202 protein-coding genes, 2 tRNA genes, 3 rRNA genes and 1 pseudogene (2 of these 208 cut by a window edge) are annotated in these 228,190 nt (G+C 71.8%); 134 read left to right on the plus strand and 74 right to left on the minus strand.

Annotated elements, in window-relative coordinates; translation table 11 throughout:
- On the plus strand, positions 1 to 332 hold the 3' portion of the coding sequence (locus tag EV372_RS13825; protein ID WP_130396340.1) for a UDP-N-acetylmuramate dehydrogenase. The gene continues 733 nt to the left of window position 1, outside the view; the window shows 332 of its 1,065 coding nt (coding positions 734-1,065); the start codon falls outside the window, past its left edge; its stop codon occupies positions 330 to 332.
- Between the two features lie 328 nt (positions 333 to 660).
- Entirely contained in the window at positions 661 to 1,254 is a 594-nt protein-coding gene (locus EV372_RS13830) for a TMEM165/GDT1 family protein (protein ID WP_013156093.1), read from the plus strand.
- 113 nt (positions 1,255 to 1,367) lie between these two features.
- Here the strand turns inward: EV372_RS13830 and EV372_RS13835 are convergent, their stop codons facing one another.
- Together EV372_RS13835 and EV372_RS13840 are read right to left on the minus strand one after the other, a co-directional pair.
- Complete coding sequence (locus EV372_RS13835; RefSeq protein WP_013156094.1) at positions 1,368 to 2,417, minus strand: adenosine deaminase; 1,050 nt, start codon at positions 2,415 to 2,417, stop codon at positions 1,368 to 1,370.
- A gap of 132 nt (positions 2,418 to 2,549) precedes the next feature.
- Positions 2,550 to 3,758 (minus strand): pyridoxal phosphate-dependent aminotransferase, encoded by a 1,209-nt coding sequence (locus EV372_RS13840; RefSeq protein ID WP_174547194.1) that lies wholly within the window; start codon positions 3,756 to 3,758, stop codon positions 2,550 to 2,552.
- 222 nt (positions 3,759 to 3,980) lie between these two features.
- Here EV372_RS13840 and EV372_RS13845 point away from each other — a divergent pair.
- The 5 genes from EV372_RS13845 (at position 3,981) to rplA (ending at position 7,002) form a co-directional block, all read left to right on the plus strand.
- Positions 3,981 to 4,053: transfer RNA gene (locus tag EV372_RS13845), tRNA-Trp, on the plus strand.
- 99 nt (positions 4,054 to 4,152) lie between these two features.
- Positions 4,153 to 4,407 (plus strand): preprotein translocase subunit SecE, encoded by a 255-nt coding sequence (secE, locus tag EV372_RS13850; protein WP_013156096.1) that lies wholly within the window; start codon positions 4,153 to 4,155, stop codon positions 4,405 to 4,407.
- A 171-nt stretch (positions 4,408 to 4,578) separates the two neighbouring features.
- On the plus strand, positions 4,579 to 5,424 hold the full coding sequence (gene nusG / locus EV372_RS13855; protein WP_130396341.1) for a transcription termination/antitermination protein NusG: 846 nt from the start codon (positions 4,579 to 4,581) through the stop codon (positions 5,422 to 5,424).
- 350 nt (positions 5,425 to 5,774) lie between these two features.
- The gene (gene rplK, locus EV372_RS13860; RefSeq protein WP_013156098.1) at positions 5,775 to 6,203 is read left to right on the plus strand and encodes a 50S ribosomal protein L11; all 429 of its coding nucleotides are present in this window, start codon (positions 5,775 to 5,777) and stop codon (positions 6,201 to 6,203) included.
- A 121-nt stretch (positions 6,204 to 6,324) separates the two neighbouring features.
- Entirely contained in the window at positions 6,325 to 7,002 is a 678-nt protein-coding gene (gene rplA, locus EV372_RS13865) for a 50S ribosomal protein L1 (RefSeq protein ID WP_013156099.1), read from the plus strand.
- A 137-nt stretch (positions 7,003 to 7,139) separates the two neighbouring features.
- Here the strand turns inward: rplA and EV372_RS13870 are convergent, their stop codons facing one another.
- Positions 7,140 to 7,985 (minus strand): LolA-like protein, encoded by an 846-nt coding sequence (locus tag EV372_RS13870; RefSeq protein WP_486483977.1) that lies wholly within the window; start codon positions 7,983 to 7,985, stop codon positions 7,140 to 7,142.
- A gap of 464 nt (positions 7,986 to 8,449) precedes the next feature.
- On the opposite strand from EV372_RS13870, the gene rplJ reads away from it, so the two are divergent.
- From rplJ to truA, 41 genes are all read left to right on the plus strand, one after another.
- Positions 8,450 to 8,977 (plus strand): 50S ribosomal protein L10, encoded by a 528-nt coding sequence (gene rplJ, locus EV372_RS13875; protein WP_013156102.1) that lies wholly within the window; start codon positions 8,450 to 8,452, stop codon positions 8,975 to 8,977.
- A 97-nt stretch (positions 8,978 to 9,074) separates the two neighbouring features.
- Positions 9,075 to 9,464 (plus strand): 50S ribosomal protein L7/L12, encoded by a 390-nt coding sequence (gene rplL / locus EV372_RS13880; RefSeq protein WP_013156103.1) that lies wholly within the window; start codon positions 9,075 to 9,077, stop codon positions 9,462 to 9,464.
- An 891-nt stretch (positions 9,465 to 10,355) separates the two neighbouring features.
- Positions 10,356 to 13,823, plus strand: a complete 3,468-nt coding sequence (gene rpoB, locus EV372_RS13885) for a DNA-directed RNA polymerase subunit beta (protein WP_130396342.1) — start codon at positions 10,356 to 10,358, stop codon at positions 13,821 to 13,823.
- A gap of 34 nt (positions 13,824 to 13,857) precedes the next feature.
- Positions 13,858 to 17,736, plus strand: coding sequence for a DNA-directed RNA polymerase subunit beta' (locus tag EV372_RS13890; protein ID WP_130396343.1), 3,879 nt, complete (start codon positions 13,858 to 13,860; stop codon positions 17,734 to 17,736).
- A gap of 129 nt (positions 17,737 to 17,865) precedes the next feature.
- On the plus strand, positions 17,866 to 20,817 hold the full coding sequence (locus EV372_RS13895; protein ID WP_130396344.1) for a hypothetical protein: 2,952 nt from the start codon (positions 17,866 to 17,868) through the stop codon (positions 20,815 to 20,817).
- A gap of 458 nt (positions 20,818 to 21,275) precedes the next feature.
- Positions 21,276 to 21,647: a 30S ribosomal protein S12 gene (gene rpsL / locus EV372_RS13900; protein ID WP_013156106.1), complete on the plus strand. Its 372-nt coding sequence runs from the start codon at positions 21,276 to 21,278 to the stop codon at positions 21,645 to 21,647.
- Positions 21,648 to 21,649: 2 nt separating this feature from the next.
- A complete protein-coding gene (rpsG, locus tag EV372_RS13905; protein ID WP_013156107.1) occupies positions 21,650 to 22,120 on the plus strand; it encodes a 30S ribosomal protein S7 in 471 nt (156 codons plus the stop codon).
- 40 nt (positions 22,121 to 22,160) lie between these two features.
- Positions 22,161 to 24,275: an elongation factor G gene (gene fusA, locus EV372_RS13910; protein WP_130396345.1), complete on the plus strand. Its 2,115-nt coding sequence runs from the start codon at positions 22,161 to 22,163 to the stop codon at positions 24,273 to 24,275.
- A gap of 80 nt (positions 24,276 to 24,355) precedes the next feature.
- Positions 24,356 to 25,549 carry an elongation factor Tu gene (gene tuf, locus EV372_RS13915; protein ID WP_019610093.1) on the plus strand — a complete coding sequence of 398 codons (1,194 nt, stop codon included), beginning with the start codon at positions 24,356 to 24,358 and terminating at the stop codon, positions 25,547 to 25,549.
- A 252-nt stretch (positions 25,550 to 25,801) separates the two neighbouring features.
- Complete coding sequence (gene rpsJ / locus EV372_RS13920; protein WP_013156110.1) at positions 25,802 to 26,110, plus strand: 30S ribosomal protein S10; 309 nt, start codon at positions 25,802 to 25,804, stop codon at positions 26,108 to 26,110.
- A 12-nt stretch (positions 26,111 to 26,122) separates the two neighbouring features.
- Positions 26,123 to 26,773 carry a 50S ribosomal protein L3 gene (gene rplC, locus EV372_RS13925; RefSeq protein ID WP_130396346.1) on the plus strand — a complete coding sequence of 217 codons (651 nt, stop codon included), beginning with the start codon at positions 26,123 to 26,125 and terminating at the stop codon, positions 26,771 to 26,773.
- 3 nt (positions 26,774 to 26,776) lie between these two features.
- Entirely contained in the window at positions 26,777 to 27,448 is a 672-nt protein-coding gene (rplD, locus tag EV372_RS13930) for a 50S ribosomal protein L4 (RefSeq protein ID WP_013156112.1), read from the plus strand.
- Positions 27,445 to 27,735 carry a 50S ribosomal protein L23 gene (gene rplW / locus EV372_RS13935; RefSeq protein WP_013156113.1) on the plus strand — a complete coding sequence of 97 codons (291 nt, stop codon included), beginning with the start codon at positions 27,445 to 27,447 and terminating at the stop codon, positions 27,733 to 27,735. Before rplD ends, rplW begins: the two co-directional genes overlap by 4 nt.
- 58 nt (positions 27,736 to 27,793) lie before the next feature.
- Positions 27,794 to 28,633 (plus strand): 50S ribosomal protein L2, encoded by an 840-nt coding sequence (rplB, locus tag EV372_RS13940; protein ID WP_013156114.1) that lies wholly within the window; start codon positions 27,794 to 27,796, stop codon positions 28,631 to 28,633.
- A 12-nt stretch (positions 28,634 to 28,645) separates the two neighbouring features.
- Entirely contained in the window at positions 28,646 to 28,924 is a 279-nt protein-coding gene (rpsS, locus tag EV372_RS13945) for a 30S ribosomal protein S19 (protein WP_013156115.1), read from the plus strand.
- Positions 28,925 to 28,996: 72 nt separating this feature from the next.
- Positions 28,997 to 29,365, plus strand: coding sequence for a 50S ribosomal protein L22 (gene rplV, locus EV372_RS13950; RefSeq protein WP_013156116.1), 369 nt, complete (start codon positions 28,997 to 28,999; stop codon positions 29,363 to 29,365).
- Entirely contained in the window at positions 29,365 to 30,171 is an 807-nt protein-coding gene (rpsC, locus tag EV372_RS13955) for a 30S ribosomal protein S3 (protein ID WP_013156117.1), read from the plus strand. The genes rplV and rpsC overlap by 1 nt, the downstream gene beginning before the upstream one ends.
- A gap of 3 nt (positions 30,172 to 30,174) precedes the next feature.
- A complete protein-coding gene (rplP, locus tag EV372_RS13960) occupies positions 30,175 to 30,588 on the plus strand; it encodes a 50S ribosomal protein L16 (protein WP_013156118.1) in 414 nt (137 codons plus the stop codon).
- The gene (rpmC, locus tag EV372_RS13965; protein WP_013156119.1) at positions 30,588 to 30,839 is read left to right on the plus strand and encodes a 50S ribosomal protein L29; all 252 of its coding nucleotides are present in this window, start codon (positions 30,588 to 30,590) and stop codon (positions 30,837 to 30,839) included. The genes rplP and rpmC overlap by 1 nt, the downstream gene beginning before the upstream one ends.
- Positions 30,836 to 31,108, plus strand: coding sequence for a 30S ribosomal protein S17 (gene rpsQ / locus EV372_RS13970; RefSeq protein ID WP_013156120.1), 273 nt, complete (start codon positions 30,836 to 30,838; stop codon positions 31,106 to 31,108). Before rpmC ends, rpsQ begins: the two co-directional genes overlap by 4 nt.
- A 103-nt stretch (positions 31,109 to 31,211) precedes the next feature.
- The gene (rplN, locus tag EV372_RS13975) at positions 31,212 to 31,580 is read left to right on the plus strand and encodes a 50S ribosomal protein L14 (RefSeq protein ID WP_013156121.1); all 369 of its coding nucleotides are present in this window, start codon (positions 31,212 to 31,214) and stop codon (positions 31,578 to 31,580) included.
- Between the two features lie 3 nt (positions 31,581 to 31,583).
- Positions 31,584 to 31,889: a 50S ribosomal protein L24 gene (gene rplX / locus EV372_RS13980; RefSeq protein WP_013156122.1), complete on the plus strand. Its 306-nt coding sequence runs from the start codon at positions 31,584 to 31,586 to the stop codon at positions 31,887 to 31,889.
- Positions 31,889 to 32,464 (plus strand): 50S ribosomal protein L5, encoded by a 576-nt coding sequence (gene rplE / locus EV372_RS13985; RefSeq protein ID WP_013156123.1) that lies wholly within the window; start codon positions 31,889 to 31,891, stop codon positions 32,462 to 32,464. Before rplX ends, rplE begins: the two co-directional genes overlap by 1 nt.
- A gap of 13 nt (positions 32,465 to 32,477) precedes the next feature.
- Positions 32,478 to 32,663 (plus strand): type Z 30S ribosomal protein S14, encoded by a 186-nt coding sequence (locus tag EV372_RS13990; RefSeq protein ID WP_013156124.1) that lies wholly within the window; start codon positions 32,478 to 32,480, stop codon positions 32,661 to 32,663.
- A 270-nt stretch (positions 32,664 to 32,933) separates the two neighbouring features.
- On the plus strand, positions 32,934 to 33,332 hold the full coding sequence (gene rpsH, locus EV372_RS13995) for a 30S ribosomal protein S8 (RefSeq protein ID WP_013156125.1): 399 nt from the start codon (positions 32,934 to 32,936) through the stop codon (positions 33,330 to 33,332).
- A gap of 17 nt (positions 33,333 to 33,349) precedes the next feature.
- On the plus strand, positions 33,350 to 33,886 hold the full coding sequence (gene rplF / locus EV372_RS14000) for a 50S ribosomal protein L6 (RefSeq protein WP_013156126.1): 537 nt from the start codon (positions 33,350 to 33,352) through the stop codon (positions 33,884 to 33,886).
- 2 nt (positions 33,887 to 33,888) lie between these two features.
- Positions 33,889 to 34,269, plus strand: a complete 381-nt coding sequence (rplR, locus tag EV372_RS14005) for a 50S ribosomal protein L18 (protein ID WP_019610096.1) — start codon at positions 33,889 to 33,891, stop codon at positions 34,267 to 34,269.
- A gap of 49 nt (positions 34,270 to 34,318) precedes the next feature.
- Complete coding sequence (gene rpsE / locus EV372_RS14010; protein ID WP_013156128.1) at positions 34,319 to 34,921, plus strand: 30S ribosomal protein S5; 603 nt, start codon at positions 34,319 to 34,321, stop codon at positions 34,919 to 34,921.
- 2 nt (positions 34,922 to 34,923) lie between these two features.
- Positions 34,924 to 35,109, plus strand: coding sequence for a 50S ribosomal protein L30 (gene rpmD, locus EV372_RS14015; RefSeq protein WP_013156129.1), 186 nt, complete (start codon positions 34,924 to 34,926; stop codon positions 35,107 to 35,109).
- On the plus strand, positions 35,106 to 35,570 hold the full coding sequence (gene rplO / locus EV372_RS14020; protein WP_047869966.1) for a 50S ribosomal protein L15: 465 nt from the start codon (positions 35,106 to 35,108) through the stop codon (positions 35,568 to 35,570). The genes rpmD and rplO overlap by 4 nt, the downstream gene beginning before the upstream one ends.
- Positions 35,571 to 35,848: 278 nt before the next feature.
- Entirely contained in the window at positions 35,849 to 37,162 is a 1,314-nt protein-coding gene (secY, locus tag EV372_RS14025) for a preprotein translocase subunit SecY (RefSeq protein ID WP_019610097.1), read from the plus strand.
- On the plus strand, positions 37,163 to 37,822 hold the full coding sequence (locus EV372_RS14030) for an adenylate kinase (RefSeq protein WP_197044256.1): 660 nt from the start codon (positions 37,163 to 37,165) through the stop codon (positions 37,820 to 37,822). It begins immediately after the preceding gene.
- Complete coding sequence (gene map, locus EV372_RS14035) at positions 37,822 to 38,646, plus strand: type I methionyl aminopeptidase (RefSeq protein ID WP_130396347.1); 825 nt, start codon at positions 37,822 to 37,824, stop codon at positions 38,644 to 38,646. The genes EV372_RS14030 and map overlap by 1 nt, the downstream gene beginning before the upstream one ends.
- A gap of 60 nt (positions 38,647 to 38,706) precedes the next feature.
- Positions 38,707 to 39,171 carry a DUF1707 domain-containing protein gene (locus EV372_RS14040; RefSeq protein WP_130396348.1) on the plus strand — a complete coding sequence of 155 codons (465 nt, stop codon included), beginning with the start codon at positions 38,707 to 38,709 and terminating at the stop codon, positions 39,169 to 39,171.
- 300 nt (positions 39,172 to 39,471) lie between these two features.
- Positions 39,472 to 39,693, plus strand: coding sequence for a translation initiation factor IF-1 (infA, locus tag EV372_RS14045; RefSeq protein ID WP_013156135.1), 222 nt, complete (start codon positions 39,472 to 39,474; stop codon positions 39,691 to 39,693).
- A gap of 47 nt (positions 39,694 to 39,740) precedes the next feature.
- Positions 39,741 to 39,854: a 50S ribosomal protein L36 gene (gene rpmJ, locus EV372_RS14050; RefSeq protein WP_013156136.1), complete on the plus strand. Its 114-nt coding sequence runs from the start codon at positions 39,741 to 39,743 to the stop codon at positions 39,852 to 39,854.
- Between the two features lie 220 nt (positions 39,855 to 40,074).
- On the plus strand, positions 40,075 to 40,455 hold the full coding sequence (gene rpsM / locus EV372_RS14055) for a 30S ribosomal protein S13 (protein WP_013156137.1): 381 nt from the start codon (positions 40,075 to 40,077) through the stop codon (positions 40,453 to 40,455).
- Positions 40,456 to 40,526: 71 nt separating this feature from the next.
- Positions 40,527 to 40,931, plus strand: a complete 405-nt coding sequence (gene rpsK, locus EV372_RS14060) for a 30S ribosomal protein S11 (protein ID WP_013156138.1) — start codon at positions 40,527 to 40,529, stop codon at positions 40,929 to 40,931.
- 173 nt (positions 40,932 to 41,104) lie between these two features.
- Positions 41,105 to 42,127: a DNA-directed RNA polymerase subunit alpha gene (locus tag EV372_RS14065; protein ID WP_013156139.1), complete on the plus strand. Its 1,023-nt coding sequence runs from the start codon at positions 41,105 to 41,107 to the stop codon at positions 42,125 to 42,127.
- A 70-nt stretch (positions 42,128 to 42,197) separates the two neighbouring features.
- Positions 42,198 to 42,734 carry a 50S ribosomal protein L17 gene (gene rplQ / locus EV372_RS14070; protein WP_130396349.1) on the plus strand — a complete coding sequence of 179 codons (537 nt, stop codon included), beginning with the start codon at positions 42,198 to 42,200 and terminating at the stop codon, positions 42,732 to 42,734.
- A 114-nt stretch (positions 42,735 to 42,848) separates the two neighbouring features.
- The gene (gene truA, locus EV372_RS14075; RefSeq protein ID WP_130396350.1) at positions 42,849 to 43,688 is read left to right on the plus strand and encodes a tRNA pseudouridine(38-40) synthase TruA; all 840 of its coding nucleotides are present in this window, start codon (positions 42,849 to 42,851) and stop codon (positions 43,686 to 43,688) included.
- A gap of 151 nt (positions 43,689 to 43,839) precedes the next feature.
- Here the strand turns inward: truA and EV372_RS14080 are convergent, their stop codons facing one another.
- Both EV372_RS14080 and EV372_RS14085 read right to left on the minus strand, forming a co-directional pair.
- Positions 43,840 to 44,538, minus strand: a complete 699-nt coding sequence (locus tag EV372_RS14080) for an NUDIX hydrolase N-terminal domain-containing protein (RefSeq protein ID WP_130398918.1) — start codon at positions 44,536 to 44,538, stop codon at positions 43,840 to 43,842.
- 136 nt (positions 44,539 to 44,674) lie between these two features.
- Positions 44,675 to 45,628, minus strand: coding sequence for a hypothetical protein (locus tag EV372_RS14085; protein WP_130396351.1), 954 nt, complete (start codon positions 45,626 to 45,628; stop codon positions 44,675 to 44,677).
- A gap of 336 nt (positions 45,629 to 45,964) precedes the next feature.
- On the opposite strand from EV372_RS14085, the gene EV372_RS14090 reads away from it, so the two are divergent.
- From EV372_RS14090 to EV372_RS14110, 5 genes and pseudogenes are all read left to right on the plus strand, one after another.
- Entirely contained in the window at positions 45,965 to 46,405 is a 441-nt protein-coding gene (locus EV372_RS14090) for a hypothetical protein (RefSeq protein ID WP_130396352.1), read from the plus strand.
- A gap of 636 nt (positions 46,406 to 47,041) precedes the next feature.
- Complete coding sequence (rplM, locus tag EV372_RS14095; protein WP_019610106.1) at positions 47,042 to 47,491, plus strand: 50S ribosomal protein L13; 450 nt, start codon at positions 47,042 to 47,044, stop codon at positions 47,489 to 47,491.
- Between the two features lie 37 nt (positions 47,492 to 47,528).
- Positions 47,529 to 48,038, plus strand: coding sequence for a 30S ribosomal protein S9 (rpsI, locus tag EV372_RS14100; protein WP_017567323.1), 510 nt, complete (start codon positions 47,529 to 47,531; stop codon positions 48,036 to 48,038).
- A gap of 165 nt (positions 48,039 to 48,203) precedes the next feature.
- The gene (glmM, locus tag EV372_RS14105) at positions 48,204 to 49,541 is read left to right on the plus strand and encodes a phosphoglucosamine mutase (protein ID WP_013156147.1); all 1,338 of its coding nucleotides are present in this window, start codon (positions 48,204 to 48,206) and stop codon (positions 49,539 to 49,541) included.
- A gap of 230 nt (positions 49,542 to 49,771) precedes the next feature.
- A pseudogene (locus EV372_RS14110) lies at positions 49,772 to 50,799 on the plus strand (ROK family glucokinase).
- A gap of 103 nt (positions 50,800 to 50,902) precedes the next feature.
- Here the strand turns inward: EV372_RS14110 and EV372_RS14115 are convergent.
- Positions 50,903 to 51,493, minus strand: a complete 591-nt coding sequence (locus EV372_RS14115; protein WP_130396353.1) for a Uma2 family endonuclease — start codon at positions 51,491 to 51,493, stop codon at positions 50,903 to 50,905.
- Between the two features lie 202 nt (positions 51,494 to 51,695).
- Here EV372_RS14115 and EV372_RS14120 point away from each other — a divergent pair, with 202 nt between their 5' ends.
- The 5 genes from EV372_RS14120 (at position 51,696) to EV372_RS29060 (ending at position 58,722) form a co-directional block, all read left to right on the plus strand.
- Entirely contained in the window at positions 51,696 to 52,469 is a 774-nt protein-coding gene (locus tag EV372_RS14120) for an SDR family NAD(P)-dependent oxidoreductase (RefSeq protein WP_130396354.1), read from the plus strand.
- Between the two features lie 10 nt (positions 52,470 to 52,479).
- The gene (locus EV372_RS14125; RefSeq protein ID WP_130396355.1) at positions 52,480 to 53,244 is read left to right on the plus strand and encodes a crotonase/enoyl-CoA hydratase family protein; all 765 of its coding nucleotides are present in this window, start codon (positions 52,480 to 52,482) and stop codon (positions 53,242 to 53,244) included.
- Positions 53,245 to 53,877: 633 nt separating this feature from the next.
- Complete coding sequence (locus tag EV372_RS14130; RefSeq protein WP_130396356.1) at positions 53,878 to 57,372, plus strand: bifunctional glycosyltransferase/CDP-glycerol:glycerophosphate glycerophosphotransferase; 3,495 nt, start codon at positions 53,878 to 53,880, stop codon at positions 57,370 to 57,372.
- Between the two features lie 74 nt (positions 57,373 to 57,446).
- Entirely contained in the window at positions 57,447 to 58,457 is a 1,011-nt protein-coding gene (gene galE / locus EV372_RS14135) for a UDP-glucose 4-epimerase GalE (protein ID WP_130396357.1), read from the plus strand.
- 127 nt (positions 58,458 to 58,584) lie between these two features.
- Positions 58,585 to 58,722: a hypothetical protein gene (locus EV372_RS29060; RefSeq protein ID WP_019610113.1), complete on the plus strand. Its 138-nt coding sequence runs from the start codon at positions 58,585 to 58,587 to the stop codon at positions 58,720 to 58,722.
- A gap of 28 nt (positions 58,723 to 58,750) precedes the next feature.
- Here EV372_RS29060 and EV372_RS14140 read toward each other — a convergent pair whose 3' ends face one another.
- The 5 genes from EV372_RS14140 to EV372_RS14160 form a co-directional block, all read right to left on the minus strand.
- Positions 58,751 to 60,325 (minus strand): NCS1 family nucleobase:cation symporter-1, encoded by a 1,575-nt coding sequence (locus EV372_RS14140; protein WP_130396358.1) that lies wholly within the window; start codon positions 60,323 to 60,325, stop codon positions 58,751 to 58,753.
- A gap of 371 nt (positions 60,326 to 60,696) precedes the next feature.
- Positions 60,697 to 61,707 carry a TIGR03842 family LLM class F420-dependent oxidoreductase gene (locus EV372_RS14145; RefSeq protein ID WP_130396359.1) on the minus strand — a complete coding sequence of 337 codons (1,011 nt, stop codon included), beginning with the start codon at positions 61,705 to 61,707 and terminating at the stop codon, positions 60,697 to 60,699.
- 15 nt (positions 61,708 to 61,722) lie between these two features.
- Complete coding sequence (hydA, locus tag EV372_RS14150) at positions 61,723 to 63,132, minus strand: dihydropyrimidinase (RefSeq protein ID WP_130396360.1); 1,410 nt, start codon at positions 63,130 to 63,132, stop codon at positions 61,723 to 61,725.
- Between the two features lie 11 nt (positions 63,133 to 63,143).
- On the minus strand, positions 63,144 to 63,986 hold the full coding sequence (locus tag EV372_RS14155; RefSeq protein WP_019610117.1) for a nitrilase-related carbon-nitrogen hydrolase: 843 nt from the start codon (positions 63,984 to 63,986) through the stop codon (positions 63,144 to 63,146).
- 313 nt (positions 63,987 to 64,299) lie between these two features.
- Complete coding sequence (locus EV372_RS14160) at positions 64,300 to 64,653, minus strand: hypothetical protein (protein WP_486483978.1); 354 nt, start codon at positions 64,651 to 64,653, stop codon at positions 64,300 to 64,302.
- A 104-nt stretch (positions 64,654 to 64,757) separates the two neighbouring features.
- On the opposite strand from EV372_RS14160, the gene EV372_RS14165 reads away from it, so the two are divergent.
- Entirely contained in the window at positions 64,758 to 65,216 is a 459-nt protein-coding gene (locus EV372_RS14165) for a flavodoxin family protein (protein ID WP_130396361.1), read from the plus strand.
- A gap of 413 nt (positions 65,217 to 65,629) precedes the next feature.
- On the opposite strand, the gene EV372_RS14170 is transcribed toward EV372_RS14165, so the two are convergent.
- The 8 genes from EV372_RS14170 to EV372_RS14205 form a co-directional block, all read right to left on the minus strand.
- Positions 65,630 to 67,195: a polyamine aminopropyltransferase gene (locus tag EV372_RS14170; protein WP_130396362.1), complete on the minus strand. Its 1,566-nt coding sequence runs from the start codon at positions 67,193 to 67,195 to the stop codon at positions 65,630 to 65,632.
- Positions 67,196 to 67,265: 70 nt separating this feature from the next.
- Complete coding sequence (locus EV372_RS14175) at positions 67,266 to 67,694, minus strand: DUF350 domain-containing protein (protein WP_130396363.1); 429 nt, start codon at positions 67,692 to 67,694, stop codon at positions 67,266 to 67,268.
- A gap of 60 nt (positions 67,695 to 67,754) precedes the next feature.
- Positions 67,755 to 68,105 carry a hypothetical protein gene (locus EV372_RS14180; RefSeq protein ID WP_130396364.1) on the minus strand — a complete coding sequence of 117 codons (351 nt, stop codon included), beginning with the start codon at positions 68,103 to 68,105 and terminating at the stop codon, positions 67,755 to 67,757.
- Entirely contained in the window at positions 68,102 to 68,647 is a 546-nt protein-coding gene (locus tag EV372_RS14185) for a DUF2617 family protein (protein ID WP_130396365.1), read from the minus strand. Before EV372_RS14185 ends, EV372_RS14180 begins: the two co-directional genes overlap by 4 nt.
- A gap of 7 nt (positions 68,648 to 68,654) precedes the next feature.
- Entirely contained in the window at positions 68,655 to 69,260 is a 606-nt protein-coding gene (locus tag EV372_RS14190; RefSeq protein WP_013156165.1) for a DUF4178 domain-containing protein, read from the minus strand.
- Positions 69,261 to 69,565: 305 nt separating this feature from the next.
- Positions 69,566 to 70,417, minus strand: a complete 852-nt coding sequence (locus tag EV372_RS14195; RefSeq protein WP_130396366.1) for a sulfurtransferase — start codon at positions 70,415 to 70,417, stop codon at positions 69,566 to 69,568.
- Between the two features lie 123 nt (positions 70,418 to 70,540).
- Positions 70,541 to 70,981, minus strand: coding sequence for a hypothetical protein (locus EV372_RS14200; protein WP_130396367.1), 441 nt, complete (start codon positions 70,979 to 70,981; stop codon positions 70,541 to 70,543).
- Positions 70,974 to 71,336 carry a cyclin family protein gene (locus EV372_RS14205; protein ID WP_130398920.1) on the minus strand — a complete coding sequence of 121 codons (363 nt, stop codon included), beginning with the start codon at positions 71,334 to 71,336 and terminating at the stop codon, positions 70,974 to 70,976. Before EV372_RS14205 ends, EV372_RS14200 begins: the two co-directional genes overlap by 8 nt.
- Positions 71,337 to 71,617: 281 nt before the next feature.
- Here EV372_RS14205 and EV372_RS14210 point away from each other — a divergent pair, with 281 nt between their 5' ends.
- On the plus strand, positions 71,618 to 72,400 hold the full coding sequence (locus EV372_RS14210) for a DUF4352 domain-containing protein (RefSeq protein ID WP_130396368.1): 783 nt from the start codon (positions 71,618 to 71,620) through the stop codon (positions 72,398 to 72,400).
- Positions 72,401 to 72,759: 359 nt separating this feature from the next.
- Positions 72,760 to 73,221, plus strand: coding sequence for an excalibur calcium-binding domain-containing protein (locus EV372_RS14215; RefSeq protein ID WP_130396369.1), 462 nt, complete (start codon positions 72,760 to 72,762; stop codon positions 73,219 to 73,221).
- Between the two features lie 83 nt (positions 73,222 to 73,304).
- Here EV372_RS14215 and EV372_RS14220 read toward each other — a convergent pair whose 3' ends face one another.
- A complete protein-coding gene (locus EV372_RS14220) occupies positions 73,305 to 74,135 on the minus strand; it encodes a peptidoglycan recognition protein family protein (protein WP_253796136.1) in 831 nt (276 codons plus the stop codon).
- A gap of 155 nt (positions 74,136 to 74,290) precedes the next feature.
- Here EV372_RS14220 and EV372_RS14225 point away from each other — a divergent pair, with 155 nt between their 5' ends.
- Positions 74,291 to 75,784, plus strand: coding sequence for an NAD(P)H-hydrate dehydratase (locus tag EV372_RS14225; protein WP_130396371.1), 1,494 nt, complete (start codon positions 74,291 to 74,293; stop codon positions 75,782 to 75,784).
- A gap of 280 nt (positions 75,785 to 76,064) precedes the next feature.
- Positions 76,065 to 76,925, plus strand: a complete 861-nt coding sequence (locus tag EV372_RS14230) for a hypothetical protein (protein WP_130396372.1) — start codon at positions 76,065 to 76,067, stop codon at positions 76,923 to 76,925.
- A gap of 109 nt (positions 76,926 to 77,034) precedes the next feature.
- On the opposite strand, the gene EV372_RS14235 is transcribed toward EV372_RS14230, so the two are convergent.
- Both EV372_RS14235 and EV372_RS14240 read right to left on the minus strand, forming a co-directional pair.
- Positions 77,035 to 77,550: an NUDIX domain-containing protein gene (locus tag EV372_RS14235; protein WP_130396373.1), complete on the minus strand. Its 516-nt coding sequence runs from the start codon at positions 77,548 to 77,550 to the stop codon at positions 77,035 to 77,037.
- Positions 77,547 to 78,209, minus strand: a complete 663-nt coding sequence (locus tag EV372_RS14240) for a TetR/AcrR family transcriptional regulator (RefSeq protein ID WP_130396374.1) — start codon at positions 78,207 to 78,209, stop codon at positions 77,547 to 77,549. Before EV372_RS14240 ends, EV372_RS14235 begins: the two co-directional genes overlap by 4 nt.
- A 91-nt stretch (positions 78,210 to 78,300) precedes the next feature.
- On the opposite strand from EV372_RS14240, the gene EV372_RS14245 reads away from it, so the two are divergent.
- Entirely contained in the window at positions 78,301 to 79,245 is a 945-nt protein-coding gene (locus tag EV372_RS14245; RefSeq protein ID WP_130396375.1) for a hypothetical protein, read from the plus strand.
- Positions 79,242 to 80,624: a methyltransferase gene (locus tag EV372_RS14250; protein ID WP_253796151.1), complete on the plus strand. Its 1,383-nt coding sequence runs from the start codon at positions 79,242 to 79,244 to the stop codon at positions 80,622 to 80,624. The genes EV372_RS14245 and EV372_RS14250 overlap by 4 nt, the downstream gene beginning before the upstream one ends.
- 164 nt (positions 80,625 to 80,788) lie before the next feature.
- Here the strand turns inward: EV372_RS14250 and EV372_RS14255 are convergent, their stop codons facing one another.
- The gene (locus EV372_RS14255) at positions 80,789 to 81,130 is read right to left on the minus strand and encodes a winged helix-turn-helix domain-containing protein (RefSeq protein WP_130396376.1); all 342 of its coding nucleotides are present in this window, start codon (positions 81,128 to 81,130) and stop codon (positions 80,789 to 80,791) included.
- A complete protein-coding gene (locus EV372_RS14260; protein WP_130396377.1) occupies positions 81,127 to 81,591 on the minus strand; it encodes a hypothetical protein in 465 nt (154 codons plus the stop codon). The genes EV372_RS14255 and EV372_RS14260 overlap by 4 nt, the downstream gene beginning before the upstream one ends.
- A 347-nt stretch (positions 81,592 to 81,938) precedes the next feature.
- On the opposite strand from EV372_RS14260, the gene EV372_RS14265 reads away from it, so the two are divergent.
- A complete protein-coding gene (locus tag EV372_RS14265) occupies positions 81,939 to 84,119 on the plus strand; it encodes a PrsW family intramembrane metalloprotease (RefSeq protein WP_130396378.1) in 2,181 nt (726 codons plus the stop codon).
- Between the two features lie 374 nt (positions 84,120 to 84,493).
- Here EV372_RS14265 and EV372_RS14270 read toward each other — a convergent pair whose 3' ends face one another.
- Complete coding sequence (locus tag EV372_RS14270) at positions 84,494 to 86,941, minus strand: molybdopterin-dependent oxidoreductase (RefSeq protein WP_130396379.1); 2,448 nt, start codon at positions 86,939 to 86,941, stop codon at positions 84,494 to 84,496.
- A 162-nt stretch (positions 86,942 to 87,103) separates the two neighbouring features.
- Here EV372_RS14270 and EV372_RS14275 point away from each other — a divergent pair, with 162 nt between their 5' ends.
- The 3 genes from EV372_RS14275 (at position 87,104) to EV372_RS14285 (ending at position 90,507) form a co-directional block, all read left to right on the plus strand.
- The gene (locus EV372_RS14275; RefSeq protein WP_130396380.1) at positions 87,104 to 88,051 is read left to right on the plus strand and encodes an HpcH/HpaI aldolase/citrate lyase family protein; all 948 of its coding nucleotides are present in this window, start codon (positions 87,104 to 87,106) and stop codon (positions 88,049 to 88,051) included.
- 138 nt (positions 88,052 to 88,189) lie between these two features.
- Positions 88,190 to 88,888 (plus strand): response regulator transcription factor, encoded by a 699-nt coding sequence (locus tag EV372_RS14280; protein ID WP_130396381.1) that lies wholly within the window; start codon positions 88,190 to 88,192, stop codon positions 88,886 to 88,888.
- Between the two features lie 185 nt (positions 88,889 to 89,073).
- Entirely contained in the window at positions 89,074 to 90,507 is a 1,434-nt protein-coding gene (locus EV372_RS14285; RefSeq protein WP_130398921.1) for a sensor histidine kinase, read from the plus strand.
- A gap of 40 nt (positions 90,508 to 90,547) precedes the next feature.
- Here the strand turns inward: EV372_RS14285 and EV372_RS14290 are convergent, their stop codons facing one another.
- The gene (locus EV372_RS14290; protein WP_130396382.1) at positions 90,548 to 91,828 is read right to left on the minus strand and encodes a glycosyltransferase; all 1,281 of its coding nucleotides are present in this window, start codon (positions 91,826 to 91,828) and stop codon (positions 90,548 to 90,550) included.
- Between the two features lie 349 nt (positions 91,829 to 92,177).
- Positions 92,178 to 94,109, minus strand: coding sequence for a trypsin-like peptidase domain-containing protein (locus EV372_RS14295; protein WP_130396383.1), 1,932 nt, complete (start codon positions 94,107 to 94,109; stop codon positions 92,178 to 92,180).
- Between the two features lie 335 nt (positions 94,110 to 94,444).
- Here EV372_RS14295 and EV372_RS14300 point away from each other — a divergent pair, with 335 nt between their 5' ends.
- Entirely contained in the window at positions 94,445 to 95,050 is a 606-nt protein-coding gene (locus tag EV372_RS14300; RefSeq protein WP_130396384.1) for a response regulator transcription factor, read from the plus strand.
- A gap of 91 nt (positions 95,051 to 95,141) precedes the next feature.
- On the opposite strand, the gene EV372_RS14305 is transcribed toward EV372_RS14300, so the two are convergent.
- Positions 95,142 to 97,328, minus strand: coding sequence for a SpoIIE family protein phosphatase (locus EV372_RS14305; protein ID WP_130396385.1), 2,187 nt, complete (start codon positions 97,326 to 97,328; stop codon positions 95,142 to 95,144).
- A gap of 466 nt (positions 97,329 to 97,794) precedes the next feature.
- On the opposite strand from EV372_RS14305, the gene EV372_RS14310 reads away from it, so the two are divergent.
- Together EV372_RS14310 and EV372_RS14315 are read left to right on the plus strand one after the other, a co-directional pair.
- Positions 97,795 to 102,231 carry a HAMP domain-containing protein gene (locus EV372_RS14310; RefSeq protein WP_130396386.1) on the plus strand — a complete coding sequence of 1,479 codons (4,437 nt, stop codon included), beginning with the start codon at positions 97,795 to 97,797 and terminating at the stop codon, positions 102,229 to 102,231.
- Between the two features lie 6 nt (positions 102,232 to 102,237).
- On the plus strand, positions 102,238 to 102,876 hold the full coding sequence (locus EV372_RS14315; RefSeq protein WP_130396387.1) for a response regulator: 639 nt from the start codon (positions 102,238 to 102,240) through the stop codon (positions 102,874 to 102,876).
- A 213-nt stretch (positions 102,877 to 103,089) separates the two neighbouring features.
- Here EV372_RS14315 and EV372_RS14320 read toward each other — a convergent pair whose 3' ends face one another.
- Positions 103,090 to 104,259 carry a GAF domain-containing protein gene (locus EV372_RS14320; RefSeq protein WP_130396388.1) on the minus strand — a complete coding sequence of 390 codons (1,170 nt, stop codon included), beginning with the start codon at positions 104,257 to 104,259 and terminating at the stop codon, positions 103,090 to 103,092.
- 113 nt (positions 104,260 to 104,372) lie between these two features.
- On the opposite strand from EV372_RS14320, the gene EV372_RS14325 reads away from it, so the two are divergent.
- Together EV372_RS14325 and EV372_RS14330 are read left to right on the plus strand one after the other, a co-directional pair.
- Positions 104,373 to 105,134, plus strand: coding sequence for a GAF and ANTAR domain-containing protein (locus EV372_RS14325; RefSeq protein ID WP_130396389.1), 762 nt, complete (start codon positions 104,373 to 104,375; stop codon positions 105,132 to 105,134).
- Between the two features lie 96 nt (positions 105,135 to 105,230).
- On the plus strand, positions 105,231 to 105,578 hold the full coding sequence (locus EV372_RS14330) for an STAS domain-containing protein (RefSeq protein ID WP_026338487.1): 348 nt from the start codon (positions 105,231 to 105,233) through the stop codon (positions 105,576 to 105,578).
- Here the strand turns inward: EV372_RS14330 and EV372_RS14335 are convergent.
- The gene (locus EV372_RS14335) at positions 105,568 to 106,539 is read right to left on the minus strand and encodes an anti-sigma factor RsbA family regulatory protein (RefSeq protein WP_130396390.1); all 972 of its coding nucleotides are present in this window, start codon (positions 106,537 to 106,539) and stop codon (positions 105,568 to 105,570) included. The genes EV372_RS14330 and EV372_RS14335 overlap by 11 nt on opposite strands.
- Before the next feature lie 131 nt (positions 106,540 to 106,670).
- On the minus strand, positions 106,671 to 107,948 hold the full coding sequence (locus EV372_RS14340; protein ID WP_130396391.1) for a glycosyltransferase: 1,278 nt from the start codon (positions 107,946 to 107,948) through the stop codon (positions 106,671 to 106,673).
- Positions 107,949 to 108,775: 827 nt separating this feature from the next.
- On the opposite strand from EV372_RS14340, the gene EV372_RS14345 reads away from it, so the two are divergent.
- A complete protein-coding gene (locus tag EV372_RS14345; protein WP_017567879.1) occupies positions 108,776 to 109,537 on the plus strand; it encodes a PP2C family protein-serine/threonine phosphatase in 762 nt (253 codons plus the stop codon).
- A gap of 241 nt (positions 109,538 to 109,778) precedes the next feature.
- Here EV372_RS14345 and EV372_RS29065 read toward each other — a convergent pair whose 3' ends face one another.
- The 3 genes from EV372_RS29065 to EV372_RS14355 all read right to left on the minus strand — a co-directional run bounded on the left by EV372_RS29065 (position 109,779) and on the right by EV372_RS14355 (position 111,568).
- Positions 109,779 to 110,459: a copper resistance CopC family protein gene (locus tag EV372_RS29065; protein ID WP_165435988.1), complete on the minus strand. Its 681-nt coding sequence runs from the start codon at positions 110,457 to 110,459 to the stop codon at positions 109,779 to 109,781.
- The gene (locus EV372_RS29070; RefSeq protein ID WP_165435989.1) at positions 110,456 to 111,082 is read right to left on the minus strand and encodes a copper resistance protein; all 627 of its coding nucleotides are present in this window, start codon (positions 111,080 to 111,082) and stop codon (positions 110,456 to 110,458) included. The genes EV372_RS29065 and EV372_RS29070 overlap by 4 nt, the downstream gene beginning before the upstream one ends.
- Before the next feature lie 216 nt (positions 111,083 to 111,298).
- Entirely contained in the window at positions 111,299 to 111,568 is a 270-nt protein-coding gene (locus EV372_RS14355; protein WP_013156198.1) for a WhiB family transcriptional regulator, read from the minus strand.
- Between the two features lie 812 nt (positions 111,569 to 112,380).
- Between EV372_RS14355 and ectA the strand changes: the two genes are divergently transcribed.
- The 11 genes from ectA (at position 112,381) to EV372_RS14410 (ending at position 123,167) form a co-directional block, all read left to right on the plus strand.
- Entirely contained in the window at positions 112,381 to 112,878 is a 498-nt protein-coding gene (gene ectA, locus EV372_RS14360; protein WP_130396392.1) for a diaminobutyrate acetyltransferase, read from the plus strand.
- Positions 112,879 to 112,967: 89 nt separating this feature from the next.
- Positions 112,968 to 114,233 carry a diaminobutyrate--2-oxoglutarate transaminase gene (ectB, locus tag EV372_RS14365; protein WP_130396393.1) on the plus strand — a complete coding sequence of 422 codons (1,266 nt, stop codon included), beginning with the start codon at positions 112,968 to 112,970 and terminating at the stop codon, positions 114,231 to 114,233.
- A gap of 129 nt (positions 114,234 to 114,362) precedes the next feature.
- Positions 114,363 to 114,758, plus strand: coding sequence for an ectoine synthase (locus EV372_RS14370; protein ID WP_130396394.1), 396 nt, complete (start codon positions 114,363 to 114,365; stop codon positions 114,756 to 114,758).
- A gap of 490 nt (positions 114,759 to 115,248) precedes the next feature.
- Positions 115,249 to 116,097, plus strand: coding sequence for an ectoine/hydroxyectoine ABC transporter substrate-binding protein EhuB (gene ehuB / locus EV372_RS14375; RefSeq protein ID WP_130398922.1), 849 nt, complete (start codon positions 115,249 to 115,251; stop codon positions 116,095 to 116,097).
- 7 nt (positions 116,098 to 116,104) lie between these two features.
- Positions 116,105 to 116,833 carry an ectoine/hydroxyectoine ABC transporter permease subunit EhuC gene (gene ehuC / locus EV372_RS14380; protein WP_130396395.1) on the plus strand — a complete coding sequence of 243 codons (729 nt, stop codon included), beginning with the start codon at positions 116,105 to 116,107 and terminating at the stop codon, positions 116,831 to 116,833.
- Positions 116,833 to 117,471, plus strand: a complete 639-nt coding sequence (gene ehuD, locus EV372_RS14385; RefSeq protein ID WP_130396396.1) for an ectoine/hydroxyectoine ABC transporter permease subunit EhuD — start codon at positions 116,833 to 116,835, stop codon at positions 117,469 to 117,471. Before ehuC ends, ehuD begins: the two co-directional genes overlap by 1 nt.
- The gene (ehuA, locus tag EV372_RS14390) at positions 117,458 to 118,294 is read left to right on the plus strand and encodes an ectoine/hydroxyectoine ABC transporter ATP-binding protein EhuA (RefSeq protein ID WP_130396397.1); all 837 of its coding nucleotides are present in this window, start codon (positions 117,458 to 117,460) and stop codon (positions 118,292 to 118,294) included. Before ehuD ends, ehuA begins: the two co-directional genes overlap by 14 nt.
- Positions 118,295 to 118,458: 164 nt before the next feature.
- Positions 118,459 to 119,391, plus strand: coding sequence for a CPBP family intramembrane glutamic endopeptidase (locus EV372_RS14395; RefSeq protein WP_197044257.1), 933 nt, complete (start codon positions 118,459 to 118,461; stop codon positions 119,389 to 119,391).
- A gap of 165 nt (positions 119,392 to 119,556) precedes the next feature.
- Positions 119,557 to 121,668, plus strand: a complete 2,112-nt coding sequence (locus tag EV372_RS14400; protein WP_130396398.1) for an RNA degradosome polyphosphate kinase — start codon at positions 119,557 to 119,559, stop codon at positions 121,666 to 121,668.
- Entirely contained in the window at positions 121,665 to 122,666 is a 1,002-nt protein-coding gene (locus EV372_RS14405; protein WP_130396399.1) for an NUDIX hydrolase, read from the plus strand. The genes EV372_RS14400 and EV372_RS14405 overlap by 4 nt, the downstream gene beginning before the upstream one ends.
- Before the next feature lie 57 nt (positions 122,667 to 122,723).
- A complete protein-coding gene (locus tag EV372_RS14410; protein WP_130396400.1) occupies positions 122,724 to 123,167 on the plus strand; it encodes an SRPBCC family protein in 444 nt (147 codons plus the stop codon).
- Positions 123,168 to 123,323: 156 nt separating this feature from the next.
- On the opposite strand, the gene EV372_RS14415 is transcribed toward EV372_RS14410, so the two are convergent.
- Positions 123,324 to 123,830 (minus strand): hypothetical protein, encoded by a 507-nt coding sequence (locus EV372_RS14415; RefSeq protein WP_486483979.1) that lies wholly within the window; start codon positions 123,828 to 123,830, stop codon positions 123,324 to 123,326.
- Between the two features lie 267 nt (positions 123,831 to 124,097).
- Here EV372_RS14415 and EV372_RS14420 point away from each other — a divergent pair, with 267 nt between their 5' ends.
- Complete coding sequence (locus EV372_RS14420; protein WP_013156211.1) at positions 124,098 to 124,793, plus strand: M50 family metallopeptidase; 696 nt, start codon at positions 124,098 to 124,100, stop codon at positions 124,791 to 124,793.
- A gap of 161 nt (positions 124,794 to 124,954) precedes the next feature.
- Here the strand turns inward: EV372_RS14420 and EV372_RS14425 are convergent, their stop codons facing one another.
- The 3 genes from EV372_RS14425 to EV372_RS14435 all read right to left on the minus strand — a co-directional run bounded on the left by EV372_RS14425 (position 124,955) and on the right by EV372_RS14435 (position 129,515).
- A complete protein-coding gene (locus tag EV372_RS14425) occupies positions 124,955 to 125,305 on the minus strand; it encodes an STAS domain-containing protein (protein ID WP_017567895.1) in 351 nt (116 codons plus the stop codon).
- A 586-nt stretch (positions 125,306 to 125,891) separates the two neighbouring features.
- Positions 125,892 to 128,252: a hypothetical protein gene (locus EV372_RS14430; protein ID WP_130396401.1), complete on the minus strand. Its 2,361-nt coding sequence runs from the start codon at positions 128,250 to 128,252 to the stop codon at positions 125,892 to 125,894.
- Positions 128,253 to 128,420: 168 nt separating this feature from the next.
- Entirely contained in the window at positions 128,421 to 129,515 is a 1,095-nt protein-coding gene (locus EV372_RS14435; protein ID WP_130396402.1) for a CaiB/BaiF CoA transferase family protein, read from the minus strand.
- 654 nt (positions 129,516 to 130,169) lie between these two features.
- Here EV372_RS14435 and rsmA point away from each other — a divergent pair.
- Positions 130,170 to 131,051, plus strand: a complete 882-nt coding sequence (gene rsmA / locus EV372_RS14445; protein WP_019610166.1) for a 16S rRNA (adenine(1518)-N(6)/adenine(1519)-N(6))-dimethyltransferase RsmA — start codon at positions 130,170 to 130,172, stop codon at positions 131,049 to 131,051.
- Between the two features lie 228 nt (positions 131,052 to 131,279).
- Here rsmA and EV372_RS14450 read toward each other — a convergent pair whose 3' ends face one another.
- Together EV372_RS14450 and EV372_RS14455 are read right to left on the minus strand one after the other, a co-directional pair.
- Complete coding sequence (locus tag EV372_RS14450; protein ID WP_013156217.1) at positions 131,280 to 131,504, minus strand: hypothetical protein; 225 nt, start codon at positions 131,502 to 131,504, stop codon at positions 131,280 to 131,282.
- On the minus strand, positions 131,491 to 132,915 hold the full coding sequence (locus EV372_RS14455) for a PspC domain-containing protein (RefSeq protein WP_130396403.1): 1,425 nt from the start codon (positions 132,913 to 132,915) through the stop codon (positions 131,491 to 131,493). The genes EV372_RS14450 and EV372_RS14455 overlap by 14 nt, the downstream gene beginning before the upstream one ends.
- Positions 132,916 to 133,134: 219 nt before the next feature.
- Between EV372_RS14455 and EV372_RS14460 the strand changes: the two genes are divergently transcribed.
- Together EV372_RS14460 and EV372_RS14465 are read left to right on the plus strand one after the other, a co-directional pair.
- Complete coding sequence (locus tag EV372_RS14460; RefSeq protein WP_130396404.1) at positions 133,135 to 134,337, plus strand: ATP-binding protein; 1,203 nt, start codon at positions 133,135 to 133,137, stop codon at positions 134,335 to 134,337.
- Between the two features lie 158 nt (positions 134,338 to 134,495).
- Complete coding sequence (locus tag EV372_RS14465) at positions 134,496 to 135,167, plus strand: response regulator (protein WP_130396405.1); 672 nt, start codon at positions 134,496 to 134,498, stop codon at positions 135,165 to 135,167.
- 181 nt (positions 135,168 to 135,348) lie between these two features.
- Here EV372_RS14465 and EV372_RS14470 read toward each other — a convergent pair whose 3' ends face one another.
- Positions 135,349 to 136,278, minus strand: a complete 930-nt coding sequence (locus tag EV372_RS14470) for a nucleoside hydrolase (RefSeq protein ID WP_130398925.1) — start codon at positions 136,276 to 136,278, stop codon at positions 135,349 to 135,351.
- A 167-nt stretch (positions 136,279 to 136,445) separates the two neighbouring features.
- Here EV372_RS14470 and pcrA point away from each other — a divergent pair, with 167 nt between their 5' ends.
- From pcrA to rrf, 4 genes are all read left to right on the plus strand, one after another.
- Positions 136,446 to 138,791 (plus strand): DNA helicase PcrA, encoded by a 2,346-nt coding sequence (pcrA, locus tag EV372_RS14475; protein WP_130396406.1) that lies wholly within the window; start codon positions 136,446 to 136,448, stop codon positions 138,789 to 138,791.
- 527 nt (positions 138,792 to 139,318) lie between these two features.
- Positions 139,319 to 140,851, plus strand: a 16S ribosomal RNA gene (locus EV372_RS14480).
- A 332-nt stretch (positions 140,852 to 141,183) separates the two neighbouring features.
- Positions 141,184 to 144,280: ribosomal RNA gene (locus EV372_RS14485) — 23S ribosomal RNA — on the plus strand.
- 107 nt (positions 144,281 to 144,387) lie between these two features.
- A 5S ribosomal RNA gene (gene rrf / locus EV372_RS14490) occupies positions 144,388 to 144,503 on the plus strand.
- Together the 16S, 23S and 5S rRNA genes form the textbook arrangement of a ribosomal RNA operon.
- Before the next feature lie 131 nt (positions 144,504 to 144,634).
- Here the strand turns inward: rrf and EV372_RS14495 are convergent.
- From EV372_RS14495 to EV372_RS14510, 4 genes are all read right to left on the minus strand, one after another.
- Positions 144,635 to 145,702 (minus strand): M23 family metallopeptidase, encoded by a 1,068-nt coding sequence (locus EV372_RS14495; protein WP_130396407.1) that lies wholly within the window; start codon positions 145,700 to 145,702, stop codon positions 144,635 to 144,637.
- A 201-nt stretch (positions 145,703 to 145,903) separates the two neighbouring features.
- Complete coding sequence (locus tag EV372_RS14500; RefSeq protein ID WP_130398926.1) at positions 145,904 to 146,467, minus strand: methylated-DNA--[protein]-cysteine S-methyltransferase; 564 nt, start codon at positions 146,465 to 146,467, stop codon at positions 145,904 to 145,906.
- Positions 146,468 to 146,517: 50 nt separating this feature from the next.
- Positions 146,518 to 148,236 (minus strand): DNA-3-methyladenine glycosylase 2 family protein, encoded by a 1,719-nt coding sequence (locus tag EV372_RS14505; RefSeq protein WP_130396408.1) that lies wholly within the window; start codon positions 148,234 to 148,236, stop codon positions 146,518 to 146,520.
- A 168-nt stretch (positions 148,237 to 148,404) separates the two neighbouring features.
- On the minus strand, positions 148,405 to 148,848 hold the full coding sequence (locus EV372_RS14510; RefSeq protein ID WP_130396409.1) for a hypothetical protein: 444 nt from the start codon (positions 148,846 to 148,848) through the stop codon (positions 148,405 to 148,407).
- A gap of 146 nt (positions 148,849 to 148,994) precedes the next feature.
- On the opposite strand from EV372_RS14510, the gene icmB reads away from it, so the two are divergent.
- From icmB to sucD, 3 genes are all read left to right on the plus strand, one after another.
- Positions 148,995 to 149,405 (plus strand): coenzyme B12-dependent isobutyryl CoA mutase small subunit, encoded by a 411-nt coding sequence (gene icmB, locus EV372_RS14515; RefSeq protein ID WP_013151118.1) that lies wholly within the window; start codon positions 148,995 to 148,997, stop codon positions 149,403 to 149,405.
- Positions 149,406 to 149,818: 413 nt separating this feature from the next.
- A complete protein-coding gene (gene sucC / locus EV372_RS14520) occupies positions 149,819 to 151,000 on the plus strand; it encodes an ADP-forming succinate--CoA ligase subunit beta (RefSeq protein WP_019608556.1) in 1,182 nt (393 codons plus the stop codon).
- A 14-nt stretch (positions 151,001 to 151,014) separates the two neighbouring features.
- Positions 151,015 to 151,893, plus strand: a complete 879-nt coding sequence (gene sucD, locus EV372_RS14525; protein WP_130396410.1) for a succinate--CoA ligase subunit alpha — start codon at positions 151,015 to 151,017, stop codon at positions 151,891 to 151,893.
- Between the two features lie 90 nt (positions 151,894 to 151,983).
- On the opposite strand, the gene EV372_RS14530 is transcribed toward sucD, so the two are convergent.
- Positions 151,984 to 152,454 (minus strand): DUF1707 SHOCT-like domain-containing protein, encoded by a 471-nt coding sequence (locus EV372_RS14530; protein WP_130396411.1) that lies wholly within the window; start codon positions 152,452 to 152,454, stop codon positions 151,984 to 151,986.
- Positions 152,455 to 152,595: 141 nt separating this feature from the next.
- Between EV372_RS14530 and EV372_RS14535 the strand changes: the two genes are divergently transcribed.
- Positions 152,596 to 154,386 (plus strand): cell division protein PerM, encoded by a 1,791-nt coding sequence (locus tag EV372_RS14535; RefSeq protein ID WP_130396412.1) that lies wholly within the window; start codon positions 152,596 to 152,598, stop codon positions 154,384 to 154,386.
- 250 nt (positions 154,387 to 154,636) lie between these two features.
- Here the strand turns inward: EV372_RS14535 and mfd are convergent, their stop codons facing one another.
- Complete coding sequence (gene mfd, locus EV372_RS14540) at positions 154,637 to 158,242, minus strand: transcription-repair coupling factor (RefSeq protein ID WP_130396413.1); 3,606 nt, start codon at positions 158,240 to 158,242, stop codon at positions 154,637 to 154,639.
- 322 nt (positions 158,243 to 158,564) lie between these two features.
- Here mfd and cysC point away from each other — a divergent pair, with 322 nt between their 5' ends.
- Positions 158,565 to 160,148 carry an adenylyl-sulfate kinase gene (gene cysC / locus EV372_RS14545; protein ID WP_130396414.1) on the plus strand — a complete coding sequence of 528 codons (1,584 nt, stop codon included), beginning with the start codon at positions 158,565 to 158,567 and terminating at the stop codon, positions 160,146 to 160,148.
- Between the two features lie 155 nt (positions 160,149 to 160,303).
- On the plus strand, positions 160,304 to 161,002 hold the full coding sequence (locus EV372_RS14550; protein WP_130398927.1) for a nucleoside triphosphate pyrophosphohydrolase: 699 nt from the start codon (positions 160,304 to 160,306) through the stop codon (positions 161,000 to 161,002).
- 139 nt (positions 161,003 to 161,141) lie between these two features.
- Here EV372_RS14550 and EV372_RS14555 read toward each other — a convergent pair whose 3' ends face one another.
- Positions 161,142 to 162,344, minus strand: coding sequence for an FAD-dependent monooxygenase (locus EV372_RS14555; protein WP_130396415.1), 1,203 nt, complete (start codon positions 162,342 to 162,344; stop codon positions 161,142 to 161,144).
- Between the two features lie 152 nt (positions 162,345 to 162,496).
- On the opposite strand from EV372_RS14555, the gene EV372_RS14560 reads away from it, so the two are divergent.
- The 3 genes from EV372_RS14560 (at position 162,497) to EV372_RS14570 (ending at position 164,955) form a co-directional block, all read left to right on the plus strand.
- Positions 162,497 to 163,054 carry a TetR/AcrR family transcriptional regulator gene (locus tag EV372_RS14560; protein WP_130396416.1) on the plus strand — a complete coding sequence of 186 codons (558 nt, stop codon included), beginning with the start codon at positions 162,497 to 162,499 and terminating at the stop codon, positions 163,052 to 163,054.
- Between the two features lie 104 nt (positions 163,055 to 163,158).
- Positions 163,159 to 164,442 (plus strand): phosphopyruvate hydratase, encoded by a 1,284-nt coding sequence (gene eno, locus EV372_RS14565; RefSeq protein WP_013151128.1) that lies wholly within the window; start codon positions 163,159 to 163,161, stop codon positions 164,440 to 164,442.
- Positions 164,443 to 164,583: 141 nt separating this feature from the next.
- Positions 164,584 to 164,955 (plus strand): FtsB family cell division protein, encoded by a 372-nt coding sequence (locus EV372_RS14570; protein WP_013151129.1) that lies wholly within the window; start codon positions 164,584 to 164,586, stop codon positions 164,953 to 164,955.
- 11 nt (positions 164,956 to 164,966) lie between these two features.
- Here the strand turns inward: EV372_RS14570 and crcB (EV372_RS14575) are convergent, their stop codons facing one another.
- Together crcB (EV372_RS14575) and crcB (EV372_RS14580) are read right to left on the minus strand one after the other, a co-directional pair.
- Complete coding sequence (gene crcB, locus EV372_RS14575; protein ID WP_130396417.1) at positions 164,967 to 165,344, minus strand: fluoride efflux transporter CrcB; 378 nt, start codon at positions 165,342 to 165,344, stop codon at positions 164,967 to 164,969.
- On the minus strand, positions 165,341 to 165,781 hold the full coding sequence (crcB, locus tag EV372_RS14580; protein ID WP_130396418.1) for a fluoride efflux transporter CrcB: 441 nt from the start codon (positions 165,779 to 165,781) through the stop codon (positions 165,341 to 165,343). The genes crcB (EV372_RS14575) and crcB (EV372_RS14580) overlap by 4 nt, the downstream gene beginning before the upstream one ends.
- Before the next feature lie 266 nt (positions 165,782 to 166,047).
- Here crcB (EV372_RS14580) and EV372_RS14585 point away from each other — a divergent pair, with 266 nt between their 5' ends.
- The 4 genes from EV372_RS14585 to EV372_RS14600 all read left to right on the plus strand — a co-directional run bounded on the left by EV372_RS14585 (position 166,048) and on the right by EV372_RS14600 (position 169,537).
- The gene (locus tag EV372_RS14585) at positions 166,048 to 166,635 is read left to right on the plus strand and encodes a DUF501 domain-containing protein (RefSeq protein ID WP_013151132.1); all 588 of its coding nucleotides are present in this window, start codon (positions 166,048 to 166,050) and stop codon (positions 166,633 to 166,635) included.
- On the plus strand, positions 166,632 to 167,612 hold the full coding sequence (locus tag EV372_RS14590) for a Ppx/GppA phosphatase family protein (protein WP_013151133.1): 981 nt from the start codon (positions 166,632 to 166,634) through the stop codon (positions 167,610 to 167,612). The genes EV372_RS14585 and EV372_RS14590 overlap by 4 nt, the downstream gene beginning before the upstream one ends.
- Before the next feature lie 346 nt (positions 167,613 to 167,958).
- A complete protein-coding gene (locus EV372_RS14595; RefSeq protein WP_013151134.1) occupies positions 167,959 to 169,335 on the plus strand; it encodes an NAD(P)/FAD-dependent oxidoreductase in 1,377 nt (458 codons plus the stop codon).
- Positions 169,336 to 169,463: 128 nt separating this feature from the next.
- Positions 169,464 to 169,537 (plus strand) — tRNA-Leu (locus EV372_RS14600).
- Between the two features lie 104 nt (positions 169,538 to 169,641).
- Here the strand turns inward: EV372_RS14600 and EV372_RS14605 are convergent.
- The gene (locus tag EV372_RS14605) at positions 169,642 to 171,474 is read right to left on the minus strand and encodes a helix-turn-helix domain-containing protein (RefSeq protein WP_253796287.1); all 1,833 of its coding nucleotides are present in this window, start codon (positions 171,472 to 171,474) and stop codon (positions 169,642 to 169,644) included.
- A gap of 141 nt (positions 171,475 to 171,615) precedes the next feature.
- Between EV372_RS14605 and pruA the strand changes: the two genes are divergently transcribed.
- From pruA to EV372_RS14620, 3 genes are all read left to right on the plus strand, one after another.
- The gene (gene pruA, locus EV372_RS14610) at positions 171,616 to 173,241 is read left to right on the plus strand and encodes an L-glutamate gamma-semialdehyde dehydrogenase (protein WP_130396419.1); all 1,626 of its coding nucleotides are present in this window, start codon (positions 171,616 to 171,618) and stop codon (positions 173,239 to 173,241) included.
- Between the two features lie 213 nt (positions 173,242 to 173,454).
- Positions 173,455 to 174,381 (plus strand): proline dehydrogenase family protein, encoded by a 927-nt coding sequence (locus EV372_RS14615; RefSeq protein ID WP_130396420.1) that lies wholly within the window; start codon positions 173,455 to 173,457, stop codon positions 174,379 to 174,381.
- Between the two features lie 245 nt (positions 174,382 to 174,626).
- Complete coding sequence (locus EV372_RS14620) at positions 174,627 to 175,559, plus strand: Bax inhibitor-1/YccA family protein (protein WP_130396421.1); 933 nt, start codon at positions 174,627 to 174,629, stop codon at positions 175,557 to 175,559.
- Between the two features lie 128 nt (positions 175,560 to 175,687).
- On the opposite strand, the gene EV372_RS14625 is transcribed toward EV372_RS14620, so the two are convergent.
- The 3 genes from EV372_RS14625 to EV372_RS14635 all read right to left on the minus strand — a co-directional run bounded on the left by EV372_RS14625 (position 175,688) and on the right by EV372_RS14635 (position 178,691).
- Positions 175,688 to 175,939: a DUF4287 domain-containing protein gene (locus EV372_RS14625; RefSeq protein WP_130396422.1), complete on the minus strand. Its 252-nt coding sequence runs from the start codon at positions 175,937 to 175,939 to the stop codon at positions 175,688 to 175,690.
- Positions 175,940 to 176,284: 345 nt separating this feature from the next.
- The gene (locus EV372_RS14630; RefSeq protein ID WP_130396423.1) at positions 176,285 to 177,505 is read right to left on the minus strand and encodes an acetyl-CoA C-acetyltransferase; all 1,221 of its coding nucleotides are present in this window, start codon (positions 177,503 to 177,505) and stop codon (positions 176,285 to 176,287) included.
- 133 nt (positions 177,506 to 177,638) lie between these two features.
- Positions 177,639 to 178,691 carry an SGNH/GDSL hydrolase family protein gene (locus EV372_RS14635; protein WP_130396424.1) on the minus strand — a complete coding sequence of 351 codons (1,053 nt, stop codon included), beginning with the start codon at positions 178,689 to 178,691 and terminating at the stop codon, positions 177,639 to 177,641.
- Between the two features lie 377 nt (positions 178,692 to 179,068).
- On the opposite strand from EV372_RS14635, the gene EV372_RS14640 reads away from it, so the two are divergent.
- Both EV372_RS14640 and EV372_RS14645 read left to right on the plus strand, forming a co-directional pair.
- Positions 179,069 to 180,445: a cystathionine beta-synthase gene (locus EV372_RS14640; protein WP_130396425.1), complete on the plus strand. Its 1,377-nt coding sequence runs from the start codon at positions 179,069 to 179,071 to the stop codon at positions 180,443 to 180,445.
- A gap of 149 nt (positions 180,446 to 180,594) precedes the next feature.
- Positions 180,595 to 181,335 (plus strand): acyltransferase, encoded by a 741-nt coding sequence (locus EV372_RS14645; RefSeq protein WP_130396426.1) that lies wholly within the window; start codon positions 180,595 to 180,597, stop codon positions 181,333 to 181,335.
- Positions 181,336 to 181,615: 280 nt separating this feature from the next.
- On the opposite strand, the gene EV372_RS14650 is transcribed toward EV372_RS14645, so the two are convergent.
- Positions 181,616 to 182,218, minus strand: a complete 603-nt coding sequence (locus tag EV372_RS14650; protein ID WP_130396427.1) for a hypothetical protein — start codon at positions 182,216 to 182,218, stop codon at positions 181,616 to 181,618.
- Positions 182,219 to 182,492: 274 nt separating this feature from the next.
- Between EV372_RS14650 and EV372_RS14655 the strand changes: the two genes are divergently transcribed.
- Positions 182,493 to 183,638: a cystathionine gamma-synthase gene (locus tag EV372_RS14655; protein ID WP_130396428.1), complete on the plus strand. Its 1,146-nt coding sequence runs from the start codon at positions 182,493 to 182,495 to the stop codon at positions 183,636 to 183,638.
- Between the two features lie 165 nt (positions 183,639 to 183,803).
- Here the strand turns inward: EV372_RS14655 and EV372_RS14660 are convergent, their stop codons facing one another.
- On the minus strand, positions 183,804 to 184,043 hold the full coding sequence (locus EV372_RS14660; protein ID WP_130396429.1) for a hypothetical protein: 240 nt from the start codon (positions 184,041 to 184,043) through the stop codon (positions 183,804 to 183,806).
- Between the two features lie 309 nt (positions 184,044 to 184,352).
- Here EV372_RS14660 and EV372_RS14665 point away from each other — a divergent pair, with 309 nt between their 5' ends.
- Both EV372_RS14665 and EV372_RS14670 read left to right on the plus strand, forming a co-directional pair.
- The gene (locus EV372_RS14665; protein WP_130396430.1) at positions 184,353 to 185,078 is read left to right on the plus strand and encodes a GntR family transcriptional regulator; all 726 of its coding nucleotides are present in this window, start codon (positions 184,353 to 184,355) and stop codon (positions 185,076 to 185,078) included.
- Between the two features lie 8 nt (positions 185,079 to 185,086).
- The gene (locus EV372_RS14670; RefSeq protein WP_130396431.1) at positions 185,087 to 185,899 is read left to right on the plus strand and encodes a GntR family transcriptional regulator; all 813 of its coding nucleotides are present in this window, start codon (positions 185,087 to 185,089) and stop codon (positions 185,897 to 185,899) included.
- Between the two features lie 203 nt (positions 185,900 to 186,102).
- On the opposite strand, the gene EV372_RS14675 is transcribed toward EV372_RS14670, so the two are convergent.
- Positions 186,103 to 187,359 carry a VWA domain-containing protein gene (locus EV372_RS14675; protein ID WP_165435990.1) on the minus strand — a complete coding sequence of 419 codons (1,257 nt, stop codon included), beginning with the start codon at positions 187,357 to 187,359 and terminating at the stop codon, positions 186,103 to 186,105.
- 177 nt (positions 187,360 to 187,536) lie between these two features.
- The gene (locus tag EV372_RS14680) at positions 187,537 to 188,970 is read right to left on the minus strand and encodes a sigma 54-interacting transcriptional regulator (protein WP_130396432.1); all 1,434 of its coding nucleotides are present in this window, start codon (positions 188,968 to 188,970) and stop codon (positions 187,537 to 187,539) included.
- Positions 188,971 to 189,212: 242 nt separating this feature from the next.
- Between EV372_RS14680 and EV372_RS14685 the strand changes: the two genes are divergently transcribed.
- A complete protein-coding gene (locus EV372_RS14685; RefSeq protein ID WP_130396433.1) occupies positions 189,213 to 190,364 on the plus strand; it encodes an FIST signal transduction protein in 1,152 nt (383 codons plus the stop codon).
- Between the two features lie 232 nt (positions 190,365 to 190,596).
- On the plus strand, positions 190,597 to 192,054 hold the full coding sequence (locus tag EV372_RS14690) for a hypothetical protein (protein WP_130396434.1): 1,458 nt from the start codon (positions 190,597 to 190,599) through the stop codon (positions 192,052 to 192,054).
- A 205-nt stretch (positions 192,055 to 192,259) separates the two neighbouring features.
- On the opposite strand, the gene EV372_RS14695 is transcribed toward EV372_RS14690, so the two are convergent.
- From EV372_RS14695 to EV372_RS14705, 3 genes are all read right to left on the minus strand, one after another.
- Positions 192,260 to 192,889 carry an RDD family protein gene (locus EV372_RS14695; RefSeq protein ID WP_130396435.1) on the minus strand — a complete coding sequence of 210 codons (630 nt, stop codon included), beginning with the start codon at positions 192,887 to 192,889 and terminating at the stop codon, positions 192,260 to 192,262.
- A 190-nt stretch (positions 192,890 to 193,079) separates the two neighbouring features.
- The gene (gene greA / locus EV372_RS14700) at positions 193,080 to 193,580 is read right to left on the minus strand and encodes a transcription elongation factor GreA (RefSeq protein WP_013151152.1); all 501 of its coding nucleotides are present in this window, start codon (positions 193,578 to 193,580) and stop codon (positions 193,080 to 193,082) included.
- A 137-nt stretch (positions 193,581 to 193,717) separates the two neighbouring features.
- A complete protein-coding gene (locus EV372_RS14705) occupies positions 193,718 to 194,170 on the minus strand; it encodes a DUF4307 domain-containing protein (RefSeq protein WP_130396436.1) in 453 nt (150 codons plus the stop codon).
- Between the two features lie 156 nt (positions 194,171 to 194,326).
- Here EV372_RS14705 and mca point away from each other — a divergent pair, with 156 nt between their 5' ends.
- From mca to EV372_RS14720, 3 genes are all read left to right on the plus strand, one after another.
- Complete coding sequence (gene mca / locus EV372_RS14710) at positions 194,327 to 195,205, plus strand: mycothiol conjugate amidase Mca (RefSeq protein ID WP_019608582.1); 879 nt, start codon at positions 194,327 to 194,329, stop codon at positions 195,203 to 195,205.
- Between the two features lie 5 nt (positions 195,206 to 195,210).
- Complete coding sequence (locus EV372_RS14715) at positions 195,211 to 195,510, plus strand: hypothetical protein (RefSeq protein WP_130396437.1); 300 nt, start codon at positions 195,211 to 195,213, stop codon at positions 195,508 to 195,510.
- A gap of 283 nt (positions 195,511 to 195,793) precedes the next feature.
- Positions 195,794 to 197,827, plus strand: a complete 2,034-nt coding sequence (locus EV372_RS14720) for a thioredoxin domain-containing protein (protein WP_130396438.1) — start codon at positions 195,794 to 195,796, stop codon at positions 197,825 to 197,827.
- A 14-nt stretch (positions 197,828 to 197,841) separates the two neighbouring features.
- Here EV372_RS14720 and EV372_RS14725 read toward each other — a convergent pair whose 3' ends face one another.
- Positions 197,842 to 199,212, minus strand: a complete 1,371-nt coding sequence (locus EV372_RS14725; RefSeq protein WP_130396439.1) for a serine/threonine-protein kinase — start codon at positions 199,210 to 199,212, stop codon at positions 197,842 to 197,844.
- Positions 199,213 to 199,520: 308 nt separating this feature from the next.
- Here EV372_RS14725 and EV372_RS14730 point away from each other — a divergent pair, with 308 nt between their 5' ends.
- The 3 genes from EV372_RS14730 to phoH2 all read left to right on the plus strand — a co-directional run bounded on the left by EV372_RS14730 (position 199,521) and on the right by phoH2 (position 202,592).
- Complete coding sequence (locus tag EV372_RS14730) at positions 199,521 to 200,132, plus strand: RNA polymerase sigma factor (RefSeq protein WP_013151158.1); 612 nt, start codon at positions 199,521 to 199,523, stop codon at positions 200,130 to 200,132.
- Positions 200,133 to 200,225: 93 nt separating this feature from the next.
- Complete coding sequence (locus EV372_RS14735) at positions 200,226 to 200,987, plus strand: isoprenyl transferase (protein ID WP_013151159.1); 762 nt, start codon at positions 200,226 to 200,228, stop codon at positions 200,985 to 200,987.
- Between the two features lie 339 nt (positions 200,988 to 201,326).
- Entirely contained in the window at positions 201,327 to 202,592 is a 1,266-nt protein-coding gene (gene phoH2 / locus EV372_RS14740; protein ID WP_130396440.1) for an RNA 5'-3' helicase PhoH2, read from the plus strand.
- Positions 202,593 to 202,691: 99 nt separating this feature from the next.
- Here phoH2 and EV372_RS14745 read toward each other — a convergent pair whose 3' ends face one another.
- Positions 202,692 to 206,096 carry an SCO7613 C-terminal domain-containing membrane protein gene (locus EV372_RS14745; protein WP_130396441.1) on the minus strand — a complete coding sequence of 1,135 codons (3,405 nt, stop codon included), beginning with the start codon at positions 206,094 to 206,096 and terminating at the stop codon, positions 202,692 to 202,694.
- Positions 206,097 to 206,511: 415 nt separating this feature from the next.
- On the opposite strand from EV372_RS14745, the gene EV372_RS14750 reads away from it, so the two are divergent.
- Together EV372_RS14750 and EV372_RS14755 are read left to right on the plus strand one after the other, a co-directional pair.
- The gene (locus tag EV372_RS14750) at positions 206,512 to 207,228 is read left to right on the plus strand and encodes an aggregation-promoting factor C-terminal-like domain-containing protein (RefSeq protein WP_130396442.1); all 717 of its coding nucleotides are present in this window, start codon (positions 206,512 to 206,514) and stop codon (positions 207,226 to 207,228) included.
- Positions 207,229 to 207,286: 58 nt separating this feature from the next.
- On the plus strand, positions 207,287 to 207,925 hold the full coding sequence (locus EV372_RS14755; protein ID WP_197044423.1) for an aggregation-promoting factor C-terminal-like domain-containing protein: 639 nt from the start codon (positions 207,287 to 207,289) through the stop codon (positions 207,923 to 207,925).
- Positions 207,926 to 208,045: 120 nt separating this feature from the next.
- On the opposite strand, the gene EV372_RS14760 is transcribed toward EV372_RS14755, so the two are convergent.
- The 5 genes from EV372_RS14760 to EV372_RS14780 form a co-directional block, all read right to left on the minus strand.
- A complete protein-coding gene (locus tag EV372_RS14760; RefSeq protein WP_130396444.1) occupies positions 208,046 to 210,067 on the minus strand; it encodes a serine/threonine-protein kinase in 2,022 nt (673 codons plus the stop codon).
- A gap of 218 nt (positions 210,068 to 210,285) precedes the next feature.
- A complete protein-coding gene (locus EV372_RS14765) occupies positions 210,286 to 211,674 on the minus strand; it encodes a class II fumarate hydratase (protein ID WP_130396445.1) in 1,389 nt (462 codons plus the stop codon).
- A 158-nt stretch (positions 211,675 to 211,832) separates the two neighbouring features.
- Positions 211,833 to 212,423 carry a DUF1707 SHOCT-like domain-containing protein gene (locus EV372_RS14770; RefSeq protein WP_130398930.1) on the minus strand — a complete coding sequence of 197 codons (591 nt, stop codon included), beginning with the start codon at positions 212,421 to 212,423 and terminating at the stop codon, positions 211,833 to 211,835.
- A gap of 193 nt (positions 212,424 to 212,616) precedes the next feature.
- Positions 212,617 to 213,045: an RNHCP domain-containing protein gene (locus EV372_RS14775; protein WP_130396446.1), complete on the minus strand. Its 429-nt coding sequence runs from the start codon at positions 213,043 to 213,045 to the stop codon at positions 212,617 to 212,619.
- Positions 213,042 to 213,425, minus strand: coding sequence for an RNHCP domain-containing protein (locus tag EV372_RS14780; RefSeq protein WP_130396447.1), 384 nt, complete (start codon positions 213,423 to 213,425; stop codon positions 213,042 to 213,044). The genes EV372_RS14775 and EV372_RS14780 overlap by 4 nt, the downstream gene beginning before the upstream one ends.
- Positions 213,426 to 213,856: 431 nt before the next feature.
- On the opposite strand from EV372_RS14780, the gene EV372_RS14785 reads away from it, so the two are divergent.
- Together EV372_RS14785 and EV372_RS14790 are read left to right on the plus strand one after the other, a co-directional pair.
- Positions 213,857 to 214,783, plus strand: a complete 927-nt coding sequence (locus EV372_RS14785; RefSeq protein WP_130398931.1) for an ABC transporter ATP-binding protein — start codon at positions 213,857 to 213,859, stop codon at positions 214,781 to 214,783.
- Positions 214,780 to 215,607: an ABC transporter permease gene (locus EV372_RS14790; RefSeq protein WP_130396448.1), complete on the plus strand. Its 828-nt coding sequence runs from the start codon at positions 214,780 to 214,782 to the stop codon at positions 215,605 to 215,607. Before EV372_RS14785 ends, EV372_RS14790 begins: the two co-directional genes overlap by 4 nt.
- Positions 215,608 to 215,682: 75 nt before the next feature.
- Here EV372_RS14790 and EV372_RS14795 read toward each other — a convergent pair whose 3' ends face one another.
- Both EV372_RS14795 and glpX read right to left on the minus strand, forming a co-directional pair.
- Positions 215,683 to 217,347: a hypothetical protein gene (locus EV372_RS14795; RefSeq protein ID WP_130396449.1), complete on the minus strand. Its 1,665-nt coding sequence runs from the start codon at positions 217,345 to 217,347 to the stop codon at positions 215,683 to 215,685.
- Positions 217,348 to 217,546: 199 nt separating this feature from the next.
- The gene (gene glpX, locus EV372_RS14800; RefSeq protein ID WP_013151171.1) at positions 217,547 to 218,587 is read right to left on the minus strand and encodes a class II fructose-bisphosphatase; all 1,041 of its coding nucleotides are present in this window, start codon (positions 218,585 to 218,587) and stop codon (positions 217,547 to 217,549) included.
- A gap of 154 nt (positions 218,588 to 218,741) precedes the next feature.
- On the opposite strand from glpX, the gene EV372_RS14805 reads away from it, so the two are divergent.
- Positions 218,742 to 219,341, plus strand: coding sequence for a TetR/AcrR family transcriptional regulator (locus EV372_RS14805; protein ID WP_130398932.1), 600 nt, complete (start codon positions 218,742 to 218,744; stop codon positions 219,339 to 219,341).
- 50 nt (positions 219,342 to 219,391) lie between these two features.
- Positions 219,392 to 219,946, plus strand: coding sequence for a DUF4245 domain-containing protein (locus tag EV372_RS14810; RefSeq protein ID WP_130396450.1), 555 nt, complete (start codon positions 219,392 to 219,394; stop codon positions 219,944 to 219,946).
- Between the two features lie 222 nt (positions 219,947 to 220,168).
- On the opposite strand, the gene EV372_RS14815 is transcribed toward EV372_RS14810, so the two are convergent.
- Entirely contained in the window at positions 220,169 to 221,140 is a 972-nt protein-coding gene (locus EV372_RS14815; protein WP_174546873.1) for a 4-hydroxy-3-methylbut-2-enyl diphosphate reductase, read from the minus strand.
- A 296-nt stretch (positions 221,141 to 221,436) separates the two neighbouring features.
- On the opposite strand from EV372_RS14815, the gene EV372_RS14820 reads away from it, so the two are divergent.
- The 4 genes from EV372_RS14820 to EV372_RS14835 all read left to right on the plus strand — a co-directional run bounded on the left by EV372_RS14820 (position 221,437) and on the right by EV372_RS14835 (position 224,568).
- A complete protein-coding gene (locus EV372_RS14820) occupies positions 221,437 to 222,279 on the plus strand; it encodes a DUF8129 domain-containing protein (RefSeq protein WP_130396451.1) in 843 nt (280 codons plus the stop codon).
- Positions 222,280 to 222,415: 136 nt separating this feature from the next.
- Complete coding sequence (locus tag EV372_RS14825) at positions 222,416 to 222,928, plus strand: DUF3060 domain-containing protein (RefSeq protein ID WP_130396452.1); 513 nt, start codon at positions 222,416 to 222,418, stop codon at positions 222,926 to 222,928.
- 137 nt (positions 222,929 to 223,065) lie between these two features.
- The gene (gene xseA, locus EV372_RS14830; RefSeq protein ID WP_130396453.1) at positions 223,066 to 224,298 is read left to right on the plus strand and encodes an exodeoxyribonuclease VII large subunit; all 1,233 of its coding nucleotides are present in this window, start codon (positions 223,066 to 223,068) and stop codon (positions 224,296 to 224,298) included.
- A gap of 3 nt (positions 224,299 to 224,301) precedes the next feature.
- Entirely contained in the window at positions 224,302 to 224,568 is a 267-nt protein-coding gene (locus tag EV372_RS14835; protein WP_130396454.1) for an exodeoxyribonuclease VII small subunit, read from the plus strand.
- 43 nt (positions 224,569 to 224,611) lie between these two features.
- On the opposite strand, the gene EV372_RS14840 is transcribed toward EV372_RS14835, so the two are convergent.
- Positions 224,612 to 225,151, minus strand: a complete 540-nt coding sequence (locus tag EV372_RS14840; RefSeq protein WP_130396455.1) for a DUF6542 domain-containing protein — start codon at positions 225,149 to 225,151, stop codon at positions 224,612 to 224,614.
- A gap of 35 nt (positions 225,152 to 225,186) precedes the next feature.
- Positions 225,187 to 226,611 (minus strand): DNA recombination protein RmuC, encoded by a 1,425-nt coding sequence (gene rmuC, locus EV372_RS14845; RefSeq protein WP_130396456.1) that lies wholly within the window; start codon positions 226,609 to 226,611, stop codon positions 225,187 to 225,189.
- Positions 226,612 to 226,896: 285 nt separating this feature from the next.
- Between rmuC and EV372_RS14850 the strand changes: the two genes are divergently transcribed.
- Positions 226,897 to 227,595, plus strand: a complete 699-nt coding sequence (locus EV372_RS14850) for an alpha/beta fold hydrolase (RefSeq protein ID WP_130396457.1) — start codon at positions 226,897 to 226,899, stop codon at positions 227,593 to 227,595.
- Here EV372_RS14850 and EV372_RS14855 read toward each other — a convergent pair.
- A protein-coding gene (locus EV372_RS14855) for an FkbM family methyltransferase (RefSeq protein ID WP_130396458.1) crosses the window boundary here: on the minus strand, positions 227,592 to 228,190 show its 3' portion. 382 nt of this gene lie beyond the right edge of the window; the window shows 599 of its 981 coding nt (coding positions 383-981); the start codon falls outside the window, past its right edge; the stop codon is at positions 227,592 to 227,594. The genes EV372_RS14850 and EV372_RS14855 overlap by 4 nt on opposite strands.

Raw genomic sequence — 228,190 nt, forward strand, 5'->3', positions numbered from 1 at the left:
CCAACCCGGTGGTCACCGCCGAGGAGTTCGCGGCCGTGCGCGAACGGGCTGCCGCCCGCCTGGGCGCCGACGTGCGGGTGCCCGGCCACCCCGACGCGCGGGGGAACGTCAAGCTCTCCGCGGCCTGGCTGATCGACCGCGCCGGGTTCACCAAGGGGTACGGCGACGGCCCCGCGCGCATCTCCGGCAAGCACAGCCTCGCCCTGACCAACCCCGGCGGCGCCACCACGAAGGACCTGCTGGAGCTGGCCCGCGAGGTGCGGGCGGGCGTGGAGGAGGCCTTCGGGGTCCGCCTGGTCAACGAGCCGGTGATGGTCGGCGTCTCCCTCTGAGCCGGTGCCCCGCGCCCCGGCCCCAGCCGCGCCCAATTTCGGAGTTGGGCGCGGCAAACTTGTTTTTCAGGGCGGGCTGATAAATCAATTCAGTAAAGCCATGAATTGCATTCCCCTGCTGTTCTGTCATAAAGTCGGAGGCGTCGAAGGGGAGTAGTCCCCAATGCGTGCGATCGACACACTGGCCGCCCCGCGGCCCGGTCGTACGAGCCCGGCCAGGCCAGACACGCCTGGCCAGGAGCGGACGAGACCTTTGACCCGGAAAAGACCGGGTTGAAGTGGTGTCCGCCTCCTTCTGCCCAGACATCATCGGACGGAAGGGGAAAGCATGACGGGGTTCGCCGCCGGGCTGGCATTCAGCGCCTTCGCCATCTTCATCGCCGAAATGGGCGACAAGACCCAACTCGTGGCCATGTCCCTGGCCACCCGCTACCGGGCCCTCACGGTCATCCTCGGCATCACCGCCGCCACCGCCGTCGTGCACGCGGGCAGCGTCCTGCTGGCCGAGGTCCTGGGCGCCGCCCTCCCCACCGACTGGCTCACCCTCGCCGCCGGCGTCGCGTTCCTGTTCTTCGGCGCGTGGACCCTGCGCGGCGACGAGATGAGCGACAAGGACGAGGCCCGCGCGGCCTCCCGGCGCATCCGCTCCGCGTTCGCGACCGTCTTCGTCGTCTTCCTCGTCGCCGAACTCGGCGACAAGACCATGCTCGCCACGATCACCGTCGGCACCCAGCACCACTGGCTGCCCGTGTGGATCGGCTCCACCGTGGGCATGGTCGCGGCCGACGCCATCGCCATCGCGCTGGGCGCCGTACTCGGCAAGAAGCTGCCCGAGCGCGCCATCCAGATCGGCGCGGCCACCCTGTTCTTCGTCGCGGGCGTCGCCATGCTGGGCCAGGGAGCCTGGATGCTCCTCGCCTGAGCCCTGAGCCCTGAGCCCTGAGCCCTGAGCCGGATGGGGCGGGCGGCCCCGGCGGGGCCGGGACCGAGCCCCGGGCGGCCTCGGCCGCCGCGAGCGGCCGGAGCCGGAGCGGCTCAGTCCCCGACGGGCTCCGGGTCGGCGGCCAGCCACGCGTCCACCCCGGCCAGCAGCTCCTTGCGCAGCGACTCCGGCGCACCCGAGCCGCGGACCGACATCCGCGCCAGCTCGGCCAGCTCCGGGTCGGAGAACCCGAGCACCTCGCGGGCGATCCGGTACTGCTCCACCAGGCGCGGCCCGAACAGCAGCGGGTCGTCGGTGCCCAGCGCGACCGGAACCCCGGCGTCGAAGAGCGTGCGCAGCGGCAGCTGCCCCAGGTCGTCGTACACCCCCAGGCCCACGTTGGAGGTCGGGCAGACCTCCAGGGTCACCCCGCGTTCGGCGATCCGCTCCACCAGCCTCGGGTCCTCCACGGCCCGCACGCCGTGCCCGATCCGGTCGGCGTCCAGCACGTCCAGGCACTCGCGCACGCTGCGGGGCCCCTGGAGCTCGCCGCCGTGCGGAGCGGAGAGCAGCCCGGCCCGCCGCGCGATCCGGAACGCCCCCTCGAACTCCAGGGCGCGGCCACGCCGCTCGTCGTTGTTCAGGCCGAAGGACACCACGCCCCTGCCCGCGTACTGGCGGGCCAGGCGGGCCAGCACCTTGGCGTCCAGCGGGTGCCTGGTGCGGTTGGCCGCCACCATCAGGCCGACGTGCACGCCGGTCTCGCGCTCGGCGGCCCGGGCCGCGTCCAGGAACAGCTCCAGGGTGGCGGTGAGCCCGTCGAAGAGCGACGCGTAACCGCTCGGGTCCACCTGGATCTCCAGCCAGCCGGACCCGGCCGCGCGCTCGTCCTCGGCCGCCTCGCGCAGCAGCCGGTACACGTCCTCGGGTCTGCGCAGCACCGACCGGGCGATGTCGTACAGGCGCTGGAAGCGGAACCAGCCGCGCTCGTCCGTCGCGCGGAGCCTGGGCGGCCACTCCTCGACCAGGGCCTGGGGGAGGTGGATGCCGTGCTCGGCGGCCAGCTCCACCAGGGTGGGATGGCGCATCGATCCGGTGAAGTGCAGGTGCAGGTGTGCTTTGGGCAGCCGGTCCAACCGGCGGGCGCTGGTCGGTGTCTCCATGACGTAAGCCTGCCGTATGCGGGGCGCCTCCGGTGCCAGTACGCCCCACCCGGCCGCGCGGGGCCGGTCCCCGTACACGCGGACGCGCCCCGGGGAACCTCGTCCCCGGGGCGCGTCCGGCGGTCGTGCGGCCTACTTGGCCTCGGCCAGCAGCTTCTGGATGCGGCTCACGCCCTCGGCGAGGTCCTCGTCGCTGAGCGCGTAGGACAGGCGCAGGTAGCCGGGGGTGCCGAAGGCCTCACCGGGCACCACGGCGACCTCGGCCTGCTCCAGGATGAGCTCGGCCAGCTCGGTGGAGGTCTGCGGCGTCCGGCCCCGGATCTCCTTGCCCAGCACGCCCTTGACCGAGGGGTAGGCGTAGAACGCGCCCTGCGGCTCGGGGCAGACCACGCCGTCGATCTCGTTGAGCATGCGCACGATCGTCTTGCGGCGGCGGTCGAAGGCCTCGCGCATCGTCGCCACGGCGTCCAGGTCGCCCGAGACCGCGGCCAGGGCGGCGGCCTGCGAGACGTTGGCGACGTTGGAGGTGGCGTGCGACTGGAGGTTGCCCGCGGCCTTGACCACGTCCTTGGGGCCGATGATCCACCCCACGCGCCAGCCGGTCATGGCGTAGGTCTTGGCCACGCCGTTGACGATGACGGTGCGGTCGGCGATCTCGGGCACCTCGACGGGCAGCGAGGAGAACTCGGCGTCCCCGTAGACCAGGTGCTCGTAGATTTCGTCGGACAGCACCCACAGGCCGTGCTCGTTCGCCCAGCGGCCGATCTCGCGGACCTGCTCGCGCGGGTACACGGCGCCGGTCGGGTTGGACGGGGAGACGAACACCAGGACCTTGGTGCGCTCGCTGCGCGCCGCCTCCAGCTGCTCCACACTGGCCAGGTAGCCGGTGCTCTCGTCGGTGACGACGAAGACCGGGACGCCGCCCGCGAGCTTGATCGACTCGGGGTAGGTGGTCCAGTACGGGGCGATGACGATGACCTCGTCGCCCGGGTCCAGCATGGCGGCGAAGGCCTCGTAGATGGCCTGCTTGCCGCCGTTGGTCACCAGGACCTGGGCGGGGTCGACCTCGTAGCCGGAGTCGCGCAGGGTCTTCTCGGCGATGGCCTTCTTGAGCTCGGGCAGGCCGCCGGCGGGCGTGTAGCGGTGGAACCGGGGCTCACGGGCGGCCTCGACGGCGGCCTCGACGATGTAGTCGGGGGTCGGGAAGTCGGGCTCTCCCGCGCCGAAGCCGATGACGGCACGGCCCTCCGCCTTCATCGCCTTGGCCTTGGCGTCCACGGCCAGGGTGGCGGACTCGGAGATCGCGCTGATACGTGCAGAGAGACGGGGTCGATCAGTCATGCGTCCCATGTTGTCATGCGCCCCTGGTCCGGGCGCGGGCGGGAAGGAGGGCGCAACCGGACGAAGGGGCCGTTCACCCTCCTCGGAGGGACGAACGGTTTGGTCACGGCGCCCCGAGCGCATACACTCTTTCGGGTCGGCCGGTCGTGGCCCAGGTGTTACCTGGCGCACGGTGTGCGCAGCGCACCGGAACCGGCTATGGTGGGATTGCAGTTTCCGCTAAGGGCAGTGGCTCAATTGGCAGAGCACCGGTCTCCAAAACCGGCGGTTGGGGGTTCGAGTCCCTCCTGCCCTGCACCTTCGCGCGTGCGGTGCGGCGCCCCGGCGGGCGCCGCACGGCACGGGCACCGAAACTACGGGGACAAGTAGCAGCCCGCGACCCTAAGGACCCCAGGTGACTCAGACTGACGCCGACGCCAAGCCCGACAAGGAGCCCAAGCGTCGTACCGGTCCGGTGACGTTCACCAAGCAGGTCGCCGGAGAGCTGCGCAAGGTCCGCTGGCCCACGCGCCGCGAGCTGGTGACCTACACCATCGTGGTCCTCGTCTTCGTTCTGGTCGTCCTGGGATACGTCTCCCTCGTGGACTGGGGCTTCGGCGAGGCGGTCACCTGGCTGTACGGCACGTTCGGCACCCCGCAGGGCGTCTGACCACCACTTCCGCGCCGCGTCCTCCGGCAGGAGCCGGGACGCGGCCTCCTCGTCCGCGCGTTGGTCCCGGTTCGCCCGGAGAGACCGTAAGCTGGCAGAACCGGGTTCGACGCACAGCGCTGCCTCGTGTGCGTCGCCCCGAGAGCGAATCCGACGAGAGAAAGAGCAGCCGTGTCCGAGTCCCCACTGACCTCTGACGACTTCCCCGAAGAGGAGCCGGTTCAGTCGTCGGCGGAAGAGACCGGCCTGGCGGGCGAGCTGCCGGAGGACGCGACCGACGCGGTCGACACCGACAGCCCGGAGCTGACCGGTGACGCCGACGCGTCCGAGGCCGCCGACGACCACGAGGGCGTCGTGGAGGAGGGCGAGGAGCAGGACGAGGCCGCCGAGGAGGAGGCCCCCCGCCTGGACCCCGTCGAGGAGTTCAAGAACGAGCTCGTCCTGCTGCCCGGCGACTGGTACGTCGTGCACACCTACGCCGGTTACGAGAAGCGGGTCAAGGCCAACGTCGAGAGCCGCACCCAGTCCCTCAACATGGAGGAGTACATCTTCCAGGTCGAGGTGCCCGAGCACGAGGTCACCGAGGTCAAGAGCGGCAAGCGCCAGCAGGTCACCGAGAAGGTCCTGCCCGGCTACGTGCTCGTCCGCATGGACCTGACCGACGAGTCCTGGTCGGCCATCCGCAACACCCCGGGCGTCACCGGCTTCGTGGGCCTGTCCAACAAGCCCGCGCCGCTGAGCCTGACCGAGGTGGCCAAGCTCCTCGCCCCCGAGCCGGAGGTGGAGCCGGAGCAGGCGCAGCAGGCCCGGAGCGCGGGCGGCGGCGTCGGCGAGGCCCGCATGGACGTGGCCTACGAGGTCGGCGAGTCCGTCACCGTCATGGAGGGTCCGTTCGCGACCCTGCCCGCGACGGTCAGCGAGATCAACCCCGACACCCAGAAGCTCAAGGTGCTGGTGTCGATCTTCGGCCGCGAGACCCCGGTCGAGCTGTCGTTCAACCAGGTCGCCAAGATCTAGTACGTCCACTCCCGGCCCTCACCGCTCGGGCCCGCGGTCGCGGAACGGCTGTCGGGGCACTCCACGCCCCCGCTGCTCGGGCCCGGGCCCCGCGGTCGTGAGGCGCCTGTCAGGGCACCTCCACAATCGGCATAGACTTGGTGGGTCCGCCCCGTGGCGGACCCACTCGCGTGTCCCGCCCCGGCGGGGCGCGCCCCGGTCCGCCCGGTCCCGGCGGGCCGACGCCCCGCGCCCGTCGAGCGCGGGGCCCCGCCTCCTTCGGCAGCGGTTCCCCGGCCCCCGCGGCCGCGCGGTGCCGTCAGGGAGGCAACGGGACCAGAACACAACGCAGATCAGGCAAAGGACCCGATATGCCTCCGAAGAAGAAACTGGCCGCACTCGTCAAGGTGCAGCTCCCCGCCGGTCAGGCCACCCCGGCGCCGCCCGTCGGTACCGCGCTCGGTCCGCACGGCGTCAACATCATGGACTTCTGCAAGCAGTACAACGCTGCCACGGAGTCCCAGCGCGGCAACGTCATCCCCGTCGAGATCTCCATCTACGAGGACCGTTCCTTCAGCTTCGTCACCAAGACGCCTCCGGCGCCGAAGCTGATCCTGAAGGCCGCCGGTCTGGACAAGGCCGCGACCGACCCGGGCCGCAGCACCGCCGGTTCCATCACCGCCGAGCAGGTCCGCGAGATCGCGCAGACCAAGCTGCCCGACCTCAACACCGAGGACATCGAGGCCGCCGCCAAGATCGTCGCCGGTACCGCCCGCTCGATGGGCATCGAGGTCAAGTAGTCCCCGCACGGTGGCACCGGTCCGCGGAAGACCGGAGCGACCGGGGACGCTCGACGTTCAAGAACCACCGTGGCAGGGCCAGGCGCTGGCCCGGTGACCACACGTTCCCCAGGAGAACAGAGTGAAGCGCAGCAAGAACCACCGCAAAGCCAGCCAGCAGGTGGACCGTGACAAGCTCTACGGCCCCGCCGAGGCCGTGAAGCTCGCCAAGGAGACCTCCACCGTCAAGTTCGACGCGACCGTCGAGGTCGCCCTGCGCCTGGGCGTCGACCCGCGCAAGGCCGACCAGATGGTCCGCGGCACCGTGAACCTGCCGAACGGCACCGGCAAGACCGCTCGGGTCCTGGTCTTCGCGACCGGTGAGCGTGCCGAGCAGGCCCTCGCGGCTGGCGCCGACATCATCGGCGACGACGAGATGATCGAGAAGGTCTCGAAGGGCTTCACCGACTTCGACGCCGTCGTGGCCACCCCGGACCTCATGGGCAAGGTCGGCCGCCTCGGCCGCGTGCTCGGTCCGCGCGGCCTGATGCCGAACCCGAAGACCGGCACCGTCACCCCCGACGTCGCCAAGGCCGTCACCGACATCAAGGGCGGCAAGATCGAGTTCCGCGTGGACCGCCACGGGAACCTGCACTTCATCATCGGCAAGGCCTCCTTCGACGACCAGAAGCTCCTGGAGAACTACCAGGCCGCGATCGACGAGGTGAACCGCCTCAAGCCGTCCGCCGCCAAGGGCCGCTACATCAAGAAGGCCGTGGTCTCCACGTCCATGGGCCCGAGCATCCCGCTCGAGGTCTAGCCTTCGCGGCTGCCCAGCGCAGACGAGAGCGGCCCCCGCTGTCCGAGAGGACGGCGGGGGCCGCTCCGCTTCTCCCGGGGCCCGTCCGGCCGCCGCGCGGCGGCCGGACGGGCCCCGAAGAGTTGCGACACGTGGACCTACATGGTGCTGATCTCGTCCTCTGCGGGCATCTCGAAGGAGGTCTCACCCAAGTTGGAGAAGACCATCGAGATGTCGGCCTCCTCGTCGGAGAAGTCCAGGCGCATCGGGAAGCCGTCGTCGGCCACCCAGACGGACACGTCGACGGGACCGCTGACGCCGCCCAACAGCTCGTTGACGGCGTCCTTCTGCTCCTGGTCCAGGGCCTCGACGTCCTCGCCGGTCATCGTGCCCTCGATGAGGGTGGTCGAGACGCCGCTGATCTCCTCGGTGCCCGTCTCCTCGATCTGCTCGATCTCCGCGAACGCCCCCACGAGGTCGGGGAGCGCGTTGATGTCGAACATCTCCTCCGGGGCGATCTGGTCGGTGTCCTGGGCGCCGCTGACCCAGGCGGTGTCGACCTCCTGGAGACCGTTGTGGTTGGAGACGAGGGCGTCGCCCTCCGCGGGGATGATGACGATGGACGTGCCGAGCTCCTCGGCGGTCAGGCCCAGGTCCTGGCCGGACATCTCGGTCAGCTCCAGGAGCATCTCGCCCATCGAGGGCATGACCATCGTGACCTTGGCCGCCTGCGGGTCCTCCATGACCTCGTAGGTCATGTCCATGTCGATGTCGCCCATGTCGGGGTCGGGCATGACCATCGAGATGTCGAGGGTGTAGTTGTCGACGCTCTGGGTGCTCTCGCCGAGACGGGCGACCAGGTCCAGGACGCTGCCGCCACCGCCCTCCTCGGGCGACTCGGCCGCCGCCTCGGCGGGCTCCTCCTCCGCGGCGCCTCCACCGCAGGCGGTGAGGGACAGGGCGAGGGTGCCGGCGGAGATCAGGACCGGCATACGGGTCTTCACGGGGTGTTCGCCTTCTTCTTTTGTGCGGGGGACACGGGCACGACAGGGAGCGGGGGTGCCCGGTATCGTCATGCTGCCATGTCGCAGGGACGTTCCGGTCCCTGCCGGTTCCTCCACCCGGTCGCCGCTTCCACATCCACCATGTCCGGGCGGTTCCGTGCACGCGGGGGAGTGAGCGCGATCACGGTTTCGGCCCTCCGGTGCGGAGCGGGGGCCCTCGTGTGTGCGGTACGATGGGTTCTTGCCGAAGACCGCTGGTCGTCACCCGAACGGGTGACCTAAGGGCCCATCCGCGATGGGCGCCCGCGCAGGTGTACAAGAGCTTCCCGTTCCACGCCGCGCCTTGCGCGGCCACCGGAACGCGGTCATGCCCCGTGCGCCTCGCGCCCGGGGCTTTTTCTCGTGCTGACGCCGATCGCCCGGGCCCTTGGAGTCAACCAGCGTTCAATGTTGGAAGGAGTCCCATGGCGAGGCCGGACAAGGCAGCCGCGGTCGCCGAACTCACGGGCGAGTTCCGTGAGTCGAACGGCGCCGTGCTGACCGAATACCGGGGGCTCACTGTCGCGCAGATCACTGAACTGCGTCGCAGCCTCGGCCAGAGCGCGCGTTTTCGCATCGTCAAGAACACGCTGACCAAGATCGCGGTCACGGAGGCCGGTGTCGACGAGCAGGTCAAGGACCTGCTCGAGGGCCCGTCCGCCATCGCCTTCGTCCACGGTGACGTGGTCGAGGCCGCCAAGGGTCTGCGTGACTTCGCGAAGGCGAACTCGCCCCTGGTGATCAAGGGCGGTGTCATCGACGGCAAGTCGATGAGCGCCGACGACATCACCAAGCTGGCCGATCTGGAGTCCCGCGAGGTCATCCTCGCGAAGCTGGCGGGTGCGCTCAAGGCCAAGCAGGGCCAGGCCGCCGCCGTCTTCCAGGCGCTTCCCTCCAAGACTGTGCGTCTCGCGCAGGCCCTGGCGGACAAGCGCTCCCAGGAAGCCGCCTGACCTTTTTGAAACCCGCCGGGCGCCGAGGGCGCTCGGACACTGACTCGCACGCGGGCCCGACAGGACCGCGTGTCCGCAGAGAAAGAGAGATCGCACCATGGCGAAGCTCAGCAACGAGGACCTGCTTGCCGCGTTCGAGGAGATGACCCTTCTCGAGCTGGCCGACTTCGTGAAGCTCTTCGAGGACAAGTTCGACGTCACCGCCGCCGCTCCGGCCGCCGTGGCCGTCGCCGCTCCCGGCCAGGGTGGCGGCGCCGCCGCCGAGGCCGAGGAGAAGGACGAGTTCGACGTCATCCTCGAGGGCGCTGGCGACAAGAAGATCCAGGTCATCAAGGAGGTCCGCGGCCTCACGAGCCTGGGCCTCAAGGAGGCCAAGGACCTGGTCGACAACGCTCCCAAGCCGCTGCTGGAGGGCGTCAACAAGGAGACGGCCGAGAAGGCCAAGGCCGCTCTCGAGGGCGCTGGCGCCTCCGTCACCCTCAAGTAGTCCCACGCGGGCCGCTGAGCGCCCGCTGGCCTGCTTTCGGCGGCCGTCCCTCCTCCCGGGGAGGGGCGGCCGCCTTCGTGTGTCCTGGAACCCCTCACCGCCTCTGCGCGGGCCTCCCGCGCCTTCCTCCGGCCCCCGCTCCTTCGCGCTCGGGCCCGTGATCCCGGCGCCCCCGCCCCCGCGGTCCCTCCTTCCCCCGCTCCGGACCGGTGTCCGCCGTGTCCCGCGCCCCGCCGCGTCCTCCGCCCCCGCCGCCCGGGTCCGGGGCCGCGGCGCCTCCGACGGCGCGCTGACCTGCGGCGGGTCCGGAGTCCTTTCCCCGCGCCCCGCCGTGTCCGTCACCGCTCGTCCCGTCCCCTGTGCGAAGCTGAGGGGGATCCGGCAGGTCCCGGAACCGGGGGTGCGTGTGCGAACTGTCCCCCGGACGCGCTAATCTCCCGTCCCGGGAAACCCGCTGAGGCCCGGAGGACGTGTTTACCCGCCTGAGGCGGGGGAATCCTTCGGATGTCGTTGGCTCCCGACCCCCGGGCCAGGGCAGGCGCACCAGTCCACCGGCGAGGTCGCCCGAGCGTTCCGGGCAGCCGGAAACCGGGCTCCTCCACCGGGAGCGGGCTTGACGGATCGCCCTCCAGGGGTGATCCTGCCGGTGTCGTGAGTGGCGCTGTGGACCGTGAGTGGACAGCGGTGTGGTGTTCGGCTACACTGCTCTTTTGCGCTGCCCTTTGGTGATCCCTGTGCCGGTGAAGGCTGCCGCCACTCCATTTTTCCGGACATTCCGGTGGCCCGCTCCCGCTCGATGTGACCGTCTCAACCGCGTTGCGGCGGTCCTTCTCGTGACGGATCGTCTGGCGTGCGCGCTTCAACCGCCACAAGCCTTCGGAAGGACCCCTGTTGGCAGCCTCGCGCAACGCCTCCGCTAACGCCCTTGGTCCGCACCGCGTTTCCTTCGCCCGTATCCAGGAACCACTGGAGGTCCCGAACCTCCTCGCCCTTCAGACCGAGTCGTTCGACTGGCTGCTGGGCAACGACAGGTGGAAGACCCGGGTTGAGACGGCCCGAAACGCTGGCCGCAAGGACGTTCCGGAGCAGTCCGGTCTCGAAGAGATCTTCGAGGAGATCAGCCCGATCGAGGACTTCTCGGGCACGATGTCCCTGTCGTTCCGCGACCACCGGTTCGAGCCGCCCAAGTACTCAGAGGATGAGTGCAAGGACAGGGACATGACCTACTCCGCCCCGATGTTCGTCACGGCGGAGTTCATCAACAACGACACCGGTGAGATCAAGAGCCAGACGGTGTTCATGGGCGACTTCCCGCTCATGACCGAGACCGGCACCTTCATCATCAACGGCACCGAGCGCGTCGTCGTGTCCCAGCTGGTGCGCTCCCCGGGCGTGTACTTCGACAAGTCCGTCGACAAGACCTCGGACAAGGACCTCTACGGCTGCAAGGTCATCCCGTCCCGCGGCGCCTGGCTGGAGTTCGAGGTCGACAAGCGCGACTTCGTCGGCGTCCGCATCGACCGCAAGCGCAAGCAGGGCGTCACCGTCCTGCTCAAGGCGCTGGGCTGGACCACCGACCAGATCCTGGAGCGCTTCGGCCAGTACGAGTCCATCCGCAACACGCTGGAGAAGGACCCCACGGCGGGCACCGACGACGCGCTGCTGGACATCTACCGCAAGCTGCGCCCCGGCGAGCCGCCCACGAAGGAGTCGGCCCAGGCGCTGCTGGAGAACCTGTACTTCAACCCCAAGCGCTACGACCTGGCCAAGGTCGGCCGTTACAAGATCAACAAGAAGCTCGGTCTGGACACCGACTACCGGCAGGGCACCCTCACCGAAGAGGACATCGTCGCCACGATCGACTACCTCGTCCGCCTGCACGCGGGTGAGACCGAGAAGGAGACCGTCAACGGTCCCCGTCCGATCGAGACCGACGACATCGACCACTTCGGCAACCGCCGCCTGCGCACCGTCGGCGAGCTCATCCAGAACCAGGTCCGCCTGGGCCTGGCCCGCATGGAGCGCGTCGTCCGCGAGCGGATGACCACCCAGGACGTCGAGGCGATCACGCCGCAGACCCTGATCAACATCCGTCCGGTCGTGGCCTCCATCAAGGAGTTCTTCGGCACCTCGCAGCTGTCGCAGTTCATGGGCCAGACCAACCCGCTGGAGGGCCTGACGCACAAGCGCCGCCTCTCCGCGCTGGGCCCGGGCGGCCTGTCCCGCGAGCGCGCGGGCTTCGAGGTCCGCGACGTGCACCCCTCGCACTACGGCCGCATGTGCCCGATCGAGACGCCCGAGGGACCGAACATCGGTCTGATCGGCTCGCTCGCCGCCTACGGCCGGGTCAACTCCTTCGGCTTCGTGGAGACCCCGTACCGCCGCATCATCGACGGCAAGGTCTCCGACCAGGTCGACTACCTGACCGCGGACGAGGAGGACCTCCACGTCATCGCGCAGGCCAACACGCCGATGAACCCCGACGGCTCCTTCGCCGAGGCCGGTGTGCTCGTGCGCCGCAAGGGCGGTGAGTTCGAGCAGGTCAGCACGGACGAGGTCGACTACATGGACGTGTCGCCGCGCCAGATGGTGTCGGTCGCCACCGCCATGATCCCGTTCCTGGAGCACGACGACGCCAACCGCGCCCTCATGGGCTCGAACATGCAGCGCCAGGCCGTGCCGCTGCTCATGGCCGAGTCGCCGTTCGTCGGCACCGGCATGGAGTACCGCGCCGCCACCGACGCCGGTGAGGTCGTCCTGGCGCAGAAGGCCGGTGTCGTCGAGGACGTCACCGCCGACTACGTCACCGTCATGGCCGACGACGGCACGCGCAAGACGTACCGCATGGGCAAGTTCCAGCGCTCCAACCAGGGCACCTGCTTCAACCAGCGGCCGATCGTGGCCGAGGGCCAGCGGGTCGAGGAGCGCCAGGTCCTCGCGGACGGCCCCTCCACCGACCAGGGTGAGATGTCGCTGGGCAAGAACCTGCTCGTGGCGTACATGTCCTGGGAGGGCCACAACTACGAGGACGCGATCATCCTCTCCCAGCGCCTGGTGCAGGACGACGTCCTGTCCTCGATCCACATCGAGGAGCACGAGGTCGACGCCCGCGACACCAAGCTGGGCCCGGAGGAGATCACCCGCGAGATCCCCAACGTCAGCGAGGAGGTCCTGGCCGACCTCGACGACCGGGGCATCATCCGCATCGGCGCCGAGGTCGTGGACGGCGACATCCTCGTCGGCAAGGTCACGCCCAAGGGCGAGACCGAGCTGACCCCGGAGGAGCGCCTGCTGCGCGCGATCTTCGGCGAGAAGGCGCGCGAGGTCCGCGACACCTCGCTCAAGGTGCCGCACGGCGAGACCGGCAAGGTCATCGGCGTCCGCGTGTTCAGCCGCGAGGAGGGCGACGAGCTCGCCCCCGGCGTCAACGAGATGGTCCGCGTCTACGTGGCCCAGAAGCGCAAGATCACCGACGGTGACAAGCTCGCTGGCCGCCACGGCAACAAGGGCGTCATCTCCAAGATCCTGCCCCAGGAGGACATGCCCTTCCTGGAGGACGGGACGCCGGTCGACATCATCCTCAACCCGCTGGGCGTGCCCGGCCGTATGAACGTCGGCCAGGTCCTGGAGGTCCACCTGGGCTGGCTGGCCAAGAACGGCTGGCTGGTCGAGGGGGTCGAGGAGGAGTGGCAGAAGTCGCTGGAGGCCATCGGCGCCACCGACGTTCCGCCGGACTCCCGCGTGGCCACGCCGGTCTTCGACGGCCTGCGCGGCGACGAGCTCAGCGGCCTGATCAGGTCGGTGCGCCCCAACGCGGACGGCAACCGCCTGATCAACGAGGACGGCAAGGCGCGTCTGTTCGACGGCCGCACCGGCGAGCCCTTCGCCGAGCCGATCTCCGTCGGCTACAAGTACATCCTCAAGCTCCACCACCTCGTGGACGACAAGATCCACGCGCGCTCCACCGGCCCGTACTCCATGATCACCCAGCAGCCGCTGGGCGGTAAGGCGCAGTTCGGCGGTCAGCGCTTCGGTGAGATGGAGGTGTGGGCGCTGGAGGCCTACGGCGCCGCCTACGCCCTCCAGGAGCTGCTCACCATCAAGTCCGACGACGTGGTGGGCCGGGTCAAGGTCTACGAGGCCATCGTCAAGGGCGAGAACATCCCCGAGCCGGGCATCCCTGAGTCCTTCAAGGTGCTCATCAAGGAGATGCAGTCGCTCTGTCTGAACGTGGAGGTGCTGTCCAGTGACGGTATGTCCATCGAGATGCGGGACAGCGACGAGGACGTCTTCCGCGCGGCGGAAGAACTGGGAATCGACCTGGGTCGGCGGGAGCCGAGCAGTGTCGAAGAGGTCTAACTTCCGCATTCTTCGAGAGCAGGGGACGAATTAAGTGCTCGACGTCAACTTCTTCGACGAGCTGCGCATCGGCCTGGCCACGGCCGACGATATCCGCCAGTGGTCGCACGGCGAGGTCAAGAAGCCCGAGACCATCAACTACCGCACCCTCAAGCCCGAGAAGGACGGACTCTTCTGCGAGAAGATCTTCGGTCCGACCCGCGACTGGGAGTGCTACTGCGGCAAGTACAAGCGCGTCCGCTTCAAGGGCATCATCTGTGAGCGCTGCGGCGTCGAGGTGACCCGTGCCAAGGTGCGCCGTGAGCGGATGGGCCACATCGAGCTGGCCGCTCCCGTCACGCACATCTGGTACTTCAAGGGCGTGCCCTCCCGCCTGGGCTACCTGCTGGACCTGGCGCCGAAGGATCTCGAGAAGATCATCTACTTCGCCGCCTACATGGTCACGTGGGTGGACACCGAGGCCCGTGAGCGCGACCTCCAGTCCCTGGAGGCGCGGATCTCGGTCGAGAAGCAGCACCTGGAGCAGCGCCGCGACTCCACCGTCGAGGACCGCCACCGCAAGCTGGAGGCCGACCTCGCCGAGCTGGAGGAGCAGGGGGCCAAGGGCGACGCCCGCCGCAAGGTGCGCGAGGGCGCCGAGCGCGAGATGCGCCAGCTGCGCGACCGCGCCCAGCGGGAGATCGACCGCCTCGACGAGGTCTGGAACCGGTTCAAGAACCTCAAGGTCCAGGACCTCGAGGGCGACGAGATGCTCTACCGCGAGATGCGGGACCGCTTCGGCAAGTACTTCCGCGGCGGCATGGGCGCCCAGGCCATCCAGGACCGGCTGGCCAACTTCGAGCTGGACGTGGAGGCCGAGAGGCTCCGGGAGATCATCCGCACCGGCAAGGGCCAGAAGAAGGCCCGCGCCCTGAAGCGGCTCAAGGTCGTCTCGGCGTTCCTCAACACCACCAACAGCCCCATGGGCATGGTGCTGGACTGCATCCCGGTCATCCCGCCGGACCTGCGTCCGATGGTGCAGCTGGACGGTGGCCGCTTCGCGACCTCCGACCTCAACGACCTGTACCGCCGTGTCATCAACCGCAACAACCGCCTCAAGCGGCTGCTCGACCTCGGCGCGCCCGAGATCATCGTCAACAACGAGAAGCGGATGCTCCAGGAGGCCGTCGACGCGCTGTTCGACAACGGCCGCCGGGGCCGCCCGGTCACCGGGCCGGGCAACCGTCCGCTCAAGTCGCTGTCCGACATGCTCAAGGGCAAGCAGGGCCGCTTCCGCCAGAACCTGCTGGGCAAGCGCGTCGACTACTCCGGCCGTTCGGTCATCGTCGTCGGCCCGCAGCTCAAGCTGCACCAGTGCGGCCTGCCCAAGCAGATGGCGCTGGAGCTGTTCAAGCCCTTCGTGATGAAGCGCCTGGTGGACCTGAACCACGCGCAGAACATCAAGAGCGCCAAGCGCATGGTCGAGCGGTCCCGCCCGGTCGTGTGGGACGTCCTCGAAGAGGTCATCACCGAGCACCCGGTTCTGCTCAACCGCGCCCCGACGCTGCACCGCCTGGGCATCCAGGCCTTCGAGCCGCAGCTGGTCGAGGGCAAGGCCATCCAGATCCACCCGCTCGTGTGCACGGCGTTCAACGCCGACTTCGACGGCGACCAGATGGCCGTGCACCTGCCGCTGTCCGCCGAGGCCCAGGCCGAGGCGCGGCTGCTGATGCTGGCCACCAACAACATCCTCAAGCCGTCCGACGGCAAGCCCGTGACCATGCCCACCCAGGACATGATCATCGGCCTGTTCTACCTGACGACGGAGAAGATCGGAGCCAAGGGCGAGGGGCGCTCGTTCCTCTCCCCGGCCGAGGGCATCATGGCCTACGACCTGGGGGACCTCGACCTCCAGGCGAGGATCAAGCTCCGGATCGCCGACGGCGCCCCGGCGCCGAAGGACTGGACGCCGCCGGAGGGCTGGACGCCGGGGGAGCCGTACACCCTGGAGACCACCCTGGGCCGGTACCTGTTCAACGAGACCACCCCGGTCGACTACCCGTACGTCAACTTCCAGGTGGGCAAGAAACAGGTCTCGACGCTGGTCAACGACCTCGCCGAGAACTACCCCAAGGTCCAGGTCGCCACGACGCTGGACGCCCTCAAGGACGCCGGTTACCACTGGGCCACCCGGTCCGGTCTGACCATCGGCATCGAGGACGTCGTCGCGCCGCCGCGCAAGACCGAGATCCTGGAGGGGTACGAGCGCAAGGCGGACAAGATCCAGCGCGAGTACGACCGCGGTCTCATCACCGACGACGAGCGCCGTCAGGAGCTCACCGAGGTGTGGACCCAGGCGACCACCGAGGTCGCCCAGGACATGGAGAGGAACTTCCCCGCCGACAACCCGGTGTGGATGATGGTCCAGTCCGGCGCCCGAGGCAACCCGATGCAGGTGCGCCAGATCGCGGGTATCCGCGGCCTGGTCTCCAACACCAAGGGTGAGACGATCCCGCGTCCGATCAAGTCCTCCTACCGCGAGGGCCTGTCCGTGCTGGAGTACTTCATCTCCACGCACGGCCAGCGCAAGGGCCTGGCCGACACCGCCCTGCGTACCGCCGACTCGGGTTACCTGACCCGTCGTCTGGTGGACGTGGCGCAGGACGTCATCGTCCGCGAGATCGACTGCGGCACGGAGCGCTCGCTCTGGCACGAGATCGGCGAGAAGAACGCCGCCGGCGTCGTCGTGCGCAAGCACAACGTCGAGAACACCGGTTTCGGCCGGACCATCGCCGAGGACGCGGTGGACGCGGAGGGCAACATCGTCCTCCCCGCCCTGAGCGACACCTCCGAGCAGAACATCGACAAGCTCATCGAGGCCGGGATCACCCGCGTCCGCGTGCGCTCGTCGCTGGTCTGCGAGGCCAAGATCGGCGTCTGCACCACCTGCTACGGCCGCTCCATGGCGACCGGCAAGCCGGTGGACGTCGGTGAGGCGATCGGTATCATCGCGGCCCAGTCCATCGGTGAGCCCGGCACCCAGCTGACCATGCGCACCTTCCACATGGGCGGTTCGGCCGGTCAGGACATCACCCACGGTCTGCCCCGTGTCCAGGAGCTCTTCGAGGCCCGCATCCCCAAGGGTGTGGCCCCGATCTCCGAGATGGAGGGCCGGATCCGGATCGACGACACCGAGAAGAGCCGCAAGATCGTCGTCATCCCCGACGACGGCACGGACGAGATCGCCTACCCGGTCCCGATGCGCGCCCAGCTGCTCGTCACCGACGGCGACCACGTCAAGGTCGGTCAGCAGCTGATCCAGGGTGCGATCAACCCGCACGAGGTCCTGCGCATCCAGGGCCCGCGCGCGGTGCAGCAGCACCTGGTGTCCGAGGTCCAGGAGGTGTACAAGTCGCAGGGTGTGTCCATCCACGACAAGCACATCGAGATCATCGTCCGCCAGATGCTCAAGCGGGTGAACATCCTGGAGTCGGGCGACACCGAGCTGCTGCCCGGTGAGATGGTCGAGCGGCCGAAGTTCGAGCGGATCAACCGCCGCGTCGTGTCCGAGGGCGGCCAGCCCGCGGCCGGACGCCCGGTGCTGCTGGGTATCACCAAGGCCTCGCTGGCCACGGAGTCCTGGCTGTCCGCGGCCTCCTTCCAGGAGACCACCCGGGTGCTCACCGAGAACGCGATCCACGGCAAGAGCGACCCGCTCCTCGGCCTCAAGGAGAACGTCATCATCGGTAAGCTCATCCCGGCCGGTACCGGCATTCCGCAGTACCGCAACATCCGGGTGGAGCCGACCGAGGAGGCCAAGGCCTCGATGTACTCGGTCTCCGGGTACGAGGAGCCGAGCGAGTACACCTTCGGACAGGGTTCGGGCGAGGCCGTTCCGCTGGAGGAGTACGACTTCGGACCGTACAACCGGTAGAAGCGGTTTGCTTGACTGACGGCGGCGGTATGCCACCCCTCGCGGGGGGTGGTACCGCCGCCGTTCCGCGCACAGGGTCCGCTGACGCGGACGGAAGACGGCGCTACTGCGCTGGCGGGAGAGGCACAGGTGACTGACAACGGGGGCGAACGGCGGGACTCCGACGCGGAGGACTCGTGGTTCAAGCCGAGCGAGAACCGCTACCGCACACAGTCGGACTACCAGGACCCGCTCGAATCCGAGGGGACCGCTGACACGGTCTTCCCGGACAGCGGGGGGTACGCGGGGCTGAGTTCGTCCCGTCCGGCCATGGTGGAGCCCTATCCGGAGGCGCTGGGCGGACCGCCGCCCCCCGTCTCCCACGGGATCTCCTACCCGGGCGCCGGGTCCGCGGCCTACCAGCCGCTGACCAGGGTTCCGGGGGAGGCAGAGGAGCCCTCCCTGCCGAGCGTCGCGGCCAGCGCCCAGGTGCCGCTCCCGTCGGAGCGGGGCGCCGACCGGTCCGAGGCCTGGTCCGACGGTCCCCGGACCCAGGAGATCCCCGCGCTGGGCGACCGGGGCGCCCCGGACGCCGGACAGCCCCGGGACGAGCCCTCCTCCGCACCCGGCTCCTCCGCGGCCGCCGAACAGCCGTGGGGTTCCGGCACACCGCTGGAAGACGACCGGAACGCGCCCTCCTGGGAGGCGTCGTCCGACACCGTCGGCGGCGCGCGCGGCTCCGCGGCCTGGGACGCCGACGCTCCCGCGCGCGGGGACGACCCCGGTGCCTCCGGTCAGCCGTGGGACGACGCTCCCTCCTCCGGTGTGCCCGGCGGCCAGCCGTGGGAGGACGCTCCGGTCGCCGATCGGCGCGATCCTCTCGACGACGGCCTCGGCACGGCCCCGTGGGACGCCCCGGCCTCCGCTGGGGCGGGCACCGCCGGTGCCCGGCCGTGGGAGGACGACACCCGCCCTCCCTCTCCCTCTTCCTGGGACGCCGACGCCCCCGCCCGCGGGGACGACCCCGGTGCGTCGGCCCCGTGGTCGGACTCCCCCGGAACCGGTGGTTCCGCGGAGGGCGGTTCGGCCGACGCATCCCTGCCCTGGGACACCCCGTCCCCCTCCGCACCCGGTCAGCCCTGGGACGACGCCCCGGACCGCGGCCGGGACACCGCCGACGACGGCCTGGGCCCCGCGTCGTGGGAGGCTCCCTCCTCCGGTGTGCCCGGCGGCCAGCCGTGGGAGGACGCTCCGGTCGCCGATCGGCGCGATCCTCTCGACGACGGCCTCGGCACGGCCTCGTGGGACGCCCCGGCCCCCGGCGCCCGGTCGTGGGGGGAGGAGACCAGTTCGCCCTCCTCCTGGGACGTCGACGCTCCCGGCGGCAGCGACCGGGACCCCGCTCCCTGGCCGGAGGCCTCCGGCAGCGGCGGCCCGGCGGAGGGCACCCGGCCCTGGGACACCGGCTCCGCCGGCGACCGCGGCACCTGGAACGCCGACCGGGGCGCCCAGCCCTGGGACGACGCCCCCGCGGGCGGTACGCGCGATCCGCTCGACGACGGTCTGGGTCCCGCGTCCTGGGAGGCCCCGGCCCCCGGCGCGTCCGGCCAGCCGTGGGACGACGACGCCCCGGGCCGCGGCCGTGACGCGGCCGACGACGGCCTGGGCCCCGCGTCGTGGGAGACGCGGCCCTCCTCCGCGACCGACCAGCCCTGGGGCCCCGACCCCGCCGGCGACCGCGGTCCGTGGACCGCTGACCGGGGAGGCCAGCCCTGGGAGGACGGCACACGCGCCTCCTCCGGCTGGGACGACGACGCTCCCGTCCGCGACCGCGACCGCGACCGCGGCCCGGCCTCATGGACCGACGTGCCCGGACCCGACGGCAGTTCCTGGGACGACGACGCCCCGGCGGACCGGCCCCGGGACGACCGCGCCCCCCGGCACGGGACCGGAGCGCGCGGTGCCGACGCCTGGGACGACCGCCCCTACGACGACGACCCCCTCGGGGGAGACCGCGCACGCGGCCGCTCCTGGGACGACGACGAACTCGGCGGCGACTTCCGGGGCGCCGACAGCACCCCCCTGGGCGCCGACGCCCTGGACGCCTGGGCGCCCTCCGGCCGCACCGGCGACCGGCCCGGCGCGGACTCCGGCGGCTCGTGGGGCGACGGGTACGGCGACGAGCTCTCGCCCTCCGGGCTGGGCACGGGCAGCGGCAACACCTGGGCGTTCGACCGCAACGACCCCCGGCTGCCGGACGTGGTCCGCGAGGCGGAGCAGCGCCGCAGGGAGTCCTCCTCCGGACGGGCCGAGACCGTCGACTGGGGAGGACCCGACACCGGTGAGCTCTCCGCGGCGGTCCCCGGCGCGGACGATCCCCTGGGCGCGATCGCCGACATGCAGTCGCGCGCCCGCTCCAGGGACCAGGACCTGCCGGACGACCCCGGCGGGGCCACCCAGATGTTCGACGCCCGCGCCCTGGCCGGGGAGGGGGACTGGGAGGACGACGACGAGTTCCGGCGCGACGTCCCCCCGCGCGGTGACGACGGGGCGGACTACGGCCACTACGACGACGACCCCGAAGGGCCGGAGTACGGCCACGACGGGGACGCGGACCGGCCGGAGCCGGAGTACGCCTACGACGACGACCCCGAGCCCCGCGGTGACGAGCGCGACGACCGCGACGACTCCGAGTACGAGGACGGGTTCACCCCGGCCGACTACGGGATGCCCGCCGCCCCGGCGGGCCGCAGCAAGCGCCGCAAGGACCCGATCGCCGACGAGTTCCCCGGCTTCGGCGACCGCCCCCTGGGCGGCGAGGCCGGTGACGCCTACCCCGGCTACGACAGCATCGACTTCCTCGCCGACACCGAGCGGGGAGCGACGCTCACCCTGTGGCTGGGCGTGGCCTCGCTGCTGCCCGGCGTGGGACTGGTCACGGCCGTCCTGGCCCTTCTGGTCACCGGGCCCAAGGCCAAGAGGGCGATCCGCGAGTCCCGCGGGCAGCTCGACGGCCTCGGTCTGATCACGACCGGAACGGTCTTCGCCGTCGTCGGCATCCTGGTGACGGTGATCTCCGTCGCCCTCTGGCTGGTCCTGTAGCGCGACGGCCGCCTCTCGGGGACAATCGTCCCTGGGAGGCGGCCTTCATCCTTCGTCCGCGCCCTCTGCGAAGCGGGGCCGAGCAGCCCAGGGACCGCGTAGACTGGTGGTGACCCACGGCTGAGCGAGGATCCGTCCCGACGGTTCCCGCCATGTCGCACATCGTTTTGACCGTCCTGACGGCAAGCGGTAGCCTGTGTGATTGTGCCCGTGAGTCGACGGGTCGCACATGTGTGTGCGGCGCCCGGTTCCGCAGACGAGGACCTACGGTGCGCGGCGCATGTGAACCCCCTCCCATGATTCGACCTCTCGGTCGGGTGTGATCTCGTTTTCGCCATGCGCGGGAACGAACGCGACACGCCCGACATCGGGGGTCGGGGAGGTTCGGGAAATCCAGCAGGTCAATAGCGATATCGGCTACGAGAACCGGCGTAGGTCACGAGGAAGACGGAGACGCGGTGCCCACCATCCAGCAGCTGGTCCGCAAGGGCCGACAGGACAAGGTCGCAAAGAACAAGACCCCGGCGCTGAAGGGGAGTCCGCAGCGTCGTGGTGTGTGCACTCGTGTCTACACCACCACGCCCAAGAAGCCGAACTCCGCTCTGCGCAAGGTCGCCCGAGTCAAGCTGAGCAGCCAGATCGAGGTCACGGCCTACATCCCCGGCATCGGCCACAACCTGCAGGAGCACAGCATCGTGCTCGTGCGCGGTGGCCGTGTGAAGGACCTGCCGGGTGTCCGTTACCGCATCGTGCGCGGCTCGCTCGACACGCAGGGTGTCCGTAACCGCAAGCAGGCGCGTAGCCGTTACGGCGCCAAGAAGGAGAAGTAAGCATGCCGCGCAAGGGCCCGGCGCCGAAGCGCCAGCTCATCACCGACCCGGTCTACGGCTCGCCGCTCGTCACCGCACTGATCAACAAGGTGCTGCTCGACGGCAAGCGCTCCATCGCCCAGAGCGTCGTCTACGACGCCCTGGAGGGTGCTCGCGAGAAGACCGGCCAGGACCCGCTCGTCGTCCTGAAGCGGGGTCTGGACAACGTCAAGCCCGCGCTCGAGGTCCGCAGCCGCCGCGTCGGCGGCGCGACCTACCAGGTGCCGGTCGAGGTTCGCGCCTCCCGGTCCACCACGCTGGCCCTGCGCTGGCTGGTCTCCTACGCGCGCCAGCGTCGCGAGAAGACCATGACCGAGCGCCTGATGAACGAGCTGGTCGACGCCAGCAACGGTCTCGGCGCGGCCGTCAAGAAGCGTGAGGACACGCACAAGATGGCCGAGTCGAACAAGGCCTTCGCGCACTACCGCTGGTAATTCCGGCGGGTTCGAAACAGACCGAGGGACGACGAGCCTCATGGCTGCCAAAACTGTTCTTGACCTGGCCAAGGTCCGCAACATCGGGATCATGGCTCACATCGACGCTGGTAAGACCACGACGACTGAGCGGATCCTCTACTACACCGGTGTGACCCACAAGGTGGGCGAGGTCCACGATGGCGCCGCCACGATGGACTGGATGAAGGAGGAGCAGGAGCGGGGTATCACCATTACCTCGGCTGCTACCACCACCCACTGGGACGACCACACCATCAACATCATCGACACGCCCGGCCACGTCGACTTCACGGTCGAGGTCGAGCGGTCGCTGCGTGTGCTCGACGGTGCCGTCGCGGTCTTCGACGCCAAGGAGGGCGTTGAGCCCCAGTCGGAGCAGGTCTGGCGCCAGGCGGACCGCTACGGCGTCCCGCGTATCTGCTTCGTCAACAAGATGGACAAGATCGGCGCCGAGTTCCAGCGCTGTGTCGACATGTTCCGTGAGCGCCTCGGCGCCAACGCCATGCCGATCCAGCTCAACATCGGCGCCGAGAGCGACTTCAAGGGCGTCATCGACCTCGTCCGCATGAAGGCCTACGTCTGGAACGACGAGGCCGCGCTCGGCGAGATGTACGACACGGTCGACATCCCCGAGAGCCACGCCGACGCCGCCCGCGAGGCCCGCGACCAGTTCATCGAGACGCTGGCCGAGGCCGACGACGAGATCATGGAGATGTACCTGGAGGGCCAGGAGCCCACCGTGGAACAGCTCGTCTCCGCGATCCGCCGCGCGACCATCGCCGGTACGGCCGTCCCGGTCGTGTGTGGCACCGCGTTCAAGAACAAGGGCGTGCAGCCCCTGCTCGACGCGGTCACCGCCTACCTCCCCTCGCCGCTGGACGTCGAGGGCGTCGAGGGTCACGACCCCAAGGACGAGACCGAGGAGACCAAGCTCGTCCGCAAGCCGAGCAACGACGAGCCGCTGTCGGCCCTGGTCTTCAAGATCATGAGCGACCCGCACCTGGGCAAGCTGACCTACGTGCGTGTCTACTCCGGCGTTCTCCAGGCGGGCACCCAGGTGCTCAACAGCCTCAAGGGCCGCAAGGAGCGCATCGGCAAGATCTACCGCATGCACTCCAACAAGCGCGAGGAGATCTCCGAGGTCGGCGCCGGCGACATCGTCGCCGTCATGGGCCTCAAGGACACCACGACCGGTGAGACCCTGTGCGACCAGGCGAACCCGATCGTGCTGGAGTCCATGACCTTCCCGGCTCCGGTCATCGAGGTGGCCATCGAGCCCAAGACCAAGAGCGACCAGGAGAAGCTGGGCATCGCGATCCAGCGCCTGGCGGACGAGGACCCCTCGTTCCAGGTCGCCACGGACGACCAGACCGGTCAGACCGTGATCTCGGGCATGGGCGAGCTGCACCTCGAGGTGCTCGTCAACCGCATGCGCGACGAGTTCAAGGTCGAGGCGAACATCGGCAAGCCGCAGGTGGCCTACCGCGAGACCATTCGCAAGAAGGTCGAGGGGCACACCTACACCCACAAGAAGCAGACCGGTGGGTCGGGCCAGTTCGCCAAGGTCAAGATCGACATCGAGCCCCTGGAGACCGAGAGCGGCGACGCCTCGGGCTACGAGTTCGTCAACGCCGTCACCGGTGGCCGCATCCCGAGGGAGTACATCCCCTCGGTCGACGCCGGCTGCCAGGAGGCCGCCGAGCTGGGCGTGCTCGCGCACTACCCGCTCGTCGGCGTCAAGGTGACGCTCCAGGACGGCCAGTACCACGAGGTCGACTCCTCCGAGATGGCCTTCAAGACCGCCGGTTCGATCGCCTTCAAGGAGGCGGTCAAGCTGGCCAAGCCGACTCTCCTGGAGCCGGTCATGGCTGTCGAGGTCACCACCCCCGAGGAGTACATGGGTGACGTGATCGGCGACCTGAACTCCCGCCGTGGACAGATCCAGTCCATGGACGAGCGTTCCGGCGTCCGTATCGTCAAGGCCCAGGTGCCCCTCTCCGAAATGTTCGGCTACGTGGGTGACCTGCGCAGCCGCACGCAGGGTCGAGCCAACTACTCGATGGTGTTCGACTCCTACGCGGAGGTTCCGTCCGCTGTCGCCCAAGAAATTGTGGCGAAGGTCCGCGGCGAATAGTCGCGAACACGTAACCAGCCCGCTCCCCGTCCACGCGGGGAGCGAGCACCAGACAGCTCTGTACGTCTAGGAGACATCCAGTGGCGAAAGCAAAGTTCGAGCGGACTAAGCCGCACGTCAACATCGGCACCATCGGTCACATCGACCACGGCAAGACCACGCTGACCGCGGCCATCACCAAGGTGCTGCACGACGCGTACCCGGACCTGAACCCGTTCACGCCGTTCGAGGACATCGACAACGCTCCTGAGGAGCGCGAGCGCGGTATCACCATCTCCGTCGCCCACGTCGAGTACCAGACCGAGGCGCGCCACTACGCCCACGTGGACTGCCCCGGTCACGCCGACTACGTGAAGAACATGATCACGGGTGCGGCGCAGATGGACGGCGCCATCCTGGTCGTGGCCGCCACCGACGGCCCGATGCCGCAGACCAAGGAGCACGTGCTCCTGGCCCGCCAGGTCGGCGTGCCCTACATCGTGGTGGCCCTGAACAAGGCCGACATGGTGGACGACGAGGAGATCTTCGAGCTCGTCGAGCTCGAGGTCCGCGAGCTCCTCAGCGAGTACGAGTTCCCCGGCGACGACGTTCCCGTCACCAAGGTCTCCGCGCTCAAGGCGCTGGAGGGCGACGAGGAGTGGGGCAAGTCCGTCCTGGAGCTCATGGGCACCGTGGACCAGTTCATCCCCGAGCCCGAGCGTGACACCGAGAAGCCCTTCCTCATGCCGATCGAGGACGTCTTCTCGATCACCGGTCGCGGCACCGTCGTCACCGGTCGCATCGAGCGCGGCATCGTCAACGTCAACGAGACCGTCGACATCGTCGGTATCAAGGACGAGAAGCAGACCACCACGGTCACCGGTGTCGAGATGTTCCGCAAGCTGCTCGACCAGGGCCAGGCCGGCGACAACGTCGGTCTGCTCCTGCGCGGCATCAAGCGCGAGGACGTCGAGCGCGGCCAGGTCGTCATCAAGCCCGGCACGACCACCCCGCACACCGAGTTCGAGGCCCAGGTCGTCATCCTGTCCAAGGACGAGGGTGGCCGCCACACGCCGTTCTTCAACAACTACCGCCCGCAGTTCTACTTCCGCACCACGGACGTCACCGGCGTCGTGACGCTGCCGGAGGGCACCGAGATGGTCATGCCCGGTGACAACACCGAGATGACCGTCCAGCTCATCCAGCCCGTCGCGATGGAGGACGGCCTGAAGTTCGCCATCCGCGAGGGTGGCCGGACCGTGGGCGCGGGTCGCGTCACGAAGATCCTCAAGTAGTACCCGCGCGGGGGCGGCCCCTTCGGAGCCGTCCCCGCCGTGGTGGGCGGGCCGTGGGTCCACGGCCCGCCCGCCAGCACACAAGACGTCATCGGGCTCTGTGACGGTGACGCACCGCAGGGGCAAGCCCTGTTGCGGTTTCTCAAGGGAATAGGGGCTCACGGCTACAACGGCGGATCCGCCGGGCCTGGGCGTCTGTGACCGGGAACAGCTCACCGTTACGGACACTGAAGCGAAGGACGAACAGGCCACATGGCGGGACAGAAGATCCGCATTCGGCTAAAGGCCTATGACCACGAGGTCATCGACAGCTCGGCTCGCAAGATCGTCGAGACTGTGACGCGAACTGGCGCACAGGTCGCGGGCCCGGTGCCGCTGCCGACGGAGAAGAACGTTTACTGCGTCATCCGATCGCCGCACAAGTACAAGGACTCGCGCGAGCACTTCGAGATGCGCACGCACAAGCGGCTGATCGACATCATCGACCCCACGCCGAAGACGGTCGACTCGCTCATGCGACTCGACCTCCCGGCGGGCGTTGACATCGAGATCAAGCTTTAAGGACGCACAGACATGGCCACCAAGCAGATCAAGGGAGTTCTGGGCGAAAAGCTCGGCATGACCCAGGTCTTCGACGACACGGGCAAGATGGTGCCCGTGACGGTTCTGAAGGCCGGTCCGTGCGTCGTGAGCCGCATCCGGACTCCGGACACCGATGGCTACTCCGCCATCCAGCTCGGCTACGGGCAGATCAACCCGCGCAAGGTCAACAAGCCGCTCGGCGACTACCTGCGCAGGCACGACCTGACCCCGCGCCGCCACTACGTCGAGGTCCGCACGACCGACGCCACCGAGTACACGCTCGGCCAGGAGGTCACCGCGGACAGCTTCGAGATCGGCCAGAAGGTCGACGTCACGGGCAAGAGCAAGGGCAAGGGCTTCGCGGGTGTGATGAAGCGCCACGGTTTCCGCGGCCTCTCCGCCTCGCACGGTACCCAGCGCAAGCACCGCTCGCCCGGCTCCATCGGCGGCTGCGCCACGCCCGGCCGCGTGTTCAAGGGCATGCGGATGGCCGGTCGCATGGGCAACGTGCGCAAGACCGTCCAGAACCTGACCGTTCACTCCGTCGACGCGGAGAAGGGGCTCATCCTGGTCAAGGGTGCCGTCCCCGGTCCCAACGGCGGTCTGGTGCTCGTCCGCACCGCTGTGAAGGGGGACAAGTAAGCCATGGCCCAGATCGAGGTCAAGAACCCCGAGGGCGGCACCAAGGGCAGCGTCGAGCTGCCGGACACCGTCTTCGCCCAGCAGGTCAGCATCCCGCTGATCCACCAGGTCGTGAACGCCCAGCTCGCCGCTGGCCGTCAGGGCACGCACGCCACCAAGACCCGCGGCGACGTCCGCGGCGGTGGCAAGAAGCCCTACCGCCAGAAGGGCACGGGCCGGGCCCGCCAGGGTTCCATCCGCGCCCCGCAGTACACCGGCGGCGGCACGGTCCACGGACCCCAGCCGCGCGACTACAGCCAGCGCACCCCCAAGAAGATGAAGGCCGCCGCCCTGCGCGGAGCCCTCTCGGACCGGGCGCGCCACGGCCGCATCCACGTCGTCAGCCAGTTCGTGGCCGAGGACCTGGAGAGCAAGTTCACGCAGACCGCTCTGAAGGCGCTGCGCCAGGTCACCGAGTCCGACAAGGTCCTGGTGGTGCTGGCCCGCGACGACGAGCACAACCGGCGCGCCCTGCGCAACGTCGAAGAGGTGCACATCCTCGACGCGGACCAGGTGAACACCTACGACGTCCTGTACTCGGACGACGTGGTCTTCACCGAGGCGGGCTACGCCGAGTTCCTGGCCCACGCGGCCGGTGCCTCCAAGGCCGCGCAGTCCGAGGAGGACGACCAGTGAGGATCGCCGACCACCGGGACATCATCGTCGAGCCGGTGATCTCCGAGAAGAGCTACGGGCTCATGGACGAGAACAAGTACACGTTCATCGTCCGCCCGGACGCCAACAAGACCCAGATCAAGATCGCGATCGAGAAGATCTTCGAGGTGAAGGTCACGAGCGTGAACACGATCAACCGCAAGGGCAAGCGCAAGCGCACCCGCTTCGGTTACGGGAAGCGTCCCGACACCAAGCGCGCGATCGTCAGCGTCGCCGAGGGCGACCGGATCGACATCTTCGGTGTCTGACCTCTCCCGGGTCTGACCGCTACACACCAAGCAACACGTAAAGGAATGCGCGAAGAAGATGGGCATTCGTAAGTACAAGCCGACGACACCGGGTCGTCGCGGCTCCAGCGTGAGCGACTTCGTCGAGATCACGCGCTCGGAGCCCGAGAAGTCCCTGGTGCGTCCGCTCCACTCCAAGGGCGGTCGCAACGGCCACGGCCGCATCACCGCCCGCCACCAGGGCGGTGGCCACAAGCGCGCCTACCGCGTGATCGACTTCCGTCGTCACGACAAGGACGGCGTGCCGGCCAAGGTCGCCCACATCGAGTACGACCCGAACCGCACCGCGCGCATCGCGCTGCTCCACTACGTGGACGGTGAGAAGCGCTACATCCTGGCTCCGGCCGGCCTCAAGCAGGGCGACCGGGTCGAGAACGGTCCGCAGTCCGACATCAAGCCCGGCAACTGCCTCCCGCTGCGCAACATCCCCACGGGTACGTTCGTGCACGCGGTCGAGCTGAAGCCGGGCGGCGGCGCCAAGCTGGGCCGCTCCGCGGGCTCGCAGATCCAGCTCCTGGCCAAGGAGGGCAAGTACGCCACGCTGCGTATGCCCTCCGGTGAGATGCGCATGGTGGAGATCACCTGCCGCGCCACCGTCGGCCAGGTGGGCAACGCCGAGCAGTCCAACATCAACTGGGGCAAGGCCGGCCGCTCCCGCTGGAAGGGCAAGCGCCCGACCGTCCGCGGTGTCGTGATGAACCCGGTCGACCACCCCCACGGTGGTGGTGAGGGCAAGACCTCCGGTGGCCGCCACCCGGTCAGCCCCTGGGGTAAGAAGGAAGGCCGGACCCGGGCCAAGAACAAGGCCAGCGACAAGCTCATCGTGCGGCGTCGGCGTAGCGGTAAGAAGAAGCGGTAAGGAGCACGTCTGATGCCACGTAGCCTTAAGAAGGGTCCCTTCGTCGACGACCACCTCATCAAGAAGGTGGAGTCGCAGAACGAGAAGGGGACCAAGAACGTCATCAAGACGTGGTCCCGGCGGTCCATGATCGTTCCGGAGATGATCGGTCACACGATCGCCGTCCACGACGGCCGCAAGCACGTCCCCGTGTTCGTGTCCGAGTCGATGGTCGGCCACAAGCTCGGTGAGTTCGCTCCCACGCGTACTTTCCGCAGCCACGTCAAGGAAGACCGCCGTAGCCGCCGTTAGCGGTTGCAGCAGCAGAAAGAACCATTTCTCCACGGTGAGTGGAGATGAATTTCCGTGAGCGAGGGAAAAGCGATGGGAACGAGGGCACAGGCACGGTTCGTCCGTGTTACGCCCCGAAAGGCCCGCCGGGTGGTGGACCTTATTCGCGGGTTGCCCGCTGACGAGGCACAGGCGGTGCTCCGGTTCGCGCCCCAGTCGGCGAGCGAGCCTGTTGGCAAGGTGCTGGCTAGCGCCATCGCCAACGCCGAGCACAACGACAAGCTGGACCGCGGGACGCTGGTGGTCGAACGCGCGTGGGTGGACGAGGGTCCGACCCTGAAGCGCATTCGTCCGCGAGGCTTCGGCCGCGCCTTCCGGGTGACCAAGCGCACGAGCCACATCACCGTGGTCGTCGCTGAGCGCTCGGGCGCCTCGTCCAAGACGAAGGAAAGGACCCGATAGTGGGGCAGAAGGTAAACCCGCACGGGTTCCGCCTCGGAGTCACCACCGACTTCAAGAGCCGTTGGTACGCCGACAAGTCCTACAAGGACTACGTCAAGGAAGACGTCGCGATCCGTCGGATGCTGACCCGCGGCATGGAGCGTGCGGGCATCTCCAAGGTGGAGATCGAGCGCACCCGTGACCGCGTCCGCGTCGACGTCTACACCGCCCGGCCGGGCATCGTCATCGGCCGCCGCGGCGTCGAGGCCGACCGCATCCGGACCGACCTGGAGAAGCTGACCGGCAAGCAGGTCCAGCTGAACGTCTTCGAGGTCAAGAACCCCGAGATCGACGCGCAGCTCGTCGCCCAGGGCGTCGCCGAGCAGCTGAGCAGCCGCGTGGCCTTCCGCCGCGCGATGCGCAAGGCCATGCAGACCGCCATGAAGAGCGGTGCCAAGGGCATCCGCATCCAGTGCGGTGGCCGTCTGGGCGGGGCCGAGATGTCGCGCTCGGAGTTCTACCGCGAGGGCCGTGTGCCCCTGCACACCCTGCGCGCCGACATCGACTACGGCTTCTTCGAGGCCCGTACGACCTTCGGCCGCATCGGTGTGAAGGTCTGGATCTACAAGGGTGACGCACCTGCCACCCGCGCCGAGCGCGAGGCGGCCCAGGCCGCGCAGCGCTCCGCCGGTGGCGGCGGTGGCGGTGGCGGCGGTCAGCGCCGCGAGCGCCCCCAGCGTCGTCGTCGCGGCGGTGCCGGTGGCGGCCAGCCGCAGAACGCCGAGGCCAAGGCCCCGGCCGAGTCCGCGAAGTCCGAGGGGAGCTGACCAGTGCTTATTCCTCGTAAGGTCAAGTACCGCAAGCAGCACCACCCGGATCTGCGCGGCAAGGCCAAGGGCGGCACGACGGTCACTTTCGGTGAGTTCGGCATCCAGGCCCTGGAGTCGGCCTACGTGACGAACCGTCAGATCGAGTCCGCTCGTATCGCCATGACGCGTCACATCAAGCGTGGCGGCAAGGTGTGGATCAACATCTTCCCGGACCGCCCGCTGACCAAGAAGCCCGCCGAGGTCCGCATGGGTTCCGGTAAGGGTTCCCCGGAGTGGTGGGTCGCGCCGGTCAAGCCCGGTCGCGTGATGTTCGAGCTGTCGGGCGTGCCCGAGGCCATCGCCAAGGAGGCGATGCGCCGTGCGATGCACAAGCTCCCGATGAAGTGCAAGTTCGTTACGCGGGAGGGGGAGTGATGGCCAAGTCCGTGACTGCCCATGAGCTCCGTGACCAGTCCGTCGAGGACCTGGTCGCCAAGCTCAAGGAAGCCAAGGAAGAGCTGTTCAACCTCCGCTTCCAGGCCGCCACCGGCCAGCTCGACAACCACAGCCGACTGCGTACCGTCAAGCGCGAGATCGCCCGGATCTACACGATCCTGCGTGAGCACGAGCTGGGTATCGCCCCGCTGTCTGGTGAGTCGGCGCAGGAGAAGGAAGCAGCCGAATGAGTGAGAACCAGACCGCGACCCGCAACTACCGCAAGGTGCGCGAGGGCTACGTCGTCAGCGACAAGATGGACAAGACCGTCGTTGTCGAGGTCGAGGACCGCATCACGCACGCCAGGTACGGCAAGGTCATCCGTCGCACGTCCAAGTACAAGGCGCACGACGAGGCGAACTCCTGTGGCGTGGGCGACCTGGTCCGACTGATGGAGACCAGGCCGCTCTCCGCGACCAAGCGCTGGCGCGTCGTGGAGATCCTGGAGAAGGCTAAGTAACCCCAGCCTGTCGGCGGCCGGCACCCGTGCCGGCCGCCGATCCCGGGGGTGAGACCACCTAGCCGTGCGGCAGTGGACCGCACGCATCACATCAGGAGCAGACGTGATTCAGCAGGAGTCGCGACTCAAGGTCGCCGACAACACGGGTGCCAAGGAGATCCTCACCATCCGTGTTCTCGGTGGCTCGGGTCGGCGCTACGCCGGGATCGGCGACACGATCGTCGCCACGGTGAAGGACGCCCTGCCTGGCGCTGGAGTCAAGAAGGGCGACGTCGTCAAGGCCGTTGTCGTGCGCACCGTCAAGGAGCGCCGCCGGCCCGACGGCTCCTACATCCGCTTCGATGAGAACGCTGCCGTGCTCATCAAGGACGGTGGGGACCCGCGAGGCACCCGCATCTTCGGCCCGGTCGGCCGCGAGCTGCGTGACAAGAAGTACATGCGCATCATTTCGCTGGCGCCGGAGGTGCTCTAAGCGATGAAGATCAAATCTGGCGACGAGGTCATCGTTCTCGCCGGCAAGAACCGGGGTGCCACCGGCAAGGTCGTCAAGGCCCTGCCGAAGGAAGACCGTGTCGTTGTCGAGGGCGTCAACCTGGTCAAGAAGCACAGGAAGGCCAACCCGGCGGGCGGCCAGCAGGGCGAGGTCGTCACCAAGGAGGCCCCGATCCACGTGAGCAACGTCGCGCTCGTGGAAGACGGCAAGGCCACCCGGGTCGGCTACCGCTTCGAGGAAGACGGAACCAAGGTTCGCGTCTCCCGCCGCACCGGTAAGGACATCTGATGACGGTTACCAACGACATCACCGCCCCTCCGATGCCGCGGCTCAAGGAGAAGTACCGTAACGAGATCGTTGCCGCCCTCAAGGAGGAGCACGGCATCGGCAACATCATGCAGGTCCCCGGTCTGACGAAGATCGTGGTCAACATGGGTGTTGGCGAGGCGGCTCGTGACGCGAAGCTGATCCAGGGCGCGATCGCCGACCTGTCGGCGATCACCGGCCAGAAGCCGCGGATCAACCGGGCCAAGAACTCCATCGCGCAGTTCAAGCTGCGCGAGGGTCAGCCGATCGGCGCCAGCGTCACGCTGCGCGGCGACCGGATGTGGGAGTTCCTCGACCGGCTGCTCTCCCTGGCCCTGCCCCGTATCCGGGACTTCCGCGGCCTGTCCCCGAAGCAGTTCGACGGGAACGGCAACTACACCTTCGGGCTGACCGAGCAGGTCATGTTCCACGAGGTGGACCCGGACAAGGTCGACCGGCAGCGTGGGATGGACATCACGGTCGTCACCACCGCCACGAGCGACGAACAGGGCCGCAGCCTGCTCAAGCGGCTCGGTTTCCCGTTCAAGGAAGCCTGAGGGGTAAGCACACATGGCCAAGAAGTCCCTGATCGCGAAGTCGCAGCGGAAGCCGAAGTTCGGCGTTCGCGCGTATACTCGATGCTCGCGGTGCGGCCGCCCGCGCGCCGTCTTCCGGAAGTTCGGCCTCTGCCGTATCTGCTTCCGTGAGATGGCCCACCGGGGCGAGCTGCCCGGTATCACCAAGTCGAGCTGGTAGTTTCCGGCGGGGCCGACCGTTCGCCCACCCCTGGGCGCACGGAGTCGGCCCCCCGAAGCGCCATCCTCGGCGCGTACAGCGTCCGTGACCGCACGATGCGGCACGGTCCGGCAACATCCAACCACCAGGGCACGGCAGTCCCGAAGGGGACCGCGGTGCCCACGACCACGCCGTAGGTCCGTTTGTGCACCTTCGCGGGAGTACCCGCGCAAGGGCAGGCTCTGGGAAAGCCCGCACTCGGAAACCGCGGTGAGGAAGGGCCAGTCGGCCATGACGATGACCGACCCGATCGCAGACATGCTCACGCGTCTGCGCAACGCGAATTCGGCTTACCACGACACCGTGGCGATGCCGTATTCCAAGATCAAGGCGCACATCGCCGAGATCCTCCAGCAGGAGGGCTTCATTCAGGGCTGGCGGACCGAGGAGGCCCCCGTGGGCCAGAACCTCGTCCTGGACCTGAAGTACGGCCCCACCCGGGAGCGTTCCATCGCGGGCATCCGCCGGGTCTCCAAGCCCGGTCTGCGGGTGTACGCCAAGAAGGAGAACCTGCCGCGGGTGCTGGGTGGCCTCGGCGTGGCGATCATTTCGACGTCCGGCGGCCTGATGACCGAAAAGCAGGCCAAGAAGCGTGGCGTGGGCGGCGAAGTCCTCGCCTACGTCTGGTAACAGGGAGAGATTGAAGCATGTCGCGAATCGGTCGACTGCCGCTCTCGGTCCCCAAGGGCGTCGAAGTCACGATTAACGGGCAGGACGTCACCGTCAAGGGTCCGAAGGGCGAGCTGAAGCACACCGTCGCCGAGCCGATCACCGTGGCCCTGGAGGACGGGGTCGTCACGGTGGCGCGTCCGGACGACAAGCCGGAGAACCGCTCGCTGCACGGTCTGACCCGTGCGCTCATCGCCAACCTCGTCGAGGGCGTGGCCAAGGGCTACACCAAGACGCTGGAGATCCACGGCGTGGGTTACCGCGTCCAGGCCCGCGGCTCCAACCTGGAGTTCTCGCTGGGCTACAGCCACCCCGTCGTGGTCGAGCCCCCCGCGGGCATCAGCTTCCGCGTGGAGAAGCCGACCATCCTCCACGTCGAGGGCATCGACAAGCAGCTGGTGGGCCAGGTCGCCGCGAACATCCGCGGTCTGCGTAAGCCTGACCCGTACAAGGCCAAGGGCGTGCGGTACCAGGGTGAGCACATCCGCCGCAAGGCCGGAAAGGCTGGTAAGTAGGCATGGGTAGCACCGTGAGCCGCAAGCGGACCACCAAGCGCGCCACCTCCCGTGCGCGCCGCCAGTTCCGCGTCCGCAAGAAGGTCGTGGGTACCGCCGAGCGTCCGCGCCTGGCCGTCTTCCGCTCCTCCAAGCACATCGTCGCGCAGGTGATCGACGACACCAGGGGTCACACCCTGGCCGCCGCCTCCAGCGTCGAGGCCGACCTGCGCGCCGACGAGGGCACCAAGTCCGACAAGTCCGTCAAGGTCGGTCAGCTCATCGCCGAGCGCGCCAAGGCCGCCGGTGTCTCCACGGTCGTCTTCGACCGCGGCGGCAACCAGTACGCCGGTCGTATCGCCAAGCTCGCCGACGCGGCGCGCGAGGGCGGGCTGGAGTTCTAGCGATGACCTCTGCAACGGCCAAGATCAACCACGAGAAGAGGAACCACTGATGGCTGCAGCACCGCGGCGCGGCGCCGGTGGCGAGCGGCGTGATCGCCGTGACGATCGCCGCGGCGGCGCCGCAGACAAGGGTGTCTCCTACATCGAGAAGGTCGTGACCATCAACCGGGTCGCGAAGGTCGTCAAGGGCGGCCGTCGCTTCTCCTTCACCGCCCTGGTCGTCGTCGGCGACGGCAACGGCATGGTCGGTGTCGGTTACGGCAAGGCCAAGGAGGTCCCGGCCGCGATCGCCAAGGGTGTCGAGGAGGCGAAGAAGAACTTCTTCCGCGTTCCCCGCATCCAGGGCACGATCGTGCACCGGGTCCAGGGCGAGGACGCTGCCGGCGTCGTCCTGCTCCGTCCGGCCGCCCCGGGTACCGGCGTCATCGCCGGTGGCCCCGTGCGCGCCGTGCTGGAGTGCGCCGGCATCCACGACGTGCTGAGCAAGTCGCTCGGCTCGTCCAACCCGCTGAACATCGTGCACGCCACCGTGGCGGCTCTGAAGGGCATCAACCAGCCCGAGGAGATCGCCGCCCGCCGTGGCCTGCCGATCGAGGACGTCGCCCCGGCTGCCATGCTGCGTGCTCGCGCTGAGGCGAAGGCAGGAGCCTGACCATGGCCAAGCTCAAGATCACGCAGACCCGCTCCAAGATCGGCGGCAAGGTGAAGCAGCACGCTGCTCTCCAGTCGCTGGGCCTGGGCCGGATCGGCAAGTCCACCGTCCGTGAGGACCGCCCTGAGGTTCGCGGGCAGATCACGATCGTCGCGCACCTCGTCTCTGTCGAGGAGGTTGCCGAATGAGCGACTACAACCCCGACGAGCTGCTCAAGCTGCACCACCTGCGTCCCGCCCCGGGCTCCAACAAGGCCAAGATCCGCAAGGGTCGCGGCGAGGCGTCCAAGGGCAAGACCGCAGGTCGTGGCACCAAGGGCACGAAGGCTCGTAACACCGTCCGCCCCGGCTTCGAGGGCGGGCAGATGCCCCTCATCCGCCGGGTGCCCAAGCTCAAGGGCTTCAGCAACGCCCGGTTCAAGACGACCTACCAGGTCGTCAACCTGGACCGGCTGAGCGAGCTCTACCCCGAGGGTGGCGAGGTCACCGTCGAGAGCCTGGTCGCCAAGGGCGCGGTTCGCAAGAACCAGCTCGTCAAGGTGCTGGGCACGGGTGAGATCTCCGTCGCCGTGCAGGTGAGCGCGCACGCGTTCTCCTCCTCGGCGAAGGAGAAGATCTCCGCCGCCGGTGGCTCCACCACCGAGCTGTAGGGGTCTTCCCCGCGATGAGCGACTGGGGGCGTTCGCCCGGCAGGTCTAGGACCGGCTGGCGGACGCCCCCACGCGTTGTGAGCGGTGATCGTTATGACTCACGAACTCAACTGCCGAGTGATCACTGTTACAGTGCCATCTGTTTGAGTTCATCGCTTGACGTACTGTGAATACTTCCGAGCAACGGGCGACCGCCCGGAGCTGACGTTCTACGACGATTCAGGATCGGCCGCGATGTCTGGAACCCGTTCCGCCGCCGAAGCTGCGCAGGAGGAGACGTGCTAGGTGCGTTCGTTCGTGCATTCCGCACGCCCGACCTGCGCAACAAGCTGCTGTTCACACTGTTCATCCTGACGATCTTCCGTCTGGGCTCGGTGATCCCGGCGCCGGGTATCAACTCCGCGGCGATCAGGGACCAGATGGAGGCGATCACCTCCTCGGACCAGTCCGGTGTGTACGCGCTCGTCAACCTGTTCAGCGGCGGTGCCCTGCTGCAACTGGCGGTGTTCGCGCTCGGGGTCATGCCGTACATCACCGCGAGCATCATCATCAACCTGCTCACGGTGGTGATCCCCCGTCTGGAGGCCCTCAAGAAGGAGGGCCAGTCCGGACAGAGCAAGATCACCCAGTACACCCGCTACCTGACGCTCATGCTCGGTGTCCTCCAGGCCACCAGCATCGTCGCCATGGCCCGGACGGGCGCCCTGTTCCAGGGGGCCATCCCGGTCAGCTCCTACATGCCCAACCAGGACATCCTCACCCTGGTGACCATCGTGTTCACGATGACCGCCGGTACCGCCATCATCATGTGGTTCGGCGAGCTCATCACCGAGCGCGGCGTGGGCAACGGCATGTCGCTGCTGATCTTCACCCAGGTCATCGCGATGTTCCCCTCCTCCATGATCGCGCTGTTCCAGGAGCGCTCGATCTGGGTCTTCTCCCTCATCTGCATCGCCGGCCTGGTGCTCATCACCGCGGTGGTCTTCATGGAGCAGGCCCAGCGCCGCATCCCGGTGCAGTACGCCAAGCGCATGGTCGGCCGCCGCATGTACGGCGGCAGCTCGACCTACATCCCGCTGAAGGTGAACCAGGCGGGCATCATCCCCGTGATCTTCGCCTCCTCGCTGCTGTACCTGCCGCAGCTGCTCGTGGGACTCATGGGACAGGACTCCACCCATCCCGTGGTGACCTTCGTGCAGGACTACTTCCTCACCGGCACCCACCCCGTGTACATGGCGACGTTCTTCGTCATGATCATCGGCTTCGCGTTCTTCTACGTGGCGATTACCTTCAACCCCGCTGAGGTCGCCGACAACATGAAGAAGTACGGTGGGTTCATCCCGGGTATCCGACCAGGGCGTCCGACCGCCGAGTACCTCGACTACGTGCTGACGAGGCTGACGACCCCCGGATCCCTGTACCTGGGTGTGATCGCTCTCCTGCCGATGGTCGCCCTCGGCGCCACCGGCGCCAGTGCGAACTTCCCCTTCGGAGGGACGAGCATCCTGATCATGGTCGGCGTCGGGCTGGACACGGTGAAGCAGATCGAGAGTCACCTCCAGCAGAGGAACTACGAAGGTTTTCTGCGATAAATGCGAGCAGTATTGGTGGGGCCGCCTGGGGCCGGCAAGGGCACCCAGGCCCAGATCCTCGCGTCCGAGCTGTCGATCCCCAAGGTGTCCACGGGCGACATCTTCCGGGCCAACGTCAGCGGCAAGACCGACCTCGGCAAGAAGGCCAAGGAGTACATGGACCGCGGTGACCTCGTCCCCGACGAGGTCACCAACGCCATGGTCAGGGACCGACTGGCGCAGGAGGACGCCGCCGCGGGCTTCCTGCTCGACGGCTTCCCGCGCAACGTCCCGCAGGCCGAGACGCTCAAGGGCATCCTCTCCGACCTCGACACCACCCTGGACGTCGTCCTGGAGCTGAGGGTGGACGAGGAGGAGGTCGTCAAACGCCTCTCGGGCCGCCGCTCGTGCCCCGAGTGCGGCCAGGTGTACCACGTGGAGTACGACGCCCCGAAGGTCGCGGGCAGGTGCGACAACGAGGGCGCCGAGCTGTACCAGCGCGAGGACGACCGCGAGGAGACCATCCGGCACCGCCTGGAGGTCTACCGCGAGCAGACGGCTCCACTGGTGCAGTTCTACGAGGCCGAGGGCCTGCTGGCCACCATCGCCGCCACGGGGTCCGTGGAGGAGGTGACGGCCCGCGCCAAGGCCGCCATCGACAAGGTCGGGGCCGGCTCCTGATGTTCGGCAAGAACGATCCGGACGTGCAGATCAAGACGCCGGAGCAGATCGCCAGGATGAGGGCGGCGGGCCAGGTCGTGGCCCGCGCCCTGGACACCCTCCGGGCCGCGGTGCGGCCCGGGGTGTCGACCCTGGAGCTGGACTCCGTCGCGGAGAAGGTCATCCGCGACGCGGGCGCCGTCCCCTCCTTCAAGGGCTACCACGGCTTCCCGGGCTCCATCTGCGCCTCGGTGAACGAGGAGGTCGTCCACGGCATCCCCAGCGCGCAGCGGGTGCTGGCCGAGGGCGACATCATCTCCGTCGACTGCGGGGCCATCCTGGAGGGTTGGCACGGCGACTCGGCGATCACCGTCGCGGTCGGCGAGGGCCGCCCCGAGGACCTGCGCATGATGGAGGTCTGCGAGGAGTCCATGTGGCAGGGGATCGCCGAACTGCGTCCGGGCAGGCGCCTGGGTGACATCGGCCACGCGATCGACGGCCACATCTCCCGCAACGGCGGCTACGGCAACGTCCGCGAGTACGGCGGCCACGGCATCGGCACCGAGATGCACATGGACCCGCACGTGCTCAACTACGGCAAGCGCGGCAAGGGCATGAGGCTGGTCGAGGGCATGTGCCTGGCCATCGAGCCGATGACCACCCTGGGCCGCCACGACGTGGTGCAGCTCGACGACGGCTGGACCGTGGTGACGCGCGACGGCGGGCGCGCCGCGCACTTCGAGCACACGGTCGCGGTGACCGCGGACGGGCCCGTCGTGCTGACCGCGCGCGAGTCCGACCGCGATAAAATCGCCGACATGGGGTTCGTCCAGCCGACCTGGTAGGGGTCTCGTCCCGCGCGGAGCGCGGGGGCCGCTTCCGGGTGAAGATGCGAGGTGCGCGCAGTGTCCGACCCGGTGCCGTCGATACGAACGTCCGACGCGGAACGCGACCGCGTGGCCCAGCTCCTCCAGGAGCACTTCGCCCAGGGGCGGCTGGACCACGAGGAGTTCACCGACCGCCTCGGCCGCGTCTACAAGGCCAGGACCACGGATGAGCTGGCCACGGTCACCAACGACCTCCCCGAGCGCGACCTCGCGGACATCCGCGGGGCCTCCTCCCGGGACGAGGAGTTCGCGGTGGCCCCTCCGATCAGCATGCGCGACCCGGCGCTGATGGTGCCGTGGGCCCTCTACGCCGGGGTCAACATCCTGTGCTTCGTCATCTGGCTGATCCTGTTCCTCACCACCGACTACGACTACCCGTGGTTCCTGTGGGTCATGGGGCCGTGGGGCATCGTGATGGGCATGGTGACCGTGGGGGTCCTGGCCGGGCAGAAGCACCACTCCGACGGCGACGGGACACCCTAGGTCCGGGGCCCGTGCCCGCACGCGTTCCGGTGCGGTAGTGTGCTCCGTTCGACTGTTAGGAGTACTTGCCGGAAGGGGATAGACTGTCCTTGCCCATACGCGGGCTGTTGGGTCAGTCTGCCTTCTTCGCGCCACGTCCTCCAACCGACGTTCGCCTTTTGCAGTTGGCCTGAACTTCCAGTGTCCCTCGGCGTCGGTGACGGCCATCCGCCGTTGCCGGGGCCGTAGCGTCATGCGGGGCCACTGGGGTCGCGTCGGGTTGTCCTGATCAACCAAACGATGAGCGAGGCGTGGAAGGACATGGCCAAGAAAGACGGCGCCATCGAGATCGAGGGTTCCGTTGTCGAGTCCCTACCCAACGCTATGTTCAAGGTAGAGCTCGACAACGGGCACCAGGTCCTTGCCCACATCAGCGGCAAGATGCGGATGAACTACATCCGTATTCTCCCCGACGACCGGGTCGTCGTGGAGCTGAGCCCGTACGACCTCACGCGCGGGCGCATCGTTTACCGCTACAAGTAGCCCCTCACGGGCCTCGCGGCCCGGGAGAGTATGAGTTCGGAGTCACCATGAAGGTCAAGCCGAGCGTGAAGAAGATCTGCGCGAAGTGCCGCGTGATCCGCCGTAACGGCCGGATCATGGTCATTTGCTCGGACCCGCGGCACAAGCAGCGCCAGGGTTAGTCACCCCCGCTCCGCTCGCCGCGGCTTCACACACCGCGATCGGCCCGGCCGGTGCGCCAGCACCGCACCGGGCGCACGACACAACGAAAACCTGTTCCGACTCCCGCCGCCAGTGCGGCGCGGGAGCCACCCCCGGTCGGAGGCCGGGGCCTCGTCGATTGGGCGACGAGAGGGTGGAACGGGCCAGACCTCCGCATAGGGCATTAGGAGTCTCGCCCACATGGCACGTATCGAAGGCGTTGACCTTCCCCGCGACAAGCGGGTGGAGATCGCTCTCACGTACATCTTCGGGATCGGGCGCACCCGCGCCCTGGAGACGCTGAAGAGCACCGGCGTCGACGGCAACACGCGCGTCTACGAGCTGACCGAGGAAGACCTCGTCAAGCTGCGCGAGTGGATCGGCTCGAACTACCAGGTCGAGGGTGACCTGCGCCGTGAGGTGCAGGGCGACATCCGCCGCAAGATGGAGATCGGTAGCTACCAGGGCATCCGCCACCGCCGTGGGCTCCCGGTCCGCGGTCAGCGCACGCAGACCAACGCGCGCACCCGCAAGGGCAAGAAGAAGACCGTGGCCGGTAAGAAGAAGGCCGGTAAGAAGTAGTCCGCTCGGACTGGACTGTAAGCACGCGTCCGGGAACGACAACGGACCGATGATCTCTGGGAGTTTCGCTCATGCCGCCTAAGGGCCGTCAGGGTGCCGCGCGCAAGGTGCGCCGCAAGGAAAAGAAGAACATTGTCCACGGGCACGCTCACATCAAGAGCACGTTCAACAACACGATCGTGAGCATCACCGACCCGACCGGTGCCGTGATCTCGTGGGCCAGCTCCGGCCAGGTGGGCTTCAAGGGTTCGCGCAAGTCGACCCCCTACGCCGCGCAGATGGCCGCCGAGGCTGCTGCCCGCCGCGCCCAGGAGCACGGCGTCCGCAAGGTGGACGTCTTCGTGAAGGGCCCGGGCTCGGGCCGGGAGACCGCCATCCGCTCGCTCCAGGCGACCGGGCTGGAGGTCGGCTCCATCCAGGACGTGACGCCGGTTCCGCACAACGGCTGCCGTCCGCCCAAGCGCCGCCGGGTCTGATCCCGCACCGGCGCCCGCGCACCTACCCGCGCGGGCGCCGCGCCTGGTTCCGCGCGCCCCCCTGCGGGGGAACCGCGCGGACGGGGTAGGAATCCGAGTAGTGGACACCGACGTGGTGTCCGCCGGGTGGCCGTCAAATAGCGGGCGGCCATGTGGAAGGGAAGACACGGACCATGTTGATCGCACAGCGTCCCACGCTCACCGAGGAAGCCTCCTCGGACCTGCGCTCGAAGTTCGTCATCGAGCCGCTGGAGCCGGGCTTCGGCTACACCATCGGCAACTCGCTTCGGCGCACCCTGCTGTCCTCCATCCCCGGCGCGGCTGTCACGAGCATCCGCATCGAGGGCGTCGAGCACGAGTTCACCACCGTGCCCGGTGTCAAGGAGGACGTCACCGAGATGATCCTCAACCTCAAGGGCCTGGTCGTCAGCTCCGAGCACGACGAGCCGGTGCTGATGTACCTGCGCAAGCAGGGCCCCGGTGTGGTGACCGCCGCGGACATCGCTCCGCCGGCCGGTGTCGAGGTGCACAACCCCGACCTGCACATCGCCACGCTCAACGGCAAGGGCAAGCTGGAGATGGAGCTGACGGTCGAGCGCGGCCGCGGCTACGTCTCGGCGACGCAGAACAAGCAGGCCGGGCAGGAGATCGGCCGCATCCCGATCGACTCCATCTACTCCCCGGTCCTGCGTGTGACCTACAAGGTCGAGGCCACCCGTGTCGAGCAGCGCACCGACTTCGACCGCCTGATCGTGGACATCGAGACCAAGCCGGCCATCCGTCCCCGGGACGCGGTCGCCAGCGCGGGCAAGACCCTGGTCGAGCTGTTCGGTCTGGCGCGTGAGCTCAACGTCGACGCCGAGGGCATCGACATGGGCCCGTCGCCCACGGACGCCGCCCTGGCGGCGGACCTGGCGCTGCCGATCGAGGACCTCAACCTCACGGTCCGGTCCTACAACTGCCTCAAGCGTGAGGGCATCCACAGCGTCGGTGAGCTGGTTGCCCGCTCCGAGCAGGACCTGTTGGACATCCGCAACTTCGGTGCCAAGTCCATCGACGAGGTCAAGCAGAAGCTCGTCGACATGGGCCTGTCGCTGAAGGACTCCCCGCCCGGATTCGACCCCAGCTCGGCGGCCGACTCCTACAGCTCCGAGGACGACGAGGGCGAGTCCTTCGTCGAGACGGAGCAGTACTAACCGACCTTCGTCGCCCACATGGTCCCCGGCCGAGTGCGGCCGCGGACCGCATCACTAGGAGAACGACACCATGCCCACGCCTACCAAGGGCGCCCGTCTGGGTTCCGGGCCCGCTCACGAGCGGCACATCCTGGCGAACCTCGCCACCTCGCTGTTCCAGCACGGCCGCATCCGCACCACCGAGGCCAAGGCCAAGCGCCTGCGCCCGTACGCGGAGAAGCTGATCACCCTCGGCAAGCGCGGTGACCTGCACGCCCGCCGCCAGGTCCTGACCAAGATCACGGACAAGGCCGTCGTGCACGAGCTCTTCACCGAGATCGGCCCGCGCTACGAGAACCGTCCCGGTGGCTACACCCGGATCACCAAGATCGGTCCGCGCAAGGGCGACAACGCCCCGATGGCCGTGATCGAGCTGGTCGAGGCCCTGAGCGCCCAGGCCGCCGCCCCGGCCGCCAAGCCCGCGGCGCAGGAGGCCGAGGAGCCCAAGGCCGACGCGACCGCCGTGGCGGACGAGGCCGGCGACCAGCCGGCGGAGGACACCACCTCCGACCAGACCGCCAAGGCCGACGAGACGGCCCAGGCGGAGGGCCCGGCTGACGACAAGTAGCGTGTGGGGCGCGGGGACGCGAACGCGTCCCGCGCACGCACCGCTCGGCGAGTGCCCGATCCCCGCGGGGGTCGGGCACTCGTCTTTTTCGTGGACGCGGAGGAGTGGCGGGTTATGGACGAGACGACGGTCCGGGTGCGGTTGGACGTGGCCTACGACGGCACGGACTTCTCCGGGTGGGCCGCGCAGCCGGGCCGGCGCACGGTGCAGGGCGAGCTGGAGGCGGCGCTGGCGCGGGTGCTGCGCCTGCCGGAGGTGTCGCTGACGTGCGCGGGGCGCACGGACGCCGGTGTGCACGCGCGGGGGCAGGTGGCGCAGGCCGACATCCCCGCGCGGACGTGGGAGAGCGAGGGGGAGCGCGTGCTCCGGCGCCTGGCCGGGGTGCTGCCCAAGGACGTGCGGGTGCGCGCGGCGCGGCTGGCGCCGCCCGGGTTCGACGCCCGGTTCTCGCCGCTGTTCCGGCGGTACCTGTACCGGGTGAGCGACGCGCCCTACGGGGTGGACCCGCTGCTGCGGCGGGACGTGCTGTGGCACCGCAGCCCGCTGGACGCGGACCGGATGAACGCGGCGGCGGAGCGCCTGGTGGGTGAGCACGACTTCGCGGCGTTCTGCAAGAGGCGCGAGGGCGCGACGACCATCCGGGAGCTGCTGCGCCTGGAGTGGACCCGGGTGGACGAGCACCTGCTGCACGGGACGATCCAGGCGGACGCGTTCTGCCACAACATGGTGCGCGCGCTCGTGGGCGCGCTCCTGGCGGTGGGCGACGGGCGCAGGGACGCGGACTGGCCGGGGAAGGTGCTCGGCGCCGGTACGCGGGACTCGTCGGTGCACGTGGTGGGGCCGCAGGGGCTCAGCCTGGAGGAGGTGCGCTACCCGGCCGACGAGGAGCTGGCCGTGCGCGCCTCGGCGACCCGTCGCGTGCGGGAGCTGCCGTGCCGGGGCCACTCGGCCTGAGGGGCGGCTCCGAGAGCGCGGGCAGCACGGGGCGGCGGGGAGGGAGTCCCCCCTTTTACCAGGCTAGAGCTGAGCAGGGCTCCGGGAAAGCGCGTAATCCGGCCTGTGGACAAGGGGAGGGGCACCGGTCTCCCGGATGCCCCTCGCGGCCTCAGTCGACGTGTGCCGGTCCCGGATCCATCCAGTGCCGGTGCAGCAGAGCGATCTGCTCGGGCAGCACCCGCGACACCGACAGCTCCGGCAGGTCGTCCACGTCGAACCAGGCTCTGGCGCTGGTCTCGGCGGTGCTGGAGGCGGGGGCGCCGGCCTCCGCGGTGCTGGGGGCGGGGACGCCGGTCTCCGCGGTGATGAAGGCGGGGTCGGAGTCGGCCAGCGGCGCGCACACGAAGAGGAGCTTGTAGATGTGGCGGTCGTAGACCGGCACGTGGGGCCACAGGTGCCGGTCGAGGACCCCGGCGAGGTGGACGGCCCGCACGGACAGCCCCGCCTCCTCGCGGACCTCGCGTTCGACCGCCTGACTGGGACTCTCCAGGACGTCGCACCACCCGCCGGGCAGGGTCCAGCGGTGGTCGTCCGAGATCTCGCGGACGAGCAGCACCCGTCCGGAGGGGTCGAAGACGCCGCCGCGCACGTCGAGCTTGGGCGTGGTGTAACCGGCGGCCGAGGCCACGCCGCGCTCGTACCCGGGCAGCTCCCCGGCGGCCACCAGCTGCATCAGGTCGCGGGCCAGGGCGCCGACGCGGTGGAACCGCTCGATGTCGAACTCGTTGGTGCTGTACGCCAGCCCCGACTCCGACTGCGCCGTCAGCTCCATCGCGACGCGCCGGATCCGTTCGGCGGGTTCTGTCATCGTCATGCTCTCCTCCCGGGCTCGCGGACCGGCCCGCCGGGACTCCTGCCCGCCCCGGACGCTGACGGAACCCGCCCGTGGACACGAAGAAGGGGCACCCGGAAGCCGGGTGCCCCTCGCGGGTGCGGGTGAGCGCTCAGCCGCGGTTCTCGCTGAGGCTGGTGTGGGCCTCCTGGAGGAAGCCCTCGCTGATGGCGCGCAGCTCGGTGGCGGACTCGCTCTCGGCGCCCTCCTCGGTGCCGTCGCTGTTGGCCGCCAGGGAGAAGAGCAGGTAGCGGCCCCACTGGCCGCTGCTGCCGTGGCCGCCGGAGTGACCCAGGCGCTCGGCGGGGCTGCCCTCCTCGCCGGGCAGACCGGCGAACCACTGGGTGGCCACCAGGTCCTGTGCCTCCATCGCGGTGGCCGCCTCCTCGCCGGTGGGCATGGCGGCGACGCCCACGGTCACCGCGTGGCCCTCGTCCTCGCTGAGGTAGGAGGCGCGCACCATCTGGCGGCACTCGTTGTCGGCGAGCACCTGGCCGTAGTCGCCGTGGGCCCCGGCGGCGCAGTCCTCGGCGTCCTCGACGGCCACGCGGGTGAACGTGCCCTGGCCCTCGACCTCCATGCTCTCGGGGAAGAGGGCCTCGACGTCGAGCGCGCCCGGGTCGTCGGCCTCGTCGGCGACGGTCGCGGCGTTCGCGCCGCCCGAGCCCATGCTGGTGGCGAGGAAGAACGTCCCGCCGCCCGCCAGGACCAGCAGCACGGCGAAACCGGCGATCATCATGATCCGGCGCTTGCGGGCGCGCGCGTCCGCGCCGCCGTCACCGTAGCGGTAGTCGTCGTCGTTGTCGTAGCCGTCGTAGTCGTCGTAGTCGTTGATCCCCTGGGCGTCGAACTGCGCGGTGTCCACACCGGCGTCGTCGGGGACCTCGTCCCGGAACAGGGGGCGTCCGCCGGGCGAGGCGGGGACGGGGCTGATGTGCTGCGTGGCGCCCATCGCGTCCGGGGGGAACACAGGCTCCTCCCGGACGGGCGCCGGGAGCGCGGCGGGGGGCTGCTGCGGGGCCTGGAAGGCCTGCTGGGCGGACGGGGGAGCCGAACCGGGGGGCATGCCCGGGGGAGGGCCGACGGGCGCTCCGGGGTGGCCGGGAGCGCCGGGACGGCCCTGCGGTACGCCCTGCGCGCCGGGGGGGAGCCCCGGAACGGGGCCCTGGGGTCCGGGCCGGTGGCCGGGGGCGTGCGGCGGCACGGGGGCGCCCGGCGGGAGGGCCCCGGGTGGAAGGGGCTGGCCGTGCTGTCCGGGCTGGCCCGGGGCGGCGTTCTGTGCGGGGGGCGCGTGCGGGCCCGAGGGCTGGCCCATGCCCGGGTGGCCGCCGGTGGGGGCCTGGTGCGAGGGGTGCCCGCCGGTGGGCGCCCGCATCGGCGCCTGGCCGCCGGTGGGGGCGCCGTGCGGAGGGAACGGGCCGCCGGTGCCCTGCTGCGGCTGTCCGGGGTGCGCGGGCGCCTGCTGCCCGCCGGTGCCCTGCTGCGGCTGCCCCGGACGCGCGGGGGCCTGGCCGCCGGTGGGCGCGCCCACCGGGCCGCCGGGGTAGCCGGGCGCGCCCTGGGGCTGCCCTGCCTGGCCGTACGGCGGGATCTGGGGGTTCTGCGGACCGCTCGGGGGCTGGGGCGGAGCCTGCGGGCCGCTCGGCCCGCCCTGGCCGCCGGGGTAGCCGGGCGCGCCCTGGGGCTGCCCTGCCTGGCCGTACGGCGGGATCTGGGGGCCGCTCGGCTGCGTGGGGGAGTGGTGGTGCTGCGGGTACGGGGGATGCTGGCCGGACGGGGGCGCGCCGTGTGTCTGCTGCGGCCCCGATGTGGGATGCTGGCCCTCGGCGTGGGAGGGCGATGACCCGAGCAGGTCCTGGCCGTCACCGGCCTCCGGTCCGACGGGTCTGCCGTCGGGACCGTACTGTGGCTGGTTCGGATGGGTACTGATGGGAGTCTCCGAGGGCTCTGGGGGTGGGACTGGGCCGCGGTCCACCGGCACGTGGCCTGGGCCGCGCGGTGCCGTCCGTTCCGGGTTCCCGTGGTGTCGGCGACCGTGACGGGCGTCTCCAAGGTCGCGTCGGTGCCCGTCATCACGGGAGCAGACCGGCCTTTCGGTGCAAGCGTAGCCAACGCGGGGGCGGGAACAGGACGAAGCACTCCCGGCAACGGGCATAATAAAAGACGGAGAGGTCACGGATGTGACCCCGTGCCGGTGTTTTCCCCGCCGAGCGCGGTCCGGCCGGTCCGCCCCGCCGCTGGCTTTGACCTGCGCGGCGGTGGCCAGGTAGGATATTCCGTCGTTGTGCGTTGAGTTGCCGTGGGCCCCGACCACCGGGCGCCGATCCACGCACCATCGTCTGCGCACTCACCATTCGGAGAGTCCTGTGACATGGCACGGGATATCCGGCCAGACGCCCCCGCAACCGCGGGTGTGTATACGAGTCCTCCATTCCCGCACGGGATGGGGCAGCCGACTGAAGAGCGAAGGCAAACGATCGTGCGCACATACAGCCCCAAACCAAACGATGTCCAGCGTCAGTGGCACGTTGTCGACGCTACCGATCTCGTGCTCGGGCGTATGGCGAGCCAGGTTGCCACGCTGCTTCGGGGCAAGCACAAGCCGTACTACGCGCCCCACATCGACACCGGCGACTTCGTGATCGTCGTGAACGCCGACAAGGTCGCCCTGACCGGCAAGAAGCTGGAGCAGAAGCGCGCCTACCGCCACTCCGGCTACCCGGGCGGCCTGCGCTCCGTCTCCTACGCCGACCTGCTGGAGAAGAACCCCGAGCGGGCCATCGAGAAGGCCGTCAAGGGCATGCTCCCCAAGGGCTCCCTGGGCCGCCAGATGGCCAAGAAGCTCAAGGTGTACGCCGGTCCGGAGCACCCGCACCAGGCCCAGCAGCCGGTTGCGTTCGAAATCACCAAGATCGAGCAGCCCGCCTAGGCGTTCGCAGACTTTTACAGAGAGCACGAGGAGAACCGTGGTCGAGCCCACCGGCATCGAAGACGTCGAGCAGGAGTACGTGGAGAACCCGGAGGAGTTCCCCTCCGAGTACACCAGCGAGTCCGACGAGAACGCCGCCGCCTACGTCCCCACCGCGTCCGGCCCCAGCGCCGGCACCGGTCGCCGCAAGCAGGCCGTCGCCCGTGTCCGCATCGCCCCCGGAGCGGGCGAGTGGAAGGTCAACGGCAAGTCGCTTGAGGCGTACTTCCCGGACAAGGTCCACCAGCAGACCATCAAGGAGCCGTTCGTCTCCCTCGGGTTCGACGGCGCCTACGACGTCTTCGCCCGTCTCGACGGCGGCGGCACCAGCGGCCAGGCCGGCGCCCTGCGCCACGGCATCGCCCGCGCGCTGGCGTCCCTGGACCCGGAGAACAACCGCCCGACCCTCAAGAAGGCCGGTTTCCTGACCCGCGACGCCCGTGAGGTGGAGCGCAAGAAGGCCGGTCTCAAGAAGGCGCGCAAGGCTCCCCAGTTCTCCAAGCGCTAGTGCTCATGCGCCGGCACCCGCTCGGCTGAGCTTCGGCCCGTACGCCGTTCCCACCACCGGGGACGGCGTACGGGCTTTCGGTTTTCCCGGTGGCTTGTCTGGGCCACCCTCGCTACTCCACCGGCGCCGCGACCCGGCGCCGTCTTCGAAAGGGGCTGTCCGCCTGTGGCTCGGCTGTTCGGAACAGATGGTGTACGCGGTGTCGCCGGTCGGGACCTGACCGCCGCCCTCGCGCTGGAGCTGTCCGTCGCGGCGGCGCGGGTGCTCACCCGCGGCGGCGACGGGGCGCGGCCCAAGGCCGTGGTGGGCCGCGACCCGCGCGCCTCCGGCGAGTTCCTCGAGGCCGCCGTCGTCGCGGGCCTGGCCAGCACCGGTGTGGACGTGGTGCGCGTGGGCGTGCTGCCCACCCCGGCCGTGGCCTACCTGACCGGCGCGCTCGGCGCTGACTTCGGCGTGATGCTCTCCGCCAGCCACAACCCGGCCCCCGACAACGGCATCAAGTTCTTCGCGCGGGGCGGCCAGAAGCTGGAGGACGCCCTGGAGGAGGAGATCGAGGGGATGCTCGGCGTGCCCTCCACCCCCGCCGTGGGCGACCTCGTCGGCCGGGTCACCGACGCCGACGACGGCGCCGAGCGCTACGTCGAGCACGTGCTGGCCTCGGTGCCCCACAGCCTCAAGGGCCTCAAGGTCGTGGTGGACTGCGCCAACGGCGCCTCCGCCCTGGTCGCGCCCGAGGCGCTGCGCCGCGCGGGCGCGGAGGTCGTGGCGATCGGCGACCAGCCGGACGGCCACAACATCAACGACGGGTGCGGCTCCACCCACCTGGAGGTGCTCCAGGAGGCGGTCCGCCTGCACGGCGCGGACGCCGGTATCGCCAACGACGGCGACGCCGACCGCTGCCTGGCCGTGGACGCCGAGGGCCGCGTGGTGGACGGCGACCAGATCCTGGCGATCCTGGCCACCGAGGCCAAGGAGGAGGGCAGGCTCGCCCAGGACACGCTCGTGGTCACGGTCATGTCCAACCTGGGTCTGAAGCTGGCGATGGAGCGGGAGGGCATCACCGTGGTGGAGACCGCGGTGGGCGACCGCTACGTGCTGGAGGAGATGAAGCGCGGCGGGTTCGGCCTGGGCGGTGAGCAGTCCGGGCACGTGATCCTGCTGGAGCACGCCACCACCGGGGACGGCGTCCTGACCGGCCTGCACCTGCTGGCCGCGATGGCCCACCGCGAGCAGGGCCTGGCGGAGCTGGCCAAGGTGATGACCCGCCTGCCGCAGGTGCTCGTCAACGTGCCCGACGTGGACAAGGCCCGCGCCAAGGACTCCGCGGAGCTCGCGGCGGCCGTGCGCGAGGCCGAGGAGGAGCTGGGCGAGACCGGCCGGGTGCTGATCCGGCCCAGCGGGACCGAGCCCAAGGTCAGGGTCATGGTCGAGGCTCCGGAGCAGGAGCAGGCCACCGCGGTGGCCGAGCGGCTGGCCGCCGTGGTGCGCTCCGCACTCGGCTGAGGGCGGGACTTCTTCGGGGCTCGACGCCCCGTGCTCGGGCGTCTCGGAGGCGGGAGCCTTCGGTGCCTGCCGTGCGGCGGCCCCTTCCTGGCGATCGCACGTCCGACACCCCCGGGACCCCGCCGACGCCCGAGCCTGCACGCGCGTCCGGGCACGCGGACGGCCGGGCGCGCGTTCTCATGTGTGGCTGACCCGCGGAGCGCGGGTCCGGGACGCTGGAGTTGGTCACGGTGGCGGACACGCGGTACGGGCACGCCCTGACGATCGGGGTGGACATCGGTGGGACGAAGGTGGCCGCCGGTGTGGTGACGCCCGGCGGGCGCATCCTGGCCCGGCTGCGCACGGAGACCCCCGAACGCAGCAAGAGCCCGGTGGTGGTGGAGGACACGATCGTCTCGGTGGTGCGGGAGCTGCGCCGGGAGTTTCGGGTCCGCGCCGTGGGCGTGGGCGCCGCCGGTTTCGTCGACGAGCGGCGGGCCAACGTGCTGTTCGCCCCGCACCTGTCCTGGCGCCGTGAGCCGCTGCGCGAGGCCCTGGCCCTGCGGCTGGGGCTGCCCGTGGTGGTGGAGAACGACGCGAACGCCTCCGCCTGGGCCGAGGTGCGCGCCGGGGCGGGCCGGGGCGTGGACAACGTCGTGGTGGTGAACCTGGGCACGGGCATCGGCGGCGCGGTCGTGCTCGACGGGAACCTGCACCGGGGCCGGTACGGACTGGCCGGGGAGTTCGGGCACATGACGGTGGTGCCGGGCGGACACCGCTGCGAGTGCGGGAACCGGGGCTGCTGGGAGCAGTACGCCAGCGGCAACGCGCTGACGCGGGAGGCGCGGGAGCTGGTGGCCTCGCAGTCGCCGGTGGCGGACGCCCTGCACCAGGCGGTGGGCGGCGACGCCGCGCAGATCACCGGGCCGCTGGTCAGTGAGCTGGCGCGCAAGGGCGACCGCGCGTGCGTGGAGCTGATGCGCGAGGCGGGGGATGGCTGGGCGCGGGTCTGGCCAACCTGGCCGCGGCGTTCGACCCGGAGCTGTTCATCGTGGGCGGCGGCGTGTCCGAGGCGGGGGATCTGCTGTTGGAGCCCGCGAGGGAGGCGTTCGGGCGCAACCTCACGGGGCGCGGCTACCGTCCCGAGGCCCGGGTGGCGGCGGCCGAACTGGGCAACGAGGCGGGCCTCATCGGCGCCGCGGACCTGGCCCGGGAGGCGTTGCCCCGGTGGCACCAGCGGCGCCGGCAGCGCCGTCTGGGGCGTTTCGGCAGGAGTTAGGGCAGGCGGCCCCGTCGGGAGCGGCGGCGCGCGGCCGGAGTGTGCCGTGCGCCATGCCGTTGTCGTCACGGTGTGGTTCTCCCGTGCGGGGCCGTCCGGGAGGTCAGTCCTCCATCGCGATCGCGGTGACGTCGATGTCGATGTCGAACGGCAGGTCCGTCTTCAACCGGTCGCGGACGATCGCCTTGGCCACGTAGCTCTTCGTGGTCTCGTCGAGTTCGTAGACGTGGATCGCCGTGCGCTCTCCCTCGTCCTCGACCCGCCAGAAGTGCGGGATGCCAGCCTCGGCGTACTTCTTCGGCTTGACCTCCCGGTCCCGGAACTGCGACTCGGAGGACACCACCTCGACCGCGAGGACGACGTCCTCCGGAGCGACGTGGGTGCGCCTGCGCCGTTCGGCGAGCGGTTCCGACGGTCGGCGGTAGACGACGATGTCCGGCTCCGGGCGCTGGTGCTTGCCCAGCTTCACCGTCATCTCCTGGATGACCGAGAACCCCTCAGGAGCGGCGAGACGGAGCTCGTGCATGAGGGTGTACATGGCTTCGCCGTGGAACCACGTGTGGGGGGACATCACGATGAGCGCTCCGTCGATGAGTTCCATCCGGGGCACTCCCGGGGGAAGGTTGTCCATGTCGTCGGCGGTCCAGCCGCCGGGCGGGGGCATGAACCAGTCGGGGAGCGGCTCAGCGGTCATCGAAACCTCCCGGGTCGATTCCTGAGCCCATGCTAATGCGGTCGTCATCGCCATGACAGGACGGTAGCGCTCCGTGACGACGGTGCGCGGAGGTTCCACGAAGAACTCCGGATTCCGGACGAAAGTCCTGTTCGGAGGGGCTACCCGCAATTAACCGAACCCGGTTCTAGTGTGGAGGTCGCATCCTCTGTAGAGTTCCGCCATGGATCTCAACGCAATCTCCGCCCTCGTCTCGGGCGGCGCGAGTGGCCTGGGTGAGGCCACCGCCAGGGAGCTCGCCTCCGCGGGCGCGACCGTCGTCGTCGCCGACCTCAACGCCGAGCGCGGGGAGGCCGTCGCCAAGGAGATCGGCGGTGTCTTCGTGCGCACCGACGTCTCCCGGGAGGACCAGGTCAAGGCCGCGGTCCAGGCCGCCGTCGACACCGGCAGGCCCCTCCGGGCGGCCGTGTCCTGCGCGGGCATCGGCTGGGCCACCCGCACCGTCGACCGCGACGGCAACCCCCACGACCTGGACAGCTACCAGAAGGTCATCCAGGTCAACCTCATCGGCACCTTCAACGTGCTGCGCCTGGCCGCGGCCGAGATCGCCAAGACCGAACCGGTCAACGAGGACGGCGAGCGCGGCTCCATCGTCAACACCGCCTCCCTCGCGGGCATCGAGGGCCAGATCGGCCAGATCGCCTACTCCTCCTCCAAGGGCGGCGTCATCGGCATGACCCTCCCGGCCGCCCGCGACCTCGCGGCCGTCGGCATCACCGTCAACACCATCGCCCCCGGCATCCTGGAGACGCCCATCTACGGCGAGGGCGAGGCCGCCGAGGAGTTCAAGCGGCGCCTGGCCGCGCCGGTGCCCTTCCCCAAGCGCCTGGGCACCGCAGAGGAGTTCGGCCGTCTCGCCCGGGCCCTGATGGAGATCAGCTACGTCAACGGCGAGGTCGTCCGCATCGACGGCGCGCTGCGCATGCCGCCGAAGTAGGGAGGGCACCGTGTCCGACGAGGTTCTCTACACCGCCGAGGACGGCGTCGCCGTCATCACCATCAACCGGCCCCGGGCCAGGAACGCGGTCAACGCCGCGGTCGCCGCCCGCGTCGCCGAGGCGCTCGACGACCTCGACGCGCGCAAGGATCTGAGCGTCGGCATCATCACCGGCGCGGGCGGCACCTTCTGCGCCGGGATGGACCTCAAGGCCTTCATGCGCGGCGAGGTCCCGCTGGTGGAGGGGCGCGGGTTCGGCGGCTTCGCCGAGCGCCCGCCGCGCAAGCCGCTGATCGCCGCCGTGGAGGGGTACGCCCTCGCGGGCGGGTTCGAGGCCGTGCTGGCCTGCGACCTGGTCGTGGCCGCCGAGGACGCCAGGTTCGGCATCCCCGAGGTCAAGCGCGGCCTGGTCGCCGGTGCGGGCGGCCTGCTGCGCCTCCAGCACCGCATCCCGCGCAACATCGCGATGGAGCTCGCACTGACCGGCGACTTCGTCGAGACCCCGCGCCTGGCCGAACTCGGGCTGGTCAACCGGGTCACCGCCAGCGGCGGGGCCCTGGAGGGCGCACGCGAGCTGGCGGCCCGCATCACCGCCAACGGCCCGCTGGCGGTGCGGGTGTCCAAGGAGGTCATCACCTCCTCCGGCGACTGGTCCACCGAGCGGATGTGGGAGAAGCAGAACGAGCTGACGGGCCCGGTGTTCGTCAGCCACGACGCCATGGAGGGCGCGGCGGCCTTCGCCGAGAAGCGCGCCCCCGTGTGGAGGGGCGAGTAGGCCCCCGGACGCCGTGCGGCGGTCGTCCCCCCGCCCGGGGGACGGCCGCCGTCCGCTGTCGGGGCGACGGGAGCCGGTGCGCGCCCGCGCCCCGGCCCCGCGGGAGTCCGGGGCTTTCAGGGGCCCTGACCTGCCGAGGACCCCGAACCGCCGTGAAGTGTCGTGTGTCACGGCCGGGAGTGACGGGATCCAAGGTGCGCAGCCGCCCCCGGGCGCACGGGCCGCGGACCGCCGCGGCGGACGCCCCCGGCGCGTTCCCGGCGGCCTCCGCGGCCGGGCCCTCCCGCGGCCGACACCTCCGAGGTGGGAGCGCTTTCGCGGGCGTGTGCCCCCGTCCTCGCGCCCGCGGACGAAGGGTTCGCCTCCCCCGCGCCGACCCGGCGGCCCCCTCGCAATCCCTTCCGTCCGGGCGGGGAGGAAGTTCACGTAATTCCAGACGGTTTGAAGTCATGGGTTAACCTGGGTTCTACTTTGCCCACCTTGTCCTGTCCTGTCAGCCGTTCCGTCTCTGCGGGCCGACAGGAGCGGGAGCCTGATCCACCCTCCCCCCACACCCGGTAGACCGGGCGCGCGCTGGCGCGACCTCCGCTGTGCGACGGGTGTGTTCGGATCCGCGGAGCCTTGGAGTCATTTGTGGTCGCACTCAGTGTCGTCGTACCCATCTACAACGTCGAGAGGTATCTCGACGAGTGCCTGCGCTCCCTTCAGGTGCAGACGTGGGACGATCTCGAGGTCGTGATGGTGGACGACGGGTCCCCGGACGGCAGCGCGGCCATCGCGGCCCGGTACGCCGAGCAGGACCCCCGCTTCCGGCTGATCCAGCAGGAGAACGGCGGCCTGGGCGCCGCCCGCAACACCGGCATCGAGCACGCGCGCGGCGACTTCCTGACCTTCGTGGACAGCGACGACGTGATCCCGTCCTACGCGTTCGGCTACCACCTGGAGAGCCTGCGCCGGAGCGGCTCGGACTTCTCCAGCGGCAACGTCCACCGCCTCAACGAGCTGGGCACGCGCCAGTCGCCGATGCACCGCAGGATCTTCCGCACCGCGAAGACCGGCACCCACATCACGCGCGAGGACACGCTCCTGGTGGACCGGCTGGCCACCAACAAGGTCTGGCGCCGCTCCTTCTGGGACAAGCACGGGATGACCTTCCCCGTCGGCGTCCTGCACGAGGACATCCCCGTGGCCATCCCCCTGCACTTCCTCGCCGAGTCGGTGGACGTGCTCTCCGCGCCCGTCTACCTCTGGCGCGAGCGCCCGAGCGACGACAAGTCCATCACCCAGGACCGGCTGCGCCCCCAGGCACTGGAGGACCGCGTCAGCGCGGTCACCAAGGTCAGCGACTTCCTCAGGGAGAACCAGCCGCCCCTCCAGAAGCGCCGGTGGGACGCGGTGGCGCTCGGCAGCGACCTGCGCCTCTTCCTCCAGGTGCTCGACCGGGCCGACGCGGACTTCACCCGGCGGCTCGTCGAGCTCGGCAACGCCTACCTGGACCAGGTGGACGACAAGGTGCTGCGCGACCTCCCCGCCATCGAGCGCCTCAAGTGGCACCTCATCCGGCAGCGCAAGGTCGAGCAGCTGCGCGAGGTCATCGTCTTCAACAAGAGCGCCGAGCACAAGAAGGCCAAGATCGTCCGGCACGGGATCCGCTACTACGCGGACTACCCGTTCAAGGACGACCCCGCCCAGGGCGTGCCGCGTTCGGTCTACCGCGTGCGCTCGGAGCTCAAGCTCCGCCAGAAGGCCGAGGAGCTCACCTGGGTCGACGGCAAGCTCGTCGTCGGGGGCCGGGTCTGCCTGAAGTACCTGCGGCCCAACAAGCGCCTCCAGCAGCAGGTCCGCGCCTGGGCGGTCAACGCCGAGGACGGCAGGCGCGTGCGGCTGAACACGACCACGCACCAGGCCAACGAGTTCCGGCTCGCCCCGACGGTGGCCACCTCCCGCAAGGACTGGGGCGGCTACCGGATCGTCATCGACCCCGCCGAGCTGGGGGACGAGGGCGACTGGTACGTGGAGCTGGGCGTGGTCAACCGCGGCTTCCGCCGTGTGGACCGCCTCAAGAAGCCCGCCGCTGCCGACGTCCGGATGCTCGGCCCCGAGCAGGTCCGGCCGGGCGTGTGGGCCCGCCCGCACTGGGTGGACGACTTCGAGCTGCGCCTGACCGTCGAGCGCCCGGCGGTCGTCCTGGACGGCTCCGCGGTCGAGGGCTCCTCCCTGGTCCTGAGCGGCCGGGCGACGGGAACCCCGGCCGAGGGCCTGAGCGCCTACGTCCAGCGCTTCCCCGGCGACGTCGAGGTCCCGGCGAAGGTGGAGACCGACGGCGCGTCCGTGCGCGTGCTCGCCGACCTGGCCGCCCTCACCGACGGCTACCAGGACAGGGACGCCATCGCGGGCAGCGATCCCTACGAGGACTGGTCGGTCCACCTCAGGGACGGCTCCGGCCGCTCCCGGTGGATCCCCTTCGCCGAGGGCGGACCCGAGGGCCGCTACGCGCACTCCGGCCTGAGCGTGCGGGTGCTCTCCGACTTCGCCGGGCGGACCAGGGTCCGGGTGGAGCGGCCCCAGCCCCTGCTCACCGCCGTCTCCTGGGACGACGACGTCCTCAACCTGCGGGGCGACTTCCCCGAGACCCCCACGGGAGAGCTGTCCCTGGTGGTCAAGGCCGTCGGCCGGATGGAGGAGCACCTGTTCCCGGTGGAGGCCGCGGACGGCCGGTTCTCGGCCGTCGTCCCGCCCACCGCGATCCCCAACTTCGGCACGAAGGTGCCCCTCACGCCCGGCAACTACCGCTTCCTGCTGCGCACCGCCACCGGCGACAACCAGTGGGACGACCGCCGGATCGGCTTCTCGCGGGAGCTGCGCACCGCCAAGTTCCCCGCCCCCGAGAAGGAGGGCGGTTTCGACCTGGAGCTCAAGCCGGACGGCCGCGGGTGGCCCGTGCTGCGCCTGGGCTCGGTGCTGCGTCCGGAGGAGCAGGGGTCCTACGCGCAGCAGGTCCTGCGCGAGGAGGTCTACCCCAAGCTGCGCCGCAAGCCGGTGCAGCCCGGCATCGTCTTCGACAGCTACACCGGCAAGCAGTTCTCCGACAGCCCGCGGGACATGTACGAGGAACTGCGGCGCCGCGGCGTGGAGACGCCGATGTCGTGGATGGTGCGCAACCGCCAGATCACCCTGCCCCCGGGGCTGACCGAGGTCCGGCACACGAGCCGCGAGTACTTCGAGGCGCTGGCGCGCTCGGAGTTCATCGTCTCCAACGCCCACCTGCCCATGTGGTTCGAGAAGCAGCCCGGGCAGAAGGTCGTGCAGACCTGGCACGGGTCGATGCTCAAGCGCATCGGCTTCGACATCGAGCACGTCCAGTTCGCGGGCCGCAACTACCACGACCGGCTCCGGCACGAGACCAACCAGTGGGACTACCTGGTCTCCCCGAGCCCCTGGGCGACCCCGATCCTGCGCCGCGCCTTCGGTTTCGAGAACGAGATCCTGGAGACGGGCTACCCGCGCAACGACATCTTCCACCGCCCCGAGCGCGAGGCGGTGACGGAGGCGGTCCGCGAGCGCCTGGGCCTGCCGGAGGGCAAGAAGGTCATCCTCTACGCGCCCACCTGGCGCGACGACAAGTTCTACTCGGTCGGCAAGTACAAGCTGGACCTGCACCTGGACCTGCGGCGGCTGTACGACGCCCTCGGCGACGACCACGTGCTGCTCTTCCGCAGGCACCCCAACATCGTCGACCGGGTGCCGAACGTGGGCAAGGACTTCGTCTTCGACGTCTCGGCCTACCCCGAGATCCAGGAGCTGTTCCTGGTCACGGACATCCTCATCACCGACTACTCGTCGCTGATGTTCGACTTCGCCAACACCGGCCGCCCGATGCTGTTCTTCACCTACGACCTGGAGGAGTACCGCGACAGCCTGCGCGGGTTCTACTTCGACTTCGCCGAGACCGCCCCGGGCCCGCTGCTGCGCACCTCCGACGAGGTCATCGACTCGATCCGCGACATCGACGGGGTCCAGGAGGCCCACAGGGAGCGGTACGAGGCCTTCGTGAACCAGTTCTGCCCCCTGGACGACGGCAAGGCCGCGGCCCGGGTGGTCGAGCAGGTCTTCGGCAAGCTCCTCTGAACCGGGCGGGTTCGGGGGAAGGCAGGGGCCGCGCCGTCCGGCGCGGCCCCACGACAGGGAGGGTGAAGAGGGCCTTGAGGATTCTGCTCACCGGAGGAGCCGGGTACATCGGCTCCCACACGGCGGTCGAGCTGGTCGCGCGCGGACACCAGGTGGTCGTCCTGGACAACCTGGTCAACAGCAGCGAGGAGGCCGTGCGCCGGGTCGAGAAGATCACCGGCGCGCGGATCCCGTTCGTGCGGGGCGACTGCACCGAGCGGGGCGTCGTCGAGCGCGTCCTGGTGGAGCACGGCATCGAGGCCGTGGTGCACTTCGCCGGGCTCAAGGCGGTGGGGGAGTCCGTCAGCCAGCCGCTGCGGTACTACCGCAACAACCTGGACGCCCTGCTCACGCTCGCCGAGACGATGGACCGCGTCGGAGTGCGCGACCTGGTGTTCAGCTCCTCGGCCACCGTCTACGGCGACCCCGACACGGTGCCGATCGCCGAGGGGAGCGCGCTGCGGGTGACCAACCCCTACGGCGCGACCAAGCTGTTCGGCGAGAGGATCCTGGAGGACCTCGCGGTGAGCGCGCCCGACTGGCGGATCACCGTGCTGCGGTACTTCAACCCGGTCGGCGCACACTCCAGCGGCCTGATCGGGGAGGACCCCAACGACATCCCCAACAACCTCTTCCCCTACATCTCCAAGGTCGCCGCGGGCAGGCTGCCCGAGCTGACGGTCTTCGGCGACGACTACGACACCGCGGACGGCACGGGGGTCCGGGACTACCTGCACGTGGTGGACCTGGCCCGGGGGCACGTCGCGGCGCTCGACCACCTGGCCTCACAGAAGGGGCTCAGGGCCTTCAACCTGGGGACGGGGAGGGGCACCTCCGTCCTGGAGGCGATCCGCGCCTTCGAGGCGGCCTGCGGCCACACCATCCCCTTCCGGGTGGGGCCGCGCCGCGACGGCGACATCGCCACCTGCTTCGCCGACCCGGGCCTGGCCAACCGCGAACTGGGCTGGAGGGCCGAGCACACGGTGGCCGAGGCCTGCGCCGACGCCTGGCGCTGGCAGTCGGCCAACCCCGACGGCTACAGGTGACCCCGCGGAGCGCGGAGTGGGGCCGCCCTCCGCGCTCCCGGGCCGCCGGTGCGCCCCTCCGCCGGGACAACCTTCTCCAGGCGCCGAGCGTCGATGAGACGATGCCAAAGGAAGGGCAGAGCCGGGCATGGAACACGACTGGGACGAAGAGCTCGAAGAGTACGAAGAAGGCGAAGAGCACTTCTACGACGATGAGGGCGCCTTCGGCGTCGGGCTCCCGCTGACGGCCGGGTCCGCCCACGAGGAGTGGACCCGGCGGGACTGACCCCGGGGGACCCGTCACCGGGGCCCGCTCAGCCGGCGGCGGCCCCCTCCGTCCTCCTCGCGGCCCGCTCCCCGGCGTCCCGGTGGGGCAGGAGCACACCCAGGCCCCAGTGCAGCAGCAGGCCGCTGGTCAGCCCCACGAGCCACCCGTAGTCCGCCAGCGGCGCCAGGAACGGGATCAGGCCCTCGGCCGGGAAGGGGCCCGAGCCCTCGGGGGAGTGCGAACCGCCCACGGCCAGCACCGAGCCGACGCCGAAGGCCACCAGGGCGCGCCAGTTCCACCCGTGCCGGTACCAGTACTCCGAGCCGCGCTCGTACAGCGCGGGCAGGTTCATCCGCGTGCGGCGCAGCAGCCAGTAGTCGGCGAGCAGGATGCCCGCCACGGTGCCCAGGAGGCCGCCCACCGTGCCCAGCCAGGTGAAGATGTAGACGCTCTCGTTCTCCAGCAGCCGCCACGGCATGATCAGCACGCTGAGCACGCAGGTGGTGATCGCACCGGCGCGGAAGCTGATCAGCCGGGGCCTGAGGTTGGACAGGTCGTAGGCCGGGCCGACCAGGTTGGCCGCGATGTTGGTGGAGACCGTGGCCAGCAGCACGACGAAGACCGCGAAGAGCAGGCCGATCCCGCTGTCCATCCGCGCCACGACGTCGATCGGGTTCCACAGGGGTTCGCCGTAGACGGCCGCGGTGCCCGCCGTGACCATGACGGCCAGCAGCGAGAACAGCGTCATCGTGGTGGGCAGGCCCAGCGACTGGCCCACCACCTGGGCGCGCTGGGAGGACGAGAAGCGCGTGAAGTCGCTGATGTTGAGGGTCAGGGTCGCCCAGTAGCCGATCACGCCCATCAGCGACGGGAAGAACAGCGTCCAGAAGGAGGGCCCCCAGTCCAGGGGCTCGCCCGAGTCCAGGGACAGCATCGGGCCCAGGCCCCCGGCCTCCACGGCCATCCAGGCCAGCAGCGCGACGCCGCCGAGGATCATCAGCGGCGCGGCCCACACCTGGGTCCGGCGCACGCCCTCCATACCCCACAGGATGATCGCGAGCTGGGCGACCCAGAACAGGCCGAAGGACAGCCACAGCGTCCACGGCTGGCCGCCCAGCGCCGCCGCTCCCGTCCACCCGTCGCCGAGCAGGCGCCCGAGCAGGACGTACACCCCCTGGCCGCCGACCCAGGTCTGGATGCCGTACCAGCCGCAGGCGACCGCGCCGCGCAGCAGCGCGGGCAGGTTGGCGCCGCGCAGGCCGAAGGAGGCGCGCGCGAACACCGGGAAGGGGATGCCGTACCTGGCGCCCGCGTGGCCGGTCAGCACCATGGGCAGCAGGACGACGAGGTTGCCCAGGACCACGGCGAGCATGGCCTGGCGCCAGTCCATGCCCGCCGCGATCAGGCCGCTGGCCAGGGTCCAGGCCGGGATGCTGACCGACATGCTCACCCACAGGGCGCCGAAGCTGCCGGTGCCCCAGGTGCGCCGGGACATCGGGACGGGCTGGAGGTCGGCGTTGACGTAGGGGCCCTCGGGCAGGGAGGTCCCCTCGGTGAGGGACACCCGGCCGTCGGGGTGGGTGACGGTGGCGGGTTCCGCCGGGGTCGGGCTGTGGGTCACGGGTCACCTGGTCTCGGTGGGCGGACGGGGAGGGCGGGGGATACGAGCGCTGCCGGACCCACCGGGGAAACTCCGGGGAGGGCGGCGAAAAGTCCGGATTCGTTCCGGGCCGCCGAATATCCTCGCACGTCACAGGGCGCACAGGTGTCGTGGGCGGGTCGGGAGGGTTACCACGGGTCCGCGCGGCCCCAAGGGACGCGCCCGTGTGGTGGGGGACCGCCCGGACGCCCGTCCGGTCCGGGCGGTCCCCGACCGGTGCGCCGGTCCCTGGCCGCGGTCCTCGCCGGGCCCCGCCCCGCCCCTGCTCAGCGCCCTGAGGACGGGGCCGCCGCGGCGCTGTCGCCCGTGCCCCGGCGGCCCCGTGGCGCGGGTCAGGACACGGCTGGGACGACGTGGCGCCCGTAGGCCTCGATGACCCCGTCCACGTCGTCGTGCATCGCGTACACCGCGAACTGGTCCACGCCCGCCTCCCGGAGCCGCTCCAGCTTCTCCACGTGCTCCTCCACCGGCCCGACCAGGCAGAACCGGTCGACGATGCCGTCCGGGACGAACGCGGTGTCGGGGTTGTCCGCCCGGCCGTGGTGGCTGTAGTCGTAACCCCGCCGGGCCCTGACGTAGTCGGTCAGCTCCCGCGGGACCGCGTCGGAGGAGTCGCCGTAGCGGGCGACCAGGTCGGCCACGTGGTTGCCCACCATCCCGCCGAACCAGCGGCACTGCTCCCGCGCGTGGGCCAGTCCCCGCGCGGAGCCGTCGGTGACGTAGGCGGGCGCCGCCACGCACACCGTCACCGCGTCGGGGTCGCGCCCGGCGTCGGCCGCGGCCGTGCGCACCGCCCTGACCATCCACTCGGTCAGGTAGGGGTCGGCCAGCTGGAGGATGAAGCCGTCCGCCTGGCGGCCCGCCAGATCCAGGGCCCGGGGTCCGTAGGCGCCCATCCACACGGGCAGGGCGCCGTCGCGCACCCACGGCAGGCGCAGGGCCGCGCCGTCCACGTCGGCCTCCCGGCCCTCGGCCAGGTCCTTGATCGCGCGCATCGCCCGGGACAGGCGTTCCAGGGTGGCGGGACGGCGGCCCGCCACCCGCATGGCCGAGTCGCCCCGGCCGATCCCGCACACCGTGCGGTTGCCGAACATGTCGTTCAGGGTGGCGAACAGGGAGGCGGTCACCTCCCAGGCGCGCGTGCCCGGGTTGGTCACCATGGGCCCCACGACCAGGCCGCTGGTGCGCTCCAGGATCCGGCTGTAGACGACGAAGGGCTCCTGCCAGAGCACGACCGAGTCGAAGGTCCACCCGTGGGTGAAGCCGTACCCCTCCGCGCGCACCATCCGCTCGACCAGCAGGTCGGCGGGCGGGTCGGTCTGGAGGACGAGTCCGATGTCCATGTGCTGCCCTCTCGTTCAGACCAGGTACTGGCAGGTGGAGCGGGGCACGTACCGGCCGTGCCCCGCCTCGCCCAGGTAGGCGCCGCGGTCCACCACGACCCGGCCGCGCGAGAGCACGGTGCGGGCCCGGCCGGTGACCCGTCTGCCCTCGTAGGCCGAGTAGTCCACGTTCATGTGGTGCGTCTGGGCCGACAGGACCTGTTCGGCGCGGGGGTCGTAGACCACGATGTCGGCGTCCGAGCCCGGGCAGATCGTGCCCTTGGCCGGGTACAGGCCGAACATGCGGGCCGGGGCGGCGCAGGCGATCTCGATCCACCGGCGTCTGCCGATGCGGCCCTCCACCACGGCCTGGTGCAGCAGGTCCATGCGGTGCTCGACCCCCGGCATGCCGTTGGGGATCCTGGAGAAGTCGCCCCGGCCCAGGTCCTTCTGCCCGGCGAAGCAGAACGGGCAGTGGTCGGTGGAGACCACGGACAGGTCGTTGGTGCGCAGCGCCCGCCACAGGTGCTCCTGGTGCTCCCGGGGCCGCAGAGGTGTGGAGCACACGTACTTGGCGCCCTCGAAACCGGGCTCGGCGAGGTTGTCGGCGGACAGGAACAGGTACTGGGGGCAGGTCTCGCCGAACACGTTGAGCCCCATCCCGCGCGCCCGGGCCAGCTCCTCCACCGCCTCCCGGGCCGAGACGTGCACCACGTACAGCGGCGCGCCCGCCACCCGGGCGAGCTGGACGGCGCGGTGGGTGGCCTCCGACTCCAGCAGGGCCCTGCGCACCTCGCCGTGGTACCTCGGGTCGGTCCTGCCCTCGGCCAGGGCCTGCTCGACCAGCACGTCGATGGCGATGCCGTTCTCGGCGTGCACCATGGTCAGCGCGCCGTTGGCGGCGCCGCGCTGCATGGCCCGCAGGATCTGGCCGTCGTCGCTGTAGAACACGCCCGGGTAGGCCATGAACAGCTTGAACGAGGTCACGCCCTCGTCGACGAGGGCGTCCATCTCCCTGAGCGAGGACGCGTTGACGTCGGAGAGGATCGCGTGGAAGGCGTAGTCCACCGCGCAGTTGCCCTCGGCCTTGGCCATCCACGCGTCCACGCCCGCGCGCACCGGCTCCCCGGGCCGCTGGATGGCGAAGTCGACGATCGTGGTGGTGCCGCCCCAGGCGGCGGCCCGGGTGCCGGTCTCGAAGGTGTCGGATGAGAAGGTGCCGCCGAAGGGCATCTCCATGTGGGTGTGGCCGTCCACCCCGCCGGGGACGACGTAGTGTCCGGCGGCGTCGATGACCTCGGCGCCGCTGTCGGCCCAGGAGCGGGCTGCGTCGCTGCCGCGCAGCGCGAGCGCGGCCACCCTCTCGCCCTCCACGAGGACGTCGGCCTCGGTCTCCTCGGCCGCGGTGACGACCAGGCCGCCGCGGATGACGGTGCGTCGTGCCATGCCGCGCCCCCTCAGCCCTGGACCAGCGGGCCGTAGGCGTCGGGCCTGCGGTCGCGGTAGAAGGCCCACTGCCGGCGGACCTCGTCGACCAGGTCCAGGTCCAGGTCGCGCACGACCAGCTCGGCGGAGGTGTCGGAGGCGACGTCGCCGACGAACTGCCCGCGCGGGTCGGCGAAGTAGCTGGTGCCGTAGAAGTCGTTGTCGCCGTACTCCTCCACGCCCACGCGGTTGATCGCGGCGACGAAGTAGGCGTTGGCCACGGCCGCCGCGGTCTGCTCCAGCTTCCACAGGTGGGCGGACAGGCCGCGGCTGGTCGCGGACGGGTTGTACACCAGCTGTGCTCCGGCCAGCCCCAGGGCCCGCCAGCCCTCGGGGAAGTGGCGGTCGTAGCAGATGTAGACGCCGATGCGCCCGGCGGCGGTGTCGAAGACCGGCCAGCCGAGGTTGCCGGGGCGGAAGTAGTACTTCTCCCAGAAGCCGTGGACCTGCGGGATGTGGTGCTTGCGGTACTTGCCGAGGTAGCTGCCGTCGGCGTCGACGACCGCGGCGGTGTTGTAGTAGAAGCCGGGGGACTCCACCTCGAAGACCGGCAGGACCATGACGATGCCCAGTTCCCTGGCCAGGGCCCTGAAGCGGGTGACGGTGGGGCCGTCGGGCACGGCCTCGGCCCAGCGGTGGTGCTCGGGGTCCTGCACCTGGCAGAAGTAGGGGGCGTTGAACACCTCCTGGAAACCGATCACCCGCGCGCCCTGTGCGGCGGCGTCGCGCGCGTGCTCCTCGTGGACGGCGAGCATGGATTCGGTGTCGCCCGTCCATTCGGTCTGGACGAGTGCGGCACGGACGTTGTGCGGCATGTGTTCCTCGTTCCTGCGTGTGCGCCGCCGGGGCGGGCGAGAACGGTTGTTACGTCCGCGTATGTCCTGCTGGCACGGTGGTGCGAGCGGGTGGTGCGCGTGCCGTCGCACCTTAGGTAACGTCGAATGGCCGGTCAATGTCCGACATCCGCGTTCTCCGCGCGCGACCGGGTGAAGGAATTGCGCGATCATGCCCTTGCGGGGCGCGATGTCCTTTCTGTGACATGGAGAATTCGGAGGAAAGGACATGTTTTCCGGCTTTTTCCCGCTGAATTTCGGATGAGGACACACGCCCCTCCCGGCCGCCGCGCGGTCAGGCGGCGGCGCGGTCCCCGGTGACGGACGCGCCGCCGTGTCCGAGGGGCCCGAGCGCGCCCTCGCTCCGCTCGGCGCGGTCGTCGAAGACGAGGACGATGAGCAGGACCAGGACGATCCCGATGAGGAACAGGGCGCCGCAGCCCAGGCTCAGGAACAGCCAGGGGGAGTACTCCCCGGCGCCTCCCGGCTTCCCCGGGGAAGCCGGGTCCGAACGGGCGAAGCCGGGTACGGGCGGGGGGCCCGCGGGCGGCTGCCAGCCGGTGGGCGGCATGCCTGCGGGAGGCGGACCCATGGGCGGCTGGTCGCGGTCCGCGGATCCGTCACCGGGACCGTGCGGGGGCTGGCTCATGGCGGGGCCTGGCTTTCTGGTGCGGGCGTCGGCTGCGCGCCGGCGCCGGGCGGCGCCGTGCGGGAGGCGGCGGTGGCGCGCCGCCGCCTCCTAGTGTGGGGGACATGGCACGACTGCTCATCGTTCACCACACGGTCTCGCCCGCGACCCGGCAACTGCTGGACGCGGTCCTGGAGGGCGCCCGCGACGACGACGTCGAGGGGGTCGAGGTGCGGGCGGAGGCGGCGCTGTCGGCCACGGCCAGCGACCTGCTCGGCGCCGACGCCGTCGTCCTGGGGACCCCGGCCAACATCGGGTACATGTCGGGCGCCCTCAAACACTTCTTCGACACGGTCTTCTACCCCGCCCAGGGGGCGACCGAGGGTCTGCCCTACGCGCTGTACGTGCACGGGGACGACGACGCCTGCGGCGCGGTCCGGGCGGTCGAGTCGATCGCCAAGGGCATGGGGTGGCGGCGGCACCGCCCGCCGGTCACCGTGACCGGCCGCCCGGAGGCACGGGACCGCGAGGCCTGCTGGGAGCTGGGCGCCGTCACCGCCCTCGCCGCCCTGGAGCGCGCCTGAGCGGGCCCGCCACGGGCCAGGGGCCCCGGGGCGCGGGGCGTACCGCTCGCGGGCCGCTCCGGCGAACCCGCCGCCACGGGGGCGGGCGAGCGGCCGGGAAGCCGGAAAAGGGCGGGAAAGTCTGGGTAAGGGGTTGGCTGGGCCGGTGTCGGAAGCGGCGTGGCGGTTTCGCCGACTTCGACCGGCAGGTCAGGATGGGCCCAGGTCGTCGGGGAACGCGGGGAAGCGCACCCTCGCCCCGTCCGGCGCCGCAGACCTTCCGTCCGCCTCTCCACCCGCGACCGCCGTCCCCCGGACGGGACCGGGCCCCCGACCAGCCCCTCCCCAGACACACCGCGTGGCCGCCCACTGGCCCAAGTCCTCAGGCCGCGCGGTGTTTTCTCACCGGGGCCGCGCCGGTCCGCGGACCGGCGTCAGTAGCCCCGCCAGGCCCCCTGGTGGTAGCCGATGATCCTCGGGTGCATGAGGGTCGACTCCTCCACGTCCTCCTCGCGGCGGTCCTTGGGGAAGACCTGCGCGGCCTCCAGCAGGGCCGGGTCGAGGAAGCTCAGCGGCGGCGCGTCGTCGGGGACGCGCAGCTCGGGCGCGGACCCGGGCGAGGTGAGGTAGAAGCCCCAGTTGCCGAAGCTCGGCACGTCCACGTTGTAGGGGGTGGCCGCCAGGTCCGCCGCCTCCAGGGAGTCGCCCACGCCCCAGTAGGCCTCCGGAGCGAAGAAGGGGGAACCCGCCTGCACGACCATGCGGCCCTCCTCAGACAGGGCGTGGCGCAGGAGCGCGTAGAACTCCACCGAGTAGAGCTTGGCCGTGCCCACGGAGTCCCCGTCCGGGAGGTCGGCGATGATGACGTCGAACTCCTCGCGGTTCTCGCGCAGCCACTGGAAGGCGTCGGCGTTGACCACGTCCACGCGCGGGTCCTCGAAGGAGTCCCCGTTGAGGTCGCTGATCACCGGGTCGGTCGAGGCCAGATCGATCACGGCCGGGTCCAGGTCCACGAGGGTGGCCGAGGCCACGTCGTCGTAGGCCAGGATCTCACGCAGGGCCAGGCCGTCGCCGCCGCCCAGCACCAGTACGTTCCCGTGCGGTCCCGCCATCGCCGGGTGCACCAGCGACTCGTGGTAGCGGTACTCGTCCAGGCTGGAGAACTGGAGGCTCCCGTTGAGGAACAGGCGCACGTCTTGGCGGTCCAGGGACCGGGTGAGCACGATCTCCTGGTACTCCGAGCGCTCGGCGTGCACGATCGGGTCGCGGTACAGCGCCTGGCGCGCGTCCACCTCGAACTGGTCGGCGTAGGCGTAGGCCAGGCCGAGCACCGCGATGATGAACGCGAGGCCCACGCTCAGGCCCGCGTAGGCCCGCCGGGACAGCTCCGCGCGGAACAGCCACAGCACCACCGCCACGCCGACGACGGCGTTGAGCGCGCCCACCATCAGCGCGCCCTTGGGCAGGCCCAGCAGCGGAAGCAGCAGGAACGGGAAGGCCAGGCCGCCGATCAGGCCGCCCACGTAGTCGGCGGCGAACAGGTCGGCTACCGCGTCGGAGGCCTCCTGCCTGCGGATGCGCTGGATCAGCGTCATCAGCAGCGGGATCTCCATGCCGATGAGGAGGCCGATGAGGAACGACAGCAGCACCAGGGCGGGCTGGTAGGCGGAGAACCAGGCGAACGCCCCGTACAGCAGCAGCACGGACAGTCCGCCGACCAGCGAGAGCAGGCCCTCGATCACGGCGAAGGCCGCGGCGGGGTGCGCCTGGAAGCGCTTGGACAGCAGGGAGCCCACGCCCATCGCGAACACCATCACCGACAGGACCACGGAGGCCTGGGTGATGCTGTCGCCCAGCAGGTAGCTGCCGATGGCGACCAGCGCGAGTTCGTACACCAGGCCGCAGGCGGCGCAGACGAACACCGCCAGCAACACGAGGAACCGGGCCGCCCTGGCGGATACCGGCAGTCGGGGCCGTACGCGGGCGGTGGTCTCAGTCAACGGAACTGCCTTCGTGTGGTGGTGCGGTGGTGCGGTTGCCCGGGGCAGGGGGCCGGTGGGGGAAGGGGCGTCAGGTCAGGGCCGCGGCGATGACGACCGCGATCGCCACGTGCGCGGAGGCGCTCACCCAGGTGGCCGGGTGCGGCTCGTCGTGGCTGATCATCTGGGCGATCTTGGCGGGGACGAGGAGGTCGATCAGCACGAACGACAGCGCCATCACGCCCAGGCCGATCAGGCCGTAGACGGCGGTCGAGAGCAGGCCCGCGCCCAGGCCGATCTCGGACTCGCTGGAGAGGATCGCCGAGGTGACGACGATGGCCGAACCCAGCGTGTTCGCTGACACGAGCAGGACCGCGTTGCGGTTGCGGTTCTCCCAGATCAGCACGTGCAGCTTGCCGGGGGTGAGGAGGTCGGTGAGGAGGTAGCCCAGCACGAGGATGACGATGCCCACTCCGCCGTAGGCGAGGGCTCCGAGCGCGTTGAAGAGGATCTCGTTCATGGTCCTGTTCGCAGGTAGGGGATTTTCGGTTGACGAGTTCGGGGCGTGTGGGGAAGGAGACTACTTGCCGAAGCCGCTGCCGCCGCCGCGGTAGTTGCTGCCGCTGCCGTTGCTGCTGCTGCCGCCGCTGTAGCTGCTGCTGCTGTTGTTGTCCCTGTAGCTGCTGCCGCCGCCGGTGCCCCCGCCGAAGAAGAAGAACCCCCCTCCGCCAGAGGATCCCGAGGACCCGTCGCAGTCGTCGTCGTCATAGCCCTCGATCTGGACCACGTCGTCGTCGGGGCAGTAGTTGTTGCTGTTGTTCGAGCAGGCGCTGAGCAGGATCAGGAGCAGCAGGATGACGCCGATCACGACGAACACCGTGATGATGACGTTCCTGTTGCCGTTGTCCGCGGGCTCCTCGTATGCCTTCATGGTGCGGTTCTCCCGGAAGTGGGGGGAAGGGTCACGGTCGAGGTGGTCGTCACCAGCTCGCCGCTCTGGGGATAGGCGTGCCAGGTGCGCCAATCGAGTGGTCCGCCGGGGGCCAGGTGCAGCGCGGTGACCGCCAGCGGATCGCCGGGGAAGGCGACGAGCAGCCCGCCGGGGGAGTCGGCCACCTCACGGTGGATCCCCTCCACCCGGTGGGCCAGCTCGGTGCGGGACAGGGACTCCACGCGCGAGCCGAAACGGTAGCCGCCCAGGTCGGGGCGGTCGGCGCTGCCGGGCAGTCCGCCGGGGAGACCGGGCAGGCAGGCCACGGTCTCCACCAGCGGCTCGTCGGCCATCAGGGCCCCGGGCGACGGCTCCGGCGTGACGACCACCTGGTGGGAGGCGCCGAGCACCCGCAGTTCGACCCGGGCTCCCGGCACCCGGACGGTGCGGGAGGCCAGGGGGTCGACCAGCGGGTGGTGCAGGGCCCAGACCAGGTCGTCGGCGCTGGTGTCGACGAAGGGGGCGCTGATGCTCGCGCGCACGTTCCGGTCAGCTCCCCGGGTAGATGGTGAAGGTGCCCGGGGCGACCTTGGTACCCGTGCTGGCCTCCCAGCGCCCGTGGTCGAAGCGCTCGAAGGACAGCAGCCGTCCGTCGTCGGACTCGTAGTCGGCGTAGTCCAGGCCCCCGGAGGCCTTGAGCCCGGTGGTGCCCTCGGAGCGGTAGGAGCCGGTGCCCTTCTCCTGGAGCCGGTAGACGGTGCCCTCCAGCTCGATGCTCTTGCCCTGGGGGATGATGTCCAGGTCGGGGCGGCCGGTCCACAGGGCCAGCTCCACGTCGGGGTCCTCCTCCACCGAGAGCCAGCGCTTGCCGCCCTCGACCTCCAGGAAGTGCTCGGACCAGGTGAAGCCGCCCTCGGACAGGCGCAGGGTGCCGCGGATCCAGGTCCGCTCGGTGCCCCAGTCGATCATGTCGCCCGCCTTGATGGCGCGCGGGTCGCCCGCGGTGCTGTCACCCGTGTCGGCGAAGGGGTCCCGCGGCGGCGCGGGGGGCTCGGGGGCCGTTTTCGGTTTCTTGGCGCGCTGCGCGTAGACCAGGACGCCGATCACGACGGCGACGCCGACCAGGATGAGCAGCAGCAGGAGTTCGATGGCCAATGTTCCTCGTTTCGCGGTGGGGCATGGGGGAGCGAGGCCGTGTACGTCCCCTGCCTGCGTGTTCCCCGGGGCCGGGCAATCCTACTGACGCTCTGACGCCGCATGCGAGGGGCCGGTTCCATATGTGACCAGATCAGGACACGAAAGACGTCTCACCCGGGAACCTCTCACGGACGGTGGTCGTTGATAACGGCCCCGTGTTCGGGAGCGCGCCTCGGCGCGCTCCCGGAAGCGCCCCCGGGACACCGGTGCCCCGCGTCCGGCGGCTCGGGCCGGGGCGCCCGCGCCCCGGTGCGCGGGGGTTTTCAGGCCCGGGGGTCGCCGGTCTCCACCGGGAGGGTGTCGTCGCCTCCCCAGCGGCTCCACGACCCCGGGTAGAGGCGGGCGCCGGAGTACCCTGCGTGCTCCAGGGCGAGCAGGTCGTGGCAGGCGGTGACCCCCGACCCGCAGTAGGCGGTGATGGTGTCGGCGGAGTCGGCGCCGAGGGCGGCGAAGCGTTCACGCAGGGTTCCCGGGGCGGCCAGGAGCCCGTCATCGCCCAGGTTCGCGGTCCACTCGGCGCTGCGGGCGCCCGGCACGTGCCCCGGCCGGGCGTCGACGGGTGCGGGCCGCTCACCGGTGTAGCGTTCGCGGGCGCGGGCGTCGACCAGCAGGTGCGCCGGATCGCCCGTCTCGGCGCGGACGGTGTCGGTGTGCACGACGCGGTCGGCGGGCCAGGGCAGGGGGGTGCGGTGCACCGGCCGGGGGGTGACGTCGCCCTCCTCCAGTTCGCCGGTCCACGCCTGGAGGCCCCCGTCGAGGAAGGCCGCCGGGGTTCCCAGCACACGCAGCATCCACACCAGGCGGGCGGCCACGGAACCCCCGGCGTCGTCGTAGACCACCACGGAGGAGTCGTCGCCGATGCCGAGGCGGCCGAGGGCGGCGGCGAAGTCGGCCGCGGAGGGCAGCGGGTGGCGTCCGCCCTCGGGACTGGCCGGGGCGGCCAGGTCGGTGTCCAGGTCGGTGAAGACGGCGCCGGGCAGGTGTCCGGCGCGGTGGGCGTCGCGGCCGGAGCGCCCGTCGAGGTACCACCGGGAGTCGACGAGGACCACCCGGTCGCGGTGTTCGCGGAGCCAGTCGGCCGACACGGCCACCGGCAGGGTCAGGAGTTCGGACATGGGCACCACACTAGGCGTTCCGTCCCGGCAGGTGGGGAGGGGTGTGCCCGGTGTCCGCCGCCGTACCGGTCCGCGGGAGGGCCCCCGGACGCGGGACCCGGAAGCGGGCCAGGGGAACGCCGTTCAGGCGCCGCGGGCCCCGTCGCCCCGGTCCATGCGGTGGACGCGCAGGATCCACCACAGGCCCAGCACCGGCAGCACCAGCGGGATGAACAGGTATCCGGCGCCGAAGTTCGACCACACCGTGTCGTCGGGGAAGGCCCCCGGCAGGAGCAGGCTGACCGCGCCCACCACCAGCACACCGACCAGTTCGACGCTGCACGAGACCAGCGCGACCCTGCGCGAGGTCCGCCCGGCCCGGGCCAGGCCCACCGCCGCCACCAGGTAGATCACCCCGGCGAGCAGCGAGAGCCCGTAGGCCAGCGGAGCCTCGTCGAACCTCGTGGCCAGCTGGTAGCCCCCGCGCGCGGTCGCGGCGAGCGCGAACACCCCGTACACGGCGACGAGCAGCCGGCCGGGGCCGGTGCGCAGGGTTCTGTCCCGGGTCGCGGCGGACTCAGACAACGGGGCTCCAGAGCTGTTCGAGGCGGACGAACAGGACGGGCAGGATCAGGCACGCGAAGGCGATCACCGCCGGGCCCCACCTGCTCCGCTCCATGAAGCCCCACACGGCGCACGCGGGCGGCAGCAGGGCGACCGTGGCCAGGTAGGACACGAACATGGCCATCTCGGCGGGCCGCTCGCCGCCGACCATGGTGACGACGGTGGCGGCCACCTGTCCGAGCACGAGCAGCCACAGGACCGCCATGCCGACCAGGTGCGGGACCACCATGGGCTGGTCGCGGAAGGTCGAGACGAGGCACCACCCGGCCAACGCCAGTGACACCATCTGAATCGTCATGGTCAGCCAGTCGACCACGCCGCCTCCGCTCGTCGTCCTCACACCATGCCAGCGGGCTTCTACGACACAGCGTAGTACGTCGGGGTCACCGGATCGCACCGTCCCCCGGCGGCGGCCGGGCCCAGGCCGGGCCGCCAGTGGAAACGTCCGATTCCGGACAGCTCCGCCACGGGGCTTGCGAGGCGGCGGCACACCCGCGTCGGATATGGTCCTCGAAGCCGCATGTGTTCCAGCCGGTACACGGCTCAGGCCCGCGGCACATTCCCTCAGGCATCGTGTACGAAGACCGGAGCACCCCGTTGTCCTATCCCCAGTACCCTTCCGGCCCCCAGCAGCCTCCCCACGGTGACGGCACCGGCGGCTACCAGTCCTACGGCGGCCAGCCCGGCTACGGCGCTCCCGGCGGGGGCTACGGCGACCCGTCCGGCGGCCAGCCGCCCTACGGAGGCCCGGGCGGGCCGCCTCCCGGCCAGCCCCCCTACGGCGGCATGCCCCCCGGAGACCCCTACGGCCCGCCGCCCGGCGGCCAGCCCCCGAAGAAGGGCATGTCCACCGGCGCCAAGGTCGGCCTCGGCATCGGCGGCGGCTGCCTCGGCCTGGTGCTCATCGTGGTCATCGTCATCGTGGTCATCGCCTCCATGGCGGGCGGCGACGACAGCACGTCGACCTCCACGTCCTCGGCCCCCACCCAGCAGGAGGGCACGCAGGAGCCCGGGGGCGGCGCGGCCGAGGAGCCCGCCAACGAGCAGGGCGTCACCCTGACCGCCACCGCCGCGGGCACCGCCGGTGACACCATCGACGACACCGTCTACACGGTGCTCGACGTCGAGCTCACCAACAACGGTGACGAGCCGCTCGACATCAACCCGCTGTACTTCACGACGGTGCTCTCCGACGGGACCGAGCGCACCGACTGGGCCGACGCGATCTTCGCCGACATCCAGCACGTCGAGGTCGGCACCCTCGCGCCCGGCTCCTCGGTCTCGGGGCAGATCGCCGTGGTCGGCGAGGTCGTGGTGACCGAGGTCCGCTACGACCCCAGTTTCGGCATGGAGGACCCGATCGTCACGACGGTCCAGTAGTCCACACACGCACCGCGAAGCCCCGGCCGCGCGCCCCGCGGCCGGGGCTTCGCGCTGTGTTCCCGGCGTTCGCCGGTGTCCGGTGGTCTCCGGCGCTGTCCGTCGGTGCCCGGTCGGGTCTCCCGAGGCGTCCGTCCGGGCGTGTGGCGGTGCCCGATGGGGCGTCCGGGCCCGGCGACGGAGCGGCCGGGTGCGGCAGCAGAACGGTCGGATCCGGCGGAAGCCGCTTTTTGCCGTAAAAGGGATCCTTTTCGCGGCTGGCTCGGATATCGTCGGCGCACGCGCGCGCCCCGCCCGCACGCGCCTGTCCAGCGCGGTTCCCGCTCCGCCGCTCCCTGCGTGTCCCCCGGAGCCCCGTCATGTCCCTGCCCCCGCGTTCCCCCGCCACCGTGTCCACCGGGGGCAAGATCGGCCTCGGGTGCCTGGGGTGCTTCGGCGCCCTGGTCCTGACCGTGATGATCGGCTCCTGCGCCAGCGCGCTGGCCGGAGGCGGCTCCGGCCAGGCGGGGCCGCCGCCTCCGGCCGCCACGGTGACCGCGACCGTGTCCGAGACGGTGGAGCCGACCGCCACCGCGACCGAGGAGGTCGAGGTGGAGGTGACGGTCACCGCCACGGAGACCGTCACGGAGACGGTGACCGAGCGCCCGGACGACGGCGGCAGCGGCGGGGGAGGAGGCGGGGGCGACACCGGCGGCGGCGCCCCCGCCTACTACGAGAACTGCGACGCGGCGCGCGCCGCGGGTGCGGCGCCCGTACGCCGCGGCGACCCGGGCTACGGCTCCCACCTGGACCGCGACGGCGACGGCGTCGCCTGCGAATGACAGGGGTTCGGCCCGGGGCCGGTTCTGGGATTGGCGTCGGACCGGGTCGGAGCGCGGAGTGCTCCGACCCGTCGGTGCCCTCCCTACGCCGGGGTCGCCTCCTCCGCGGGGGCCTCCGCCTTCGCGGCGCCCCCCGCCAGCGCGCGTTTGATGACGGCGGCCTCCACCTGGTCGACGGCGTGGGCGGTCATCTTGTCGCCGTACCCGGGCAGGGCGCGGCTGCCGACGTACTTGCGGGTCAGTCGCACGGCCTCGGCGGTGGCCTCCCCGTAGTCGCCGTCGACTCCGCCCGCGCCCAGGGTGTCGCCGAAGCCCGCCCGGGTGACCTTGAGCTGGAGGAGCTTGACCGCGTCCCCCGTACTGCCGATCGCGAGTCCGAGCATGTCGTTTACCTCCGTGATCTCCCCGGGGGGCTTTTCGAACGTGCCGTCGCGGACGAGGGCGTAGGCCTTGTCGCCCGGGCACGAGGTGGAGACGAAGTCGCGGTGCCCGAGCACCGTTCCGGCGATCGACGTGTCCGGTTCCATCAGCCACTGGCGGAGCGCGCGCACGGCGTTGATCTGCTCCGGGGTGACGACGTCCGTGGGACCGGTGGCCAGGGTCACCGAGTAGTGGGAGGTGTTGCCCCCCGGCTGCGCGGCCTGGGTCTTGTACAGCCCCCGGCCTTCAAGGACATATCCGTGCGAACAGGACATAAAGGAATATCCGATGTCGGCCCAGCCGCGGGAGGGGCCGGTGTGGAAGGAGCGGGTGTCGCGCCAGTACTTGAGGCAGGCCGAGTGGTCCTTCGCAGCCAGCCCCTGGTCGGTGCTGTCGTAGTGGATGACCAGTCCGGATCGGGGATTGGCCCGGGTCGCGGGCGAGGAACCCCATCCCAGATCGGACCGAGAGACGTATTTGCTCGGTCGAGGCATGCCCCCCATTGTGTCAAGCCGACACTCCGAAGGGTAGAGGGGTGATCACTTTGTGTAGAAAATTCCTTGTTGTCGGCCACCCGGTGTGGCGGAGTCCCCGTACCCGGAGCCCTCTGCGGCACGATGGTGGCCGACCCGAACCTGGGAGGTAACCCGTGCGCTCCGCACACACCGCCGACACCGTCCGCGAGGCCGAGCGCGCGCTCATGGCGCGCCTCCCCGAGGGGGCCCTCATGCGCAGGGCGGCCGTCGGGCTCGCCGCAGAGTGCGCGCGGCTCCTGCCCCGCGTGTACGGGTCGCGGGTCGTCCTCATGGTCGGCGGCGGCGACAACGGGGGCGACGCGCTGTACGCGGGCGCCGCGCTGGCCGCCCGGGGCGCGGCCGTGCGCGCCCTGATCGCCGGGCGGCGCGTCCACGAGGGCGGGATCGCCGCCCTGCGGTCGGCGGGCGGGCGGGTCCGCTGGTTCACCGACGCCCTCGCCGACGAGGGCGACCTGTTCGACGCCGACCTCGTCGTGGACGGGCTCGTGGGCATCGGCGGCAGCGGCGGACTGCGCAGGCCGCACTCCACCCTGGCCCTGCTCGCCGCCAACGCGCCCGTCCCCGTGGTCGCCGTGGACCTGCCCAGCGGGGTGGACGCCGACACCGGCGAGGTGGCCGGGCACGCCGTCCGCGCCGACGTCACGGTCACCTTCGGCACCCACAAGCCGGGCCTGTTCGTCGATCCGGGCGCCGAACGCGCGGGCCGGGTCCGTCTCGTGGACATCGGGCTGACCCCGGAGCTGCCCGGGCCCGGCCTGGTCAGTCCACAGGCTGTGGACATCGCCTCCCTCCTGCCGGTCGCCGGCGCCGAGGCGGACAAGTACCGGCGGGGCGTCCTCGCCGTCCGCGCGGGCTCCGACCGCTACCGGGGCGCCGCCGTCCTGTGCGTGGGCGGAGCGCTGCGCACCGGGGTCGGCATGGTGCGCTACGGGGGCGGCCCGGCCGTGGTCGACCAGGTGCTCGCCCGCTGGCCGGAGACCGTCGCCAGCCTCCTCGACCCCCAGAACAGCACCGACCTGTCGCCCGGGCGGGTGTCCGCCGTCGTCGTCGGCTCCGGCCGGGGCACGCACCCGGCCAACGCCGACGAGCTCCGAGCGGTCCTGGACAGCGACGTCCCGGTGCTGGTGGACGCGGACGGGCTCACCCTGCTCACCGGGCAGTGGGGCGAACCGCTGTGCGAGCTGCTGCGGGAGCGGCGGGCGCACACGCTGCTGACGCCGCACGCCGGGGAGCTGGCCCGGATGCTGGGCGCGGAGCGGGAGGACGTCGAGGCGCGTCGCCTGGAGCACGCGGCCCGCGCCCGCGACCGTTTCGGGTGCACGGTCCTGCTCAAGGGGTCGACCACGGTGATCGCGCACCCGGGCGCCCCGGTGGTCGTCAACCCGACCGGAACGCCGCTGCTGGCCACGGCGGGGACCGGAGACGTGCTGTCGGGGGTGGTCGGCGCGCTCCTGGCCGCCGGGCTGCCCGCCGGGGAGGCGGCGATGTGCGGCGCCTACCTGCACGGACGCGCCGCCTCGCTGGCCCGGGACGGTGCCCCGATCAGCGCGTCCGACCTGCTGGACGCGCTGCCGCTCGCGGTGGCCGAGGTCCGCCGGGCGGCCTGAGGCGGGGCCCGGGCGGAACCGGGGCGGAATCGGGTCGCCCGCCGGGCCGCGGGGAAGCCGTCCCCGGGACGCGGCACGCCCGAGCCCTCACGGCTTCGCTCCGATGCGGTCCGCGCGCGGGACGGGGACGAAGGGTGTGGGCTCAAGCCCTGTCTGTCCGCCGTTGGCGTGCGGGGCCGGGGGAGGGGTGTCGGACCGCCGTGGGATGCTGGGGTCCCCTCCTCCGGACACGACGGGCATCCCCCATGTTCCCCGCCTCCGCACCCCCGGTCGGTGCCGTGTGATCGCCGCCGCGGTCCTCTCCACGCTGTTCCTCGTCGGAACCCTGGTCGCGCTGTACGCGGAGACGCGTCGCATCGCCGCCCACAGCCGTGGCGGCTGGACGAGCGGTCGTGCGGGGCTGTGGCGCGTCGCCGTCCTGTTCGCCCGGTACCCCCGTTCGTACGCGCGGTTGTGGTGGGGGCTTCTCACCGGTGCGTGCGTCGTCTTCTACGCGCCCGAGGGCTCTCCCGCTTCAGCGGCTGCGGGGCTCGTCTTCCTGGGCGTGTGGGGATCCCCGGGCCCGTTGGACGGTCGGCTGCTGCGCTACCAGGCCGGTCGAAAACCCCGTGCCCGGTCCGGTCGCGGGACCGTTGTCCCCGCCACCCTGTACCGCCGCCGGGTCCGGTTCTCGGGCGTCGCCGCGGTACTGGTGATGGTGGTGCTGTCAGCGGTGCTCGTGTTCGGCACGGGGGAGGGTGACTGGTACGCGGTGGTGGCGGCCCTGCTCCTGCCGGTCCTCGGACTGGTGGTCTGGCAGCGGACCGTCTATCCGGAGATTCGCCTGTCCGGGACGCGCCTGCTCCTGAAGCGGTACGCCGTGTGGGTCTCGATTCCCGTGGAGTGGGTCGCGCGGGTCGACGCCGGGAGCGGGGTCGCCGTCCACTTCCTCGACGGAAGGGCCTTCTGTTCGAGGGCCTGGGGGAGCACCCCGGCCCGGGACGAGGAGGCGGCCCGGCAGATCACCCGGTTCGTCCGAGAGGCGCGGGAGGGGGTGCCCCCGTCCGCCGACCGGCGCCTGGGGTGGGGCAGGGACCTCTCGGAGGGCCCGTTCGCCGTGTGGCTCGGGCTCGTGCTCGCCTGGATGCCCATCGACATCTGATCCGCCCCGGCGCCGGAGCGCGCCCGGCGGTGGTGAGCCCCGGGGGAGCCTGGGGCGCGGGCGCCCTGTGGCTGGCCCTCGCCCTCCACGTCACCGAGGCCCTGACGTACTAGTCCTGGTCCCGCGTCGCCCGAGTGCTCAGCGCGCGGGCGGCGTCGATGCCCCGCTGCACGATGTCGGTGATGAAGTAGTCGCCCGGGTCGCGGTCGTCGCGCAGCCGGTGCACCAGGGAGTCGTCCACCCACAGGAACTCGGTGTGCTTGCCCGGCTCCAGGCGGGGCGCGTCCAGGTCGCCCTCCACCCGCACCAGGTAGTCCACCTCGTGCCGGGTCAGGCCGTCCCCGGGGTCCCAGTCCAGCCGGAACAGCTCCGCCAGCACCCCGGTCAGCCGCCAGCCGGTCTCCTCCTCGACCTCGCGCGCCAGCCCCTCCAGCATGCTCTCGCCCCGCTCGACGTGTCCGCCCACGATGTCCCAGCAGTGCGGGAACACCTTGCGCGTGGGGGACCGGCGCTGCGCGAAGACCCTTCCCCGGTCGTCGGCGATCACCGCGGCCGCCACGTGGGTCCGGCCGTCGGCGGTGTCGGGGAACTCGATCCCGGGGGCCACCGTGATGCCTGTGCTCATGCGTCCTCCTCGTCCGCGGGCGAGCCTACCCCCCGGTCGCGGCGGGGCAGGCGCAGCGTCAGGAGCTTGGCCCGGGGGGCCAGTCCGCGGGCCAGGTCGAACACCGCCTCGGTGCGCGAGTGGTCCTCGTCGAGTACCGAGAACAGGTTCACCCCCAGGTAGAACGTGATCGCCCCGTAGGCCACCTCGCGGGCGGGCAGCAGCTTTCCGAGGGCGGACCCGCCCAGGACCCGGTTCCACTCCTGCTCGATGAAGGCGATCCACGGCTCCGAGCGGTCCCGGATCTGCGTGCGCAGCTCCGGTTTGGTGACGGCGGCGGCCACCAGTTCGGAGAACTCGGTGATGTAGCCGCGCTCCAGGTCGGTCCGGTAGATGAGCATCGCCGCCTCCACCAGCTCCTCCAGGGTGTTCGCCCGCGCCGCGATCTCCCGGTACATGGCCATGCGCTCGGCGCTGGAGCGGTCCAGCGCCGCCAGCAGCAGCTGGTCCACCCCGCCGAAGTGGTAGAAGACCAGCGCCGAGTTGGCCTCCGCGCGCGCGGCGATGGCGCGCGCCGACGCCCCGGCGTAGCCCTCCTCGCGCACGATCTCGCTGGCTGCCGCCAGGAGCCGCTCCCTGGTCTCCTCGCTCGTGCGCCGTCCTCCGCCGCCCTTGGCCATGGCCCTCCTTGCTCTCGGGGAGGTTTTCAGCATACGGTTTAATCGAGTGATTAAACCAAGCGATTTAATCGCATGCTGAAGGAGTTCCCCCGTGCCCCGAAGCGACTCCCCCGCGCCCTCCAGGGCGCGCCTGCTGCTCGCGGCCCTGGTCCTGGCCGCCTTCGCCGCCCTGCTGGCGCTCCGGATCCACCACTGGGGCGGCCTGGACCAGACCGCGCTGTTCTACGTCGGCCTGCCCGCGACGATCGCCCTGCTCGTGGTGTTCACCGTGCGGGCCCGCAGCGCCATGGGCGTCACCATGGCCGTCACCACCCTCTGCCTGGCCCTGGCCGGACCCCTGCTCGGTGAGGGCATGGTCTGCCTGCTCATCGCCGCGCCGCTGATCTACGGGGTCGTAGCCGTGGTGACCTGGACGGCCGGGGCGCTCGTCGCCTGGCGGGACCGCTCCCGGCACGCCCTGTTCGCGGTGCCGCTGCTGTTCGTGCTCGCCCTGGAGGGCGTCGCCGGAACCTCCCTGCTGCCCAGGGAGGACCGCGGCGAGGGCCACGTCCTGGTTCCCGCCGCCCCGCACGAGGTCGCCGCCGTCCTGGCCGCACCGCCCGCCTACGCCGCCCCCGACGCGCTCTTCCTGCGGGCCGTGCCCTTCCCCGAGCCCGTCTCGGCCTCCGGCGAGGGCCTGGAGGTCGGCGACACCCGGCACGTCCGCTTCACCCCGCGCCGCACGCTGGAGCCGGGCGCCGAGCCCACGCCGCGCCACATGGAGCTCCGGATCACCGGGAGCGAGGTCCGCGAGGACGGCGGGCGCGTGGTGTTCGAGGTGGTCGAGGACACCGCCTTCGCGAACTGGATGGACATGCGCCGCGCGGAGGCCGTGTGGCGCGCCGAGGGCGACGGGACCCGCCTGGCCTGGTCCATCGACTACGAGCGCACCTACGAGCCCTCGTGGTACTTCGGGCCGATCCAGTCCTACGCGACCGACCTGGCCGCCGAGTACCTCGCCGCCACCTTCGGCGCCGCCCCGGAGGGCTCCCGATGATCCCGGAACTGCCCGCGGCGCTGGTCCGCGGCGTCGGCCTGTTCGCCCCGCTGCTCCCGCTGGTCGGACTGTGCCTGTGGCGCGCGCCCCGCCCGCGCGAGGTCGCGGCGATGCTGGTGGCCGGGGCGTGGGCCCTGCTCACGCTCGTCCCGCTCAACCTGTACGCGCTGCGCGCGGGCTGGTGGTCCTTCCACGCCGAGGGCGCGGTGTGGCTCGGCATGCCCGTGGACCTGCTGCTGGCCTGGGCGGTGCTGTGGGGCGCGCTGCCCGCGCTGCTGCTGCGCCTGCTGCCGGTGCCGCTGCTCAGCGGCCTGCTCGTGTGGGTGGACGTCATCGTCATGCCGCTCGCCGAGCCCGTCGTGGTGCTGGGTCCGCTCTGGCTGCTCGGCGAGTTCGTCGGCTCCGCGCTGTGCCTGATCCCCGCGCTGATGCTGGCCTACTGGACGCGCACCGGCCAGCTGGTGCACGCCCGGATGTGGGCGCAGGCGCTCCTGGCCTTCGGGGCCATGGTGGTCCTGCCGCTGGCCGCGCTGGACGCCCTGCCGGGTCCGGGCACGGCCTTCGCGGCCGCCCAGGTCCTGGCCCCGGTGTGCCTGCCGGGACTGGCGGCGGCCCGCGAGTTCGCGCGGGTGGGCGGCGGCACCCCGCTGCCCTTCGACCCGCCGTCGCGGCTGGTCACCAGCGGCCCCTACGCCTACCTGCGCAACCCGATGCAGGCCACCGTCGCCGGGGTGTACCTGGTCCTGGCCCCGGTGACCGGAGACCCGTGGCTGCTGCTCGGCGCGCTCGTGGCCCTCGCCTACGGCGCGGGGTTCGCCGCCTGGCACGAGGGCGGCCAGCTGCGGGCGGCGTTCGGCGGGGACTGGGAGGCCTACCGGGCGGGCGTGCGCGCCTGGCTGCCCCGGTGGCGCCCGTGGCCCGGCCGCGCACCGGGCACGCTGTACGTGGCCGCGGACTGCGCCATGTGCCGGGGCCTGGGCGGCTGGCTGGCCGCCCGCGCGCCGGTGGCACTGGAGCCGAGACCGGCGGCGGAGCACCCCGAGGTGCTGTACCGCCTCACCTACGAGAACCCCGAGGGACTGCGCTGGAGCGGGGTGTCGGCGCTGGCCCGGGCGCTGGAGCACCTGCACCTGGGGTGGGCGCTCGCGGGCTGGGCGCTGGACCTGCCGGGGGTGCGGCACTTCGCGCAGCTGTGCGCGGACGCCTTCGGAGCCGGACCGCGGCCCTCGCGCGCACCCCTCGGCGAAGGAGGGGGAGGGGAGGAGGCGGGCGCTCCCCGCGGCGGTGGGGTGCCCGCCTCCGCCGGGGCCGGACCGGGGCGGGCTCCGCGGAGCCGGACGACCGCCCCGGGGAGCGGATCCGCGACCGGGCTCCGGTGAGGGCCCGCTCCAGGAACGACGGGGTGCCGCCCGCGCAGCGCGGGCGGCACCCCGGGCCCGGGTCCTCCGTGGCCGGGCCGGGGCCGCCACCTCGGCATCAGGGCCGGGAGCGGGTCCACGGATCGCCGTGGTCCCGGCCGGGCCCGGCCCGAGAGGCACCTGCCTCAGGGCTCCTGCTCGACCGCGGAACCCAGTTCGGTCAGCCAGGCCAGGTGGCTCTGGAGGGCCGCGCGCCCGACCGGGGTCAGGCGGAACCACGTCTTGGGCCGGCGCCCGACCGCTCCCTTGCGGACCTCCAGCAGTCCCGCGTCCTCCAGGGTGCGGCTGTGCTTGGAGACCATCGGGTCGCTGACGCCGAGCAGCGTGCGCACGGTGGCGAAGTCGACCCACTCGGCGCTCTGCAACAGCGCGCACATCGCCAGGCGCGGGCCGGTCTCCAACATGGGCTGGCGTGCGGCGACGCCTTCCGGGGAGGCGTCGCCGCCGGGGCGGTGCAGTGCGGTCACGGGGTGGCCCGCCCGTCCTCGATGCTGCGGCGCATGGCCGAGCGGACCAGCATCTGTCCGATGAGCATGACGGCGGCCACGGGCACCAGCGCGGCGAGCGCGAAGCCGATCATGCCGTTGTCGACCAGTGCGGTGATGCCCACGTAGCCCACGGCCGTGACGGCCAGGGCGGCGATCCACAAGACGCGGGCGCCGGGGTAGGAGGTGATGCGGCGCGGCAGGTACACGCCGCTGCGGCGGCGCTGGACGACCGTGTAGGCGGTGGCGACCAGGACCACGCCGAGGACGGCCCACTGGAAGTAGAGGCCGCTGCCGGGCAGGACGGCCGACCAGATCGGCAGTCCGGCGACGAGCACGCTCGCGGCGGTGAAGAACACCCAGTAGGCGGCGGGCAGGTCGGCGTGGGCGGCGAGCTTGCGGCGGGCGTCGGCGACCTGGTCGAGCTCGGGATTGCTGGCCATGTCCATCTCCTCTTTCGCATCTACTTTCTATATGGAAAGTAGATACCAAGGAGCGGGCCCTGTCAAACACGACCGCGGTCCGGAGGAAGGCCGCCGAGACGCGTCCGCCGCGTCGACCAGCGGCGACGCGAGGAACACGAGTGACCGACACGCCTCGCGTCCGGCGGACCCGCCGCCGACCTCCGCCGCCGGGGGAGGGCCCACGGAGCCCTCCCCCGGCCGGACGGCCCACCGTTATGCTCGGTCGGGCCGATCCGTCCGGAAGGCGGCGGAAACGGGCCCGTGGTCTCCGCCCCCGAGTGAGCACCCATCCGCCCCCGAGTGAGCCCCCAGGCACGAGGTGACCCATGGAAGAACAGGCCATGCTCGCGCGTGACCTCGTGCTGCGCGTCTGCGCCGGAGCGACCGAGTTCGACCCCCACTGGATCCGGGCCGACGGCAAGGTCACCACCCCCTTCCTGGTCCCCCGCGACCGCAACCTCATCCGCGCGGTCGTCGCCGCGGGCCGCGCCATGGGCGTGGACCGGCTCCTGGTGTGCCGGACCAGGCCCGAGTTCTCCTACGACCCCGTCACCGAGGTCCCCCTCGACACCGACACCCTCATCGACCTCATCCGCGGCTGGGGGCCCGCGCCCACCGACTTCCTGGTCTGCGTCGAGGACTTCTCCGCCGCCGTCCTGGTCACCGCGGACGAGCTCACCGTCGCGGCCGGTCCCGCCGACTTCGTCCGCGAACTCGTCGGCGCCGACATCCCCCAGGCCCGCAGCCACTTCGCCTCGCGCGCCCGGCGGGAGGGCGGCCCGGTCCTCACCCGCGCCGCCCAGCTCTACCACTGCGCCGAGACCGGCGCGCGCCACGCCCGCGGTTCGCGCGGGCCCGGCCCGGACCCGGCCGAACTCCTGGCCCGCAGCGCCGAACGCGCGCGGCGGCGCTCACCGCGCGCGGTCCGCTCCCTGCGGGCCCTGCGCGGGGCCTGGGGGTGGCTCATGGTGGCGGCGCTGCTCGTGGCGCCCCTGGCCGTCCCCGGTCTGGGCGCCGCGTTCCCCGTGCTGGCCGCCTCCTTCGTCCTGCTGTTCCAGCTGGCCCTGCTGGCCCGATCCCGCACGGTCTCCTTCGCCTCGCTGCTGCGGATGACCGCGTTCGGCGCGCTGCTGCTGTGGCCCCTGGCGCTCGCCGAGTCCGCCGTCACCGGGCTGCTGGGCGGCGACCCCTACGGCGTCCTCGGCTACACCTACGTCGCCGTGACCGTGGAGGAGGTCGGCAAGCTCCTCCCGCTGCTGCTCCTGGCCCTGGCGGCCCGCCGAAGACTGCGCCGCCTGGCCGCGGTGGACTTCCTGCTGCTGGCCGCGGCCTCCGGCGCAGGGTTCCAGCTGGCCGAGCGACTGCTCACGCAGGTGGCCCTCGGAGGGGCCGGCCCGTCCGCCGGGACCGGCCTGTTCCTGCCCGGCGGCAGCACCGTCACCGACCCCGCGGGCACCGTGCTCGCGGTCTTCTCCGGTCACGCCGTCACCACCGGCCTGGTCGGCGCCGCGATCGGCCTGGCGGTCGTCGGCCGCCGCTACGGGGCCTGGCTGTGGCTGCTGCCGCCGGTCGCGCTGACCCTGGCGTTCCTGGAGCACCTGAACCTGAACGCGCGGCTGGCCAACGCCCAGCTGCACCCGGCCTCCGACCTCGTGCACGGCCTCCTCGGCGGCGGAGTGCTCACCCCGTGGCTGCTGGTGCTTCTGCTGCTGTGCGCGGTGGCCATGGACTACCGGATGATCGCGACCGCGGCCGAGTCCACGCCGCCGCTGCCCGGGCAGCCGCCGCTGGCCCGCCTGCGCCGCCGGGCGCGGGGGCGTTCGGTGGCCATGCGGGTCCGCGTGCCCGCCGACATCGCGCCGCTGTTCCGCCGGACGGCGCTGTCCTGGGTGGACCTGCCGATCACCCTGGCCACCACGGTGTCCACGATCGCCCACGAGCTGGCCGTCGCGGCCATCGCGGCGCGGCGCGGCCCCTCGGTGCTCTGCGACACCTGGCGGTTCCTGCGCTGGCGGCGGGCGAACGCCATGGGCGAGGCCCGGTCGGCGGGGCGGCCCTGGCGCCGCTACCCCTCACAGGAGGAACTGACCCGGCAGGCGCGCGAACTGGCGATGCGGCTGGGGCTGGCGGCCACCGGAGGGGTCACCGGGGCGATGGCGGCGATGGGCGCGGCGGCGGTGTTCGCCGCCACCGCGCCCGGCCCGGACGCGACCGGCACGCCCGCCTACGCGTTCGTGGCCCTCGACCGGATCCAGGGGTGGCTGGGCGACCTGAACGGCGTGGACGTGGTCTGGGCGGCCGTGGTGCTGGTCGCGGTGCTCACGCTGCTGCTGTCCGGGAACGGGGTGCCGCACGCGCACCCGCGGATGCGCGAGTTCCTGCGCGCGCCGACCGCGAACACCGGGGCGATCCTCGGCATGCTCGCGCCCGGCCAGGTGGGGTACGCGCTCCTGGGCTGGGCGGGGCTGCTGCTGCCCAGGCGCGTGGACCGGCTCCTCGTGCGGTGACGGACCCGGCCCCGGGGCGCCGCGCTCGCCCGGGGCCGTTCCCCCGGCCGTGTTGACCGCGAGCACCCGCCCCGCCGGTGCCTCCGACCTCGGAGGCATCGGCGGGACATGACGCCGGAGGGCCGTGTCAGCCTCGTGCGGGTACGCGGGCGGATCGACCGGCGGCGGCGCCGGGCCGGACCGCGCCCGCGCGCCCGCGCGGACAGGGCGACCCCTGCTTCATGGGAGACGCGCGGGGTGCCGGAAGGCCGCGCCGACGCCGCGCGAGTACTCGGGCGGGTCGGCCGCGGGCCCGCGGGGTGGGGAGAGAGGGCGCCCGGCTCCGCGGAGCCGGGCACGCGTCGCGAAGCGCTCGGGGGAGGGCCCCGTCGCGCTCAGGCCGAGGTGACGCCCCTCGGCGGCTCGAAGGCGCGCACGGGCGGTACCTGCCCGGTGAACGGTTCGACGCGCACGCGTACCAGCTGCCCCGTGCACCCCTGGCTCAACGAGGACGTGCCCACGTCCTCCGTCAGCGCGTTCGGGTTCCCGTGCGCGCACGTCACGTCCTCCGAGGAGGGGTCGTACCAGGCCCCCGTGGACAGCTGCACGACCCCCGGCCGCAGCGCGTCGCTCACCACCACGCCCGCCAGGCACGAGCCCGTGGCGCTGGACACCCGCACCACGTCCCCGTCAGCCACACCGCACGCCTGCGCCTCCTCAGGACGCATCCGCAACGGCGCCCTCCCGCGCACCTTCTGCGACATGCTGTGCGCGCCCATGTCCTGCTGGCTGTGCAGCCTGCCGCTCGGCTGGTTCGCGATCAGCACCAGGGGGAACTCCCCGGCCCGACCACCGGAGCCGTTCACCACGAGTGCCCCGACTCCGGAACCCGCCGCCACCGACCCTCCGGCCTCAGACCTGGGACTCGCCGCCTCCGGTTCTCCGGCTCCGGCCCGGGCACCGGTACCCGCCACCACCGGTCCCGCCAGCCACACCGGATGCCCCGGGCAGTCCTCGTACCCGAACGACGCGATCGTCTCCGAGAACAGCTCGATTCGCCCGCTCGGCGTACGCAGGGCGTGGCCTTCCGGATCGGCGCGGAACTCGCCCAGCAGCGCCTCGTCCTCCACTCGGCCGGGCATCTCCACCCGCCCGCGCTCCCAGAACTCCTCGAACTCCGGCACCTCCAGACCCCGCCGCGCCACCAGTGACCGCCAGCGCCCGTACACCACACGCATCCACTCGCCGCTCGTGCGCCCCTCGGTGAACTCCTCGCGCACCCCCAGCCTCTCGGCCAGGTCGGCGTAGGTGTCGTACTCGTCGCGCGCCTGCCCGTGCGGCGCCACCGCGCGCGGCATCGCCCGCACGCTCAGGTCGCCCTGGCTCGCGGCCATGTCGTCGCGCTCCAGCACCGTCGTGGCCGGGAGCACGATGTCGGCGTGCCGCGCCGTCGCGGTCCAGTGCGTCTCGTTGACCACCACCGTCTCCGGCCGCCCGAACGCCTCGGTCAACCGCCTCAGGTCCTGGTGGTGGTGGAAGGGGTTGCCCCCGGCCCAGTACACCAGCCGGATGTCCGGGTACCGCCGCTCCTCGCCGTCGTGGTCGTAGCGCCCGCCCGGCTCCAGCAGCATGTCGGCCACCCGCGCCACCGGGATGAACGAGTCCACCGCGTTGTTGCCCTGCGGCATCCTCGGCAGCCCCAGCGGCGTCGCGCCGCCCCCGTAGTTGCCCATGGACCCGTACCCGGACGCGAAACCGCCGCCCGGCAGCCCCACCTGCCCCAGGCAGCACGCCAGCGCCAGTCCAGCCCACAACGGCTGCTCGCCGTACCGGGCCCGCTGCACCGACCACCCCACGTTGACCAGCGTGCGCCGCGCCGCCATCCGCCGCGCCAGCGACCGCAGCTCGTCGGCCGCGACCCCGCTGATCCGCTCGGCCCACTCCGGCGTCCGCGCGGTCCCGTCCGGGCCGCCCCGCTCGTCGCGCTCGCCCAGCACGTACGCGCGCAGCACGTCCGCGCCCACGGTGTAGCGGTCCAGGAAGGCGGTGTCGGCCAGGCCCTCGGTGAACAGCACGTGCATCAGCGCCAGCATCACCGCCGTGTCGGTCCCCGGGTTGAGGGAGACCCACTCGGCCTTGACGTCCTCGGGGGTGTCGTCCAGCAGCGGCGACACCGACACGAACTCCACCCCGGCCCCGGACGCGTCGCGCATCGCCGGACCGGCGGTCTGGGCGGCGCGCCCGCCCGAGGAGGTCCACGTGTTGGACACCCGCAGCCCGCCGAAGCTCACCAGCAGCTCGGTGTGCTCGCGGATCCGCGTCCACGACGGGGCCCGGTGCAGCAGCCGGTTCGCCGCGGGGACGCCGATGATCCGCGGGAAGAGCACCTCCACCGCGCCGTGGCTGTAGGTGGTGCGCGAGCGCGTGTACCCGCCGATCGCGTTGAGGAACCGGTGCAGCTGGCTCTGCGCGTGGTGGATCCGCCCCGCGCTGCCCCAGCCGTACGAACCGCCGTAGATCGCCGCGTTCCCGTACGCGCCGCGCACCCGGTCCAGCTCACCGGCGAGCAGGTCCAGCGCCGTGGACCACTCCACCTCGACGTAGGCGTCGTCCGGGTCCCCCCGGAGCGGGTCCGGGCCGGGGCCGTTCTCCAGCCAGCGCCGCCGCACCGCCGGACGCGCCACGCGCGAGGCGTGGTGCTGGGCGGCGGGGGTGTTGGCGATCACCGGGGACGGCGCCGGGTCGTCCGGGTCCGGGAGGGTCCCGACCACCCGGCCGTCCTCGACGACCACCCGGTAACTGCCCCAGTGGGCGCTGGTCGGATACGACGACGTGCCGGACATGCTCGTTTCCCCCCTGGAAGTCCCCTGGGCCCCACCAGGGGCCCGGACTCACTCTATGCACCACACGGTGCGATGATGGGCGGCGCGGTCCCGCCCGGCGGAGGCGGCCGACCGGTGCGGACCGCGCGCAGGCGCACGAGCGGAGCAGGGGGACGGACGGCGATGGGCGAACTCAGGTCGCGGCGGTCGGTACTCGCGGTGCCGGGGTCCAACCCCCGGTTCGTGGACAAGGCGCGGGGACTGGACGCGGACGCCTTCTTCCTCGACTTGGAGGACGCGGTCGCGCCCCTGGAGAAGGACTCCGCCCGCCACGCCGTCGTCCGGGCGCTCAACGACGGCGGCTGGGACGGCAAGGTGCGGTCCGTCCGCGTGAACGACGTCACCACCGAGTGGGCCTACCGCGACGTCATCACCGTCGTCGAGGGAGCCGGGGCCGAACTCGACGCCCTGGTCCTGCCCAAGGTCACCTCGGCCCGCGACGTCCAGTGGCTCGACACCCTCCTCACCCAGATCGAGCGCGCCGTCGGGCTGGAGGCCGGCCGGATCGGCATCGAGGCCCAGATCGAGGACGCCCGCGGCCTGGTGGCCGTGGACGGGATCGCCGCCGCCTCGCCCCGCCTGGAGAGCCTCGTCTACGGGCCCGCCGACTTCATGGCCTCCCTCAACATGAAGAGCCTGGTCGTCGGCGAGCAGCCGCCCGGCTACGACACCGGCGACGCCTACCACTACGTGCTCATGCGCATCCTCACGGCCGCCCGCGCCCACGGGCTCCAGGCCATCGACGGTCCCTACCTCCAGATCCGGGACGTGGACGCGTTCCGCCGCTCCGCCGGGCGCACGGCCGCCCTCGGCTTCGACGGCAAGTGGGTCCTGCACCCGCTCCAGGTGGAGGCCGCCAACGAGGTGTTCGCGCCCTCCCAGGAGGACTACGACCACGCCGAGCTGATCCTGGACGCCTACGCCCACGCCACCACCGTGGACCGGCGCGGCGCCGTCATGCTCGGCGAGGAGATGCTCGACGAGGCCTCCCGCAAGATGGCGCTCGTGGTCGCGGGCAAGGGGCGCGCGGCCGGGATGGCCCGGACCCGCGCGTTCGACCCCGGGGCCTGAACCCGGTCCCCGGCGGAGGGCGGGCGGGACCCCGTCCGGACCCGCCCGGTCCGCGCGGGCTCTGACCGACGCGGAGTCTGACACGCGCCCCACCCCGCTCTTACCGCGTTCTCACCCTCGTACGGAACCATGGGCGCCATGGAAGCCACCGCCACGGTTCTGGTCGCCGACGACGACCGCGCGATCAGGGACTCACTGGAACGCGCGCTCCAACTGGAGGGCTACAGGGTCAGGACGGTACCGGACGGGGTCCAGGCACTCGCCGCCGTGCACGCCGACCCCGTCGACCTGCTCGTCCTCGACGTGATGATGCCGGGAGTGGACGGTCTCGGGGTGGCCCGCGTGCTGCGCGCCGAGCGCGACCGCACGCCCATCCTCATGCTCACCGCGCGGGTGGAGACGCCGGACCGGGTGGCGGGGCTCGACGCGGGGGCCGACGACTACCTCGCCAAGCCCTTCGAGCTGGAGGAACTCCTCGCCCGGCTGCGCGCCCTGCTGCGCCGGGCCGCGCCCTTTCCCGAGGAGGCCCCGGATCAGGGACCGCTGCGCGTCGGCGAACTGTCCCTGGACCCGGCCTCCCGCCGGGTCTGGCGCGGCGACCGCGAGGTCGAGCTGTCCAAGACCGAGTTCGACCTGCTCGAACTCCTGATGCGCAACGCCGGGATCGTCCTGGACCACTCCACCATCTACGACCGCATCTGGGGTTACGACTTCGGCCCCGAGTCCAAGAACCTCGCCGTCTACATCAGCTACCTGCGCCGCAAGCTGGAGGACGGCGGGCCGCCGCTGATCCAGACCGTGCGCGGGGTCGGCTACACGCTCCGGCCGCAGGGTTGAGCCCCGTGCGACCCGACGACGGCGCCCCGCGGGAACCCGGACACGGCGCCCCGCACGGCCCCGGAGCCCCGTCCGGTTCCGGAGCCTCGCCCGCCTCCGGCACCCCGCACAGCTCTGGCGCAGCGTCCGGCCTCAGGGCCCTCGCGGCCGCCGCGCGCACCGCCGTCCCGAGGTGGCGCCGGACGCTGCTCCAACCGGGCGACTGGCGGCTGGGCACCCGCTTCGCGGTGATCTTCGCGCTGGTCGCCGCCGTCGTCATCGCCCTGGTCGGCACCCTCGCCTACACCACCGCCGCCGCGCTCATCCGCTCCGACGCCCGTACCGAGTTCGAGAGCACCGTCACCGCCCTGTCCGACCAGCTCGTCGCCTACCACCAGCAGGGACAGGGCGGCTCCGCCGGTCCCGGCCCGTTCCTGCCCAGCGACAAGTTCCAGCTCCAGCTCCTCGAACCCGACGGCAGCAGGACGGTCAACATCGCCGACCCGTCCGAGATCATCCTGTTCGCACCGTCGCAGAGGGACCTGGAGGTCGCCGAGGAGGCCCGGCCCGGCATCGTCGACATGCGCGAGCAGGCCATCGGCGGACAGGAGTACCGGCTGGCCACGGTCTCCCTCGGCGACGGCGCCGGGGCCCTCCAGCTCCTCCAGCGCCTGTCCCCGACCGAGCTGATGATCGACCGGCTGGCCACGCAGATCCTGTGGGTGGGCCTGTTCGTCGCCCTGTGCGCGGCCGCCGCGGGCTGGCTGGTGGGCCACCGCACCACCGGCCGCCTCGTGCGCCTCACCGAGGCGGCCGAGTACGTCAGCTCCACCGGGCGGCTCGACCCCGTGGACCCCGGCCGGAGCGGCGAGAGCCGCGAGGAGGACGTCGGCCGCGACGAGGTCGGCCGCCTCACCAGCGCGTTCAACGCCATGCTCGCCCGGCTGGCCCGTTCCAAGGACGAGCAGCGCCGCCTCGTCCAGGACGCCGCGCACGAACTCCGCACCCCGCTGACCAGCCTGTACACCAACGTGCAGGTGCTCGACAGGGTGGACCGGCTCAGCCCGGAGGCGCGCGCAGGCCTCATCGAGGACCTGCGCGGCGAGACCCGGGAACTCACCGCCCTGGTCAACGAACTGGTCGGCCTGGCCACCGGCGACCACGAGGACGAGCAGATGAGCGCCGTCCCCCTCGCCGGGATCGCCGAGAAGGTCGCCAAGCGCACCCGCCGCCGCACCGGCCGCGACATCGTCGTGGACGCCGACGACAGCGTCGTGTGGGGGCGCCCCGGCTCCCTGGAGCGCGCCGTCTCCAACCCGGTCGAGAACTCCGCCAAGTTCGACCCCGAGGGCACCGCGCCCATCGAGATCCGCGTGCGCGCGGGGACAGTGGAGGTCCTGGACCGGGGGCCCGGCATCGACCCGGCCGAACTCGACCACGTCTTCGAGCGCTTCTACAGGGCCGCCGTCGCCCGCGGCCTGCCCGGTTCGGGGCTCGGCCTGTCCATGGTCAGGGAGATCGCGCAGGCGCACGGGGGCGGGGTGTTCGCCCGCAACAGGGAGGGCGGCGGCGCCGCCATCGGCTTCCACCTGCCGCTGTTCACACCGCCGCGGGACGAGGAGCCGAAGGCGCGGGGGTGAGGACCCGGCGCTCACGCCGACGCCGCGTCGGAACCGCCGGTCACCGCCCGCTGAGCGCCGCACCGGCTCCGGCGCCGACCCCCGCACCGGCGGACGCCTCGCGGTAGATGCGCTCGAACCGCTCCAGCGAGTCCTCCAGCCGGTGCAGCTCCGCCATGTCGCGGCTGCGCGCGCCCATCCCGAGCCGTCGGCCCTCGTCGGTGACCACCGACTCCACGCGGGCCGCCAGCGCCCCCGGGCTGCCGGGCGGGTACAGGTACCCGTTGCCGCTCTCCTCCACCAGGTGCGGCAGCGCCATGGCGTCCGCCGCCACCACCGGCAGGCCGCTCGCCATCGCCTCCAGGGTGGCGATGCTCTGGAGTTCGGCGGTCCCGGCGATGGCCCACACGTCAGCGCACCGGTACACGTCGGGCAGGTCGGCGTGCGGCACGAAGCCCAGGAACACCACCCGGTCGGCCGCGCCGACCTCCGCCGCCAGCTCCTCCAACCGCGCCCGGTGCGCGCCGTGCCCGGCCAGCACGAGCTGCACCCCGTCGGTCAGGGCCACCGCGCGCACGAGTTCGTCCACGCGCTTCTCCTCGTCCAGCCGCCCCACGAACAGCACCGTCCTGCGGTCCGGCACGCCCAGCCGCGCGCGCAGCCGCCGCCGGGTGGCCGCGCCGCCGTCCAGCGGGCTGAACCGGTCCAGGTCGATCCCGCACGAGACCGGTTCGACCGGCCGGGTGAACCCCTGGTCCACCAGCAGCCGCGCCGCCGCCGGGGTGGGCGTGGTCACGTGCTCGGCCCTGGACAGCACCGCGCCCAGGTCCCACCAGGCCAGCCGGGCCGCGTGCGGGCGCAGCGGCGCGGGCACGTGCACGTAGTCGAAGAGGTTCTCCGGCATGAAGTGGTTGGTGGCGACCACGGGCACGCCTCGGGCGTGCGCGGCGGCGGCCAGCATCCGGCCGACGAGGAAGTGGTTCTGGATGTGGACGGCGTCCGGGCGCACCCGGTCCAGGAGCCGGTCCAGGTGGCCGCGCACGCCCAGCGGGACCGCGAGCCGCACGCTGTCGTGGACCAGGGAGGACACCGAGCGCAGCCGGTGCTCGACCACCCCGCCGTGTTCGGCCGTGTACGGGGCGCCCTCGGGGGAGGGGCACACCACGTGCACCCGCGCGCCGCGCGCGGCCAGACCGCGGGCGAGGCGGGCGGTGAAGTACGCGGCGCCGTTCACGTCGGGGGGATAGGTGTCGGTACCGATCAGGACCCGGGTGCGGCGCGTCGCGCCGACGGCGGGCCGGGGCGGTGCCGCCGCCGCGGGGGAGGCGAAGGACGTGGACATGACCTGATCTCCTTTGTCGGGCCGCCGCGTACGCCCGAGTGTGGGTCACCCGCGTTGACCCCCGCCGACCTCTCGGTGACCGCGGGGCGTCCGCTCGGTGGCACGCGGCGCGGGGGAGGCGACCCCCGCGCCCCTTCCGCCTACCCACAAGTCCGGCCGCGCCGACAGACGGCGGACCCGCGGCCCGTGCGCCCCGGATCCGCTCCGCCGCCGCACATGCGGCGGGCGATCCCGGGCCCGCCGCGCCTTCGGCCGTAATCGCGGTGCCCGTGCCGCCGCGCACACGACGGGCGGCCCCGGACCCGAGGGTCCGGGGCCGCCCGTGTGCGGGGAACCGGGGCCGCGCCCGTCAGTTCCCGCCCTCCTCGTTCTGGGCCGCCTCCACGCTCTGCTCCCCGAGCGTCACCGTGACCTCCTCCTCGGAACCGCTGCCGCCGTCGGGGACGACCCCCAGGGTCACCTCCTCGCCGGGCTGGCGGATCCGGATCTGCGCGATCAGCTCGTCCGGCGTGGACACCTGCTCGCCGTCCACGGACACCACCACGTCACCGGCCTGGAGCCCGGCCTCGGCGGCCGCGCCGCCCTCGGTGACCTCCACGATCTCCGCGCCGCCGACGCGGGAGTTGGTGATGGTCGCCTCGATCGCCGGGTAGCTCGCGCTGCCGTCCTCGACCAGCTGCTCCGCGATGGGGCGGACCTGGTTGATCGGGATGGCGAAGCCCAGCCCCACCGAGCCGCTGTCCTGCGAGACGCCCGCGATCGCGGTGTTGATCCCGATGACCTCGCCGTTCATGTTCACCAGCGGGCCGCCCGAGTTGCCGGGGTTGATCGCCGCGTCCGTCTGGATCGCGTTGATCACCGTGGACGTCTGCCCGGACTGCCCGGTGTTCACCGGACGGTTCAGCGCGCTGACCACACCCGTGGTCACCGTGCCCGACAGCCCCAGCGGGGAACCGATCGCGACCACCTCGGCGCCCACGCCGACCTGCTCGGAGTCGCCGAGGGTGGCCGGGGTGAGGTCGTTGCGCCCCTCCGCCTGGATCACCGCGATGTCGGAGACCGGGTCCGATCCCAGGACCTCGGCGCGCGCGGAGCTGCCGTCGTTGAACAGCACCTCGATCGGACCGCCCTCGGCGGCGGCCACGACGTGCGCGTTGGTGAGGATCTGGCCGTCGGAGGAGATGACCACACCGCTGCCGCCGCCGTTGGCGGTGCGGATGGACACCACGCTCGGCAGGACCGCGTCGGCGACCTCGCCCACCTCGCCCTCGGTCTGCGTGCTCTCCTGCTCCTGGTTGAGCGAGCTGATCGGCCCGCTCAGGCCATTGGGGAACAGGTAGGCGGTGCCCAGGGCCGTCATCGGGCCCACGATGAGGCTCGTGACCAGGGCGGTGATCGCGGCGACGGTCACGATCCTGCCGGAGCCGCGCTTCCTGCCGCTTCCCTGCGGGGGCACCGCTCCGGGAAAGGCGCCGCCGAACGGGGGCTGCCCGCCGTGGCCGCCGTGGCCGCCGTGGTCCCCGGGACCGCCGGGGCCGCCCGCCCCGAACGCGCCGCCGTCGCCGTACGGGGGCTGCCCGTGCCCGACCGGCCCGTGGGGGCCGTTCTGCCCGCCGTGCGGGGGAGCGGGGTGGTGGGCGGAGAACTGCTCGTGCTGGCCGCCGGCGGCGGCGCCGTAGCCGCCCCCGGGCGGCGGGAAGGTGTAGGAGGCGTGCTCCGGGTCGTTGGGCCCGGTGGCCCACCTCGGCGGCTGCCCGGGCGGGGAGAAGGTCGGCCCCGCCCCCGCGGGGCCGGTCTCCGGCCACCCGTGCCGCTCGGCCCCCGGGTGTCCGCCCTGCTGGGACGGGAAGCCCCCGCCCGTCTGTCCGGCCGCCGCGTACCCGCCGCTCCGCTCGGCGCCGGGGTACCCGCCGGGCTGCTCGCCGCTCTGCCACACGCCGGTGTACCCACCGGGCTCGTGCTGCGCGGGCCGCTCCACGCGCTCGCCCGACTCCCCGGCCACGGACTCCCCAGCGGTCCCCTGCGCCTCGGAACCCCCGAAGGACTGCTGGGGCCCGGCGTGCTCGGCTCCGCGGGTCCGGTCGTCCTGTCCGGCGGGGACACCCCCGTGCTCCCCGCCGGACGCGCCGCGGACGTCGGTCCCGTCACCTGCGGAGGAACCCCCCTCGTGCGGGCCGGAGGGCCCCGCCTGGTCGGCGGGCTCGGCGGGACGGTGCTCGGGGAGCCCGTTCCCGGCCGCCGCACCGGGCTCGGTACCTGCACTCGGTTCGTTGGGGTTCAACTCATCCTCCGGCTGACGGGACGATGTTCAGTGACGTGTTCCATCATGCGACGCATGGGTTAGAACAGGGTGAGAGCGCGATATGCCGGGGTTTCGAGTCCTTCCGCCCCTGCCGTGCCCCCGTCCGGTCCGCGTCGGCGGTCCCGTGGCTCGGCGCCGTCGGACCGGGCCGTCGGTGACTGGCCCCGACGTCCGTGAGAGCATCCGAACCCCGACGCCGTGACCCGACACGTCGCCCGTTACCCCGGCGCGCTTCCCGTAGGCGCCGTATGCACCACAATGCCCGAAACGATATCGTGCCGAAGCCCAAGCGAGACACCGGAGAAGAGCCGACCTTGATCAAGATCGTGCTGGCCGATGACGAACACCTCGTGCGGGGGGCCATCGCCGCCCTCCTCGGCCTGGAGGACGACCTGGAGGTCGTCGCCGAGGTCGGACGCGGCGACGAGGTGGTCGACGCCGTCCTCCGGCACGGCGCCGCGATCGCCGTCCTGGACATCGAGATGCCCGGCGCCACCGGGCTGGAGGTGGCCGCGCGGCTGCGGACGGACGCCCCCGACTGCGGCGTCGTCATCCTCACCAGCTTCGGCCGCCCCGGCTACCTGCGCCGCGCCCTGTCCTCCGGCGCGCGCGGCTTCCTGGCCAAGGACGCCCCCGTCGACCAGCTCGCGGGCGCCATCCGCCGCGTGCACGAGGGCGGGCGCTACATCGACACCGACCTCGCCGCCGCCGCGATGGTCGGCGGCGAGAGCCCGCTCACCGACCGCGAGACCGAGGTGCTGCGCGCCGCCTCCGACGGCGCCACCGTCGCCAGGATCGCCGCCGCCCTCCACCTGACCGAGGGCACCGTGCGCAACTACCTCTCCAACGCCATCGGCAAGACCGGCGCCGACAACCGCATGTCCGCCATCCGCACCGCCCAGGACATGGGCTGGCTGTAGGACCCGCCGGGGTCCCGGCCGCCCGGAGCGGTCGCCGGTGCGGCGTGCGGGCCCCCTCGCCCCCGGCCGGGCCGTCCCGGAAACGCCCGGCCTAGAGGAAGCGCAGCACCAGCATCGCGGTGTCGTCGCTGCGCCCGCCCGGGGCGTACTCCTCCAGCTCCCGGTCGATGCGGCTGATCACCGCCTGGGCGGTCAGCCCCGCGCAGCCGGAGAAGATCTCCATCAGCCCCTCGTCGCCGAGCATGTCCGTGTTGCTGCGCCGCTCGGTCACGCCGTCGGTCACCGCCAGCACCACCTCGCCGGGGCGGATGTCCACGTTCTCGGTCGTGAACCCCACGTCCTCGAACGCGCCCAGCAGCGGCTGCGAGGCACCGAAGGGCAGCACCTCGCCCTTCTGGTTCAACCGCAGCGGCAGCGGGTGCCCGGCCGAGACCATCCGCAGCCGCATCCCGCCCCCGCCGTCGGTGGCCGGGGTCATCTCCCCGTACAGCATCGTCAGGAACCGGGTCGAGGTGTTCTCGTCCAGGATCGCCATGTTCAGCCGCTGCATGATGTGCGAGGGCGTGAACCCCTCCTTGGCCAGCGCCCGTAGCGTGTGCCGCGCCAGACCGGTCACGGCCGCCGCCTCCGGGCCCGTCCCGCACACGTCGCCGATGGCGAAGCACCACCGGCCGCTCGCCGCGAACACGTCGTAGAAGTCCCCGCCCACCACGTTGCGCTCGTCGGCCGGACGGTAGAACACCGCGTGGTCCACGTTCGGGATCACCGGCTCCTTCTCCTTGGCCGGCAGCAGGCTGCGCTGGAGGGCGTCGCTCATCGCGGCCTGCTTCTCGTGCAGCCGCGCGTTCTCCATCGCCGACGCCACCCGGCTGCTCAGGTCGTCGGCGACGTCCACCTCCTCGCGGGTGAAGTCGTCCGACTCGCTCTTGCCGATCGTCATCCGCCCCAGCGCGCGCCCGTGCGCGACCAGCGGGACGCAGATCGCCGGACCGCTCGCCAGCTCCCGGACGAGCTGCTCGTCCAACCCCTCCTTGGCCAGCTCGGCCGGGGACCACAGCGGCTGCGGCTCCCTCTGCTCGTGCGGCGGCAGCCCGGTCAGCAGCGCGCGCAGGATGTCGTTGTAGTTCTCGTCGCTGTGCACCACGTGCGTCAGCTGCGAGACGCCCATCTCGTTGATCGTCTCGATGGCGCACCACCGGCCCAGCCGCGAGGTGATCAGCTGCGCCGCCAGCGCACCCGTCATCCGCTCGTCCAGCGTGCCCGCGAGCAGATCGCTGGCCTCGGCCAGGAAGCTCAGCGAGGCCCGCCTGCTCAGCTCCACCTCGGCCAGCCGGGCCCGCTCCACCGGCAGCGCGATCAGGTTCGCGCCCTCCTGGAGCCGCCTGGCCGCCGACGCCCCGAAGTGCCGGGCCCGCCGGGAGGCCACCCCCAGCAGGCCGACCACCCGCCCGTCCACGATGAGCGGCGCCGTGACCAGCGAACGCATCCCCGCCCGCGACAGGCGCCCCCGGCTGGCGCGGGCGATCATCAGGTCGTCGTTGATCACCGCGCCCGGCTCCGGCGCCGACGACGGGAAGATCTCCTCCGTGCGCACGCGCAGCGGCCGCCACGGGGCGCCGCCCGGGGTCAGCCCGACCGCGGCGCGCACCTCCCACATGGTCTCGTCGGACGTGGCCAGCGTGATGTAGGCCGCGTCCGCGCCCAGCGCCGTGGCCGAGTGCTCCACCGTGCGCTCCAGCAGCTGCGGCAGGGACAGCCGCGAGCCCAGGGCGGAGTCCAGCGCCGACCACGGGGCGGGGCGCCCGGTACGGGAGGGGCTCCTGCGCACCGGCGGGGACTCCAGGGAGGCGCGCTCCCCCGAGTCGTCCTCGATCCGGAACCACACGGCCTTGTCGTTGCGCCCGTAGCTCACGCCCCAGCTCGACGCGATCGCCGACGCCAGGGCCAGCCCCAGACCGCCGGTGCGCCCGTTCTCCCGGGACGGGGAGGTGTCCACCGACAGGGGCCCGGCCTGCGGGACCGCGCGTTCGGGCACGGAGTCGGTGACCATCACCTCGGTCGCCCCCTCCGACCGGCGCACGGTCACGTCCAGGGACGAGCGCGCGTGGATGACGGCGTTGGTGACCAGCTCGCTCACCAGCAGGATCACGTCGTCGGAGGGGTCGGTCACACCCCAGGACAGGAGGGTGTCGTGAACGAACTCGCGGGCCGCCGCCGCGGTCTCCGGGGCGGGAGGGAACTCTCGTCGAGCGACCTTCGACGCGTCGTGTGCTGGCAAGCCGTCGGTGTCCTTCGTCACTGGGTGCGTGCGCGGGGGGTGGTGGTCACTGCCACGATACGCGTGCCGGGGTGACCGGTGCCGCGCGAACCGTCACTTCCGCCCGACGGTCCGCACTCCCGGGGCCGCCCGACGGTCCGCACTCCCGGGGCCGCCCGGCGGTCCGCGTTCCCGGGGTCCGCCCCGAACCGGCCCGCCTCCGGACGCGGCGGCGGGCGGACAACATCGCCAAGCCACCTGTGCGGGGCGGTCCGGGCGGTTAGTGTAAGTCGACACATGCGCTTCTTTCGGGTGGTACCTCTCACCGGTAGCGTGACGGGGTGTCACCAGGGGGCCGACGCGGTGGACACCGCGTGGCCCCCCTGTCCCGTGCGCGCTCCGCGGGCCGGTCCGCCCGCGGGCGGACCGGCCCGCGGGGGCCGGGACGGGAGGCCGAGGTGGCGGAGCAGGCTGAGGAGGGGGTTCGATGCCCGAGGCGGTCAAGGAACTGGCGGCCGACGACCAGCTCGACGAGATTCTGCGGGCCCTGTACCGCATGCGCGACGGCGACTTCAGCGTCCGTCTGCGCAAGCGCGGCGGCGGCACCATGCGGGAGATCGCGTCCGTCTTCAACGAGGTGGTCGACCACAGCGAACAGCTCAGCGACGAACTCCAGCGCGTCGGCGACGTCGTCCGCAACGAGGGCAGGCTCAACGAGCGCGTCAACGTCAACCCGGCCCGGGGCGCCTGGGGCGAGAGCGCCCAGGCGCTCAACCTCCTGCTCGACGAGGTCGCCGAACCCGTGACCGACGTCGCCGGGGTCCTGGACTCGGTCGCGGAGGGCCAGCTCAGCCGCCGCGCCTCCACCGAGGGCCGCCGCGGCGAGCTCAAGGGCGACCTGCTGCGCCTGGCCACCACGGTCAACCGCATGGCCGACCAGATGAGCGGCTTCGCCGGGGAGGTCACCCGGGTGGCCCGCGAGGTGGGCACCGAGGGCAAGCTCGGCGGCACCGCGCAGGTCGAGGGCGTCTCCGGAGCCTGGCGCGAGGTGACCGAGTCGGTCAACCAGATGTCCTCGCGCCTGACCGACCAGATGCGCGACATCTCCGAGGTGACCACCGCCGTCGCCCGCGGCGACCTCAGCCGCAAGATCACGGTGGACGTACAGGGCGAGATGCTCGACCTCAAGGACACCGTCAACACGATGGTGGACCAGCTGTCCACCTTCGCCGACGAGGTCACCCGGGTGGCCCGCGAGGTGGGCACCGAGGGCAAGCTCGGCGGCCGCGCCAACGTGCGCGGCGTGCGGGGCATCTGGAAGGACCTCACCGAGAACGTCAACTCGATGGCGGACAACCTCACCAACCAGGTGCGCGACATCTCCCAGGTGACGACCTCCGTGGCCCGCGGCGACCTCACCCAGAAGGTCCAGGTCGACGTGCAGGGCGAGATGCTCGCCCTGAAGAACACCGTGAACACCATGGTCGACCAGCTCGACTCCTTCGCCGACGAGGTCACGCGCGTGGCGCGCGAGGTCGGTACGGAGGGCAAGCTGGGCGGCCGGGCCAACGTCAAGGGCGTGTCGGGCATCTGGAAGGACCTGACCGACAACGTCAACTCCATGGCCAACAGCCTCACCTACCAGGTCCGCAACATCTCCCAGGTGACGACGGCGGTCGCCACCGGTGACCTCACCAAGAAGATCACCGTGGACGCCCAGGGGGAGATGCTCGACCTCAAGGACACCATCAACAAGATGGTCGACCAGCTGGACTCCTTCGCCGGCGAGGTGACCAGGGTCGCCCGCGAGGTGGGCACGGAGGGCAAGCTGGCCGGACAGGCCCACGTCCGCGACGTGTCCGGGGTCTGGAAGGACCTGACCGACAACGTCAACTCCATGGCCAACAACCTGACCTACCAGGTGCGCCAGATCTCCATGGTCACGCGCGCGGTGGCCGCGGGCGACCTGACCAAGAAGGTCACGGTCAACGCCAAGGGCGAGATCCTGGAGCTGAAGGACACCATCAACGTCATGGTGGACCAGCTCTCCGCGTTCGCCGACGAGGTCACCCGGGTGGCCCGTGAGGTGGGCACCGAGGGCAAACTGGGCGGCCGAGCCGACGTCAAGGGCGTCTCCGGCATCTGGAACGACCTCACCGAGAACGTCAACTCGATGTCGCACAACCTCACCACGCAGGTGCGCAACATCTCCGAGGTGACCACGGCCGTGGCGGCGGGCGACCTCAACAAGAAGATCGACGTCAACGCCCAGGGGGAGATCCTGGAGCTCAAGACGACGGTCAACACCATGGTCGACCAGCTGTCGGCGTTCGCCACCGAGGTCACCCGCGTGGCCCACGAGGTGGGCAGCCAGGGCCAGCTGGGCGGCCAGGCCAAGGTCGAGGGCGTGACCGGCACCTGGAAGCAGCTCACCGACAGCGTGAACGGCCTGGCGGGCAACCTGACCACGCAGGTGCGGGCGATCGCCGAGGTCGCCAACGCCGTCGCCAAGGGCGACCTGACCCGCAACATCCAGGTCGACGCCCGCGGCGAGATGGAGCAGCTCAAGCACAACATCAACCTGATGGTGTCCAACCTGCGCGAGACCACCGCCACCCAGCGCGACGCCGACTGGCTCAAGTCCAACGTGGCCCGCATCTCCGGCCACATCCAGGGCCACCGCGACCTCAAGGAGCTGGCCCGCCTCATCATGACCGAGGTGACGCCGCTCATCGGCGCCCAGCACGGCGCCTGCTACCTGCCCGAGGACCAGGACGACCAGGAGAACTTCCTGTTCTACGCGGGCTTCGGCTTCGACCCCGACGAGGACCACCGCCGCGTCCGCGCGGGCATCGGCCTGGTCGGCGAGGCCCTCTCCCAGCAGGTGGAACAGCAGGTCTCCAACATCCCGCCGGACTACGTCAAGGTCCGGTCGGGCCTGGGCGAGGCCTCCCCGCGCAACCTGTACATCCTGCCGATCGTCTCCGAGGGGCGCTCGCTGGGCGCCATCGAGTTCGCCTCCTACGACGACTTCCGCGAGAGCCACAAGAACTTCCTGCGCCAGCTGGTGAGCCTGCTCGGCACCACCATCAACACCATCCTGGCCAACAACCGCACCGAGGACCTGCTCGAACAGTCCCAGCAGCTCACCAGCCAGCTCAGGGAACGCTCCAACGAGCTCCAGCGCCAGCAGGAGGAGCTGCGCGGCAAGAACGCCGAGCTCCGCCAGAAGGCCACCCAGCTCGCCAACCAGAACCGGGCGATCGAGCTCCAGAACCAGCAGATCCAGCGCTCCCGCAACGCCCTGGAGGAGCGCGCCCACCAGCTCCAGGTCTCCTCCAAGTACAAGTCCGAGTTCCTGGCGAACATGTCCCACGAGCTGCGCACGCCGCTCAACAGCCTGCTGATCCTGGCCCGCCTGCTCGCCGACAACGCCGAGCAGAACCTGTCCGCCAAGCAGGTCGAGTTCGCCCAGACCATCCACAAGGCGGGCAGCGACCTGCTGCTGCTCATCGACGAGATCCTCGACCTGTCCAAGGTGGAGGCCGGGCGCGCCGAGGTGCAGCCCAGCGAGGTCTCCATCGCCCAGCTGGTCGACTACGTCGAGGCCACCTTCCGCCCGGTCACCGGGGACCAGGGGCTCGCCTTCGCGGTGGACGTGTCTCCGGACATCCCCGGCACGCTGTGGACCGACGAGCAGCGGCTCCAGCAGATACTGCGCAACCTGCTCTCCAACGCCGTCAAGTTCACCCCGCAGGGGGAGGTGCGGCTGCTCATCGAGCCCGCGTGGGCGCTGGAGGACGCCGACCTGGAGATGTTCGTCGAGAACGAGGAGGTCATCGCGTTCACCGTCGCCGACACCGGAATCGGGATCGCCGAGGACAAGCTCCAGGTCATCTTCGAGGCCTTCCACCAGGGCGACGGCGGCACCTCGCGGCGCTTCGGCGGGACCGGCCTCGGCCTGTCCATCAGCCGCAACTTCGCCCGGCTGCTGGGCGGCGAGATCCGCGTGCAGAGCGTGCCCAACCAGGGCTCCACCTTCACGCTGCTGCTCCCGGTGCGCCTGCCCGACGACGCGGGGGAGCGGGCCGAGGAGGCCGGATCCCCGCTCCGCGGCCTGGGCGGCATGGACTCGGCGCCGATGCTCGACTCGGGCCGGGGCGCGGACACCGGCGGCTTCGACTCCTCCTCGCTGGACGACGGCTTCTCCATGCCGGACGAGGACTTCGACGCGGCACTGGCCGCCCTCACCGACATCAGCGACGAGCCGCTGCCCACGGTGCCGGTGCTCAAGGCGCCCGAGACCCACGCGGCGGCCGCCGAGGGCGAGGCGCCCGAGCAGCCGGCCGAGTCCGAGCCGCGCACCGACCCCGAGCGGCGGGCCGTCCTGAGCGGCCAGCGGGTCCTCATCGTCGACGACGACGTCCGCAACGTCTTCGCGCTCACCAGCGCTCTGGAGGCACAGGGCCTGGAGGTCCTCTACGCTGACAACGGACACGCCGGAATCGCCAAGCTGGAGGCCAACGAGGACATCGCGCTCGTCCTGATGGACGTGATGATGCCCGAGCTGGACGGCAACCAGACCACCCAGCGGATCCGGGAGATGCCGCAGTTCGCCGGTCTGCCGATCATCTCGCTCACCGCCAAGGCGATGCAGGGGGACCGCGAGCGCAGCCTCGCGGCGGGCGCCACGGACTACGTGACCAAGCCGGTCGACCTGGACCACCTGCTGGACGTCATGCGGCGCTGGCTCACCGCGGGACGCGAGGAGACCATCGCCGGAGCGGCGGCCGACGGCGGGGGCGGCGCGGTTCCGGACGGGCACAACCGCGCGACGTCCGGGCCGGAGGAGGCCGGTGCCGGGCATGACAACGATCCGAACGGGGAGACTGGCACCAGCACCCCGAGCGAAGACCTGGAGTAACCCGACGTGACCCAGAAGGCCAACATCCTTCTCGTCGACGACCGCGACGAGAACCTGATCGCGCTGGAGGCCGCACTCACCTCACTCGACCAGAACCTGGTCAGGGCCAACTCCGGTGAGGAGGCGCTCAAGCACCTTCTGGGCACCGACTTCGCGGTCATCCTGCTCGACGTGGTCATGCCGGGGATGGACGGCTTCGAGACCGCCGCGCACATCAAGCAGCGCGAGAAGACCAAGGACGTGCCGATCATCTTCCTGACCGCCCAGGAGGTCGACCGGCACCAGGTCTTCCGCGGCTACGCCTCGCGCGCGGTGGACTTCCTGCTCAAGCCGTTCGACCCCTGGGTGCTGCGCTCCAAGGTCGAGGTGTTCGTGGAGCTGCACCAGCTCAAGGCGCAGATGCGCGAACAGGCCCGCGCCCTCCAGCGCGACCTGGGCCAGGAGACGGGCGAGCCCGGCAAGGTCCTGGCCGAGCAGCTGGCGCAGCGCTCCCGCCAGGTCCAGACAGACCTCGCCCAGCTGCGCGAGCACATCGTGACCAACTACCAGGACGTGGACCAGAGTCTCGTGGACGGCGTGCGCCGGGTGGACAGCGCGGTCTCGCGCCTGTCCACCCTGGTGGACACCCTCCACGGCCCCGAATGACGAGGGCCCTCATCCTGGGAGGAATCCCCTTCGGGGGCCGGCTCGGGCGCCCGCGGGGTTCCGGAGGCGGGTTTTCACGGGAGGACTGAGCCGTAGGCGTCGTTCGAGGGCGGTGGCGGGCGACGGGTGGGCACGGGCGAACCCGCCGTAGGCGCCGGAGGTTCCCGCTCTCCGGGCGTCCGGGCACGGGGCGGAGCCCCGGAGGAACACCCCTCAGGCGGAGGGCCGGGGCGGCAGCGCCAGGCCGATGTGCTCGCCGATCTCCTCGATCAGGCCCAGGTCGGCCAGGCGGAAGCTGCCCCGGTTGCTGCGGCGGATCAGGGTGAGCGCACCGCGCACGCCCCGGCTGCCGCGCAGGGGGACCGACAACAGCGAGCCCGCGCCCAGCATCGACAGCAGCGGCGCCCCGGACGGGGCGTGGCCCAGCACGGCCTCGTCCTCGATCAGCGGGAACAGCAGGGACTGGCCCCGCTCCAGCACCTCGCCCGGGATGTCGGAGTCGCCGGGCGCGGCCGAGGCCACCGCCTCCCTCTGCGCCGGGAGCGCGTCGGCCGGACCCGCGACCACGGCGCGGCGGGGCGCCACGGAGGAGGTGGGCAGGTCGCACACGTCCACGACCACCCAGTCGGCGTAGGAGTCGGCCAGCAGGTCGGCCGCGTCCGCGAGCGCGAGCGGTTCGCCCGCACCGCCCGGACCGGCCGAGCGCAGCAGCAGCCGCGTCATCCGGGTCAGCACGTCCAGCCTGCGCGCGGCCAGCACCACCACCTGGTCCTCCACCTCCGTCTCCAGCGGGGCGGGGCCCTCCTCCTCGGCGCCGTTCATCGGCGGCGACATCGCCACCAGCACCAGCGGGTTGGGCTCGGTGGGCAGCTCCAGGCGCGTCAGGGTCAGGTGCACGTCCTCGGCCCAGCCGCGCTGGGCCAGCCGGGACTCCAGCGCGGCGTCGCCGTCGCCGCGCAGCACCGCGGCCAGCCAGGACTGCATGGCCGCGCGCTTGCGCAGGTCGACGAAGTGGGCGAAGGGCTTGCCGGTGAGGTAGCCCGGCGCGCTGCCCAGCCGCGCGGCCCCGGAGTTGTTGATGCGCCGGATGTAGCCCTCGTGGTCCAGCAGCACCGTGGGGACGCTCAGCTCCTGGAACATCGCGCGCAGCAGGGCCCGGTCGCCGTCGTCGCCCTGGCGGCGCGGCTCGGGCTGGGCGTGGGCCCGGGCCAGTTCGGCCCCCGCGTCGCCCAGCAGGCGCTCGGCGTACTCCAGTTCGGCCAGGGCCGCCTCGGCGGTGCCCTGGGCGTCGTCGGGATACATGGTGTGCGTGTTGCGCAGGGCCGCGATGCGTTCACCCAGTGCGGTGATCTCACGCTGCAACCCGGCGAGGTTCTCCGACACGCTCAGGTCTCCCGTCGTGGATGGCGTCTTCCCGAAGCGGGCGGATGTCCGCTGCCGCGGTCTTCCAAGGTTACGGTTAGTCCGAGCCCGGAAACGGCAAGGAGGCCCCGACTGTGTGGATCGAACGCCTGGCCCGGGATATCGGCGCGCTGGGACAGGCGGATGGCACCACCCTGGAACGGGCCCTGGACCAGATGAGCAGGGCCGCGGCCCTGGGCGTCCCGGGCTGCTCGGCCGCGCTCGTCGTGGTCTGGCGCGAGGTCGAGGGGTCCGACGGCTCCGTGCGGCACGTGGTCACCGACTACGGAGCCTCCCACGCGGACCTGTCCGCGGCCTTCGAGCACCAGTACACCACCGACCAGGGGCCCACCGTCGAGGCCGTCCGCGAGATGGGCCGGGTGCGGGTGGGCGACATCCTGCGCGAACCCCACCGCTGGCCCCGCTACACCAGCATGGCGGTCCAGTGCGGGGACCGCTCCTCCATCACCCTGCCCAGCCTGCTGCCCGGCGAGGGCGACGACCGGGTGATCACCTTCGGCGTGCACTCCGGCCGGGCCGACGCCTTCGACGAGGAGGTCGTCGCCCCGCTGACCGCCCTGCTCGCCGAGCACGCCGCCGTGTCGCTGTACAGTGCCGGACGCCAGGCCGACGTGGCCAGGGAGACCGCCCACATGCGCCGGGCCATGTCCGCGCGTACGGTGATCGACCAGGCCAAGGGCATCATCATGCACGCCCGCGGCTGCGACGCCGACACCGCCTTCGCCGCGCTGCGCGAGGTCGCCCAGCGCAACCGCAAACGGGTGGTGGACGTGGCCCGCGACCTCGTGGCGGAGAACACCGGTCCCCAGCCCCGGATGCGCCCCGAGCGAAGGTGAACGGGCGGGCAACACCGGGCGATGAGTCCCGAGCGTGATCGAAAAGCGCCATGATGAGGGCTCGGGGCCCTCCCGGAACAAGAAGGAGAAGTGACCGTGACGTCAGACATCTCGATCCGTCGCGAGGATGACGTCGTCGTCGTCACCCCCGCGGGGGAGATGGACGCGGTGACCTCTCCCGCGCTTGCCGACGTCCTCGACGGCCTCCTGGCCGCCGAACCGCCCCGGGGGGTGGTGGTCGACCTCGCCAAGGTGTCCTTCTGCGACTCGCGCTGCATCGGCGTGCTCGTCGCCGCCTACCGGCAGGCCCGCGACCTGGGCGTGGGCCTGATGGTCGCCGAGCCGCAGCCGCAGGTCAACCGCCTGTTCGTGATAGCCGGGATCGACCAGGTCATCCCGATCGCGGCCAGCACCGGAGCCGCGGCGGACTCCCTCAGGGGCTGAGCGGCGCCCGCGTCCCGGCCTCCCGGGCGGCCCCGGACTCCCCGGCCCCGTCCACGAAGTGCAGCCGTACCAGGGAGCCCTCGCCGCTGCCGCTGATCTCCAGGAAGTCGCAGGTCTGCCGGGTGATCCACAGCCCGTACCCGCGCGGGCGCATGCTGTCGGCCGGGCGGTAGCCGGTGAGCGGGTCGAAGAGCCCGCCGCGCTCGTCGAACACGTCGCACACCCACCGCCCGGGGGCGCGCCAGACCTGCACGGTGCCCTTGCCCGCCCCGTGCTCCAGCACGTTGGCGGCCAGCTCGTTGACCGCCACCACCAGGCTGTCGATCCGCCCGGGCGGGAACCCCATGGACTCGCCGAGCGCCGCCAGGTCGGCGCGCAGCCGCGGCAGGGACAGACCGATCTCCAGCCGGTGCGCGGGCCCGCTGACCGGCAGCGGCTCCGGGGCGACCGGCCGGGTGCCGAAGGCGGCCGTGCCCAGGTAGGCGGGGTTGGGGCGGGGCCCGTCGGACTCCACCAGCACCGGGTGGGTGGCCACGACCGCGGACCGCGTCCGCGTGGTCAGGTCGCGGTCGTCGTGGACGCACAGCAGGCTCAGCCGCTGCGGGGCCAGCGCCGTGGACAGCACCGACTCCAGCCGGTGCCACTCGCGCAGTTCCATCTTCGAGACCGGCAGCGGCGGCTCGGCCACCACGACCACCGGCACGGGGCCGTGGACCAGCGCCAGGCGGTGCAGGGCGGCCAGGGTGCGCCCCGGGGCGTCGTAGAACCGGTTCCGCTCCAGGACGTGCACGCGCTCGCGCTCGGAGGCCGACAGCGCCCCGGTGAGCGCTGCCGCGCGTTCATCGGAGACCGCGAGCACCGTGTGGGCGTTTTCGCGTACGGCTGAGCGCAACCGCTGCCGGGCCACCTCGTGGAACCGCTGCTCGCGGCGGAAGAGCAGTCCCTGGTGTTCGAAGGTCATCGGTACGTGGTGTCCGCGCCCGGGGCCGGCCGTCCGGCCGCCGGGCGCCACTGTCTGTGTACCCGCTGCGGCCCCTCGGAGGGAACCCCGGGGGGCCGGTGGGCCGGGCACGCTGTGAGGGCGGGCACGGCTCAGCGCGCGGTCCCGGACAGTAGCAGACCGTCCGTCTCGTCCTCGTCGGCGCGGTCCTGTTCCGTCCGCTGCGGGCGGGAGCGCTCGTAGGCGAGCTCCGTCTCGACGGCGATCCGCTGCCAGGTGAACCGGGAGCGGGCACGGTCCACGGCGGCGATGCCGTACGCGGTGCTCATGGTCGGGGTGCTGAGGACCGCGCGCACGGAGCGCACGACCTCGTCGGGGCGGCCGAAGCGCATCAGCACGCCGCTGGTGCGGTGCAGGACGGCCCCCGGGGTGGCGCCGGTGGCGGTGGCCACCACGGGCAGGCCGCACGCCATGGCCTCCAGCACGGCCCCGCCGTAGGGCTCGTAGGAGGCGGCGGACACGTACACGTCCGCGGAGCGCAGCAGGCGCGGCAGCTCCTTGCGCTCCACGGGCCCGGCCAGGTGGACGCGGTCGTTCACCCCGGCCTCCTTGGCCAGGAGCTCGATCCGGCGGGCGTTCTCGTCCAGGGCCACGTCCAGGTCCTCGGCGGTGGAGACGAGCAGCAGTTCGGCCTCGGGGAGGCGGGTCATGGCCTCCACGAGCCGGTCGGCGCCGCCGGCCTCGGTCAGGGAGGTGACCGAGACCAGGCGGGCGCGCTCCTCGCGCCGGGAGTGCCAGTGCTCGGCGGAGGCGCTGCCCTCCACGCTGAAGTGGTCGGGGTCCACACCGAAGGGAACGACGTTGACGTGGTGGCGGGGGACGCCCAGGCGGGCCAGCTCGACCTGCTGGTCGGTGGAGTTGACCAGCACGCGGTCGGCGCGCGAGGCGAGGATGGTCTCCATGCGGGCGCGCTCGGGGTGGTGGCCGAGGCCGGAGCGCTGCTCGCTGGCGTTGAGGGAGTGGAAGGTCTGCACGAGGGGCGTGCCGGTCTGGTCGCCCTCGCTGTGCGCCTGCGCGTGCAGGGCGGCCAGGCCGCTGGTCCAGCCGATCGCGTGCAGGACGTCGGGGCGGTCCTCGTCCAGGACGGAGGCCAGGGCGCTGCCGAAGGCACCGGTGTGCTCGGCGTGCTCCTCGGGGGTCAGCGGCCGGGCCGGACCGGCGTCCAGGTAGGCGACGGAGACGCCGCGCGCCATGCGGGTGCGGCCGTCGGGCTGGTCGGGGTCGCTGCGGCGGGCGTAGACCGTCACCCGGTGGCCCCGCTTGGCCAGCTGCCGGGACAGGGCGCACACGTGCAGGCTGGCGGGGCAGGCGGGCTCGCCCCTGTGGGCGGGGAGGGGGTTGGCGTGTTCGGCGACCATGGCGATCTTCACTGGGCTGGACTCCTTGGACACGGTCTCATCCGGTGTCCGTCGTAGGTGCGCCCGAGGCGACTCCGGAGCGGGGATCGGAGTCCTCACGGGCGGGGCTGGGGCCGTGGCGCCGGTTCCCGGGCCGTGGGGCCGGGTCCGGCGGGAAGGTGGCTGCGGGGGGAGGCGAGGCGCGGTCAGGGGAGGGCGGCACGCGGTGTCGGACGGCGCGCCGGCGGAGGCCTCCCGGCAGCACGAGGAGCCGTAGGCGCATGGCGCGTACGGCTGCCGCTGAACGGAGGGGGAAGAGGAAGAAAGAAGGGAAGACGCACGGAGATCACACCAAACGACCGGTCGGGGAGGACTGGGGCCACCGTGCGTGACAGGATGATGCCGCACGGGGCTGGTCGTGTGTGTCTGCGTCTTAGACACCCAACGGGGTTCATTCTGCCAGACGGTTCGCGTCTCGACAACGTGACGCGAATCCGACACCAAGAACCGCGGGGGTTCGGTGCTGTCCGTAACCCCGGAGTTCTCCCGGTTGGTCTGCGGTTTCGCGGTACCCGTGGGTGGCCCCTGTCGGGTCGGCGGCACCGCCGCTACTGTCAGACCGGAACACCGGGAGTGCCCGGCGCGCACCGCGGATCGCCCGGCACGACACGTCCGGCGGCGGGAACCGGGGCGGGAACTGCGTATCCGGGTGTTTTCCGCCATGATGTACGCGGATTTTGACCCACTCCGGCGGTGGCTCGGTACGGTGACAGAATCCAGACGTTGAACGGGACTCGACCAAGGCCCGGCGCGGGGCGCCGGGCAACCGGCCACGGCCGATGAAACGGGAGGAAGGGCGTATGGGTGTCGCTGGTGGGGAAGTCATTGTCACGGCCCTCACGCACCGGGGCGCTATCCGCCCCGCCAACGAGGACGCCGTCGTCATGGGTGCCCTGACCGTCGCCAGTGCGAACATGACCTCGCCGGTGCGCTGTGTCCTCCCGGTCGGGGAGCCCGTCATCCTGGCGGTCGCCGACGGGATCGGCGGTCAGGCCGCGGGGGAGATCGCCTCCGAGCACGCCGTGCACCGCATGGCCGAGATGGGGCCGAGGCTCAACGGCCCCGAGGAGATAGCCCAGCTGCTGAGCAACATCGACGAGGAGATCAAGGACCACGCCACCCAGCACACCGAGTTCTCCGGCATGGGGACCACGGTCGCGGGCGTCCTGCTCAACAACGACGGCAACTTCTGGTTCAACGTCGGCGACTCCCGCACCTACCGCCTGGAGGGGCGCCGCCTGCGCCAGCTCTCGGAGGACGACTCGCCCGCGCTGCCCCCGTCCGAGGACGGCCGTCCGGTCACCACGAACTTCATCACCCAGTCCCTGGGCGGCAGTTCGGGCGGCACGATGGTCCCGCACGTGGGCCGGGACGACGCGGCCGACCCCAGCGCCTGGCTCATGTGCAGCGACGGCCTGTCCGACCTGGTCCTGCCCGAGGAGATGGAGCGGATGATCGCCGAGGCGGGCAGCGACGAGGCCGCCGTGTACGCCCTGTGGCAGGCCGCCATGGAGGCGGGCGGCAAGGACAACATCAGCATCCTGCTGGCACGCCGCGTCTGACCCGTCCCGCCCGCCGGCCCCGACGGTCGGCCGGCGTTCCCGACCGAGCCGGTCCCGCCCCCCGACCCCCCTCCACCCACCAGCCTCCCCCGACGCACGGCCCCCGCGCGAGCGGACGCCGCCGACGCCCCCGTGTCCGCCCTCCCCGTCGCCGGGCGGGCGGACCGGGCACCGAACACGACGAGGGGCCCGCACGCCCTCCCCGCGGGGAGGCGCGTACGGGCCCCTCGGCCTTGCGGTACTACTTCTGCCCGGCGTCCCCGCCCGGGCGCCTGCGCATGCGCACGGCCACGAGCACGACCGCGGCGATGCCGGCGACCGCGACGACGGCCACGACCGCCAGCGCCACCGGTGACACGCCGCCCGACTCCTCCTCGGCCGCGGCCTCGTCCGCGTTCGCCTCGTCGGAGGGCTCCTGAGCCTGCTCCTGCGCCGTCTCCCCGGCGGGCTCCTGCGCGGTCTCGCTCTCCTCGGGCTCCGGCGCCGCCGCGGCGACGGCCTCCTCGGTCACCGAGAACGTCAGGGTGTCCTGGATCGGGTGGCCGTCGGAGGAGACCACGCGGAACCCGATGGTGTACTCACCGGCCTGGTCCAGCGGGGCCAGACCCACCGACACGTCCGTGCCGTCGAAGGTCAGGTCCCCCTCCTCGTAGGTGGTCTCCTCGTCCGGCCCCGTGACGACGACGGCGCTGCCGCTGCCGCCCTCCATCGGCGAGTTGTTGAAGCTCAGCACGACCTCCTCGGGCACGGTGTCCAGGGTGGCCCCGTCCTCCGGGTTGGACCCGGTCAGGACGTCGTGCGCCAGCGCGGGCGAGGGGGCCAGGGCCAGGGCGGCCGCGGCGAGGGGGGCGAGTACGGCGGCGGCCGCGCGCGGGAGCGCGCGTGCGGGGGCCGCGGTGTCGGGGGTGCGGGTGGTGGTCATGTCTTCCCTCGGTTCTCGGTACGTTCCGGCGTGCGGGCGGGGGCGTCGTGGAAGGACGCCCGAGGGAGGGGAGGTCCGCGCGGGCCGTGCGCCGAGAGCGCGACGGGCGGGGGAGCGGTGCGGGAGGCGGCGCACGCGACCGGTACGCGGGCGCCGAACGCGATGCCGGGCACGCGCAGCGGCGGCAGGGCCCGAGTGAGCAGGGCGGTCAGGAACCACAGGGCCGCCTCGCCGTGGGCGAGCAGCGCCGACGCCAGCAGGGCCGCCCACAGGTGCGCGAACAGCATGCCGGGCGCGAGGCCGAGAGTGTGGGTGAGCAGGCCGTGCCCGGTGTGGTCGGCGCCGGTGTCGAGGACGCCGGGGACGGGTTCGCCCGAACCCTGGAACACCAGGTGCAGGAGGATCTGCACGCAGGCCATGACGGCGAAGATGTCGCCGAACCCGCGCATCGTGCGGGTGAAGTACCACAGCAGGGGGAACAGGAGCGCGGTCGCCGCGGCCAGCCCTGCGAGGGAGGCGGGCGCCGCGGCCCACAGGTTGTGCCCGCCCCAGGCAAGCCCCGTGCACGCAGCGGCCAGGAGGGCCGTGCGCAGGAGGCGGAGTGTGCCGTGAGCGGGTCGCACGAGAAAGAACCTAGGCCGTGCCCCGGAGGGTCGCAAGATCCCCTGGGGACGGCGGACGCGCGGTCCGGGCGCACCGGCGCGGGGCGCGGCCGCCCGGGCCGCGGACGGGGCGGGGCCGGACCGGGCCGCGGACGGGGCGGGGCCGGACCGGGGAGGGATCGAGGGGGCTGGACCGCCGGGAGGGCCGACGCCCTCCGGCGGTCCCCGTCGCCCTCGTCAGTGACGACCGGCCGGGACGAGTTCGCGGCGCATGTAGCGGCGCTCCTCGGGGGTGGTCCCACCCCAGACTCCGTGAGCCTCTCCCGCCCGCAGGGCCCACCGCAGGCACTCTTGGCGAACAGTACAGCTGCGGCAGACGGCGATGGCCTGCTCGGTGTCGGCGCGCCCGATCCCGGTGCTGCTCACCGGAAAGAAGATCTCCGGATCCTGCGAGCGGCAGTTGCCCTGCAGGACCCAGTCCTCGCTCTCGTGGTACAGGCGGTTCACAGGCGCCTCCGATCCGTGGCTGGTGGTCCCTGGCCCCGTGCCGCGTCACCACGGCCGGGTCAGGGGGTTTCTCCGCCCCACCGCCCACGGGTGATCGACCCGGGAACTGCGGCGCGGCGATGCGACCAATTGTAGTACGACTCAACGTAGTACTACACGGGGTCTGCGCGAAAAGACCGGAAATCTCAAGGGCGCCTCCGGGGTGCGGGCCGCCCCGCCCGCGGGCGCGCCCCGGGTGGGGGCCGGGGCCCGACTCACCCCCTGCCCTCGCGCGGCCGCGCCAAAGGCCGCGTCCTCGCGCGTGTCGGCGTTGCGGGTGTGCCGAGAGCCCCTTCCGGCGTACCGTGTGGCGCGGGCGCGGAGCCCTCAAGTGGCGTTATGTCGCGAGCTTTCCACCGAATTGATGTGACTTAACGCACGCTTAATATTGCTCCGCGAGGATCTATGTTTGACCCTGACGGTTGTCGGCCCCCCGAGCGCCGGCGACCGCCCTCCCCGGCGGAGCCCCGAGCCCGCTCCCCACGGCCGCGGCGCCGAACCCCCTGTTGGGCGGGGCGTGAGCGCGTGTCCCGTCCGCTCCCGGACGTCCCCCGAAAGTCCAGGTCAGAGCTTTGGGGCGCCGCTAAATAAACAGGCCATACCCATAGGCGGTCTGCCCAAACATCCGCGAGCGGCCTCCACGAAATGTCATTGACATTCGTTCGCTAAATTCGATCGACGTGCCACATCTACGAACGAACCTCCAAGCACGCGACCGGACTGACACCGGGGCCACGGCCCCGGAGAATCCAGGCGCCGCGGGCCGTGGAGGCGTGCGCCTGTCGCACCCGTCCCCGGAGGACGGACCGCACATGTGGCGGCTGGCGCGGGAGAACGGCATGGACGCCAACTCCCCGTACGCCTACGCGCTCTGGTGCCGGGACTTCGCCACGACCAGCGTCGTCGCCCGCGACGACGAGGGCCGTGTCGCGGCCTACGTCACCGGCTACGTGCGGCCCGACGACCCCGACACGTACTTCCTCTGGCAGGTCGCCGTCGACTCCGCGTACCGCGGACAGGGGCTGGCCCGCCGGATGCTCGACTTCGTCGGCGACCGGATCACCGACCGCGGCCTGCGCTACCTCGAGGCGACCGTCACCGCCGACAACACCGCCTCCCGCGCCCTGTTCGCCTCGTTCGCCCGGGACCGGGACGCCGAGGCCGTGTGGAGTCCGCTCTTCACCGGGGAACACTTCCCTCAGGAGGACACCCCCCACGACCCCGAGGACCTCGTACGCATCGGACCTCTCGGAGCCGGGCCCGGAGCATGACCGACCGTCCGCACCGGACCCGTTCGACCCACCCCGTCGCCCAAGCCATGAGCCCACGAACCTGGGATAAAGGAACCGAGGAACACACGATGGAGACCTTCCAGCGCCTGGAGTCCGAAGTCCGCGGATACTGCCGGAACTGGCCGGTCGTGTTCGACCGGGCCGTCGGTAGCCACGTCTACTCCGAGGACGGCAAGCCCTACCTCGACTTCTTCGCGGGAGCGGGGTCGCTCAACTACGGGCACAACAACCCGGAGCTGAAGACCTCGCTCATCGAGTACCTGACCGACGACAAGATCGTGCACAGCCTCGACGCCTACAGCGTGGCCAAACGCGAGTTCCTGAAGACCTTCGAGGAGATCATCCTCAAACCCCGGGGCCTCGACTACAAGGTCCAGTTCCCCGGCCCCGCGGGCAACAACGCGGTCGAGGCCGCGCTCAAGCTGGCCCGCAAGTACACCGGTCGCGAGACCATCGTCAACTTCACCAACGGCTTCCACGGCATGACCCTGGGAGCCCTGGCCGTCACCGGCAACTCGATGAAGCGCGGCGGCGCGGGCGTGCCGCTGGGCCACGTCGCCACGATGCCGTTCGACAACTACCTGGACGGCAAGACGCCGGACTTCCTGTGGCTGCGCAGCCTGCTGGACGACAGCGGCAGCGGCCTGGACAAGCCCGCCGCCGTCATCGTCGAGACGGTCCAGGGCGAGGGCGGCATCAACGCCGCCAGCGCCCAGTGGCTGCGCGAGCTCTCGGACCTGTGCCGCGAGTACGACATCCTCATGATCGTCGACGACATCCAGATGGGCTGCGGCCGCACCGGCGACTTCTTCAGCTTCGAGGAGGCCGGCATCATCCCGGACATCGTCACGCTGTCCAAGTCCATCAGCGGCTACGGCCTGCCCATGGCCCTCACCCTGTTCAAGCGCGAGCTGGACGTGTGGGAGCCGGGCGAGCACAACGGCACCTTCCGCGGGTTCAACCCGGCCATGGTGACCGCCGTCGAGGCCCTGCGCCGCTACTGGAGCGACTCGGCCTTCGCCGACTCCGTCAAGGCCAAGGGCGACATGGTCGCCGCCCGCCTGGCCGAGATGGCCGCCGAGCACGCCGAGTTCGGCGCGCACGTGCGCGGCCGCGGCCTGGCCCGGGGCCTGGCCTTCGAGCGGACCGACATCGCCAAGAAGGTCGCCGCCGAGTCCTTCGACCGGGGCCTGCTCCTGGAGACCTCCGGCCCCGAGGACGAGGTGGCCAAACTCCTGCCGCCGCTCACGGCGAGCGAGGAGGAACTCACGGCCGGCCTTGACATCATGGCTGACGCGGCCCGCGCCGCGGTCAAGGCGGCCCAGCCCGCCTAGGGACTCCCACAGGGGGATTTCCACACCACACGGTGCGGGGCCGGGCGGCGACCCTCGGGACGTCGTCCGGCCCCTCCCCGTGTGCCGTACCACCACAGGAGCGCTGAGAGCGCGTAGAGGGGGAGCACAGTGATCGTTCGCAGCATGGACGAGGTCAACGACACCGACGCCGACATCAAGACGGAGAACTGGCGCAGCCGTCGGATCGTCCTGGCCAAGGACAAGGTCGGCTTCTCCTTCCACGAGACCGTCCTGTACGCGGGCACCGAGTCGACCTTCTGGTACGCCAACCACGTCGAGCTCGTGCACTGCATCGAGGGCGAGGCCGAGCTGACCAACGAGGAGACCGGGGAGAAGCACCTCATCACCCCGGGCACCCTCTACCTGCTCGACGGCCACGAGAGGCACACCGTCCGCCCCAAGACGGACTTCCGCGTGCTGTGCGTGTTCAACCCGCCCGTCACCGGTCGTGAGGTGCACGACGAGAACGGCGTCTACCCCCTCGTCGTCGAGGAAGACGCCTGAGGCCTGATCCCAGGACTGTCAGACCACGCGGGCGGGGCCGGTCGGCCCCGCCCGTTCGTGTTCGCGGAAGGCGGCGTCCGGGCGTCCTCGGAGTGTCGTGCGGGTGGCGCCCCAGGGTGACGGAGAATCGGACCCAAAGTCACGAGCACCAGGTGACCCGCCCTGAGCAGGTCAAAGGCCGGGTCACCCCGAGACTGCACGTGAATAACCAGTGCATAACGGACTAATCGGGTCCTGTTACTGCCGGTCCTGCCCGGGGAGGGAGTCCCCCGTACTTGTGCCGCCGCGCCCTGTCCCCGGGCGGCGGCCGCAGCCGCGGCCCGGCGCCGCGAGCCGCCCACGCCAGTACCTATCCGAATGCGCGGCGCTGTCGTCCAGCCAGGCGAGGGCGCCGCTCCCGCGAGTCTTTCGAGGAGCAGTCGTGAAGAAGCCGGTACCCGCAGTACGCAGAGGAACCTGGGGCCGCCGTGACGCACTCCGCCTGGGAGGCGTGGGGCTGGCCACCCTCGGACTGGCCGCCTGCACCCGCGTCGACGGCGGGGGAGAGGGGGAGGAGGGCGCCTCGACCCTGGACCGGCTGCGCGAACAGGGCTTCGTGGCCGTCGGCCTCGCCAACGAGATCCCCTTCGGCTTCGTCGACGACTCCGGCAACCCGGCCGGGCAGTCCCCCGCCGTGGCCAAGGCGGTCTTCGAGGAGCTGGGCGTCCCCGAGATCCAGGCCTCCTCGGTGAACTGGGACGGACTGATCCCCGGCCTGAACGCGAACCGCTTCGACGTCATCGCCGCGGGCATGTTCATCACCCCCGAGCGCTGCGGACAGGTCGCCTTCAGCGAGCCCACCGCCACCTCCCCCGAGGCCTTCATGGTGGCGGAGGGCAACCCGGAGAACATCCAGCACTTCACGGACTTCGCGGACAACCCCGACCTCGTGCTCGCGGTCCTCAACGGCTCGGTCGAGCAGACCTACGCCGAGTACTTCGAGGTCCCCGAGGACCAGATGGAGCTCATCCCCAACCAGACCGCGGGCTACGAACTGCTGCAGGCCGGGCGCGTGGACGCGATGTCCATGCTGAGCGTGTCCCACACCTACCTCCTCCAGGACCGGGGCGGCCCCTTCGAGGTCACCGAACCCTTCTTCCCCGAGATCGACGGCCGGGAGGAGAAGGGCTGGGGCGGGCTGTGCCTGCGCCAGCAGGACACCCAGCTCCTGGAGGAGGTCAACCGGGTGATCGCCGAGTTCAAGGAGAGCGGACGCCTCCTGGAACTGGGCGAGGAGTGGGGCTTCACCGAGGCCGACCTGCCCGACGACACGACCACCGCCGAACTCTGCGAGGGATGAACCCGCAGTGGACTTCCTGATCCAGCGGCTACCGCTCTACGCCGAGGGCGCGTGGGTCACCATCCAGCTCACCCTCGGGGGCATCGTGCTGGCCTTCGTCCTCGCCATGGTCTTCGGGATCATGGGGACGATCCACCACTGGCTCCCCCGGGCCGTCGCCACGGTCTACGTGGAGGTGTTCCGGGGCATCGCCGCCCTGGTGCTGATGTTCTGGATGGCGTTCGCCCTGCCCCAGCTGACCGGTTACCAGCTGGCCGACAACTTCGCCGCGATCCTCGCCGTGGGCCTCAACCTGGGCGCCTACGGGGCAGAGGTCGTGCGCTCGTCCATTAACGCCGTGCCCAGGCCGCAGGTCGAGGCCACCGTCGCACTCAACCTCTCCTGGTTCCAGCGGACGCGCCTGGTCGTGCTGCCCCAGGCCTGGGCCCAGATGCTGCCCACGTTCGGCAACCTCAACATCGAGCTGATGAAGGCCACCGCGGTGTCCTACCTCATCGGTGTGGCCGACCTGACGGCCGTGGCGCAGAACATGCGCCAGGCCACGGGTGAGACGGTGATCGCCTTTATCGGCGCCTTCGTCCTCTACTACCTGATCGCGCAGGTGCTCATCCTCGGCATGCGACTGCTCGAACGCCGCGCCAACCGCAAGCTGGGCCGCGCCGCGCCGGGCGGCGGAGGCCTGGCGTCCCTCCTGCGGCCCCCGGCCGTCGACGCGAAGGCGGGGGTGGCCAAGTGATGTTCTGGGACTTCGAGTGGACCTTCGAGGTCATGCCCGACCTGCTGGGCGGACTGTGGGTGACCGTCCAGGTCACCGTGCTCGGCTACCTGATCGCGCTGGTCCTGGGCCTGGCGATCGCCATCGCTCGCCGGACGCCGTTCTTCGGCCCCGTCCTGCACGCGGTCATGGAGTTCATCCGGACGACCCCGCTGATCATCCAGCTGGTGTTCGTCTTCCTCCTGACCCCGGCCGGCGTCTCCGCCATGACCGTGGGCGTCGTCGTGATCGGCGTGCACTACGCGGCCTACACCGCCGAGGTCTACCGCTCGGGTATCGAGGGCGTGGCCAAGGGGCAGTGGGAGGCGGCCCGGGCGCTGAGCCTGCCCGCCAGCCGCACCTGGGGCGCGATCGTGCTGCCGCAGGCGATCCGCAGGACCATCCCGGCGCTGGGCAACTACCTCATCGCCATGTTCAAGGACACGCCGCTGCTGCTGGCGATCAGCGTGCCCGAGCTGCTCACCGAGGCCCAGCAGGTCGGCAGCGCGGACTTCCGCATCGTGGAGGCCTACACCCTGGTCGGGATCCTGTTCCTGCTCGTGAGCATCCCGTCCGCCATCCTCATCCGACGACTGGAGCGACGCTATGCCGCCGTCTGACACCCCCGTGAACGAAGAACCCCAGGGTGTCGGCAGCGGCCCCCGGGACCAGTCCCTGATCGTCTTCGACGACGTGGTGAAGCGCTTCGGCGACCTCACGGTGCTCGACCACCTGAACTTCTCCGTCGCCCCCGGCGAGCGGGTCACGCTCATCGGCCCCAGCGGTTCGGGCAAGACCACCATCCTGCGCCTGCTGATGACCCTGGAGAAGGTCACCGAGGGCGTCATCTGGGTGGGCGGCGAGCCCTTCAGCCACATGCGCAAGGGGCAGGGCCTGACCCGGGCGAACGAGTCCTACCTGCGCGCGCGCCGCAAGCGCGTCGGCATGGTGTTCCAGCAGTTCAACCTGTTCCCGAACATGACCGTCCGGCAGAACGTCACCGAGGCGCCCGTGCACGTGCTGGGCACTCCCAAGGGCGAGGCCAACGCCAAGGCCGAGGAACTGCTGGAGCTGGTCGGGCTCGGCGACAAGATCGACGCCCACCCGACCCAGCTCTCGGGCGGCCAGCAGCAGCGCGTGGCGATCGCCCGCGCGCTGGCCATGCAGCCGGAGATCCTGCTCCTGGACGAGGTCACCTCGGCCCTGGACCCGGAGCTGGTGGCCGGGGTCCTGGACGTGCTGCGCGAGGTCGCCGAGACCACGGACATCACGATGCTGTGCGTGACGCACGAGATGGGCTTCGCGCGCGACGTGTCGCACCGGGTGCTCATGTTCGACCAGGGCCAGATCGCCGAGGAGGGCACGCCGGAGCAGATCTTCGGCGACCCCAAGGAGGAGCGCACCAAGTCCTTCCTCCGCTCGGTGCTCGACAACGGTTTCTGAAGGGCCCCCGAACCCGCGTACCGCCGGGGCCGCTCCCTGGGGAGCGGCCCCTCGGCGTGACGGGACATGTCGAGGCGAGTGGCGACATACCGTAGTCATTAAGTAGCTTTTAGTTTCCCCTTGGGCAGAATGAGAGTTCTGAGACAGGGGGGACTCTTGTGACCATGGTGCGAAGATGGGGGCTCGTCTGGGGGGTGCTGGCCGCCCTGGTGTTCGTCACGGTGCCGATGCTCGTCCACCCCGTACTCCGCTCCGACGTCCTCGACGACTCCCTGGTCCTCTTCCTGATCTCCTGGTCCCCGATGCTGATCGGCGGCATCCTGGCCTGGGCCATGGTCAGGGGCTTCGGTGCCCGCGACCAGCTGGACCGCCGCGTCGTCCAGGCGATGGACGGCCACCCCATCGGCCGGGAACTGGGCTGGCTGGGACTGTTCCTCGCCGGCTTCGTGGTGTCCATGGCGCTGCTGTCGATGGTCTTCGCCACCTACGAGGCCGTGTTCGGGGCCGACCTGGCCATGTCCGAGGCCCTGGTCTCGCGCCTGCTGTTCCTGTTCACCCTGCCGCTGCTGGTCATGGACCGCTCCGGCATCACCCTGGACGGCAAGGGCACCGCCATGCCCGCGGTCGCGCTGAAGGTGTCCGAGCCCTGGCGCTGGCTCGGGATGGTCCCGATCGCCATCGCGCTGGTCCTGATCGGCTACCTGCTCATCCCGCGCCTGGGGCTGCCGGGGCCCTCCCTCCAACTGCTGGGCTACGTGCTCGCGTTCACCGTCATGGCGGTGTGCGAGGAGATCTTCTTCCGGGGGATGGTGCAGACCCGCCTGGAGATCCTCATGGGCCGCTGGGGCGGCATCGTCACCACCTCGGTGGTCTTCGCCCTCACCTACGCCCTCATCCAGCCCTACGACGCGGTGTCCCAGCTGCCGGGGGCCGACCTGGTGTACAACACGGGCCTGGCCCTGCTCACCTACGCCACGGCCAGCCTCCTCTACGGCTACCTGTGGACGTGCTTCCGCAACACGTGGATCCAGGTGGTGATGCGCGTCGGCATGTTCCTGATGCTCATGCCCCCCGATCTCCAGACCGGCGTCATGTGACCGGACCCGACCACCGGACGAACGGTAAAACCCGCGGTCGGAAGGGGAAAACCGCGTCGGGAACGGGCATAGGGCTACAGAGGGTCCACACCAGTCGTGTCGCGGTCATTTTCCCCTCACGGGGTTGTCACCTTGCGGTCATGGAAAAGGGGGATTCTGCCCACTGTGAGCACGGAAACAGCGCCAACACCCGAGGGGCCCGCCGCCGGTACGCCCGAGCTTCCCGCCGACAGGTTCATGGACAGGGAGGAGGGGTGGCTGCGCTTCAACCAGCGCGTGCTCGAACTCGCCGAGGACGAGGACGTCCCCCTCCTGGAACGCGCGCGGTTCCTGGCGATCTTCTCCAGCAACCTGGACGAGTTCTTCATGGTGCGCGTGGCCGGGCTCAAACGCCGCCTGGCCACCGGCCTGGCCGTCGCCTCCTCCAGCGGACACCACCCCCGCGCGCTGCTCGGGCGCATCTCCCGGTTCACCCGCGAACTCATGCTCCGCCAGGCCGCCTGCTTCCACGACAGCGTCGCGCCCGCCCTGCGCGAGGTCGGCATCCGCGTCGTGCGCTGGAACGAGCTGGAGACCGTCGAGCGCGAGAACCTGCGCGGCTACTTCCAGCGCTCGGTCTACCCGCTGCTGACACCCTTCGCGGTCGACTCCGCGCACCCCTTCCCCTACATCTCCGGCCGCTCGCTCAACCTCGCGGTCGCCGTCCGCGACCCCCACGACGGGCGCCGCATGTTCGCCCGGGTCAAGATCCCCAGCTCCCTGCCCCGCTTCATCGAGCTGGGCGACCGCGAGGGCGGCCGGTTCGTCCCGGTCGAGGACATCGTCGCCGCCCACCTGCCCCAGCTCTTCGAGGGCATGCAGATCCTGGAGCACAACGCCTTCCGCGTCACCCGCAACGCCGACCTGGAGGTCGACGAGGACGAGACCGACGACCTCGTCACCTCCCTGGAGAACGAGCTGCTGCGCCGCCGCTTCGGCCCGCTCGTGCGCCTGGAGGTCGAACAGGACATCAGCGACGAGGCACTGGCCATACTCACCGAGGAGCTGGGCGCCGAGGAGGAGGAGATCTACCGGGTCCCCGGCCCGCTCAACCTCGCCGGGCTGTCCCAGATCGCCGACACCGACCGCCCCGAGCTGCACTACCCGCCCATGGTCCCCGTCGAACCGCTCGCCCTGACCTCAGGCGACCTCTTCGCCGCCGTCCGCGAACGCGAGATACTCGTCCACCACCCCTACGAGTCCTTCGCCACCACCACCGAGCGCTTCCTGGCCCTGGCCGCCACCGACCCCGAGGTCATGGCGATCAAGCAGACCCTGTACCGCACCAGCGGCGACTCTCCCATCGTGGAGTCCCTCATCGAGGCGGCCCGCGAGGGCAAGGAGGTCGTGGTCCTGGTCGAGATCAAGGCCCGCTTCGACGAGCACAACAACATCCAGTGGGCCCGCAAGCTCGAACAGGCGGGCTGCCACGTCGTCTACGGCGTCGTCGGCCTCAAGACCCACTGCAAGCTGTCCATGGTCGTGCGCCGCGACGACGACGGGCTGCTGCGCCGCTACTGCCACGTGGGCACCGGCAACTACAACCCGAGCACCGCCCGCATGTACGAGGACTTCGGCCTGTTCAGCGCCGACCCCGAGGTGGGCGAGGACGTCAGCGAGCTGTTCAACAGCCTCACCGGCTTCTCCCGCAAGAAGCACTACAAGCGCCTGCTCGTGGCGCCCTCCTCTCTGCGCAAGAGCCTGCTCCAACAGATCGCCGTCGAGATCGACAACAGCCTCAAGGGCGAGCCCGCACGCATCCGGATCAAGGTCAACTCCCTGGTCGACGAGGAGATCATCGACGCCCTGTACCGGGCCTCCCAGGCCGGGGTGAGCGTCGACCTGTGGGTGCGCGGCAGCTGCGTCCTGCGCGCCGGGGTGCCCGGGCTGTCCGACAACATCCGGGTGCGCAGCATCCTGGGCCGCTTCCTGGAGCACTCCCGCATCTTCGTCTTCGCCAACGGCTGGCGGCCCCAGGTGTGGCTCGGCAGCGCCGACCTGATGCCCCGCAACCTCGACCGCCGGGTCGAGGCCCTGGTGCGCGTGGCCGACACCGAGCAGTGCCGCAGGCTGGTGCGCCTCATGGACCTGGCGATGGACGACGGCACCTCGTCCTGGCGGCTCGAACCCGACGGGACGTGGACCCGGTTCACCCGCGACAGCGACGGGCGACCGCTCACCGACCTCCAGGACAGCCTGCGCGGCGACCGCCACCTGCGCGTGGTGGAGGGCGGGTGAGCACCGTACAGAACGGGGGAGACGTGGAGGGATCGGTCGAGGGGGCCCGCGGGTCCGGGCCCCTGCGCGAGACGGCGGTCGGCGGCTACCTCGAACCCATCCGCGCCGCGGGCGCCCTGCTGTGGCGCGAGGGCCCGGGCGGCACCGAGATCGTCCTGGTCCGCAGGCCCGACCGGGCCGACTGGTCCCTGCCCAAGGGCAAGCTCAAGAGCCGCGAGCACCCCGTGACCGGCGCGGTCCGCGAGGTGGTCGAGGAGACCGGCCTGACCCCCGTGCTGGGCCGCAGGCTCCCCCCGCAGCGCTACCTCAAGGACGGTTGGCCCAAGCAGGTGGAGTGGTGGGCGGCCACCACCGCCGACCCGGCCGCGGGGATCGACTACCCGCCCAACGGGGAGGTGGACCTGGTCGAGTGGGTGCCGGTGGAGGAGGCCCGTGACCGCCTCACCTACGACCACGACGTGCGGGTGGTCGACAACTTCCTGGCCGGGCCCGCGACCACCTTCCCCGTCATCCTGCTGCGGCACCTGTCGGCGGGGGACAAGGGCGCCTGGACCGACGACGACCTCCTGCGGCCCCTGGACGGGACCGGGCGCGCCGACGCCCTGGCCCTGCCCCGGGTGCTGAGCGCCTACGGGCGGCCCCGCGTGGTGACGTCGGCCGCGGCGCGGTGCACCGAGTCGCTGCTGCCCTACACGGTGGAGTACGACGTGCCCACGCGCACCGAGCGGGCGTTCACGATCCGCTCGTCCTCCGACGGCTCCTCGTACGGCGTGGAGGAGGCCCGCGAGGCGTTCGCGCGCGTCCTGGCCGAGGGGAGGCCGACCGTCGTGTGCACGCACGGCGAACTGGTCCCGCAGCTCATGGCCGAGGCGCTCACGCGGCTGGACGCGCCGTTCTCCCAGCAGTTGGGGTTGCGCAAGGGCTCCTTCTGGGTGGTGCACGTCACCGCGGAGGGCGGAGGGCTCGCGGCGGTGGAGCGGCACGCCGTCCGGGCCTGAACCCGGATCCGACGGGGTGGTCGGGGCCGGTCCGCGCGGCGCTGCCATGATGCGGTCATGGCCAAACACAGGGTTGCGCGGAGCGTCGTGGTCGACGCTCCCGCCAAGCGGATCTTCGACATCATCGCGGCGCCGGAGCGGCACGCCGAGTTCGACGGCTCCGACACCGTCCTCTCCACCCTCTTCGGCCCGGAGCGGCTGGAGCGGGGCAGCGAGTTCGGCATGGACATGAGGATGTTCGGCGTCGGCTACCGGATCACCAACCGGGTGGTGGAGTACGAGGAGGACCGCCTCATCGCCTGGCGGCACTTCGGCCCGCACCGCTGGCGCTACGAGCTGGAGGAACTGGCGGAGGGGGGCACCCGAGTCACGGAGACCTTCGACTACTCCAGGGGCCTGCCGGCCTTCTACGTCCTCATGGGGATGCCCGCGAGGAACGCGCGGAGCATCGAGCAGACCCTGGTGCGCCTCAAGGCCGCGGCGGAGTCGCGGGAGGACTGAGCGGCTGTCCGGCAGGACGCCGACACGACAGACGCCGCCCGCGGGTCGGGGGCCGCGGGCGGCGCTGCGATGAGGAGAGCGGGTCCGCCGCGTCGGCGCCGCGCGCCCCCTCCTGCGCGGGCGCGCCGTGCTCAGCCGGACGCGCGGACCCGGCGGCTAGCGCCGGTCGTGGTCCTTGTCCTCGTCCTCGTCGTCCTCGTAGTAGCCGTCCTTGTGGTCCTTGCCCTTGTGGTCCTTGTGGTCCTTGTCGCCGTGGTCGTCGCCCTTGCGCCGGTCGTCGCCGTCGCGGCCGTCGCGGCCGTCGCGGCCGTCGCGGTCGCCCTTCCCGCGCTTGTCCTTCTTGCCCTCGTCCTCGTGGTCGCCCTTCTTGCGGTCGTGGCCCTCGCGGTCCTCGTGGTCGCCCTTGCGCCGGTCGTCGCCGTCGCGGCCGTCGCGGTCGCCCTTCCCGCGCTTGTCCTTCTTGCCCTTGTCGTCGTCCTCGCCCTTGTGGTCCCTGCCCTTGTCGCCGTGGTCGTGCCCGTTGTCACCGTGATCGTGGTGCCAGCCGTTGTCGTGGTGACCGTGGTAGCCGTTGTGCTCCTCGTCCGCGACGGCGGGGGAGGCAGCGCCGATGACGGCACCGGCGGTCAGGGCCATAAGGGCGAGTCCAGCGATACGCTTCACAATAATCCTTGCTTTGAGTAGCCAGAAAATCACTGACAGTGATGAATGTAAGCTGGCGACCCTCGTTTGGCCAGTTCATCGGCGCAAGGAAGTCACATTGTTCTCGGGGAGCGTTCGCATTCCGCGACAGAACACGGAACTTCCCCACATGCCCTAAAGTTCGGCAAGGGCCCCTGTTCCACGCGTCTCCCGGCAACCGCGGCGCGCACCGGTGGGCCCGTGCACGATCGGGCCGAACCAGAGTCGGGGGCACACGTGGGGACAACCTTGGGCGACGTCTGGCGGGAAGTGCTGTCGGTCCAGCCCGAACCGGAGCGGTGGATCATCGTCACCGCGGCGGTGCTGGCCCTGGCGGCCGTGCTGCTCGGACCGCCCTGGCGGATCGGGCGCAACGTCGTCACCATCGCCCACGAGGGCGGACACGCCCTGGTCGCCCTGCTCAGCGGCCGCCAGCTCACCGGGATCCGCCTGCACTCGGACACCTCCGGGGTCACCGTGTCCCGGGGCAAACCGACCGGTGTCGGCATGGTCCTGACGGTCTTCGCGGGCTACGTCGCCTCGTCGGTCATCGGCCTGCTCGGCATCCTCATGCTCATGTCGGACCGCGTCACCGCCCTGCTGTGGCTGAGCATCGTGGTGCTCGCCGCCATGCTCCTGATGATCCGCAACGTCTACGGCGTGGTGTCGATCGTGGTGACCGGCGCGGTGGTGTTCGGGATCAGCTGGTTCACCCCGCCGGAGGTGCAGGCGGCCTTCGCCTACCTGTTCATCTGGTTCCTGCTCTTCGCGGGCGTGCGGCCGGTGATCGAACTCCAGGCCCAGCGCAGGCGCAACCCCTCACCGCACTCCGACGCCGACCAGCTGGCCCGTCTCACCGGCGTGCCGGGGACCCTGTGGGTCGTGGTCTTCTTCCTGGTCAACGCGGCCGTGACCGGCCTCGGCGTCTGGCTGCTGCTCTTCTAGACCGGTTCGCACGGGCCGGCGGTCCGCCGACCGCGGGCGCGGCGGCACCGGACACGACGAAGGGGCGCGACCGCTGTGGTCGCGCCCCTCGCGTGTGTGCTGTGGCCGTGTCCGCTGGCGACGTGTGTCCGGGGGCTGCCCGGGGGTGAGCGGCACGGGCGCTAGGCGCGCGGCGCCGTGAGCGCCTCCGAGACCGTCGTGAAGACGGGGATGCGCGTGTCGAGCGAGGTCACCCGCAGGGTCTGGAGCACCCGGTGGATGGGTGAGGCGATGGCCAGGACCGCCTTCTGCTCCTTGGCCGCCTTGTGCGCGCGGATCAGGACGCGCAGACCGCTGGAGTCGATGAACCGCAGGTCGGCGCAGTCCAGGACCACACGGCCGAAGGGCTGCGTGGTCAGAGCCTCGGTCACCGCCTCCTGGAAGCGGTGCTCGGTGGCCATGTCGATCTCCCCGTCCAACGCCAGGACCCGTCCGGCGTCGTGCAGGGTGGAGGAGATGTTCAGGTCGGGCATGGCGACTCCGGCGTATTCGGGCCTCGCCCGACGGATCGGCGCGGTGGGCCGCACGCGGCTCCACGAGCGCGTGCCGACCGGGACGTTGGTCGTGTTACCGCGGTGGCCAAGCTGATGGTTCATCAAGTTCCTTGCGTGATGCCCCCGGTGCGGGGGTGAAACGCCCTTCTCGCCTGGGTCTGCTGGACGGGTCCGCGTGAGACGCAGTCACCGGGCAAACGTACGGACCAGGGCCGGAAGTTCCTGCGTGTCCGTGCCCTTGCGATGGAGGCGGCGAGGACGGACGGTGCGCTGGTGGGCGCCGAGCCGCTGCCTCGGGCCACTCCCGCCCTCGGCAACTGTGCAAACCAGCCCGCGGGGGCGGGCATTCCCCGCCGGTGCGGCGGGGGTGGCCGTCGGACGGCGGTGCCTGGCCTCTTCCGAACGGTCGGTCGGACCGGCTCCGCGCCCGGCGAAGCGCCGGGTGTCTCCCATGAGAGGCCGTCCAGCCACGGACTTTACCACAGCGCCGTGGCCGATTCGTGACGTGAGCGACGCAAGGTCGTGCTCGCGTCCTTTGCTCCCCGTGTGCTTTATGAGGTATGCATCACATGCACTGGGCGTTCTCGACGGGTTCGGGGGCCGGTGTCCGGTCCTCGTCCCTCTGCTGGAGGGCCCACACGCACACCGACAGTGTGAGCGGTACCACCACCGTCAGCGCGATCGCCGGGATCGCCACCCCCGAGTCGTTGACCGCGAAGCCCACCAGCGCGGTCACCAGTGAGCCGGTCAGTCCCGCCCGCAGCGTCGGCGCGTACTCGTAGGCCACCTGGAGCGCGCCGATCCGCCAGTGGGTCGGCCGGTGGAGCATCACGAACAGGAACACCAGCGCGCACGCCGCCAGCAGGGTCAGCTGCCAGTTGCCCAGGGTCCCCAGCATCGCGCTCAGCTTGCGGGCCACCACCGACGCCGCCTCGCCGTTGACCACCTGTCCGGCGAAAGCGCCGAGGTGGCTGCGGTCCCCCGGCGGGCGCAGGTAGTCCAGCCACGAGATCAGCGAGATCGCCGCCACCGTCACCAGGGCCACCACGGCCAGGCGCACCGCCGTCACGCGCACCCCGGCGATCATCATCGTCGTCACCGCCAGGCCGGGGATCAGCGCGATCACCCCGCCGAAGTCGGTGCCCAGGCCCGGCCAGCCCACGATCAGCACCGTCGACGCGCCGACGACCAGGGTCACCGCCACTGCGGAGCGGCGCCACCCCCGTGAGATCAGCTCGTGGGAGATGCCCGCCACCGTCATCAGCATGCCGGTCGCGAACGTCGCGAACGCGATGTTGCCGACCCCGTAGAACCGGCCCGCCACGATCGGCGAGTACCCCGTGGGCGAGTTCATCTGGAGGTAGGCGCCGGAGCACAGGTCCAGGAAGAGCACCACCGTGGTCGTGCCGGCCACCACCATCATCGGACCCAGGGCGGTGCGCCGCCACGGCCCCGCCATGGCCAGCGCCACCACCAGGGCGTCCGCGACCAGGACGCACACCAGCAGCGGCACCAGCGGAGAGGGCGCGGCCCACCACGGGATGAGGTTGGCCAGGTAGCTGGCCACGGGGAAGGCCGCCCCGGCCAGCGCCACCACCCGCGTCAGCGTCAGCACGCGCGCGCGTTTGCCGCGCTGCCGGTTGGAGTAGCGGTGCAGCGCGTAGGCCGCCGCCGCGTAGACGAGCAGCTGGAAGGCGACCAGGCCGCTGAAGAAGCCCGGGATGGCGGCGCCCACCACCACCGCGGCGGTGTTGAACTCCACCAGCCGCCCGACGGCCTCGTCGGTCGTCGAGGGCCGTTCGGTCAGGTGCCAGGGCCGGCCGCTGGTCGGCTCGGTGGCCCGCATCCCCAGGGCGGTCAGGATGGTCGGCGTGGTGTCGGTGAGCACCACCAGGCCGGCCCGGCGGGTCGAGTCCGAGGCCAGGAAGGACCCCTCCCCGGTGAAGCCCGCCTCTCCGATCTCCCCGGACACGGCCACCGTGAGCTGGGAGGGCCCGGTGTCCATGGAGACGCCGACCACCATCAGCGACGAGCCGGTCGGCAGCACGCGCTCCAGCGTCCGCAGCCGCTCGTCCAGAGCGGCCAGCGCCTTGTCGCGCTCCCACTCGGGGACGTCCTCGGGGTCGGGCTCGGGCGGGCCCTCGGCCTCCCCGCCCGCCTCCTCGTCCTCGTCGGCCGCCTCGCCGACCGGCTCCTGCGCGGCCTCCCGAGCCTCCTCGTCGGTGATCGGCGGGTCCGGGTAGTCGGGGTAGAGGCGGGTGAGCCCGGCCAGTTCGACCGCCGCGAGGGAGACCCCCTCCAGGCGGTCGGTGGTCAGTTCGCGCACGTCGTCGACGTAGTGGTCCACCCGTCCGGAGGCGTCGGCCACGCCCAGTGCGGCGCCGGGGCCCACGGCGAGCGTGGTCCCGCCCTCCTCGCGCACGGTCTGCCCGAGCAGGCCCACGGGGGCCTGGAAGGCGGTCCGCGCGTTCTGGCTGACGTAGGCGTCGAAACCCGGGACGACCGCGCCCGAGCCGGTGCGCTCGGGCTCCGGGGCGGCCTCGCACACCGTGAAGCGCTCCCGGATGGACAGGGCGCGCTGCCCGGCCGACACCGACAGCCAGCCGTCGGTCGGGCAGGTGCGCGAGGTGGCGGTGCGGATCGACACGTTGCCGATCGAGCCCTCCTCGGCCATTCCCCACAGGGCCGGAGTGGTCTCGGGGTTCACGTCCTGCCACAGCAGCCCCGGCACCCCCACGAGCACTACGGGTCCCTCACGCTGCCCGGCCGGCCCCTCGGGCCCGGACAGGGCCTCGGTCTCCGCGGGAACCGCGGCGGACGCGGTGGACGCGGCGGGCGCGGCGCACAGCAGCACCGCCGCGGACAGCAGCAGGGCACCCAGGCGCGCTCCCCAGTGCGCCCCCGGTGTGACGAGTCGTCGTGGCATGGCGGACCCCCCCCGTCGCGCGCTCAGCCGGAACTGGTCGCTCACCCTAGCCATTCTCCGTGCCGCGTAGGGGGATTCACGCGGCTCGGCGCGTGGGGCGGTACGGGCGACGGCGTGCGCGAGGGGGGTTTCGGCCGGGAACCGGGCGGCGCGCGGACGGGGTTTCGGTCAGGGGGTGAGGCCCCACTCCCGGAGGGTCCGCGCGGTGTCGGGCTGCTCGGCTCCCCGGGTGACCCCGCCCGGGGTGCGGTCGAAGCGCGGAGCCGGGCCCGACAGGATCCGGTCGCCCTCGCGCACGAGGGAGCCGCGGGCGCGCACGTGCGGGTGGTCGGGGGCCTCCTCCAGGGACAGGACGGGCGTCACGCAGGCGTCGGCGCCCTCGAACACCTCGCCCCACGCGTCGCGGGTACGGGTGCGCAGGACCTCGGCGAACCGCTCCCGCAGCCGGGGCCAGCCCGACCGGTCCCACTGGTCGGGCAGGTCCTCCCCGGCCAGACCGGTGCCCTCCAGGAACGCGGCGTAGAACCGGGGCTCGATGCAGCCGACCGACACGTACCGGCCGTCGGCGCACTCGTAGACGTCGTACCAGGGGGCGCCGGTGTCCAGGTAGTTGGTACCGCGCTCGTCGCTCCAGGAACCGCGCGCGCGGTCCTCGTGCAGCATCGACATCAGCAGCGCGCTGCCGTCCACCATCGCGGCGTCCACGACCTGGCCGCGACCGGAGGAGTGGCGCTCGACCAGCGCGCCGAGGACGCCGGTGACCGCGAACATGGTGCCCCCGGCGAAGTCGCCCAGGAGGTTGACCGGGGGGACCGGCGGGCCCCCCGCGCGCCCGATGGCGTGCAGGGCGCCGTTCACGGAGATGTAGTTCATGTCGTGCCCGGCGGTGCGGGCGAGCGGTCCGTCCTGGCCCCAGCCGGTGACCCGCGCGTAGACCAGGCCCGGGTTGGCCTCCAGGCAGACCTCGGGGCCCAGGCCCAGGCGCTCCATGACCCCGGGGCGGAAGCCCTCCAGGAGCACGTCGGCGCGGGAGACCAGGTCGCGGGCGAGCGCGAGGCCCTCCTCGGACTTGAGGTCGGCGGGCAGGACGGTGCGCCCCTCGCTCATGTGGGGCCCGCCCGCTCCGGAGTTCATCGCGTCGGCGGCCGCGGGGCGGTCGAGGCGGATGACGCTGGCGCCCAGGTCGGCGAGGAGCATCCCGGCCATCGGAGCCGGGCCGATCCCGGTGAACTCGACGACGCGGATTCCGTTCAGGGGTCCCATGGGGAGGTCTCCAAGGCGGTAGAGGGAAGCGCGCGCGACCAGAACGGCGCTCGGTTCATTGTGCAGGCTCCGGTTCCGCCGTGCCACGGCGGCACCCATGGGGCGCCGCCGTGGCAGAGGGGATCGGAGGGGTGAAAAAGGGGGCGAAAAGGGAATCCTGTTTCGAGGGTCCGCGAGCCCTCCCCCTTTTCGGTCAGATACAAAAACGCTCGTACGAGCGGTGTTAATGTGTCGATGCTCGCTGGCGGAAGAGCCCTTCCCGACTCCGGAAAAAAATTCCGCCACACCGTCTCCGGTGCCAGAGCGCAGGAGCGCGCCCGTGCCGGACAAAGCACGGGAAAACCGTATCGACCTTTTCGAAAAGGGCGAAAAAGCCATATCCAGCACCCCGGAGACCGTCGCCTTGGGAAAGGACGCCCGCCGCGCCAGAGGACGGCGGCGCGCCCCCCGACGCCAGCCCCGCCGAGCAGACCCGGCGCGTCCAGCAGCTCTACGACAGCGCCGGCGGCGACTGGCGGAGCCAGCGGCCCTACTGCGGCACGCACCTGTTCGACTGACCCGGACCCGACCCGGCCCGGGACGGCGACCGGAGGACCGGACGGACCACCGCCCGGATCCGCCGCAAACGGGACGACGTGCGGGAGCTGGCAAGATGTGGGGGTGACACAGACACCCGCACCCGACGACCGCTCCCGCCTGCTCACCCCCGCCGACGTGCGCACACTCGCGGAGCGGTTCGGTATCCGGCCCACCAAGACCCTGGGCCAGAACTTCGTCATCGACCACGGCACCGTCCGCCGCATCGTGCGGGTCGCGGGGGTCACCGAGGAGGACGCCGTCGTCGAGGTCGGCCCGGGCCTGGGTTCGCTCACCCTGGCGCTCCTCCCGCACGTGCGCCACGTGACCGCCGTGGAGATCGACCCGGCGCTGGCCGAGGCACTGCCGGGCACCGTCGCCGACCACGCGCCCGACCTCGCCGACCGGCTCACCGTCGTCCACGGCGACGCCATGCGCGTGACCGGGCTGCCCGGCCCCGAACCCACGGCGCTGGTGGCCAACCTGCCCTACAACGTGTCCGTCCCGGTCCTGCTGCACCTGCTGGAGCTGCTGCCCAGCCTGCGGCGGGTGCTGGTCATGGTGCAGGCCGAGGTCGCCGACCGCGTCACCGCCTCCCCGGGCGGCCGCGTCTACGGAGTGCCCTCGGCCAAGGTCGCCTGGTACGCCGGGGCCCGACGCGCGGGAGCGGTCGGCCGCAACGTGTTCTGGCCCGCCCCCAACGTCGACTCCGGGCTGGTCGAACTCATCCGCCGCCCGCCGCCCGCCACCACGGCGAGCCGCGAGGAGGTCTTCCGGGTGATCGACGCCGCCTTCGCGCAGCGCCGCAAGACCCTGCGCGCCGCCCTGGCCGGGTGGGCCGGTTCGCCGCCCGCAGCCGAGACCGCCCTGCGCGCGGCGGGCGTGGACCCCTCGGCCCGGGGCGAGTCGCTGGACGTGACCGCGTTCGCGGCCATCGCCGAGCAGCGCCCGCGGCCCTGAGCCACGGCGGACCGGGCCGGGCCCGGGCAATCGGGGGCATCCTCCCCGCCCGCCTCCGACGGGTTCCCGGGCATCCGAACAGGGAGCGCGCCCGTCGCCCGCCTTCCGGAGGACAAGCCGCGGGGCGCCTCCCCGTCCCGGTCGGCGCCCCGCGTTTCCCGCGTCCCCAGCGGGTCCCTGTGTTTTCCGTTGTGGCTCTCGCGGCCCCGCCCCACAGGGGCGTGCCCGTCACTCCAAGGTGTCGGAGCGGCTCTTCCCGGCAGGCCGCTCGCGCCGGTGCCGGGCGAGCGCTCGGGCCGCCCCGGCCGCGCCCAGGCCCGCCAACAGCACCGGCAGCACCCACAGGACGTTGAACTCCCAGTCGCCCGTGCCGCGCATGACGAACCCGACCGCCAGGCCGAGGAACAGCAGACCCGCGACCAGCGAGCCCCAGTCAGTCCTACGCTCCGCCACGCTTCACCTCCACGACCCCGACCAGTGAGTCGGTGCGCACGTTGATCCGCGGGACCCCGGCCCCGTCGCCGCCCCGCGCCTGCCCGTCCCGGGCCCCGGCGTCCGCCGCGGCCCCGTGGACCTCCTCGTGGTCCAGGGAGACCCCGAACATGTCGTCCCGCCCGTCCTCGGCGAAGTCCACACCCCCCAGACCGATCTTCGAGTGCACCGCGACCTCCGCGTCCTCGGGCAGGACCAGCTCCACGCGGCCCGCCCCCATCCACAGCGACACGTCGACGGCCTCGCCGGGCTCCAGGTCCTCCAACCCGGTCAGGTCCAGGGTGCCCGAGCCCACGGTGAGCCGGTGGTCGCCGGACTCGGCCGCGGCCACCGTGGTCGGCCGCCACGTCTCGTCGCCGATCCGCACCCGGGTCAGGTCGGTCACCGACGCCAGCACCAGCAGCAGAACGGCCGCCGCGCCCATCGGGAGCAGCCCCCGCGGATTGCCCGCCCAGGCGCCGACCAGCGCGTACACGCCGACCACCGCCAGGGCCCCGGCCAGGAAGAACACCCCGGTCTCCGGACCGAACAGCAGGTCGACCGTCCGCCCGCTCCACAGCGAGGACGACCAGCCGGACTCCAGCACCGACACCACGACCGCCCCGGCCACGACCGTCCACAGGGCCATGGAGGCCAGCGGCAGGCACCTGCCCCCGGGGTCGCGGCCCTCGTCATCCGCCCCCCGCGCGCCGGGCTCGCCCGACCCGCCGGAACGCCCCTCCTCCTCGTCCTCGTCCCCTCCGGCGTCCCGCGCCGCGCCGCGCTCCGACACCACCGCCAGGTCCACCGGACCGTGCGGCGCGGACGCCCACGGCTGGGCCGGGTTGTAGTAGGTCGCGGTCGGCTCCGGGGACGGCGTCGCGGGCGGCGGATCCGTGGCCCGCAGGTCCTCGCGCAGCTCGGTGAACGCCGTCCGAAGGTCCACGCCCCGGTTGCGCGCGGCCAGGAGCCCCAACACCAGGGGCACCGCCAGCACCAGCGTCGACCACCCCAACCCGCCGACCAGGCTGAACGTCGTCGCGACCGCCAGCCCCACCGCGAGCAGCTTGGGCACCGTCCTCGGCGGGATGCTGCGGTTGAGCATCTGCTCGAACGTCGCCGGAACACCCTGGGCGTCGCGCATGAGCATCCACGCGGCGATGTAGAGCAGCAGCCCCGTCGCCCCGGCGAACGAGGTCAGCACGAAGGCCGCACGCCACACCACCGGATCCACCCCGGTGTACCGGCCAAGGCCCGCGCACACACCGGCCAGGACCCGCTCCTCGTCCCCCTTGCGCAGCTCGCGCGGGGAGGCCCCGGCGCCCGCCTCCGCCGTACCGGCAGCGGACGCGGCCGGGGCGCCCTCCGGTACCGGGTCGTCAGTCATGGTCACTCACCGCGCTCTCCTCACCCACCCATGGTCACCCGTCGCCGCCCACCAGCACATCCGGGACGACCCTGAACCCACCCTGACGGGGGCCCGGCCAGGACCAGGGGCGCGCCCCCGATGCCCGGTCCGCACCGGAGGGGGCATCCTGGACAGCACAGGACCCACGAACGCGGCGGGCGCGCACATCCTCCCCGCCGCACGGACGAAAGCGGTGATCGGGCGGTGGCAGCAACGGCCGCGGACACCCCGCGGCTCACCCGCGCGGTCAGGGGCAGGCTCCTCGGCGGCGTCGCCGCCGGGCTCGCACGCCACCTGGGCCTGGACCCGGTGGTGGTCCGCCTCGCCTTCATGGCGCTGTCCGTGGGCGGCATCGGCATCGCCGTCTACGCCGCCCTGTACTTCTTCGTGCCCAACGACTCCTCGGAGGAGGAGGCCGCCGAGCCCGAGAGCCGACGCAAGGGCCGCGACCTCTCCCAGCTCATCGCCTACGTCGGACTCGCCGCCGGACTCGGCCTCCTGTTCCTGCTCTTCGGCGGCGTCTTCGACCCGCTGCTGTGGTTCGTGGTCTTCGGCACCCTCGGCGGCATCATCCTCTGGCAGCAGGCCAACCCGTCCCAGCGCGACCAGTGGATGACCAGCACCGTCAGCCGCTCCTCACCCAAGGGCATCATGCGCGCGGGCGCGGGCGTGCTGCTCGTCGTCGTCGGCGCCATCGGCTTCCTCGTCTTCCAGGAACAGCTCCAGAACGCCCGCGCCGGCCTGACCTTCGCCTTCACCGTGCTCGCGGGCATCGCGCTCATCGTGGCCCCCTGGATCATCGGGCTGATCCGCGAACGCGACCAGGAGCGCCGCGAGCGCATCCGCAACGCCGAGCGCGCCGAACTCGCCGCCCACATCCACGACTCCGTCCTGCACACCCTGACCCTCATCCAGCGCCGGGCCGAGGACCCCCGCGAGGTGCAGCGCCTCGCCCGCGTCCAGGAGCGCGCCCTGCGCAGCTGGCTCTACCAGCGGCCCGCCGACGCCGACACCACCGTCTCGCCCGCGCTCGAACGCGTCGCCGCCGAGGTCGAGGAGGAGCACGGGGTCCCCATCGAAGTGGTGTGCGTGGGCGACTGCCCCATGGACGACGCGCTGGCCGCCATGCTCCGCGCCGCCCGCGAGGCCATGGTCAACGCCTCCAAGTACGCCGGGACGGACAGCGTCTCGGTGTTCGGCGAGGTCGACCAGGAGGAGGTGCTGGTGTTCGTCCGCGACCGCGGCGCCGGATTCGACATGGACGCCGTCCCCGAGGACCGCATGGGCGTGCGCGGCTCCATCCTGGGCCGGATGGACCGCCACGGCGGCTCCGCGCGCATCCGCACCGGCCCCGGCGAGGGCACCGAGGTGCAGCTGCGCATGCCGCGCGTCCCCGACCTGGCGTAGCCCCCGGACCGGGAGCCCCGCGCGGGCGGTCCCGGTCGCCGGTCCCGCCGCCGGAGCGACCGCCGAGACGACCGTCGCCGGGACCGGAGGGCGGCCGGAAGCGGACAGCCCCCGACGCCGCTGTCCCCGTCCGCCCCGACGTGGGTAGAGTCCACGGTGTGGCAGACGAGAACACGACCTTCAGTAGCGGTGACGCGGTCCCCCGCGTCGTGATCGTGGACGACCACCGGCTGTTCCGCAGCGGTGTGCGCGGTGAGCTGGGCGACGCCGTGAACGTGGTCGGCGAGGCCGGCGACGTCGACGGCGCCGTCCACGTCATCGGGGAGAAGCAGCCCGACCTCGTCCTGCTGGACGTCCACCTGCCCGGGGGCGGCGGCGTGGAGGTGCTGCGCCGCGTCCTGGCCCAGCACCCCCAGATCCGCTTCCTGGCGCTGTCGGTCTCCGACGCGGCCGAGGACGTCATCGGCGTGGTGCGCGGCGGCGCCCGCGGCTACGTCACCAAGACCATCTCCGGCAGGGAGCTGGCCGACGCCATCGTGCGCGTGGCCGACGGCGACGCGGTCTTCTCCCCGCGCCTGGCCGGGTTCGTGCTGGACGCCTTCTCCGCGACCGACGCCCCGCCGGTGGACCCCGAGCTGGACCGGCTCACCCAGCGCGAGCGCGAGGTCCTGCGCCACATCGCGCGCGGCTACGCCTACAAGGAGGTGGCCAAGGAGCTGTTCATCTCCGTCAAGACCGTGGAGACGCACGTGTCGTCGGTACTGCGCAAGCTCCAGCTGTCCAACCGCCACGAGCTGAGCCGCTGGGCCACCGCCCGCAGGCTGGTCTGAGCCCGCCGCGGGCCGCCGCGGCCCCCGCGCGGCCCGCCCGGGACGGGCCACCGGGGGACCGGCGGACGCGGACCGCGGGGCACGGCGAAGCAGGGGGCCCGGGGACCCCCCTTATCCATGGGACCACCCTCCGGGGGCGCGCCGCCACCCCCTCCCGCGACCTGTGGACAACCCCGGCCGCTCAGCGCAGCGAGTCGAGCATCCGACCCAGGAACTCGGCCTCGGCCACGCCCGTGACCACCCGCGCGGGGCGGCGCTCGTCGTCCCGCGGGCGCGGGCGCAGGTCCGCCACGGTCATCCCCCGCGTCAGCGTCCCGGTCAGCTCCACCTGGACCGGGGCCTCGAAGGACTCCGTCACCAGGTGCGGGTCCACCAGCACCGCCGCGGCCAGCGGGTCGTGCATCGCGCACTGGCGGACCCCGAAGATCCCCGAGTAGAAGTCGGCGTAGAAGTCCAGGAACGCCGACGTGCGCGCGGCACGCTCGCCCGCGACCGTCGCCAGCTCCTCCAGCCACTCGGTGGTGGCCACCGTCTTCATGGTGATGTCCAGCGCCACCAGGTCCAGGTCGAACCCGGCCGCGAACACCGCCTCCGCCGCCTCGGGGTCGTTGCTGATGTTGGCCTCGGCGTGCGAGGACACGTTGCCCGCCACGCGCACCGCACCGCCCATCACCACCAGGCGCCGCACCAGCCTCGGCAGTTCCGGCTCCAGGGCCAGCGCGATCGCCAGGTTCGTCAGCGGCCCCACGGCCAGCACGTCGATCTCGCCCGGGTTCTCGCGGGCCAGGCGCACCAGCAACCCGGCCGCCGTCTCCGACACGGGCCGACCCGCGGGCTCGGGCAGCTCCACGTCCCCCAGACCGTTGCCCCCGTGCACGTGCGCGGCCAGCTTCGGCGGCTGCACCAGCGGACGCGCGGCGCCCACCGCCACCGGGACGTCCGGGCGGCCGTACAGCTCCAGCAGCCGCAGCGCGTTGTCGGCCGTGACGTCCACGCTGTTGTTGCCGAAGACCGCCCCGACACCGACGATCTCCACCTCGGGCCGAGCGGCCAGGTAGGCGAGCGCGACGGCGTCGTCGATCCCCGGGTCGCAGTCGACGAACACACGCATGCTCAAGGAAACTCCCTCTCAGAACACGAGGACCCCCGACCGGAGGCCCCTACCGAAACAGGGTAAGACGCCGGTCAGGGAGCTTTTGCCCGACAAAACGGGCCTGCGGGGGGCCGTCCCCGCGGACGGGGGCGGCAGCGTCACCGGGCGGCCGTAACCTGGATGCCGTGTCCTCCCAAGAACAGCTTCTCGAAGGTCTGAACGGTCCCCAGCGCGACGCCGTCACCCACAGCGGCTCCCCGCTCCTGATCGTGGCGGGTGCCGGGTCCGGCAAGACCCGTGTCCTCACCCACCGCATCGCCCACCTCATGGCCGCACGCGGTGTCCACCCGGGTGAGATCCTCGCCATCACCTTCACCAACAAGGCCGCCGCCGAGATGCGCGAGCGCATCCAGGCGCTGCTGGGCGTGCGCGCCGCCAACAGCATGTGGACCATGACCTTCCACTCCGCGTGCGTGCGCATCCTGCGCAGGGAGGCCGCCCGGCTCGGCTACCCGAGCAGCTTCACCATCTACGACTCCGCCGACTCCGCGCGCCTGATGCAGCTGGTGTGCAAGGAGATGGACCTGGACCCCAAGCGGTTCCCGCCCAAGTCCTTCTCCGCCCAGGTCTCCAACCTCAAGAACGAGCTGGTCGACTACGACACGTTCGCCGGACAGGCCCAGACCGAGCAGGAGAAGAAGCTCGCCGAGGCCTACCAGCTCTACCAGCGCCGCCTGCACGAGGCGGGCGCGATGGACTTCGACGACCTGATCATGGTCACCGTCAACCTGTTCCAGATGTTCCCGGACGTCGCCGAGTACTACCGGCGCCGTTTCCGGCACGTCATGGTCGACGAGTACCAGGACACCAACCACGCCCAGTACGTGTTCATCCGCGAACTGGTCGGCGTGGCCGAGGGCTCCGACACCAGCGTGGTGCCGCCCGCGGAGCTGTGCGTGGTCGGCGACGCCGACCAGTCCATCTACGCGTTCCGCGGCGCGACCATCCGCAACATCCTGGAGTTCGAGCGCGACTTCCCCGACGCGCGCACCATCCTCCTGGAGCAGAACTACCGCTCCACCCAGACCATCCTGTCCGCGGCCAACGCGGTCATCGACCGCAACGAGGGCCGCCCGGCCAAGAACCTGTGGTCGGAGCAGGGCGACGGACCGGCCATCGTCGGCTACGTCGCCGACAACGAGCACGACGAGGCCGCCTTCGTGGTCGGCGAGATCGACAAGCTCACCGACGACGGAACCCTCACCCCGAGCCAGGTGGCGGTGTTCTACCGGACCAACGCCCAGTCCCGCGTGTTCGAGGACGTGTTCATCCGCACCGGGCTGCCCTACAAGATCGTCGGCGGCGTGCGCTTCTACGAGCGCAAGGAGATCCGCGACGTCCTCGCCTACCTGCGGGTCCTGGCCAACCCCGAGGACACCGTCAGCCTGCGGCGCATCCTCAACGTGCCCAAGCGGGGGATCGGCGCACGCGCGGAGGAGTCGATCGAGCTGTTCGCCGCCCGCGAGCGCATCTCCTTCTCCCGGGCGCTGCGCCGGGTGGACGAGATCCCCGGGATGGCCGCCCGCTCGGTCAAGGCGGTGCTCAACTTCACCGCCCTGCTGGAGGAGCTGGAGCAGACCGTGCCCGAGGGCACGCCCGCGGAGATCGTCGAGGCGGTGCTGAGCAAGACCGGGTACCTGTCCGAACTGGCCGAGTCCAAGGACCTCCAGGACGAGAGCAGGGTGGAGAACCTGGAGGAGTTCGTCGACGTCGCCCGCGAGTTCGAGCACACCTTCGCCGCCCTCCTGGAGGAGGAGCCCACCGAGGACGGGGAGGAGGCCGCCGGGGCCGTCGATCCGGGGGCGCCGACCCTGGTCGACTTCCTGGAGCGGATCTCCCTGGTCGCCGACACCGACCAGATCCCCGACGAGGACGACGAGGGCGGCGTGGTCACGCTGATGACCCTGCACGCGGCCAAGGGGCTGGAGTTCCCCGCGGTCTTCCTCACCGGCATGGAGGACGGGGTGTTCCCGCACACCCGCACGCTCGGCGACAAGACGCAGCTGGAGGAGGAGCGCCGCCTGGCCTACGTGGGCCTGACCCGCGCGCAGCGCCTGCTGTACGTCAGCCGCGCCGCCGTGCGCAGCGCCTGGGGGACCCCCTCCTACAACCCCGCCTCCCGCTTCCTGGACGAGATCCCCTCGTCCCTGGTCGACTGGCGCCGCGCCGAGTCCACCCTGGCCGCCCCGCCCAGCCGCAGCATCGGCGGACGGGGTTCGGGGGGCTTCGGCGGCGGGGGCGGTTTCAGCGGCACCTTCGGCGGCGGCTCCCGGTCGCGCGGGGGAGCGAAGGCCGCCAAGGAGGCGCCCGCGCTCAGTGTGGGGGACCTGGTCAACCACGACTCCTTCGGTATGGGCCGGGTGCAGCTGGTGGAGGGAACCGGGGACAGGACCAAGGCCCGCATCGACTTCGGCGCGGACATCGGCGAGAAGGACTTCCTGGTCAAGTACGCGCCGATCGAGAAGCTCTGAGGCCGGGATCCGGCGAACGTGTCCCGAGCACTCCGGACCGGGGGTAGAGTTGGGGAAGACCGAGCGAGACGGACGCGGTTCCCGCGGCCGGGCCGGTCGACCCCTTCCTCCGAATCACCGTTCCGAGCACTGCTTCGGTCCGGGTAGGCTCGGAGGGCGCTTCCAAGGAAACACGGAAGCGGAACAGGAAACGGGCTTTACCCCGATCAGAAACACCCCAAACCGCCGATTTGGCGGGGCGCGGAACACCTGATAAAGTAAAGACACAACAAAGCGGAAACGCACAACGCCTTCGGCGGAAAAGCTCACAGCAGCTTGTAAGCGAAGAGCGGTTGTTTCTTGAGAACTCAACAGCGCGTGTTTGATTTTCTTTAAGCCATGTTTGTTTTGGCCCCGTCACACAGAACCACTCGGTTCGTGTGCGGAGGTTCCTTTGATTAGCCGGGGTAACCCGGTTGGTCAGGATTACTTCTAGGTTTACCCGCCCAAGCGGCTCCTTCGGGGGACGCGGGTCGGGTTGAGTGACCTTTATGGAGAGTTTGATCCTGGCTCAGGACGAACGCTGGCGGCGTGCTTAACACATGCAAGTCGAGCGGTAAGGCCCTTCGGGGTACACGAGCGGCGAACGGGTGAGTAACACGTGAGCAACCTGCCCCTGACTCTGGGATAAGCGGTGGAAACGCCGTCTAATACCGGATACGACCCGCCACCTCATGGTGGAGGGTGGAAAGTTTTTCGGTCAGGGATGGGCTCGCGGCCTATCAGCTTGTTGGTGGGGTAACGGCCTACCAAGGCGATTACGGGTAGCCGGCCTGAGAGGGCGACCGGCCACACTGGGACTGAGACACGGCCCAGACTCCTGCGGGAGGCAGCAGTGGGGAATATTGCGCAATGGGCGAAAGCCTGACGCAGCGACGCCGCGTGGGGGATGACGGCCTTCGGGTTGTAAACCTCTTTTACCACCAACGCAGGCTTCCAGTTCTCTGGAGGTTGACGGTAGGTGGGGAATAAGGACCGGCTAACTACGTGCCAGCAGCCGCGGTAATACGTAGGGTCCGAGCGTTGTCCGGAATTATTGGGCGTAAAGAGCTCGTAGGCGGCGTGTCGCGTCTGCTGTGAAAGACCGGGGCTTAACTCCGGTTCTGCAGTGGATACGGGCATGCTAGAGGTAGGTAGGGGAGACTGGAATTCCTGGTGTAGCGGTGAAATGCGCAGATATCAGGAGGAACACCGGTGGCGAAGGCGGGTCTCTGGGCCTTACCTGACGCTGAGGAGCGAAAGCATGGGGAGCGAACAGGATTAGATACCCTGGTAGTCCATGCCGTAAACGTTGGGCGCTAGGTGTGGGGACTTTCCACGGTTTCCGCGCCGTAGCTAACGCATTAAGCGCCCCGCCTGGGGAGTACGGCCGCAAGGCTAAAACTCAAAGGAATTGACGGGGGCCCGCACAAGCGGCGGAGCATGTTGCTTAATTCGACGCAACGCGAAGAACCTTACCAAGGTTTGACATCACCCGTGGACTCGCAGAGATGTGAGGTCATTTAGTTGGCGGGTGACAGGTGGTGCATGGCTGTCGTCAGCTCGTGTCGTGAGATGTTGGGTTAAGTCCCGCAACGAGCGCAACCCTTGTTCCATGTTGCCAGCACGTAATGGTGGGGACTCATGGGAGACTGCCGGGGTCAACTCGGAGGAAGGTGGGGATGACGTCAAGTCATCATGCCCCTTATGTCTTGGGCTGCAAACATGCTACAATGGCCGGTACAATGGGCGTGCGATACCGTAAGGTGGAGCGAATCCCTAAAAGCCGGTCTCAGTTCGGATTGGGGTCTGCAACTCGACCCCATGAAGGTGGAGTCGCTAGTAATCGCGGATCAGCAACGCCGCGGTGAATACGTTCCCGGGCCTTGTACACACCGCCCGTCACGTCATGAAAGTCGGCAACACCCGAAACTTGCGGCCTAACCCCTTGTGGGAGGGAGTGAGTGAAGGTGGGGCTGGCGATTGGGACGAAGTCGTAACAAGGTAGCCGTACCGGAAGGTGCGGCTGGATCACCTCCTTTCTAAGGAGTCTTTACAGGTCGGCATTACTTCTACAGCCGGCCGGGCTCGAAAGTGGACCTGGTGCTGCGTGCAGTATCCAGGATGGCTCAAAGACAAATCGGACTTGACCTCGGGCGACTAGAAGCGTCCGGGGGCGCGCTGTTGGGTGTCTGAGGAAGCAACCTCCGGCTGGGGCCTTTTCGGTTCTGGTCGGGTGTTGGTTCCCGCGGACCGCCTCTGAGAACTCTCAGTTGTCGTCAGGACGAGGATCCTGGTGGTGTGAGTGGTGTCGGGGTGTGCGGTTGGTGTTTTGATTTGTGAATAGTGTGCGCGAGCATCTTATTATCTGTAGTGGCCAAGTGATAGTGGCACACGGTGGATGCCTTGGCACCAGGCGCCGATGAAGGACGTGGGAGGCCGCGATAGGCCACGGGGAGCTGTCAACCGAGCTGTGATCCGTGGGTGTCCGAATGGGGAAACCTAGCCCGAGTTGTGTCGGGTTGCCGCCACCTGAATGTATAGGGTGGTTGGTGGTGACGCGGGGAAGTGAAACATCTCAGTACCCGCAGGAAGAGTAAACAACAGTGATTCTCCTAGTAGTGGTGAGCGAACGGGGAAGAGGCTAAACCGCAGGCGTGTGATAGACGGCAGTCGTTGCGTGTGCGGGGTTGTGGGATGCGTCTGTCTGGGTCTGCCGACTCAGAGCGCTGAGTGGTTCTTGTAGCTGAAACCGTTGGGAAGCGGTACCGGAGTGGGTGAGAGTCCCGTAGGTGTAGGAAGAACCTAGGTGTTGGACGTATTCCCGAGTAGCGCGGAGCCCGTGAAAGTCCGTGTGAATCTGGCAGGACCACCTGCTAAGCCAAAATACGTCCTGGTGACCGATAGTGCACTAGTACCGTGAGGGAAAGGTGAAAAGTGCCCCGGTGAGGGGTCGTGAAATAGTACCTGAAACCGTGTGCTGTCAAGCCGTCAGAGCTGAAGCTTGTCTTTGGTGATGGCGTGCCTTTTGAAGAATGAGCCTGCGAGTCATGGTGTGTGGCGAGGTTAACCCGGGTGGGGTAGCCGTAGGGAAACCGAGTCTGAATAGGGCGTTGGAGTCGCATGCTGTGGACCCGAAGCGGAGTGATCTACCCATGTCCAGGGTGAAGCGGGGGTAAGACCTCGTGGAGGCCCGAACCCACCAGGGTTGAAAACCTGGGGGATGAGGTGTGGGTAGGGGTGAAAGGCCAATCAAACTCCGTGATAGCTGGTTCTCCCCGAAATGCATTTAGGTGCAGCGTCGCGTGTTTCTTGCTGGAGGTAGAGCTACTGTTTGGCTGATGGGCCCGACAAGGTTACTGACGTCAGACAAACTCCGAATGCCGGTCAAGTGAAGCGCGGCAGTGAGACTGCGGGGGATAAGCTTCGTAGTCGAGAGGGAAACAGCCCAGATCATCAGCTAAGGCCCCTAAGCGTGTGCTAAGTGGGAAAGGTTGTGGAGTTGCTGAGACAACCAGGAGGTTGGCTTAGAAGCAGCCATCCTTTAAAGAGTGCGTAATAGCTCACTGGTCAAGTGGTTCTGCGCCGATAATGTAGCGGGGCTAAAGCACACCGCCGAAGCTGTGAAGCTCAGGACTAGATTCCTGGGTTGGTAGGGGAGCGTCGTGCGTCCGGTGAAGCTGCCGAGTGATCGTGTGGTGGAGGGCGTGCGAGTGAGAATGCAGGCATGAGTAGCGATAGCAACGTGAGAAACGTTGCCGCCGATTGACTAAGGGTTCCTGGGGCAGGTTAATCCGCCCAGGGTGAGTCTGGACCTAAGGCGAGGCCGACAGGCGTAGTCGATGGATAACGGGTTGATATTCCCGTACCCGTGCACGAGCGTCCAGTACTGAATCAGGTGATGCTAACCACGCTGGTGGTCTTGGGTCCCTTCGGGGAGCTTTGACTTACTGGTCTGGGAACCGAGCTTGTAGTAGGTAAGTGATGGGGTGACGCAGGAGGGTAGCTCTACCCGGCGGTGGTTGTCCGGGGGTAAGCGTGTAGGCCGGTGTGTTGGCAAATCCGCACACCATGAAGGTTGAGACGTGATGCCGAGCCGTTTTTGGTGAAGTGAGTGATCCCATGCTGTCGAGAAAAGCCTCTAGCGAGTTCGTGTGTGGCCAGTACCCTAAACCGACGCAGGTGGTCAGGTAGAGAATACCGAGGCGTTCGGGTGAACCATGGTTAAGGAACTCGGCAAATTGTCCCCGTAACTTTGGGAGAAGGGGAGCCCTGTCTGGTGACGGATCTTGCATCCTGAGCTGGGTGGGGTCGCAGATAGCGGGGGGAAGCGACTGTTTATTAAAAACACAGGTCCGTGCGAAGTCGTAAGACGCTGTATACGGACTGACGCCTGCCCGGTGCTGGAACGTTAAGAGGACTGGTTAGTGGGGGTTCGCCCTTGCGAAGCTGGGAATCTAAGCGCCAGTAAACGGCGGTGGTAACTATAACCATCCTAAGGTAGCGAAATTCCTTGTCGGGTAAGTTCCGACCTGCACGAATGGCGTAACGACTTCCCCACTGTCTCAACCATGGGCCCGGTGAAATTGCACTACGAGTAAAGATGCTCGTTTCGCGCAGCAGGACGGAAAGACCCCGGGACCTTCACTATAGCTTGACATTGGTGTTTGGGATGGTTTGTGTAGGATAGGTGGGAGCCGGTGAAGCTGTCACGCTAGTGGCGGTGGAGGCGTTGGTGAAATACCACTCTGACTGTTTCGGGCATCTAACTTTGGACCGTGATCCGGTTCGGGGACAGTGTCTGGTGGGTAGTTTAACTGGGGCGGTTGCCTCCCAAAGAGTAACGGAGGCGCCCAAAGGTTCCCTCAGCCTGGTTGGTAATCAGGTGTTGAGTGTAAGTGCACAAGGGAGCTTGACTGTGAGACGGACGTGTCGAGCAGGAGCGAAAGCTGGGACTAGTGATCCGGCACCGGCGTGTGGAAGCGGTGTCGCTCAACGGCTAAAAGGTACCCCGGGGATAACAGGCTGATCTTCCCCAAGAGTCCATATCGACGGGATGGTTTGGCACCTCGATGTCGGCTCGTCGCATCCTGGGGCTGGAGTTGGTCCCAAGGGTTGGGCTGTTCGCCCATTAAAGCGGCACGCGAGCTGGGTTTAGAACGTCGTGAGACAGTTCGGTCCCTATCCGCTGTGCGCGTTGGAGACTTGAGAAGGGCTGTCCCTAGTACGAGAGGACCGGGACGGACGAACCTCTGGTGTGCCAGTTGTCCTGCCAAGGGCATGGCTGGTTGGCTACGTTCGGGAGGGATAACCGCTGAAAGCATCTAAGCGGGAAGCTTGCTTTGAGATGAGGTCTCCTGCCTCCTTGAGGGGGTAAGGCTCCCTATAGACGATGGGGTTGATAGGCCGGGTGTGGAAGCCTTGTGAGGGGTGGAGCTGACCGGTACTAATAGGCCGAGGGCTTGTCCGCTGCAGATAATTGGATGTTCGCGCACACTTTTCACGGAGCTTGCTGCTCGCTGTGATTCCCTGCCCCTTTGTGGGGGTGGGTGGAGTCGGGTGGGTGGTGTGTGGTTTCCGTGGTGGTTATTGCTGGAGGGTCACACCCGGTCTCTTTCCGAACCCGGTCGTTAAGTCTCTTTGCGCTGATGGTACTGCCCTGTGGTGGGGTGGGAGAGTAGGTCGCTGCCACGGTTTTTTGTGAGAGGGGGGTCGCCTGTTGGGGCGGCCCCTCTTTTTTTGTGTGGGGGTGGGGTTGCCGGGGAGGCTTCCCCACCCCCTTTTTTTTGTGGGGTTATATGTGCACTTGTGAAATCAGCCGGTGCCTAGAACCCGTAGTTGTACATCGAGCCGCCCGGGTAGACGGTTCCGACACCGTTGCGGTAGGCGTAGCCGCCGTAGGCGCCGCCCTCCACGAAGGTCCAGCCGCCCAGGGTCCTGCCGTGCAGGGCGACGTACCAGCCAGCGGCGTTGGGGTCGCTGTACCCCCGCAGCGAGAAGTGGATGTGCGCACCGGTCGACGAGCCGCCGGCGCAGAGGCTGTTGCCCTGGGTGCCCAGGTAGTGGCCGACCCCGACGTTGTTGCCGGGCAGCCACTGGTAGTTCTCCAGGTGGTAGTAGTCCGTGGAGTACCCGTTGTCGTGGATCACCCGCGTCCAGCCGGTACACAGGCTGTAGGCGTAGCCGCCGCGGGCCGCGCGGGCCTGGCCGCTGCCGCCCGCGAAGTCCACCGAGCTGTAGGGATGGCCCCCGCTGTTGCCGTGCGGTCCTCCCGTCATGATCATCGACGAGCCGATGGCGAAGGGCAGCCCCACACCGGTGTAGCTGCTCGTGGAGACCCCGGAGGGGTCCGTCGAGGCGGCGACGGTCTCCCGTTCCTCCTCCTCCAGCAGCGCGGAGTCGGCCAGGATCGACGAGAACTCCTCGGTTCCCTCCAGCCCCACCGTCCATGCGGAGCCCTCGTAGTCGGCGGCGAACAGCCAGGCGTAGGGGCTCTCGTCGACGTTCATGGGCGCGGTCACGATGGCGACGCCGAACGCCGAGCCGTCGGCGGCCTCGCGGACGTCGACCCGCACGTCGCGCTCCTGGCGGGAGAGCGCGCCGAGGGTCGAATTCCGTTCCCGCAGGACGTCGGCGACCACCGATTCGGCCAGGACGTCCTCGGCGGACGCGGCGGCCGACCCGCCCGGGAGGGCTTCGGCGGTGCCGCTGTCGACGGTGATCTCGACGTTGTCGGCGGAGGCGAGCGGGGTTCCCGCCGGGGCCGGTCGGGCATGGGCGGTGGGGGCGGTGACGACCAGGACGGCCGAGGCCGCGACGGCCACGGCGGCGACACCCAGGGGGCGGGTTCTGGAGACCAGGGCACGGAGGCCGGGGGTGGAAGGGGGTGGCAACTCTTCTCCTTGTGGGGGCGGAGCCAGCGGGACCGTGCGCGCAGGGGTGTGAGCGCACAGTTACCGAAGAGTAATGACGAGTCCGTGCCCCGACAAGGGGTGTAAGGGCGGCGTTTCACGCGGTGCCGCGCACAGGCGCCACCCGCAGAGGAAGGCCCCGCTCCCGTACTCGGGAACGGGGCCGGTGGCCTCCTCACCTGGTCAGCGGATACCCGCGACCCTGCCCTCCAGGCCCAGGAGGAACTCCTTGCGCTCCAGTCCACCCGCGTACCCGGTCAGCGAACCGTTCGCACCGATCACCCGGTGGCACGGCACGATGATGCTGATCGGGTTGCGTCCGTTGGCCATGCCCACCGCCCGGGAGGCGGTCGGCCTCCCCAGTTCCTCCGCCAGCTGGCCGTAGCTCGCGGTCTCGCCGAACGGGATGGTCGTCAGCGCCGCCCACACCCTCAACTGCCAGTCGGTCCCCACGGGGGCCAGCGGCAGGGTGAACTCGCGCAGCTCGCCCGCGAAGTACGCCCTCAACTGCTCCTCGGCGTCGGCGAACGGCTTGTGGTCGGCCACCCAGTCCTGGGGGACCGCCCGCGTCAGCCCGTCCTTGGCGGGGGTGAGCACGCCGCCCAGGGCCGCACCGTCACCGAACAGGGTCAGGTCGCCCACCGGCGACTCCATCGTCGTGTACCGCGTCGGTCCGGGCAGGGGAGCGCGGAACTCCACCGTCGCCACCCTCGGGGGCGCCTTCGGCTCCACGTCGAACGCCAGCATGCCCTGTTCCTCCTGCCCGGGTCCCCCGACCGCCTGCGCCTGCCGCGTGCTCATGCCGATTCCTTCCGTTCCTGACGTTCCCTCGAACCATCCCGCACGCCGTCCCGCACGACCACGTCTGCCCGAACGGCCGTGCCCTCCCGCTCACGGCCCTCCCGCTCACGGTCGGCCAACGACGCCCACAGCGCGTGGTTGGCGTAGGACCGCCACGGGCTCCACTCCCGTGCCCCGCGCGCGGCGGCCGCGGGGGTCGCCCGCCTGCCCCCCGCCTCCAGCGCCATCCGGACGCCCAGGTCGCCGTGCAGAAACACGTCCGGGTCTCCCAGACCCCGCATGCGCACGTAACCGGCGGTCCACGGACCGATGCCGCGCAGCTCCACCAGACGCCGTTCGGCCTCGTCCCGGTCGCATCCCGGCCCCAGGTCGATCCGCCCCGAGGCGATCGCCTCGCACAGCCCGGCCAGGGCGCGTCCCCGCGCGACCGGGATGGAGAAACCGGCCGGGTCGGCGGCGGCGAGCGCGTCAGGGGAGGGGAACACGTGGGTGAGCCCTCCGCCCGGCGCCTCCAGGCCCGGAGCGAGCGGTTCGCCGAACCGCTCGACCAGCCGCCCCGCCAGCGTGCGGGCCGCACGCACCGACACCTGCTGACCGAGGACCGCCCGGACCGCCAGCTCGGCCGGGTCCACGTGCCCCGGCGATCGCAGTCCCGGGTGGGCGGCCACGATCGGCCCCAGGAGGGGGTCGCCGCCCAGGGCCTCGGCCACCGCGCCCGGGTCGGCGTCCAGGTCGAGCAGCCTGCGGCACCTGCGCACCGCGCTGGTCAGGTCGCGCGCCTCCGACAACCGCAGGCGGCACAGCACGTGCCCCCCACCGCCCACGGGGGCCCCGCGACCCGCGGACACTCCGCCGTCCACCGCGTCCGCCGAACGAACGCCGCCCGTGGCGCCGGCGCGGCCGGTCCTGCCCGCCCTGCCGGTCCCGGACCCCTCGGACAGCTCCACCACGGCGGGGCCGTGCGCCAGCATCAGCGTCCTGCGGTAGACCCCGTCCCGGTACTCCTCCACGCCCGGGACCGCACGGTCTCCGAGGAACCTCAGCATCCGGGACAGGTCGATCGGCTCCCGGTAGGGCAGCCGCAGCGTGACCGTCCCCGGCTCGGTGGCCGGAGGGCGGGCGTCCCCCGGACGCGACCCCCCGGAAGCCGACGCACGCCGACCGCCCATGGTCCGCATCTCGGTGGGGGAGCGGTCGAACACCGCGCGCATCGTCTCGTTGAACTGGCGCACGCTCGCGAACCCCGCGGCGAAGGCGACGTCCGCCATCGGCATGTCGGTGGTCTCCACCAGCACCCGCGCCGTCTGCGCGCGCTCGGTCCGGGCCAGGGCCAGCGGCCCCGCGCCCACCTCGGCCGACAGCAACCGGTTGAGCTGGCGTTCGCTGTAGCCGACCGCCGATGCCAGGGCGCTGACGCCGCCCCGGTCCACGGCGCCGTCCTGGATGAGGCGCATCGCGCGGCCCACCACGTCGGCCCTCAGGTTCCACTCCGGCGAACCGGGCGTGAGGTCGGGACGGCACCGCTTGCAGGCGCGGAACCCCGACTCCTGGGCGGCCGCGGCGGTCGGGTAGAAGCGGACGTTGGCCCGTTTCGGGGTGACGGCCGGACAGCTCGGACGGCAGTAGATACCCGTGGTGCGCACGGCTGTGTAGAAGACGCCGTCGAAGCGGGCGTCCCTGCTGTGTACGGCGCGGTAGCGCTGGTCGTCGTCCATCACGCCATCCATGTTCGCCGACGCGGCGGACCGAAGCTGGCGGTTTTCGGACATCGACGCGGAGGGCCTCCCGGCTCCGGCGCCCACCGGTGCCGAGGGGCCCGCCGTCTCCGGGCCGGTCGGCCCCGAGGAGCTCACCGGACCGGAGGGCCGCCTTCTACGAGGGGCTCAGAGGGGGCCGCCGCGGTCGTCGGGCGTCCCGGGCGCGGGAGGGCTTGCGGGGGCGTCCGCGCCGTCGCGCACGGGGCCTTCCGCGCCGCTGGCCGGGTCGTTCGCGCCGCTGCGGATCCCGGTGGCCCCCGCGCCCCCGTCCCCGGTCACGTCCTCGGCGGTCTCACCGTGGTCGAGGAGGTACTGCACGTACACCGGACGCAGCGCCTCCTGGACGTCCGGGTCGGCCTCGGCGGACAGCGCCTCGTACACGAAACCGGAGAGCTGGGCGACGCTCGCCTCACTGGCCTCCTCGTTGCCCGCCGCCGCCTCGGCGGCCGGGATCAGCCTGAGGAGCCGCCAGAAGAAGCGCAGGTCCCACCGCTGCCGTGCCAGTTCGACGGCGCGGTCCCGCAGGTCCTCTGTGCTGGTCTGGTCGAATTCGGTGACATCGTCTCCCATGTTCGGACGATACCCGTCCCCGCGCCCGTCACCCGACAGTGACCTGCGTTACGCTTCATGCGAGTTCATCGTCTCGTCCCCGCGCACCCGGGGGCCTCCCACAAGGAGGGCCGGGCGGCCGGGGGAACACTCGTGAGGGGTTTGCCATGGCCGAGGGCGCACCACGGATCGTCGTAGCCAAACCGGGGCTGGACGGACACGACCGCGGTGTCAAGATCGTGGCCCGCGTGCTGCGTGACGCCGGTGTCGAGGTCATCTACACGGGTCTGCGCCAGACACCCGAGATGATCGTGGCCGCCGCGCTCCAGGAGGACGCCGACGCCATCGGCCTGTCCGTGCTCTCCGGCGCCCACATGACCATGTTCTCCCGGGTCCTGGAACTGCTCAGGGAGAACGGCGCGGAGGACATCCGGGTGTTCGGCGGCGGGATCATCCCCGACGCCGACATCGCCGAACTCGAACGCCTGGGCGTCGCCAAGATCTTCACTCCGGGCGCTCCGACCTCGGAGATCGCCGACTGGGTGCGGGAGAACGTCCGTCCGGCGCACGCGGCCTGAGCCCCTCCCGCGCCACCGGAGTTCCCTTCGCCCCGGTCTTCGTCGGGTGATGTTGGTCGCACCCGCGCAGTGGGCCGTATCCGGGCGAAAGGCGCCCCCGCGGTGTTATGTCGTGTCCCTGGTCACATATTTTCCCACGCGGGTGCTTCCGCGACGCCGCCTGAGCGGCTTTTGGGACGGGCTGGGGCCGGTCAACCCCGCCCCCGGTGTCTGGCGGCCGGATTTCAGGCGACTAAGCTTTGCGCATGTCGCGGGTGGCAACGCCGCGGCGATCTCGATCTTCTGTAAGCGGCGCAGACCGCGGGGTTGTGCCTCGTGCGCCCCGTGTGACACGTGTCAGTGGGTCACAGCCGATCCGGACGAGGCCACCCCGGTAGACATCCTGAGCCAGCGAGTTACAAGGACGGACCCTCGTGGACCTGTTCGAATACCAGGCGAAGCAACTCTTCGCAGAGTACGGGGTTCCCGTACCCCAGGGGAAGGTGGCGAGCACGGCCGCTGAGGCGCGTGCCATCGCTGATGAGTTCGCCGCCGCCGGCAAGCCCCGCGTCGTCGTCAAGGCGCAGGTCAAGACCGGTGGTCGCGGCAAGGCCGGCGGCGTCAAGGTCGCCGAGGGCCCCGAGGACGCCCAGGCCAAGGCCGAGCAGATCCTCGGCATGGACATCAAGGGCCACACGGTCCACCGTGTCCTGGTCGAGGAGGCCTCCGACATCGCGGAGGAGTACTACTTCTCCTTCCTGCTGGACCGCGCGAACCGCACCTTCCTGTCCATCTGCTCCGCCGAGGGCGGCATGGACATCGAGGAGGTCGCCGAGACCAACCCCGACGCCGTCGCCAAGTTCCCGGTCGACGCCCTGACCGGCGCTCCCGCCAGCATCGCGGCGGAGATCGTCAAGGCGGGCAAGCTGCCCGAGGCCGCCGCCGAGGGCGCGACCGAGGTCATCACCAAGCTGTGGGACGCCTTCGTCGGCAAGGACGCCACCCTCGTCGAGGTGAACCCGCTCATCCTGACCAAGGACGGCCGGGTCGTCGCCCTGGACGGCAAGGTCACCCTGGACGAGAACGCCGAGTTCCGCCAGGACCTGGAGAGCCTCACCTTCGCCGAGGAGGGTGACCCCCTGGAGGTCGCCGCCAAGGCCAAGGGCCTCAACTACGTCAAGCTCGACGGCGAGGTCGGCATCATCGGCAACGGCGCGGGTCTGGTCATGTCCACCCTGGACGTGGTCGCCTACGCCGGCGAGGCGCACGGCGGCGTCAAGCCCGCCAACTTCCTGGACATCGGCGGCGGCGCCTCGGCCGAGGTCATGGCCAACGGCCTGGACATCATCCTGGGCGACCCCTCGGTCAAGAGCGTGTTCGTCAACGTCTTCGGCGGCATCACCGCCTGCGACGCGGTGGCCAACGGCATCGTCCAGGCCCTGGAGCTGCTCGAGAGCCGCGGCGACGACGTCAGCAAGCCGCTGGTCGTGCGACTGGACGGCAACAACGCCGAGCTGGGCCGCGAGATCCTGACCAAGCGGGCCCACCCGGCCGTGCGACAGGTCGACACGATGGACGGCGCCGCCGCTCAGGCCGCCGAGCTCGCGGCGAAGTAGGGGAAACAAACACCATGGCTATCTTCCTCAACAAGGACAGCAAGGTACTCGTCCAGGGCATGACGGGCTCTGAGGGCACCAAGCACACCCGGCGCATGCTCGCCTCGGGCACCACCATCGTGGGCGGGGTCAACCCCCGCAAGGCCGGCCAGAAGGTCGACTTCGACGGCACCGAGGTGCCCGTCTTCGGCTCGGTGGCCGAGGGCATGGCCGCCACCGGCGCCGACGTCACCGTCATCTTCGTGCCGCCCAAGTTCTCGCGCGAGGCGGTCTTCGAGGCCATCGACGCCGAGATCGGGCTGGCCGTGGTCATCACCGAGGGCATCCCGGTGCACGACACCGCCGCGTTCTGGGCCCACGCCAAGGCCAAGGGCGACAAGACCCGCATCATCGGCCCCAACTGCCCCGGGCTGATCACGCCGGGCCAGTCCAACGCGGGCATCATTCCGGCCGACATCACCAAGCCGGGCCGGATCGGGCTGGTGTCCAAGTCCGGGACGCTGACCTACCAGATGATGTACGAGCTGCGCGACATCGGTTTCTCCTCGGCGGTGGGTATCGGCGGGGACCCGATCATCGGGACCACGCACATCGACGCGCTGGCGGCGTTCGAGGCCGATGCGGACACCGACGTGATCGTGATGATCGGTGAGATCGGCGGCGACGCCGAGGAGCGGGCGGCGGAGTTCATCCGCGACAACGTGACCAAGCCCGTGGTGGGGTACGTGGCGGGCTTCACCGCTCCGGAGGGCAAGACGATGGGGCACGCGGGCGCGATCGTGTCGGGTTCCTCGGGCACGGCCGCGGCGAAGAAGGAAGCGCTGGAGGCCGTCGGCGTCAAGGTCGGCAAGACTCCGAGCGAGACCGCTCAGCTGGCGCGCGCGCTGTTCTGACGCGTTCCGGTACCGACAACGGCTCCGCCCCGCCGCTCAGCGGTGAGGCGGAGCCGTTGTCGTGTGCGCCCCCGCCTCCGCGGCCGGACGTCAGGTGGGGCGGCGCGAGTGCCTGACCACACCCACGACGACGTGGGGGACGATCATCACGGTGAGGAAGATCCCCCAGCCGACGAGGGCCTCGCGGCTTCCGTCCAGGACGGCGGGCAGCCCCCAGAACAGGAAGACGCAGCCCACCCAGGGCAGCACGCCCCACCAGGGCGCGGAGCGGTCTCCGCTGTCCGCGCAGGCCGGTGCGGTCCCCCTGTCCTTCCGGCGGGGCTCCGGAACCGGCGCGCTCCCGCGCCCCGCGCCGGGGGCGCGCGTGTCCGTCGCGGGCAGGTCGCCGAAGAGGGGGACCAGGTCGGAGGAGGTGACGGCGCGCACCGCCAGGGAGGCGCGCGCCTCGTGCTCGTCGATGTCCAGGCGCCCCTCCTCGAAGGCCGTGCGCAGCCTGGCCAGGGCGTCGTCGCGTTCGGCGTCGGAGAGGCGGTAGGGGCGCGGGTCTTGGGGGCCTGCCATGCGGAACCGATCCGTTCGGGCTGGGGGAGCCTTCTTCCCAGGGTAGGACGGCCGGACCGCGCGTCCGGTTCCGACCTCGCGGGCACGACACGCGCGGCCGGGATACCACGGAGCATTCCGGTCCCTGGCAGCATAAGTCGGGTGAGTACGTCAGGATCTCCCCCCGACCGCGGCCGCCCCTCCCAGCGCACGCGGTCCAGCGGCGCGGCGGAGCCCGACGCGGCCGCCGCGCCCCGACCCGTCTACGCGACCGGCGGGATCGCCGCGGCCACCGCCGCGGCGCTGGGGCTGGCCGTGATCGTCACCCTCACCATCATCGGGTGGGTGGCCGCGCCGCACGACACCTTCGGCGAGGACATCATCGACATCCTCCAGGGTGCAGTGCTGGCCTGGCTGGTGGGCCACCACGTGTCGTTCTCGGTGCCCGACGGCCAGATCGCCCTGCTGCCGCTGGGTCTGGTGCTGTTGCCGGGGCTGCTGCTGTACCGGTCGGGACGGTGGCTGGCGCGTTCCTGCGACATCCCCCGCCTGCGGTACGTGTACCGGGCGGCGTTGGCGATCGCCGGGCCGTACGCGGCGATCGCGGGCACCCTGGCCCTGCTGGCGCGGACCGAGGCGGTCGAGCCGAGTATGCCGCGCGCGCTGGTCATGGGGTTCGTGACCGCCTTCCTGGCCGGAGGGCTGGGGGTACTGCGCCAACTGATGCGCGACAAGCAGGTGCCCGCCCGTGACCTGCTGCGGCTGATGCCCGCCCGGTCGCGCTCCCTGCTGGTGGGGATGCTCGCCTCCACGGGGACGCTCCTGCTGGGCGGGTTGCTCCTGTTCCTGGTGGCGCTGGCGATGAGCCTGCCCGAGGTCGTCGAGACGACCCGGGTGCTCGGCCCGGGCCTGGTGGGGGGCGCGCTGCTGATCGTGGTCCAGTTGGCGTACCTGCCCAACGCGGTGGTGTTCGCGGTCTGTTACGCCCTGGGCCCGGGGTTCGCGGTGGGGGCGGGGACCGTCGTCGCGCCGACGGGGGTGTCGGTGGGCGCCCTGCCGATGCTGCCGATGCTGGCCGCGCTGCCGTCGAACGGGGCCGCGCCGGCGGCCTCGCTGCTGGCGTTGGCGGTGCCGTTCGTGGCGGGTGCGGTGGGCGGTGCCCTGACCCAGCGCAGCGCCCCGGACGTGGTCAGCGAGGCCGCTCCGCTGTGGGGGTTCGTGTGCGGTGTGACCACGGGGCTGCTGTGCGCGGCGCTGGCCGCTCTGGCCGGTGGGCCGCTCGGCGGCGAGAGGCTGATCGAGGTCGGGCCGTCGGCGTGGCAGGTGGGCCTGGTGGCCGCCCTGGAGGTGGGCGTGGCCGCCGCCGTCGTGGCGTGGGTGGCGAACTGGTGGTACACGCGGGGAGAGCGTCCGGCGCGCAGGGCCCCGCGTTGGACGGCCGGGCGTGGGCAGCGCCCCGCGCAGGAGGAGACGGCGTCCCCGGTGGGGGAGGACGCGCCCGCCGCGAGGGCCACGGCGCGCCCCGCCAAGGACGTGACGCGTCCCGCCAGGGAAACAGCGCGTTCGGCCAGGGGCGTGACGCGCTCCGCGGAGGAGGAACCGCGGGACCGTCCGGAGGTGGAGCTGCCCCCGGACGTGCCGGTCGGTGAGGGCCTGGCCACGGTCACGCCGCTGCGCCGCCGTGAGGAGGAGGCGCGACCGGACCCCGAAGAGGACGCTTCGCCGGAGGTCCCCGAGGACGAGGAGCCGGACGCGGACCGGGCCGCCGAGCGCGCGGAGCGCAAACGCGCGCGCCGGGAGCTGCGCGACCAGCGGCGAGCGGAGCGCAGGGCCAGGCGGACCGAGGGCGGGCGCTGGTGGCGTCGCCGGTCCGCCGAGGACGAGGAGTCCGAGGAGATGTACGGGATCACCTACGAGGCCGAACCCGACGGGGTCGACGCCCCGCAGCGGTGAGGGGCGGCTGTCCGCGGTCGGGGAGGGTCTGACCACGGCAGCCGCCGAAGCCCCGCCCCGGCTCCGGCCGCCGGTCGTGTGACCGCCGGACCTCCTCCCCGGACACGGCCGTGGGCCGTCCCGGTCTACCGGGACGGCCCACGGCGTCGATGGATGGTGTTCGCGGGCCCGCGCCCGGGCCTGTGGAACGGACCGTGGCCGAACGCCCGCACACAGCCCTCTCCCGTTGGAGACCCGTTCGCGACGGGTCCTAGGCGTTCTCCTTGGGCGCGGTCTTCCTCTTCTGCGGTTCGAAGATGGAGTTGACCAGGTCGGTGCACCACTTGAGCAGCTCCAGGTCCCTCAGGGGCCTGCCGCCCAGGCCGCCGGACTTGGGCACCGGCACCAGCAGGGTCCGGGTCGTCTCCTTGCGGATCGACTTGGGGTACAGGCGCCGCAGCCGCAGCTCCTGCGACTCGCGCAGCTCCACCGGGGCGAAGCGGATCTGGTTGCCCTGCATCACCACGTCCGACAGGCCCGCGGACTTGGCCAGCACCCGGAACCGGGCCACCGCCATGAGGTTGTCCACCTGCTCGGGCGGGGTGCCGTAGCGGTCGGTGAGCTCCTCGTAGGCGGCGAGGATGTCCTCCTCGCTGGTGACGCTGGCGATGCGCTTGTAGGACTGCAACCGCAGCCGCTCGCCCGGCACGTAGTCGTGCGGGATGTAGGCGTTGATGGGCAGCTCGACCTTGGTCTCGACCTCCTCGACCGCGTCCGGGTCGCCCTTGAGCTCGGCCACGGCCTCGCCGACCATGCGCACGTACAGGTCGAAGCCCACGCCCGCGATGGTCCCGGACTGCTCGGCGCCCAGGATGTTGCCCGCGCCCCGGATCTCCAGGTCCTTCATGGCCACGTACATGCCCGCGCCGGTCTCGGTGTGCTGGGCCACGGTGGCCAGCCGCTCGTAGGCGGTCTCGGTCAGCGGCCTCTCCGGCGGGTAGAGGAAGTAGGCGTAGGCGCGCTCGCGCCCGCGGCCCACCCGGCCGCGCAGCTGGTGCAGCTGCGACAGGCCGTAGGTGTCGGCGCGGTCGATGATCAGGGTGTTGGCGTTGGGCACGTCCAGGCCGGACTCGACGATGGTGGTGGAGACCAGCACGTCGAAGTTCTTCTCCCAGAAGTCGACCATCACCTTCTCGAGCTGCTGTTCGTTCATCTGTCCGTGCGCGTACGCCACCCGGGCCTCGGGCACCAGGCGCTGGATGCTCGCCGCCACCTTGTCGATGGACGCCACCCGGTTGTGCACGAAGAACACCTGTCCCTCGCGCATCAGTTCGCGGCGGATCGCGGCGGTGATCTGCTTGTCCTCGTAGGGCCCCACGAAGGTGAGCACCGGGTGGCGCTCCTCGGGCGGGGTGAGGATCGTGGTCATCTCGCGGATGCCGGTCAGGCCCATCTCCAGGGTGCGCGGGATGGGGGTGGCCGACATCGCCAGCACGTCCACCTGGGTGCGCAGCCGCTTGAGCGCCTCCTTGTGCTCCACGCCGAAGCGCTGCTCCTCGTCGATGATGACCAGGCCCAGGTCCTTGAAGCGGGTCTCCGAGGACAGCAGCCGGTGCGTGCCGATGACCACGTCCACCTCGCCGGAGCGCAGCCCCTCGCGGGTGGCCTCCACCTCGCCGTCGGTCTGGAACCGCGACATCGGCTTGACGGTGACCGGGAAGGAGGCGTAGCGCTCGGTGAACGTGGACAGGTGCTGCTGCACCAGCAGCGTGGTGGGCACCAGCAGGGCGACCTGCTTGCCGTCCTGCACGGCCTTGAAGGCGGCGCGCACGGCCACCTCGGTCTTGCCGTAGCCGACGTCGCCGCAGATCAGCCGGTCCATCGGGACCGACCTGGACATGTCCTTCTTGACCTCGTCGATGGCGGCGAGCTGGTCGGGCGTCTCCACGTAGGGGAACGCGTCCTCCAGTTCGCGCTGCCACGGGGTGTCGGGGCCGAAGGCGTGCCCGGGGGAGGCCTGGCGCGCCGAGTACAGCCGGATGAGGTCGCCCGCGATCTCGCGGACCACCTTGCGGGCGCGGCTCTTGGCCTTGCTCCACTCGGCGCCGCCCATCTTGGACAGGGTGGGCGCCTCGCCGCCCACGTACCGGGTGACCTCGCCCAGCTGCTCGGTGGGCACGAACAGGCGGTCGCCCGGCTGTCCGCGCTTGGAGGGCGCGTACTCGATGAGCAGGTACTCGCGGGTGGCGCCCTGCACCTGGCGGCTGACCATCTCCAGGTAGCGGCCCACACCGTGCTGTTCGTGCACGACGTAGTCGCCGGGCTTGAGCTGGAGCGGGTCGACGGTGCCGCGCCGCCTGCTGGGCATGCGCCGCATGTCCCGGGTGGAGGACTTCTGTCCGGCCAGGTCGGTCTCGGTGAGCACCACCGTGTGCACCGACCGCAGCAGGAACCCGTGGTCGACCAGGCCGGTGGTGACGGTGGCGACCGCCGGTTTGGGCCGCTCGGTCAGGTCAGCGGCCAGGGAGGCGCCCAGCCCGGCGTCGCGCAGCATCGCGACCAGGCGCTCGGCGGGGCCGTGCCCCTGGGTGACCAGGACGACGCTCCAGTTATCGTGCAGCCATCCCTTGATGTCGGCCAGCGCGCGCTCGGTGTCGCCCCGGTAGGACTCGGAGGGAACCGCGCCGACGACGACGGCGTCGTCCTCCTCGGCCGCGCCGCCCTGCTCGTCCGCGGCGAACGGGGTCAGGCCCCACCAGGGCAGGCCCAGCTCGGCGGCGGTGGAGCGCAGCTCGGAGATGGACATGTAGGCGGACTCGCCCAGGTCGATGGGCGCCTCGCCGCCGGAGGCGGCGTTGATCCACGACGCGTCCAGGAACTCGGCGCTGGTGGCCTCCAGCTCCACCGCGCGGGTGCGGATGCGTTCGGGGTCGCAGCCCACCACCATCGCGCCCTCGGGCAGGTGGGCCAGGAACGGCTCCATGCGCTCGGCGAGCACGGGCGCGAAGGCCTCCATGCCCTCCACGGCGACGCCGTCGGCGATCTTGTGCAGGATCTCGGCCAGGGAGGGGTGCTCCTCGGCCAGCGCCCGCGCGCGCCCGCGCACGGTGTCGGTGAGCAGCAGTTCGCGGCACGGCGGCGCGAACAGACCGGAGGAGGCGCTGGTGCGCGGGTCATCGCCGCCGCCGGATTCGATGGAGCGCTGGTCGGCGACCTGGAAGTAGCGGACGTCCTCGACGGTGTCGCCCCAGAACTCCAGCCGCAGCGGGTGCTCCTCGGTGGGCGGGAACACGTCCAGGATGCCGCCGCGCACGGCCATGTCGCCGCGCTTCTCGACCAGGTCCACCCGGGCGTAGCCGGTGTTGGCCAGGGCTTGGACGACCTCCTCCAGCGGCGCCTCGTCGCCGGGGCGGATGCGCACCGGCTCCAGGTCGCCCAGCCCGGACACCAGCGGTTGCAGGACGCTGCGCACCGGGGCCACGACCACGCGCAGCGGGGTGGTCAGCGGGTCGGAGGGGTCGGGGTGGGCCAGGCGGCGCAGGACGGCCAGCCGCTGGCCGACGGTGTCCGAGCGCGGGGAGAGCCGCTCGTGGGGCAGCGTCTCCCACGCGGGGAAGAGGGCCACCGAGTCCTCGGGCAGCAGGCAGCCGAGGGCGTCGGCCAGGTCGGAGGCCTCGCGCTCAGTGGCGGTGACGGCGAGCACGGGCCGCTGCGCGCCCACGGGGGCGTCGGCGGCCAGCGCCCCCACCATGAAGGGGCGCAGCGCCGCCGGGGCGACGAGGTCGAGGTGGGGATCGCGGCCGCCTCGGGCGGCCTCGATCGCGCTGTGCAGCGCCGGGTCCCTGGAGACGTCGGCGAGAAGTCCAATGAGGCTCATAGCACCAGAAAGTGGAAGTGGTCCGGATCAGGCGGTGGTGGTCGCGGCCTGCACGGGAAGAAGGCGGCTGCGTGAGTGGACGCCCGGCACCTCTCAGACTATCGAGTCCGGCGGTCCGGCGCGGGCGGGGTGTGGACAACCGGCGACACGGGGCTGCCCCGTGCCGCCCGCGTCCCCGGCCTGGTGGCGCGGGCGGCGGCGTACCGGGTAGAACCGTCTCCGAGCTGCTTCTATTCCGTCTGACACGGTGCGAGGGCGGGTCGCCCCGCGCCCGCGGCATACGCTGGACGCGTTTGCCGGACCGCCCGAGGAGAGGAAGCGCGTGGTGAGTGCCAACAGGCGTGGGAGTGCGCCGCAGGGCGGTGTCGGGAGCCCGGACGCCCCGGTCTTCGCACCAGGTCCGGACGGGCTCGCCCACTTGGAGCTGATCCTCAACGGCGCCTACCCGCTGCCCGGTTTCATGACGCGGGACGAGGCGGTGTCGGTGGAGCGGGACGGCCGCCTGCCCGACGGGCGCCCCTGGCCGGTTCCGGTCACGTTGGAGGTGCCCGAGGAGCTGTCCGGAGCCGACCACCTGACCCTCTCCGATCCGGAGGGCGCCCCGCTGGCCGGGCTCGACGTCACCGAGCACTGGCGCGACGCGGGGGGCCGCCACCTCCTGGCCGGTTCCGTGACCCTGCTGCGCCCGCCCACCTACGGCGTGCTGCGCGAGCTGCGGCCCTCGCCCGCCGAGGTGCGGGCCCAGCGCGAGCTGGAGCCCTCCGAGCGCCCCCTGCTGGCCGTGGTCACCGACCGGCCGCTGCACCACCGCGCCCTGCACCAGATCCGGGCCGAGGCCGACGCGCTGGGCCTGGTCCACGGCGAGGGCGGGCGCGCCGACGTGCTGGTGATCGTCGACACCGGCCTGGAGGACGAGGGCATGGCCACGGCGGTGCTGGCCGCCGGGCCGCTGCTGCCCGCGCGCACCTCCTTCGTGGTGTGCACGCTGCCCAGGGGCGCCGACCGCGCCCGGGGCCTGTTCGGCGGGCCGTGGGGGCCGCGCCAGGTGGGTCTGGCCGCGCACGTGGCCGCGTCCTACGGCGCCACCCACATGCTGGCGGTGACCGGCGGGGACGGCCCCGACGTCGAGCGGGTGATGGCCCTGCGCCCGCCCCTGACCGTGCTGGACCCCGAACCGTGGCGCTACCACTCCTCCGACGGGCTGTGGCTGCCTATGACCCGGACCGACCCGGCGTCCGCGCGGGCCGAGCTGACCGACGAGCAGGTGGAGGCGGAGCTGGCGCACGGGCGCGAGCTGCCCTCGTGGTTCACCCCGGCCCGGGTGGGCGCGGAGCTGGCGCGGCTGCGCCCGGCCCGCACCTCCAGGGGTCTGACCGTGCTGTTCACGGGTCTGTCCGGCTCGGGCAAGTCCACGATCGCCCGGGGGGTGTGCGACGGCATCCGCAGGTCGGGGCGTCCGGTGACCCTGCTGGACGGCGACGTGGTGCGGCGCATGCTCTCCAGCGGGCTGACCTTCTCCCGCGAGCACCGGGAGCTCAACATCCGCCGGATCGGCTACGTGGCCTCGGAGATCACCCGGCACGGCGGGGTCACCGTGTGCGCGCCGATCGCCCCCTACGCCGGGGGGCGGGCGGAGGTGCGCGCGATGGTGGAGGAGTTCGGCGACTTCTTCCTGGTGCACGTGGCGACCCCGCTGGAGGTGTGCGAGGCCCGCGACCGCAAGGGCCTGTACGCCAAGGCGCGGGCGGGGGAGATCCCCGAGTTCACCGGGATCTCCGACCCCTACGAGGAACCGGACGACGCCGACCTGGTGGTGGACACCGAGGGCGCGGATCCGGCCGAGTCCGTGGCCAGGGTGTTGTCGGCCCTGCGCGCGGGCGGCTGGCTGCCCGAGCACGACGGCTGAACCGCGGCGCGAACAGTGGAGGACGAGAGTTGAACGACCCCCGAGACCCCCGAGACCCCCGAGACCCCCGAGACCCCCGGGACGTGCGGGACGCACAGGGCGGCAGGGACGGCGGCCCGCCGGTCGGGCACCGGGTGCTGCGCCTGGTCGAGGTGATGGACACCCTGCGCCGGGAGTGCCCGTGGGACCGCGACCAGACCCACGGGTCGCTGGCCAAGTACCTCATCCAGGAGGCCTACGAGACCCTGGAGACCATCGAGGAGGGCGACTTCGCGCTGCTGCGCGAGGAGTTGGGCGACGTGCTGCTCCAGGTGGTCTTCCACGCGGCGGTCGCCGCCGAACGGCCCGAGGGGGACCCGGCGCGGTTCACGGTGGACGACGTCGCCGACGCCATCATCGACAAGATGACCCGCCGCCACCCGCACGTGTTCGGCGGGGTCGAGGTGTCGGGCGCCGACGAGGTGGGGTCCAACTGGGAGGCCATCAAGGCCGCCGAGCGGGCGGAGAAGGCCCGGGCGGCGGGCGGCGACGGGCGCAACTCGGTCCTGGACGGTGTGCCGTTCGCCCAGCCCGCGGTGCTGCTGGCCGACGAGTTGCAGAGGCGGGCGGTGCGCAACGGCTTCCCCGCCGACCTGGTCGGCGACGACGGGGCCGAGGGCGGGGAGCTGTTCGCGGCGGTGGCGGCCGAGCGCGGTCGGGGCCGCGACGCCGAGAGCGACCTGAGGGCGGCGGCCCGCCGGTTCGACGCCCGTGTGCGCGCCGCCGAGGACGCCGCCCGCGCGGACGGCAGGGAGCCCCGCGAGCTGTCCGGGCGGGAGTGGCGGACCTACTGGGACAAGGCGGGCGAGGTCTGACGGGCTGGCCGTAAGCGTGGCCGGTGTGACGCGAGTGTCCTGACCCGCGCTGATCTCGTGCTTGCGGCCGGTGCCGGCGCCCGGACCCCGCTGTGGGCACGAGACCACGGCGGAGGGGTCCGCTGGACGCCGGTCCGGGTCAGGCCCCGGCGGGTGCGGGGGCGTCCAGCTCCAGGGCCTCCGACGCCCGTGACAGCCGGTTGTCGAAACCGCCGAGGGAGGACAGCAGCGGGGCCAGTCGGAGCAGGAGGCCGCGTGCCAGCAGCGCCGGCCGGGTGCGCGGGAGCAGGAAGGCCTGGCCCCGGTCGGCGATGTCCTGGTTGGCCGCCACGAACGGCCTCATCCGGGCCTCGTAGGCGGCCAGCGCCGCGCGGTGGTCGTCGTGGCGGGCGAGTTCCCGTGCCAGGACGTGGGCGCCGACCATGGCCAGGCTGCTGCCCTGCCCCGACATGGGGGAGGGGCAGTACCCGGCGTCGCCGAGCAGGGCCACGCGCCCGGTCGACCAGCGGTCCATGCGGATCTGGGCGACGGAGTCGAAGTAGAAGTCCGGGGCCCGCTCCATCGCCTCCAGGATCCGGTCGGCCTCCCACCCGTGCCCGGCGAAGGCGCGGCGCAGGAACTCCCTCTGCTCCCCGGGCGGCCTGCGGTCGACGCCGCTCTCCTCGCGCGCGGACAGCGCCAGCATGGCCTTGGCCCCCCGCGCGCGGGGCGTGTGGTACATGGCCACGAGCCGCCCCGGGGTGTTGGACAGCACGGCCTCGCGGTCCAGCCCCGGGTGGTTGGGCACCGTGAAGATGCTGATGTAGCTGCCCAGGAAGCGGCGGTGGGGGGCCTCGGGGCCGAACGCGAGCCGCCGGGTCGTGGAGTGCAGGCCGTCCGCCCCCACGACGAGGTCGAACACGCGCGGCCTGGACCGTTCGAAGGTCACGCGGACCCCGTCCGGCTCCTGTTCTATCGCGGTGGCGGAGTCCCCGTACAGGTACTCGGTGTACGCGGTGGTCGGCGCGTGGACCAGGCGGACCAGGTCGCCGCGCAGCAGTTCGGCGGAGCGGCCGTCGGCGGTGACCGAGCTCGCCTCGAAGCCGCCCGTGCGCCTGCCGCGGGCGTCCACGGTCGTGGCCCCGGACATCTCGGTGGCCGAGGCCCGGACGCCGTCGAGCACCCCCATGCGCTCGGCGACGTCCAGGGCCGTGCCGCGCACGTCGATGGCGTAGCCGCCGGTGCGGGGCGCGGGGGCGCGTTCGACGACGGTGGCCTCGATGCCGTGGTGGTGGAGCCAGTGGGCGAGGGTCGGCCCGGCGATGCCCGCGCCGGAGATCAGGACGTTGCGTACGGCGGTCATGGCGTTCCTCGCTCCTTCGGGTGCCGTCGCCCCCACGCTAGAACTCTACTTACCGTGCGTCAAGTAACTTACCGACCGACAAGTAAACTACCGGCCGGAAGGCCGGCGTTAGACTCGGCTGACCGGGTGGCGAGGGAACGGAAGTGGCACGGGTGCCCAGAGCGCGGAGCGACACCAAGGCGCAGATCCGGGCGGTGGCCCTGGAGCTGTTCGCCCGCAAGGGGTTCGAGAAGACCAGCCTGCGCGAGATCGCCGAGCGCCTGGACATCACCAAGGCCGCGCTGTACTACCACTTCCCCTCCAAGAACGACCTGCTCACGTCGCTGGTCAGGCCCCTGGGCGAGGACATGGAGGCGCTCTTCGCCAGGTACGGCGGCCGCGGCGGGACCGAGGACCCGCGCGCGCTGCTGGGCGACTACTTCGACGTCTGCGTGCGCCACAGCGCCCTTCTGCTCGCCGTCCTCAACGACCTGGGCGCGCTGGCCGACGTGGGGCTGGTCGAATCCGTCATCTCCTGGCGCCGGCGCCTGGACGCCCTCCTCGTGGGGCCCGAGGGCGGCGTGCCCGCCCGGATGGGCGCCGTGATCGCCCTCGGCGGCATCCAGGACCTCTCGGTCATGTTCTCCCCCGAGGAGGCCGCCGACCACCGCGAACGCGCCATCGACATCGCCATGGCCGCCCTGGAATCGGGCATGTCCGATATGGACTAGACCAATTCCGCCGGGTGCGCGCGTCCTCCCCGGTGCGGGGTCGCTAGTCTCGTGTCGGGTCCTGAACCAGTGGTCCGAGAAACCCCAAGAGACGGAGAGAGACCGTGGCGTCCATCGAGGCAGTACAGGCGCGGGAGATCCTTGACTCCCGGGGCAACCCGACAGTCGAGGTCGAGGTTCTGCTCGACGACGGAACCATCGCGCGCGCGGGCGTCCCCAGCGGCGCCTCCACCGGCCAGTTCGAGGCGGTCGAGCTGCGCGACGGCGGTGACCGCTACGGCGGCAAGGGCGTGACCAAGGCCGTCACGGCCGTCAACGACGAGATCGCCGACGAGCTGCTCGGCCACGCCCCCGACGAGCAGCGCATCATCGACCGCGCGCTCATCGACCTGGACGGCACCCCGGACAAGTCCCGGATCGGCGCCAACGCCATCCTGGGCGCCTCCCTGGCCGTGGCCAGGGCCGCCGCGGCCGAGGCCGGGCTGCCCCTGTTCCGCTACATCGGCGGCCCCAACGCTCACGTGCTGCCGGTGCCGATGATGAACATCCTCAACGGCGGCGCGCACGCCGACAGCAACGTCGACATCCAGGAGTTCATGGTCGCGCCGATCGGCGCTCCCACCTTCTCCGAGGCCGTCCGCTGGGGCACCGAGGTCTACCACGCCCTCAAGTCGGTCCTCAAGGCCCACGGCCTTGCCACCGGCGTGGGCGACGAGGGCGGCTTCGCCCCCAACCTGGACAGCAACCGCGCCGCCCTCGACCTGATCGTGGAGGCCATCGAGAAGGCGGGCTACACCCCGGGCACCGACATCGCGCTCGCCCTGGACGTGGCCGCCAGCGAGTTCTTCAGCGACGGCGTGTACACCTTCGAGGGCAAGGCCCGCTCCTCGGAGGAGATGGCCGCCTACTACGCCGAGCTGGTGGAGGCCTACCCGCTCGTCTCGATCGAGGACCCCCTCGACGAGGAGGACTGGGAGGGCTGGAAGAAGCTCACCGCCCAGCTGGGCGACAAGGTGCAGCTCGTGGGCGACGACCTGTTCGTCACCAACCCCGAGCGGCTCCAGCGCGGCATCCTGGCCGACACCGCCAACTCGCTGCTGGTGAAGGTCAACCAGATCGGCACCCTCACCGAGACGCTGGACGCGGTCTCCCTCGCCCAGCGCAGCGGTTACACGGCCATGATCAGCCACCGCTCCGGCGAGACCGAGGACACCACCATCGCCGACATCGCGGTGGCCACCAACGCCGGGCAGATCAAGACCGGCGCCCCGGCGCGCAGCGAGCGGGTCGCCAAGTACAACCAGCTGCTGCGCATCGAGGAGGAACTCGACGACGCCGCCGTGTACGCGGGCGTGTCGGCCTTCCCGCGCTTCGCCGCGCGCGGCTAGTCTGCCCCAGTGCCCCGCGAATCCGAGCAGCAGCGTCCAAAGGCCAAGAAGGCGGCCAAAGCCGACAGGCCCGGGCGCGGCCCTGCCCGGAAGACGGGGCCCTCGGGCACGGGCACGGGCCGCACCCCCCGGGTGCGGCCCATGCTCACCAGCCGCGCGGCCATCCTCGCGCTCGTGGTGTGCGTGATCGCGCTCAGCCTGGCCTACCCGCTGCGCGAGTACATCGCCCAGCGCGCCCAGCTCGCCGAACTCCGCGAGGAGCGCGCGCGCATGGAGCAGAGCGTGCAGGACCTGCGCCAGCGCGAGGAGGAGATGACCCAGGACGCCTACGTGGAGCGCGAGGCCCGCGTCCGGCTGCACTACCAGTACCCCGGCGAGACCGCCTACATCGTCATCCCGCCCGACTCCGAGGACGAGGACGAGGACGACACCGGCCCCAGCGAGCCCTGGTTCACCACCCTGTGGCGCTCGGTGGAGGAGGCCGACAGCCCGCCGCCCGACGACGGGCTCTGAGCCACGCGCCCTCAGAGCAGGGCGCCCGCGGCCCACGCCCCCGCCGCCAGCGCGGCCAGCGCGCAGCACCCGGTCAGGGCCGCGTAGCCGGCGGCGGCCGGGACGCGCCCCTCCCGGGCCAGGGAGAGGACCTCGTGGGAGAAGGTCGAGTACGTGGTCAGCGCGCCGCACAACCCGACGGAGAGCAGGGCCCACAACCGAGGGGAGAGCGACGCCGCCCCCGCCGCGCCGACCAGCAGCCCCAGCAGCAGGGTGCCCGCGACGTTCACGGTGAACGTGCCCCAGGGCAGCCCCGTGCCGACCGCGCGCGAGACGGCCCGGTCCACCAGGTAGCGCAGGGCCGCGCCCGCGCCGCCGCCCAGGCCGACGAGCCACACGTCCCAGTTCACGGCCGCCTCCTGCGGGCCAGCGCGCGGACCGCGCGCCCCGCGGCCCACGCGCCCAGGGCGGTCCCGGCCACCGCGCCGACCAGAGTGAGCGCCATGTAGGCCGCGGCCTCGGCGGCCCGCCCGGAGGCCGCCAGCGCCCCCGTGTCCAGGACGTGGGCCGAGTAGGTGGTGAACCCGCCCAGGAAGCCGGTGCCGAGCAGCTGCCTGACCCAGGGCGGCGCGGGCCGGGGCCCGCTGACGGCCGCGACCAGGACGCCGATGAGCACCGAGCCCGCGAGGTTGACGGCCAGGGTGGCCAGCGGCGGACCGCCGTCGGGGGTCGGCCAGGCCTGCGCCACCAGGTGGCGGGCCACCGCCCCCGCGGCCCCGCCGCAGGCGGCGATCCCGGCCATGGCGGCCACGTGCCGGGAGCGGGGCGCTCGGTCGTCGGCGGACATGGTTCTCCCCACACGTCGTGGCCCCGGCCGCGGGAGCCGGAACGCCGGTGTGCAGGGACCGTCGGCGGACGTCGCGGTCGGCTGACGGCAGGCCCCACCGCCGCGCGCCGACCGGTGGGACGGCGCCACGGACGCCTGGGGCCCGTGCGCCGCCATCCTACTCGCGGGACGCGGGGGTGTTCCGGGCAGGCGACGGCTCCGCGCGGGAGGGACGACAGGGACGCCCGCGCCTTCGGGTGCGCGTGCGGCCCTATGCTGGGTGCGCCATGACTTCCGCAGATCAGCCCGCGCCCGGGCACGCCGCCGGGCGCCCCGCTCCGGTCGCCGAGCGCGACACCGCCGCCGTCGAACTCCAACTGGGCCGCCCGCCGCGCGGTGTACGCGCGATCGCGCACCGCTGCCCCTGCGGCCTGCCCGACGTGGTGCGCACCGCGCCCCGTCTGGAGAACGGCGAGCCCTTCCCGACCCTGTACTACCTGACGTGCCCGCGCGCCGCCTCGGCCATCGGCCGGATGGAGAACGAGGGCCGCATGCGCCGTATGCAGGAACGCCTGGGGGAGGAGCCCGAACTCCGGGCCGCCTACACCAGGGCGCACGAGGCCTACCTGGCCGAGCGGGCCGAGCAGGCGCGCCTGGACGGCGTCGAGCCGCTGCCCGAGGGCATGCAGAGCACCGGTGGCATGCCCACCCGGGTCAAGTGCCTGCACGCGCTGGTCGCCCACGAGCTGGCCGAGCCGGGGACCAACCCCTTCGGAGCCGAGGCGCTGGAGGAACTGCCGCACTGGTGGGACAGGGGCCCGTGCGTGTGTGTCGACGAGGACGCCCCCGAGGGCGACGAAGGGAACGCATCATGAGCGGTGTCGCGGCCATCGACTGCGGAACCAACTCCGTCCGGCTGCTGATCGCCGACGTCGTCCACGTGGGCGAGGACGAGGTGCAGGTGGTCGACGTGGACCGGCGCATGGAGATCGTGCGCCTGGGCGAGGGCGTGGACGAGACCGGGGCGTTCGCGCCCCAGGCGCTGGAGCGCACCTTCGAGGCGCTGCGCGGGTACGCCGAGGCCATCGAGGCGCACGGCATCGCCCTGGGCCCGGACGCGGTGCGCATGGTCGCCACCAGCGCCACCCGGGACGCGAGCAACCGCCAGGTCTTCGTCGACGGCGTGCGCGACATCCTCGGCGTGGAGCCCGAGGTGGTCACCGGCCTGGACGAGGCCGAGCTGTCCTTCGTGGGCGCCACCGCCGAGCTGGAGGCCGAGGGCCCGGGCGAGGACCTGGCCCCGCCGTTCCTGGTCGTGGACATCGGCGGCGGCTCCACCGAGTTCGTCCTGGGCGGCGCCTTGTCCGGGGACGACGGCGAGCTGGTCCGCGCGTCGCTGTCGGTGGACATCGGCTGCGTGCGCATGACCGAGCGCCACCTGCGCAGCGACCCTCCCACGGCGCAGGAGGTCGCGGCGGCGACCGCCGACATCGAGGCCGCGCTGGACGAGGTCGAGCGGGTGGTCCCGCTGCGCGAGGCCGCCTCGGTCGTGTGCGTGGCGGGTACCGCGACCACGGTCGCCGGTATCGCCCTGGACCTGCCCGAGTACGACCCCGAGCGCATCCACCACACCCGGGTGGGCGTCGCCGACCTGGACCGCATCACCGGGGAGCTGCTCAAGGCCACCTCGCGGGAGCGGTCGATGATCGGCGTCATGCACCCGGGCCGGGTGGACGTCATCGGCGCGGGCGCGCTCGTGCTGTCGCGGGTGCTCGCCCGCACGGGGGCCGACTCCTTCACGGCCAGCGAGCACGACATCCTCGACGGCGTGGCCTGGAGCCTGGTCGTGTGACGCCGCCCGCGGGAGGGCGCCCCACCGGGCGTCTCCCGCGGTGCGCGCAAGGGCGCCACGGGTGAGACGTGTCACCCCCCAGGGGCCTTGTGAATGCTTTCACAACCGTTCTGACCTGCGAAAACGTCGGTAGGGTGGAGCGGGAAGTGGTGGGAAGGTGGGCCGGTGTGAACCTTCTCTGTCGGAGGGTGCTTGTGAAAGAATGCACAAGCGAAGGGACGAAGCACCCCGCTCCGACCCGGGCGGCACCCCGCCGCGACCACGGCGCGGGCGACCGAAGACCGTGACAACCTCGCGGCCCCTGGGAAGGGGCGCCACACAGAAGAACCGTTAGGGCGGAAATGCGATGACCGAGAGCAGGAACTACCGGCTGGTGCACGGCGGAGGGGACGACGCGGAGATCCCGCACATCCTCATCGTCGGCGGCGGTTACCTCGGGATGTACACCGCGAGGCGGCTGGAGAAGAAGCTCGGGGCGGGCGAGGCGCGGATCACCGTCATCGACCCCAACTCCTACATGACCTACCAGCCCTTCCTGCCCGAGACCGCGTCCGGCAGCATCTCGCCCCGACACGTGGTCGTCCCGCTGCGCAAGGTCTTCAAGCGGGTCCGCGTCCTGGGCGGCAGGGTCGTGCGCATCGACCACGCCGACCGCACGGTCCGCTACGAGCCCAACGTCGGCGAGGCCCAGACCCTCGCCTACGACTACCTCGTCATGGCCGCCGGAGCGGTCTCGCGCACCCTGCCCATCCCCGGCCTGGCCGAGTGGGGCATCGGGATCAAGACGGTCGAGGAGGCCGCCTTCCTGCGCAACCACGTCCTGGACCAGCTCTCCATCGCCGACTCCACCGACGACGAGGCCATCCGGCGCAAGGCGCTGAACTTCGTCTTCGTCGGCGGCGGCTTCGCCGGGGCCGAGGCCATCGCCGAGCTGGAGGACATGGTCCGCGACGCCGTGCGCCACCACCCCTCGATCGGCCTGGAGGACGTGCAGTTCTACCTCATCGAGGCGGCTGACAAGATCCTCCCCGAGGTCGGCCCCGAGGTCGGCAGCAAGGCGCTCAACCAGCTGCGCCGCCGCGGCATCGACGTCCGGCTCAAGACCTTCCTGGAGTCGGCGGTCGACCAGCACATCAAGCTCAGCGACGGCACCGAGTTCGACTCGGGCACGCTGGTGTGGACCGCGGGCGTCAAGCCCAGCCCGGTCGTGGCCGCCAGCGACCTGCCGCTCGGCCCCAAGGGCCACCTGGACACCAGCGAGTACCTGGCCGTCAACGGCGTGGAGAACGCCTTCGCGGGCGGCGACAACGCGCAGGTGCCCGACGGCAACGGCGGCTACTACCCGCCCAACGCCCAGAACGCGGTCCGCCAGGCCCCGGTCCTGGCCGACAACGTGATCGCCGCCCTGCGCGGCACCGAGCCCAAGGCCTACCGCCACAAGAACCTGGGCGCGGTCGCCGGGCTCGGAGTCCACAAGGGCGCCGCCCAGCTGTTCGGCAAGATCAAGCTCAACGGCCGCCTGGCCTGGTACGCGCACCGGTCCTACCACCTGTTCGCGGTCCCGACCTTCAACCGCAAGATGCGCGTGCTCTCGGACTGGACGCTCGCCCTCTTCCTGCGCCGCGACTACGCCGCGCTCCCGGAGATGGCCGAGCCCCGCCAGGCCTTCGAGGAGGCCAGCCACCCGCAGATCGAGGACGGCCGCCTCCGCCGGGTCAGCTGACCCGGCGCGGCCCCCGCGACAGGCGCGCGACACGGCCGGCTTCCCCGAGGGGAGCCGGCCGTTTCCTGTCCCAATGCGGCCAAGCCAAGTCAAAGTGGGCAATCAACCCGCCCGGTATGATGGGCCACGCCCTCGTAGCCCAATGGAAGAGGCAGGCCCCCTAAAAGGGTCACAAGTGTCGGTTCGAGTCCGACCGGGGGTACCCACGGCAACCAGCTCCGACGACGCCTGCTCAGCGAGCAGGCGTCGTGTGTCTTCGGAGCCGGACGCCGCCCCGTGTGCCCACCGGGCTCCCGCGGCGGCCCCTCAGCGCGTCGGTCCCTGCTGCTCCATCAACAGCTGCAACTGCGTGAACAGGCGCTCCCCGGGGTCCCCCAGGTCGATCCCGCTCACCGACGCGGCCCGGCGCACCCGGTACCGCAGCGTGTTCGGGTGGATGTGCAGCCGCTCCGCCGCCGCCCGCGCGTCCCCGAACGCCTCCAGGTAGGCCAGCAGGGAGTGCACCAGGTCGGCGCCGCCCGCGCGGTCGTGCTCGATCAGCCGGCTCACCCGCGGGTCCCGCAGCGACGGGTCCTCGCGCAGCCGTGCCAGCGTCTCGCTGACCAGCACCCGCGAGCGCACGTCGGAGATGGTCGCCACGTCCCAGCCCGGACCCCGGTCGGGAGAGCGCTCCACCGCGTCCAGGACCCGGTCCGCCTCCGCGCGCGAGTCCGGCACGTCCCCCAGCCGCTCCACCAGCGACCCCACCGCCGCGTGCACCTCCAGTCCCAGCGCCGCGCGCGCCGCCGCCACCGTCTTGCGGGTCAGCGCCAGCACCGACCGCTCCACCCCGCGCCCCTCCCGGGCGCGCGCCAGATCCGGCAGCAGCACGTAGACCCGGCCGCCCAGCGCGGTCACCAGGGCGCTGCGCCGGTAGGCCGCGGTGTGCACCGACACCAGGTCGATCAGCTGGCGGCGGCGCAATTCGCGCTCGGGCCGGTCGGGGCGCTCCTCCGCCGCGCCCTCGGGCCCCTCGACCAGGGCGAACGCCACCACCAGCGCGCCCCGGTCGGCGTGCACCTCCACGGTGTCGGCCAGCGCGCCGGCGTCGATCCTGCCCTCCAGCAGGCTCGACAGCAGGTCCTCGCGCAGCCGCAGCCCCGCGCTGGCCTGCGTGCGCTGACGGATCATCTGCAGCGCGGTGGTGCGCGCCGCGCCCAGCAGGGCCTCCTCCGCGTGCTCGGCCAGCGGCCGGTCGCCCTCCTGCACCCAGATCGCGCCCAGCGGCTGGCGTCCCGCGTGGATGCCCACGGCCAACCGGCGCCTGATGCCCAGTTCGGGGTGCTCCTCCACCCGCACCACCTCCTCGCCCGCGCGCAGCTTGGCGAACACCCCCCACTCGCGCAGCAGCGCCAGGTACGACTCCGGGCCGCGCCGCCCCAACACCGACAGCCGCCGCAGCTCGTCCACCTCGGCGCCGCTGGAGTAGGCCAGTACCCGGCTCGCCGCGTCCTCGATGCTCACCAGCCCGCCGGTGAGCCTGGCGATGGTCTGCGCCATGGAGAACAGGTCGCCGCCGGACTCGCCCAGGTCCTCCGAGGCGGTCAGGCGGGCCTCGTCCAGGATGGACCGGCACACCGACTGCAACTGGTCCCACCGCACCTCGGGGCGCACCGCGAGCAGGGCGATCCCCGCCTCCCGCGCCTCGGTGCGCAGCGCCCGCGCCTCGTCGCCGCCTCCGGGCCGGGGGCGGCCGGGGCGCGTCCCCGCGGTCGGCGGCGCCTCCTCCGGCGCCGCGTGCGCGCTGGTCTTGACCGCGACGGCCGTGGCGCCGCGCTCGGCCAGCTCCCTGACCAGGCGCCGAGCGGAGGCGCCCCGCGCCCCGATCAGCAGCACCAGGTCCCCCTCGCGCACCTCCGTGCGGTCCTCCGGGTCGAGGATGACGACGTTGTCCACCTGGACATCGAGCCCGTCCGGGGCGGCGGCCACGTCCACGACGGGGTCGCCCAGGGCCAGCAGCAGTCCGCGCAGGGGCAGACCCGTGGTCCTGTCATCGGATGAACCATCCTGAACAGGGGGAACCTCCGGCCGCGGGTGCGGTCGGGGCGCCCCGTCGCCGGAGGCGGGGCGCGGGTCGGATGCAGGGCGGTCGTCGCTCATGTGTGTCCCATTTTGTCCTGGAGAACAAATAAGGCGGGCAAAGAGTGGCCTGGTCCACAAGGTTCGCACGCCCTGCTTCTGGGAGCGTTGAGTCAGCCAACCCTGCTTGTTTCAGGGACATTCTTCACCGGGAAGGTGCCCATGGACGCCGTGACCAACGTCCCTCTGCCCCAGAACGAGCCCGTTCTGTCCTACGCGCCCGGCAGCGCCGAGCGCGAGGAACTCGTGGCCAAGCTGGAGGAGCTCGGCAGCCGGAGCATCGACCTGCCGATGCGCATCGGCGGCGAGAGCCGTATGGGCGGCGGCGAGCCCATCGACGTCGTGCAGCCGCACCGCCACGCCGCGGTCCTGGGCACCATGCGCAACGCCACCCACGAGGACGCCCGCGACGCCGTCGCCGCCGCCAAGGCCGCCGCCCCCGCCTGGCGCGCGATGTCCTTCGACGACCGCGCCGCCATCCTCCTGCGCGCCGCCGAACTGCTCTCGGGCCCCTGGCGCGCCACCATCAACGCCGCCACCATGCTCGGCCAGTCCAAGACCGTGCAGCAGGCGGAGATCGACTCGGCCTGCGAGCTGATCGACTTCTGGCGCTTCAACGTCTCCTACGCCCGCGACCTGATCGCCCAGCAGCCGCTGAGCGTCAAGGGCGTGTGGAACCGCATGGAGCAGCGCCCCCTGGAGGGGTTCGTCTACGCGATCACCCCCTTCAACTTCACCGCCATCGCGGGCAACCTGCCCACCGCCCCGGCCCTGATGGGCAACGTGGTCGTGTGGAAGCCGTCCCCGACCCAGCAGTTCGCCGCCGAGCTGACCATGCGCCTGCTGGAGGAGGCGGGCATGCCCCCCGGCGTCATCAACATGGTCACCGGTGACGGCCTCGCCGTCTCCGACGTCGCCCTCAACGACCCGGAGCTGGCCGGTGTGCACTTCACCGGTTCGACCAGGACCTTCCAGCACCTGTGGAAGAGCGTGGGCGAGAACATCGCCAACTACCGCTCCTACCCGCGCATCGTCGGCGAGACCGGCGGCAAGGACTTCATCGTCGCCCACTCCTCGGCCGACCCCGAGGTCCTGCGCACCGCCATCGTGCGCGGCGCCTTCGAGTACCAGGGCCAGAAGTGCTCGGCCGCCTCGCGCGCCTTCGTCGCCCGCTCGGTGTGGGAGCGGGTCCGCGACGACCTCGTCGCCGAGACCGAGGCCCTGACCATGGGCGACGTCACCGACCTGTCCAACTTCGTCGGCGCCGTCATCGACCGCCGCGCCTTCGACAAGCTGGCCAAGGTCCTGGAGGACGCCAAGTCCGACCCGACCCTGACCGTCCTGGCGGGCGGCACCGCCGACGACTCCGTCGGCTACTTCGTGCGCCCCACCATCATCGAGGGCACCGACCCGTCCCACGACGTGTTCCGCACCGAGTACTTCGGCCCGGTCGTCGCCGTCCACGTCTACGAGGACGAGAAGTTCGACGAGGTCCTCAAGGTCGTCGACGAGGGCTCGGCCTACGCCCTGACCGGCGCCGTCCTGGCCAGGGACCGCGCCGCCGTGGCCAAGGCCAGCGAGGCCCTGCGCTTCGCCGCGGGCAACTTCTACGTCAACGACCGCCCGACCGGCTCCATCGTGGGCCAGCAGCCCTTCGGCGGCGGGCGCGCCTCCGGCACCAACGACAAGGCGGGTTCGGCGCAGAACCTGTCCCGCTGGTCCAGCCCGCGCGCCATCAAGGAGACCTTCGTCGCGCCGACCGTCTCCTCCTACCCCCACCAGGGCTGACAGCGTCGCCCAGGGGCTCCGCTCCGCCTTGCCCCGTGTTCGGGCACCCAAAGAGCGGGAACCCGCGGGCGCCCGAACAGCGGTTCCCGGGCCCCCTCCCGTCCTGAGGGGGCCCGGGGGCCCGCCCTCATCCACCGGCGCGGCCGGGACGAACCCCGCCGCGCCCCGCCCGCGCCAGCCCACCGGCTCGCGCACGTCTTTCCTGAGGTCACCATGCTTCGCAAACCCCTGCTGCTCGCCGCCAGGTCCCAGACCTGCCGCACCATCGTCGAGCGCACCCCCGTCACCCGGGCCATGGTCAAGCGGTTCGTCGCGGGCTCCACCCAGGAAGAAGCGCTCCCCGTGGTCGGGGAACTGACCCGGGACCGCCACGTCACCCTGGACTTCCTGGGCGAGGACACCACCGACACGGCCCAGGCCGAGGCGACGGTCACCGCCTACCGGGACCTGCTGGCCGCGCTGGGCGAGGCGGGTCTGGCCGGGCGCGCCGAGGTCTCGGTCAAGCTCTCGGCCGTGGGCCAGTTCCTCAACAGCGACGGCGAGAAGATCGCCCTGGACAACGCCCGCCGGATCGCCGAGGCGGCCAAGGCGGTCGGCACCACGATGACCCTGGACATGGAGGACCACACCACCACCGACTCCACGCTGGGCATCCTGCGCGAACTGCGCCAGGACTTCCCCTTCGTGGGCGCGGTGCTCCAGGCCTACCTGCGCCGCACCGAGGCCGACTGCCGCGACCTGAGCGGGGCCGGTTCGCGCGTGCGCCTGTGCAAGGGGGCCTACGACGAGCCCGAGTCGGTGGCCTTCCGCGACAAGGCCGAGGTGGACAAGGCCTACGTGCGCGCGCTGCGCGTGCTGATGGAGGGCGAGGGCTACCCGATGGTGGCCTCGCACGACCCGCGCATGATCGCCATCGCCGGCTCGCTGGCCGCCGCCAACGGCCGCGGCGAGGACGACTTCGAGTACCAGATGCTCTACGGCATCCGCGACGCCGAGCAGGTCCGGCTGGCCGCTGAGGGCAACCGGATGCGGGTCTACGTGCCCTACGGCGACGAGTGGTACGGCTACTACATGCGCCGTCTGGCGGAGCGTCCGGCGAACGTGCTCTTCCTCGCCCGGTCCCTGGTCACGCGCGGCTAGCCGTACTCGGCCTCCGTCGCCCGCGGGCGGCCCGGGGACCCCGGGGGAGGGGGTCGGCGCCCTCGGGCACCGGCCCCTCCGCGTGTCCGCGGGGCGGGCGCCCACGCGCCGCGCGAGGGCCGCGGTCCGGCTCCGGCCGGGCCGGGCGCCGTGTCTGAACAGTGACCTCGCGCGCGGAACTCCGGATGAGGAGCGTGCGTTACCTTGTGGGCAGCAATCCACGCGTGAAAGGGTCTTGACTAGACATGCGGATGCGGAGTTCCAACCCCGTCCTCAAGCGGGCGCTCCAGCAGGCCGGTCCTGCCGGGCACGCCCAGCAGGGGTTCAACGGCCAGCCGGGTTACGGCTACGGCCAGCAGCAGGGTCCCTACGGCCAGCCGGGGTACGGACAACCGTACCCGCAGCAGGGGTACGGCCAGCCCTACCCCCAGCAGGGCTACCCCGGCGGTCCGGTGCAGAGCACCGACAACCAGCCGATGACCATCGACGACGTGGTCGTGCGCACCGGTATGACGCTCGGTGTGGTCGCGGCCTTCGCCGTCGTCAACTACTTCCTCTTCGGCTCGGCTCCGGGCATCGCCGTGGTGCTCACCCTCGTGGGTGCGCTCGGCGGTCTGGTGCTGGGTCTGGTGATCTCCTTCAAGCAGATCACCAACCCCGTCGCCATCCTGAGCTACGCCGCCCTGGAGGGCCTGCTCGTCGGCGGCATCTCCGCGATCCTGGCCAACAGCCTGTCGGTCACCACCGGTGACGCCGGTGCGGGCGGCACGCTCGTGACCCAGGCGGTGCTGGGCACCGTCGTGGTGTTCGCCGTGATGCTCGCCCTGTACAAGTTCCGCGTCATCAAGGTGACCGACGGCTTCGTCAAGGTCATCACGTACGCGGTCATCGGCGCCGCGGCCCTGATGCTGGTCAACTTCGTGGCCAGCTTCTTCATCGCGGGCGGCATCGGCCTGCGCGAGCCCAGCCCGCTCGGTCTGCTCGTCGGCCTGGTGTTCGTGGTCCTGGCCGCGCTGACCCTGGCCATCGAGTTCCGCGGCATCGAGGAGGGCCTCAACGCCGGCATCCCCAACAGGTTCGCCTGGCAGTTCGCCTTCGGCCTGACCGTCTCCCTGGTCTGGCTCTACATCGAGATCCTGCGCCTGCTCTGGATCATCAAGTCGATCTTCGCGGAGTAGTCCGCGCCCGACGCGCGGAGCACTCCCGCGGCCGCCCACGGCGTCCGCACACCCACGCGAGGGGCCGCCGCCCGGACGTCCGTCCGGGCGGCGGCCCCTTCGCCGTGGTCGGCGAACCCGCGGCGCGCTCAGGCCTTCCCGCGCCGGGGCGCGGGGATGGAGCGGTTCCTGCGACGGCGGTCGTACTCCGTCACGAGGGCCTGCGCGTACCACTGGGGCAACTCGTACTCGTCGGCGAGCCAGTTCGACCGGTCCTGGCGGCGCACCAGGCCCGGTCCCCCGTCGAGGGCGTCGAACCACTCGTGGAGTCCCCGGCCGGTGACGACCGGGATGCGTTCGATGAGCTTGGCGTGGATCTCCGGCGAGTGGGTTACCGACATGGGCACCTCCGGCAGCGCGTTGGCGTGTGGCACTTACCTGCGACCCTGCATCAGGATCACGTTTTGGACAAGCCCCGGTCACCAGCTTTTACCTTGCCGGTGTGAGAACGTTCGTCTTGAAGGGGTATCCAGACGAACCCTGCTGTGGCAGACGGGGTTTCGTGCGTGTTCCGGAGACGGAAGGGCTGCCCGCCACCGCGCTCCCAGCGTCCGCGACCCCGACGCGGGCCGACGGGAGGGGCCGGTCGCGGCGCGGGCCGACGGGAGGGGCCCTGTACGGCGAAGGGCCCGGAAGCACCGCCGGAACCCCGGCGGCGCGTTCCGGGCCCTGGGCCTCGCGGAGCGTCAGCTCAGGCGCTCGAAGACGGCGGCCATGCCCTGGCCGCCGCCGACGCACATGGTCTCCAGGCCGAAGGTCCGGTCGTGGAAGCGCAGGCCGTTGATCAGCGTGCCGGTGATGCGGGCGCCGGTGCTGCCGAACGGGTGGCCGATCGCGATGGCGCCGCCGTTGACGTTGAGCTGGGAGTCGATGTCGATGCCCAGCTGGTCGGCGGAGGGCAGCACCTGCGCGGCGAAGGCCTCGTTGATCTCGACCAGGTCGATGTCGCCCATGGCCATGTTGGCGCGGGCCAGCGCCTGCCGGGAGGCCTCCACCGGGCCCAGGCCCATGATCTCCGGGCTCAGGCCGGTCACGCCGGTGGACACGATGCGGGCCAGCGGCGTGATGCCCAGCTGGGCGGCCTTGGTGTCGCTCATGACGACCACGGCCGAGGCGCCGTCGTTGAGCGGGCAGGCGTTGCCCGCGGTGACGGTGCCGTCGGGGCGGAACACCGGCTTGAGCTCGGAGACCTTCTCGTAGGTGGTGCCGCGGCGGATGCCGTCGTCGGTGCTGACCACGGTGCCGTCGGGCAGGGTCACCGGGGTGATCTCGCGCTCCCAGAAGCCGTTGTCCAGGGACTTCTCGGCGAGGTTCTGCGAGCGGACCGCGAACTCGTCCTGGCGCTGGCGCGAGACGCCGGTGGTCTGGGCGACGTTCTCGGCGGTCTGGCCCATCGCGATGTAGGCGTCGGGCAGGTTGCCGTCCTCGCGCGGGTCGGTCCAGGTTCCGGCGCCGCCCTCGGCGCGCTTGGCGGTACGGGCCTTGGCGTCGTCGAAGAGCGGGTTCTCGTTGTTGCCGTCGTCGCTGCTGCCGTTGACGAACCGGCTGACGGTCTCCACGCCCGCGGAGACGAAGACGTCACCCTCGCCCGCCTTGATGGCGTGGTAGGCCATCCGGGTGGTCTGGAGGGAGGAGGAGCAGTAGCGGGTGACCGTGGTGCCCGGGACGGTGTCCAGGCCCAGCTGGACGGCCACGATGCGGGCCATGTTGAAGCCCTGCTCGCCGCCGGGCAGGCCGCAGCCGAGCATCAGGTCGTCGATGCTGCCCGGGTCCAGCTCGGGGACCTTGGCCAGCGCCGCGCGGACGATCTGGGTGGTCAGGTCGTCCGGCCGGATGTCCTTGAGCGAGCCCTTGAAGGCGCGGCCGATGGGGGAGCGGGCGGTTGCGACGATGACTGCTTCGGGCATGGCTGCGTCCCTAACGGTTGAGGTGCTGCGTGTGGAGCTGTGGATCCGGAGGGCCGGGCGACCTGCTCCGGCCTCGGTTGTTACCGACCAGTAAACCCGTCCGGGGGCCCCGCACGCCACCCGGGGTCGGCGTTCAGCCGCCCTCCCCGGAACGGTCGGCGTTCTCGGGCGCGGCCATCCCGGCCGACCCGTCCGGGTGCCCGCGGCCGCCCCGGAGGTGGAACGGGCCGCGCACGAGCGCCGCCCAGCGTCCGTGCCTGCCGGATGTGACCCCGCTGGCCTGGGCGTCCACCCGGGAGACCTCCGTTCCGGGGGTCTGGGCGGCCACCACGGCCGCGCGGTCCACCGGCAGGACACCGCTGCTGCGCTCGGCGTCGTCCAGCTCGGGCAGCAGCCCCAGGGCGGCGCAGGCCGAGGGCAGGACGGCGAAGGCGGCCTGCGAGTACCCGAGGGCTGACGGATGAAAACGGTCAGGCCCGAACATGGAAGCAGGGTCTGTCCGGAAATCGTCGGCCAGCACGTCGCTCATGGAGACCGCGCGGCCTCCGGCCTCGGTGACCGCGATGACCTGGGCGGCGGCGAGCTGGCGGGAGGCGAGGCGGGCCACCGAGCGCAGCGGCCAGCCGATGGGCCGGACGGTGCCCAGGTCGGGGCAGGTGCCCACCACCACCTGCGTGCCGTGGTCGACCAGTTGGCGGACGGTCTCGCGGAGCTGGGCGACGGCGTCGTTGGGGCGCACGCGGCGGATGACGTCGTTGGCGCCGACGAAGATGACCGCGAGGTCGTAGCGGGTGGCCTCCTCCAGGGCGCGGGAGCGCTCGATCTGGACGGCCAGGTTGGCCGAGGTGGTGCCGGGGGAAGCGGTGCAGCGCAGGCGCACGGGGCGCTCGGCGGCCGCCGCCAGCCCCGAGGCCAGGAGTACGCCGGGGGTCTGGTCGGCCCGCTCGACCGCGAACCCGGCGGCGGTGGAGTCGCCCATCATCAGCATGCGGATCGGCGTCCCGGAGCCCCCGCCGTAGACGCCGTTGACCACGGGCCTGTCCCAGCGGGGGGAGCCGACCGCGCGCCGGGCCAGCCTGGCCTGGAGGTAGAGGAGCGCGACGGTGCCGCCGCCCACGAGCGTGAGCCCGCCGCCGCCGAACGCGGTGGCAGCGGCGATCCGTCTTGCGCGTGCGGCTCGCAGCACCGGACACCCCCGAGGCTCGGACCCGCCTGCCCTGGGCGGGACGGATACGAGCGAGGTTACCGGTGGGCAACCCCGGAATCACGTACCTGGGCGGTACACAATCCGTGCCCCTGGGTGAGGGGAGCGGCATGGGCGGGACAGGGGCGGACGGCCGTCCCCCGGGCGGGGGCGGCGGGGCCGCCGGGCGTTCGGACACCGGCCGCTCCGGCCGTCCTCCGCGGGAGGGCGGCCGGTTTCCCGAGGCAGCGGAACCCGCTGGTGGAGACCATTAGAGTCTGAACTGAGACGGGTCGGACCGGCCCAGTGCCCCGGACTCGTCACCGGGGCGAGGACATGGCGGGCCGAAACCCGGCCGCCACGACGCAGAGGGAGCGCAAGTGCGGGTATACGACTCACTGATCGACCTGGTCGGGGACACTCCGCTCGTCCGTTTGAACAAGGTCACCCAGGTCCTCGGCCCGAACGCCCCGACGGTCCTCGCCAAGGTCGAGTACTTCAACCCGGGCGGCTCGGTCAAGGACCGCATCGCGCTGCGCATGGTCGAGGCGGCCGAGAAGAGCGGCGAGCTCAAGCCGGGCGGCACCATCGTCGAGCCGACCTCGGGCAACACCGGCATCGGCCTGGCCATCGTGGCCCAGGAGAAGGGCTACCGCTGCGTCTTCGTCTGCCCGGACAAGGTCGGCCCGGACAAGCTCTCGGTCCTGCGCGCCTACGGTGCCGAGGTCGTGGTCTGCCCGACCACCGTCGCCCCCGACCACCCGGAGTCCTACTACTCCGTCTCCGACCGGCTGGCCACCGAGATCCCCGGCGCCTGGAAGCCCAACCAGTACGAGAACACGAACAACCCGGAGTCGCACTACCACAGCACCGGCCCCGAGATCTGGGAGCAGACCGAGGGCCGCATCACCCACTTCGTGGCGGGCATCGGCACCGGCGGCACCATCAGCGGGACCGGCCGCTACCTCAAGGAGGTCTCCGGCGGCGCGGTGCGTATCGTCGGCGCCGACCCCGAGGGCTCGGTCTACTCCGGCGGCTCGGGCCGCCCGTACCTGGTCGAGGGCGTGGGCGAGGACATCTGGCCCGGCACCTACGACACCTCGGTGTGCGACGACATCGTGGCGGTCAGCGACAAGGACTCCTTCCTCATGACCCGCCGCCTGGCCCGCGAGGAGGCCCTGCTGGTGGGCGGCTCCTGCGGCCTGGCCGTCGAGGCGGCCCTGCGCGTGGCCAGGGACGCCGGTCCCGACGACGTCATCGTCGTGCTGCTGCCCGACGGCGGCCGCGGCTACCTCGGCAAGATCTTCAACGACGAGTGGATGGCCGACTACGGCTTCCTGTCGGCCGAGACGGAGGAGGCCACGGCGGGCCAGGTGCTGGCCGCCAAGGGCGGGGAGATGCCCGACTTCGTGCACGCCCACCCGGACGAGAGCGTCGGCACGGCCGTGGCCATCATGCGCGAGTACGGCGTCTCCCAGCTGCCGGTGATGAAGGAGGAGCCCCCCGTCATGGCCGCCGAGGTGGTCGGCTCCATCGCCGAGCGCGACCTCCTCGACGCCCTCTTCGACGGCCGCGCGCAGCTGGACGACCTGGTGGAGACCCACATGGGCAGGCCGCTGGCCACCGTGGGCACCGGCACCCCCGTGAGCGACTGCGTCCGCCTGCTGCGCGGGTCCGGCGCCCTGGTGGTGCTGCGCGACGGCAAGCCGGCGGGGATCCTCACCCGCCAGGACCTGCTGGCCCACCTGTCGGGCTGATCCCGTCCGCGGGAGCCTCCGCGAAGCCGCCACGGGGCCCGGACCGCGCTCGAACCGAGCGCGGTTCGGGCCCCGCTGTGTACCGACCGGACATGTCGTCGCATACTCGAACACTGCTAATGTTCGCGACAGTTACTGGTAGGTAATAAATGGGGGCACGCGTGTCGCGGCTGTTGTCCTGGGTTCTCCGCTCCGTCTGGTCGTACGCCCGTACCAAGGCCGAAATCCGCGCCGACTCCAGGGCGGCCCGCAGGTTCGCGCGCTTCGGCACGGGCTCGGCGATCGCCTTCCCCACGGCCACCCTCTACGGCGAGCCCTGGATCGAGATCGGCGTGCACACCGTCCTGGGCGGGGACATGACCCTCGCCGCCGGGATGGGGCCCGACTACGACCTGGGCCCCGGGACGGTCGTGCGGATCGGCTCGGGCTGCGCCATCGGACGCGGCTCGCACATCGTCGCCCACAGGTCCGTGGACATCGGCGACCACGTGTACACCGGCCCCTACGTCTACATCACCGACCAGAACCACGCCTACGGCAACACCGAGATCCCCGTCGGCCTCCAGTGGCCGGTGGACGACCCCGTCAGCATCGGCGACGGCACCTGGATCGGCGCGAACGCGGTGATCCTGCCCGGCGTGCACCTGGGCCGCAACTCGGTCGTGGCCGCGGGCACCGTGGTCCGGCCGGGCACGTACCCCGACCACGCCGTCATCGCCGGTGTGCCCGGGAAGGTCGTGCGCACCCACGACCCCGAGCTGGGCTGGGACCCGCCGCTGCGCGAGACCGGCACCCCCACCCGGGTGCCCACCCCCGTCACCGGTCTGCCGCCGGAGGTGCCCGCCGAGCCGCCCCGGCCCGGGTCCTCCACCCGCTTCCCGCCCGCCTAGGCAGTGTTTTTTGGACCTCCGCTCCGCTTCGTCCCGCCCGTCGCCCGCCACCACCCTCACACGACGCCTACGGCGCGGTTCCCCCACGGAAAACCCGCCTCCGCCGCCTCCGGAACCCCGTGGGCGCCCGAACCGACCCCCACAAGCTGGGACCGGTTCAGAAAACAGGCCCTAGGACCGGTCCGGAGACCTTCGGGGAAGCCGACCAGGGCGTCCTCCGGCAGCGGACCGGAGCGGGGGCACCGGGACCCGCCCCCGAGGCCGGTCCGGAAGCGGCTCCTCAGGGCCCGTCGTGCGCCCGGAGCCCACGGGTGCGTTCCACGAACTCCTCGGGAACCCCGCACACCACCATGCTCCGGCGCAGGAGTCGAAGGTCGGCGCCGTGTTCGCCCAGATGGGCCAGTACCGGGCGGTACCTGTCGGGGCGGCCGCGGAGGAACTCGGTGACCAGGCGCAGCTCCAGCCGCACGCAGTCGACGCGGTGACCGCCGACGTCCACGGCGACGTGGTGCCGCCAGGGGCCGGGGCCCCTGCACTCCCACCCGCAGTCGTCACAGGGCTGCTCGACCGTGCTGAAGCTGAACCCGACGCCGTCCAGGTCGTAGCAGGCGAAGTACGGCCGGGACGGTTCGATCCACCTCGGCGCCACCACGCACTCCAGACCAGCCAGCGCTTCGGCGACGGCGTCGACGTCCTCGCGCCGGGCGAGGAGGAGGTCGACGTCCCCCACCGGCAGGCCGCCCCCCTGGAGGCACGCCGCCGCGGTGCCGACGAGCCGGTGGCGCAGGGCGGGGACGACGGGTTCGATCAGGTCCAGTCCCGTGCGCAGCACCGCTTCCAGGTCCGGGCGGTCGCGCAGCGGTCGGGTGCGGTTCGCTTCCATGCCCGACAGCATGGCCGGGGGGTCCGACACCGTACGCGCGCGCCGCCGTGCCGCGTTCGCCGGGGGCGGAGAGGACGGGCCGGGCGGGCCGGTACGCGGGCAGCACGGTGCCGGGGATCCCCGGGGACCCCCCGTTGTCCAGGGAACCGCGGGGAGGGCCTCCGGCGCCAGCCCCGGTCCGCGCCTGCGGACGGCTCCCACACGTGCCCGCGCCCACCGGCGCCGGCCTGTGGAAAACGCGATCGGTGAGGTCAGCGGGCACTAAGGTGGCCCCATGAAGTTCGACGGGTTTGAAACGCTGGCCATCCACGCGGGGCAGGAGCCGGACGCCGGAACCGGGTCCGTGGTGGTGCCGATCTACCAGACGAGCACCTACGCCCAGGACGGCGTGGGCGGTCTGCGCCAGGGCTACGAGTACTCGCGCACCGGCAACCCCACGCGCGCCGCCCTGGAGGAGTGCCTGGCCGCCCTGGAGTCCGGGGTGCGCGGCCTGGCCTTCGCCTCCGGCATGGCCGCCGAGGACACCCTGCTGCGCACGGTGCTCTCGCCCGGCGACCACCTGATCATCCCCGGCGACGCCTACGGCGGCACCTTCCGCCTGGTCTCCAAGGTGGTCGAGCGCTGGGGCGTGCAGTGGGACGCGGTCGACCAGTCCGACCCCGAGGCCGTGCGCGCGGCCGTGCGCCCCAACACCAGGGTGGTGTGGACCGAGACGCCCACCAACCCCCTGCTCAACATCACCGACATCGAGGCCGTCGCGCAGATCGCGCACGACGCCGGCGCCCTGCACGTGGTCGACAACACCTTCGCCTCGTCCTACCTCCAGCAGCCGCTGACCCTGGGCGCGGACGTGGTCGTGCACTCCACCACCAAGTACCTGGGCGGGCACTCCGACGTGGTCGGGGGAGCGCTGGTGGTCTCCGACGCCGAACTGGGCGAGCGGTTGGCCTTCCACCAGAACACCATGGGCGCCGTCCCGGGGCCGTTCGACTCCTGGCTGACCCTGCGCGGGATCAAGACCCTGGGCGTGCGCATGGACCGGCACAGCGCCAACGCCGAGAAGGTGGTGGCGGCCCTGGAGGGCCACCCCGCGGTGCGCCGGGTGTTCTACCCCGGGTTGGACTCCCACCCGGGGCACAAGACCGCCGAACGGCAGATGAGGGCCTTCGGCGGCATGGTCTCCTTCGCCCTGCGCGACGGTGAGAAGGCGGCGCTCGCACTGTGCGAGCGCACCGAGGTCTTCACCCTCGGCGAGTCCCTGGGCGGGGTGGAGTCCCTGATCGAGCACCCGGGGCGGATGACGCACGCGTCCACCGCGGGCTCCCCGCTGGAGGTCCCGGCCGATCTGGTGCGGATCTCCGTGGGCATCGAGTCCGCCGACGACCTGGTGGCGGACCTGCTCCAGGCCCTGGAGGGCTAGGAGGGTCGTCGCGCGGATCGGCTCGCGCCGGTCCGCGCCGGCGGCCTCGGCCGCCTCGGCTCCTGGGCCGGGGGAAGGGGGCGGGGCTCTCGGGGGTGGGGGCCACCGCCGAGCCCGTCCGCGCCGCGGCTCCGTCGCCGCGGCGTTCGTCTCAGCGCCTCCCGTTCAGACCGCGGTGGGCGTGCGGTCCGCGGAGGGGGCGGACGGGTGCTCCCCGTCGCGGAAGCGCAGCCCCACCACGAGGCTCCCGGTGCGGGAGAGGGGGGTGCCCTCGCCGTCCCTGCGCAGGGAGCGGTAGGTGCCCTGGCGGTCCTGTCGGCGGATGCCGATGGAGACGGCGAGGAAGAACCCCGCGGCCAGGCCCAGGAGTACGACTCCGACGAGGGCGATAACGATGGGGATCATGGTGTTCTCCTCGGGGGGAAGTTCCTATCCGTGTCCTGCGTGCCCTCCTCCGGAGAGGGGGGACGCCGAGCGGTGTCTCACCGTGGTGTTTCCTTTGCGGTGCCGCGGGGGTCAGGCGCCCGGGTCGAAGGGGAGGGGAACCGCCGGTGCCCGTTCCGGGGAGTGTTCTTCCGGCGGTGTCGCGTACTTAGGGTGGCCTTCACTTAAAATGGGCTCATGTTGACCGGATGGACCTGATCTCCTGGTGTTCCGATCATCTTGTTGGTACAAGCTAGGTTGTTGGTCTCATACCCCGGCGAGGACTGATATATGCGGGCCGAAAGCAGATATCGACAGATCGCCCGAACCCTGCGGCGCGAGATCCAGGAGGGCTCCCTGACCCGGGGCGCGCAGCTGCCGTCGGAGAAGCAGCTGGAGGAGCGCTTCGAGGCGTCCCGCAACACGATCCGGCTGGCCCTGGGCATGCTGCGCAACCAGGGGCTCATCGTCAGCCGCCCCGGGCGCGGGCACTACGTCCAGGACGTGGTCCCCGAGACCTTCCACGCCAACCGCGCCGGCCCCGGGGGCCTCCACGAGTCCGGTATGACCGGGCAGGTCCTGGAGGAGCTCCAGCTCCTCAGCGCCACCCCCGACATCGCCAGCCGCCTGCGCGTCCCCGAGGGCGACATGACGGTCGTCCGCCGGATGTACCGGTTCTCCGGGGAGGTCTCGGCCTCCGTCAGCACCGCCTACTACCCCATGGACCTCGTCGAGGGCACCCCGCTCATGCTTCCCGAGGACGTGGAGAGCGCCCTGTCGGTGCTGGCCGAGTACGGCCAGCGCCAGGTCGGGTTCGTCGACGAGCTGGAGACCCGCATGCCCAGCCCGCAGGAGGCGGGCCAGCTCGAACTCCCGCCCGGCGTCCCGGTGCTGACCGTCCACCGGACCGACCTGTCCGAGGAGCGCCCCATCCGGCTCGTGCACACCGTCTACGCGGGCCACAGCATCCGCTACCAGTACGAGAACGGCAACATGAACGCCTACCACCGGGACTGAGCACAAGCATGAGCACGTCGAGGAAGACGGTTGTCGCCGACCACCTGCGCGAGGCGCTGGCCAGGGGCGACTACAAGCCGGGTGAGCGGCTGCCGGGGGAGGAGGAGCTCGCCGAACAGCTCGACGTCTCCCGCGCCACCGCCCGTCTGGGCATGCGCATCCTCCAGGACGAGGGGCGCGTCGCCATCCAGCCCGGACGCGGGGCCTTCGTCGCCGACCACCGGCCCATCGTCCACCTGGCCACCCCCGTCACCGGGGGCGGCGACTCCGAGCGCTTCGAGGCGGGCTACCAGCCCCACCTGCGCGAGGCCGGATACGACCAGGTCCAGGAGAAGATCAAGGTCAGCCTGGACACCATGCGCCCCAAGGTGGCCAAGCGCCTGCGCAGCGACGGGGCCGAGGGCGGTACTCGCGGGGACCTGGTGGTCATCCGCTCCTCCGACCGGTTCGTCGACGGCGGCCTGTGGCAGTCCCAGGTCACCTACTTCCCGTACGGAATCGCCAGCAACACCCCGCTCATGTCCCCCGAACGCCTGGAGGAGGGCGTCACCGCCGTCCTGCGGTCGCTGGGGTACCGGGAGGAGTGGAACTGGGACATCGTCGGCGCCCGGATGCCCTCCCAGGACGAGGCGGACTCCTTCGGGCTGGGGCCGGGCATCCCGCTGCTGGTGCAGGAGCGTGTGGTCTACGAGGGCACGCGCCCGCTGCGGTTCACCGAGACGGTCATGCCCGCCAACCGGCACCAGCTGCTCTACTCCGGCGGCGGCGCCCCCGAGGAGCTGCTGGTGCTGGCCTCCGACGTCAGCATCTTCGAGCGCTGAACCGCTGAACCGCTGACCCGCTGTGCCGCTGGGCGGTTGGTCCGTCGGCAACCCGCGCGGAGTCCGGAGCCGACCGCACCGGGCCGCTGTCCCGGCACCCGGCCGCACGAACCTCGGCGGGGTCCCGGTGGCCGCGCCGGTTGCCCGCCGCGGCGGCCGAGTCCGTTCCGCGGGGGGCCGGCCCGCCCTCGCGGCGGCCCGGCTCAGCGCAGGTAGCGGTCCACCACCAGCGGCCCCAGCTCCTCGGCTCCGGCGTGCACCACCCGCGTCCCGCGCCGCCGCTCCACCAGCTCCTGGAAGGCGCGCAGCCGCGGATCGTCCGCCAGCAGGAAGAAGGTCACCTCGGCGCCCTCGCGCAGGACGGCGTCCAGCTCGGCGAAGGTCAGCTCCACCGTGCGGGGGGTCGGGGGCCAGGAGAACCGGGCGTCGCCGTCCTCGCCCAGGTGCGCGGTGGGCTCGCCGTCGGTGACCACCAGTACCTGCGGGCGCAGACCGCCGTGGCGCCGCAGGTGGGCGCGGGCCAGCCGCAGCGCGTGGTGCAGGTTCGTCCCGGGGACGCGGCGCCAGTCGTGCGCGACCAGTGACGCGGGGGTCAGCTCCCGCGCCCGCTCCCCGAAGCCGACCAGGTGCAGCCGGTCCTGCGGGCGGCGCGTGGACACCAGGGTGTGCAGGGCCAGCGCGGTCCGGGTGGCGGCCTCGTGCAGGGAACGGGTCACCATCGAGTGGGACAGGTCCACCAGCAGGGACACGGCCGCGGCCTCCGACGGCTCCGCCCCGGCCACCCGCACGTCTTGGGCCCGCAGCGCCACGCCGCGCTCTCCGGGGCGGGCCCGGCGCAGGGCCGCCTCGCGCACGGTCGCGACCGCGTCCAGCGGCTGGTCGCCGTCCTCGTCGCGGGGCAGGGACAGGCCCGTGGGCTCCCCGTCGGACGCGGTGCCTCCCCGGTGTGCTCCGCCGGGGCCACCGCGTCCGCGCCGGGAGGCCTCGGCCTCGCGCAGCGCCACCTCGCCCAGGCGGCGCAGTTCACGCGGGCTCAGGCCGTGGTCGGCCCCGTCCAGGCGGGCCAGGATGTGACCGGCCTCCCCGCCCAGCAGCCCCGGCAGACGGCCCAGGGCGGTGGCGTCCGCCCGGCCGAGGGCCGCGCGGTCGCCGTCGGCGTACCGGGACAGGACATCCTCCAGGGCGGACAGCCGCCGCCGGTCCTCCTCGGACAGAACCCCCGGGCCGCTCGCGGAACCCGCCCCCGGGCCCTCACCGGTCGCGGAATCCACTCCCGGGTCCTCCGGGCCGGTCGCGGAAGCCGTCTCCGGGACCCGCGAAGCGGAGGCGGAAGCCGACTCCAGCGCCGAGGCGACCAGCACCAGCAGCTCGCGCGCCGCCGCCACGGCCTCCTCGGGCGGCGGGTCGGGCTCGGCCAGCGGATCGGGGCCGCCCATGTACTCCCGGTACCGAAACCTCACAGGCGTCCGCCTCCTTCTCGTCCCGCGCACACGCACCGCTCGCCCCGCGCACACGCACCGGCTACCTTCCCGATTCGGGAACCGGCAGTCCTGGCCGGGCGGTCCGGCCGCCGAACGGCCGCGCCCGAGGGGACCCCGGCGCGCGGACGCCTCCGGAGGGCACCGCCTGGAGACCGCTTAGAAGCGGTAGACCCCTCCGTCGGGAAGCGCGTCCTTGGACAGCCGACGCTCCAGGTACAGGCCCTCCAGCGCGAACTCCACCACCGCGGCGGCCAGCCCCGGGGTCGGCGGGCCGTCCTCGTCCTCGGGGGCCGCGTGCCCGATCATCGCCGCGAGCCCCGGCACCGCGCCCACCCGCCGCAGCAGTTCGGCGGCGCCCACCAGGTCGCCGGTCTCCACCGTGCCGCCGCCCGAGAAGCGGTCGGCGAGTTCGGACAGGTCCACCGTCCCCAGGCGTTCGCGGAACACCTCCGCCACCGCCCGGCGCAGCAGCGCGTGCAGGATCTCCGCCTCGCGGCCCTCGGAACCCATCTCGAACTCGACCTTGCCCAGCAGCGGCTCCACCACGGCGGGCAGATCGCACACCCGGGCCGCCGGAACCTCCTCACCGGTCAGGGCCGCCCGGCGCAGCGCCGACGCCGCCACCGTCTCGGCCGCGGACACCGAGAAGCGCACCGACACCCCCGAACGGGCGTCCACCTTCTTGGAGGCGCGGACCAGCCGGGTGAAGCGCGCCACGGCCTCCAGCAGGTGCGAGGGCACCGTCGTGCCCTCGGGCAGTGCCGCCTCCTGCCGGACGAGCGCCAGTTCGTCCGCCAGGGTCAGCGGGTAGTGGGTGCGCACCTGCGCGCCGAAGCGGTCCTTGAGCGGGGTGACGATGCGCCCCCGGCTCGTGTAGTCCTCCGGGTTCGCGCTCGCCACCAGAAGCAGGTCCAGCGGCAGCCGCAGACTGTAGCCGCGCACCTGGAGGTCGCGCTCCTCCAACACGTTGAACAGCGCCACCTGGGCCCGTGCGGGCAGGTCGGGCAGCTCGTTGACGCAGAACACACCCCGGTTGGCCCGCGGCACCAGGCCGTAGTGGATGGTCTCGGGATCGCCGAGGGAGCGCCCCCGCGCCAGCAGCGCCGGGTCCACGTCGCCGATCAGCTCGCCCACGCCGGTGTCGGGCGTGCCCAGCTTCTCGCCGTAGCGCTCCGAGCGGTGCCGCCACACGACCGGCAGGCCGTCGCCCTCCCGTGCCGAACGGCGTACGCAGGCCGGACAGACCGGCGCGTAGGGGTGGTCGTTGACCGGGCACCCGGCCACCGCCGGGGACCACTCGTCCAGCAGGGCCGCCAAGGTGCGGATCAGCCGGGTCTTGCCCTGGCCGCGCTCGCCCAGCAGGACGATGTCGTGTCCGGCCAGCAGGGCCCGCTCCACCTGCGGCAGCACGGTGGCGTCGAACCCGTGCACCCCGGGGAACCGGGGCTGTCCCGAGGCCATCCGCCGCAGCAGGTTCTCCCGCACCTCGGCGGCGACCGGTCGGTGGACGTGCCCGGATCCGCGCAGGTCCGCGCGGGTGCGCGGGAGCGGGGGCGGGGCGGGGGAGGGGGCTTCGGGAAGGGCGCTCACCCCACGAACCTATCCACAGCCGTCAAGGAGCGTCTGGTTTCCGGGATTGGCGTGCTGTTTCCTGGATACAAGGGGGCCCAGGGGCTCCGGCCGCATCGTGCTGCCCGCACGCCGCACCGCTGCCGGGGTCCGTGTCCGTTCACCGGAAAACCTCCTGTTCGACGCCGAGGTGGAAGAATGGGACGCGACGGTGGAGTCCTGCGTCCGGCCGCGACGGCCGGCGAAACCGGGGGTGGCAGCTGGTGGCACGGTTCGGCGATGCACTGACGACGGGGGCCGACCTCGTGAACGCGGCCGAGCGCGCCGTACTGAGCGCCCTGGAACAGGTGGACGGTCCTACCGACCTGGTGTGCTTCTTCGTCTGCGGCGCCGACCCCGAGGAGGTCACCCTCGCGGGCAAGCGCGTCATGGAGCTGGCGGGCGACGCGGCCACCCTCGGATGCAGTTCCACCGGGGTCATCGGCGGCGGCCGCAGCGTCGAGGGCCAGGGCTCGGTCAGCGTGTGGTGCGCCGGTCTGCCCGGCGTGGAGATCACCCCGTTCCGGCTGGACACCGTGGTCGAGGACGACCACCTGGCCGTCATCGGCATGCAGGAGCCCGGCCCCCGCGACAGCGTGGCCATCCTGCTCACCAACCCCTACGAGTTCCCCACCCAGGCCTTCGTCCGCGAGTCCACCGAGGCACTCGGCGGCCTGCCCCTGGTCGGCGGCATGGCCGACGGCATGCGCGGCGAGGAGTCGGTGCGGCTCTTCTGCGACGGCGAGGTGGCCGAGCACGGCGCCATCGGCGTCCTCGTCGGCGGCGAGAACGTCCTCGGCACCGTGGTGAGCCAGGGCTGCCGCCCCATCGGTCCGCCCATGACCGTCACCAAGGCCGAGGGCAACCTCCTGCTCGAACTCGCGGGCACCAACGCCTACGAGAAGCTGGAGGAGCTGGTCGAGTCCCTCTCCGAGGAGGACCGCGAACTCGCCGAGCACGGCCTGCACATCGGCATCGCCATGGACGAGTACATCGACCGCCACGAGCAGGGCGACTTCCTCATCCGCACCCTGGCCGGAGCCGACCCCGAACTCGGCGCCCTCACCATCGGCGACATGGTCGAGGTCGGCCAGACCGTCCGCTTCCAGGTCCGCGACGCCGGTACCGCGGACGAGGACCTGGCCCGCCGCCTCAGCGACTTCGGCGCCGAACACCCCGTCGGCGCCGGTCTGCTCTTCTCCTGCAACGGCCGCGGGTCCTCCCTCTTCCCGCAGTCCGACCATGACGTCCTGGCCGTCCACCGCGTCCTCGGCGTCGACGCCGTCGCCGGGTTCTTCGCCGCGGGCGAGATCGGCCCGGTCGGCGGGGTCAACCACGTGCACGGGTTCACCGCCTGCCTGCTGGCCTTCGCCTAGAACACCGCTCCCCGCACCCGCGGCGGGGCCGGTGCGAGGGCTGCCGGGTTCGCGTCCGCGGCCACCGGGAGCCGGGCCGCGCCCGTTTCCGGAACAGGCTCCACCGCGTTCCCGAGTCGGACTTTTACCGCTATGAGGCCGACACCCGACACGAGCTGCTTGAGTGCGTTCGCGGCGGGTTGCTTACTGGGAGTGCTCATTCTGGTAACTCCACGTGTTTGGCAGGGCGGGAATGTCCCACACGAGGCGCGAGCGCGCCAGAAGCACCGCGAAGACCCTGGCGTCCCTGGGCGCTCTCGTGTTCCTCGCTCCCCTGGCACCGGCCCCGGTGCTCGCGGAGGAGGGCTGGCTGCGCCAGGAACCGGGTTCCGCCGACCGGATCGGCCTGGTCCTGGAGTCCGGAACGCTGCGCCTGGACGGTGACGCGGGCCACGGACCCGTGGCCCGCTGGGACCCGGAGCCCCGGCGCAGCGGCCTGGCGGTCTTTCCCCCGCAGCCGCTGGAGGCCCCGGCCGACACCGTGGACGTGCGGGTGCGGACGGACAGCGGCCCGGGGGAGGTGACCACCGAACTGCGCGGCGGCCGGGCCGACGGGGCGTGGACCGAGTGGCACCCCGTCGGGGACGGGCGGGTGACGCTGCCGCACGAGGCCGCTCGGGTACAGCTGCGTGTGCGTATCAGCGGGGAGGGGACCGGCCTCGCGGGACTGCGGATCCGCCCGACGGAGGAGGACGGGGAGCCGCCCCGGGGCGGTGGTGCCGGGGAGCCCGGCGACGGGCAGGACGGCCACGCGACCGAGCCGACCGGTCCCGCCGCCCCCACCGACCCCTCGGAACCGGTGGAACCGGGAAGCTCCGGCGCTCCCCCCGACCCCTCCGCGCCGGGAGGCCCCGAAACCCCCGCCGACTCCTCGGGCCCCGACGGCTCCGGCGACCACGGCGATCGCACCGAGCCGTTCTCGGCCACCCTCTTCGCCACCCGTATCGGACTGGTCGGCAGCACCACCGCCAACGGCCACAGGATCCGCGAGAACGACCACTTCGCCGCCCTGCCCTCCCGCCGGGGCCTGGCGGTCCGGGGCGGCGGCGAGTACACCGTGCGGGTGTGCACCACCGGCGCCCTGGGCCCCGAGGGGCGGGGCGACACCGGGGACCACCGGCCGCGCTGCGCCTACCTGCCGGTGTGGGACGTGGGTCCCTGGAACACCAGGGACGACCACTGGAATGCCGAACGCGAGACCTGGCCCGACCTGGCGCGGGGACGACCGCAGGCGCAGGCGGCCTACACGCTGGGGCACAACGGCGGTCTCGACGGGTTCGGGCGCCGGGTGCGCAACCCGGCGGGTATCGACCTGGCCGACGGCGCGTTCCGGCAGGGGCTGGAACTGCCCACCAACGGATGGGTGCGGGTCGACTACCTGTGGACCGGCGAGTACCGCGGGCGCGCGCGGATCACCGCGGCCGACCAGCGGCACCCCGTGGTCGTGCGCGGCGGTCCGGGGCTGGAGCACGAGCCGGTGGGCCTGGCCGCGCACAGCGCCAACGTCGACGTGGCCTGCCAGACCGTCGGCGACGCGGTGGCGGGGACGTTCGGGACGAGTAACGCCTGGTACCGGATCGGTGAGGGCAACTACGTCCCGGCCGTGTTCGCCGACGGCGGGAGCGGCGCCCCGGCCTGCCCGGAGCCGTGAGGCGCGGGGGCGCAGGGCCGTGGGGCGCGGCGTCACGCCCCGGGTCGGCGCCGGGACGCGGGACGGGGCGTCGACGGTGTGCGGGCAGCACGGGGCGGGCGGAGTGGGAGCCCCCCTTTTACCACGCTAGGCCCCGGCGGACCCGCGACGACAGGGGGAGTTCCCGCCTGTGGACAACCCTCCGGCGCACCCGGCCCCGGACGGCTCAGGTGCGGATGACCACGGTTCCGGCGGCCCGGTCGTGCAGGGCGCGCTTCTCTTCGCCGAGCGCCGCCATGGACTCGGCCAGCGTGAAGACGTGGCCCACGACGGGCAGGGACTGCGGGAAGCCGAAGAACGCGGAGCGGCCCATCGCCTGCCCCTGGCTGAGCCCGCCGCCGTCGGCGGCGCTGACCACCTTGATCCCGACCATCATCTTGCCGAGCGTGCGCCCCCAGGTGACCAGGTAGAGCCAGTCGTAGAAGAACAGCAGCAGACCCCACCCGAACACGAACAGCAGCGCCCACAGGGTGCCCTCGGCGTCGGTGGTCTGGTCGCTGCCGGTCAGGACCACCGTCACGATGGCCATGAGGACGAAGAACGCGACCGCGGCGATCACCACGAGGACGTAGTCGATGGCGCGGGCGGCCAGACGGCGGCCGAACGTGGCCCTCTCCGGCGCCGGGGCCGGGAACGCGCCCGGCACCGGGAACGCGCCCTGCCCCGGCACGCCCCATCCGGCGCCCGGAGGGGACACGCCCTGGCCGGGCGCGGGGCCGCCGGGGCCCCACCCCCCGTGCGGGGGCGGGTACGCGCCGGGGCGGGGTTCCTGGGGGTTCCAGTGGAGCGAGGACATGTCGGCGGGGAATCCCTCGGTTCGTCGGACCGGCGGCCGGGGAAGCCGCCGCGGGAGTGTGCTTCGAGACTACGACGCGGGGGACCCTCCGGAGGATCCCCGCCGCGCACACGAAGGGGCGCCCCGGTGAGGGGCGCCCCCAAAGCGGCGGGGGCGGTCGGACACCGCCCCCGTGATCGCCGAACCGCCGCTACATGCCGGTGTAGGGCACGGCGTCGATGATCTCGACGCCCAGGCTCTTGCCGTTGGGCAGCGTGTAGCTGACGTTCTCCCCCACGCGCTTGCCGTTGATGGCGGAGCCCAGCGGTGACCTGGGCGAGTACACGTCGATGGGAGAGCCGCTCTCCTCGCGGGAGGCGAGCAGGAAGGTGACCTCGTCGTCGTCCCCGTCGAACTTGACGGTGACGGTCATGCCGGGGCCGACCACGCCCTCGGTGTGGGGCGCCTCGCCGACCCGCGCAGTGCGCAGGATCTCGGTGAGCTGGAGGATGCGGGCCTCCATCTTGCCCTGCTCCTCCTTGGCGGCGTGGTACCCGCCGTTCTCCTTGAGGTCGCCCTCTTCCCGGGCCGCCTCGATCTTCTCCGCGATCTCGATGCGCCCACTCCCCGACAGGTGGTCCAGCTCGGACTTGAGCCGGTCGTACGCCTCCTGGGTGAGCCAGGTGACGTTGTCATCGCGGGTCTGGGTCACGGGAACTCCTTGTGTACTAGTAGCAAAGGCCACCAGGCGGCCAGAGCTGAACTTACGAGAATATCACCGTGCGTCGTGACACACGGGTTCCCGCGGTTCGGCGGTGCCTCCGGAGCCGGGCTAAGGGGCTCGGTGGATCAGTCCTGCGAACCTTGTTCCCTGCACGAGGCCACTTCTACCGTGGCGGCCTGACGAACCGTCTCAACGGTCGTGGTGACCATGCGGTTCCCGGCCTCGGCCTCGGAGCGCGTCTGGCCCACCTCGACGAACTGTTCGTCCAGCGCCACGACCAGGCACTCGGCGCCGTTCCTGCTGTTCACCTCGTAGCTGATGGTGGCCTCCTCGGGCGTGGGCGCGGAGAAGGTGACCACCTGGTGGTACACACCGCCGCCCAGACCGCTGAAGCTCATCAGGGAGTAGCCCCAGCCGACCGCGCACGCCACCGCGAAGAGGGTGGCGATGACGAAGAAGACCGGCCCGTTCCCGTGGCGCTTGCGCAGCGCGGGAGCGGTACTGGCCGAGGAGTCGGCCGCTGTGTCGGCCGTGGTTTCGGCGCTCTTCACGGCGTCTTCCTCCGGGGTCGGCTGCATCGGGAATCTCCGAACAAGGGGACGGTGTTGTCTAAGATATCCCCGACCTGACAGCCTCCCCACGCGCCCCGCGCGGAAGTCGTCCGAGCCTGTGTACCGGGGGAGCCGGACGGCCGCGCCCCTCGCGTCCGTCCACCTAGTCAAGGAGACCCTTCGTTGTCCGAGCGCCTGCGGCTCATGGCCGTTCATGCCCACCCCGATGACGAGTCCAGCAAGGGCGCGGCCACCATGGCCCGCTATGCGGAGGAGGGCGTCGACGTGCTCGTTGTCACCATGACCGGTGGCGAGCGCGGCGACATCCTCAACCCCGCGATGGAGCGTCCCGACATCCGCGAGAACATCGCGCAGGTGCGCCGAGAGGAGATGGAGCGGGCCAGGGAGATCCTCGGCGTCCAGCAGGAGTTCGCCGGGTTCGTCGACTCCGGCCTGCCCGAGGGCGACCCGCTGCCGCCCCTGCCCGAGGGCTGTTTCGCCACCCTCCCCGTGGAGGAGGGCGCCGCACCCCTCGTGGAGTCCATCCGCAGGTTCCGGCCGCACGTCATCCTCACCTACGACGAGAACGGCGGTTACCCGCACCCCGACCACATCATGACCCACAAGGTGTCGATGCACGCCTTCGACACCGCGGGCGACCCCGACGCCTACCCGGACGCGGGCGACCCCTGGCAGCCGCTCAAGCTGTACTACTTCGTCTCCTTCCCGCCCGAGCGGTTCGAGGCCCTGGCCGACGTGCTGGCCGCGCGCGGGCTGGAGAACCCCTTCGAGGAGTGGATGAAGCGGATCGCGGACCGCGACCGCCCCCGCTGGGAGATCACCACGCGCGTGCACTGCAGCGAGTACTTCGACGTCGCCGACGAGGCGCTCAAGGCGCACGCCACCCAGGTGGACCCCAACGGGTTCTGGTTCGCCGTGCCCAACGAGGTCGTCGCGGAGGCCTGGCCGAGTGAGGACTACCACCTGGTGCGCTCGCTGGTGGACACCGAGATCCCTGAGAAGGACCTCTTCGCGGGTGTCCGAGAAGCAGTGAGAGTATGAGTGGCATGAACACCCTTCTCACGTCCGCGACGGTGCTGGCGGGCAGCTTCCAGCTCGACAAGGACACCGTGACCCCCGGTGTGCTCGGCTTCCTCGTCATCTTCGCCATCGGTGTCGGGCTGTACTTCCTCATGCGCAGTCTCCTGGGCAAGCTCCGCGCCCTGCCCAAGGACGACGACTTCGGCGCGAGGACCACGGCCTCCGACGACGGCGGGTCGGCCGACGCGGCGCGGGTCTCCTCCGACCACTCCGGAGAGGCCGGCGCCGCGCAGGCCTCCGCCGAGGACACCGCTCCGCGGAGCTGAGGAGACGCCCCCGCCCTGCCCCAGCGGGACGGCGTGTCCGGGCGCACCGCCCGGGCCCACCGCTCGGCCCGAAGGCTCCGGGTCGCTCCCGGGCCGCTCCCGCGCCCGCCGGACGGACACCCGGCCTCCCCCGGGCGGTGGTCCCCGTCCCGCTCCGGCGGGTGCGCGACACCCCCACCGCCCCGGGGGCGGAGTTCACGGGCGCCCGACCGGCTGGCGTGCCGTGGGCCCCGCTCCGGCGGGTGCGCGACGCCCCGCCGCCCCGGATGGCAGAGTTGGGGGCATGTCCAACCGCCTGAGCGACGCGACCAGCCCGTACCTGTTGCAGCACGCCGACAACCCCGTGGAGTGGTGGCCCTGGGGTGAGGAGGCCCTGGCCGAGGCGCGTCGGCGCGACGTGCCCCTCCTTGTCTCCGTCGGCTACGCCGCCTGCCACTGGTGCCACGTGATGGCCCACGAGTCCTTCGAGGACGAGGCGACCGCGGCCCTGATGAACAGCCTGTTCGTCAACGTCAAGGTGGACCGCGAGGAGCGCCCCGACGTCGACGCCGTGTACATGGAGGCGACCCAGGCCATGACCGGCCAGGGAGGCTGGCCCATGACCGTGTTCGCCACCCCCGACGGCGCCCCGTTCTACTGCGGCACCTACTTCCCGCGCGAGCACTTCCAGCGCCTGCTGCGGGGCGTGGCCGACGCCTGGCGGGACCAGCGCACCGAACTGGTCGGCCAGGGCGCGCGCGTGGTGGAGGCGCTCAGCGGCCCGCGCACCCTGGCCGCCGCGCCACCGCCCTCCGCGGACCGGCTCGACCTGGCCGTCCGCGCGCTGGTGCGCGACTACGACAGCGCCCACGGCGGTTTCGGCACCGCGCCCAAGTTCCCGCCCTCGATGCTGCTCTCCTTCCTCACCGCCCAGGACGAGCGCACCCGGCCCCTGCAGAGCGCGGACGAGTCCACGCCCGCCTGGCTCATGGCCAGCGGCACCGCCCTGGCCATGGCGCAGGGCGGCATGTACGACCAGCTCGGCGGCGGTTTCGCCCGCTACTCGGTGGACCGCGAGTGGACCGTGCCGCACTTCGAGAAGATGCTGTACGACAACGCTCTGCTGCTGCGCGCCTACGCCCGGATGGGCCGCCGCCCCTCGGGGCCGGGGGTCTCCGACGCCGCCACCCACGCCCTGCTGCGCCGGGTCGCCGGGGAGACCGCCGACTGGATGCTGCGCGACCTGCGCACGCCCGAGGGCGGGTTCGCCTCGGCGCTGGACGCCGACAGCGAGGGCGAGGAGGGCACCTACTACGTGTGGACGCCCGCCCAGCTGCGGGAGGTCCTGGGCGAGGAGGACGCCGCCTTCGCCGCCGAGGTGTTCGGCGTGACCGAGGAGGGCACCTTCGAGCGCGGCGCCTCCGTGCTCCAGCTTCCCGCCCCGCCCGCCGACGCCTGGCGCTACCAGCGGATCCGTGAGGCCCTGCTGGCGGCCCGCGCCGAACGGGTCGCCCCCGCGCGCGACGACAAGGTGGTGGCCGCCTGGAACGGCCTGGCGGTCGCCGCGCTGGCCGAGGCGGGGGTGCTGCTGGAGCGGTCCGACCTGGTGGAGGCCGCCCGCGCGGCCGCGGACCTGCTGCTGCGCGTGCACCTGCGGGACGGGCGCCTGGTCCGCACCTCCCGGGACGGGCGCGCGGGCACCAGCGCCGGGGTGCTGGAGGACTACGCCGACGTCGCCGAGGGGCTGCTCGTCCTGCACGGTGCGACCGGGGAGGTGCGCTACGCGCACGAGGCCGGGCGCCTGCTGGACACCGTCCTGGAGCGCTTCGGCGACGGCTCCGGCGGGTTCTACGACACCGCCGACGACGCCGAGCGCCTCTTCAACCGGCCCCAGGACCCCACCGACAACGTCACGCCGTCCGGCCGGTCGGCGGCGGCGTCAGCGCTGCTCTCCTACGCCGCGCTGACCGGATCCGAGCGCCACCGCACGGCCGCCGAGGAGGCGCTGTCCCCGGTGGCGGTGCTGGCGGAGAAGGCCGCCCGGTTCGCCGGATGGGGCCTGGCCACCGGCGAGGCCCTCCTGACCGGGCCGCGCGCCGTGGCGGTGGTGGGCGATCCCGACGACCCGGGGACCGCGGAGCTGGTGCGGACCGCGCTGGTCTGGGCACCGCTGGGCACCGTGCTCTCGCGCGGCGACGGCCGCGACGACGGCGGGGTGCCGCTGCTGCGCGACCGCGCCCCGGTGGGCGGGCGACCGACCGCCTACGTGTGCGAGGGCTTCGTCTGCAAGCTCCCGGTCACCTCGCCCGAGGACCTGCGGGAGCAGCTGCTGGCCTGACGCGTCGCCGGGGCCTACCCCAGGTGCGTACCGGCGATGATCCGGTCCACCAGGTCGGGCCGGTAGCCCGGCTGGCGGATCTCCATGTACACGGTCGTGGGCTCGCCCGGCTCGTGCACGGCGGCGCTGCTCAGCGACCCGTTGCCGTGGCACTCGGGCCAGTCCCACACCGTGCCCTCCCATTCCCCGGTGTCCAGCGGCCGCTCCTCGGGAGGGTCTCCGCACGGCTGGGCGCCGGCGATCCCGCTCAGGTCGGCGGGGCCGCGCACCACGGTCGCGTACACACCGTAGGCCGTCTCCTGGGTGGAGTCCCAGTCCTCGGCGTCGGTCGCCACCAGCAGGCCCGGACCCGCGCCGGCCTCGGCCGCCGCGGGGAGGGCCTCCTGGGCGGTGTGGATCTCGTGGGCCCACACTGACGGCACCTCCAGGTAGACGCCCTGCGCTGCGTCGTGCACGGTGGTCAGGGACACCCCCGGCCTGCCCAGGGACCCCGGGAGGCTGGCGCCCGCCAGCACCAGCGCCCCCGCCAGGGCCGCCGCCCGCCGCCACGGCATGCGCAGCCGCTGCCACCACGGCACGGCCGCCTTGGGCAGGTCGGGCGCCATACGGATGGTTCTGACCCGGTCGGTGAAGGTTTTGGCGTCCGCCGGACGGCTTTCCCGGTCCACCGAAAGTGCCGACAGGATGAGTTCGTCGAGCGCGGGGGGCAGACCTGGCCGGATCTGGCCAGGAGCCACCTTCACCGGCGGACGCGAGGGCGGACGGCCGGTGATGAGCTCGTAGGCCACCGCGCCCAGCGAGTACACGTCCGACCGGACGTCCAGGTCACCGCCGGGGATGCTCTGCTCGGGGGACATGTAGCCGGGGGTCCCGGCCGCCGCGGTGAACCCCGACGCCTCGTCGATCGACTTGGCGAACCCCAGGTCCGCCACCAGCACCCGCTGCCCCACGGGTGAGGACTGGAGCAGCACGTTGGACGGCTTGATGTCGCGGTGGATCGTGCCGTGGTTGTGCAGCACCGTGATGCCCTGGCCGATCTCGGTGAGCAGCCGCAGGGCCTCGTCCAGGGGCAGTGTGCCCCGGTGGATGAGGTCGGCGACGCTGCCCTGGTCGGCGTAGGTCATCACCATGTAGGGCCGACCGTCCGGGAGCACGTCCACGTCGTGCACCGCCACCAGCCAGGTGGAGTCGGTCTGGCGCAGGATGCGCGCCTCCTCCAGGAAGCGGTGCTGGATGTCCATCTGGTGCGCCCAGTTCTCGGCGAGTACCTTGATGGCCACCGAGTAGTTCAGCAGGTCGTCCTGCGCCAACCAGACCGTGGCGAAGGAACCCGACCCAAGGCGCCGGATGACGCGGTAGCGCCCGAAGGCCTCAGGTTGGCTCATCTCCGCCTCGGTCTGTCAGGGGTGAACACGCGGTCGTTGCCCACTAATACACCATCTGTACCTTCACATTGCCTCCCGCCGATATGATCCCCTCTCCGGGTGGCGCCGATCCCCTCCGGACGTGGAGACTGGAGGGGCCCGACGGGCTCCGCGCCGTGCGCGGCGGCGAAGGCGACGATTTTTCACGAGTGCGGATCCGGACCGGGGACGTAGACGTCCCGGTGACGTGTGACCCTCGAACGCAAGGGGCGCACCCGCGTCCGCAGCGGACGGCCGGATGTCTGCCGTCAGTCAGGGAGAGACCAGACATGCGCAGTAGTGACCACGCAGACCACGAGGAAAGCCCCGCGCCGCGGCGCCGGGTGGCGAGCAACGTCGACGAGGAGCTGGAGGACCTCGCGCGCCGGGCCAAGGCCGGAGACGCCATGGCCCTGGACGACCTGCTCCGGCGGATCCAGCCCGAGGTGCTGCGCCGCTGCTCCCGCTTCCTGCCCTACCGGCAGGACGCCGAGGAGGCGTGCCAGGACGCGCTGCTGCGCGTGGCGCGCAAGATCGACAGCTTCAAGGGCGACTCCCTGTTCACCACCTGGCTGTACACGGTGGTGTCCAACTCCGCCCGGCAGACCTACCGCTCCATGAAGCGGCGCTCGGCGGAGTTCCCCACCGAGGCCGAGCGCATGCCCCACCAGAGCGACCCCCGCACCACCAGCGTCATCGCCGGTTCCCGCATCGACCTGCTGGAGGCCCTCGACCAGTTGGAGAAGGACCGCCCCAACCTGGTGGCCCCCCTGGTCCTGCGCGACCTGTGCCAGATGGACTACAACGAGATCGCCTCCGAGCTCAACCTGGCCCTGGGCACGGTCAAGTCCCGCATCCACCAGGGGCGCAAGCACGTGCGCAAGTCCCTGGCCGTGACGTAGCCCCCTTCGGGCGAACTACGCTGGAGACATCCCCGTCGGCACATCCTTTCCAACGGTGTGCTGTTCCAGATCCAGCTCTGAGAGGTTTCGCCAATGGGGCTTCGTGACCCCCTGTACTGGCTCTACGAGCGGCGCCTGGAGCGTCGGCTGACCAGTCAGGAGATCCCCCGCCACGTCGGTGTCGCCATGGACGGCAACCGCCGCTGGGCCAAGGTGAGCGGGCTCGGCGCGGCCGAGCAGGGCCACCAGGCGGGCGCGAACAAGATCTTCGAACTGCTGCGCTGGTGCGACGAGGTCGGCGTGCAGGTGGTCACACTCTGGATGCTGTCCACCGACAACCTCAGCCGGGACGAGTCCGAGCTGGGCCCGCTGGTGCGCATCATCGAGCAGACCATCGCCCGGCTGCGCGAGGAGGGGTGGAACACGCGCCCCGTGGGGGCCCTCGACATCCTGCCCGCGTCCACCGCCCAGGCGCTCAAGGAGGCGGAGACGGCCACATCCGGCAACCCCGGGCTGGTTGTCAACGTCGCCGTCGGGTATGGAGGTAGACGTGAGATCGCTGATGCGGTTCGGTCCCTCCTCCAAGCGGAGGCGGCCAAGGGCACCGGTATCCAGGAGCTTGCCGAGCGCCTGGACATCGAGGACATCGCACGGCATCTCTACACGCGCGGTCAGCCCGACCCCGACCTGCTCATCCGCACGTCGGGGGAGCAGCGCCTGTCCGGCTTCATGCTGTGGCAGAGCGTGCACTCGGAGTTCTACTTCTGCGAGGTCTACTGGCCTGCCTTCCGCAGGGTGGACTTCCTGCGTGCACTGCGCTCGTACGGCGCGCGCAACCGCCGCTACGGATCCTGATCCCCCGAAGCCCGACCCCTTAACGCGGAGTTCACCGCGCGGAGGGAGAGGTCCCTTGGAAACGGGAGCACGGACGCGTAGCGTCGGAAGTAGCGGGTGGCGTTCGTCCACCCGTTCGGGAGGCCCCGTCTCATTGATCTCCTCCGCCATCGCGGAACGTCAACGAGGAGGGCCGGACCCGGCCCTCGCGGGCCAGGTCCCGGTCCTCCATGATCCCGTGACAGTAGGGCGCCCCAGCGGTGCCCAAGGGGAGAACGAGTGGCTAGTTCCTCGACCGATCGCCGTGACACCCAGTCCCCCGACCCCCGTACGGAGGTAGGCCAGGACGGACGCGTCTATGTGCTCGACACCAGTGTCCTGCTCGCCGACCCGGCCGCTCTGAGCCGGTTCGCCGAGCACGAGGTCGTCATCCCCGTGGTGGTGATCACCGAACTGGAGAGCAAGCGTCACCACCCCGAGCTCGGGTACTTCGCTCGTCACGCGTTGCGCCGCCTGGACGACCTGCGGGTCGCCCACGGCCGTCTGGACGCCCCGGTACCGGTGAACGACGTCGGCGGCACGCTGCGGGTGGAACTCAACCACAGCGATCCGCAGATCCTGCCGGCGGGCTTCCGGCTCGGCGACAACGACACCCGGATCCTCACGGTGGCCCGCAACCTCCAGGAGGAGGGCGGGGACGTCGTGCTGGTGAGCAAGGACCTCCCGATGCGGATCAAGGCGTCCTCCATCGGGCTGGCCGCCGACGAGTACCGGGCCGAACTGGCCATCGAGCACGGCTGGACGGGCATGGCCGAGCTGGACGTGCCCGCGCACCAGATCGGCGAACTGTTCACCAGCGGCGAGAGCGACATCGACGCGGCCCGCGATCTCCCCTGCCACACCGGGCTGGTGCTGGTCTCCGAGCGCGGCAAGGCGCTCGGCCGGGTCCAGCCCGACAAGTCGGTGAAGCTGGTGCGCGGAGACCGCGACGTGTTCGGCCTGCACGGCCGCAGCGCCGAGCAGCGCGTCGCCCTGGACCTGCTCACCGACCCCGAGGTGGGCATCGTCTCCCTGGGTGGGCGCGCGGGCACCGGAAAGTCGGCGCTGGCGCTGTGCGCCGGTCTGGAGGCCGTCCTGGAGCGCCGCCAGCACCGCAAGGTGATGGTGTTCCGGCCGCTGTACGCGGTCGGCGGCCAGGAACTGGGCTACCTGCCCGGGACCGAGAACGACAAGATGACCCCGTGGGGCCAGGCGGTGCACGACACCCTGTCCGCGGTGACCAGCGAGGAGGTCATCGAGGAGATCGTGGACCGGGGGATGCTGGAGGTCCTCCCGCTCACCCACATCCGCGGCCGGTCGCTGCACGACGCGTTCGTGATCGTGGACGAGGCCCAGTCCCTGGAGCGCAACGTCCTGCTCACGGTGCTCTCCCGCCTCGGCCAGAACTCGCGGGTGGTGCTCACCCACGACATCGCCCAGCGCGACAACCTGCGCGTGGGCCGCCACGACGGCGTGGTCGCGGTGATCGAGAAGCTCAAGGGCCACCCCCTGTTCGCGCACGTCACCCTGACCCGGTCCGAGCGGTCGCCGATCGCCGCCCTGGTCACGGAGATGCTGGAGAACTGACGCGCTACCGCGGCGGGCCCGTCGGTCTGACGGGCCCGCCGCCCCCGTGGAGCCCCCGGCGGCTTCCGGCCCGCGCCCCCGGGCGCGTGACCGGGCTTCTCAGCGCATCCCCGCCACCAGGCGGCCCAGGCGCCGCACCCGTTCCAGGTTGGCCTCGTAGCGGGCGCCGATCACCAGCAGCAGCACACCCGCGACGGCGAACGGCACCCAGTTCGGCACCAGCCGGGTCAGGTCCCACAGGGGCGGCCCGAACGCCCGCAGCGAGGTGGCCACCAGCACCAGCCCGCCCGTCACCAGGGCCGCCTGGAGCCGCCGACGCAACCCCCACACGGTCACCGCGAGGCCCAGCACGAGCACGGCGGGCACCCGCCACACCATGCCGTCCTCCGCCAGCACCAAGACGACGGTGGGCAGGAACAGCAGCGCCAGGCCGCCGCCGTGGGCGGCCCAGCTCGACGGCGGTTCGGCCGCCCTGCGGCTCCACTCCCAGCCCACGGCCAGCGCCGCGAGGGCGGGCGGCACCGTGTACGCCTCGGGCACGGCCACGTCCCACGCGGAGAGCACCGTCCACAGCGCCGCCAGCATCAGCAGCGCGCCCGCCAGCGCGAACCAGCGCCGCCCGGGCCGCGCGGCGGTCGCCAGCGCGACGACCCCGACCACGGCCAGCGCCAGCGCGACCAGTTCCAACCGCGCCCCCGCCGCCGCGGTGACGCCCAGCGAGACCGCCGCCCACACCCACGCGGGGACCTCCGTCGCCGGTACGAGCGGTCCGCGCAGGCGCGGCGCGGCCACGGCCACCGCGGCGACCATCGCGATCGGAGCCATCGCCGCGTACTCCACCGGAGCCCCCAGCAGCAGGGGCAGGGCCAGCGCGAACCCGCCCGTCGCCGCCGTCGCCACCGCCGTGGCGCCGACCGCCGCGACGGCGGTCCGGGCCAGGGCCGCGACCACCGCGGCGACCACCGCGGCACCCATCAGGGCGCCCGTGGTCGCGTGCTCCTGGACCAGCGCCCAGCCCGTGCCGAGCAGCAGGGTGAGGAGGCCGGTCAGCCCCGCCAGCCAGCCGAGCCGCCCGTCCCGGGTCAGCGCCGACCACAGCGCCAGGGCCGAACCCACCGCGAACACCCACAGCAGCGCGCCGAGGAACGGCGCGTCCAGGACCAGGGGCAGCGCGACGAGCGCGGGCGGCGCGGCGAGGACCGCGGCTGCCGCCGTCCGTCCGCGGTCGAGCAGGGCGACCAGGGCCACCGCCGCCGCACCGGCCAGCAGCATTCCGGCCGCCGTGCCGACGGCCTCCGCCGGGCCCGCCACGCGGTGCAGCCCCAGGACGGAGTAGGCGGGGTCGCCCAGCGCCCGCACGGGCGCCGTCCACGGCCCGTACGCGCCGGACAGCAGCGGCAGGCCGGGACCGTGCCCCCGCCCGACCAGCAGCGGGGCGGACGAGAGCAGGAGCAGGCCCACCACGGTGAACACCGGCCGGGGGTCGCCCCCGGCACCGTCCGCCCGCGGGAGGGGGATCCGACCGAATACCACCGCGTTCGCCCCGGCCAGCAGCGCGCAGGCGGCCAGCAGCCACCACGCCGGAGGCGGCACGGTGTCCGAGATCACGAGGCCGAGCCCGAAGAAGGCACCGGTCAGCAGGGCCAGCGCCCACAGGAGCAGGCCCGTCGCGTGGAGCGCCGCGGGGCGGCCGGACCGGGCGTACAGCAGTAGCGCGACCAGGACGGTCGCCTCCACCAACACGAGGGCGGTCAGGGAGGTGTACCGGTCCGGGAGCGACCACAGGCCGCCGGTGATCAGGGTCAGGGTTCCGGTGAGCGCGGGCACCCAGGCGCCGGGCCGACGCGGTACCAGGGCCGTGGCCAGGACCAGCGCGGCGCCGACCAGGAGGGCGCAGACCACGGCCACCGCGTGCGGCGGGTCCAGCAGGTGCACGACCGTCAGCAGCGCCGGGGGAGCGGCCAGGGCGGCGGCGGGCACCAGCGCTCGGCGGCGCAGCAGGAACACCGCGCCCAGGGACAGCACGGCGCAGACGAGCACGGCGATCAGGTGGAACCCCGCGTCCGGGGCGGTCGTCGTCGGCAGGCCCAGCACGCCGGACACCGGTGCGCTCGGGGGGCCGCCGTTCCACGGGGGCAGGGGCGCCCTGGGCAGCGCGGGCAGGTGCGCGGGTCCGGCGACCAGCGGGGCCGCCCCCAGGACCAGCAGGGCGATGGCCGCGGGGACCCTGGACGCGCCGGTACCGCCCGGGGCGCCCGGGCCAGCGGCACCGCTCACGGCGCCCACGGGACCGGGGCCCTCCGGGACGTGGCGCAGCGGGCCTCGGGCCAACAGCAGACCGGTCACGCCCGACAGCAGCAGGACCGCGGCCACGAACCACCGGGCTCCGACGTGATCGGCGCCCGCGGCGGAGGCGGCCAGGACGAAGACCGTGTACAGCAGCGCCACAACCGTGGTCAGCACCCACAGCACGGCCGCGCTGACCCGGAGGGCGCGCACGGGGACGCCCGCGCGGGGCCGTCCGAACCAGAGCGCCAGGAGCAGGTCGGCGAGTCCGGTCGCGGCCAGGACGGGCAGCGCCCAGGGCCAGAGGCCGGGGGAGCCGGACGCCGCCAGCAGCAGGACGGGCACCGGTTGCAGGAGCAGGACGGCCAGGACGCGCGGCGTCCGCAGCGGCACGAGCAGCGGATAGGACGCCAGCAGCGCGCCGATGACGAGCAGCGCGGTCGCGGTGTAGCCGGGCCCGCTCCCGAGGCGCTCCGACGTCAGCAGCCACAGCGCGAGGGCGTCGACGCACAGCAGCGCGGCGGCCAGGCAGCCGAAGGTCTCCGCGGTCGCCCTGAGACCGCGCCGGTGCAGGGGCAGGGCCAGGGCGGCGAAGGCCGCCGTGGTGAGGCCGAGGACCCCGGCGCGGGCGCCGGTGCCCATGTCGCTCCACGTCCAGATGGCGAAGACCAGGGCCGCGATGCCGACGAGCACGCCGCCCAGCCCGAGGATGACGTTCTGCGCCGAGCGGCGGGTGACCTCCCCGGGCGCCCGTCCGGCCTGCCCGTGCGCCGACGGGTACGGGACCCGCCCGTGCGCGTGGGCTCCGTGCCCGCCGGGGGGCGCGTCACCGGGCAGGACGGCCGGTTCCGGCGCGGCACCGGGCGCCTGTCCGGGTACCCGCGCGGGCTCCGGCGGCCGTCCCTGCGGCCCCGGAACCCACGGCAGCTCCCCGTCGGCGGATTCGGGAACGGCCCCGGCTCCGCCCGGGGACGCGCCTCGGCCCGACTCCTCGCGCAGCAGTGCCACGACGGCGGCGCGCTCCTCGCGCAGGTGCCGTTCACGGCTGTCGAGCAGCGCGATCTCGGTGTCGATGTGCCACAGGCGCTGGGCGGTGGCGCCGACGAGCAGGAGCCCGCACCGCTGGCAGGAGCGGGGCCGAGCGGCAAGCGGGGCGCGGCAGTCCGGGCAGCTGAGCCGTGGGCCCGCGGGGGACGGCGGGGATCCGTGGACGTTCATGGCGCCATCCTGGCCCCCGGAGCCGCCCGCGCACATCCGTACGGGTACTCAGGAACACCGTTCCCGGTGACCCCCGTCTCCCTTCGGCGGACGTGGAGACCCCCGCCACAGTGCCGGGAGGGCTTGACTCCCTCTTGACTGTGCGTATCTACGTGCAGGTCAAAGCACCGCATCGCGGATGCATTCCGTGATGTGATCCAAGGCATAGTAAATCTGGCGTTACTTCATCGTGACGATGATGCAGGCTGAACCCGCTGCACGAACATCCCCTCCCACGTGGGAACCCGCGCCGCGGTCGGTCGAACGGCTACCCCTTCCCTCGCGCGCGACACCCCGGGCCACGTGGTCAGCGGCGGCGAACTCTCACACACGCGGACCCCGCGGGGCGCGTGTGCGTCTACGCGAAAGGGCGATTTTGCTACTCAACCTCATCTCACTGCGACATGCCGGCGCCGTCGGCGCCGCGACCATCGTCGCCGGCGGCACCTTCTCGGTCGCCGCGTTCGCCCAGAGCGACGCGGCCGACCCGGGCCAGCTCGCCTCCGCCGCGGTGGTCCCCGACCAGCGGGCGGCGGCGGGCGGCGACGGCGGGTCCGACCGGCCCGAGGACTTCTTCGCCGCGCAGTCCGGGCAGAGCGACCAGGAGCGCCGGACCCAGCGCGAGGAGAGCATGGAGCAGGCCAGGGCGGCCGTCGACGGGGCCGTCCGCGCCGACAGCGGGACGGCCAGCGACATCGCCGAACCCGAGCCCGAACCCGAGGAGGAGCCCGAGGCCGACTCCTCCGGCGGCTCCGACTCCTCCGGCGGATCCTCCGGGTCGGCCCCCTCCGGCGACCCCAGGGAAACCGCCCTCCAGATGGTCCTGGACGAGGGCTGGGCCGCCAGCGAGTTCCACGACTGCCTGGAACCGCTGTGGGAGAAGGAGAGCAACTGGAACCACACGGCCGAGAACCCCAGTTCGGGCGCCTACGGCATCCCCCAGTCGCTGCCGGGCGACAAGATGGCCTCCCACGGCTCCGACTGGCGAACCAACCCGGCCACGCAGATCGCCTGGGGCCTCGACTACATCAAGGACCGCTACGGCAACCCCTGCGGCGCTTGGTCCCACTCCCAGGCCAACAACTGGTATTAATAGGGCTTTCCCTGCCAATAACCCCCTCTTGGGAAAGGCAATCGTGCTAATCAACCGAATGTCGCTGCGTAGTACAGCGGCGGTCGGTGCGGCGACTCTCGTCGCGGGTGCGACCTTCGCCGTCACCGCGTTCGCGGATGACGAGCTCGATCCGGACACTGTGGCCAGCGCCGCCATTCCGGAGACCGAGGAACCCGCCGCCGACACCGAAGCCGGGGAGGAGCCGTTCTTCTCCGAGCAGTTGTCCCAGGAAGAACTCCAGACCCTGCGCAGTCAGGCTCAGGAGCAGCGTGACGCGGCCCTCACCGAAGGGGTCCTGAGGGCCCAGGTCGAGGGAAGCGACATCGAGGAGGAGGAAGAAGAGGAAGAGGAGGAGGAGACTCCCGTCTTCACCGGCGACCCCAAGGGCATCGCCCTCCAGATGGTCACCGACCAGGGCTGGGCCGCCAGCGAATTCCACGACTGCCTCGAGCCCCTGTGGCAGAAGGAGAGCAACTGGAACCCCAGCGCGCAGAACCCCAGTTCGGGCGCCTACGGCATCCCCCAGTCGCTGCCGGGCGACAAGATGGCCACCCACGGCGACGACTGGCAGACCAACCCGGCCACGCAGATCGCCTGGGGCATCGACTACATCAAGGGCCGCTACGGCACTCCCTGTGAGGCCTGGGCCCACTCCCAGTCCGTCGGCTGGTACTGACCCGCCGGGGCGCCCCCGTCAGCGGGCGCCGTCTCCGGTGCGCACGCGAGGCGCGGGGGCCGTTCCCCTCCGGAACGGCCCCCGTCGTGTCGGGCCCGCCGAGGTCGGCGGGCGGCGCGCTCACAACCGCGGGTCGAACGTCTCCATGACGTCCTCGTGCAGGTCGTCGTAGTAGTCGGCGTCCTCGCGCGGAACGTTCACGCTGACCAGGTAGAACACCCGGTCGCCCTCGTGCCGGGTGCTGATCGCGTAGGCCCAGAAGCGCCGTTCCCGGCTCGCCCAGGTCTCGTTGACGAAGTCGGACTCCACCAGGGCGACGTCCCAGCCCTCCTCGAAGTCGCCGTCGTCGGACTCCTCCAGCTCCAGCTGCGTGTAGCCGGTGGTGACGTCACCCTCGACCTTCGTCCCGCCGTTGGTGTCCTCCAGGTACTCGGCGCTCGTCCCGGTGAACTCCCGCTCGGTCCAGCCGGTCACCCACACCTGGTGGTCGCTGCCCGGCGCGACGAACACCGCCAGCGTGTTCTCGATCTCACTGTCGTCCACCTGCCACCCGGCCGGGTAGTCCACGTGGAACCACTGCGACCGGAAGGTCTCCAGCTCGTCGTAGGACGGCGGCTCCCCGTCCTCGTCCCCGCCGCCGGTCTGGCCGACCTCGCCCCGGCCCTCACCGCCGCCGTTGCCGACACCGGCCTCGTCCCCGCCGACGGAGGCGGAGGGCTCCGCCGGCTGCCGCGCGCTCTCGGAGGCCGACAGTTCCTCGGAGGCGCCGCCCTCGGTCTCGGCGCCGGCGAACAGGGTGGCACCGACCACGGCCACGCCGCCGATCAGCGCCAGGACCACCACCGCGGCGCCCACGCCGACGAGGAGCCTGGTGTTCCCCGAGCCCGGACGCGCGCCGCCGTGGCCGCCCGAGTGGAGCGGGACACCGGGGCCCCCGGGGCCGCCCGGGCCACGGCCCGTGCCGCCGTGACCGCCTCCCGCGGAGTGCGGCGGCCGGTGCTGGTGGACCGTGTGGTGCCCGTGCGCGAAGGGTGTCGCGGCCGTCACCGGGACGGACGGTCCGCCCCGCGGCGGACGCGGCCCCGTCATCGGGCCCTGCGGCAGCGGGGTCCGCGTGTGGGGGTAGCCGCCCCGCGGCCCCGTGCCGGGGTGGCCACCGCTCTGCGCGTGGTGGGGGCTCTGCCGACCGCTGACGCCGGGGGTCGTGTGCGGGCCGCTGCCGAAGGCCGGGGTACTACCGTCCGCGAACGCGCCCGCCCCCGCGGCTCCCACGGCACCCGCCGCGCCGAAGCCGCCGCTGTCGTCGCCTCCCGCGTTCGGCCCGCCGCGCCCGCGCAGCAGCGCCAGCGCCTCGTCCGCGCTCAGCCTGCGGTCCGGGTCGCGCTCCAGCAGACCGGAGATGACCGGCTCCAGCCACCCGGCGCGCGTTATCGGCGGCAGCGGCGCGGACATCACCGCCGCGATCGCCGCGGTGATGCTGTCGCGGCGGAACGGGGAGGTGCCCTCGACCGCCGCGAACAGGGTCACGCCGATGCTCCACAGGTCGCCCCGGTGCTCGGCCGGGCCGCCCGCCAGCCGCTCGGGCGGCATGTACTCGGGGGAGCCGATCAGCGCGCCGGTGCGGGTGATGCTCGGCCCGCCCTCCATCGTCGCGATGCCGAAGTCGGTGAGGATCACCCGGCCGTCCAGGGACGTCATGATGTTGCCCGGCTTGATGTCGCGGTGCAGGACCCCGGCCGCGTTCGCGGCCCGCACGGCGCGCAGCAGCGACCCGGCGATCTCCGCGACCTCGTCCGGAGGCAGGGCGCCCCGCTCGTCGAGCCGGTCCTGGAGGGACCCGCCCTCGACCAGCTCCATGACCACCCACGGGTTGCCGTCGTACTCGAAGACGTCGTGGATGGTGATCACCGTGGGGTGGCTGATCCGCGCGGCGGAGCGCGCCTCGCGCCGGACCCGGCCGTGGGCGTCCGCGCGCTCGGAGTCGGTGAAGTGGTCGGGAAGCAGCACCTGCTTGATCGCGACGTCGCGGTCCAGCGTCGGGTCGAAGGCCTGCCAGACCACCCCCATACCGCCGCGGCCGAGTTCACGGCGCAGGACGTAGCGGTCCGCGACGATGCGTTCACTGCCGCTGTTGCTCGACATGTACTGCCCTCTCGAAGGCGGGCTTCCAAGGTGCTCTGTTCAAGAGTGTCGGACGCCTCCCGCGCTCGGAAGGTTCCTGGTCCGGGCCCTTCGCGGCCGGGTGAGACACAACCGCGACCCCTGCGCACCGTGCGCCCCGCCCGACACACGACCACCCCGTCCGGCGCGCGGAAGGGGCACCCCGCACGCGGGGCGCCCCGTGGCGGAACGGGTCCGGACTACTGGGAGTTGGTCATCCGCAGCACGTCGAGGGCCTCGTCCAGCTGCGCCTCGGTGAGCTTGCCGTCCTCGACGTATCCGCGCTCGATGACCACCTCGCGGATGGTCTTCTTCTCCTTCAGCGACTGCTTGGCGACCTTGGAGGCCTCCTCGTAGCCGATGTAGCGGTTGAGCGGGGTCACGATCGACGGCGAGGACTCGGCGTAGACGCGGCACTGCTCGACGTTGGCCTCGATGCCGGACACGCAGCGGTCCGCGAACACGCGCGAGACGTTGGAGAGCAGGCGGATCGACTCCAGCACGTTGCGGGCGATCATCGGCAGCTGCACGTTCAGCTCGAAGTTGCCGCTCGCGCCGCCGAAGGCCACCGCGGCGTCGTTGCCGACGACCTGCGAGGTCACCTGGAGCACGGCCTCGCACAGGACCGGGTTGACCTTGCCCGGCATGATCGAGGAACCGGGCTGGAGGTCGGGCAGGAGGATCTCGCCCAGGCCCGTGGTCGGGCCCGAGCCCATCCAGCGGATGTCGTTGGCGATCTTGGCGAAGCCGACCGCGATGGTCCGCAGCTGGCCGGACAGCTCGACCAGGCCGTCGCGGGCGCCCTGCGCCTCGAAGTGGTCGCGGGCCTCGGTCAGCGGCAGGCCGGTGTGCTCGGCGATCTCGGCGATGACCCGGGCGGAGAAGCCCTCGGGGGTGTTGATGCCGGTGCCCACGGCGGTGCCGCCCAGCGGCAGCTCGGCCACGCGCGGCAGGACGGCCTCCAGGCGCTCCACGCCGTAGCGCACCTGGGCGGCGTACCCGGCGAACTCCTGGCCCAGGGTGACCGGGGTGGCGTCCATGAGGTGGGTGCGGCCGCTCTTGACCACGGAGGCGAACTCGGTCGCCTTGGCGCTGAGCGCCTCCTCCAGGTGCCGCAGCGCCGGGACCAGGTCGTTCTGGACGGCGGAGGTGGCGGCGATGTGGATGGAGGAGGGGAAGACGTCGTTGGAGGACTGCGACGCGTTGACGTGGTCGTTGGGGTGCACCGGGGCCCCGAGGCGCTCGGTGGCCAGCGTCGCCACGACCTCGTTGGTGTTCATGTTGCTGGAGGTGCCCGAGCCGGTCTGGAAGACGTCGATCGGGAACTCGTCGTTCCACTTGCCCTCGGCGACCTCCAGGGCGGCCTCCCGGATCGCCTTGCCCAGGTCGTCGCTGATGACGCCGAGCTCGGCGTTGACCTTGGCCGCGGCGGCCTTGATCTGGCCGAGGGCGGCGATGTGCGCGCCCTCCAGGCCCTGGCCGGAGATCGGGAAGTTCTCGACGGCACGCTGCGTCTGGGCCCTCCACTTGGCCTCGGCCGGAACCCTGACCTCACCCATCGAGTCGTGCTCGATACGGAACTCGCTCATTGCAACCCAACTCTCCCTGGGAAAACCTGTGAGCCCCAGATTGCCAGACGCACCGGAGCACACCGCCACCTCACCCGGGGTTGGCGGTGTTGCGCGCGTCATGTTGACACCGTCGCCGCCCCCCGCGCCCGGTCGGCGGTCCCCGCAGGTCGGCGCGGTCAGGCCCCGATACCGCGTCGGCGATCGCGGCGGCGCCAGCCCAGGAGGCGGCGCCTCCTGGGGGCGCGCACGCGCACCACGCCGAACAGGGAGAACCCGTCGATCTCCAGCACGGGGGGATGGGACAGCTCGGAGCGGCGCGCGGTCGTGGTGCGCCTGCCCAGGAACGACCAGCCGGTCATCCGCACCTCGACGCCCTCGGGGACGGCGATCTCCACGCGGCCCAGGACGGCGGTCACGGTCATGCGGTGGTGGTTGTGCATCAGGAGCGCCTCGCGCATGTCCACCTCGACCCTGCCGACCAGCGCCACGGCCAGCTCGTCGGGATAAGCCACCCAGCGGCCCCTGCGCTCGGCCCTGCCGAACAGGCCCAGGACGGGCTGGCGGTCCAGGCGGATGGGCTGCTGCTCGGCGGGGAGGAGGTCGGCGGTGATCCCGGGCAGCTCGCCCAGGGTCCGGGCCTCGTGCGCGAGGGAGGAGCGCTCCTCGAACTCCTCCAGGTCCAGGCGGCCGTCGGCGGCGGCCTCGCGCAGGACCCGCAGGACCCGTTCGCGGTCGGTGTTGGAGGCGCGGAGCCGATCGGGGGACACTTCCTCACTCACACCGCCCACACTAGGCGAAACCCCGGGCCGGCCGCCTGCCCGGGGAGCACCGCGCGTCGGCGCGTCCGGGGAAGCGCTCCGCGTCCGCTCGCCCGGGGTCACGGGCGGACCCCGGCCGGGAGGCGCGGCGCCCCGGCCCCGGGCGGGGCGGAGAGCCCTGCGGCCCCCGCCCCGTCCGCCGTCACAGGTCCATCAGCGCCCGCCGAGCGACCGCGTCGGAGGCGGCGGCCAGCGGCCGGACCGCCACCCTGACCAGCGCGCGGGCGTTGTCGTCGCCCGCCACGCGGTTGGAGCCGAGTTCACCGCACCGCACGCAGCGGTGGACGATCATCCACTCCCCGTCCGGTCGCGCCGCCATGCTCAGCGGGTCCATCGCGCCCCGGCAGCCGGACGCGCGGTCGCCGGGGACCCGCAGGTCCACGTGCAGGCTGGTCAGGCAGTGCGGGCAGTGGTTGCGGTGGGCCGTCCCCGGCGCGCGGGCCGGGATCTCCAGACGGCACCGCACACAGCGGAACGAGCCCGCGCCACCCGCCTCGCCGTGGGCGTGCAGCACGGTCTTGGGGCGCTGGGGACGCCTGGTGACACGGGTGTTGCGTCGGCCCACGCTCACACCTCCCCGAACAGGTCGAGCGGGAAGGGCGGTTCGGCCAGCGGCCGGACCGCGATCCGCATGAGGACGAGGTGGTTGTCGTCCGGTGAGACGGCGCTTTCGGACATCTCGTCGCACACGCCGCAGCGGTGGATGAGCGTCCAGGCGCCGCCGCGCGGGACCGCGACCGAGATCGGGGCCATGCGCCCGCCGCAGTCGGAGGCGCCGCCCCCGGCCCGGTCCAGGACGTGGCGGGAGCTCAGACAGCTCGGGCAGTGGTCGCGCGGTTCCCCGCCGGGACCGAGGCGGGACACGGACAGGCCGCAGCGCACGCAGGCGAAGGCGGCGGTGCGGGTGGCGGAGCGGTGGCCGGAGCGGCCGGAGGAATCGGTGGTGGACACCCGGAAGGTACTCCTTGCTGGGAAAACGGTGACAGGCAGCAGGGAGCAGGCCGAGCGCTTCTCGACGAAGGGGCGTGGCCGCCTCAGGTACCCGGGGCCCGGGTACGGCGGTGGCACGCGTGACTGTGAGGCGCGCTCGGCGCGTTCTGGGGCATACTCACCCTTCTCCGTCCGGAGTCGTCCTCCGGATTCTCGTTCCTACGGGTCCGGAGGACGATCGTAGGCGGGCGCCCCGGCCGGGACAACGGGTTTTTCCGCCGGTCGCACCGCCCGGCGGGGAGGGCACGGCCCGCCGCACCGCGGCCGCGCACGGCGCGGCGGGAGTGTTTCCACAGCCGCGGAAACCCGCTGGAAATCCGGCGCCCCCGCTGTCTACGGTTGTGGTCATGACCACACCTGTGCCCGGTCGCCGTCCGTCCGGGAGCGCGACCATGGACGCCGGTGACACACCGGTCGTCCCCGCCCTACAGCTCCGGGGGGTCGTCAAGCGCTTCGGTTCGCTCACCGCCGTCGACGGGCTCGACCTGGAGGTCCCGCAGGGCGTCGTCCTGGGCCTGCTCGGACCGAACGGCGCGGGCAAGTCCACGACCATGAAGATGCTCACCGCCCAGTCCCTCGCCGACGAGGGCGAGATCCGTATCCTCGGCCACGCCATCCCCGACGAGTCCAAGTGGGCCCGGGCCCGCATGGGCGTCGTGCCCCAGCACGACAACCTCGACGAGGAGCTCACCGTCGAGCAGAACCTGCGGATGTTCTCCTACCTCTACCGGGTGCCGCGCCGCCGGCGCCGCGAGGCCATCGCCCGGACCATGCGGCTGGCCCAGCTCGCCGACCGGGGCGCGACCCTCGTCGACGACCTGTCCGGGGGCATGCGCCGCCGCCTGCTCATCGTCCGCGCCCTGCTGCACCGGCCCGAACTCGTCCTCATGGACGAGCCCACCGTGGGCCTGGACCCGCAGGTGCGCCAGGACCTGTGGAGCGTCATCTCCGCGCTGCGCGCCGAGGGCGTCACCGTGCTGATGTCCACCCACTACATCGAGGAGGCCGAACGCCTCTCCGACGAGGTGGCGCTCATGGCCGCGGGCAGGATCGTCGAGCGCGGCGCCCCCGCCGACCTCGTCGCCCAGTACGCGGGGACCGCCGTGGAGGAGTACACCCCGGGCGAGGAGGGCGCCGACGGACTCGAACGCCTCGTCCACGGCCACGGCTTCACCACCCGGCGCACCGGCACCACCGTGTCGGTCCTGCGCGCCGAGGAGCTGCCTGATTCCCTGCGCGACCGGCTGGGCGCGCCACTGCGCCGGGTGAGCACCCTGGAGGACGTTTTCGTGACCCTGACCGGGGAGAGTGTCGAATGACGGTCCAGACGCGGCAGGCCCGGGAGGACGCCCGGCCCGAGATCCACGCCCGCCCCGGCCGGCTGGAGGCCGACGCGGTGATGGGCGTCGTCGCCCGGGAGTGGATCCTGTACGGCCAGTCCTGGCGGGCGACCACCTTCGCGGCCGTGGTCGAGCCCACCCTCTACCTGCTCTGCTTCGGCTTCGGCATGGGCGCCCTCATCGGCACCCTCGCCGGGTACAGCTACATCGACTTCCTCGGCACCGGCATCGTGGCGGTGTCGGTGCTGTTCCAGTCGATGATGCCCGGGGTCATCAACACCTTCATCAAGCGTCGCTTTCTGCACACCTACGAGGGCATCCTCGCCGCCCCCGTGGACGTGCGCGAACTCGTCACCGGCGAGGCGCTGTGGCTGGCGATGCGCTCGGGCGTGTACGGGTGCGTCCCGCTGCTGGTCGCGGTCGGCTTCGGGCTGCGCCCCGGCCCCGGCCTGCTGCTCGTGCCGCTCATCGCCTTCCTGTCCGGGTTCGCCTTCGCGCTCTTCGGGATCTGGATCTCCGCCCTGATCAACTCGGTGCGGTCCATGGACTACGTGTTCAGCGGCCTGTTCACCCCGCTGTTCCTGGTGGCGGGCACGTTCTTCCCGCTCACCGAGCTGCCCGACTGGGTGCGGAACGCGGCCATGGCCAACCCGCTCTACCACTCGGTCGAGCTGATCCGCGGGGTGGTCTTCGGCGACCTCGGGGTCGGAGCGGCGCTGTTCCACCTCGGAGTGCTGCTGGTGTTCGTGGTCCTCATGTGGTTCCTGGCGTGCGCCCGGATGAGACGACGCGTGGTCGGCTGAAACCCCCCGCGCACACGCGGACGGCGCGGGGGGACACCGCCCCCCGCGCCGTCCGCGCGCTCACGCCTCCCGCGTCTACTCGCCGCCGCTGGGCGACCAGCGCAGCTCCACGCTGCTGCGCTGTCCCTCCTCGGTGACGCTCAACGCCAGGCCCACGGCGCCCCACTGGCCGGGGGCCTCCACCTCACTCTCGGTCAGCACCTGGCGCAGGTCCATGTACCCGGCCATCACCGCCGAGTCCATCTCCTGCATGGTCTGCTGGAAGACCGGATCGTCGCCCAGGCGCCCGGTGGCGCTGCTGCCCTGGGACACCACCACGGCGTCGCCGTCGGTGCTCACCCCCGGCGGGGTGCTGTAGGAGTCGACGACCGCGCTCTCGACGAAGTCGCCCAGGATCTGCTCGTCACCGCCCACCGCGCGGTACTGGAAGGACACCTCCCCGCCGCCGCTGTAGGAGGACCCGAAGAAGCCCTCCAGGTTCATGTCGGTGACACCGAACGCGGTCGAGGAGCCCAGCAGCTGGGTGAACCCCTCCGGCAGCGGTGCGCCCATCGAGTTGAACTGGCGCTCCATCTCCTGCATCTGGCCGCTGCTCGTCATGAACGGGATCGAGTCGCTCTCGTAGGCGTCGGCCAGCGCCGTGTCCAGGCCGCTGGCGCCCAGGGCCATGACCGTGCTCTCGGGCAGCGACTCCATCGCCGCCACGCTCGCCCCCGGCGTCTCGGCCAGCCACGCCAGGTCGGTGCCGTCCACCGTGAGGCCGAAGATGTCCGTGCGCGCCTCCAGGTACTCGCCGTCCACCCGCAGGGACGCGGTCATCCGGCCGCTCAGCTCACCGGTCTCGGCCGCCAGGTCGGCCTCGAACTCCCGGGCGAACTCCTCGACCTCCATCAGGCCCGCGAGGTCCGACCACGCCGCGGCCAGGCTGCCGCCGGGAACCTCGGCCATGTCACCGGAGAAGGTGTCGTCGTCGGCCAGGGGGCCGTGCTCCTCCACCTGCGCGTGCAGGTCGGCCAGCGCCGCGTCGGAGGTGGTGAGGAGAGCGAAGTCGTTGATCACCTCGAAGTAGAGGTCGTCGTACTCTCCGCTGAGCCGCTCCAGGTCCTCCTGGGCGAGCCGCTCGTCCTCCACCGCGAGCGCGAACGCCCCGGCCACACCGGCGCCCTCGCCCAGCTCGGCCTCACCGCTGGCGGGCCACATCGCGAAGCCCACGCGCTGGCCGATCCACTCCTCGACCTCGGACTGCCGCGCCTCGGGGAAGGCGGCCACGAAACCCTCGGCGACCAGCCCCGTCATGTCGCCGTCGGGCTCGTCCATCTCGGCGGTGACCTCGTCGGGGAGCTGGTCCACGAACCGCAACAGCTCCATGGCCTGGGAGCCGTCGATGGACAGGTCGATCTTGCCGAAGGCGAGCGCGCTGCCCGGGAGCACGTCCTCGGGCTGGGGGCCGCCGAAGCTGACCAGCGAGACGGTGGCCCACACCGTGCCGCCCATGAGGAGGAGGGCGGTGCCCGCGGCGGCCGGGATCAGCCAGCGCCTGTTGCGGCCGCCGCCGGAAGGCGGCGGCACCTGACCGCCGGAGTACTGGCCCCCGGGGAAGGGGCCCGCGGGCGGCGGACCGCCGGGCGCGCCCGCGCCGAAGCCCGCGGGGTGCTGGCCGGGAGCCTGGGGCGGAGGGTAACCCTGCCCGGGCGGCTGAGGCTGCCACTGGGGCTGCTGTGGGGGATCGGGGTAGGACATCAAACCTCCGGCGGGGAATTCCTCGGCGCGTGCACCGCGCAACCAACGCCGGGTCTGATGCCGCGTCGACCCGGTGTGGTTCGCGTCCCGTGCCTTTTTCGGTCGGCCGGTGGGGAAGGGGCCCGGTGTCCCGTACCGGCCGGGACGGGACACCGGGGTGGAGCTTTCGCGGAGGTTTTCCGGTGGGGGTGTGACAGCCCTAGACCGACTCGGGCTCCTCGCCCCGGTAGGGGGCCGAGGTCAGGTCGACGCCGCTGTAGGAGGCCAGCTTGCCCAGGCGGTGCTCGCTGAGCACCTGGCGGACGGTGCCGCTGCGGCCGCGCATGACCAGGGAGTCGGTGACGACCCGCGCGGACTCGTAACGGACGCCGCCGACCAGCTCCCCGTCGGTGATGCCGGTCGCGGCGAAGAACACGTCGTCGGACGAGACGAGGTCGTCGGTGCGCAGCACACGGTCCAGGTCGTGCCCGGCGTCGAGCGCCTTGCGGCGCTCCTCCTCGTCCTTGGGCCACAGACGGCCCTGGATGACGCCGTCCAGGCACTTCATCGCGCACGCGGTGATGATGCCCTCGGGGGTGCCGCCGATGCCCAGCAGCAGGTCCACACCGGTCCCCGCGCGGGCCGCCATGATCGCTCCGGCCACGTCGCCGTCGCTGATGAACTTGATCCGGGCGCCCGCGTCGCGCACGTCCTGCACGATCTGCTTGTGGCGGGGGCGGTCCAGGATGACGACGGTCACGTCCTGCGGCGACTTGCCCTTGGCGCGGGCCACGGCCCGGACGTTGTCGGCCACGGGAGCGGCGATATCCACCACGTCGGCGGCCTCGGGGCCCGTGGCGAGCTTCTCCATGTAGAACACCGCGGAGGGGTCGAACATGGTGTTGCGCGGACTCATCGCGATCACCGACACGGCGTTGGGCATGCCCATGGCGGTCAGGGTGGTGCCGTCGATCGGGTCGACCGCCACGTCCCAGTCCTGGCCGCCGCCGTCGCCGACCCGCTCGCCGTTGTAGAGCATCGGGGCGTTGTCCTTCTCGCCCTCGCCGATCACCACGGTCCCGTTCATGGACACGGTGCTGATCATGTGCCGCATGCCGCGCACCGCAGCGCCGTCCGCCCCGATCTTGTCACCCTTGCCCACCCAGCGGGCCGCGGCGAGCGCCGCGGTCTCGGTGACGCGCACCAGCTCCAGCGCGAGGTTGCGATCCGGGGCCTTGTGCGGGCTGCTGGACTGCGACATGGACACACCTTCCATCGGGAGAACAGGTCGGGGGCAGGTCTTAGGGTAGTCACCCGACGTGACACCCGCGGGGCCACGGGTCCCCCTCGGGGCGGTCCCGGGTGGACGGGGACGGACTACTCTGGCGTGACCCGGACTGGAGTGAGGCGTGACAGTGGACAAGACGGACAGGCCCGCGAGGGTCTCCCCGCGCGGCGCGGCCACCCGCGGCGCCCTGCTCAAGGCGGCCTCCCAGGTCTTTCGCACGGTGGGCTTCGCCAAGGCCGGGGTGAGCGAGGTCGTCGCCGCGGCCGGGGCCAGCGTCGGCAGCCTGTACCACCACTTCAGCGGCAAGGCCGACCTCTACCTCGCCCTGTACGAGGAGTTCCAGCAGCGCCAGCAGGACCGCACCCACCAGGCGGTCGTGCGGGCCCGCTCCGAGGGGGAGAAGGACCCCACGCGGCTGATGAACATCGCCGCCCGCGCCTACCTGCTGGGGTGCATCGAGGAGAGGGAGACCACACGGCTGTTCTTCAGCGGTGACGGCCCTCCCGGGTTCGACTACCAGCTGCGGACCCGGCTCACCCAGTGGACCGACCGCAACGTGGCGCTGTTCCGCAAGGCCGACGAGCCCGTGGACGAGGCCCTGCTCATCGTCGTGAGCGGCGCGATGCTGCTGGCCGTGGCCGAGGTGGTCCGGCGCGAGGACGCCGAGGCCCGCCGACTCGCCGACGACATCACCGGACTGCTCACCCAGCTCGAACCCCGGCGCTAAGCGCACCCCGGGTCCGCGGGGCCCCGGACCTGGGGCAAGCTGGAGACGTCATGAGTGAGTACAGCCGGTCCAGCGCGACCTTCAAGAACTACGCCATCTCCCTCGGGATCATCGTCGGCATCGTCCTGATCATGGCGTTCGTGGTCTCCACGCGCTCGGGCGAGAGCATTCCGTCGGTGGAGTACCGGCCCGACGCCGACGTCCTGCGCGACGCGGCGGACTACCCGGTGACGGTGCCCTCCGCCGAGTTGGAGCAGGAGGGGTGGACGCCCACCAGCTCCACGGTGGACGTGTCCGGACCGGTCCAGTGGAGCGTGGGATTCGCCACGGCCGAGGACAGCCACGCCATGGTGACCCAGAGCGACGCCGACCCCGGCGCCGTCCTCGCGGAGAGGGTCCCGGGCGCCGAGCGGGTCGGTACGGTCCCGGTCGACGGCCGCGAGTGGGAGCACCACGCCTCCCAGGACGAGAACGCCCTGGTCCTGCGCGAGGAGGGCGTGACCCTGGTCGTGTCCGGCCCCGCCGACATGGACGAGCTGACCCGCCTGGCCGAGGGCCTGGAGACCGACGCCGACGGCGGCGAGGGGTCCGCGGACGGCGCCTGAGCGGGGACTTCCGGGCGGGGCCTCCACCGCGACCCGACCGGGTCCACCGGCGCGGGTGCGCGGAGGCGGACGCCGCCCCGCGGGGCCGACCGGGCCCGGGGGAGTACCCGCGGGCGCGCCGGGCCCTCTCCCGCCCCGCACGACGAGGCGCCCGGTCGGTTCCTCCGACCGGGCGCCTCGTGTACCGGCTGTGTGCGCTCCCGGGGTGCGGGGGCCTGTGCGCTACTCGGCGCGCAGGTCGCGGCGCAGTTCCTTGGGCAGCGAGAAGGTCAGCGTCTCGTCGGCGGTGGTCACCGGGGTGACCGTGCCGTAGCCGTGCCCGGCCAGCTTGTCGAGCAGCTCGCGCACCAGGATGTCCGGCACGGAGGCGCCGCTGGTCACGCCGACCGTGGTCACGCCCTCCAGCCAGGAGTCGTCCATCAGCGAGGCGTTGTCGATCAGGTGGGCGGCGTCGGCGCCCGCGTCCAGGGCCACCTCCACCAGGCGGACCGAGTTCGACGAGTTGTCGGAGCCGACCACGATGACCAGCTCGCACTCGGGCGCCATCGCCTTGACCGCGTCCTGGCGGTTGGAGGTGGCGTAGCAGATGTCGTCGCTGGGCGGGTCGAGCAGGTTCGGGAACCGCTCGCGCAGGGCGTCCACCGTCTGGGTGGTCTCGTCCACCGACAGGGTCGTCTGGGAGAGCCACGACACGTTGTCCGGGTTGCGCACCTGGACCTTGTGCACCTCGTCCGGGCTCTCGACGATCTGGATGTGCTCGGGGGCCTCACCGCTGGTGCCCTCGACCTCCTCATGGCCGATGTGGCCGATGAGGATGATGTCCCGGTCCTCGGCCGCGAAGCGCTTGGCCTCCTTGTGGACCTTGGTGACGAGCGGGCAGGTGGCGTCGATGGTCTTGAGGCTGCGCCTGTGCGCCTCCTCGTGCACGGCCGGGGAGACGCCGTGCGCGGAGAAGACCACGATGGCCCCCTCGGGCACCTCCTCGGTCTCCTCGACGAAGATCGCGCCGCGCTCCTCCAGGGTGCGCACCACGTGGGTGTTGTGCACGATCTGCTTGCGCACGTAGATCGGCGCGCCGTACTGCTCCAGGGCCTTCTCGACGGTGATGACAGCGCGGTCGACACCGGCGCAGTAGCCCCGGGGATTGGCGAGGAGCACACGGCGTTGGTTCGTGGCAGTCGTCATCGCAGTCATGTGTTACATCCTAGGTGGCTTGGGCGGCGTGCGACCCGGGTGTGGGAGAGGGCACTGAACAGGCCGCTTCGACGTGCGACCGGTGCCAAGGTGACGGTATCGCAACGGGGCGCATCCGGTTGCGCCTCGAAGTGGCGAAATCGTTCACTTCTCCCCTGCTCATGGTGTTCATCCCTCCTCTATCCTGGTTCACCATCACACGCATTGCAGGCGGTTCGCCCTCACCTCGGCCCTGCCGGTCGGCTGTTCGCGCGCCGCTCACCCCACTCGCCGAGACCACCAGGAGCCCCCGTCCTATGTCGAACCCGACGCTCGCCACGAAGCTGGTCGCCCTGGTCAAGGGCATCTTCGGGCGCAAGGAAACGGCGGCCGCGCCCGAGCCCGCGGCCCAGGAGGCGACCGGGACCGCCCAGTCCCCCGCCCCCGCGACCGCGGAGACCGAGGACGTGACCGCGCGCGGCACGGACCAGGCCCGGCCGTCCGCGGAGAAGAGCACCGAGGCCGGGGCGCACGAGGCGGAGGGCGCCGACGGGCCGCAGGCCGCGCCGAAGACCGAGGAGCCCGCCTCGGCCGAGCCCGTCGAGGCCGAGAAGGCCGAGGCCGCCGAGCCCGCCGCGGAGCAGGAGCCCGCGAAGGCGGAGACCCAGGAGCCCGCGACCGCCGCTCAGGACGAGCCCGCGGAGCCCGCCGCGCAGGAGAAGGCCCCGGCGAAGAAGAGGACCGCCGCCAAGAAGAAGCCCGCGAAGGCCCCCGCCGCCCCCGAGGCCGCCGAGCCGGCCGCAGCCGGGGAGGCCGGAAACGGCCGGGAGGAGCGGACCGGGCCCGCCACCCCCGCCACCGCGGACGTCCCCGAGGAGGGCGCCGCCATCGCTGAGGAGATCGCCGCCGCCGAGGCGCACACCAAGGTCAGCAGCGACGAGATCCTGGAGAGGGTGCGCAAGGGCGCCGCCCCCTCCCTGGAGGACCTCGCCGTGCCCACCTACGACGAGCTCACCCTGCCCTCGGTCCGCGCCCGCCTGCGCAAGCTCACCATCGAGCAGGTCCGCGACCTGCGCGCCTACGAGGTCGCCCACCAGAGCCGCCCCGAGTTCATCAAGATGTACGACAACCGCATCGCCAAGCTGGAGGCCGAGGCCTGACGCGCGCGGACCGCCGGGGCGGGAGCGCCGCCGGTCCCGCCGACGGCCGCGTCCGCGGGACAGGGGAACCGCGGGGCGGTACGGAACGTCATAGGAGGTGACCACACCGGCGCTTCCCGTCCGAAGGGACACCAACATGCGTTCCGCTGCCCCCGCCGCCGCACTCCTGGCGGCCACCGCGTTCTGGCTGACCGGATGCTCGGTCGGTATCCCCGGGACCGACCAGGAGGTCTCCGTGGACCCCGACGGCGTGTCCGTCGGCAGTGAGGACGGAGAGGTCTCCGTGGACTCCAACGGCGACGTCTCGGTCGGCAACCAGGACGGCGACGTCACCCTCGACGAGGGCGGCGGCATCTCCGTGGACAGCGAGACCGGCGACCTCACCATCGCCACGGTCCAGGGCAGCGTCACCGAGGAGTGCGACGGCCAGAACGTCAACGTGACCGCCAGCGGGGCCGAGGTCGTCCTCAACGGCCAGTGCGGCGAGGTCTCCATCCTGGGCAACGAGCTGACGGTGCACATCGGCAGCGCCGACTCCATCCGCGTGACCGGCGCCGACAACACCGTCCACCACGCCGAGGGCGAGCCCTCCGTCACCGACATCGGCCTCAACAACACCGTCTCCGCCGGCGGCGACGCGACCGCCTGACCGCCCTCCTCCGCGTCCGGCGTCCACCCGGCTCCGCCGTACCGGGCCCGCCCGTCCCCGCCGCGCCCGGCCGCCCGGCCCCCGCGCCTGGCGGGCCTGCCCCGAACTGTCCCCGCCCTGGCCTAGGCTCGGTTGGCATGGGCATGGACAGTTCCGCCGAGGCGCCGCAACCGGTACGCGTCGTCCTCAACGCCGTCGGCCAGTGGATCGGCCGCCTGGGCCGCATCTGGGTCGAGGGCCAGATCGCCGAGCTGAACCGGCGCGGCCGCATGGCCTACATCACACTGCGCGACCCCGTCGCCAACGTGTCGGTGCGCGTGGTCTGCCAGACCTCGGTCCTGGACGCGCAGAGCCCGCCCCCCGAACCCGGTGCGCGCGTGGTCGTGCACGCCAAGCCCGACTTCTACGAGGTCCGCGGCACCTTCTCGCTGCGCGCCCTGGAGATCCGCCACGTCGGCCTGGGCGAGCTGCTGGCCCGGCTCGAACAGCTGCGCCGCACCCTGACCGCCGAGGGGCTCTTCGACGCCGCGCGCAAGCGCCCCCTGCCCTTCCTGCCCAACACGGTCGGGCTCATCTGCGGACGCGACTCCGCCGCCGAGCGCGACGTGCTGGAGAACGGGCGCCGCCGCTGGCCCGCCGTGCGCTTCGAGGTGCGCCCGGTCGCCGTCCAGGGGGACCGGGCCGTGCGCGAGGTGACGGAGGCGCTCAAGGACCTGGACTCGCACCCCGACGTCGACGTCATCGTCATCGCCCGGGGCGGCGGTTCCCTGGAGGACCTGCTGCCCTTCTCCGACGAGGCCCTCGTGCGCGCCGTCGCCTCCGCGGGCACTCCCGTGGTGAGCGCGATCGGCCACGAACAGGACGCCCCGCTGCTCGACCACGTCGCCGACGTGCGCGCCTCCACCCCCACCGACGCCGCCAAGAAGACGATCCCCGACGTCGGCGAGCAGCTGGAGATCATCCGCCAGCTCCGCGACCGGGGCCGCCGGGTGCTGCGGGGCGGCGTGGAGCGCGAGCTCGCCTGGCTGGAGGGCATGCGCTCGCGTCCGGTGCTCGCCAGCCCGGTGCGCGAGGTCGACCGGCTCGCCGAGCAGGTCGCGGACCTGCGCGACCGGGCCCGCCGGAGCCTGACCGTGTCGCTGGACCGGTCCGCCGACGGCCTCGGCCACACCCGGGCGCGCCTGCACGCCCTGTCTCCGGCGACCACGCTCGCGCGCGGTTACGCGATCGTGCAGCGCGAGGACGGGTCGGTGGTGCGTTCGGCCCGGGAACCGGACGCGGGGGAGTCCCTGCGCGTACGGTTCGCCGAGGACAGCCTGACCGCGACCGTGGAGTCAGTCCACACCGAAGACACCTCCGAGGAGGGGTAGGAGATGGCAGCCGAGGGCGCCAAGACCCGTGAAGAGGGCACCGCAAAGCCCGAGCTCAGTTACGAGGAGAGCCGGGAGGAGCTCAACAACGTCGTCCGGCAGCTGGAGTCGGGCGGCCTCAGCCTGAAGGACTCGCTGGCCCTGTGGGAGCGCGGCGAGGAACTGGCCCGCGTGTGCGAGCAGTGGCTGGAGGGAGCCCGCGCCAAGCTGGCCGCCGCCATGGACGAGCGGCGGGGGGACGAACCGGGGGACGGCGACACGCCCTTCTGAGGCCCGGGGCCACGCCTGTCGGCCCGCGTCCTGCGGCCCGCGGCTACCTGCGGCCGTTCAGCTGGTCGCCCAGGTCGCGGATGTTGCCGGGCAGGCCCCGGAACACCCCGATCACCAGGACCAGCGCCGTGCCCAGGAAGAGCCAGGGGGCGACCTCGGCCAGCCGCGACGCCAGCCCCAGGAGCAGCACCCGGGCGAACCCCTCGCTGCCCAGGGCCAGCACGCTCTCCGCGGCGACCATGGCGACGAAGAACGCGACGGGCGGGCTGACCGACAGCGACAGCAGGTCGCTGGGCCGGACCAGGAACGCGCCGAGCACGCAGGCGAGGGTGAAGGCCGCGCCCGGGGCCGCGGGGGTGCCCGCCCACTGCGCGATCATGGCCCCGGCGAAGCTGAACACGACGATGGCCAGCACACCGCCGCGTCCGGTCAGGCGGGGCGGGGCCCCGGGGACGTTCTCCTTCGGCCTGGGCACCGGACGCTCCCTCTTCCTGACATGCGGCACGTCCCTGACACGGCCGTCGGGCCGCACGAAGTACGGTGCGCGCCCGCGCTCGGGGCCGTCCGCCTTCCGCGGGGGCATAGCCGTCCGCCTCCCCAGTGTGTCGCTCACGGTGTTTAGTGTGTCACTTCTCGTGAATGTTCGGTGTCTTTTCCGCGGATCGTGTCGTCCTTCCGGCTACTTGTCCCATCCGCGACGAACACGCCTTCCTCCCCGTTGGACACCGGCTTGGGCCACTGCGGTTCCGAGGTTTCGCGGACAACGCCCGTTCCGTTCCCCTGCCCGCCCGGGCCCGGCCCACTCCGCTCCCGCGCGGCCGATCCGGCGCCGTCCGGGTCCGACAGCTCGGGCGCCACCACCGCGCGCGGACGCTCCTCCACGCCCACCGGCCGGTCCAGCTCGCCGTCCACCAGCCCCAGCTCCCCGAACCGGCGGGCCGTCACCAGCACCCGGCTCTCCAGCGACCCCACGGTCTGGTTGTAGGCGCTCACCGTCCTGGTCAGGGCCCGACCCAGCCCCTCCACGTGCCCGCCGAGGGTGCCCAGCCGCTCGTGCAGCTGCTTGCCCAGGTCGAACACGGCCCGCGCGTTCTCGCTCAGCGCCTCCTGCTGCCAGGCGTACTGCGCCGTCCGCAGCAGCGAGATCAGCGTCGTCGGCGTCGCGATGTGCACCCGCCGCCCCATCGCGTACTCCAGCAGCTCCGGGTCGTACTCCAGGGCCGGGGCCAGGAACGCCTCCCCGGGGATGAACAGCACCACGAACTCCGGCGCCGGGGTGAACGCCGACCAGTACGCCTTGGCCGCCAGCTGGTCCACGTGCGTGCGCAGGTGCCTGGCGTGCACGCGCAGGTGCCGCGCGGCCTCCTCCGCGCCCGCCTCCACGGCGTCCAGGTAGGCCGCCAGCGGGACCTTGGAGTCCACCACGATGTTCTTGCCGCCCGCCAGGCGCACCACCATGTCCGGGCGCCGCGACCCGTCGCGCGTGGCGGCCTGCTCCTCGAAGTCGCAGTGCGAGCCCATCCCCGCCAGTTCCGCCACCCTGCGCAGCTGGAGCTCGCCCCACCGGCCGCGCGCCTCGGGCCGTCGCAGCGCCGTCACCAGCGACTGCGTCTGGTCGCGCAGCCGCTCCGAGCCCTCGCGCACGTACTCGACCTGCTTGGCCAGCTCCGCGTGGGCCGCGGCGCGCCCCGCGTCGGCCTCCCTCAGCTGGCGCTCCACCCGGTCCAGGGTCCGCGTCAGCGGCTCGACCATGCGCTCCACCGCCCGGCGCCGCTCGTCCAGGTCGCCCCCGGCCTCGGCGCTGACCGCGCGCAGCCGGCCCTCCGCCAGTTCCATGAAGCGCTGGTTGGTCTGGTCCAGGGCCTGTGCGGACAGGGCGCGGAACCGGTCGGCCAGCTGTTCCTCCACGTAGGCCGCCCGCTCCTGGGCCGCGCGGGCGTCGGCCCGCGTCTCGGCCTCCCGGCCGCGGGCCAGGATCCAGCCCACGGCGGTACCGACCGCCAGACCGATCAGGAGCATGAGTACGAGTGCGAGGCCGTCCATGGCCGTCCATGGTGTCAGGCCGCGCCGCCGCGCGGCTCCCCGCCACGCAGGACACCGGTGAGCAGACCCGCCAAGTCCGGCATGTCCACCGGTCCCGGAACCCGCCAGGGCCCGACGCGGGCGCGCGGTTCCAGGGGGAGCGGGGGCGCGCACGAGGCCGCTTCCGGACATCCACTTCCCTTGTGCAAAAGTTTTCGAGAACCTGAGGTCTCCGTCCGGGGCCGGACCACCTCTCACCGGTTCCCGTACCTGGCAGTCCCTCACTTCCCCAGGAGGCCCGCTCCCATGAGACTGGAGACCTACACCCGCGGCACCGGAGACCTCACCGTGCTCCTCGTCCACGGATCCATGGCCACCCACGAGACCTGGCACGCCGTCGAGGACGCGCTGGTCGAACGCGGCCGCCGCGTGATCAGCGTCGACATGCGCGGCCACGGCGACAGCCCGCGCGGCTCCTACTCCGTGGCGGCGCTCGGCGACGACCTGGCGGACTCCCTGCCCGCCGGAGCGGACCTGGCCATCGGCCACTCCATGGGCGCGGTGGCGCTCTCCCTGGCGGTGGAGAGGCTGCGCCCGGCCCGCGCGGTGTACGTGGACCCGGCCTTCCGCCTGCCCCCCATGCACGCCGACGCGGGCGAGCGCGTACGCCGCGTCTTCGTCACCGCAGACGCCACGCGCGTGCGCCAGAGCAACCCCAGGTGGACCGACGACGACGTCGAGAGGGAGGTCAGGGGCTTCGCCGCCTTCGACCCGGAGTTCTTCGACTTCGTGGCCGAGGAGGTCGCCGGGCGCGACTTCCTCCCCGGCGCACCGGTCGTGCCCTCCCTCGTCCTGCGCGCGGGCGACAGCGTCACCGTCACGCCCCAGACCGCGGAGGAGCTGACCGGGCGCGGCTTCACCGTCCGGGTCGTGGAGGGCGCCGGGCACTGCGTCCACCGCGACGACCTGCCCGGGTTCCTCGCCGCGCTGGAGGGCTGGCTCTAGGGGTCCGGGTTCCCGCGGGAGCCGGGGCGGCAGGACTCCAGGGCCCCGCGCCAGCCGCGCACCGAGGGCCAGAACTCCTCCGGTACCGGCTCCGGCGTGAACAGCCACATCCGCTCCCAGGCGGGGGAGGCCCGGCCCGAGATCTCCGGGCGCGGCTCGTAGGGCGGCGGCCCGCTCACCGGGTACCAGGTGTACTCCAGCGGGTCGAGCAGCGCCATGAGCCGCTCCTCCACGCCCCGGTCGGGCCGCACCTTCACCAGCATCCACGGCCGGTACCGGCGCAGCACCTCCAGGCCTCCGGCGACCACGTCCGGCTCCGTGCCGACCGTGTCGATCTTGAGCACGGTCGGGAAGGTCGACGCGTCCTCGTTCCACCGCGCCAGGGTGGTCACCTCCACGGTGATGTGCGACAGGTCGGCGCGCGCCGAGTGCACGAGCGTGTTGCACATGTCGTTGTGCCGGGCCCGCCGCAGGTGCGCGGTGCCGGTGTGGTTGCTCAGCGCCAGTTCCACCACGGTGAAGCCCAGGTCCGCCGACGAGGACACCGCCCGGGCCGCCGCCGCCACCTCCGGGGTGGGCTCGAACGCGAACACCG

This window comes from Nocardiopsis sp. CNZ308 (assembly GCF_004217075.1).

What these genes read in the sequence shown, in the direction of transcription:
- EV372_RS13830 (WP_013156093.1), top strand. Translation starts at nt 661, where the DNA reads ATGACGGGGTTCGCCGCCGGGCTGGCATTCAGCGCCTTCGCCATCTTC.
- EV372_RS13835 (WP_013156094.1), bottom strand. Translation starts at nt 2,417, where the DNA reads ATGGAGACACCGACCAGCGCCCGCCGGTTGGACCGGCTGCCCAAAGCA.
- EV372_RS13840 (WP_174547194.1), bottom strand. Translation starts at nt 3,758, where the DNA reads ATGACTGATCGACCCCGTCTCTCTGCACGTATCAGCGCGATCTCCGAG.
- rplK (WP_013156098.1), top strand. Translation starts at nt 5,775, where the DNA reads ATGCCTCCGAAGAAGAAACTGGCCGCACTCGTCAAGGTGCAGCTCCCC.
- rplJ (WP_013156102.1), top strand. Translation starts at nt 8,450, where the DNA reads ATGGCGAGGCCGGACAAGGCAGCCGCGGTCGCCGAACTCACGGGCGAG.
- rplL (WP_013156103.1), top strand. Translation starts at nt 9,075, where the DNA reads ATGGCGAAGCTCAGCAACGAGGACCTGCTTGCCGCGTTCGAGGAGATG.
- rpsG (WP_013156107.1), top strand. Translation starts at nt 21,650, where the DNA reads ATGCCGCGCAAGGGCCCGGCGCCGAAGCGCCAGCTCATCACCGACCCG.
- fusA (WP_130396345.1), top strand. Translation starts at nt 22,161, where the DNA reads ATGGCTGCCAAAACTGTTCTTGACCTGGCCAAGGTCCGCAACATCGGG.
- rpsJ (WP_013156110.1), top strand. Translation starts at nt 25,802, where the DNA reads ATGGCGGGACAGAAGATCCGCATTCGGCTAAAGGCCTATGACCACGAG.
- rplC (WP_130396346.1), top strand. Translation starts at nt 26,123, where the DNA reads ATGGCCACCAAGCAGATCAAGGGAGTTCTGGGCGAAAAGCTCGGCATG.
- rplD (WP_013156112.1), top strand. Translation starts at nt 26,777, where the DNA reads ATGGCCCAGATCGAGGTCAAGAACCCCGAGGGCGGCACCAAGGGCAGC.
- rplB (WP_013156114.1), top strand. Translation starts at nt 27,794, where the DNA reads ATGGGCATTCGTAAGTACAAGCCGACGACACCGGGTCGTCGCGGCTCC.
- rpsS (WP_013156115.1), top strand. Translation starts at nt 28,646, where the DNA reads ATGCCACGTAGCCTTAAGAAGGGTCCCTTCGTCGACGACCACCTCATC.
- rplV (WP_013156116.1), top strand. Translation starts at nt 28,997, where the DNA reads ATGGGAACGAGGGCACAGGCACGGTTCGTCCGTGTTACGCCCCGAAAG.
- rpmC (WP_013156119.1), top strand. Translation starts at nt 30,588, where the DNA reads ATGGCCAAGTCCGTGACTGCCCATGAGCTCCGTGACCAGTCCGTCGAG.
- rpsQ (WP_013156120.1), top strand. Translation starts at nt 30,836, where the DNA reads ATGAGTGAGAACCAGACCGCGACCCGCAACTACCGCAAGGTGCGCGAG.
- rplX (WP_013156122.1), top strand. Translation starts at nt 31,584, where the DNA reads ATGAAGATCAAATCTGGCGACGAGGTCATCGTTCTCGCCGGCAAGAAC.
- rplE (WP_013156123.1), top strand. Translation starts at nt 31,889, where the DNA reads ATGACGGTTACCAACGACATCACCGCCCCTCCGATGCCGCGGCTCAAG.
- EV372_RS13990 (WP_013156124.1), top strand. Translation starts at nt 32,478, where the DNA reads ATGGCCAAGAAGTCCCTGATCGCGAAGTCGCAGCGGAAGCCGAAGTTC.
- rpsH (WP_013156125.1), top strand. Translation starts at nt 32,934, where the DNA reads ATGACGATGACCGACCCGATCGCAGACATGCTCACGCGTCTGCGCAAC.
- rplF (WP_013156126.1), top strand. Translation starts at nt 33,350, where the DNA reads ATGTCGCGAATCGGTCGACTGCCGCTCTCGGTCCCCAAGGGCGTCGAA.
- rplR (WP_019610096.1), top strand. Translation starts at nt 33,889, where the DNA reads ATGGGTAGCACCGTGAGCCGCAAGCGGACCACCAAGCGCGCCACCTCC.
- rpsE (WP_013156128.1), top strand. Translation starts at nt 34,319, where the DNA reads ATGGCTGCAGCACCGCGGCGCGGCGCCGGTGGCGAGCGGCGTGATCGC.
- rpmD (WP_013156129.1), top strand. Translation starts at nt 34,924, where the DNA reads ATGGCCAAGCTCAAGATCACGCAGACCCGCTCCAAGATCGGCGGCAAG.
- rplO (WP_047869966.1), top strand. Translation starts at nt 35,106, where the DNA reads ATGAGCGACTACAACCCCGACGAGCTGCTCAAGCTGCACCACCTGCGT.
- EV372_RS14030 (WP_197044256.1), top strand. Translation starts at nt 37,163, where the DNA reads ATGCGAGCAGTATTGGTGGGGCCGCCTGGGGCCGGCAAGGGCACCCAG.
- map (WP_130396347.1), top strand. Translation starts at nt 37,822, where the DNA reads ATGTTCGGCAAGAACGATCCGGACGTGCAGATCAAGACGCCGGAGCAG.
- infA (WP_013156135.1), top strand. Translation starts at nt 39,472, where the DNA reads ATGGCCAAGAAAGACGGCGCCATCGAGATCGAGGGTTCCGTTGTCGAG.
- rpmJ (WP_013156136.1), top strand. Translation starts at nt 39,741, where the DNA reads ATGAAGGTCAAGCCGAGCGTGAAGAAGATCTGCGCGAAGTGCCGCGTG.
- rpsM (WP_013156137.1), top strand. Translation starts at nt 40,075, where the DNA reads ATGGCACGTATCGAAGGCGTTGACCTTCCCCGCGACAAGCGGGTGGAG.
- rpsK (WP_013156138.1), top strand. Translation starts at nt 40,527, where the DNA reads ATGCCGCCTAAGGGCCGTCAGGGTGCCGCGCGCAAGGTGCGCCGCAAG.
- EV372_RS14065 (WP_013156139.1), top strand. Translation starts at nt 41,105, where the DNA reads ATGTTGATCGCACAGCGTCCCACGCTCACCGAGGAAGCCTCCTCGGAC.
- rplQ (WP_130396349.1), top strand. Translation starts at nt 42,198, where the DNA reads ATGCCCACGCCTACCAAGGGCGCCCGTCTGGGTTCCGGGCCCGCTCAC.
- truA (WP_130396350.1), top strand. Translation starts at nt 42,849, where the DNA reads ATGGACGAGACGACGGTCCGGGTGCGGTTGGACGTGGCCTACGACGGC.
- EV372_RS14080 (WP_130398918.1), bottom strand. Translation starts at nt 44,538, where the DNA reads ATGACAGAACCCGCCGAACGGATCCGGCGCGTCGCGATGGAGCTGACG.
- EV372_RS14085 (WP_130396351.1), bottom strand. Translation starts at nt 45,628, where the DNA reads ATGCCCCCCGGTTCGGCTCCCCCGTCCGCCCAGCAGGCCTTCCAGGCC.
- EV372_RS14115 (WP_130396353.1), bottom strand. Translation starts at nt 51,493, where the DNA reads ATGACCGCTGAGCCGCTCCCCGACTGGTTCATGCCCCCGCCCGGCGGC.
- EV372_RS14120 (WP_130396354.1), top strand. Translation starts at nt 51,696, where the DNA reads ATGGATCTCAACGCAATCTCCGCCCTCGTCTCGGGCGGCGCGAGTGGC.
- EV372_RS29060 (WP_019610113.1), top strand. Translation starts at nt 58,585, where the DNA reads ATGGAACACGACTGGGACGAAGAGCTCGAAGAGTACGAAGAAGGCGAA.
- EV372_RS14145 (WP_130396359.1), bottom strand. Translation starts at nt 61,707, where the DNA reads ATGGACATCGGACTCGTCCTCCAGACCGACCCGCCCGCCGACCTGCTG.
- hydA (WP_130396360.1), bottom strand. Translation starts at nt 63,132, where the DNA reads ATGGCACGACGCACCGTCATCCGCGGCGGCCTGGTCGTCACCGCGGCC.
- EV372_RS14155 (WP_019610117.1), bottom strand. Translation starts at nt 63,986, where the DNA reads ATGCCGCACAACGTCCGTGCCGCACTCGTCCAGACCGAATGGACGGGC.
- EV372_RS14160 (WP_486483978.1), bottom strand. Translation starts at nt 64,653, where the DNA reads ATGAGCCAGCCCCCGCACGGTCCCGGTGACGGATCCGCGGACCGCGAC.
- EV372_RS14165 (WP_130396361.1), top strand. Translation starts at nt 64,758, where the DNA reads ATGGCACGACTGCTCATCGTTCACCACACGGTCTCGCCCGCGACCCGG.
- EV372_RS14175 (WP_130396363.1), bottom strand. Translation starts at nt 67,694, where the DNA reads ATGAACGAGATCCTCTTCAACGCGCTCGGAGCCCTCGCCTACGGCGGA.
- EV372_RS14180 (WP_130396364.1), bottom strand. Translation starts at nt 68,105, where the DNA reads ATGAAGGCATACGAGGAGCCCGCGGACAACGGCAACAGGAACGTCATC.
- EV372_RS14195 (WP_130396366.1), bottom strand. Translation starts at nt 70,417, where the DNA reads ATGTCCGAACTCCTGACCCTGCCGGTGGCCGTGTCGGCCGACTGGCTC.
- EV372_RS14215 (WP_130396369.1), top strand. Translation starts at nt 72,760, where the DNA reads ATGTCCCTGCCCCCGCGTTCCCCCGCCACCGTGTCCACCGGGGGCAAG.
- EV372_RS14220 (WP_253796136.1), bottom strand. Translation starts at nt 74,135, where the DNA reads ATGCCTCGACCGAGCAAATACGTCTCTCGGTCCGATCTGGGATGGGGT.
- EV372_RS14235 (WP_130396373.1), bottom strand. Translation starts at nt 77,550, where the DNA reads ATGAGCACAGGCATCACGGTGGCCCCCGGGATCGAGTTCCCCGACACC.
- EV372_RS14240 (WP_130396374.1), bottom strand. Translation starts at nt 78,209, where the DNA reads ATGGCCAAGGGCGGCGGAGGACGGCGCACGAGCGAGGAGACCAGGGAG.
- EV372_RS14250 (WP_253796151.1), top strand. Translation starts at nt 79,242, where the DNA reads ATGATCCCGGAACTGCCCGCGGCGCTGGTCCGCGGCGTCGGCCTGTTC.
- EV372_RS14260 (WP_130396377.1), bottom strand. Translation starts at nt 81,591, where the DNA reads ATGGCCAGCAATCCCGAGCTCGACCAGGTCGCCGACGCCCGCCGCAAG.
- EV372_RS14265 (WP_130396378.1), top strand. Translation starts at nt 81,939, where the DNA reads ATGGAAGAACAGGCCATGCTCGCGCGTGACCTCGTGCTGCGCGTCTGC.
- EV372_RS14270 (WP_130396379.1), bottom strand. Translation starts at nt 86,941, where the DNA reads ATGTCCGGCACGTCGTCGTATCCGACCAGCGCCCACTGGGGCAGTTAC.
- EV372_RS14275 (WP_130396380.1), top strand. Translation starts at nt 87,104, where the DNA reads ATGGGCGAACTCAGGTCGCGGCGGTCGGTACTCGCGGTGCCGGGGTCC.
- EV372_RS14280 (WP_130396381.1), top strand. Translation starts at nt 88,190, where the DNA reads ATGGAAGCCACCGCCACGGTTCTGGTCGCCGACGACGACCGCGCGATC.
- EV372_RS14290 (WP_130396382.1), bottom strand. Translation starts at nt 91,828, where the DNA reads ATGTCCACGTCCTTCGCCTCCCCCGCGGCGGCGGCACCGCCCCGGCCC.
- EV372_RS14310 (WP_130396386.1), top strand. Translation starts at nt 97,795, where the DNA reads ATGCCCGAGGCGGTCAAGGAACTGGCGGCCGACGACCAGCTCGACGAG.
- EV372_RS14335 (WP_130396390.1), bottom strand. Translation starts at nt 106,539, where the DNA reads ATGACCTTCGAACACCAGGGACTGCTCTTCCGCCGCGAGCAGCGGTTC.
- EV372_RS14345 (WP_017567879.1), top strand. Translation starts at nt 108,776, where the DNA reads ATGGGTGTCGCTGGTGGGGAAGTCATTGTCACGGCCCTCACGCACCGG.
- EV372_RS29065 (WP_165435988.1), bottom strand. Translation starts at nt 110,459, where the DNA reads ATGACCACCACCCGCACCCCCGACACCGCGGCCCCCGCACGCGCGCTC.
- ectB (WP_130396393.1), top strand. Translation starts at nt 112,968, where the DNA reads ATGGAGACCTTCCAGCGCCTGGAGTCCGAAGTCCGCGGATACTGCCGG.
- ehuD (WP_130396396.1), top strand. Translation starts at nt 116,833, where the DNA reads ATGTTCTGGGACTTCGAGTGGACCTTCGAGGTCATGCCCGACCTGCTG.
- ehuA (WP_130396397.1), top strand. Translation starts at nt 117,458, where the DNA reads ATGCCGCCGTCTGACACCCCCGTGAACGAAGAACCCCAGGGTGTCGGC.
- EV372_RS14395 (WP_197044257.1), top strand. Translation starts at nt 118,459, where the DNA reads ATGGTGCGAAGATGGGGGCTCGTCTGGGGGGTGCTGGCCGCCCTGGTG.
- EV372_RS14410 (WP_130396400.1), top strand. Translation starts at nt 122,724, where the DNA reads ATGGCCAAACACAGGGTTGCGCGGAGCGTCGTGGTCGACGCTCCCGCC.
- EV372_RS14425 (WP_017567895.1), bottom strand. Translation starts at nt 125,305, where the DNA reads ATGCCCGACCTGAACATCTCCTCCACCCTGCACGACGCCGGACGGGTC.
- EV372_RS14430 (WP_130396401.1), bottom strand. Translation starts at nt 128,252, where the DNA reads ATGCCACGACGACTCGTCACACCGGGGGCGCACTGGGGAGCGCGCCTG.
- EV372_RS14435 (WP_130396402.1), bottom strand. Translation starts at nt 129,515, where the DNA reads ATGGGACCCCTGAACGGAATCCGCGTCGTCGAGTTCACCGGGATCGGC.
- EV372_RS14470 (WP_130398925.1), bottom strand. Translation starts at nt 136,278, where the DNA reads ATGCGTGTGTTCGTCGACTGCGACCCGGGGATCGACGACGCCGTCGCG.
- EV372_RS14500 (WP_130398926.1), bottom strand. Translation starts at nt 146,467, where the DNA reads ATGCTGGCGTTCGACGTGGAGCCGAAGGCGCCCCCGAGGGTGGCGACG.
- EV372_RS14505 (WP_130396408.1), bottom strand. Translation starts at nt 148,236, where the DNA reads ATGGACGACGACCAGCGCTACCGCGCCGTACACAGCAGGGACGCCCGC.
- EV372_RS14510 (WP_130396409.1), bottom strand. Translation starts at nt 148,848, where the DNA reads ATGGGAGACGATGTCACCGAATTCGACCAGACCAGCACAGAGGACCTG.
- icmB (WP_013151118.1), top strand. Translation starts at nt 148,995, where the DNA reads ATGGCCGAGGGCGCACCACGGATCGTCGTAGCCAAACCGGGGCTGGAC.
- sucD (WP_130396410.1), top strand. Translation starts at nt 151,015, where the DNA reads ATGGCTATCTTCCTCAACAAGGACAGCAAGGTACTCGTCCAGGGCATG.
- EV372_RS14530 (WP_130396411.1), bottom strand. Translation starts at nt 152,454, where the DNA reads ATGGCAGGCCCCCAAGACCCGCGCCCCTACCGCCTCTCCGACGCCGAA.
- mfd (WP_130396413.1), bottom strand. Translation starts at nt 158,242, where the DNA reads ATGAGCCTCATTGGACTTCTCGCCGACGTCTCCAGGGACCCGGCGCTG.
- EV372_RS14550 (WP_130398927.1), top strand. Translation starts at nt 160,304, where the DNA reads ATGGACACCCTGCGCCGGGAGTGCCCGTGGGACCGCGACCAGACCCAC.
- EV372_RS14555 (WP_130396415.1), bottom strand. Translation starts at nt 162,344, where the DNA reads ATGACCGCCGTACGCAACGTCCTGATCTCCGGCGCGGGCATCGCCGGG.
- EV372_RS14570 (WP_013151129.1), top strand. Translation starts at nt 164,584, where the DNA reads ATGCTCACCAGCCGCGCGGCCATCCTCGCGCTCGTGGTGTGCGTGATC.
- crcB (WP_130396418.1), bottom strand. Translation starts at nt 165,781, where the DNA reads ATGTCCGCCGACGACCGAGCGCCCCGCTCCCGGCACGTGGCCGCCATG.
- EV372_RS14585 (WP_013151132.1), top strand. Translation starts at nt 166,048, where the DNA reads ATGACTTCCGCAGATCAGCCCGCGCCCGGGCACGCCGCCGGGCGCCCC.
- EV372_RS14590 (WP_013151133.1), top strand. Translation starts at nt 166,632, where the DNA reads ATGAGCGGTGTCGCGGCCATCGACTGCGGAACCAACTCCGTCCGGCTG.
- EV372_RS14595 (WP_013151134.1), top strand. Translation starts at nt 167,959, where the DNA reads ATGACCGAGAGCAGGAACTACCGGCTGGTGCACGGCGGAGGGGACGAC.
- EV372_RS14605 (WP_253796287.1), bottom strand. Translation starts at nt 171,474, where the DNA reads ATGAGCGACGACCGCCCTGCATCCGACCCGCGCCCCGCCTCCGGCGAC.
- pruA (WP_130396419.1), top strand. Translation starts at nt 171,616, where the DNA reads ATGGACGCCGTGACCAACGTCCCTCTGCCCCAGAACGAGCCCGTTCTG.
- EV372_RS14615 (WP_130396420.1), top strand. Translation starts at nt 173,455, where the DNA reads ATGCTTCGCAAACCCCTGCTGCTCGCCGCCAGGTCCCAGACCTGCCGC.
- EV372_RS14620 (WP_130396421.1), top strand. Translation starts at nt 174,627, where the DNA reads ATGCGGATGCGGAGTTCCAACCCCGTCCTCAAGCGGGCGCTCCAGCAG.
- EV372_RS14625 (WP_130396422.1), bottom strand. Translation starts at nt 175,939, where the DNA reads ATGTCGGTAACCCACTCGCCGGAGATCCACGCCAAGCTCATCGAACGC.
- EV372_RS14630 (WP_130396423.1), bottom strand. Translation starts at nt 177,505, where the DNA reads ATGCCCGAAGCAGTCATCGTCGCAACCGCCCGCTCCCCCATCGGCCGC.
- EV372_RS14645 (WP_130396426.1), top strand. Translation starts at nt 180,595, where the DNA reads ATGGGGGCACGCGTGTCGCGGCTGTTGTCCTGGGTTCTCCGCTCCGTC.
- EV372_RS14650 (WP_130396427.1), bottom strand. Translation starts at nt 182,218, where the DNA reads ATGGAAGCGAACCGCACCCGACCGCTGCGCGACCGCCCGGACCTGGAA.
- EV372_RS14655 (WP_130396428.1), top strand. Translation starts at nt 182,493, where the DNA reads ATGAAGTTCGACGGGTTTGAAACGCTGGCCATCCACGCGGGGCAGGAG.
- EV372_RS14660 (WP_130396429.1), bottom strand. Translation starts at nt 184,043, where the DNA reads ATGATCCCCATCGTTATCGCCCTCGTCGGAGTCGTACTCCTGGGCCTG.
- EV372_RS14665 (WP_130396430.1), top strand. Translation starts at nt 184,353, where the DNA reads ATGCGGGCCGAAAGCAGATATCGACAGATCGCCCGAACCCTGCGGCGC.
- EV372_RS14670 (WP_130396431.1), top strand. Translation starts at nt 185,087, where the DNA reads ATGAGCACGTCGAGGAAGACGGTTGTCGCCGACCACCTGCGCGAGGCG.
- EV372_RS14690 (WP_130396434.1), top strand. Translation starts at nt 190,597, where the DNA reads ATGTCCCACACGAGGCGCGAGCGCGCCAGAAGCACCGCGAAGACCCTG.
- EV372_RS14695 (WP_130396435.1), bottom strand. Translation starts at nt 192,889, where the DNA reads ATGTCCTCGCTCCACTGGAACCCCCAGGAACCCCGCCCCGGCGCGTAC.
- EV372_RS14705 (WP_130396436.1), bottom strand. Translation starts at nt 194,170, where the DNA reads ATGCAGCCGACCCCGGAGGAAGACGCCGTGAAGAGCGCCGAAACCACG.
- EV372_RS14715 (WP_130396437.1), top strand. Translation starts at nt 195,211, where the DNA reads ATGAACACCCTTCTCACGTCCGCGACGGTGCTGGCGGGCAGCTTCCAG.
- EV372_RS14720 (WP_130396438.1), top strand. Translation starts at nt 195,794, where the DNA reads ATGTCCAACCGCCTGAGCGACGCGACCAGCCCGTACCTGTTGCAGCAC.
- EV372_RS14725 (WP_130396439.1), bottom strand. Translation starts at nt 199,212, where the DNA reads ATGAGCCAACCTGAGGCCTTCGGGCGCTACCGCGTCATCCGGCGCCTT.
- EV372_RS14730 (WP_013151158.1), top strand. Translation starts at nt 199,521, where the DNA reads ATGCGCAGTAGTGACCACGCAGACCACGAGGAAAGCCCCGCGCCGCGG.
- EV372_RS14735 (WP_013151159.1), top strand. Translation starts at nt 200,226, where the DNA reads ATGGGGCTTCGTGACCCCCTGTACTGGCTCTACGAGCGGCGCCTGGAG.
- EV372_RS14745 (WP_130396441.1), bottom strand. Translation starts at nt 206,096, where the DNA reads ATGAACGTCCACGGATCCCCGCCGTCCCCCGCGGGCCCACGGCTCAGC.
- EV372_RS14755 (WP_197044423.1), top strand. Translation starts at nt 207,287, where the DNA reads ATGTCGCTGCGTAGTACAGCGGCGGTCGGTGCGGCGACTCTCGTCGCG.
- EV372_RS14760 (WP_130396444.1), bottom strand. Translation starts at nt 210,067, where the DNA reads ATGTCGAGCAACAGCGGCAGTGAACGCATCGTCGCGGACCGCTACGTC.
- EV372_RS14765 (WP_130396445.1), bottom strand. Translation starts at nt 211,674, where the DNA reads ATGAGCGAGTTCCGTATCGAGCACGACTCGATGGGTGAGGTCAGGGTT.
- EV372_RS14785 (WP_130398931.1), top strand. Translation starts at nt 213,857, where the DNA reads ATGGACGCCGGTGACACACCGGTCGTCCCCGCCCTACAGCTCCGGGGG.
- EV372_RS14790 (WP_130396448.1), top strand. Translation starts at nt 214,780, where the DNA reads ATGACGGTCCAGACGCGGCAGGCCCGGGAGGACGCCCGGCCCGAGATC.
- EV372_RS14795 (WP_130396449.1), bottom strand. Translation starts at nt 217,347, where the DNA reads ATGTCCTACCCCGATCCCCCACAGCAGCCCCAGTGGCAGCCTCAGCCG.
- glpX (WP_013151171.1), bottom strand. Translation starts at nt 218,587, where the DNA reads ATGTCGCAGTCCAGCAGCCCGCACAAGGCCCCGGATCGCAACCTCGCG.
- EV372_RS14810 (WP_130396450.1), top strand. Translation starts at nt 219,392, where the DNA reads ATGAGTGAGTACAGCCGGTCCAGCGCGACCTTCAAGAACTACGCCATC.
- EV372_RS14815 (WP_174546873.1), bottom strand. Translation starts at nt 221,140, where the DNA reads ATGACTGCGATGACGACTGCCACGAACCAACGCCGTGTGCTCCTCGCC.
- EV372_RS14820 (WP_130396451.1), top strand. Translation starts at nt 221,437, where the DNA reads ATGTCGAACCCGACGCTCGCCACGAAGCTGGTCGCCCTGGTCAAGGGC.
- EV372_RS14825 (WP_130396452.1), top strand. Translation starts at nt 222,416, where the DNA reads ATGCGTTCCGCTGCCCCCGCCGCCGCACTCCTGGCGGCCACCGCGTTC.
- xseA (WP_130396453.1), top strand. Translation starts at nt 223,066, where the DNA reads ATGGGCATGGACAGTTCCGCCGAGGCGCCGCAACCGGTACGCGTCGTC.
- EV372_RS14835 (WP_130396454.1), top strand. Translation starts at nt 224,302, where the DNA reads ATGGCAGCCGAGGGCGCCAAGACCCGTGAAGAGGGCACCGCAAAGCCC.
- EV372_RS14840 (WP_130396455.1), bottom strand. Translation starts at nt 225,151, where the DNA reads ATGCCCCCGCGGAAGGCGGACGGCCCCGAGCGCGGGCGCGCACCGTAC.
- rmuC (WP_130396456.1), bottom strand. Translation starts at nt 226,611, where the DNA reads ATGGACGGCCTCGCACTCGTACTCATGCTCCTGATCGGTCTGGCGGTC.
- EV372_RS14850 (WP_130396457.1), top strand. Translation starts at nt 226,897, where the DNA reads ATGAGACTGGAGACCTACACCCGCGGCACCGGAGACCTCACCGTGCTC.